Annotated in this window: 194 protein-coding genes and 1 riboswitch (2 of these 195 only partly in view); of the genes, 46 read left to right on the top strand and 148 right to left on the bottom strand. The window is 50.2% G+C overall.

All coding sequences use genetic code 11. The annotated features are described in order from the left end of the window. The 26 genes from AC0YN4_RS11505 to AC0YN4_RS11380 form a co-directional block, all read right to left on the bottom strand. On the bottom strand, positions 1-535 hold the beginning of the coding sequence (locus AC0YN4_RS11505; RefSeq protein WP_475781608.1) for a sugar phosphate nucleotidyltransferase. The gene continues 836 nt to the left of window position 1, outside the view; the window shows 535 of its 1,371 coding nt (coding positions 1-535); it begins with the start codon at positions 533-535; the stop codon falls past the left edge of the window. A 93-nt stretch (positions 536-628) separates the two neighbouring features. Then, complete coding sequence (locus AC0YN4_RS11500; RefSeq protein WP_475781607.1) at positions 629-1,597, bottom strand: polysaccharide pyruvyl transferase family protein; 969 nt, start codon at positions 1,595-1,597, stop codon at positions 629-631. A gap of 86 nt (positions 1,598-1,683) precedes the next feature. Beyond that, complete coding sequence (locus tag AC0YN4_RS11495) at positions 1,684-2,235, bottom strand: acyltransferase (protein WP_475781606.1); 552 nt, start codon at positions 2,233-2,235, stop codon at positions 1,684-1,686. An 18-nt stretch (positions 2,236-2,253) separates the two neighbouring features. Continuing rightward, positions 2,254-3,594, bottom strand: coding sequence for a lipopolysaccharide biosynthesis protein (locus tag AC0YN4_RS11490; RefSeq protein WP_475781605.1), 1,341 nt, complete (start codon positions 3,592-3,594; stop codon positions 2,254-2,256). Positions 3,595-3,615: 21 nt separating this feature from the next. Next, entirely contained in the window at positions 3,616-4,515 is a 900-nt protein-coding gene (locus AC0YN4_RS11485) for a glycosyltransferase (RefSeq protein ID WP_475781604.1), read from the bottom strand. Next, on the bottom strand, positions 4,512-5,561 hold the full coding sequence (locus tag AC0YN4_RS11480) for a glycosyltransferase (RefSeq protein WP_475781603.1): 1,050 nt from the start codon (positions 5,559-5,561) through the stop codon (positions 4,512-4,514). The genes AC0YN4_RS11485 and AC0YN4_RS11480 overlap by 4 nt, the downstream gene beginning before the upstream one ends. A gap of 5 nt (positions 5,562-5,566) precedes the next feature. Further along, a complete protein-coding gene (locus tag AC0YN4_RS11475; RefSeq protein ID WP_475781602.1) occupies positions 5,567-6,784 on the bottom strand; it encodes a glycosyltransferase family 4 protein in 1,218 nt (405 codons plus the stop codon). Next, positions 6,781-8,094 (bottom strand): O-antigen ligase family protein, encoded by a 1,314-nt coding sequence (locus AC0YN4_RS11470; RefSeq protein ID WP_475781601.1) that lies wholly within the window; start codon positions 8,092-8,094, stop codon positions 6,781-6,783. Before AC0YN4_RS11470 ends, AC0YN4_RS11475 begins: the two co-directional genes overlap by 4 nt. 29 nt (positions 8,095-8,123) lie before the next feature. Then, positions 8,124-9,380 (bottom strand): glycosyltransferase family 4 protein, encoded by a 1,257-nt coding sequence (locus tag AC0YN4_RS11465; RefSeq protein WP_475781600.1) that lies wholly within the window; start codon positions 9,378-9,380, stop codon positions 8,124-8,126. Positions 9,381-9,399: 19 nt separating this feature from the next. Further along, the gene (locus AC0YN4_RS11460) at positions 9,400-10,050 is read right to left on the bottom strand and encodes a sugar transferase (RefSeq protein WP_475781881.1); all 651 of its coding nucleotides are present in this window, start codon (positions 10,048-10,050) and stop codon (positions 9,400-9,402) included. 13 nt (positions 10,051-10,063) lie between these two features. After that, positions 10,064-10,963: a UTP--glucose-1-phosphate uridylyltransferase GalU gene (galU, locus tag AC0YN4_RS11455; RefSeq protein ID WP_475781599.1), complete on the bottom strand. Its 900-nt coding sequence runs from the start codon at positions 10,961-10,963 to the stop codon at positions 10,064-10,066. A 284-nt stretch (positions 10,964-11,247) separates the two neighbouring features. Then, positions 11,248-11,898: a CpsD/CapB family tyrosine-protein kinase gene (locus AC0YN4_RS11450; RefSeq protein ID WP_475781598.1), complete on the bottom strand. Its 651-nt coding sequence runs from the start codon at positions 11,896-11,898 to the stop codon at positions 11,248-11,250. Continuing rightward, complete coding sequence (locus tag AC0YN4_RS11445) at positions 11,879-12,634, bottom strand: YveK family protein (RefSeq protein ID WP_475781597.1); 756 nt, start codon at positions 12,632-12,634, stop codon at positions 11,879-11,881. The genes AC0YN4_RS11450 and AC0YN4_RS11445 overlap by 20 nt, the downstream gene beginning before the upstream one ends. A gap of 302 nt (positions 12,635-12,936) precedes the next feature. Further along, positions 12,937-13,581, bottom strand: a complete 645-nt coding sequence (locus tag AC0YN4_RS11440) for a response regulator (RefSeq protein ID WP_475781596.1) — start codon at positions 13,579-13,581, stop codon at positions 12,937-12,939. A gap of 5 nt (positions 13,582-13,586) precedes the next feature. Then, entirely contained in the window at positions 13,587-14,291 is a 705-nt protein-coding gene (locus tag AC0YN4_RS11435; protein ID WP_475781595.1) for a sensor histidine kinase, read from the bottom strand. A gap of 915 nt (positions 14,292-15,206) precedes the next feature. After that, positions 15,207-16,301 (bottom strand): fatty acid desaturase family protein, encoded by a 1,095-nt coding sequence (locus AC0YN4_RS11430; RefSeq protein ID WP_475781594.1) that lies wholly within the window; start codon positions 16,299-16,301, stop codon positions 15,207-15,209. A gap of 179 nt (positions 16,302-16,480) precedes the next feature. After that, positions 16,481-17,599: a Ger(x)C family spore germination protein gene (locus tag AC0YN4_RS11425; RefSeq protein ID WP_475781593.1), complete on the bottom strand. Its 1,119-nt coding sequence runs from the start codon at positions 17,597-17,599 to the stop codon at positions 16,481-16,483. 13 nt (positions 17,600-17,612) lie between these two features. Beyond that, positions 17,613-18,950 (bottom strand): spore germination protein, encoded by a 1,338-nt coding sequence (locus tag AC0YN4_RS11420; RefSeq protein ID WP_475835838.1) that lies wholly within the window; start codon positions 18,948-18,950, stop codon positions 17,613-17,615. Beyond that, positions 18,947-19,999: a GerAB/ArcD/ProY family transporter gene (locus AC0YN4_RS11415; protein ID WP_475781591.1), complete on the bottom strand. Its 1,053-nt coding sequence runs from the start codon at positions 19,997-19,999 to the stop codon at positions 18,947-18,949. The genes AC0YN4_RS11420 and AC0YN4_RS11415 overlap by 4 nt, the downstream gene beginning before the upstream one ends. 130 nt (positions 20,000-20,129) lie before the next feature. After that, complete coding sequence (gene ahpF, locus AC0YN4_RS11410) at positions 20,130-21,659, bottom strand: alkyl hydroperoxide reductase subunit F (RefSeq protein ID WP_475835837.1); 1,530 nt, start codon at positions 21,657-21,659, stop codon at positions 20,130-20,132. Positions 21,660-21,874: 215 nt separating this feature from the next. After that, on the bottom strand, positions 21,875-23,404 hold the full coding sequence (ahpF, locus tag AC0YN4_RS11405) for an alkyl hydroperoxide reductase subunit F (protein ID WP_475835836.1): 1,530 nt from the start codon (positions 23,402-23,404) through the stop codon (positions 21,875-21,877). A 128-nt stretch (positions 23,405-23,532) separates the two neighbouring features. Further along, positions 23,533-24,096: an alkyl hydroperoxide reductase subunit C gene (gene ahpC, locus AC0YN4_RS11400; RefSeq protein ID WP_475781588.1), complete on the bottom strand. Its 564-nt coding sequence runs from the start codon at positions 24,094-24,096 to the stop codon at positions 23,533-23,535. Between the two features lie 207 nt (positions 24,097-24,303). Continuing rightward, positions 24,304-25,347 (bottom strand): NAD(P)-dependent alcohol dehydrogenase, encoded by a 1,044-nt coding sequence (locus AC0YN4_RS11395; RefSeq protein ID WP_475835835.1) that lies wholly within the window; start codon positions 25,345-25,347, stop codon positions 24,304-24,306. Positions 25,348-25,450: 103 nt separating this feature from the next. Next, complete coding sequence (locus tag AC0YN4_RS11390) at positions 25,451-26,383, bottom strand: ABC transporter permease (RefSeq protein ID WP_475781586.1); 933 nt, start codon at positions 26,381-26,383, stop codon at positions 25,451-25,453. Then, positions 26,380-27,267 (bottom strand): ABC transporter permease subunit, encoded by an 888-nt coding sequence (locus AC0YN4_RS11385; RefSeq protein ID WP_475835834.1) that lies wholly within the window; start codon positions 27,265-27,267, stop codon positions 26,380-26,382. The genes AC0YN4_RS11390 and AC0YN4_RS11385 overlap by 4 nt, the downstream gene beginning before the upstream one ends. Before the next feature lie 19 nt (positions 27,268-27,286). Then, positions 27,287-27,919 carry a succinate dehydrogenase cytochrome b558 subunit gene (locus AC0YN4_RS11380; RefSeq protein ID WP_475781584.1) on the bottom strand — a complete coding sequence of 211 codons (633 nt, stop codon included), beginning with the start codon at positions 27,917-27,919 and terminating at the stop codon, positions 27,287-27,289. A 165-nt stretch (positions 27,920-28,084) separates the two neighbouring features. Between AC0YN4_RS11380 and AC0YN4_RS11375 the strand changes: the two genes are divergently transcribed. From AC0YN4_RS11375 to AC0YN4_RS11365, 3 genes are read left to right on the top strand one after another with little or no spacing between them, the layout of a single operon-like run. Further along, a complete protein-coding gene (locus AC0YN4_RS11375) occupies positions 28,085-29,557 on the top strand; it encodes a spore germination protein (protein ID WP_475781583.1) in 1,473 nt (490 codons plus the stop codon). A 27-nt stretch (positions 29,558-29,584) separates the two neighbouring features. Next, positions 29,585-30,640, top strand: coding sequence for a Ger(x)C family spore germination protein (locus AC0YN4_RS11370; protein WP_475835833.1), 1,056 nt, complete (start codon positions 29,585-29,587; stop codon positions 30,638-30,640). Then, positions 30,640-31,752, top strand: a complete 1,113-nt coding sequence (locus tag AC0YN4_RS11365) for a GerAB/ArcD/ProY family transporter (protein ID WP_475781581.1) — start codon at positions 30,640-30,642, stop codon at positions 31,750-31,752. The genes AC0YN4_RS11370 and AC0YN4_RS11365 overlap by 1 nt, the downstream gene beginning before the upstream one ends. 53 nt (positions 31,753-31,805) lie before the next feature. On the opposite strand, the gene AC0YN4_RS11360 is transcribed toward AC0YN4_RS11365, so the two are convergent. The 3 genes from AC0YN4_RS11360 to AC0YN4_RS11350 are packed head-to-tail and all read right to left on the bottom strand — an operon-like array spanning position 31,806 to position 35,465. Further along, positions 31,806-33,494, bottom strand: a complete 1,689-nt coding sequence (locus AC0YN4_RS11360) for a right-handed parallel beta-helix repeat-containing protein (RefSeq protein WP_475781580.1) — start codon at positions 33,492-33,494, stop codon at positions 31,806-31,808. 6 nt (positions 33,495-33,500) lie between these two features. Further along, complete coding sequence (locus AC0YN4_RS11355) at positions 33,501-34,856, bottom strand: glycoside hydrolase family 30 protein (RefSeq protein ID WP_475835832.1); 1,356 nt, start codon at positions 34,854-34,856, stop codon at positions 33,501-33,503. A 42-nt stretch (positions 34,857-34,898) separates the two neighbouring features. After that, positions 34,899-35,465, bottom strand: a complete 567-nt coding sequence (locus AC0YN4_RS11350; protein ID WP_475781578.1) for a TetR/AcrR family transcriptional regulator — start codon at positions 35,463-35,465, stop codon at positions 34,899-34,901. A 221-nt stretch (positions 35,466-35,686) separates the two neighbouring features. On the opposite strand from AC0YN4_RS11350, the gene AC0YN4_RS11345 reads away from it, so the two are divergent. The 5 genes from AC0YN4_RS11345 (at position 35,687) to cyoD (ending at position 40,062) form a co-directional block, all read left to right on the top strand. Next, the gene (locus AC0YN4_RS11345) at positions 35,687-35,935 is read left to right on the top strand and encodes a hypothetical protein (protein WP_475781577.1); all 249 of its coding nucleotides are present in this window, start codon (positions 35,687-35,689) and stop codon (positions 35,933-35,935) included. A 156-nt stretch (positions 35,936-36,091) separates the two neighbouring features. Beyond that, positions 36,092-37,135, top strand: coding sequence for a ubiquinol oxidase subunit II (cyoA, locus tag AC0YN4_RS11340; RefSeq protein WP_475781576.1), 1,044 nt, complete (start codon positions 36,092-36,094; stop codon positions 37,133-37,135). A 17-nt stretch (positions 37,136-37,152) separates the two neighbouring features. Next, positions 37,153-39,120: a cbb3-type cytochrome c oxidase subunit I gene (locus tag AC0YN4_RS11335; RefSeq protein WP_475835831.1), complete on the top strand. Its 1,968-nt coding sequence runs from the start codon at positions 37,153-37,155 to the stop codon at positions 39,118-39,120. Further along, positions 39,120-39,722 carry a cytochrome o ubiquinol oxidase subunit III gene (gene cyoC / locus AC0YN4_RS11330; RefSeq protein ID WP_475781574.1) on the top strand — a complete coding sequence of 201 codons (603 nt, stop codon included), beginning with the start codon at positions 39,120-39,122 and terminating at the stop codon, positions 39,720-39,722. Before AC0YN4_RS11335 ends, cyoC begins: the two co-directional genes overlap by 1 nt. A gap of 1 nt (position 39,723) precedes the next feature. Beyond that, complete coding sequence (gene cyoD, locus AC0YN4_RS11325) at positions 39,724-40,062, top strand: cytochrome o ubiquinol oxidase subunit IV (RefSeq protein ID WP_475781573.1); 339 nt, start codon at positions 39,724-39,726, stop codon at positions 40,060-40,062. A gap of 75 nt (positions 40,063-40,137) precedes the next feature. Here the strand turns inward: cyoD and AC0YN4_RS11320 are convergent, their stop codons facing one another. Beyond that, a complete protein-coding gene (locus tag AC0YN4_RS11320) occupies positions 40,138-40,746 on the bottom strand; it encodes a TetR/AcrR family transcriptional regulator (RefSeq protein WP_475781572.1) in 609 nt (202 codons plus the stop codon). A 173-nt stretch (positions 40,747-40,919) separates the two neighbouring features. Here AC0YN4_RS11320 and AC0YN4_RS11315 point away from each other — a divergent pair, with 173 nt between their 5' ends. Next, entirely contained in the window at positions 40,920-41,780 is an 861-nt protein-coding gene (locus tag AC0YN4_RS11315; RefSeq protein ID WP_475781571.1) for an NADPH-dependent F420 reductase, read from the top strand. 453 nt (positions 41,781-42,233) lie between these two features. Here the strand turns inward: AC0YN4_RS11315 and AC0YN4_RS11310 are convergent, their stop codons facing one another. Both AC0YN4_RS11310 and AC0YN4_RS11305 read right to left on the bottom strand, forming a co-directional pair. Continuing rightward, on the bottom strand, positions 42,234-42,857 hold the full coding sequence (locus AC0YN4_RS11310; protein WP_475781880.1) for an NAD(P)H-dependent oxidoreductase: 624 nt from the start codon (positions 42,855-42,857) through the stop codon (positions 42,234-42,236). Positions 42,858-42,945: 88 nt separating this feature from the next. Beyond that, positions 42,946-43,584, bottom strand: a complete 639-nt coding sequence (locus AC0YN4_RS11305) for an FMN-dependent NADH-azoreductase (protein WP_475781570.1) — start codon at positions 43,582-43,584, stop codon at positions 42,946-42,948. A 360-nt stretch (positions 43,585-43,944) separates the two neighbouring features. On the opposite strand from AC0YN4_RS11305, the gene AC0YN4_RS11300 reads away from it, so the two are divergent. Continuing rightward, on the top strand, positions 43,945-44,799 hold the full coding sequence (locus tag AC0YN4_RS11300) for a manganese catalase family protein (protein ID WP_475781569.1): 855 nt from the start codon (positions 43,945-43,947) through the stop codon (positions 44,797-44,799). A gap of 122 nt (positions 44,800-44,921) precedes the next feature. Here AC0YN4_RS11300 and AC0YN4_RS11295 read toward each other — a convergent pair whose 3' ends face one another. From AC0YN4_RS11295 to AC0YN4_RS11280, 4 genes are all read right to left on the bottom strand, one after another. Further along, positions 44,922-45,893, bottom strand: a complete 972-nt coding sequence (locus AC0YN4_RS11295) for an oxidoreductase (RefSeq protein ID WP_475781568.1) — start codon at positions 45,891-45,893, stop codon at positions 44,922-44,924. A gap of 2 nt (positions 45,894-45,895) precedes the next feature. Next, entirely contained in the window at positions 45,896-46,276 is a 381-nt protein-coding gene (locus AC0YN4_RS11290; protein WP_475781567.1) for a MerR family transcriptional regulator, read from the bottom strand. A 337-nt stretch (positions 46,277-46,613) separates the two neighbouring features. Continuing rightward, a complete protein-coding gene (locus AC0YN4_RS11285; RefSeq protein WP_475781566.1) occupies positions 46,614-46,805 on the bottom strand; it encodes a YezD family protein in 192 nt (63 codons plus the stop codon). Positions 46,806-46,836: 31 nt separating this feature from the next. Further along, a complete protein-coding gene (locus tag AC0YN4_RS11280) occupies positions 46,837-47,862 on the bottom strand; it encodes an aldo/keto reductase (protein ID WP_475781565.1) in 1,026 nt (341 codons plus the stop codon). A gap of 487 nt (positions 47,863-48,349) precedes the next feature. Between AC0YN4_RS11280 and cysK the strand changes: the two genes are divergently transcribed. Next, the gene (gene cysK, locus AC0YN4_RS11275; protein WP_475781564.1) at positions 48,350-49,291 is read left to right on the top strand and encodes a cysteine synthase A; all 942 of its coding nucleotides are present in this window, start codon (positions 48,350-48,352) and stop codon (positions 49,289-49,291) included. Between the two features lie 137 nt (positions 49,292-49,428). Here cysK and AC0YN4_RS11270 read toward each other — a convergent pair whose 3' ends face one another. The 11 genes from AC0YN4_RS11270 to AC0YN4_RS11220 all read right to left on the bottom strand — a co-directional run bounded on the left by AC0YN4_RS11270 (position 49,429) and on the right by AC0YN4_RS11220 (position 66,869). Continuing rightward, positions 49,429-51,249 carry an ABC transporter ATP-binding protein gene (locus tag AC0YN4_RS11270; protein WP_475781563.1) on the bottom strand — a complete coding sequence of 607 codons (1,821 nt, stop codon included), beginning with the start codon at positions 51,247-51,249 and terminating at the stop codon, positions 49,429-49,431. Further along, positions 51,230-52,987, bottom strand: coding sequence for an ABC transporter ATP-binding protein (locus AC0YN4_RS11265; protein ID WP_475781562.1), 1,758 nt, complete (start codon positions 52,985-52,987; stop codon positions 51,230-51,232). The genes AC0YN4_RS11270 and AC0YN4_RS11265 overlap by 20 nt, the downstream gene beginning before the upstream one ends. A gap of 79 nt (positions 52,988-53,066) precedes the next feature. Next, positions 53,067-54,479, bottom strand: a complete 1,413-nt coding sequence (locus tag AC0YN4_RS11260; RefSeq protein WP_475781561.1) for an ABC transporter substrate-binding protein — start codon at positions 54,477-54,479, stop codon at positions 53,067-53,069. Between the two features lie 150 nt (positions 54,480-54,629). Then, positions 54,630-55,595 (bottom strand): carbohydrate ABC transporter permease, encoded by a 966-nt coding sequence (locus AC0YN4_RS11255; protein ID WP_475781560.1) that lies wholly within the window; start codon positions 55,593-55,595, stop codon positions 54,630-54,632. 18 nt (positions 55,596-55,613) lie between these two features. Continuing rightward, a complete protein-coding gene (locus AC0YN4_RS11250) occupies positions 55,614-56,489 on the bottom strand; it encodes a carbohydrate ABC transporter permease (protein WP_475781559.1) in 876 nt (291 codons plus the stop codon). Then, positions 56,486-58,765, bottom strand: coding sequence for a DUF5696 domain-containing protein (locus AC0YN4_RS11245; protein ID WP_475835830.1), 2,280 nt, complete (start codon positions 58,763-58,765; stop codon positions 56,486-56,488). Before AC0YN4_RS11245 ends, AC0YN4_RS11250 begins: the two co-directional genes overlap by 4 nt. Continuing rightward, positions 58,762-60,936, bottom strand: coding sequence for a YIP1 family protein (locus tag AC0YN4_RS11240; RefSeq protein ID WP_475835829.1), 2,175 nt, complete (start codon positions 60,934-60,936; stop codon positions 58,762-58,764). Before AC0YN4_RS11240 ends, AC0YN4_RS11245 begins: the two co-directional genes overlap by 4 nt. 17 nt (positions 60,937-60,953) lie before the next feature. Next, positions 60,954-61,802, bottom strand: coding sequence for a carbohydrate ABC transporter permease (locus AC0YN4_RS11235; RefSeq protein ID WP_475781556.1), 849 nt, complete (start codon positions 61,800-61,802; stop codon positions 60,954-60,956). Between the two features lie 2 nt (positions 61,803-61,804). Next, on the bottom strand, positions 61,805-62,647 hold the full coding sequence (locus AC0YN4_RS11230; protein WP_475781879.1) for a carbohydrate ABC transporter permease: 843 nt from the start codon (positions 62,645-62,647) through the stop codon (positions 61,805-61,807). Positions 62,648-62,762: 115 nt separating this feature from the next. Then, a complete protein-coding gene (locus tag AC0YN4_RS11225) occupies positions 62,763-65,735 on the bottom strand; it encodes an extracellular solute-binding protein (RefSeq protein ID WP_475835828.1) in 2,973 nt (990 codons plus the stop codon). Positions 65,736-65,759: 24 nt separating this feature from the next. Beyond that, positions 65,760-66,869, bottom strand: coding sequence for an ABC transporter ATP-binding protein (locus tag AC0YN4_RS11220; RefSeq protein WP_475835827.1), 1,110 nt, complete (start codon positions 66,867-66,869; stop codon positions 65,760-65,762). 391 nt (positions 66,870-67,260) lie between these two features. Here AC0YN4_RS11220 and AC0YN4_RS11215 point away from each other — a divergent pair, with 391 nt between their 5' ends. Continuing rightward, complete coding sequence (locus tag AC0YN4_RS11215; protein WP_475781553.1) at positions 67,261-68,613, top strand: LLM class flavin-dependent oxidoreductase; 1,353 nt, start codon at positions 67,261-67,263, stop codon at positions 68,611-68,613. A gap of 37 nt (positions 68,614-68,650) precedes the next feature. After that, positions 68,651-69,865, top strand: coding sequence for an LLM class flavin-dependent oxidoreductase (locus AC0YN4_RS11210; protein ID WP_475835826.1), 1,215 nt, complete (start codon positions 68,651-68,653; stop codon positions 69,863-69,865). Positions 69,866-69,924: 59 nt separating this feature from the next. On the opposite strand, the gene nfsA is transcribed toward AC0YN4_RS11210, so the two are convergent. Next, the gene (nfsA, locus tag AC0YN4_RS11205) at positions 69,925-70,674 is read right to left on the bottom strand and encodes an oxygen-insensitive NADPH nitroreductase (RefSeq protein WP_475835825.1); all 750 of its coding nucleotides are present in this window, start codon (positions 70,672-70,674) and stop codon (positions 69,925-69,927) included. A gap of 185 nt (positions 70,675-70,859) precedes the next feature. Here nfsA and AC0YN4_RS11200 point away from each other — a divergent pair, with 185 nt between their 5' ends. Further along, on the top strand, positions 70,860-71,999 hold the full coding sequence (locus AC0YN4_RS11200) for an NAD(P)-binding domain-containing protein (RefSeq protein WP_475835824.1): 1,140 nt from the start codon (positions 70,860-70,862) through the stop codon (positions 71,997-71,999). A gap of 179 nt (positions 72,000-72,178) precedes the next feature. On the opposite strand, the gene AC0YN4_RS11195 is transcribed toward AC0YN4_RS11200, so the two are convergent. Both AC0YN4_RS11195 and AC0YN4_RS11190 read right to left on the bottom strand, forming a co-directional pair. Next, positions 72,179-73,138, bottom strand: coding sequence for an alpha/beta fold hydrolase (locus tag AC0YN4_RS11195; protein ID WP_475835823.1), 960 nt, complete (start codon positions 73,136-73,138; stop codon positions 72,179-72,181). 11 nt (positions 73,139-73,149) lie between these two features. Then, positions 73,150-73,899 (bottom strand): Crp/Fnr family transcriptional regulator, encoded by a 750-nt coding sequence (locus AC0YN4_RS11190; RefSeq protein WP_475781548.1) that lies wholly within the window; start codon positions 73,897-73,899, stop codon positions 73,150-73,152. 58 nt (positions 73,900-73,957) lie between these two features. On the opposite strand from AC0YN4_RS11190, the gene AC0YN4_RS11185 reads away from it, so the two are divergent. Next, on the top strand, positions 73,958-74,263 hold the full coding sequence (locus AC0YN4_RS11185; RefSeq protein WP_475835822.1) for a hypothetical protein: 306 nt from the start codon (positions 73,958-73,960) through the stop codon (positions 74,261-74,263). Between the two features lie 369 nt (positions 74,264-74,632). Here AC0YN4_RS11185 and AC0YN4_RS11180 read toward each other — a convergent pair whose 3' ends face one another. The 3 genes from AC0YN4_RS11180 to AC0YN4_RS11170 form a co-directional block, all read right to left on the bottom strand. Further along, entirely contained in the window at positions 74,633-74,962 is a 330-nt protein-coding gene (locus AC0YN4_RS11180) for a putative quinol monooxygenase (RefSeq protein ID WP_475781547.1), read from the bottom strand. An 81-nt stretch (positions 74,963-75,043) separates the two neighbouring features. Further along, complete coding sequence (locus AC0YN4_RS11175; RefSeq protein ID WP_475835821.1) at positions 75,044-75,745, bottom strand: Crp/Fnr family transcriptional regulator; 702 nt, start codon at positions 75,743-75,745, stop codon at positions 75,044-75,046. An 82-nt stretch (positions 75,746-75,827) separates the two neighbouring features. Continuing rightward, a complete protein-coding gene (locus AC0YN4_RS11170; RefSeq protein WP_475835820.1) occupies positions 75,828-76,301 on the bottom strand; it encodes a GNAT family N-acetyltransferase in 474 nt (157 codons plus the stop codon). 522 nt (positions 76,302-76,823) lie between these two features. Here AC0YN4_RS11170 and AC0YN4_RS11165 point away from each other — a divergent pair. Continuing rightward, positions 76,824-77,282 (top strand): cupin domain-containing protein, encoded by a 459-nt coding sequence (locus AC0YN4_RS11165; protein ID WP_475781544.1) that lies wholly within the window; start codon positions 76,824-76,826, stop codon positions 77,280-77,282. A gap of 240 nt (positions 77,283-77,522) precedes the next feature. Here AC0YN4_RS11165 and AC0YN4_RS11160 read toward each other — a convergent pair whose 3' ends face one another. The 6 genes from AC0YN4_RS11160 to AC0YN4_RS11135 all read right to left on the bottom strand — a co-directional run bounded on the left by AC0YN4_RS11160 (position 77,523) and on the right by AC0YN4_RS11135 (position 84,964). Next, entirely contained in the window at positions 77,523-78,293 is a 771-nt protein-coding gene (locus tag AC0YN4_RS11160; protein WP_475781543.1) for a Crp/Fnr family transcriptional regulator, read from the bottom strand. Between the two features lie 21 nt (positions 78,294-78,314). Then, entirely contained in the window at positions 78,315-79,376 is a 1,062-nt protein-coding gene (locus tag AC0YN4_RS11155; RefSeq protein ID WP_475835819.1) for a GerAB/ArcD/ProY family transporter, read from the bottom strand. 271 nt (positions 79,377-79,647) lie between these two features. Beyond that, the gene (locus AC0YN4_RS11150; RefSeq protein WP_475835818.1) at positions 79,648-80,826 is read right to left on the bottom strand and encodes a Ger(x)C family spore germination protein; all 1,179 of its coding nucleotides are present in this window, start codon (positions 80,824-80,826) and stop codon (positions 79,648-79,650) included. Positions 80,827-80,839: 13 nt separating this feature from the next. Beyond that, positions 80,840-82,381 carry a spore germination protein gene (locus AC0YN4_RS11145; RefSeq protein ID WP_475781540.1) on the bottom strand — a complete coding sequence of 514 codons (1,542 nt, stop codon included), beginning with the start codon at positions 82,379-82,381 and terminating at the stop codon, positions 80,840-80,842. A gap of 298 nt (positions 82,382-82,679) precedes the next feature. Continuing rightward, entirely contained in the window at positions 82,680-83,975 is a 1,296-nt protein-coding gene (locus AC0YN4_RS11140) for a UDP-glucose dehydrogenase family protein (RefSeq protein ID WP_475835817.1), read from the bottom strand. Continuing rightward, entirely contained in the window at positions 83,972-84,964 is a 993-nt protein-coding gene (locus AC0YN4_RS11135; RefSeq protein ID WP_475781538.1) for a sugar phosphate nucleotidyltransferase, read from the bottom strand. Before AC0YN4_RS11135 ends, AC0YN4_RS11140 begins: the two co-directional genes overlap by 4 nt. 189 nt (positions 84,965-85,153) lie before the next feature. Between AC0YN4_RS11135 and AC0YN4_RS11130 the strand changes: the two genes are divergently transcribed. From AC0YN4_RS11130 to AC0YN4_RS11120, 3 genes are read left to right on the top strand one after another with little or no spacing between them, the layout of a single operon-like run. Continuing rightward, on the top strand, positions 85,154-86,179 hold the full coding sequence (locus AC0YN4_RS11130) for a glycosyltransferase family 4 protein (protein WP_475781537.1): 1,026 nt from the start codon (positions 85,154-85,156) through the stop codon (positions 86,177-86,179). Continuing rightward, entirely contained in the window at positions 86,169-86,870 is a 702-nt protein-coding gene (locus AC0YN4_RS11125; RefSeq protein WP_475835816.1) for a glycosyltransferase family 2 protein, read from the top strand. The genes AC0YN4_RS11130 and AC0YN4_RS11125 overlap by 11 nt, the downstream gene beginning before the upstream one ends. 23 nt (positions 86,871-86,893) lie before the next feature. Then, positions 86,894-87,652 (top strand): glycosyltransferase family 2 protein, encoded by a 759-nt coding sequence (locus tag AC0YN4_RS11120; protein ID WP_475835815.1) that lies wholly within the window; start codon positions 86,894-86,896, stop codon positions 87,650-87,652. 61 nt (positions 87,653-87,713) lie between these two features. Here AC0YN4_RS11120 and AC0YN4_RS11115 read toward each other — a convergent pair whose 3' ends face one another. Next, the gene (locus AC0YN4_RS11115; protein WP_475781534.1) at positions 87,714-88,805 is read right to left on the bottom strand and encodes a glycosyltransferase family 4 protein; all 1,092 of its coding nucleotides are present in this window, start codon (positions 88,803-88,805) and stop codon (positions 87,714-87,716) included. 296 nt (positions 88,806-89,101) lie between these two features. On the opposite strand from AC0YN4_RS11115, the gene AC0YN4_RS11110 reads away from it, so the two are divergent. Continuing rightward, the gene (locus tag AC0YN4_RS11110; RefSeq protein ID WP_475781533.1) at positions 89,102-89,575 is read left to right on the top strand and encodes a GlcG/HbpS family heme-binding protein; all 474 of its coding nucleotides are present in this window, start codon (positions 89,102-89,104) and stop codon (positions 89,573-89,575) included. A gap of 182 nt (positions 89,576-89,757) precedes the next feature. Here the strand turns inward: AC0YN4_RS11110 and AC0YN4_RS11105 are convergent, their stop codons facing one another. Then, on the bottom strand, positions 89,758-89,946 hold the full coding sequence (locus AC0YN4_RS11105; protein WP_475835814.1) for a hypothetical protein: 189 nt from the start codon (positions 89,944-89,946) through the stop codon (positions 89,758-89,760). Between the two features lie 328 nt (positions 89,947-90,274). After that, a complete protein-coding gene (locus AC0YN4_RS11100; protein ID WP_475781531.1) occupies positions 90,275-91,378 on the bottom strand; it encodes an oxidoreductase in 1,104 nt (367 codons plus the stop codon). 900 nt (positions 91,379-92,278) lie between these two features. Between AC0YN4_RS11100 and AC0YN4_RS11095 the strand changes: the two genes are divergently transcribed. Continuing rightward, on the top strand, positions 92,279-93,433 hold the full coding sequence (locus tag AC0YN4_RS11095) for an MFS transporter (RefSeq protein ID WP_475835813.1): 1,155 nt from the start codon (positions 92,279-92,281) through the stop codon (positions 93,431-93,433). Between the two features lie 187 nt (positions 93,434-93,620). Here the strand turns inward: AC0YN4_RS11095 and AC0YN4_RS11090 are convergent, their stop codons facing one another. Then, positions 93,621-94,181 carry an NADPH-dependent FMN reductase gene (locus tag AC0YN4_RS11090; protein ID WP_475835812.1) on the bottom strand — a complete coding sequence of 187 codons (561 nt, stop codon included), beginning with the start codon at positions 94,179-94,181 and terminating at the stop codon, positions 93,621-93,623. Between the two features lie 189 nt (positions 94,182-94,370). Here AC0YN4_RS11090 and AC0YN4_RS11085 point away from each other — a divergent pair, with 189 nt between their 5' ends. The 5 genes from AC0YN4_RS11085 (at position 94,371) to AC0YN4_RS11065 (ending at position 97,306) form a co-directional block, all read left to right on the top strand. After that, complete coding sequence (locus AC0YN4_RS11085) at positions 94,371-94,517, top strand: hypothetical protein (RefSeq protein WP_475835811.1); 147 nt, start codon at positions 94,371-94,373, stop codon at positions 94,515-94,517. A 45-nt stretch (positions 94,518-94,562) separates the two neighbouring features. Continuing rightward, positions 94,563-95,918 (top strand): cytochrome ubiquinol oxidase subunit I, encoded by a 1,356-nt coding sequence (locus AC0YN4_RS11080; protein WP_475781527.1) that lies wholly within the window; start codon positions 94,563-94,565, stop codon positions 95,916-95,918. Next, complete coding sequence (locus tag AC0YN4_RS11075; protein WP_475781526.1) at positions 95,915-96,940, top strand: cytochrome d ubiquinol oxidase subunit II; 1,026 nt, start codon at positions 95,915-95,917, stop codon at positions 96,938-96,940. The genes AC0YN4_RS11080 and AC0YN4_RS11075 overlap by 4 nt, the downstream gene beginning before the upstream one ends. 25 nt (positions 96,941-96,965) lie before the next feature. Further along, on the top strand, positions 96,966-97,067 hold the full coding sequence (gene cydS, locus AC0YN4_RS11070) for a cytochrome bd oxidase small subunit CydS family protein (protein WP_475781525.1): 102 nt from the start codon (positions 96,966-96,968) through the stop codon (positions 97,065-97,067). Between the two features lie 86 nt (positions 97,068-97,153). After that, positions 97,154-97,306: a DUF6254 family protein gene (locus tag AC0YN4_RS11065; RefSeq protein WP_177186578.1), complete on the top strand. Its 153-nt coding sequence runs from the start codon at positions 97,154-97,156 to the stop codon at positions 97,304-97,306. Positions 97,307-97,401: 95 nt separating this feature from the next. Here AC0YN4_RS11065 and AC0YN4_RS11060 read toward each other — a convergent pair whose 3' ends face one another. The 3 genes from AC0YN4_RS11060 to AC0YN4_RS11050 form a co-directional block, all read right to left on the bottom strand. Beyond that, positions 97,402-100,200, bottom strand: coding sequence for a bifunctional diguanylate cyclase/phosphodiesterase (locus AC0YN4_RS11060; RefSeq protein WP_475835810.1), 2,799 nt, complete (start codon positions 100,198-100,200; stop codon positions 97,402-97,404). Next, a complete protein-coding gene (locus tag AC0YN4_RS11055; protein ID WP_475781523.1) occupies positions 100,190-101,971 on the bottom strand; it encodes an ATP-binding protein in 1,782 nt (593 codons plus the stop codon). The genes AC0YN4_RS11060 and AC0YN4_RS11055 overlap by 11 nt, the downstream gene beginning before the upstream one ends. Positions 101,972-102,057: 86 nt before the next feature. Beyond that, positions 102,058-102,151: riboswitch (cyclic di-GMP riboswitch) on the bottom strand. Between the two features lie 193 nt (positions 102,152-102,344). After that, positions 102,345-103,424 (bottom strand): Gfo/Idh/MocA family protein, encoded by a 1,080-nt coding sequence (locus AC0YN4_RS11050; protein WP_475781522.1) that lies wholly within the window; start codon positions 103,422-103,424, stop codon positions 102,345-102,347. Positions 103,425-103,590: 166 nt separating this feature from the next. Here AC0YN4_RS11050 and AC0YN4_RS11045 point away from each other — a divergent pair, with 166 nt between their 5' ends. Continuing rightward, the gene (locus AC0YN4_RS11045; RefSeq protein ID WP_475781521.1) at positions 103,591-104,460 is read left to right on the top strand and encodes an AraC family transcriptional regulator; all 870 of its coding nucleotides are present in this window, start codon (positions 103,591-103,593) and stop codon (positions 104,458-104,460) included. A gap of 17 nt (positions 104,461-104,477) precedes the next feature. On the opposite strand, the gene AC0YN4_RS11040 is transcribed toward AC0YN4_RS11045, so the two are convergent. The 5 genes from AC0YN4_RS11040 to AC0YN4_RS11020 all read right to left on the bottom strand — a co-directional run bounded on the left by AC0YN4_RS11040 (position 104,478) and on the right by AC0YN4_RS11020 (position 110,544). Then, positions 104,478-105,251: a sugar phosphate isomerase/epimerase family protein gene (locus AC0YN4_RS11040; protein ID WP_475835809.1), complete on the bottom strand. Its 774-nt coding sequence runs from the start codon at positions 105,249-105,251 to the stop codon at positions 104,478-104,480. Positions 105,252-105,327: 76 nt separating this feature from the next. After that, entirely contained in the window at positions 105,328-106,047 is a 720-nt protein-coding gene (locus tag AC0YN4_RS11035; protein WP_090979299.1) for a response regulator transcription factor, read from the bottom strand. A gap of 119 nt (positions 106,048-106,166) precedes the next feature. Further along, a complete protein-coding gene (pnpS, locus tag AC0YN4_RS11030) occupies positions 106,167-107,948 on the bottom strand; it encodes a two-component system histidine kinase PnpS (protein WP_475835808.1) in 1,782 nt (593 codons plus the stop codon). 54 nt (positions 107,949-108,002) lie between these two features. Continuing rightward, positions 108,003-108,854 (bottom strand): bile acid:sodium symporter family protein, encoded by an 852-nt coding sequence (locus AC0YN4_RS11025; RefSeq protein ID WP_475835807.1) that lies wholly within the window; start codon positions 108,852-108,854, stop codon positions 108,003-108,005. A gap of 145 nt (positions 108,855-108,999) precedes the next feature. Next, positions 109,000-110,544: a fumarate hydratase gene (locus AC0YN4_RS11020; protein ID WP_475835806.1), complete on the bottom strand. Its 1,545-nt coding sequence runs from the start codon at positions 110,542-110,544 to the stop codon at positions 109,000-109,002. Between the two features lie 149 nt (positions 110,545-110,693). On the opposite strand from AC0YN4_RS11020, the gene yfbR reads away from it, so the two are divergent. After that, entirely contained in the window at positions 110,694-111,296 is a 603-nt protein-coding gene (gene yfbR, locus AC0YN4_RS11015) for a 5'-deoxynucleotidase (RefSeq protein ID WP_475781516.1), read from the top strand. Between the two features lie 96 nt (positions 111,297-111,392). Continuing rightward, entirely contained in the window at positions 111,393-111,785 is a 393-nt protein-coding gene (locus AC0YN4_RS11010; protein ID WP_475781515.1) for a cupin domain-containing protein, read from the top strand. Positions 111,786-112,140: 355 nt separating this feature from the next. Here the strand turns inward: AC0YN4_RS11010 and AC0YN4_RS11005 are convergent, their stop codons facing one another. Together AC0YN4_RS11005 and AC0YN4_RS11000 are read right to left on the bottom strand one after the other, a co-directional pair. Beyond that, positions 112,141-112,470 (bottom strand): HIT domain-containing protein, encoded by a 330-nt coding sequence (locus AC0YN4_RS11005; RefSeq protein ID WP_475781514.1) that lies wholly within the window; start codon positions 112,468-112,470, stop codon positions 112,141-112,143. Positions 112,471-112,817: 347 nt separating this feature from the next. Continuing rightward, entirely contained in the window at positions 112,818-114,626 is a 1,809-nt protein-coding gene (locus AC0YN4_RS11000; RefSeq protein WP_475835805.1) for an ABC transporter substrate-binding protein, read from the bottom strand. A 116-nt stretch (positions 114,627-114,742) separates the two neighbouring features. Here AC0YN4_RS11000 and AC0YN4_RS10995 point away from each other — a divergent pair, with 116 nt between their 5' ends. Then, a complete protein-coding gene (locus tag AC0YN4_RS10995; RefSeq protein WP_475781512.1) occupies positions 114,743-114,946 on the top strand; it encodes a hypothetical protein in 204 nt (67 codons plus the stop codon). 14 nt (positions 114,947-114,960) lie between these two features. Here the strand turns inward: AC0YN4_RS10995 and AC0YN4_RS10990 are convergent, their stop codons facing one another. The 3 genes from AC0YN4_RS10990 to AC0YN4_RS10980 all read right to left on the bottom strand — a co-directional run bounded on the left by AC0YN4_RS10990 (position 114,961) and on the right by AC0YN4_RS10980 (position 118,567). After that, positions 114,961-115,500, bottom strand: a complete 540-nt coding sequence (locus tag AC0YN4_RS10990; RefSeq protein WP_475781511.1) for a cysteine hydrolase family protein — start codon at positions 115,498-115,500, stop codon at positions 114,961-114,963. Positions 115,501-115,532: 32 nt separating this feature from the next. Then, complete coding sequence (locus tag AC0YN4_RS10985) at positions 115,533-117,275, bottom strand: Rieske (2Fe-2S) protein (protein WP_475781510.1); 1,743 nt, start codon at positions 117,273-117,275, stop codon at positions 115,533-115,535. A gap of 62 nt (positions 117,276-117,337) precedes the next feature. Continuing rightward, the gene (locus tag AC0YN4_RS10980; protein ID WP_475781509.1) at positions 117,338-118,567 is read right to left on the bottom strand and encodes an MFS transporter; all 1,230 of its coding nucleotides are present in this window, start codon (positions 118,565-118,567) and stop codon (positions 117,338-117,340) included. Between the two features lie 325 nt (positions 118,568-118,892). Between AC0YN4_RS10980 and AC0YN4_RS10975 the strand changes: the two genes are divergently transcribed. Further along, the gene (locus tag AC0YN4_RS10975; protein WP_475781508.1) at positions 118,893-121,769 is read left to right on the top strand and encodes a family 78 glycoside hydrolase catalytic domain; all 2,877 of its coding nucleotides are present in this window, start codon (positions 118,893-118,895) and stop codon (positions 121,767-121,769) included. A 119-nt stretch (positions 121,770-121,888) separates the two neighbouring features. Here AC0YN4_RS10975 and AC0YN4_RS10970 read toward each other — a convergent pair whose 3' ends face one another. After that, positions 121,889-122,317, bottom strand: a complete 429-nt coding sequence (locus AC0YN4_RS10970; protein ID WP_475781507.1) for an Lrp/AsnC family transcriptional regulator — start codon at positions 122,315-122,317, stop codon at positions 121,889-121,891. A gap of 156 nt (positions 122,318-122,473) precedes the next feature. On the opposite strand from AC0YN4_RS10970, the gene AC0YN4_RS10965 reads away from it, so the two are divergent. Continuing rightward, positions 122,474-123,526, top strand: coding sequence for an oxidoreductase (locus AC0YN4_RS10965; protein ID WP_475781506.1), 1,053 nt, complete (start codon positions 122,474-122,476; stop codon positions 123,524-123,526). 69 nt (positions 123,527-123,595) lie between these two features. Here AC0YN4_RS10965 and AC0YN4_RS10960 read toward each other — a convergent pair whose 3' ends face one another. The 6 genes from AC0YN4_RS10960 to AC0YN4_RS10935 all read right to left on the bottom strand — a co-directional run bounded on the left by AC0YN4_RS10960 (position 123,596) and on the right by AC0YN4_RS10935 (position 129,759). Then, complete coding sequence (locus AC0YN4_RS10960; protein ID WP_475781505.1) at positions 123,596-124,648, bottom strand: DUF4037 domain-containing protein; 1,053 nt, start codon at positions 124,646-124,648, stop codon at positions 123,596-123,598. Positions 124,649-124,666: 18 nt separating this feature from the next. After that, positions 124,667-125,017 carry a VOC family protein gene (locus tag AC0YN4_RS10955; protein WP_475781504.1) on the bottom strand — a complete coding sequence of 117 codons (351 nt, stop codon included), beginning with the start codon at positions 125,015-125,017 and terminating at the stop codon, positions 124,667-124,669. A 166-nt stretch (positions 125,018-125,183) separates the two neighbouring features. Then, on the bottom strand, positions 125,184-127,124 hold the full coding sequence (locus tag AC0YN4_RS10950; RefSeq protein ID WP_475781503.1) for a glycoside hydrolase 5 family protein: 1,941 nt from the start codon (positions 127,122-127,124) through the stop codon (positions 125,184-125,186). A 460-nt stretch (positions 127,125-127,584) separates the two neighbouring features. Beyond that, positions 127,585-128,118, bottom strand: a complete 534-nt coding sequence (locus AC0YN4_RS10945) for a GNAT family N-acetyltransferase (protein WP_475781502.1) — start codon at positions 128,116-128,118, stop codon at positions 127,585-127,587. Positions 128,119-128,152: 34 nt separating this feature from the next. Further along, entirely contained in the window at positions 128,153-128,368 is a 216-nt protein-coding gene (locus tag AC0YN4_RS10940; RefSeq protein ID WP_475781501.1) for a hypothetical protein, read from the bottom strand. After that, positions 128,365-129,759: a DUF4832 domain-containing protein gene (locus tag AC0YN4_RS10935; RefSeq protein WP_475781500.1), complete on the bottom strand. Its 1,395-nt coding sequence runs from the start codon at positions 129,757-129,759 to the stop codon at positions 128,365-128,367. The genes AC0YN4_RS10940 and AC0YN4_RS10935 overlap by 4 nt, the downstream gene beginning before the upstream one ends. A gap of 481 nt (positions 129,760-130,240) precedes the next feature. On the opposite strand from AC0YN4_RS10935, the gene AC0YN4_RS10930 reads away from it, so the two are divergent. Together AC0YN4_RS10930 and AC0YN4_RS10925 are read left to right on the top strand one after the other, a co-directional pair. After that, positions 130,241-131,992 (top strand): ABC transporter ATP-binding protein, encoded by a 1,752-nt coding sequence (locus tag AC0YN4_RS10930; protein ID WP_475835804.1) that lies wholly within the window; start codon positions 130,241-130,243, stop codon positions 131,990-131,992. Positions 131,993-132,051: 59 nt separating this feature from the next. After that, positions 132,052-134,073: an ABC transporter ATP-binding protein gene (locus tag AC0YN4_RS10925; protein WP_475781498.1), complete on the top strand. Its 2,022-nt coding sequence runs from the start codon at positions 132,052-132,054 to the stop codon at positions 134,071-134,073. 70 nt (positions 134,074-134,143) lie between these two features. On the opposite strand, the gene AC0YN4_RS10920 is transcribed toward AC0YN4_RS10925, so the two are convergent. The 23 genes from AC0YN4_RS10920 to AC0YN4_RS10810 all read right to left on the bottom strand — a co-directional run bounded on the left by AC0YN4_RS10920 (position 134,144) and on the right by AC0YN4_RS10810 (position 159,923). After that, entirely contained in the window at positions 134,144-135,031 is an 888-nt protein-coding gene (locus AC0YN4_RS10920) for a metallophosphoesterase family protein (protein WP_475835803.1), read from the bottom strand. Between the two features lie 19 nt (positions 135,032-135,050). Continuing rightward, complete coding sequence (locus tag AC0YN4_RS10915; RefSeq protein ID WP_475835802.1) at positions 135,051-136,508, bottom strand: leucyl aminopeptidase family protein; 1,458 nt, start codon at positions 136,506-136,508, stop codon at positions 135,051-135,053. 32 nt (positions 136,509-136,540) lie between these two features. Then, complete coding sequence (locus AC0YN4_RS10910; protein WP_475781495.1) at positions 136,541-137,494, bottom strand: carbohydrate kinase family protein; 954 nt, start codon at positions 137,492-137,494, stop codon at positions 136,541-136,543. Between the two features lie 47 nt (positions 137,495-137,541). Then, positions 137,542-138,552 carry a LacI family DNA-binding transcriptional regulator gene (locus AC0YN4_RS10905; RefSeq protein ID WP_475781494.1) on the bottom strand — a complete coding sequence of 337 codons (1,011 nt, stop codon included), beginning with the start codon at positions 138,550-138,552 and terminating at the stop codon, positions 137,542-137,544. 79 nt (positions 138,553-138,631) lie between these two features. Continuing rightward, on the bottom strand, positions 138,632-139,525 hold the full coding sequence (locus tag AC0YN4_RS10900) for a CehA/McbA family metallohydrolase domain-containing protein (protein WP_475835801.1): 894 nt from the start codon (positions 139,523-139,525) through the stop codon (positions 138,632-138,634). A 31-nt stretch (positions 139,526-139,556) separates the two neighbouring features. Beyond that, positions 139,557-140,465, bottom strand: coding sequence for a carbohydrate ABC transporter permease (locus tag AC0YN4_RS10895; RefSeq protein ID WP_475781492.1), 909 nt, complete (start codon positions 140,463-140,465; stop codon positions 139,557-139,559). Between the two features lie 120 nt (positions 140,466-140,585). After that, entirely contained in the window at positions 140,586-142,331 is a 1,746-nt protein-coding gene (locus tag AC0YN4_RS10890; protein WP_475781491.1) for an extracellular solute-binding protein, read from the bottom strand. Between the two features lie 86 nt (positions 142,332-142,417). After that, the gene (locus AC0YN4_RS10885; protein ID WP_475781490.1) at positions 142,418-143,371 is read right to left on the bottom strand and encodes an ABC transporter permease; all 954 of its coding nucleotides are present in this window, start codon (positions 143,369-143,371) and stop codon (positions 142,418-142,420) included. Between the two features lie 192 nt (positions 143,372-143,563). After that, a complete protein-coding gene (locus tag AC0YN4_RS10880; protein WP_475835800.1) occupies positions 143,564-144,274 on the bottom strand; it encodes a glycerophosphodiester phosphodiesterase in 711 nt (236 codons plus the stop codon). 48 nt (positions 144,275-144,322) lie between these two features. Beyond that, positions 144,323-145,099, bottom strand: coding sequence for a sugar phosphate isomerase/epimerase family protein (locus AC0YN4_RS10875; RefSeq protein WP_475835799.1), 777 nt, complete (start codon positions 145,097-145,099; stop codon positions 144,323-144,325). Beyond that, positions 145,096-146,025 (bottom strand): aldo/keto reductase, encoded by a 930-nt coding sequence (locus AC0YN4_RS10870; RefSeq protein WP_475835798.1) that lies wholly within the window; start codon positions 146,023-146,025, stop codon positions 145,096-145,098. Before AC0YN4_RS10870 ends, AC0YN4_RS10875 begins: the two co-directional genes overlap by 4 nt. Before the next feature lie 126 nt (positions 146,026-146,151). Next, positions 146,152-147,168: a LacI family DNA-binding transcriptional regulator gene (locus AC0YN4_RS10865; RefSeq protein WP_475835797.1), complete on the bottom strand. Its 1,017-nt coding sequence runs from the start codon at positions 147,166-147,168 to the stop codon at positions 146,152-146,154. A gap of 39 nt (positions 147,169-147,207) precedes the next feature. Continuing rightward, the gene (gene iolB, locus AC0YN4_RS10860; RefSeq protein WP_475781485.1) at positions 147,208-148,029 is read right to left on the bottom strand and encodes a 5-deoxy-glucuronate isomerase; all 822 of its coding nucleotides are present in this window, start codon (positions 148,027-148,029) and stop codon (positions 147,208-147,210) included. A gap of 18 nt (positions 148,030-148,047) precedes the next feature. Continuing rightward, positions 148,048-149,091, bottom strand: a complete 1,044-nt coding sequence (iolG, locus tag AC0YN4_RS10855) for an inositol 2-dehydrogenase (protein WP_475781878.1) — start codon at positions 149,089-149,091, stop codon at positions 148,048-148,050. Positions 149,092-149,113: 22 nt separating this feature from the next. After that, positions 149,114-150,559 (bottom strand): CoA-acylating methylmalonate-semialdehyde dehydrogenase, encoded by a 1,446-nt coding sequence (locus AC0YN4_RS10850; protein ID WP_475781484.1) that lies wholly within the window; start codon positions 150,557-150,559, stop codon positions 149,114-149,116. 42 nt (positions 150,560-150,601) lie between these two features. Continuing rightward, entirely contained in the window at positions 150,602-151,612 is a 1,011-nt protein-coding gene (iolC, locus tag AC0YN4_RS10845) for a 5-dehydro-2-deoxygluconokinase (RefSeq protein WP_475781483.1), read from the bottom strand. Between the two features lie 8 nt (positions 151,613-151,620). Further along, positions 151,621-152,529, bottom strand: a complete 909-nt coding sequence (iolE, locus tag AC0YN4_RS10840; RefSeq protein ID WP_475781482.1) for a myo-inosose-2 dehydratase — start codon at positions 152,527-152,529, stop codon at positions 151,621-151,623. Positions 152,530-152,547: 18 nt separating this feature from the next. Continuing rightward, a complete protein-coding gene (gene iolD / locus AC0YN4_RS10835; protein ID WP_475835796.1) occupies positions 152,548-154,413 on the bottom strand; it encodes a 3D-(3,5/4)-trihydroxycyclohexane-1,2-dione acylhydrolase (decyclizing) in 1,866 nt (621 codons plus the stop codon). A 167-nt stretch (positions 154,414-154,580) separates the two neighbouring features. After that, complete coding sequence (locus tag AC0YN4_RS10830; protein ID WP_475835795.1) at positions 154,581-156,167, bottom strand: hypothetical protein; 1,587 nt, start codon at positions 156,165-156,167, stop codon at positions 154,581-154,583. A 218-nt stretch (positions 156,168-156,385) separates the two neighbouring features. Next, positions 156,386-156,778 (bottom strand): hypothetical protein, encoded by a 393-nt coding sequence (locus AC0YN4_RS10825; RefSeq protein ID WP_475781479.1) that lies wholly within the window; start codon positions 156,776-156,778, stop codon positions 156,386-156,388. 38 nt (positions 156,779-156,816) lie between these two features. Then, a complete protein-coding gene (locus AC0YN4_RS10820; protein WP_475835794.1) occupies positions 156,817-157,596 on the bottom strand; it encodes a phosphotransferase family protein in 780 nt (259 codons plus the stop codon). Between the two features lie 144 nt (positions 157,597-157,740). Continuing rightward, positions 157,741-158,286 (bottom strand): histidine phosphatase family protein, encoded by a 546-nt coding sequence (locus AC0YN4_RS10815; RefSeq protein ID WP_475835793.1) that lies wholly within the window; start codon positions 158,284-158,286, stop codon positions 157,741-157,743. A gap of 32 nt (positions 158,287-158,318) precedes the next feature. Continuing rightward, positions 158,319-159,923, bottom strand: a complete 1,605-nt coding sequence (locus AC0YN4_RS10810; RefSeq protein ID WP_475835792.1) for a stalk domain-containing protein — start codon at positions 159,921-159,923, stop codon at positions 158,319-158,321. Positions 159,924-160,140: 217 nt separating this feature from the next. Between AC0YN4_RS10810 and AC0YN4_RS10805 the strand changes: the two genes are divergently transcribed. From AC0YN4_RS10805 to AC0YN4_RS10795, 3 genes are all read left to right on the top strand, one after another. Then, on the top strand, positions 160,141-161,133 hold the full coding sequence (locus AC0YN4_RS10805; RefSeq protein WP_475781877.1) for an ABC transporter substrate-binding protein: 993 nt from the start codon (positions 160,141-160,143) through the stop codon (positions 161,131-161,133). A gap of 61 nt (positions 161,134-161,194) precedes the next feature. After that, positions 161,195-161,971: an ABC transporter ATP-binding protein gene (locus AC0YN4_RS10800; RefSeq protein WP_475836098.1), complete on the top strand. Its 777-nt coding sequence runs from the start codon at positions 161,195-161,197 to the stop codon at positions 161,969-161,971. Between the two features lie 8 nt (positions 161,972-161,979). Then, a complete protein-coding gene (locus tag AC0YN4_RS10795; protein ID WP_475781474.1) occupies positions 161,980-162,873 on the top strand; it encodes an ABC transporter permease in 894 nt (297 codons plus the stop codon). Positions 162,874-162,901: 28 nt separating this feature from the next. Here AC0YN4_RS10795 and AC0YN4_RS10790 read toward each other — a convergent pair whose 3' ends face one another. From AC0YN4_RS10790 to AC0YN4_RS10720, 15 genes are all read right to left on the bottom strand, one after another. Beyond that, the gene (locus AC0YN4_RS10790; protein WP_475781473.1) at positions 162,902-163,885 is read right to left on the bottom strand and encodes an RNA polymerase sigma-70 factor; all 984 of its coding nucleotides are present in this window, start codon (positions 163,883-163,885) and stop codon (positions 162,902-162,904) included. Between the two features lie 20 nt (positions 163,886-163,905). Beyond that, positions 163,906-165,195: a phytoene desaturase family protein gene (locus AC0YN4_RS10785; protein WP_475835791.1), complete on the bottom strand. Its 1,290-nt coding sequence runs from the start codon at positions 165,193-165,195 to the stop codon at positions 163,906-163,908. A gap of 24 nt (positions 165,196-165,219) precedes the next feature. Then, positions 165,220-165,543: a hypothetical protein gene (locus AC0YN4_RS10780; protein WP_475835790.1), complete on the bottom strand. Its 324-nt coding sequence runs from the start codon at positions 165,541-165,543 to the stop codon at positions 165,220-165,222. Positions 165,544-165,885: 342 nt separating this feature from the next. After that, positions 165,886-167,493, bottom strand: coding sequence for a glycoside hydrolase family 3 protein (locus tag AC0YN4_RS10775; RefSeq protein WP_475835789.1), 1,608 nt, complete (start codon positions 167,491-167,493; stop codon positions 165,886-165,888). Between the two features lie 21 nt (positions 167,494-167,514). Next, the gene (locus AC0YN4_RS10770; protein WP_475835788.1) at positions 167,515-169,185 is read right to left on the bottom strand and encodes a response regulator transcription factor; all 1,671 of its coding nucleotides are present in this window, start codon (positions 169,183-169,185) and stop codon (positions 167,515-167,517) included. Next, positions 169,182-170,996 (bottom strand): sensor histidine kinase, encoded by a 1,815-nt coding sequence (locus AC0YN4_RS10765; protein WP_475835787.1) that lies wholly within the window; start codon positions 170,994-170,996, stop codon positions 169,182-169,184. Before AC0YN4_RS10765 ends, AC0YN4_RS10770 begins: the two co-directional genes overlap by 4 nt. A 65-nt stretch (positions 170,997-171,061) precedes the next feature. Continuing rightward, on the bottom strand, positions 171,062-171,961 hold the full coding sequence (locus AC0YN4_RS10760; RefSeq protein WP_475781468.1) for a carbohydrate ABC transporter permease: 900 nt from the start codon (positions 171,959-171,961) through the stop codon (positions 171,062-171,064). Further along, entirely contained in the window at positions 171,961-172,842 is an 882-nt protein-coding gene (locus AC0YN4_RS10755) for a carbohydrate ABC transporter permease (protein ID WP_475835786.1), read from the bottom strand. The genes AC0YN4_RS10760 and AC0YN4_RS10755 overlap by 1 nt, the downstream gene beginning before the upstream one ends. Before the next feature lie 88 nt (positions 172,843-172,930). Then, positions 172,931-174,286, bottom strand: a complete 1,356-nt coding sequence (locus tag AC0YN4_RS10750) for an ABC transporter substrate-binding protein (RefSeq protein ID WP_475781466.1) — start codon at positions 174,284-174,286, stop codon at positions 172,931-172,933. A gap of 254 nt (positions 174,287-174,540) precedes the next feature. Further along, positions 174,541-175,518 (bottom strand): aldo/keto reductase, encoded by a 978-nt coding sequence (locus AC0YN4_RS10745; RefSeq protein ID WP_475781465.1) that lies wholly within the window; start codon positions 175,516-175,518, stop codon positions 174,541-174,543. 674 nt (positions 175,519-176,192) lie between these two features. After that, on the bottom strand, positions 176,193-176,606 hold the full coding sequence (locus tag AC0YN4_RS10740; protein WP_475781464.1) for a hypothetical protein: 414 nt from the start codon (positions 176,604-176,606) through the stop codon (positions 176,193-176,195). A gap of 175 nt (positions 176,607-176,781) precedes the next feature. Next, positions 176,782-179,715: a DEAD/DEAH box helicase gene (locus AC0YN4_RS10735; protein ID WP_475781463.1), complete on the bottom strand. Its 2,934-nt coding sequence runs from the start codon at positions 179,713-179,715 to the stop codon at positions 176,782-176,784. Next, a complete protein-coding gene (locus AC0YN4_RS10730; protein ID WP_475781462.1) occupies positions 179,712-181,313 on the bottom strand; it encodes an SWIM zinc finger family protein in 1,602 nt (533 codons plus the stop codon). The genes AC0YN4_RS10735 and AC0YN4_RS10730 overlap by 4 nt, the downstream gene beginning before the upstream one ends. A gap of 165 nt (positions 181,314-181,478) precedes the next feature. Continuing rightward, entirely contained in the window at positions 181,479-183,227 is a 1,749-nt protein-coding gene (locus AC0YN4_RS10725; protein WP_475781461.1) for a sensor histidine kinase, read from the bottom strand. A gap of 168 nt (positions 183,228-183,395) precedes the next feature. Then, positions 183,396-184,070 carry a tetratricopeptide repeat protein gene (locus AC0YN4_RS10720; RefSeq protein ID WP_475781460.1) on the bottom strand — a complete coding sequence of 225 codons (675 nt, stop codon included), beginning with the start codon at positions 184,068-184,070 and terminating at the stop codon, positions 183,396-183,398. A gap of 160 nt (positions 184,071-184,230) precedes the next feature. Here AC0YN4_RS10720 and glsA point away from each other — a divergent pair, with 160 nt between their 5' ends. Continuing rightward, a complete protein-coding gene (gene glsA, locus AC0YN4_RS10715) occupies positions 184,231-185,166 on the top strand; it encodes a glutaminase A (RefSeq protein WP_475781459.1) in 936 nt (311 codons plus the stop codon). A gap of 70 nt (positions 185,167-185,236) precedes the next feature. On the opposite strand, the gene AC0YN4_RS10710 is transcribed toward glsA, so the two are convergent. After that, a complete protein-coding gene (locus tag AC0YN4_RS10710) occupies positions 185,237-186,709 on the bottom strand; it encodes a DHA2 family efflux MFS transporter permease subunit (RefSeq protein WP_475781458.1) in 1,473 nt (490 codons plus the stop codon). A gap of 228 nt (positions 186,710-186,937) precedes the next feature. On the opposite strand from AC0YN4_RS10710, the gene AC0YN4_RS10705 reads away from it, so the two are divergent. Further along, positions 186,938-187,543, top strand: a complete 606-nt coding sequence (locus tag AC0YN4_RS10705; RefSeq protein ID WP_475781457.1) for a TetR/AcrR family transcriptional regulator — start codon at positions 186,938-186,940, stop codon at positions 187,541-187,543. 98 nt (positions 187,544-187,641) lie between these two features. On the opposite strand, the gene glpX is transcribed toward AC0YN4_RS10705, so the two are convergent. From glpX to AC0YN4_RS10680, 5 genes are all read right to left on the bottom strand, one after another. Beyond that, complete coding sequence (gene glpX / locus AC0YN4_RS10700) at positions 187,642-188,610, bottom strand: class II fructose-bisphosphatase (protein WP_475835785.1); 969 nt, start codon at positions 188,608-188,610, stop codon at positions 187,642-187,644. A gap of 18 nt (positions 188,611-188,628) precedes the next feature. After that, positions 188,629-189,447, bottom strand: coding sequence for a pyruvate, water dikinase regulatory protein (locus AC0YN4_RS10695; RefSeq protein WP_475835784.1), 819 nt, complete (start codon positions 189,445-189,447; stop codon positions 188,629-188,631). Between the two features lie 11 nt (positions 189,448-189,458). After that, entirely contained in the window at positions 189,459-190,127 is a 669-nt protein-coding gene (locus AC0YN4_RS10690) for a CBS domain-containing protein (RefSeq protein ID WP_475781454.1), read from the bottom strand. A gap of 485 nt (positions 190,128-190,612) precedes the next feature. Further along, positions 190,613-190,834 (bottom strand): helix-turn-helix domain-containing protein, encoded by a 222-nt coding sequence (locus AC0YN4_RS10685; RefSeq protein ID WP_090641524.1) that lies wholly within the window; start codon positions 190,832-190,834, stop codon positions 190,613-190,615. Positions 190,835-191,484: 650 nt separating this feature from the next. After that, positions 191,485-192,399, bottom strand: a complete 915-nt coding sequence (locus AC0YN4_RS10680) for a phytanoyl-CoA dioxygenase family protein (RefSeq protein ID WP_475835783.1) — start codon at positions 192,397-192,399, stop codon at positions 191,485-191,487. 172 nt (positions 192,400-192,571) lie between these two features. Between AC0YN4_RS10680 and AC0YN4_RS10675 the strand changes: the two genes are divergently transcribed. Further along, positions 192,572-193,429, top strand: a complete 858-nt coding sequence (locus tag AC0YN4_RS10675; RefSeq protein ID WP_475781452.1) for a helix-turn-helix transcriptional regulator — start codon at positions 192,572-192,574, stop codon at positions 193,427-193,429. Between the two features lie 88 nt (positions 193,430-193,517). On the opposite strand, the gene AC0YN4_RS10670 is transcribed toward AC0YN4_RS10675, so the two are convergent. Together AC0YN4_RS10670 and AC0YN4_RS10665 are read right to left on the bottom strand one after the other, a co-directional pair. Then, positions 193,518-194,306, bottom strand: coding sequence for a YhcN/YlaJ family sporulation lipoprotein (locus tag AC0YN4_RS10670; RefSeq protein ID WP_475781451.1), 789 nt, complete (start codon positions 194,304-194,306; stop codon positions 193,518-193,520). Between the two features lie 94 nt (positions 194,307-194,400). After that, on the bottom strand, positions 194,401-196,329 hold the full coding sequence (locus AC0YN4_RS10665; RefSeq protein WP_475835782.1) for a DUF5939 domain-containing protein: 1,929 nt from the start codon (positions 196,327-196,329) through the stop codon (positions 194,401-194,403). A gap of 141 nt (positions 196,330-196,470) precedes the next feature. Between AC0YN4_RS10665 and AC0YN4_RS10660 the strand changes: the two genes are divergently transcribed. From AC0YN4_RS10660 to AC0YN4_RS10650, 3 genes are read left to right on the top strand one after another with little or no spacing between them, the layout of a single operon-like run. Then, entirely contained in the window at positions 196,471-197,790 is a 1,320-nt protein-coding gene (locus AC0YN4_RS10660; RefSeq protein WP_475781449.1) for a spore germination protein, read from the top strand. Continuing rightward, complete coding sequence (locus tag AC0YN4_RS10655) at positions 197,787-198,845, top strand: GerAB/ArcD/ProY family transporter (RefSeq protein WP_475835781.1); 1,059 nt, start codon at positions 197,787-197,789, stop codon at positions 198,843-198,845. The genes AC0YN4_RS10660 and AC0YN4_RS10655 overlap by 4 nt, the downstream gene beginning before the upstream one ends. A gap of 9 nt (positions 198,846-198,854) precedes the next feature. Next, positions 198,855-199,934, top strand: a complete 1,080-nt coding sequence (locus AC0YN4_RS10650) for a Ger(x)C family spore germination protein (RefSeq protein WP_475781447.1) — start codon at positions 198,855-198,857, stop codon at positions 199,932-199,934. Between the two features lie 76 nt (positions 199,935-200,010). Here AC0YN4_RS10650 and AC0YN4_RS10645 read toward each other — a convergent pair whose 3' ends face one another. The 18 genes from AC0YN4_RS10645 to AC0YN4_RS10560 form a co-directional block, all read right to left on the bottom strand. Continuing rightward, positions 200,011-201,156: a glycoside hydrolase family 88 protein gene (locus AC0YN4_RS10645; protein ID WP_475835780.1), complete on the bottom strand. Its 1,146-nt coding sequence runs from the start codon at positions 201,154-201,156 to the stop codon at positions 200,011-200,013. 15 nt (positions 201,157-201,171) lie between these two features. Further along, positions 201,172-203,010 (bottom strand): hypothetical protein, encoded by a 1,839-nt coding sequence (locus tag AC0YN4_RS10640; protein WP_475835779.1) that lies wholly within the window; start codon positions 203,008-203,010, stop codon positions 201,172-201,174. Positions 203,011-203,034: 24 nt separating this feature from the next. Beyond that, complete coding sequence (kduD, locus tag AC0YN4_RS10635; RefSeq protein ID WP_475835778.1) at positions 203,035-203,784, bottom strand: 2-dehydro-3-deoxy-D-gluconate 5-dehydrogenase KduD; 750 nt, start codon at positions 203,782-203,784, stop codon at positions 203,035-203,037. A 2-nt stretch (positions 203,785-203,786) separates the two neighbouring features. Then, on the bottom strand, positions 203,787-204,554 hold the full coding sequence (locus AC0YN4_RS10630) for a DeoR/GlpR family DNA-binding transcription regulator (protein ID WP_475835777.1): 768 nt from the start codon (positions 204,552-204,554) through the stop codon (positions 203,787-203,789). A 33-nt stretch (positions 204,555-204,587) separates the two neighbouring features. Beyond that, positions 204,588-205,421 (bottom strand): 5-dehydro-4-deoxy-D-glucuronate isomerase, encoded by an 834-nt coding sequence (gene kduI / locus AC0YN4_RS10625; protein ID WP_475835776.1) that lies wholly within the window; start codon positions 205,419-205,421, stop codon positions 204,588-204,590. 575 nt (positions 205,422-205,996) lie between these two features. After that, a complete protein-coding gene (locus AC0YN4_RS10620) occupies positions 205,997-207,544 on the bottom strand; it encodes an alpha-L-rhamnosidase-related protein (protein WP_475835775.1) in 1,548 nt (515 codons plus the stop codon). Between the two features lie 270 nt (positions 207,545-207,814). Next, on the bottom strand, positions 207,815-208,642 hold the full coding sequence (locus AC0YN4_RS10615) for a carbohydrate ABC transporter permease (protein ID WP_475835774.1): 828 nt from the start codon (positions 208,640-208,642) through the stop codon (positions 207,815-207,817). A 4-nt stretch (positions 208,643-208,646) separates the two neighbouring features. Continuing rightward, positions 208,647-209,507, bottom strand: coding sequence for a carbohydrate ABC transporter permease (locus AC0YN4_RS10610; RefSeq protein WP_475781439.1), 861 nt, complete (start codon positions 209,505-209,507; stop codon positions 208,647-208,649). Positions 209,508-209,578: 71 nt separating this feature from the next. Then, entirely contained in the window at positions 209,579-210,943 is a 1,365-nt protein-coding gene (locus AC0YN4_RS10605) for an ABC transporter substrate-binding protein (RefSeq protein ID WP_475835773.1), read from the bottom strand. Between the two features lie 98 nt (positions 210,944-211,041). Continuing rightward, positions 211,042-212,622 carry a response regulator transcription factor gene (locus tag AC0YN4_RS10600; RefSeq protein ID WP_475835772.1) on the bottom strand — a complete coding sequence of 527 codons (1,581 nt, stop codon included), beginning with the start codon at positions 212,620-212,622 and terminating at the stop codon, positions 211,042-211,044. Beyond that, the gene (locus tag AC0YN4_RS10595) at positions 212,603-214,324 is read right to left on the bottom strand and encodes a sensor histidine kinase (protein WP_475781436.1); all 1,722 of its coding nucleotides are present in this window, start codon (positions 214,322-214,324) and stop codon (positions 212,603-212,605) included. Before AC0YN4_RS10595 ends, AC0YN4_RS10600 begins: the two co-directional genes overlap by 20 nt. A gap of 135 nt (positions 214,325-214,459) precedes the next feature. Then, positions 214,460-217,492, bottom strand: coding sequence for a discoidin domain-containing protein (locus AC0YN4_RS10590; RefSeq protein ID WP_475835771.1), 3,033 nt, complete (start codon positions 217,490-217,492; stop codon positions 214,460-214,462). Between the two features lie 544 nt (positions 217,493-218,036). Next, complete coding sequence (locus tag AC0YN4_RS10585; protein WP_475781434.1) at positions 218,037-219,008, bottom strand: glycoside hydrolase family 43 protein; 972 nt, start codon at positions 219,006-219,008, stop codon at positions 218,037-218,039. 117 nt (positions 219,009-219,125) lie between these two features. Then, on the bottom strand, positions 219,126-219,572 hold the full coding sequence (locus AC0YN4_RS10580) for a divergent PAP2 family protein (protein WP_475781433.1): 447 nt from the start codon (positions 219,570-219,572) through the stop codon (positions 219,126-219,128). Between the two features lie 142 nt (positions 219,573-219,714). Continuing rightward, a complete protein-coding gene (locus AC0YN4_RS10575; RefSeq protein WP_475835770.1) occupies positions 219,715-221,370 on the bottom strand; it encodes an S-layer homology domain-containing protein in 1,656 nt (551 codons plus the stop codon). Positions 221,371-221,396: 26 nt separating this feature from the next. Beyond that, on the bottom strand, positions 221,397-221,969 hold the full coding sequence (locus tag AC0YN4_RS10570; protein ID WP_475835769.1) for a hypothetical protein: 573 nt from the start codon (positions 221,967-221,969) through the stop codon (positions 221,397-221,399). A gap of 35 nt (positions 221,970-222,004) precedes the next feature. Beyond that, a complete protein-coding gene (locus AC0YN4_RS10565) occupies positions 222,005-222,457 on the bottom strand; it encodes an anthrone oxygenase family protein (protein ID WP_475835768.1) in 453 nt (150 codons plus the stop codon). Between the two features lie 115 nt (positions 222,458-222,572). After that, positions 222,573-225,917, bottom strand: a complete 3,345-nt coding sequence (locus AC0YN4_RS10560) for a tetratricopeptide repeat protein (protein ID WP_475835767.1) — start codon at positions 225,915-225,917, stop codon at positions 222,573-222,575. Between the two features lie 334 nt (positions 225,918-226,251). Here AC0YN4_RS10560 and AC0YN4_RS10555 point away from each other — a divergent pair, with 334 nt between their 5' ends. Next, positions 226,252-227,244, top strand: coding sequence for a beta-ketoacyl-ACP synthase 3 (locus AC0YN4_RS10555; protein WP_475781428.1), 993 nt, complete (start codon positions 226,252-226,254; stop codon positions 227,242-227,244). Between the two features lie 134 nt (positions 227,245-227,378). Further along, positions 227,379-228,305, top strand: coding sequence for a J domain-containing protein (locus tag AC0YN4_RS10550; protein ID WP_475835766.1), 927 nt, complete (start codon positions 227,379-227,381; stop codon positions 228,303-228,305). A 98-nt stretch (positions 228,306-228,403) separates the two neighbouring features. On the opposite strand, the gene AC0YN4_RS10545 is transcribed toward AC0YN4_RS10550, so the two are convergent. Continuing rightward, a complete protein-coding gene (locus AC0YN4_RS10545; protein WP_475835765.1) occupies positions 228,404-229,540 on the bottom strand; it encodes a sn-glycerol-1-phosphate dehydrogenase in 1,137 nt (378 codons plus the stop codon). A gap of 204 nt (positions 229,541-229,744) precedes the next feature. Between AC0YN4_RS10545 and AC0YN4_RS10540 the strand changes: the two genes are divergently transcribed. Beyond that, positions 229,745-230,686, top strand: partial view of a glycosyltransferase family 4 protein gene (locus tag AC0YN4_RS10540; protein WP_475835764.1) — the 5' portion only. Its footprint extends 147 nt past the window's final position; only the first 942 of its 1,089 coding nucleotides appear in the window; its start codon is at positions 229,745-229,747; its stop codon lies off the right edge, out of view.

Here is a 230,686-nt window from a genome sequence, read left to right as displayed (position 1 = left end):
CGCGGAAGCTTTGCACATCCATGAACGAGCGAGCGGCGTCGCCGCTTTGCTTCGGAATGATATACCCGTATTTCTCTGATGGATAAGTCGGTTTCACTCCCATCAGCGCTAAGTCGGCTTCGGAGCTGGCAAGCGCATGCTCCAGCTCCTTCAGCTTCTGGAAGAAGCCGATTTCTACGAAGGGGTCAACGGGCATGACTACAATCGCTTCATCCAGACTCACACCTTCGACCGAGTAGAGATAGGTGGCTGCAAGCGCGATGGCTGGGAACGTGTCCCTTCGCTCTGGCTCGACGATCAGGTTAATTTCATTTCCCAGCTGGCTGTGAATCATCTCAACCTGAGGTTTGCTCGTCGTAACATAAGTGTGGTCTCTCAAATCGGCTTCACCGATTTGTCCCCAGACGCGTTGTATCATGGACTCCAAACGGTCATCGTCTTTTTTCAAGATTTTCAAAAACTGTTTCGACCGAGCGTCATTCGACAACGGCCACAGCCGTTTCCCCGATCCTCCCGAAAGCAATACGACTTTCATGATAGTCCCTCCTATGATAGGGAGTTTGACGTGAGTCAAACTCTCTCTGCTATTGGTAATAGGGAGTTTGACGGAGTCAAACTCTCTCTGCTATTAAACTCGATCCGCGGTACCGCTCTGTTGCGACAATAGTTTCGCCGACTTGATCCCATTCGTCCACGTGCGATAGTAGCTGGAATTCTTTCCGTAGGAATTATCCAGCAGAACATTCGGCTTATCCATGAGACAAGACAGAATATGTCCATGCAGCCTTGAGGTCTGCACGTTCTTGTATTTGCTGAACCGGTTAACGGCTTTGTTCACCAGATAGTCGGTGTATTTGCCCCAGATCATGCTTACTGGCAGCTTCCCGTTGCTGGCTGCCGACATTTTGAAAATCGCGCGAATCGATTTATGCTCAAATCCGCTGAACAGCGTCGCCCAATCCAGATAGTCGCCTTGGCCTGAAGCTTCAAGCCGCTCCTGCTCTGCCGTCTTCTCGATGTCAATGCGAAGGAAACAAAGCAGGTCCTTATCCGGGCTCGTATGGCTCCGAATCGGCCATAATTGATGCGCCATATCCGGTGACAGATAGACATGGCAGGTCGTGAATTTGACGGTAGCCATCTCCTGCGAGTAGGTGTCGCGAACGTAGAGATGCACATCCTTATGCTTGTTAAAGATCCTTGCCGTCTTATCAAACTCAGCTTCGTTCTTGTAGAAAATCGTCTGCGGCAGCATGACCACTCGATGGTCGGGATAGTCGGACACGATTTGCTCGCGCAGCTTCTGATGAGCCGGATACAGGTCACCGAAGTTCCCGCCGCCGTGCAGCACGATAATATGATCCTGCGGAATTTTCACGCCGCTCGGGAAATCAAGCACGCTGTACCTTGCCTGGACCCGAATATGATTATCTTTGAAGAACGCTTCGGTTCCTTTCATGATCAATAAATCTCCGCCATTGCCATGAACCGGATAGTCGATGTAATAGATCTTGGAATGTGGCGGAATCACCTGCAAAATCTGCCGAAGCTTGTCCTTGAGCGCATCCATCGGATGAGCAAACTGTACGCTTTCCATCAATCCGTCTCCTTTGTCTTCTCTCTCTATCTCTCTGCGAGCTTGTTCAAAAAGTGAATGGTTTGAACAAGCTCTATATCGCTCCGTCACTTGTTCCACTTGACGTTTCGCTTTATTGGCTTGGCCGGGACGCCTGCGACAAGCGTGTGGGCCGGCACGTCTCTCGACACGACTGCCCCCGCAGCCACAACGGCGCCTTGCCCGATCGTGACCCCTTTCAAAATAACCGCCTTATTGCCGATCCAGACATGATCGCCGATGATTGTCGGCTTGGTCGCTACACTACCCTCGATACAGTGGTAATCCGTATCCATAATGGTGACATCCCATGAGATGGCGCAGTGACTGCCGATTTTCACCTGCTTCTTGCATCTGATTTCGGATCTTCGATTAATGAAGGTATGGTCGCCGATCTCGATAACAGCCTCGTTGGAATCCAAGTAAAACCCGGTATGCTTGTGCAGGATGACGTAATTGCCAATGAAGAGTTTGGCTCGTTTGGCCTTCGACACCGTCATGCTTCCGCCAACCCGCAGCAGCTTCCCGCATTGATCGACATGTCTGCGAAACAGGACGCCGAGCAATACGCGATAACCGAATTTGAAGTAATCCTTGATGCTTCTGTTGCGTATGTTCATTGCGGTGTTGCCGCCTTCCTAGGTTTGCATTCTTCGCGTGATGTGCTCGAATAGAAAGCGTAGATCGTTTCTGTCATACAGGATGCCGAGGATGCGCACCTTGAACACGATTCTCATAGCTGCAATCGTAATCAGAATGCGGATGACCGCGCCGAGCAGCAAGGCAATCGCGATACCGTTCAAGCCATATAGCGGTGTAAGGATGAAGAACAGCCCTACTGTAATGGCCAGCGCGATCGCTTGTCGCATCGCTACCAAACCGGGACGCCCCATTGCATTGAAGGAAGAAGCGAGAATCCACGAGCCTCCACCGATGATGCATTCGAGGGACAGCAGGTAGAAGGCGGTTCCGGCTTCCAGAAATTGCTCTCCATACAGAAGACCCAGCAAATAATGACCGATGAGCATCCCCGGAATAACCGCGATGGTCATGAGCAGAAAGGACAACCGGAACGCTCTGCTGACGGCTGCTATGATCTTGTCCTGGCTAAGCCCAGTCACCTTCGGAAAGATGACATTCGAAATGGCTGTCTGCACGACGTTAAACACGCGGGATAAGGTATAAACAACCGTATAAAGTCCGAAATCTCTCGGCGTTAACAGCGATAGAATGATCAGCTTGTCGCACTGCGAATACAGCGTGCCAAGCAGCTCTACGCCGAACACGCGACCGCCGTAGCCAAACAGCGTCCCGAGCACGTTACGGTCCGAGAATCGTCGCAGCCAGTTGAACGACAATTCATGCCGCAGCCGGTGCAGCGCCCAGAAGATGACCATCAGGCTCGTCCCGAAGAAAACGAATGCCGCACTGTGCAGCGATAGCTTGCCGACCGCCCACAGTACCAGCAGACCGAGCAAATTGCTGAGCGGAACATATAACCGCAATCCGTTATACAGCACGAATTTATCCATGCTTTGCGTAAGCGCCGAGAGCAGATTAACTGCAAGCAGAATCGGCAGCGTCAAGACGGTGTACCACTGCGCCGTCCGAATGACATCATCCGGATAGTTTCCAAGCCAGACGGGCAAATAGATCCAGCTAACCGTACCGACGATCAGACTGACAGGCAGTTGAAACATGAATCCCGCTCGGATGTACTCGGCTGCTTTCCCTGCATGCATCTTCATGTTGTAGATCAGGGAAGTCGGAAGCCCGAACGAGACAAGCCCTGCCAGCAAGGTCGGCCAGAACAGAATGGCCGAGAACATCCCCTTCCCCTCGACGCCGAACATTCGTGCAGTCACGATGGAGGTCACCGTGCTTAGCACCATAATGAGCAGATTGGCGACGCTGGTATGCAGGATGGTTCGGAATACGCTGCGGCCTGCTCCCGCTCTTGTAACAGCCATTTGATTCATGATTCAAAACATCCTCAAAGGTTATATTCGCTTCGGTTGATAGCTTCGCAGCACGCCGCTGATCAGTCCGTTGTTATAAATAATCTTGCTGATATTGCGGAATATTCGCCGTTTATCGAACAGGAACAAGATCGTCAGCACGAGAAAGATCGGCAGCTTCACGAGCGACTTCATGAATATCCCCGTCTTCTGCTTCGAGGACACCGCGCTGCTGACGCCTTGCCAATAAATGCGTCGCAGCAGCCATTTGCGGCTGATCCGGCTTCGCGGAATCTTGTGCAGCACGGAGGCATGAGGCGTGTAGTAGACCGCATACCGAGTACGGATACGCGCAATCAGCTCAGCCTCCTCACTGGAGAGCAAATTGCTTCCTACTCTGCCGAGATCCTCGCGAAACGCATTCATCGATTCGAACACCGACATGCGGAAAGCAACATTGGCTCCGAACGGGATCGCCGGCTCCTTCATTTCCACAATGTCATTCGAATAATCCAAGATGCTGTACAGGGAATGGTTATCTCGGGACAGCCACCTTGGCGGAGTTCCTTCCCAAGCGGGATCGATTCTCCCGCCTACGCAGCCGATTCGCGGATTCCCGTCGAATAAATCGACGATGCCGGCGATCCAGTCCTTCGACGCCTTGGCATCGTCATCCAGGAAGAGGATGATCTCGCCTTTCGCCTCGCGAATCGCACGATTCCGAGCGACGGATAAACCAAGTCGTTCCTCGTACACGTAGCGAACCTGGATATCGACCATGTTCCGGAAGTCCAGTACCGTTTGTTTGGTATGATCGGTGGATCGATTGTCAATTACGATAACCTCGAAAGGTTGTTTGTAGCTTTGCTGCAGCAGGCTGAGCAGCGCTTCCTTCACATCTGCTGCCCGATTATGTGTACAAATCGCTATCGTTGCTTTCATGCTTTCACCTCATGCAGCTTTGTACCGCTATAAATAGGGATCATTTTGCCGGCTATTCGGCTCCAATCGAGCTCTCGCAGCTTGGCCTCTATTTGTTTCTCCGTTTGCTTCATATCCATGTCCATGGACCTGCGAAGCGCATGACTGAGGCCGCTTGGATCATCCGGGTCGTACAGGATGCCGCATTCGCCTGTTACATACTCACCGAGAGCACCCAGATTCGGCGCTATAACCGGCTTATGATGGGATAAAGCAAGAATCGCGCTCCCGGATGTCGTGATTTGGTTATACGGCAGAACGACTCGATCGGCCGCTTGCAAGTAGTCTGCGAGTTCATCATCACCTACAAAATGCGGATAAACACTGATGTCTCCATTGCTGTTATAGGCGTCGATGAAATCCAGGCTGTACCCTTTATCGACCCTTCCTGCGATTAGCAAACTGCATTGCGCATGCTGGAGTGACGCGAACGCCTCCACGAGTCGATCCACCCCTTTGTACGGATTGATCCGTCCCACGAACAAGAAGAGAAACCGATCCGGCGCGATACCGAATTTCTGGCGGATATCTGTTCCTGTACCCGGGTAGGCACCTACATAATGGCCGTGTGGCGTAACTACCAGTTTCTTGGGCGATATCCCAAACACGCCGGAAACCTCCTGCTTAACCGATTCGCTCAGGACAAAACCCCGATGGCACACGGTCAGGATGTACTTGCGCATGATATAGTCCCAGCGAGTTCTGCCTGAATGCGGCCAAATATTGTGAACCGTCCAAAATAAGCGAACGCCTCTTAATCTGTAATAGAGCAGCAGTAGAGCGAAGAACAGCGACTTTACGACGGTCATGGCCAATCCCGATGCATGCTGATAGGAATTACTCGGCCAATGCATGTGGACGATATCCCCGCCGCGCGGCTTCAGAACCGCTTGTTGGTCATAATGCTCGACATGCAGTCCTGCCTGCTCAATCGATTTGGTTAGCAGCTCGCTGTATTTATTATCCGGGCTCGCTTTGGGCCACATGTAAACGGTGGACTTGCTCATGGCGCTCATCTCCCGTTTACCCCGGCCAGAGCGTATTCATGCTGGCCATATTGAATTTGCTCATAGAGATTGAGGTGCTTGTCCAATAGGGATTGGGTCGTAAAGTTTCGGCAATGCTTCAGACATTGCTCCCCGATCCTTCTTCTCTCGTCGCTCCCGAAGGAATGGAACGCGATAATTTTGGCTTGGATGGCGTCCGAACTCCCCGGAGCAAAGAGGAATTCACTCGGATTCCAGACCGCGTCCGGAATCCCGCCGACTGCCGAGGCGTAGACCGGTGTCCCGACTTGGTACGACTCGATGATCACCCGTCCGAAAGGCTCCTCCCAGATGGAAGGCACAAACGTAACATCGACGCGTCCCATATGACTGCGGGCCTCTTCCGGTGCAACTTTACCGGTGAACACGAAGCGATCATCGGAGCTGCATAACTCCTGAAGCTGCTGCTTAAGGCCGCCATCACCGCAAATCATCACTTGCTCCACCATCTTACGGGGTAGGAATCGGACGGCGTCGATAAGCTCGCGCACGCCTTTCTCGGCTTCGATTCTGCCGAAGTAACCGATTCGCAGCGGCTCGCGGTGAAAGTCTTTCGGCCTGCCTTCGATTGCACCGTCCACAGCGTTCGGAATGACCAGCTTCGCCGCATTAGGAAACAATCCCGCATCCGTATGACGATTCAGAATGTGCGATGAGATTCCGACAACCGCTGATACCTGCTTGCTGTAGCCAAGCGAGGTCGAATGATAGACACGCGCTAACGCCTGATTCTTGATCGGCGAGCTGACCGGAGAGAGGAGCGAATAATCTCGAAGCGTATGCGCTACCGGCACCCCTTCCTCTGCGCAAGCCGACCATACCGCCGAGCCAAACCCGGATAAATTCTGGGTATGCACAAGATCCGGTTTGATCGATTTCAGCAGGCTGCGGAACGTCTTGATTTGCACCGGATTGTACAGATCAATCATTCTGCGTGCTGCTTTCATCAGCGTTCCGCGTCCCTGCGGCTCACCAATCCAGTACAGATTGTTGTAGGGCAGACGATGCACGGTGACGCCGTTAATTACTTCTCGCTGAACACCGCTACTTCGCTTCTGCCCGCCAACCGTTAAGACATGAACCTCTGCGGCGGAGACCAATGATTCCGCTAAGATTTGAGTCGATATTTCCGCGCCGCCAATGATGTACGGCGTGTACAGACTATTTACAATTAAAATTCTCATGCAATTCGTTTCATTCCCTTCATGCGCTGCATCACTCTTCCTACTGCCAAAGCAGTCGGCTGTTCATTAAAAAAACCGCCTCGGATGAACCCGATCAACAGCCAAAAGTTCACAAAGGAATAGGAATCGAAGTTCATGACGAGCGAAACGCACAATGCGAAAGCGAATTTAGCGTATGGGCTCGAACCTGCGCTCCTTAAAGCGGAGATCATAAAGCCGAAGAACAGCGCGGCACCGATCAACCCTTCCTCTGCGAACACTTTGGACAGCAGATTCCGTGACGTTGCCATCTCAGGAGTGTCGAAGACGAGATCATGAACCTCGTCGAAAACCAATCCATCATTGAAATGCTTCAGCAGCAGTTCCGCGAAATCCCTGTAATAGAAGCCTCCCCCAACACCGAAGAGCGGATGGTGCGCGAACTCCAAGAAACCGATAGCCGGAAAAACGACCCTGATAAAGAAGGAATTGTCGGTCTTAATCAGCGAGCTGAAGTCAAACTGGAATCGGTCTGTAAAGTAACCGCTGACGTGGAAAGCTTCTAACAAGAACGGAACCCCTAACCCAACGACAAGCACGCATGCCGCAAGCACAAGCAGCATTTTCCCGCGGTTCCTGTTCGTAATCAGCACATAGATGAGCAGCGCGGTAAGCAATACGCTATAGGCATATGCCGAGAAGGATAATACCAGCAGTACCGCCGTGCCGATCAGCAGCATCAAATGCTTGCGAAAGCCTTGTTTGAACAGGTAAAACATGAGAATGCCGCCGCTCAGCATATGAATGGCTCCCCACGAAGGCTCACCGGACAACATTTGAATCCGTCCGCGATATACCTTCTCCGAGAACAACCCGGTTAGAGGCAAGGAGAACCCGCTGTGAAGAACAAGCGCATCCACGAGCTGAATGAACCCAATAGCTACCGGCGGGATAAACCCGATTAACAGGCTCTTGGCGATCCTTCCCTTCAAGGCAGGATCTGTTTTCGTTTCTTCGGCGATATAGACAGACACCCGGTACATCGATAGGCCAAACAGCAATGTAATGACATGCTTGAAACTGCTGCCTGCATCCTCATAGCCGATGGAGGCCACCAATGAATGCCCGATGCTGTAGATAACGAATGCAAGAAAGAAGAGGTCTCCGGCCCTGAACCGGAAATTGCAAAACAACAGTAGAAACGATGCTGCGAACATCGGAAACATGGCAACCGGACGATAGACCGAGAAATGAAAGTAAGGCAAGCTATCATAAGTTAGAACTGCCAAGGAAAAGAGAAACAGCATGATAATAAGATTTCGAAGAACCATGTATGCACCTGCTCTTGACGCAAGCGGAGCTATGATAAGATCAGCTCCATAGGTTTGCGCGTGGCGGAGCTGCTGAAATGACCTGCGACATAGCGTACCGAATTGCGCGATACTTTATCGTTAATCTCTGGGTTGTTGAGTAGAAGCAGTACGTTCTGAACCATTTCGTCGTCCGAATCGCAGATAAACAAGTCCTCGCTGTGATTCGCGCTGATCCCTTCAACGCCGATCTGATTGGTCACGACCGGGACGCCCCAGGACATGGCTTCGACGATTTTCGTTTTGATGCCTGTCCCGAACAGCAGCGGAGCGATCATGAGCGCACACTTGCTTACGATCTGCTTCACGTCGTCGACTTCTCCGGTTACGATGACGCCCGGATAGGTTTCCTGCAGCTGCAGCACTTCGGCGGTTGGACTCTTCCCGACAATCGTGAAGGTAGCCTCCGGTGCCTTCCGCTTGATCTGGGGCCATATTCGTTCGCAGAAATAGACAACGGCAGAGCTGTTATGCGGGATATCCATCTTCCCGACGAACACCAGCTTGTTCCGGTCATATCGGCGCGGTCCGCTGCCCCGCTGCCCAATCGCTTCGAATTTCATCGGAATGCCGTAGCAGGATTCGTGGCGAGTAACCTTCTGGAAGCTTTCCGCTTCGGTTGGCGAGGTGAAGATGAGATGGTGAAAATGTGCCGCAACCCGCTTCTCGTACTTGGCGAGCAGCCGGCTCTCCAGATCAATCAGCCATTTCTGAATAAACTTCACATCCGCCATGCGCTTCAGCTTGCCTGGCAATTTGTCCGCAAACCCTCCAAGTGCAGAGGGAATGTAGTGAAACCATTCCAGCTGCCGCCGATAGCGCAGCGATAACAGATCATCGTAGCTCAGAACCTGTCTGCCTTGTTCCTCGGATACATATTCCGCAACTCGTACCATGTCGTACAGGATGAGCTCCGGTTTCTCCGATTGCACGATTTCTTTGATCTTCCGATGTGTCTTCCGGCTGTAATAGACGGATACCTGAAGCGGCCATCTTCTTAGCAGCAAGGAATATACCGCGACATTGTAAAGCTTCTCAAACAAACCAGGTAGCTCGAGCGTGACCAAGCGGTCAATTTCATCCGGCCGATGCTTGAGATACCGGTCATCATCCACGAAGGACAAATTTACAATCTCACTGTCCGGATGAATCTCCTTCATTTGCCGTATATATTGCAAAAGCATATTTTTCCGTCCATCCGTATTCGGGAAGGGAAACCGGTTCGTAATAAACATGATGGTTTTCATGTGCAGTCCCTACCCCCTATCAAAAAGCATCCTTGGCACCAAGCAGAAGCTTGAAGGTTCTGAAAATGATCTTCAAATCGCCCGTTACGCTTCTCTTCTGGATATACTCCAAGTCCAGCTTCACCATTTCTTCGAAGCTCAGCTCATTACGTCCGCTGACCTGCCATAATCCCGTACAGCCCGATGTGACCGTCAGCCTGAGCTTGTCGTACTCCGAATATTCTGCAACTTCCCTCGGCAACGGCGGCCTGGGGCCGACGAGCGACATATTCCCTTTAAGCACATTAACCAGCTGAGGAAGCTCATCGATGCTTGTTTTGCGAATGAATTTACCGACCCTCGTAATGCGCGGATCATCCTTCATCTTGAACATCGCGCCTTGAATCTCATTCTGATCCAGCAGTTCCTTCAGCTTCTCTTCCGCATTTGAAACCATGGAACGGAACTTGTACATCTTAAAGGGCTTCTCATCCTTGCCAATTCTCGTTTGATAGAAGAAGGCTGAACCTCTTGGATCCTCCAGCTTTATCAGGAGGATAATGAGTAAGAACAGCGGCAGCAGAATAATTAACCCGATCAGCGCACAGGTGATATCGATCATGCGTTTGACTAACGTATAGAAAATCAAATTATTGTAATTTAGCAGAGCCCGATGTTCCGACACCTTCATGACAGCTTCCTGATCAAATTGTCGATTCATGAGATACACTCGCTCTTTCCCGCTCGAGAATTTCCTCGAGCTCTTCTATTAATTGGTAGCGCAGCTCGCTGTTTCCGAGTGCGAAATCGATCGTTGTCATAATGAATCCGAGCTTCTCGCCAACATCGTAGCGAACTCCCTCGAAATCATAGGCGTATACGCCTGAATCCTCATTCAGCTTCTGAATCGCATCAGTCAACTGAATTTCCCCGCCTGCTCCCGTCTCATGTCGGCCCAGATAATCGAAAATATCAGGCGTTAGAATATAACGGCCCATAATCGCGAGGTTCGATGGTGCTTGTCCAAATGCCGGCTTCTCTACGAAACGATTAACCGTGCAAAGTCGTCCGTCTCTTAGAACCGGATCTACGATTCCATAACGATGGGTTTGGTGAGCGCCTACGGCTTGAACACCAATAACTGATTTTCCAGTCCGCTCATATTGCTCGATGAGCTGTCTGGTGCAAGGAACATCCGCTTTGACGATATCATCGCCAAGCAGTACGGCGAACGGCTCGTCGCCAATGAAATTACGCGCGCACCATACGGCATGACCGAGACCTTTTGCCTCTTTCTGCCGGATATAGTGAAGCTCTACGTTAGAAGACTGCTGTACCTTGCGAAGGATATCGTGTTTCCCTTTCTCCTGGAGCGTATGCTCAAGTTCAAAGGCGATATCGAAGTGATCCTCAATTGCACGTTTTCCTTTGCCCGTGACGACGATGATGTCTTCAATACCGGATGCGATCGCTTCCTCCACGATGTACTGGATTGTCGGCTTGTCGACAATGGGAAGCATTTCTTTGGGCATTGCTTTGGTTGCGGGTAGAAACCTAGTACCGAGTCCAGCCGCAGGGATAATTGCTTTTCTCACTTTTTTCATTGATCTCACCCTATCCAATTTATTTCTGTATCTATGTCGTGTTCTAAAAACACGAGCTATGTTTTCTCGCCAATGAGTAAAACATAGCTCGTATTTCTAGATAAGAAGTAACGAATCTAGAAATAGAGTAGGGCATTGAACCCTTCCTCACGTCATACCCCTGACGATAAACGTCTAAGGCCGCTTGACCCACAGCATAACCGAGTGCCTCCGGTGATAGAGGAGCAGGAGACATTTCCTTAAATCGGCCGAGATGTTAGATATTAGATGTTAGATATGAGTTGCTACCGGCCTGCCCGGTTGAGAACAGCTCCGATGACCGTTGCCTGACCATACTCCAGCGCAGCCATAGCTTTGGCCGCTATATCGTTCTTCACTTTTCCCGGTTTCACAACAAGGACGACACCATCCGTCTTGTTGGCTACGATCAGTGCATCCGTAACCGTCATCACCGGTGGCGTATCGATAATAACGATATCGAAGCGCTCCTTTGCCTGCTCTAGCAGTGCTGTCATCTCCGGCGATTCCAGCAGCTCGGACGGACCATTCGGTTCCGGTCCTGCACTAACCACATAGAGATTCTCTACCCTTGTTTGCTGAATTACGGCATCAAGCTCACTGCGATCGGCTAATGCCGTGCTTAACCCATAACGGTCATTGTTAAGCTCGAATATGTGATGCTGAACGGGCGTCCGCAGATCTGCGTCAATGAGCAGCACTCTCTTATTCGCTTGAGCGTAGGCTACCGCAACGTTGGCTGCTGTCGTGCTCTTGCCTTCGCCGGGCAGCGCCGATGTAATCATGACGGTTTTCAAAGCGGTGTCCCGGTTCGAGAAGGTGATTTTCGTCCTCAAGCTGCGATAAATTTCGGAGACGGCCGACTTCGGGTTACTCTCGGTAACGAGACTACGACTTCTATGCATCAAGCGAGACATTGTTCTTCCTCCCTGACAACTGCTTCATCTGAGCATTATGGCCGCCTGCGGCCTTATTGCTTCCTTTGAATCTCGGAATTTCCGCAAGCACGGGAATTCCGTATTGTTCCTGAACATCTTCCTCCGTCTTAACCGTGTTATCCAGCTGATCCAGAATAAAGGCGGCTACCACGCCGGCCATCAAGACCAGTATGAATGTGACCATGATGTTCATCGTAGGATTAGGCGAAACTTGCCCCCGGTGCTCCGATGGATCAGCCAAGTTCAGTACCGCGATATTGTCCAGATGCATAAGCGTCCGAATTTCTTGCCGGAAGACCTCCGACATGGCATTGGCAATATTGGCCGCTCGCTCAGAGGAAGTATCTCGAACGGTAATGGTCATCACCTGTGTATCGTTGATGGAGCTGACACTCACTTTCGCAGCAAGCTCACCTGCGGTTGCGCCGAGCTCCGGATGCTCCTTTACGACCTTTTCCATGACGCGCGGCGTCCTGATGATTTCCTTATAGGTCTTAATCAGCAAAATATTGGAGTTGATGGAAGCGACATCAACGGTTGACTTGTTCGGATCCGCATCTTTGCTCTGACCGACGATCAGCTTCGTCGAAGCTTCGTACTGCGGTTTCACGAAGTGGTTCGTGTAGTAGCCGACAAGCGTACAGCTGACAATGACCATTAAAGCGATCAGCCACAGCTTCTTTCTGACAATGTTCCAATATCGTTGTAATTCCAAGCTAGTTCCTCCGATACCGCGTTCATTAGTTAGCGATTGAACACTATTTTAGTCTGAATATTCTGATATATTTATGTGCTGCTATCTGACTTCCGGGGATCAGTCTTCCCATTCGCGGTTAGGCCATTTCGCTGTGCACCTTAATTGTATAGCGATTTTACACTTGAAGACTATTGAACGGCAGGATGATTTTGTTTCATCGCAAGTCGTACACCGGGCCGCCTCCAATGGACACGCTCGCATTATACTTTCGTACCATATGCCCCCTAAGACGAACAAAAAGAGCGGCGGTCGCCACTCTTTTAAGAAGTTCCGGATAGCTCATCCGACATTGCGTATGCAGCCACCCCCCGCGACTGCGCATAAAGAGCAGCTTGAGTGCGGTCATTTACTTGTAGTTTCTGGAAAATATTGCTGATATGTTTCTTGACCGTGGACTCGCTGATCATCAGCTTCTGCGCCAAAGCGCTGTTGGACAATCCCTCGCCAAGTGAAGACAGCACATTGCGTTCCTTCGGAGTCAGCTTCTCCAGCGGATCGTCCGGGTCCTTACGGATAAGAACGTCCATCAGTCCCTGGTCATAGTATTTTCTTCCCCGATCAATCATCTTGATTGCGAGCAGCAGCTCCTCGGGCATAGAGTCCTTAAGTACATATCCGTCAGCTCCGCACTCCTCTGCCCTGCGAATATCCGCTTCCGCCGCAGATGAAGTAAGCATCATGAAACGGCAGGTATGTTCTCGAAGCTGTTCGACCACGTCAAAGCCGCATTGGTCGCCAAGTCGAATATCGACGATAGCCAGATCAGGCTCAGTCGTCTCTATGAGCTGCACAGCCTCTTCGACCGTTTCAGCCTCTCCTATAATTTCGATTCCCTCTTCCTGCGCCAGTACGGCGATCAAGCCTTTGCGGACCACATGATGGTCATCCACAATCGCGATTCTCAAGTCGATCACCCGCTTTTCGTAGTTTGGCCAATTGCTTTATGAACGCCGGTTAATGGTAACGGCAGCAAGACCCGAATCACGGTCCCGCTCCCTTGCTTACTGCTAATCTCATATTTGCCGCCTAATGATGCGGCCAGTTTGCGCATGTTGAATATGCCGTAGCCTGAATCCGGTTTGCTTGGCTTCAGCAGCCAAGGATTAAAGCCGCGCCCGTTATCTTCGATGGAGAGTCTAACGATACGTTTCTCCACGGATAAATGAATCGTTACACTGCTGCTCCCACCATGACGGATCGCATTGCCTACCCCTTCCAGGATCATCCGATACAGCGCTTTTTGATGGTTTATGGAAAGACGATGATCGGATTCAGGTGCGTCAATGTGGATTTGGATACCGTTCAGCTTAGCCTGATTGGCCAGATGTGATTTGACGATACTGATCCAGGAAGCATCGGCGTTCGCATCGCTCTCCCGAGAGCTCAGGTTGTAAATCGATGCACGCAGTTCACGCGAAGCAGTCAGCGCCGCTTCTTGAATTTCCTGCATCTGCTCTTGAGTCTGGTCGTTATTCATTCCGTTACAGTCACTTTTCATGGACTGAATGGCGTAAATGATACCGAATAAATGCTGGGAAACACGATCATGCAGTTCCTCAGCGATTCGGTTACGCTCCTCGATTAAGAATCGTTCTGATTCGATCTGAATTGCCATCGTTATCATCACCTTTCTTATCACTCAATTAAACGCTACTTCCGGTTGTGGAGCACACATTCTATGATTAATATGAGAGAATCCTACCTTTTCGTCATAGATATCCAAATTCGGACAATTGGACTTCTTCTCTCAACATACATTGAGAAGATGGACATGGACATAATTCAGGAGTACTGATTTTGTTAACCTTTCGTTTACAGGGAAAGAGTGACCTTGGTCTCAATCGCTGAGCATGTGTTTGTCGAAATCGAAGGTTAAAGCTAACGAGAGAGGTTAGATATTGTAATTTTTTTGTAAGAGAGAAATCATGATAACAGAGCACTCCGCAAGGAACGAGAACGATTCTCAAACCTGACATTTCGATTTATTCATGATGCTTCCGCCACTTGGGCCTCATTACCCAAGAGGGGATTACAGAGAACCGTTTAGAAGTGGGACCTTTAGCAATTACAAATTCATCACTTTAACAAAATTTTAATGATTATTTACATATTTTAGCGCAAACAACTCCCCTTAGTAGTATTCACCATGGTGCTTTTGCACACTGCATACGTACAAATTCGATTAAATAATGAGAAGAAAGTGAGAATAATGAGAAGAATAATCTGCCTAGTGCATTTCTTCTTCGGCAAACCACTACTTACCCCCGTGTGGTCGATATGAATCTAGCAGCACACAAAAGGCTGCCGATTGGCAGCCTTTGAATGTCGAGAACCCCGCGTTTTTGCAACGCGCGAGGCTCCCATCGCGCTGTATGACGCGTTAGGTTTCTTTTTCTTTATTTGCGGATCGTTTGTAGGTAGCAGATCTAACATGAACAGAAGTGTAACGGTTGTCAGAATGGCTATTTCATGAAACTAAGCCTTTTTGAAGCGCTAACGGTTGTGACAGACGTTATGTGCAGCAAAAGGCTTAGTGATTAGACGCCAAATCTGCATCTGCTTTGCCTGCTTGCGCACCGTAGTAATAAGGATTAGCGGTAGCCGGAAGAGGTCGATCCACAACATAATCGGGATTCTTCTTCTGTTTAATCAGCGCGGCTATGACCTCTCTAAGCGCAGCCCATAGACTTGGACTCGGTGCCGGATAGTCAAACTTCAATTCCTCATGCAGGGCAGGCAGCGCATGATACGGAACCATCGGAAACATATGATGCTCGATATGATAGTTCATATTCCAATACAGGAAGCGAAAGAACGGATTGATATAAATCGTACGCGTGTTCAAGCGATGATCCAATACATCTTCCCTGAGACCCAGATGCTGGCCCAAGCCCACTAACAGCAGCAGAATCGGACCATAGAAAGTCGGAAGTCCAACAAACATGAGCGGCAGAATACTGCCGATCAGAATCGACCAAGCGATAAAGCCTGCAAGAATAAGTACCCAGATCCGCGAAATCCAAACGGCTTTCCTAATTTCAGACGCAGGAACATAATCGCTCTCTGCTGCAGTCAGCTTCCCGAAGCAATGCGTAATAATCGCTTTAAGATCTCTTGATCCGCCATAGATATGAACGATTTCCCCGAATATAATACGCCACACCGGCGGTCTGGACATCGCGATTTCCGGGTCGCGCCCTACGATATAGGTATCGGTATGGTGTCTCACATGACTCCAGCGCCATGGGGTCGGTGCTCTCAAATCCATGAAAGAAGCTATTTGATACAGGACATCGTTCATCCACGCTGTCTTAAATGCCGTGCCATGACCGCATTCATGCCACCGTGAATCGGCAGTTGAAGCATAGCTCACTCCGTATAAGGCAAACGCCGGTATCGCCCACCAGGTTCCCCAAGAATAATAGGCAAGAATCCCCGTACCGATGAGCCAAGCAAACATCAGAATCGTATCGCGAATAGCCGGTCCATCCTTACGCTTCATTAATTCCTTCAAACGCTGGCGCGGAATCGGGCTCTTATACCAATCCTCCGCTGATGCTAATCCTCTTTCTTGCGCGCGTTTATTCTCCGGTCCTGTCAGGCTATAATCTCTTCTCGCAGACATGGTGAAGACCTCCCCATACAGATTTGTGATAGCGCTTTCTTAAATCATAACGCCTAGCGAACAAACTGTCGTTAACGTAACAAGACATTCATTTGCACTATTAGGACAATCCTTCATAAATCTGCAAAATCCTGATCCCATGTAACTGAATGATCAGGATTTTCGTCGGCATTTTCTGATTAGATCGTACTTTTTCCTGCATGATCGATATAGACCTTTACGTTTACAGCCCTTAAGGAGGACTCGTCAATCTTGATTGTTTTCCAGTTCTTTACCCTGCCTTGAAACAGGTGATGCCTGAAATTGTACAGATCAATGCCTTTTCTTATATTGGTTTCGTAGGTTTCCCTTATCTCGCGTGCAATGTTGGCGGAAACTTCGCCCACAACGGCCGACTCGTCACCCTCATCGCTTAACCATTCGACGATATTACCGTGGGCGCTTATATCAATCGTAAAGAATACCTCATCACCACGCTTGGTGAATTTTATTTTTGATTTCGCCTTCTCCATGGATACGACGCCGTTTGCGACCAATACAGGGGTCCGAATCATATCAGGCTGAAACCAACGCAGGCCCATCATCTTCTTTTCCGGGATGTATCCCTGTGCTTTGGTTTCGTCCATTACGAAGATTCCTTCAATTTTGAGGTGAGGGTCCCGTTTATTTTGGTCATTTGACCATTTCTCTGTATCCAGCGCCAGCGCGGGAATCGTAGTTGTATAGCCGGGATCGAGCATACCCAGCATTAGTTCTTGAAAGGTCAGCATCGGATAGATCGAACGCTGGCTATGGCTGTCTCGCGGTGATTGCATGGTTGTGGTTAAGGGACTTAGTGTAAAAAAGGATTGTGCCTTTAACACTTTATCCACCGGTTCCTTGGTAGCATACACCCAGGATGAGTATCGAAACTCTCGATACCTCTGATAGGAATCAAGTCCATTTGGTCCCATATGGCTTAGCATCCGATCTGAAATCAGAACAGATCGGATGTGGCTCCACTCGATCTTACGCTGCGCCGTACTATACAAGTCACCAGCGGCCTCGCTGGGTGTTCTGCCAACCCCTCTGCCTATCCAGATTTGCGGTTGGCCGCCTGTCGAGCCTTGTTCTGCATTGGTGGCAGAGGAAAGGCTTACAATCTGTACATACACAATCGTCTTCCCTTTGTAATAATCGTATCCGATCGCGGTGGCATAAAGGACTTCCTCGATGTTTTTGTAATCCCAGCATCCAGTCAGCAGTAAAGTTACGGAGAGGAGCGCTGCTCCTAATTTAGCTCCCATTTTGATGCTCAAGGATAGCTCTCCTTTACTTGGTTTTATCTTTAGGTTGGAGCGCTTTGAAGCGTTCCCTCTTCATATGAAACGGAAGATCGAGAATGGAGAGAATAAACGGTTTCATTTTCATCTGACTAATGGGTTCCAAGTAAGGAACGCCGAACGACTTTAATGTAGCCATATATGCAATAACGGAAAGCAAGGCTATAAAGAATCCGAACAAGCCTAATATACATGAGACTATGAGCACGTATATGCGGATGAGCGTGACCGTCCCGCTTAAGGATTGGTTCACGAGTGTAAACGTAGCGACAACTGCAGACGCAGTGACCATTAACATGGATGGCGACGCCAATCCTGAGCGAATGGCGGCATCTCCGATAATCAGTCCGCCTACAACCGCAACCGTTTGACCTACCGCCGTCGGCAGCCTGATTCCCGCTTCCCGGAACATTTCAAACAAGCCAAGAATAATGAAGGTTTCGATCGGCGCGGGATAAGGGATCCCCGTTCGAGCGGTAACGATCGTCGACAAGAGCGGGAATGGGAGTTGGTCGATATTATAGGAGAATAAACTAACCCAGAAGCCCGGCAAAAACATGGCAACCATTAGCCCAACGAATCTCAGCATGCGCTGAAAAATCGTATAGTAGAATGGGAAATGGATATCTTCCGGCGACTTGATGAGCTCCAGAAAGTTAATGGGTCCAATAATAGCCATCGGGGATCCGTCTATGAGAATAACGAAGCGACCCGTCATGAGTGCTTGGATCGCAAAATCCGGCCGTCCGATATAGTCGACAAGCGGAAATATGGAATTAGGCGAATCGCTCAAATACTCCTCCAATTGAGCTACCCCAAGGAGGACATCGATGTCGATTTTCGCAAGCCGTGCTCTGAGCTCCTTCACGATCTCCGCATTTATTATATCTTTGCAATACAGCAGCGCTACCGTCGTATTTCCACGCCTCCCTATCTTCACTTGCTCATAGTTCAGAGAGGTTGTTTTCATCCGTTTGCGAATAAGCGCCACGTTAGTCATGACTTCCTCTGTAAACCCGTCCCTTGGTCCTTTAATGGAGACTTCGCTTGTTGATTCCTCTATGCTTCGGCTTCGCGGCTCATGAAGATCATATTTAAGCTGATCCGGGAGCATCACCACTGCCCCGGCGAATATTTCCTCCGATAGGGTCTGTTCGATCGGTTTCCATTCGTTATTCTGGATCATTTGCTTCCAGTTCGGAATGACGATCGTTTTGAGCCTGTCCATATTGACTAAACTTTCGCAATATAATAAGGAGATCTCGCCTATCTGCTCCAGTTTGACATCATACGCGTCTTGAATTAAGGCTTCTGCTTCTTGGTTCATGATAACACCTTCTTCTTCGCACGAATGGCCCACGCGTACAAGATAATAGCCGTCACAAGCCAAGCTGAATAAGGAATATAGTACTCGCTTAATACGGCCAAATAACTCAATTCCCCCCATGGTATGGCTAAGGCAGCAATGAGGAGCACACCCATAAAGAGCACCGGTAGTTTAGATCGCGGTTTGATGATGTCACCAATCAGAAATAACATGACAGACGCATTAACTACGGTTAATGTCATCCAAATGAACACGGAAATGAAGTCCATCTTCTCGATATACTCTGTAATTTGGATTAATCGAGCTTCGCTATAGATGGGGTAGGATAATCTTGCTGCTTCCACAGGTCCAAATGTAGCCAGCAGCACTACCGCTATAACGCTAGCTATAACTCCCAGCGTTACACAATTCCATACAAACTTCCCCCTTTTGACAGCGCCGTCCGTATGATGGGACAAAAACAACAGAAAGGCAATATTCCCCTCTCCACGCCATGCATCCCACATCGATTCCAGCAATGGGGGGATTGGAGTTGTACCAACAGGCTTAAGAAAATTGAAGTGTACGTATTTCATAGCTAATAGATTTTGAAAAAGAACAGCGAAGAATACCGGAAAAAAAACGACGGTTGCCACGATACCGATGGGCTCAATTCCTTTAACGCCGAGATACATAGCAAGACCGACTAAAGCCAATATGACGATGATTTTGGGCGTAAATGGAAGCAGCACAATTTTCGTCCACGATATAATGTCGCGGCAATCAATGAACGCATTGGTCGCTAAGTAGAGTAAAGATAGCGCTTTGAATATCGCCGTAACAAAGCCACCGACTTGGCGTTTCGATTCAACCATTAAGGATGTATTCGCGTCATAAGCGGCGTATACGATAAACGAAAAGGCGATAAAAGGTACGAGCGAAAGTGCAACAGCTATCCAGGCGTCACGCCCGCCGGCACCTAATATGGGATTTACAGAAGCGGTTTGTAAAAAGGAAACGACAGCAAACGTAATTAATATATAGGTTTGTGCAGCATTGATCTTCGTCACTTTTTCCACCTCCATAAGGTAGAATGCGCCAATTGTGGGTCGATTATGAAAACAGCATGTGACGAAGGAAAATAAAAGCCGCCCGTATCCATCAGGATACAAGCGGCTGGAAGTACGCATAAAACATTTGTCAATGACGGATGAGATAATCAAAGGCACTAAGAGCAGCGGTTGCGCCAGAACCCAACGAAATCACGATTTGATTGTACGGACTGTCCGTGCAATCGCCGCCGGCAAATACGCCTGGCAAGCTCGTTGCTCCCCGCTTGTCCACGACAATCTCACCGGAGCTCATCCGCTCAAGGCTATCGCCTAGCCATTCCGTATTCGGAACAAGTCCGATCTGAACGAACACACCTTCGAGCTCGACATGCTTAACGGCTCCCGAATCGCGCTCGATGTAGGAAATGCCGCGCACTTTGTCCGTCCCGGTAATTTCTTTGGTTTCCACATTCTTAAGTACCGTTACGTTCGGAAGACTGTAGAGACGATCTTGAAGAACAGCGTCCGCCTTCAATTCCGATGAGGATGCCAGAACAGTGACATGGCTGGTGATACCTGCGAGATCAATCGCAGCCTCGACGCCGGAGTTGCCTCCGCCGACTACGGCTACACGTTTACCGGCATACAACGGACCATCACAATGCGGGCAATAAGCCACGCCTTTATTCTTGAACTCCTCTTCGCCCGGTACGCCTATATTACGCCAGCGAGCACCTGTTGATAGAATAACGGTCTTGCTCTTCAGCACAGCACCGTTCTCGAGTTGAACCTCGAACAGTTTACCCTTCTCGAGCCGAACAGCGCGCTGCAGCTTCATAATGTCGACGTTGTACTCTTTCACATGCTCTTCCAGGCTAGCCGCCAGCTTCGGACCTTCGGTGTATTTCATGCCGATCAGGTTCTCAATAGCAAGCGTATCGACCACTTGGCCGCCGAAGCGATCAGCCACGATGCCGGTGCGGATCCCTTTGCGCGCCGCATAGATCGCCGCGCTTGCACCCGCAGGTCCGCCGCCGACAACAAGCACGTCATAAGGCTCTTTATTGAACAGCTCCGAATCATCACGCGTCATGCCGATTTTGGTCAAAATCTCGTCGATCGTCATCCGGCCGCCGCCGAAAAACTCGCCGTTTAGGAATACGGATGGGACGGCCATGATGTTGTTGCTCTCCACTTCCGCTTGGAAGGCAGCACCGTCAATCATCGTATGCGATATGCCGGCATTTAGGACGCTCATCAGGTTCAGTGCCTGCACGACATCCGGGCAGTTATGGCAGGTTAAGCTGATGTAGGTCTCGAATCGGTATTCGCCTTGGATGCTCTTTATTCGATCAATAACGTCCTGCTCGACTTTAGGCGCTCGTCCGCTTACTTGCAGCAATGCAAGCACCAAGGATGTGAACTCGTGGCCCAGCGGAATGCCCGCGAACACGATACCCGTGTTCTCGCCTGGGCGGTTTACGCTGAAGCTTGGCGTTCTCGGCAGATCTGCCTTCTCGACCTTGATTCGGGAAGACATGCCGGCAATGGCGTCCACCAGACCAAGCATATCTTGCGATACTTGATCGTCGCCGGCGCAGACTTTGATCAGCACGTCGCCTTCCATCAAACCAAGGTATTGATTTAGTTGTGCCTTTATCTCCGGGTCTAATACCATTGTCCATTCACTCCTTAGATCTTGCCTACGAGATCGAGGCTCGGTTTAAGCGCTCCCGATGCGATCTTATTTATAATTATTATAAAATAATATTAACTATTAAACAGTTCAGTGTCAATACTATTCTGCTTCCAATTGAAAACAATTATCAATTATAACCGTTAAAAAGCCGCCCGTATCCTACAGGATACAAGGCGGCCTGAAGTGAAATGAATTTAATGGCGAATGAGATAGTCAAATGCACCTAAAGCTGCGGTTGCGCCTGATCCCATTGAAATAATAATTTGCTTATACGGACTGTTCGTACAATCTCCTGCGGCGAATACGCCCGGCAGGCTGGTTGCTCCATGGTTGTTCACGACAATCTCGCCGAAACGCGTCCGTTCGATATGATCCGGGAGCCAGTCGGTATTCGGGACAAGTCCGATCTGTACGAATACACCTTCAAGCTCGACATGTTTCTCGGCACCTGAATCGCGTTCGGTATAGGAAATGCCGTTCACTTTGTCTGTACCTGTAATTTCTTTCGTCTGGACGTTCTTGTGCACCGTTACGTTCGGCAGACTGTATAGGCGATCTTGAAGAACAGCGTCTGCCTTTAATTCCGGAGCGAATTCCAGCACGGTGACATGGCTCGTGATACCTGCGAGATCAATCGCAGCTTCAATACCGGAGTTTCCTCCGCCGATGACAGCTACGCGTTTGCCTGCAAACAACGGACCATCGCAATGCGGGCAGTAGGCCACGCCTTTGTTCTTGAACTCCGCTTCACCGGGAACGCCGACATTGCGCCAGCGAGCGCCTGTGGAGAGAATAACGGTTTTGCTCTTAAGTACGGCACCGTTCTCGAGCTCAACTTCAATATAGTCGCTCTTATCCAAACGTACGGCGCGCTGCAGCTTCATGACGTCGACGTTGTACTCTTTCACATGCTCTTCCAGACTTGCTGCGAGCTTCGGACCCTCCGTGTACTTTGTGCTAATGAAATTCTCGATGCCGACCGTATCCATGACTTGACCGCCGAAGCGCTCAGCCAAGATGCCTGTGCGAATCCCTTTACGCGCTGCATAGATTGCCGCGCTCGCACCTGCAGGACCGCCGCCGACAACAAGCACGTCATAAGGCTTCTTCTCGAACAACTCGGAGTCGTCGCGCGACGTGCCGACTTTCGCCAGAATTTCGTCGATGGTCATGCGGCCGCCGCCGAAAAACTCCCCATTCAAATATACGGATGGAACCGCCATTACTTCCTTACTCTCGGCTTCTTCTTTAAACACCGCGCCGTCGATCATCGTATGCGAAATGCCGGGATTGAGGACACTCATCAGATTCAGCGCCTGCACGACGTCCGGGCAGTTATGGCAGCTTAAGCTGATGTACGACTCGAAGCGGTATTCGCCTTGGATGCTCTTGATCTGATCAATCACTTCCTGCTCGACTTTGGGAGCTCTGCCGCTGACTTGCAGCAAGGCAAGCACCAAAGACGTGAATTCGTGACCGAGCGGAATGCCCGCGAACGCAATGCCCGTATTCTCGCCTGGGCGGTTCACGCTAAAGCTTGGCGTTCTTGGCAGATCAGCCTTCTCTACTTTAATGCGGGAAGACATGCCGACAAGTTCATCCATCAGCTCAAGCATTTCCTTCGATACTTGATCGTCGCCTGCGCAGACTTGGATATGCACGTCGCCTTCCATTAGTCCAAGGTATTGGTTCAGTTGCGCTTTAATCTCCGGGTCTAAAACCATTTCACATGCCTCCCAAGTGATGTAATAGGATTGCCGTTCGATAATTGAGAATGATTTTCAGTTGTTGCAAGAAAAAACCGCCTGCACCCATCAGGATGCAAAGCGGCAGTTGTCGTTTCCTTCGTTCCTTAGATCTTGCCAACAAGATCAAGGCTCGGTTTAAGTGTTGCGCCGCCTTCTTGCCATTTCGCAGGGCAAACTTCGCCTGGATTGTTGCGCACGTATTGAGCAGCTTTGATTTTGTTCACAAGCGTGCTTGCATCACGGCCGATGCCGCCAGCGCTGATTTCAACCGATTGAACAACGCCGTCTGGATCGACGATGAATGTACCGCGGTCAGCCAGACCAGCTTCTTCGATCAACACGTCGAAGTTACGGGAAATCGCGTGCGTAGGGTCGCCGATCATGATGTATTCGATTTTGCCGATTGTTTCCGAGCTATCGTGCCAAGCTTTGTGCGTGAAGTGTGTATCTGTCGATACGGAGAAAACTTCTACGCCAAGCGATTTCAATGTCGCGTATTGGTCTTGCAGGTCGCCAAGCTCAGTCGGGCAGACGAACGTGAAGTCAGCTGGATAGAAGCAAACTACACTCCATTGACCTTTCAAGCTAGCGTCGGATACTTCGATGAATTTACCGCCTTGGAATGCTTGCGCTTTGAAAGGTAGAATTTCTTTTCCGATTAAAGACATATGTTTGTTTCCTCCTATAGAGCATTTAATTGAAATGATTCTAAACTGATATTAATTCTCGGACGAGCATTTGTCAAGACTTTTTAGCATCCAATTGATAATTGTTTTCAACTGGACCTCTCGACATCCCAAACCATTGCCACGTGCTAGTATTGTCTACATGAGGATCATTATACAGAAGAACCTCGAATTACGCAGTTTCTTCTACTATCCCATCGTGCTGATATCGATAACAAATCGATAACGAACATCGGATGCGAGTACGCGTTCCCAAGCTTCATCGATTTGGTTGGCTGAAATCACTTCAATCTCAGGAGTTATGTCTTGTTCCGCGCAGAAATCCAGCATCTCCTGCGTCTCGCGAATGCCCCCTATCATGGATCCGGCAAATGACCGGCGATGACCGATTAGCGAGAACACGTCCACGGACATCGGTTCCGGCGGCGCACCGACATTGACGAGCGTGCCGTCGAGCGCGAGCAGCGAAAGGTATGCGCTTATATCGATCTTAGCGCTCACCGTATTAATGATGAGGTCGAAGGAACCGGCCAATTGCTGAAACGTCTCTGGATCGCCTGTGGCATAATAATGATCCGCGCCAAGCCGCAAACCGTCTTCTTTCTTCTTCTCGGTTTGAGATAACACCGTAACCTCCGCGCCCATGGCATGTGCGAGCTTCACCGCCATATGTCCGAGCCCGCCGAATCCAACCACGGCTACCTTTTTGCCCGGAGCTGCACCCCAATGACGAAGCGGCGAAAACGTCGTGATGCCGGCACACAGGAGCGGTGCTGCGGCATCAAGCTCCATGTTGTCCGGAATTCGAACGACGAAGTCTTCCGTAACCACGATATGGGTGGAATAACCGCCCTGCGTATATTGTCCGTACCGATCGATAGCTCCATAGGTGCCCGTATTACCGCTCAGGCAATACTGCTCCTCGCCTTTATGGCAGCTGTCGCACTCTCTGCAGGAGTCAACCATGCACCCTACTCCTACGCGGTCGCCAGCAGCATGCTTCACGACCTCCGAACCAACTTGAGCGACAATTCCGGCGATCTCGTGACCCGGAACGAGCGGATAGCTTACCGGCCCCCACTCGCCGCGGGCACAGTGGATGTCGGAATGGCAAATACCCGCGAATTTAATCTCGATGAGGACGTCAAGCGGACCAAGTTCCCTGCGCTCAATCGTGGTCGGCTTGAAAGGACCTTCCGGACTGAATACAGCGTGTGCATTTACGTTAATCATGGATAACCTCCTGCGCGTATGGATAAGTAGTTCTTCTACTATTCTTCACGATGGCGATCCACGGTGTCAAACAAAAGGCTGCCAAATGGCAGCCTTTAATCTGTTAAATATTCGAAAACTTAGCAAATCGCTGCTTGTACATCTTCTCGAGACCAAGCGAGATCAAATGGAAGCCGAATATAAACACCGTATAGACCAGAAGCGGAATGAACAGCAGCCAACGATTAATATCCAGATTACTGCGTGCTTGTCCGATCAATCCGCTCCATTCGTTCGTGCGGCTAATGTATTCGGGCAGTTCGGGCCACGGATTGTTGTACACTAACGTACCCCCGACGTAGATATGGAAGATTGCCAACTGTCCGAACAACCCCAGGATCAATACGATCTCTTGGACGAACAGGATGATGAAGCTTTCCATTAAGTGGGGCAGAAGATGCGTCCGGATGATGGTCCGGTGGCTTGCTCCGATCGACTTGGCGGAGAGGATAAACTGCTTCTCGCGAATGACCATCGTTTTCTCTTTCACCGTAGATGCGACTGTCGGGATGCCGACAACCGCCAAAACGATGGAAAGAATGAGTGTCAGCTTTAAAGGAGAAGATGCCGGATTCAAGGATATGCCGATCATGATCATCCAAACAATAATTAAGATCGGAATGCCGTTTAACATATTCCACATCGGAAGACGGTCAGCTCTGGAGGTCTTGCCTTTTCCCAGAAAACCAAGCAGCATCCCCAGCACACCACCAATGCATATGCGGGTTAGCGCTATCGATACCGTTGCGATAATCGTATATTTTGCCCCGTCCAGCAGCTTCGCCATCAAATCGATTCCGTATTTATCCGTTCCAAACGGATAGCCGGCTGACGGTGGACTAGGCGGCGCAATAATCGTGCCTTTGCCATTCTCGTCGACCTGATAATCGAATGCAAGATGTTCGTTTAGATCATGAGGAGCGATATAGTGGCCGAAGAAGGAAGCCAAGATAATTAGAACTGTAATCGTCAGACCGGCCAACAAGGTTTTGTTCATCGTGCAAACACCTTCTCCCAGCCGTAAAGCAAAGCCCTCAAGATGGCAAACAAAATAACATAAAGCAGCAGCATCGTGAAGATTCCGTTCACGACCAAATTGTACTGGTACCCTTCATAGGCATAAGCATTGGAGAATACCAGCAGCGTCACGCCGTTCAGGTTATACAAATATTCGAAGATGAACAAATTCCCGAACAGGATTCCCATAAACTTATGCAAATCCGCTTTCACAAAAGGCAGTACGTTAGGCAGCGCGTGAAAGAAAATAATATAGCGTTTGCCAAGCCCCCGTGCTTTCGCGAAACTGATATAGTCTTCTGTCAGCGTCTGACTCATGTGAAGCGTGACGTTGCGAATCATATAGATCGCAGGAATGATGATCGCCGAGATTAGCGGCAGCGCGACCGCCGGATCATCCGTCGAGAAGCTTGCAACCTGGAAGAAGACAAGGCCGGTCTCGTCCGCTATGAATACAATCAGAAACTGCAACAGCAAGACGATGACGAAATCCGGCATCACACTCAACAGTTCCAACAGGCTCTTAAGCCATCGCGCGCGCGTAACTGCAAAATAGACGCCGAGCAAAATGCCGACCGTCATGCCGATGGAGGCACCGACAATCATATACGAGAATGTAAGCGTAAAGCTGCTTCCGATTTGTTCCAAGAACGAGTGCTCGGTCTTGCCGGCCAAGTACATGAAGCTTTGTCCGTTTGCAAGGCCTTCGATATAGCTGATCAAACGCGTCAGTCCCTCTGACCAGTGGAATTGCAGCGAACCGTCCATATAGCCTTGCTGCAGAACAACCGGAACCATGGCAAATACAAGGACGAACAACAGAATGCCCAGTATAATCGAGCTGTACTGCGTTAGTTTTGTCATGCTGCAACCGAAGTCCCTTCTACAAGAATTCATCGCCGGTAAACGCAACGAGCGAAAGAATGAACAGCAAGGAAATAAGCACAAACACACCTAAGCAAATCGTAGAAGAAATTTTCTGTGAACGTGGTGAAACCGTAACGCCCCAGCTAATCAGGAATGCCCAGAGACCATTGCTGAAATGGAACACGGCCGACAATACGCCAATGACGTATAGAATGAAATACGCCGGATTCACGGCAATGTGATGCATGGTCGAACCGAGTTCCTCATGCGTTATATGACCCAAGTAAATTTGAAGACGCGTATTGAAGAAATGCCAGAAAACGAAGATAAACGTAAGGACCCCCGTAATGCGCTGCAAAGTGAACGCCCAGTTACGCTCGTATTTGTATTGTCCGGAGTTCAGATTGGACTGAAAGGCCATGTACAGTCCATAAATAGCGTGAAACAAGATCGGCAGGTAGATCCCAACAATCTCGAGCAATGGCTTAAGCGGCAAACTGTTAATAAAATGCACGTAGGTAGCGAAGCCTTCCGGTCCGCGCTCAAACGCTTGAAAGTTGATTGATACATGCACAAGAATAAACCCTCCGAGAGGAATTACGCCAAGCAGTGAATGCAATTTACGCCAGTAATAGGAATTTCTTTTCATTATTTCGCCTCCCTATAAATGAAACGATTCAGGGTTCTCATCTGTGACAAAAGAGCAATCGGCAGCTACATGGCCTGATTGTTCTTTGTTCTAAATTGGGGATAACCTAAGCATCGAATCACCATAATAAGATGACTTATTTTTCTTAGACAGGCGGTGAATGGGATGTCCTCCAATCTACATAAGGCATTAAAGGAGATCACAAATTCGGCAGACTTTATGCAAACAACCCAGCTGATTCAAAATACTCCTATCCATTTTTCTTACTATGCAACGCTCATCAGCCATGAACAACTCCACCACGATGTCCTCTCTTTTTTGCAATTACCCGATGATCCGATAACAAATTTGCAAGAATTAAAAACCTCGATTCCCATCGAAGGAATCAAGGTCTCATCAAGCCTCGATGATATTATTAAAAGCTTGTCTCACGGTTCAATCTTTATTCAGTTGGATCTCGATATAAATGAAGGGCTTATCTTAGATACCGCAGACTTGAAACTGGGCCATCGTGGTCATAATGATACCGAAAATGAATACAGCGTTATCGGCCCGAAGGTCGGTTTTGTCGAATGCATAGATATCAACTTGTCTCTGCTTCGAAGAGGACTTTCATCCGAGAAGCTTCAATTTGAAGAACTCATCATTGGCTCACTTTCCAAAACAAGAGTCGTTATCGCTCATTTGGAGGGCATTACGAATCCTGAGTACGTTAACACGGCAAGGCAGAGACTCATGGATCTGGATTTTGACGTATTGTTTGAAACCTCTCTTCTGGAACAGTTGATTACGGACAACTCGAATTCACCTTTTCCGTTATTTTTGTCAACTGAACGGCTGGACAGAACCATGTATTCGTTGATAAATGGGGAATTAGTCATTTTATGTGACGGTTCTCCTATCATAATCGCGGCCCCGGTCAGCTTATTCAGCTTCTTCATTTCACCCGAGGATTACTATTTGCCTTGGATTATGGGCTCGTTTTTTCGTCTCATTCGTTATTTCGGGGTTGCGTTTTCCATTCTGGCGACTTCCTTCTATGTTGCGATTCTTACGTTTCATTACACGGTCATTCCAAGGGATCTAATAGGTCCGATTATCGAATCCAGAAAAAACGTTCCCTTCCCCCCTTTGCTGGAAGTTCTGTTCTTGGAGGTCACCATCGAGCTGCTGCGCGAGGCCGGATCCAGGCTTCCTACAAAAGTCAGCCAAACGTTAGGTATTGTAGGCGGAATCATACTTGGGCAGGCAGCGGTGCAAGCCGGCTTAACGAGTAATATTCTACTCATTATCGTTTCTCTCTCGGCATTGGCTTCCTTTACGACGCCTATCTTCAAAATCTCAAACACGATACGCTTTTTGCGTTTTCCATTGATCGTGCTGGCATCTTTGTGGGGCGGTTTAGGCATCATGATTGGGATCATGATATTATTGTGCCATTTATTACGTTTGAAATCATTGGGTTCGCCGTATATTGCGCCCCTCTTCCCTTTTCGCCCCAATAGTTTCAGCGACAGTATTATCCGTTCTTCCTTTACGCATCTTTCCCATCGATTTCCCACGACGCGTCCGGGTTCGCCCAAACGATTTTCGGTACCCAAAAATAAAGATCTTGGCGACGACTACAATCACGAATAAATGTTTTGCGGATAGGAGGATGAAAGTATGAAGGGGCTTATCCCAGCTCTTATCTGCTGCTGCTTATTATGCGGTTGCGCGCAAGAGCGGATCGTCGACCGCATTAATATTATCCAAAGCATTGGGATAGACAAGGAAGGGGAGACCATTAAAGTAAGTGCTTCTTTTCCTTCCTATATAAAAGGCGCTCGGGAACAAGCCTCCCCGATAACCGCGGAGTCTAACGTCACGTACGGGTTATTCACAGCCCTAACGGCAAAGTCTTCGCAGCCTATCGAAATCGGTCAAATGCGTACATTGGTCCTCAGCGAACCATTCGCACGAGAAGCCATTGATGAGTTTGCCGAGATCATTAATCGAGAATCAATCAAAAGCAGCAATGCTACGATTGTCATAACCAAACAAAATGCAAGCTCGATCATCTCCGCTACTTCTAAAAAGCCGCCTTATTACTTGTCGGAGTTAATCGAAAATAACATGAAACATGGGAACACGCCGAAGGCCAATTATCATTCCTTCTTAAATCAATATTATGGAGAAGGGCAGGATCTTTATTTACCCGTTATCAATAGAGATAAGGGCTTATTATATATGGATGGTATCTGCGTCTTTAAAGGAGACGAGCTCAAGCTATGGTTAACAGCCGAAGAAGGATTATATGTAAAGCTGCTTACAGACAAAGCCTTGACAGGCGAATATGATTTCAAGCAAGGTCCAAAAGAGATGTACTCCTTGATCATCCTGCGCGGAAAGAGAAAAATTGCCGTTGCGCAGGACGGAAAAACGAAGATATCCCTTCGATTATCCATCGCGCTTAGAGAGATTCCGAAGGAAATTAACGTTCAGAAAGAAGCCGATATGCAGAAAGTAAAAGAACAAATCGAGACGAAACTATCTTCGGGAATCACAGCGCTGCTAACTCGTTTACAGAAGAACAAGGTCGATCCTGTCGGCTTCGGAGAATCCTATAGATGGCAGCATAGAACGTTTAACGAGCCTCATTTTTATGAAGAAATCTACCCGAATCAAGTTTTCGAAGTGAAAGCGAAGATTATTATTACATACTCAGGGGTTGGGCAATAGTGCAGAAGCTCGTAAAGGAAAACTACACGATTTCCGGATATTTTGTATTTTTCTTAATCAGCACTTCCCAAGCTGCCGCTAACATCTTTAATTTTCAATGTCTGATTGCCGTTCATGCCGGACAGGATGCTTGGATTTCGATTATGCTGATGGGTTTGAGCTTGCATCTGATCGTCTGGATGGTGTTTAAGATGCTCGGTAATCCGGCGAAAGACGTTATTGACTTGCATAGAAGGATCTTCGGCAGGATCATAGGCAATGCCTTTTCTCTGCTGTTAGTCGGATACTACTTCATTATGTCTCTTTATTTTCTGCGGGCTTACATCGAAATCATTCAAGTGTGGGTGTTTCCGAATATCCGAACATGGGCTCTGGCAGCGCTCTTCAGTTGCATCATTTACTATATCGTATCCGGCGGGTTCAGGGTTGTTGCCGGCTTTAACTTCTTTTACTTGGCACTGCTCCCGCTGCTCTTTTGGCTGTACTTCCCGATTCGACAAGGCAATTTCCATCATTTATTGCCCCTGCTCAATCACTCTTTTCTTGATTTGCTTCGAGGTTCCAGAGCTACGGGTTTCATTTTCTTCGGACTTGAAGCTTTGCTTATTTACTTTCCTTTCTTAAAATCACCTGAAAAAAACGTGAAATGGGCGCATTTTGCCGTGTTATTCTCAACGCTCAAATATATGGCAATCATGATGGTAACCATCATGTATTTTAGTCTGGGGCTGCTGGAACATTCGCTGTGGCCTACTTTAGCCATGACGAAAATTACGGAGCTGTCCTTCTTTGCAAGGTTTGAGTTTGTTCTGATTTTTATTTGGCTAATGATCATCATTTCAACGGTTTGCATCCCCATTTGGTGCTGTACGAGAATTATGAAGAGGGTTGCCTCGTTTAAACCCGGACTGTCATTACCGATTCTATTGGCGGCCCTTTTCATCGCCTCGCTTATGTTTAACGAACGAACGAAGATCATTGCATTTGGAACGTTTATAAACGATATAGGCTTTTATTTCAATTTCGCCTATATCCCGATCCTTTTCATTATCTCTTGCGTGGTAATAAAGTCGAATTCGGCTGGCGGCGGGCCGACACTAGGGGAAAAGTAAAAAACCATGGATCAACTCCATGGTTTAAAGTGGCCTCTTTCGTTACGATGCCATTAGTCGATATGTATCCGGTTACCTCTAAACACCACATTACTGCAGGCCAGCAGCCGAACAGCCTCTTCCGTTCGGTTTAGCACCTTACCGGATGCGGGTACGACAAGCTCATTATTCAGAACATGCAAGCCCGAAGTGCTCTTAGCATGCAAAATATCACCGGCGATCATTTCGAAACGGTTGTCTTCAATCCGGACTTGTTGATGTACCGGCTGTTCGACTCTAACCTCTCGATTCTCAGGAGCGACTAGTATGACAGGGTGATCCTCATTGCCGCACGCTAAGAACCGGTTCATCCTAATCGTTACATCTCGAACCATGCCGGACTCGAACCAGCTTTCGGCGTCATCGGCGATTAGAATGGCGCTCATGCCTGTCCGTTCAAATCGATTGTTCTCGATTACAACCTTTCGCCTTGTCGTGACCAATATGCCGCGCGTCGGAATACAAGCAAACCGATTGTTGCGGATGGTAACCTGCGGTGTCCATGTGACATTCTCCACTACATCGCGTTCCTCGATCGCATCCGGCACCTGCTTGTCGAAGGTGAGCAGCCAATCTCTGGCATGAATTCTACTAACTGCTTCTACAATAAGGCTGGAATAAGGTATTAACGTTCGCGCTTGAATAAACTCTACCTCATCACCTGCGAAGAAAGGCTCGAAGCCGTAGGTTTGCCCATGCATATATCGAACGACAACTTGGTTCCGGGACGGACGATCCACGATTCTCAGATGGGTGCCATGCACGTTAATGGCGTCATCATGCGCCCCTTCAAAATCACTGTTCTCGACGCGGATGAGTCCACAGCATCCCGAGACATGAATCAAATCAGCAAATCCTGCGCATGTCCGGCCGGATTCGGCGCGAGGCTTCATGCTCATCTCTTCGAATGAAACATTCTCGCTGAACTGACACACAATGCCAAGCCCATGCATGTAATGCATGCCGACCTTTGACCATGTTACGTTCCGGCTGCGTACCACGAAAGAACCCACTTGATCGCGGATGCCATCGCGCAGCTGAAATACGTTACCGACTTTCGTATCCGGCATGTCCTCGTCATAATGCAACCGTAAGCGTTTCGGCTCTAATTCTTCTAACTTCACCGCGTCCATGATGGGATGCTGCGGGATACGCCTGATCGTATTGTTGGCAGGATCATATTGGGCTGCCGGTCCTCCTTGGTATCGCCAGCCTTCTCCGATCCAGAACAGCTCTCCTTGATGATCAAGCTCATACCAAGAGTCGGGCTTGACGCGAACATCCAGATGACGACGGCCTACAGACTCGACTACCATCTCCGACATGGTCGCACGCTCGAAATCGATCGATAGATTTCGAATCTGAATGTTCTCGCAGCCATCGATGACCAGAGGCGTCATTTTCCCATGGAATACAAAGAGCGAACCGTTGCCATCGAGCGTAATGCCCTTCATTCCTTTCAACAACAGCCCGATGGTCTTGCTCACATCCGGATTCTCGGATTCGCTCGCTGTGTTGGTAATATAATAGGGTACCTTCGCTGCAAGCTCGGGATAGAAATCGTATCTGCCCTTCGCGATCGACAGGGTTACCGGACTATCGTACTCCTTCAACTTCTCTATTGCCTGTCGGAAGTACGGCACGGCATCTACTCCGAGATCAGGCTTTATTCCAACATTCATCGTGTGCACGATGTTCTCCATTAATTATCACCTCTTCTCCTTGCCCTTCACCACGAGCGTAGTCACGCTTTCACCCTTAAACGTCCACGTACGCGGAGTTGCACCTGTGAATACGCGCTCCAAATCAGAATCTGCCGATGTTTCGTAAATTTCGGTAATCGTTCCCTCTCCATCCGTACCGATATCAATGCCGGAGGTAACATTCTCTTTGCTGTTGTTGACGACCACAAGCGTTACGCTCTCTCCACCGTTGTCGGTAAACGCTGCGACCTTCAGCTCCGAATGATCGCAGTGCGCCTCGTTTCTTACATCGCCGGGTCGAATGAATTTACTGTAATTTCCGAATGCCCATAGCCGTTTCGTTTCCTTAATCCGCCCCTCTGCCTCATCGACATAAACCAGTCCGTCGCGGAAGTCGTATTTGGACACGGCGATCCAATACTGCCACGAAGTCACGCCGCCAATGGTGATATCCTCATGGACGAGATTCGCTAGATTCAGTGCGGTTTCCATGCCATAGTCCGCTCCGCCCTCCATTTCGGTCCACTCCGACATCCAAATGCTGAGATTCGGCTGCTCCCGGCGAATAAGCTCGGTGAACTCTTCTTTGTACACGGGATTAGAAACATGAGGTACATAAGAATGTACGGCGATATTGCCGATACGACTCATGAGTTCCTTATCCTCAGCCAACTTGTAATAGTACATCCTTGCGCTTGTCCATTCTCCCGCTTCGATCGCGGATATGCGGACAGGCAGCCCTTGTTCTTGCATTATACGGTCTAAAGCTCGATAGACGAGCAAACATTCCTCAGGCGTGTAATGACAGCCTTCTTGTCCGTTCTCTGCATTCCATAACCACATCGGCTCATTAATCGGGGAAATCCATTCCACAGGCAAACCTTCGACTTCAATCAGATGCTTGACGACATCAACGAGGTACTGAGCGAACTGCTCTTCCATGCCTTCACGAATATTCGACTTTCCTTCTTGATGTCCGGAGGTCATCCCGCTTATCGTCATTCTAGGCGTTGGACTGTTAGCAAACGCCACGATTTGCTTAGCACCCTTCTCTATAGCCATCTTCATTACCGCCAGAGCTTGCGCATCCCTGCTCCAGTCATATTGTCCTTCGGCCACTTCAACACTTTCCGCGCGCCGCCACACATCCTCAATTTCCTCGCCATCACCGGCTCCGATATTGTGACGATAGATCGTCATACCGATACCTTTGTTGGAATCATAAAACAATTCCAGTAATCGAGCTAATTCCGACTCCTGCCAGCTGCCCGTGTGCTGTGCCCACCATGCGCCCGAAGCACCGAAACCCTCCATGCGTTGTTTCTTGTCTGCCTGTTTGATTTCAATCCGATATTCTCCCATACGCTCACCTTATCTCTCATTAGTATGTGCTGTGCGTTCTCATCACGGTGCCTCATGCAGAATACCGGTTAACAGAATCTCGATCATTTCTTTCAACGCTGCGTCGTAGGTCAAATTCAAATCCAGCAAGAACCGATCCTTCAACATGCGATCCATTGTCCCCACGATCATTTCCTTCAGAATCAAGGGATGAATCGGCTTAATCCGCTTCTGCCGTATCCCTTCCTCAATTAAAGCAATTGTCTGATCCCAATCCGCCTGCAGATGGCCTTCGATCTCCGCGAACAGCTCCGGGTATGTCTTCTCGATTTCGTAGGCACGCCTATAATCGAGTACATCTGAGAATGCAGGCATAATAGGAATAACACGCTTCAGCTTCTCGATTACATCCAAGGAGGCATCCGATAATATCCGCTGCTCCTGCTCCTTAATACTTGCAAAAGCTTCTTGAATAAACAGGCGAATAACATCTTCCTTATTGCCTATTTGCTCATATAATGTTCGTTTGGAGATACCCAGCTTGGCAGAAAGGTCATCCATGGTAAACCGAATTCCTTTCTCGTCGAATGCCTCTATAGCTGCTTTCATGACCCGAGATTTTAATTCCATCCTGTTACACTTCCTTACTGCTTCACTTGTGAAAGCGTTTGTAAAACCAATAAAACTGTATTGGTTTTCTGAGTTTTATATACAAAATATCATACCTTTAAAGACTATACAAGACATCTTTCACCGACGCTTAAATCATATATAGAACTAAAAACCGAATAGGTGTCCATACTATAGAGGAAACGTATAAACTAGATCCTTTCTGAGGAAGTGAACGTACATTGACGACGAAATCTGTACCGAAAGAACAAACGGAACGTGAAGGAAATGCTTTGTTTCTAACCATGAAAATTACCGCATGGGTAGCGTTTATTATTGGTGTGGTGTTGTGTCTCAGCAACTATGAGGATTTCAGCGACAATAACAGCTCATTAATGACCGGGATCGGCTGTTTGGTCGGCAGCGTGTTCATCTATACGATTGGTACGGCGATAAGCCTTGTGCAGAAACGCAAGGCGGAATCCGAATAAGTATCTTCATATTGATTTACTTCTGGGCTGTTTCCTTATATGAGGAACAGCCCTTCTTCTGTAGATTGGCCTTGCAACAACCGCGGCTGTAATATTGATCGGCATTCCGGGGAAAATTAAGTTAATCCAAGGTGATGTTTAGGAGATGAGGAACTGTTGAATATGTCAAAGCTCATTCGGCTGTTGACCACAAGCGGCGTCTTGGCAAGCACCGCCTTGTTTGCATCGGGCTGCAAGTCCATGATTGTCTTCGATCCGAAAGGACCTATCGGCATGCATCAGCGCGATCTAATCTATTTCACGATGCTGCTTTGCCTCATCCTATTGGTTCCGGTGTTAATCATTACAGCCTGGATCGTATGGCGCTTCCGCGACAAGAAAGGTAACAACGCGCCCTATCAGCCTGTATGGTCACACAGCACCAAACTCGAGATTACCTGGTGGAGCATTCCCATCCTTGTCATTCTGATCTTAGCCATTGTGACTGTACGATACACATACATGCTGGATCCGGCTAAACCGATCACGTCCGACAAGAAGGCAATTACGATCCAGGCAACGTCGCTGGACTGGAAATGGCTGTTCCAGTATCCGGATCAAGGTATCGCCACCGTCAACCATCTGGTCATTCCCGAAGAGACTCCCATTAAGTTCGAGCTTACCTCAGACGGCCCGATGAACGGGTTCTGGGTGCCGCAGCTCGGGGGGATGATTTACACCATGTCTGGCATGGCGACGACGATGTATCTTCAAGCTGATGAGCCCGGTAATTATATGGGTACCGGATCTAATTTTACAGGCCGCGAATTCGCCAAAATGGGCTTTACGACCAAAGCCGTTCCGCAGGCGGATTTCGATCAATGGGTGGCAGACACCAAAGCCGGCGGGAACGCCCTGTCCGAAGAGGGCTATCAAGCTCTTGCCAAACCGGGGACTTCAGACAAGGTGACGTTCGCTTCCATCCCGCCCGGCTTGTTCGAGCGAATCGTCCATGTCTACTCCATGAGCCGCGGCGCACCTCCGGGTTATACGCAGAAGGCGCAAACACTCAGCGGAGAAAAGGCAATTGAACATTCGGAAGGCGGTCAGTTGCCGCCCGGAAATAATGCGCAAAAGGATACACCGGACGACTTAGAAAGCCTCGGCTCCGGACACTCCTATCATAAATTGGACAACATGCACATGTATCATGGCAAATGAGAGGAGAGGCTTCCGTGATGGACCAAATTAAAGATTTCGTCTCGTGGTTCTTTGTCACAGGCGACCCGTTGATTTATGGGGCGGATGTGGCGATATCGCTGACGACGGTAGCTATTATCTTCGTGCTTAGCTATTTTGGCAAATGGGGTTGGCTGTGGCGGGAATGGCTGACGACTGTCGATCATAAGCGCGTCGGGATTATGTACATCATTGCTGCGCTGCTGATGCTGTTCCGCGGCGGCGTCGATGCGCTGATGATGCGGACGCAGCTCGCTTTTCCCGAAATGAAATTTTTATCGCCGGAGCACTATAACGAGGTGTTCACCACTCATGGCGTCATTATGATTCTGTTCATGGCGATGCCGCTCATGTTCGGCTTATTCAACATTGCCGTACCGCTGCAGCTTGGCGCGCGTGACGTCGCATTCCCGTTCCTGAACTCGCTTAGCTTCTGGTTATTCTTCTTCGGCGCGATGCTGTTCAATATGTCATTCGTTATCGGCGGTTCCCCGAATGCCGGCTGGCTGTCGTATCCGCCGCTTTCGGAAATGACGGGCAGCCCCGGAGTAGGCGAAGACTTCTACATCTGGGGTATTCAAATATCCGGGATCGGATCTCTGATGACAGGAATTAATTTCATTGTCACCATTGTCAAAATGCGTGCGCCTGGGATGACATGGTCGAGGGTGCCGATCTTTACTTGGTCGGTACTCTCAAGCTGCATTGCGATTATTGTTGCGTTCCCTGTGCTAACGGTAACGTTAGCGCTGCTGTTCCTGGACCGCTTCTTGGGCGCACACTTCTTCACGATGGATGGCGGCGGTAACGCCATGATGTACGTCAACCTGATTTGGATGTGGGGCCATCCGGAGGTCTATATTGTCGTTCTGCCCGCCTTCGGTATTTTCTCAGAAGTGGTGGCGGCCTTCTCGAAGAAGCGTTTGTTTGGCTACGGGTCCATGGTGTTTGCGATGATGAGCATTAGTCTGATGGCCTATTTCACTTGGCTCCATCACTTCTTTACAATGGGCTCGGGTGCTAACGTCAACATTTTCTTCGCCATATCCACGATGATTATTGCGATTCCTACAGGTGTTAAAATATTTAATTGGCTGTTCACCATGTACCGGGGTCGGATCTCGTTCGCAACGCCAATGCTTTGGACGATCGGGTTCATTCCCTGTTTCGTCGTTGGCGGCATGACCGGCGTGATGCTCTCGGTAGCCCCTGCGGATTTCCAGTTTCACAACAGCTATTTCCTCATCGCTCACTTCCATCAAGTCCTCATCGGCGGAGTAGCTTTCGGTTACTTTGCGGGTTTGTATTACTGGTGGCCGAAGATGTTCGGCTTCAAGCTGAATGAACCTATCGGCAAGTGGGCGTTCTGGATATGGAACATCGGTTTCTATGTCTGTTTTATGCCTCAATATATAGTGGGACTAGACGGCATGACACGCCGTATCAATTCGTACGACTGGGATACGGGCTGGTGGGCACTCAATTTCACATCGACCATAGGCGGTTTCCTGATGGGCCTCGGCTTCCTATTCCAGGTATGGCAGATCGCACACAGCATCAAGTTTATGGAGAAGGATACGACCGGCGATCCGTGGGGAGCCCGTACGCTGGAATGGTCCATTCCCTCGCCCGCGCCGCTCTATAACTTTGCGACGACGCCTCTCGTAACGGACCGAGATGATTGGTGGGAAGAGAAAGAACGCATCGCCGCAGGGAAAATGCCTAAGAACAAACTGGCGCTCGAGCCTATTCATATGCCGAAAAACTCGCCGATCCCTTTTATCCAATCTATCTGCTGGTTTACAGTCGGCTTTGGTCTTGTTTTTCACTGGCTCTGGATTGCGATTCCCGGTTTCATCGGCATTGCGCTGACGATGCTCGCTCATTCGTTCAACTACGATACCGATTACTATATCCCGGTCGATGAAATCAAACGCACGGAAGCAAATGCAAGGGGGAGTATCTGATGGCGCACGCTCATGCGCATGAGGGCGGCCATGATGGCCATCACGATCTGGAGGAGCTCCGTAAATTCGGCTTCTGGATCTTCTTGATTACCGACTGTATCTTGTTCGCGACTCTGTTTGCCACCTATCTCGTGCTTCATGAGAGTACTGCAGGCGGGCCGGGGGCCAAAGAAATCTTCGAAATGCCCGGCGTCATCGTCGAAACGTTCATCCTTCTGACCAGCAGCTTCACGAGCGGTCTGGCTGTGCTCGCATTGAATGCGGGAAGCCGGAAAGGACTGATAGGCTGGCTTGTTGTGACGATCCTGCTCGGTGCCTGCTTTATTGGCATGGAAGTGTCTGAGTTTCTGAAGCTCATACACGAGGGCCATACGATTCATTCCAGCGCTTTTCTGTCAGGCTTCTTCACGCTTGTAGGTACGCACGGGCTGCACGTCTCGCTCGGCATCTGCTGGATCACCGCGTTGATCATCCAGCTGACCCGGCACGGCATTACACCGGTGACGCAGCGAAAAGTACATATCACCAGCTTGTATTGGCACTTTCTGGATGCCGTATGGATCTTCGTATTCACATTCGTTTATTTGATGGGAGTGATGTGAGATGGCACATAACCATGCTGCCGGGCACGGCGATCACGGACACCATGCCACGCACCACGGCTCGCTCAAGGAGTACGTTGTCGGCTTCGGGCTCTCCATCATCCTGACGATTATCCCGATCCTCGCTGTCATGAACGGCTGGTTCGGGAAAACGACAACGATCGTAGTCTTGCTGGCCACGGCGGTTCTGCAATTTGCGGTGCAGCTTCTATTCTTCATGCACTTGCGAGAAGAAGATGGCCCGCGTTATAACCTCATTACGCTCATTCTCGGCTTAATCATCGTCGTGGTCGTCGTCTACGGCTCCATTTGGATTATGGATCATAACAAAATGTATTAGACGCGGAAGAGCCGATGCCTCCCCCATTGTTGGGGCCGTCATCGGCTCTTCTGGCTTCAATCCATTATCGCGCCATTATTGGAGACCTACTATTAACGAATCCACGAATTTCTCGCTCGCTCGCCCAAGGTCATACGAGGAATCCGAAAGGCACCAAGTGACGAGAGCTCCCGTCAGGAAAGAGAACAAATAATTCACGATCTCTTCTACTGATAACTCCTTTCGGAATATGGACTGTGATATTCCCTCTTCAATTGCTTTATATAATAGTTCCTGCTTAATGCAGTCTGAGAAAAACGAAGGTTCTGTTGATTTTTGCGAAAGGAGAACTACAAACGTAAGTTTAGTAAGTTCTTCTCCGACGATTAATGGAAAGCCCAGTGCAACCATCATAAACGTTTTAAGCTTATCTACCGGAGAAGCATGTTCATTGTCCTGGATATACTTCCCGAAATTCTCTTCCATGTACTCGGACATATCATCTCGGAATAACTTTCTGACGATGTCCTCTTTGGACTTGTAGTGAATGTAAAATGCCCCTTTAGAAAGGCTGCATTTCTCGCAAATTTCATCAACCGTAACGTTGTTATATCCCTTGCTCAGAATGAGTTCCTTCGCTACGGTGAAAATCTTTTTCTTCGTGGCTTTCCCCTTCAGGTAGCGACTCGTTTCTTTTTCCTTCATCCCGTAACCCCTCCACAATTACAACTATAACGTATAGGTTTTTGGTTAGTCAAAGCTTGCTCGGGGGGGAATTGACAAAACAAAAGTGACTGCAGTATACTGACTACAGTCATATTGACTACGGTCACTTTTATATCGACCGAAACAAATCATAAGAAAGAAGGTCGTTCATAATGAAAATTTCTATTGTAGGTACAGGTAATATCGGAGGCAGCCTTGCCCGGATTTTCACAGGGAAAGGTCATACCGTTTCGATCGCCAATTCGAGTAACTCCAAAGCTTTGCACGACTTAGCTAACGAGACGGGAGCAACTCCGGCAACGGTTCAGGAAGTCGCGAAAGGTGCCGACGTTATTATTCTCTCCATTCCTACAAAGGGAATTCTCAATTTACCATCGGAATTCCTCGATAGTATCGCACCAGAAGCGATTGTCATTGATACCAGCAATTATTATCCTTTACACCGCGACGGAGCTATTGAAGGCATTGAGAATGGTTTGCCCGAAAGTCGTTGGGTCGAGCAACAAATCAAACACCCGGTTATCAAAACGTTCAGTGCAACAAATTGGTATAACTTCACAGAAGAAATTCAGTCGGGACTTCCCGGCCGCCTGGCTTTGCCCGTATCCGGCGACGACCCTGCAGCTAAGGCCATCGTATCCCAATTGGTGACCGAGGCTGGATTTGATCCGGTCGATGCAGGCGGACTGGATGAATCCTGGCGTCAACAGCCCGGATCCCCTGCCTATTGCACCGATCTTGGCGTAGAAGACTTGCGTAAAGCCTTGTCTCAAGCAACCCATGTCCGGAAACCGGAATCGTCGGGTGTCCGCTCGAGCGAAGAAGAACTGGTTACGGCGCGGGAGATGCAAACCACGTTCTTTCAAACCTTCGGCAAAGCCATTCAGGTTCTGATGGAATCGAACCAGTGGACGGAAGCTGCGGCAACGAAGCGTCTTGTGGCACAATTTATGACGGGCCAATCACCCGAGGCTGTCTTTGGATTCGTATTCGAGCACAAACGGCTATCCTAAAGTAATGACATAGGGTACGACTTCTGCAGAACAAAGTCGCAACCAGTAACAGGTACCCATGCACTGGCACTTTAACAAAGTGTCACGTGCATGGGTACTTTTATTAGCGTGCTCGCATCTTCACCTTACGGCCTGCAACTTCCACAGAGTTCGCACCTTCTCCTTCGGCCCCCCAATTTCTAACGAACCGTACAGGTCTTATTTGATCAAAAAAAATCGATTTGAAAATCTAACGAACCCTACAGGTCTTATTCGCTCAATAACTCGTGCGTTTCTGCCTATTTCAGGGAAATAAGGCCTCTGTGATTCGTTAGAATATTTAAAGCGCGTATTTCGCCAAAATAAGACCTCCACGGTTCGTTAGCGTGGTGTTCCACTGCAAAAAAAGAGCTGACTCCGGTATCATACATAATACCGAAGCCAGCTTTTTAAGCTTAATCTATTCAATTCCAGTTAGAACGTCTTTGCTACTTCACGTGCTTTTCGGATCGACTTGTCTATAATCATCTTCGTTTGGTCGGAGGCTGAGGCCGTGCCCTCGACAAAGATTCCTTCCAAGGTCGCAACGCCTAGAAATTTCATAATCACGTTCAAGTGGCGATGCCCCATCTCGAATGCGGCAAAATCCGATCCAGGCGACAATACGCTTCCGCTTGCTTGGATATGAACGGCTTTTTTGCTGCTTAATAAGCCAACCGGACCTTTACCTTCCACATACTGAAATGTTTTCCCGGCTACGCAGATGGAATCGATATAAGCCTTCAACACTGGCGGAAATGAAAAATTCCATATCGGATTCACAAAAATATATTTATCTGCTTCCACAAATTGATCGACGAGCTCGTTCAAACGATCGATTTTGGATTGTTCTGCAGTGGATAACGGCTTGCCTTCCCCCGCTTTCTTCCAACCGTTCATGACATCGGCATCGATCTCCGGTATGTTCGATTGATAAAGATCAAGGTGAATAACATCATCGTTAGGATTTTCCTTCTGGTAAGTCTCTATAAAAGCAGCGCCGACCGACATACTATAGGAAGACTCTTGATTTTTGGGATGAGCCGTGATAAACAACACTTTCTCTTTACGGCCATTGCCGTTTCCGTTATTGGAGCTGAATATTTTTTTGAGAAGCTGGATCACGTTATAAGGACTCCTTCAATACTTAGAATGTTTTTGCAATTTTCCAAGCTTGTTGAATGGCATTTTCTTTAATTTGGCGTGCTTGGTCTGACGCTGCCGCCATACCTTCTACGAAGATAGCCTCAAAGCTCGGAACACCGATGAATTTCATAATCACGTCCAAATGACGATGGCCGATTTCAAAATCAGCATAATCGGAGCCTGGGGACAATACGCTTCCACTTGCTTGAATGTGGAGGGCTTTTTTGTTGTCCAGAAGTCCGACAGGACCTTTATCCGTATATTTAAATGTTTTTCCTGCAACGCAAATCGAGTCAATGTATGCTTTCAGGACCGGAGGGTAGGAGAAGTTCCACGTCGGGTTAACAATGACATATTTATCTGCTTCTACGAATTGATCCACCAGCTGGCCGAGTCGAGCGACTTTCGCTTGTTCCTCACTTGTTAATTGATCAAATGCCGTTCCGGACCCTAATTTCTCCCAGGCGCTAAATACATCAGCATCGATGCGCGGGATATCCATCTTGAACAGATCGAGATGCACGATTTCGTCGTTCGGATTTGCAGCTTTATAAGCCTCGAGAAATTGTTTACCAACCGCCATGCTATAAGAAGCTTCGGTTTCATTCGGATGAGCGGTGATATACAGAACAGTGGACATAATATTAATCCTTCTTTCGTTTTTTTATTCGGAATTATCCGTTTAGGTTAATTAACAAAGTGCATAAGGCTCTTTATTAAGTTTCTTACTTTTTGTATGTTACTATATATAATTGATAAACGTCAATGATATTTTATTCCATAACGCACACCGCATATCCTCGCAATTACGATATGATCTCATTCATTTGCAACGCAAAAAACGGATTAGCTGCACGCCATCCGTTTCACTTGTTCAACTGTAAGGTAGTCAGACAAGCATTTACCTTGTCATATGGAAATTCTCCTGCATAATAATTCCTTCACTAGGGATTCTAATGCTGTCTACGAAATCAAGACAACTCAAAGGAGTGAAATAGCTGTGTACTATTACAAAGAAGAGCTGATTAACATCATTCAACCCGATAAGCCGGATCCCGCAGCTGCGAAGGTACTTCAAGAGGCACTGGGAGGACAATTCGGTGAAATGCGAACCATGATGCAATATTCTTTCCAAAGCTCTAATTTCAGAGGCAAGGATAAACAATTTCGCGATCTTATTCGCGGTGTGTTCCTGGAAGAGATTGCTCATGTGGAACTTGTACAAAATACGATTAATCAACTCCTAAACGATTCAGGCTTAACCTCCCCGGGCAATTCGGGACTAGACGCTGCTCCAATTGACGAAGCAGTCAAACATGCGAACCCCCATCATTACATCATGGGAGCGAAAAGCTCCTTGCCCGTCGATGCGGGAGGCAATCCATGGAATGGTTCTTGGGTTTACAGTCATGGGAATTTGATCGCTGATTTATTGAATAATGTTGTCCTAGAGTCTACCGGCGTCCTGCAAAAATCAAGGATTTACGAAATGAGCTCGAACAAAACGTTTCGCGAAACGCTAGCATTTCTCATCGTTCGGGACAACGCACATCAGAATGCTTTTGCCAAAGCGCTTGAAACGCTAGGGGTCGACTGGGGAAAAACATTTCCCGTTCCGAATTATGATATTAACAAATACCCCGAGTGCAGAAAGTATGTCGACTTGGGTTATCACAACGTTCAATTTAATTTCAGGTTGGACGAGACAAGAATCGCTGAAATCTTCCAAGGCGTCAGCCCAAGCCGGAATAGCGGTGCTCTATCGGTCACTCCACCTCCACAAGGCTTCCCTGTTCCTCAGCTTCCGGATATGCCGAATGAACACAGTCCCGGTATAGCTGACATGTTGAGATAACTTCTATCCTTTATTTCGCCAAGATAATGGAAACCTTTAGCAATAAGTACAAATTGGGCACTACGTACTTCAAACAAACAAAGCTCATTCAATTACGAATGAGCTTCTACGGTTAAAACATCTCAATCTGTGAATTTTATGCGGGTCAATTTCTCACTGATTTGCCAAAGTCGCTCCGCATATTCAGGATCAATCGCCCAAGGAAATACGCCTGTTAGCTTTTGACTCAGTCCTTGTGGAGCTTCTGCCGTAATGACTTCGGCAATATCAACATCTAAGCAGTAAACGCCTCCTTTGCCCTCAAGTTGTGGACTGGTCGCGCACCACACGCTAGTGGCAGCACCTTGCTCAGTTGTCTTTAGTTCTCCAGTTGCCGCTGCCTTTTCCTCTTCCGACATAAAACGCACTAAATCGGTCATAATTCTTCCTGGATGTACTGAAAACGCTCGGATCCCGTGCGATTGACCACGCTTGTCCAGTGCAACGGCAAAAAGCGCGTTAGCAGATTTGGACTGGCCATAAGCCTTCCATTTATCGTATTCCTTCTGTTCAAAATTCGGATCCTCAAAATCAACACCACCAAAGCGGATACCTGTTGAAGAAACAGAAACTACCCGCGCGTCTATTGCCTTTTTCAAGGCGGGCCATAACAGTAACGTTAACTGAAAGTGACCCAAATGATTGGTTGCAAATTGAGACTCGTAACCGCGTGCGTCCCGTACTAGGGGAGGAGCCATGATACCCGCATTATTGATCAGGATGTCCAGCGGTCGTCCAGAGTCCAGAAACTTCTGCGCAAATGCCTCGATTGAAGCAGGATCGATCAAATCTAATTCTTCTAACTCTACTCTTTGGATACCTGCAACCGAAGTGAGAGCTTTCTCTGGTGTACGTGCAGGTACAATGACTGTTGCTCCAGCCTCGGCTAAGGCGCGGGTTGTTTCAAGTCCGACGCCTGAGTACCCGCCGGTTACGATGGCGATTTTTCCATTCAAATCACAGCCTTTAACTACTTCCCGTGCGGTTGTTTGCGAACCAAAGCCCGAATGGATTGGTTTTTGAGGTGTTACTTGATAGTTGTTATCTTCTTTCATGTTCATTCTCCTCCTAGTCTTGCTTTCTTCATTAGGTCCTTAAAATGATCCAACTTATAATTCACTAATTCCAACGTTGCCTTTATTTCCATCATTTTCGATTCAATTTCGTGTTTATGCTTATAAAGTAAGTCATAACAGTTCTCATAATTTTTAGCGGTTGCCAAGGACATGTAATGTTTAATTTCTCTTAGCGGCATGCCGGTTCGTTTGAGATGCGAAATAAAGACCAGACGTTCGAGATGGACCGTGCCATATTCCCTCTGCCCGTTTTCCTTACGCTTCGTCGGCGGCAGGAGGCCAATCTTTACATAATACCGTATCGTATCGTAACTGAGTCCTGATTTATCCGAAATCTCTGCGATTGAAAATGTAGGCTCCATCTATTGCCTCCTCTCTAACCCCGTTAAGCTGTCTCGTTTTCAACCGCATCCGTATCTTAAAATATGGAGTTTACTCCATGTCAACAAATTTACCTCTTTAACTGAGGACAAGCTTATTATTACTGGATAGTTTAACCGACTGAAGTCGAGCTATTCTGCTCTTTACTCAAATAAAAGATAAGCGGAACTTCCGCGAAAATTTATGTCATTTGATTAATGCAATCAAAAAAGCAGCCTCACAATGTCCAGTTTAAGTAAAAAAACCAAGAGATGATTCATCATCTCTTGGTCAGCTTGTATGCGGCCTACTTTATTTTCTTATAGAATCGAACGCTGTTTATAATGCCCGGTTAGTTGAAGCTTGCTTCTTACTGCCGGAGGAACTGTTCTCGAACCGTTGACGGTCAGTCCGTTCAATCTGGACAATCGATCCGTTATGCACAGTGATTTGAACCGAACCGTATTCCAATCCGTTTACCTGCTCCAGAATCCGGTTTAGCCAGATCTCGTCCGCTACCAGTTTAGTCATCGCAATCCCTCCTTATCAATCAATACTGCTGTTAAGCTTTGGCTGAAGCCGTTTCACGGAGCGCATGATAAACGTTGAAATCTCCCTGTGTAATTGCGTCAATTTCCGCAAGCTCATCGGCAGACAGCTTCTCCGCTACTTTTGCAATCGACTCGGTAATATTTTGCGGATTGGATGCGCCGAGAATAGCGGACGTGACATGCGGCTGGCTGACGACCCAAGTCAGCGCAAGCTGTGCCAGCGTCCAGCCTTTCCTAGCCGCAATCGGCTTCAAAGCTTCAACGATATGGAAGTTTCGTTCGTTTTCGAGCAGCGGCTTAATTCTCGCTTCACCCGCAGCCCCGCGCGATCCTGCCGGCGGCGCTTGATTGAACTCGTATTTGCCGGTCAACAACCCGCGGCCCAGCGGACTATATACGACTACCCCTACCTGTTCGGAGGCTGCGAACGGCAGCAATTCCTGCTCGATCCCCCGCGCAATAAGGCTGTACTCCGGCTGAATGCTCTCATAGCGGTGCAAGCCCAGCTGTGCCGATATGCCATGTGCTTTCGCCAACTGCCAAGCTGCATAGTTGGAGGCCCCGATGTAACGAACCTTACCTTGACGGACAAGGTCATCAAGCGCCCGCAGCGACTCCTCAAGCGGCGTTTCCTGGTCGAAGCGGTGTACTTGATAGAGATCGATATAATCGGTTTTCAGACGGCGGAGGCTGTTTTCAACCGCACGAATGATATGATACCTGCTTTGCCCTTGGTCGTTCGGCTCGCTGCCGACGCGGCCATGTACCTTGGTCGCCAGAATAATGCGGTTTCGGCGGGAGCCTAGCAAATTGCCGAGAATCGCTTCCGATTGACCACTCTCTTGCGGGTTGCTCAGATCGGTGCCCTTACCGTAGACATCGGCCGTATCGATAAAGTTGATTCCGGCATCCAGCGCCGTGTCCAGTACTTCCGCCGACTTCGACTCGTCGATCCAACGCCCGAAAGCCATCGTACCGAGCGCAACCTCCGATACTTTCAAACCCGTTCTTCCGAACTTCTTCAATGAAATGCTCATACCTGCACGCTCCTTAAAATTAGGTTTTGGAAAAACAATAATGGCAGCTGCATCGACCGTAACGTCCATTTAAGACAAAAAACCGGAGAGTCGCATAGTCTGACGTCTCTCCGGTTGGCCGGTCGATTAATTACAAGTAATCCTATGAATATACTGTGCTTAAAAATATAGCACCGACTTCCACGCATGTCAACTTGTGGAAGAACATTTTTTTCGCAGCGTTGACGCCCTTCAATGTTGGTGATACGATATAGCTGATTATTCCGCTAGGAATAATATAAATAGTTGACCAGCCCTCTGGAGACACAAGATTCGCTTTGTGTCTCCTTTTGTTTTTCTGAAACCAAGATCATACATTCATAAGGAGGATAACGATGGGCAAATCCAACAAACAAGTGCATCTGAACGTTTTTCTTCGGCAGGCAGGTCATCATGCCGCCGCCTGGCGCCTTTCCTTCCTAATCCGATATCAAAGGAGTGTCTGCATGTGACTAAGATCGCCACCAATCTTACCCAGTTGATCGGTAACACGCCCCTGTTGGAGCTAAGAAATTTCAATGCCAGCCGAAGCCTCGGCGCAGTTCTGATCGCCAAGCTGGAATATTTCAATCCCGCCGGAAGCGTCAAGGACCGAATCGGGTACGCGATGATCAAGGACGCGGAAGAACGCGGCGTCATCAATAAAGACTCGATCATCATTGAACCGACAAGCGGCAACACCGGCATTGCGCTTGCGTTTGCCGCGGCAGCGCTCGGATACAAATTGATCATTACGCTTCCCGAGACGTTCAGCATCGAGCGAAGAAAAATGCTGCTCGCCCTGGGGGCAGAGCTTGTATTAACGCCGGGCGCCGCGGGCATGGCCGGTGCGATCAAGAGAGCCGAGGAGCTCGCGGCAGCCATACCCAACTCGTTTATTCCGCAGCAGTTCCGCAATCCGGCCAATCCGGCCATTCACCGCAAAACGACGGCAGAAGAAATTTGGCGGGATACGGACGGGGCGGTCGATATATTCGTTGGCGGCGTGGGAACCGGCGGCACGATATCCGGCGTCGGCGACGTTCTTAAACAACGCAAACCGTCGGTCCAAATCATTGCGGTCGAACCGGCCGGCTCTCCCGTTCTCTCCGGCGGGGAGAAAGGCACCCATAAAATCCAAGGGATCGGGCCGGGTTTCGTACCGGACAACTTCCACAGGCACATCGCGGACGAAATTGTGACCGTCACGAATGAAGATGCGCTCGATACCGCGCGTTCGCTGGCCAGGAAGGAAGGGCTGGTCGTCGGCATCTCGTCCGGCGCTGCCGTCTTTGCGGCTGCTAAGATTGCGAATCGACCAGAGAATGCCGGCAAAACCATCGTCGTGCTGCTTCCCGATACCGGCGAACGTTACTTGTCCACCGAGCTGTTCCCGGTCGAAATCCTCTAGCGCTCCTGCTCTCCGATAAAAGCGATGACAGCTTCCGCGGAACCCCTTGTGGAAGCTGTTCCGTTAAGATCGGCCGTACGAACGCCTGCCTTGCCCGTTTCCATCCCCATGCATCACGCCTATCCGATAAACGCTCCTCATACCAATATACCTCGCGCGTTCAGATACAGCCTGGAATAATAGCCATTTTGTTCTAACAACCTCTCATGATCGCCTTCCTCCACGATTTGGCCCTGATCCAGAACGATGATCCGGTCGGATCGGCGGATCGTAGACAGCCGGTGCGCAATGACCAGCGTAGTCCTGCCCTCCGACACGACCCGAAGCGCGGATTGAAGCAACTGCTCCGTGTGCGAGTCCAGATTGGCGGTTGCCTCGTCAAGAATCAAGATGTTCGGCTGAAAGACAATGATGCGGGCAAACGAAATTAACTGCTTCTCCCCGGACGAGAGCCCGGTACCGTTCTCGGACAGCCGGGTTGCGTAGCCATCCTTCATCCGCAGAACCAGCTGGTCGACGCCGACTCGCTCGCACGCGCGGATCACTCTCTCCTCCGGGATCGATTCGTCGAACAACCGGATGTTGTCGAGCACGCTTCCCGAGTAGAGAAACGGCTCTTGCTGCACAAGCCCGACAATCCGCTGCAGCTTCTTCTGCTTCAGCTTGCGGATATCGAAGCCGTCGATCCGGATGCTGCCTTCCTTCACGTCGTAGAAACGGCACAATAAGCTGATCAAAGAACTTTTGCCAGCTCCGGTTGCCCCTACGATGCCCAGCATTTCGCCCGGTTGGATGTTCAAATCCACTTTATGCAGCACCTGCCTGCCTTCCTTGTAGCCGAATGTAACACCTTCGAATTCCACTTTGCCGGCTATTGTCGCCCTCTTGACCTGCGTGGCTTCCTCCGGATCGCGGACATCGGGCGCCGCATTGAACACGCTCCAAATCCGATTCACCGACACGATGGTGGATTGGACCGTATTCCACTGCTGCGTAATGGAATTGATCGGCTGGAAAAACTGGCGAATGTAGGTAATGAATGCGAAGAGCACGCCGAATTCGATCTGGCCGCCTAACACCGCGCGTCCCCCCAGCCACACGACGAACGCCACCGACAAGTTGCCGAGGATGTCGAAAATGCGGTTAAACACCACCATCGTTCGAATTTCGCGCAAATTGGTGCGGTAGAAGGCGTCGTTGCGTTCCGTAAACTGGCGCTGCTGCTCCTTCTCCTGGTGAAAGACTTGGATGAGATTCATACCGGACAAGTTCTCCGCGGCAAAAGCGATCATGCGCGACAAAGCGGTTCGAACGAGCTGGTACGTCGCTCGCATATAGGCGCGAAAGCTGTACGCAATAAGCGTGATCACGGGAATGATTAGCAAGCTAAACAGCGTCAACCGAACATCCAGCCTGAACATCAGCACGACGATAAAAATCAAGGTCAAGCCGTCCCGCAGCAGGCTGGCCAACACTTGGTTAAAGAACCGGTTCAACCCTTCCGTATCGCTCGACACGTGCGCAATGAGACTGCCGGTCGATACGCGGTCGAAATAGGAAACGGACAGCTTTACCAAGTGCTTGAACATCCCGCTGCGAATGCCGGCCACGATGCTCTGTCCGATCCGCTGAAGCAAATTGTTCTGAAGATAGGTAAACACGAAGCCGGCAACCGCCAGGAGGAAGTAGATGCCGCATAGAAGCAGCAGCGACCGGTAATCCGCATGGTCGGCGGTCAGCACGTCATCAATGGCAATCTTAATTAGATACGGCTGCAGCAAATCGGCCGAGATCGACAACAGAATAAAGAACAAGAGCACGACAAATGACCACCTGTGCGGCTTGGCGTACGTATACAGCGCTTTGACGGCCGAGCCGTAATCAAGCGCGGCATCGGTATCTTGCTGAATGCCCGTACGCTGATCCTGCTGCCAATTGTTAACGATGGCTTTCGACATCCGCATCCCCCTCCTCCTGAATGGCGTAAAGACGTGCATAGAGGCCATCCGCCGCGACGAGCTGCTCGTGCGTGCCCCGCTGGACGATACGTCCTTCGTCCATGACGATAATCAGGTCCGCATGCTTGAGCGCGCTGATCCGATGGGAAACGATGATTGTCGTCTTGCCCTTGCGCTCGGCGCGCAGCGAGTCGATGATCGCTTTCTCGGTCAGCGAATCGATCGCGCTTACGCTGTCGTCCAGGATCATGATCGGCGCCTGCTTGAACAAACCGCGAGCAAGGCTCGCCCGCTGCCGTTGTCCGCCGGATAACGATAATCCCCGTTCTCCGAGCCTCGTCTCGAACCCATCGGGAAGCTCATGAACCTCTTGATGGATATGAGCCTGCAATGCCGCCTTCTCGATCTCATCCAGCGCCGCACCGCGATTACTGAAGCCGATATTTTCGCGGATCGATGTGCTGAACAGGAAGCCGTCCTGCGGGACGTAGCCAATGCTGCTTCTGAGGCTTTCCAAGGTCACGCTGCGAATATCCAGACCATCCGCGAAAATCGTGCCGGCCGGCGGATCGTAGATACGGAGAAGCAGCTTCATTAACGTTGTCTTGCCGCTTCCCGTCTTGCCGATAATGCCTACCGTTGCGCCTGGCAGTACCGTAAGATCGATCTCCGACAAGACCGGCGCGGATCCGTCCGGATAGGCGAACGACAGCTTGCGGATGTCGATGGCTGCATGCTGCGGGTCTCCCAGCTTAAAGATCCCGGTATCGGGAACGTCCGGTTCGACGCCGAGAAGATCGTTCAAACGTTCAAGGGAAGCCCGTGCACGCTGCATCGCATTGATGACGTCGCCGACCCGCTGAAGCGGATTGATCAACATGCCGATGTACAGCACCAACGTAACGAAATCGCCGAGCGAGATCGTCCTGTTGGCTGTCAAATACCCGGCGAGGGCGATCGAGGCGATCATCGACAAGGCGCCGAGAAACGGAATGACTGCCTGCAAGAGCGATGAAACGCGCACCAGTTGAAGCTGGTTGTCGCGGATTTGGGCGACCGTAGCGTCGAAGCGGTCCGTCATGATGGCTTCCGCCGCGAATTTCTTCGTGACCCGAATCCCGCTGAATTGCTCCGCTGCGGTTTCCGTCATTTTACCGAGCGATTCCTGTACTTGGACGGAGCGCTTGCGAATAATCGGGCCCAGCCATGCGACGAACCACGGGATAAAGAGCAGCGGGATCAAGCTGACCAGAATCGCATAAGCCGGAATCGAGCTGAGCATCATCGACACGATAACGGAAATGAGCAGAATCGAGGAGTTCGTAATATGATTGATCCCCATCGAAATCGATTCCCTGACAGCAGTTACGTCGTTGATCATATAGTTCAGCAGCTTACCAACCCCGTACTTCGAGTAATTGTTCAAGCTGAGCCGCGTGAACTGAATGAACAGCTTCCCCCTGGTCAAGCGCTCGAACAACCGCCCCAGATACATGATCAGAAACTGTCCGCTGCCGCCAAGAACACCGTATCCGAGCGCGATCGACACAACAAGCAAGCTGTATGGCGCAATATCGGCCTGGGACAGCGTGCCCTTGTGGAGCTCATCCGTGAAACTGCCGATCGTGCGCGGCAATCGCGCCAAAATCACGTTTGCCGTACCGATGGCGCAGACGGCGATGACATAGAGAACCCATTTGGACTTCATATAATCGCTTAATAGCTTCGGCTTTTTCAACTAGCATTCACTTCCCGTATCATTCTTTGGCATCATTACAAAAGCCGGGGCTTTATCGGCCCCGGACTCCCGTCTTCTCTTATGGCGTGCCGACCGTCGTCTTGAGCGTCTCGACATCCTTATTAATGGCTTCCTCGGTTTTGCGGATCGTGGAGTTGACATCCAGGCCGCCGATCGCCAAATCTTCGGCCGCCTCGGTCAGGCGCTTGCCGATATCCAGCTCGTACGGGTGAACATAGTGCTCTTGCAGCGGTTCGCCGATAAACACGTTCTGTACCGACTTGCCCTGCAGCACCGGAATATCGAGTCCGTACTCTTTGTTCAGGTCATCATTGATAATGGCCGGCACCCGGCCGTTGCGCGCGAGGATCCGCTGGCCTTCATCCGACAAAATCTCCTGGATGACTTGGAACGCTTCGTCCTTATGCTCGCTCTTGCTGTTTACAGATAACGAGTGAATTTGGGCTTCCCTCGTCTTGCCGAGCTGATCCGAGAAGTTCGGCGCAGGCGCGATGTCCCAGTTGAATTCGACTCCCTGCTGCCGCAGCTCTTCAAGCGGTCCTACCATGTTGGCCAACCAGGTGACGCGGATCGCTACGTTCTGGTCCTTCATAAACTGGTCGCGCCCGTAATTCCACGTTTTATCGGCCCCAACATAGCCGGGGATCTCGAATATTTTCTTCTGCAGTTCGAATACCCGGCGCCATTCCGGCGTATCGAGCGCCGCCTGGCCCGTTTCCTTGTTCAAATACGGCAGGCCCAGGCTCTTCGCCAAGCCGGTCAGGTTATCGACGGACAGGCCGACATAACGCTTGCCGCCTTCCGTACGGGTCAGCTTCTTGCCCAGCTCCAGCACTTCATCCCACGTCAGCTGCTTTTCGGTCGGGTAGGGAACGCCGAATTTATCGAAGATGTCTTTGTTGTAGTACAAGACATGCTGGTTGGCGTTAAACGGAATCGCGTAGATCTGGTCTCCCTTGCCCGCCGTAATCTCCGTGATATAGTTCCACAGGATCGGCTTAATGCGCGAGGTATCGAAGCTGTGCCGCTTGATGAGCTCCCGAAGATCTTCATAGGCGCCTGTGCGAATGATTTGTTGATGGGAGGACGAAGACGAATAGATGATGTCCGGGGTATACGTAGACAGTACTTCCTCGTTGGTCGTTTCCGCCGCGGGCGTGATTCGTTCGATTGTCACGTTCGGGTATTTCTTCTTGATCGGTTCGGCGATCAGCGTATTGAATTCGACGTCGGGGAACGTGCCGCTGGTGTTGTAGAACGTGAGCTTCAGCGGCTCGTCGCCCAGCTTCTTATAATCCGCGGATTCGTTTTTCTGGTTTCCGTCCTCTGTGCTGTTCTCGGTCGAGGCTGCGTTACCGGCTGGTTCATTCGCTCCGGCAGAAGCACCATCGTTCTTGCCTCCACCGCTGCTGCATGCGGCCAACAGGGTAGCCGCCAGCAGTAAATTGACCATTGTAAGTTTCTTCTTCATCTCATGACACCGCCTATAGGTTTAGTAGTTGCAAGACTAGCCTTTCATCGCGCTGACACTGCCAACCTAACGGCTCTTCGATAACAGCGTTGTTGACGACACATGCCGATCACCTCCTTACAAACTAGCTCCATCTCCATCCGAAACCATCTATTCGACCAGACCCGTTCGTTCCACGCCTTCGATAAACCAGCGCTGCGCGAAGAAGTAGACGATGAGCAGCGGAAACACAATGAGGAACGAAGCCGCCATTTTGATCGACTCCTCGTACACCGACATCTCCCCTGCTCCCGCAGCCCTCGCCATCTCCGCGGCCATTCTCGCCAGCGTAATGGACAGCGGCACGTTCTCGGCCGTGAACATGAAGATCGACGGCAAGTAGAAATCATTCCAATTCCAGACAAAGGAGAATAAGACGACAACGACGATCGCGGATTTGGACAGCGGGAACATGACGCGGAAGAACAGCCTGAACGCGCCGGCCCCGTCCATCCTCGCTGCTTCGTCCAGCTCCTTGGGCAGCGTGGAATAGAAGGAACGGTAGATGATGACGAACAACGCTCCCTTCAAGCCATGCCCGAAAATAGCGGGGATGACCATGGGCAGCACGGTATCCAGCCAGCCGAAGCTCTTGAACATCATGATCGTCGGCAGAATGATGACTTGCGGCGGCATGATGAACGTGAACAGCAGCATCGCCATCCAGAAGCGCTTGAACGGAAAGTCCAACCGGGCAAAGGCATAACCGGCCACCGCGCAGGAGAAAACTTGCAGCACCGAAACCGCGCCGGCGAGGGATACGCTGATCGCCAAGCTTTTCGTATAATCGAGCAGCCGCATCGCTTCCCGAATATGGCCAAGGAAGATGCTCTTCGGCACCCAGATAACCGTCGGATCGAGAATGTTCCGGGCATCCTTCACCATGGTCGTGACCATGTACAGAATCGGCTTAATATAGATGAAGGCAACGTTGATCAAGATGACGTACATGACGGTTTTGAATAGAAGGCCTTTATCGATCTCGCCTCCGATCAGCCGGAACCGCACGAATGCCGCGATCCGGTCAATCACCGCAAAAGGCGCGCGCCTTGCTCGTTCGATTAGAATTTTGGCCACTCGCGAATCGCCTCCTTTTTATTGACTCGTGCTGCCCGAGAGCGCCTTATCCACCCTGCTGTAGAGCAGCAGCGTCAAACCGACGAACAGCAATATAATAGTGAAATAAATCCAAGCCAGCGCGCTGGAGCTGCCATAGTTGGCCGTATTCACCTTGCTGATGATCGGGTTGGACGGGAAAGTGAACAAATCGACGACCGTGTACATCAGATTCAGGAAAATGTAGGGAACGAGTCCCGGCAGCGTGATTTTCCAGAAGGTGTTCCATGGCCCGGAGCCGTCAATGCGGGAAGCCTCGTACATCGACGGCGGCAGCGTCTGGCGCCCCGCAAGGAAGATCAGAATCTGGACGCCCGAATACCAGAGCACCAGCACGAATGAGCTCATGACGGTCTGAATCGGATCTGCCCATGACGCGGGAACGTATTCTCTCAGGTATTCTTCGATATGCAGCGACTGCAGGACGCTCAGCGAGCCTTCCCCTTGATTGATAAATTCCTGGACGATTTGGCCGGACGAGAAAATGACGGGAAGAAAGAAAATAACGCGAAACAGCGTACGGCCAGGAAATTTCAAGTTGAGCAGAATCGCCACCAGCAGCGAGAAGACGAGAATGATCGGAATCATCATGATCGACTCGCGCAGGAACGGGATGAGATCCTCGTAAAGAAGGCTCCCGTTCGAAACCAGAATTTCTTTGTAATTGCGGAAGCCGAGAAAGGTATAGACGACCGAATCGACGGTAATCCGAACCTGATGGAAGCTCATGTACAAGGAATAACCGAGCGGAAACGCAACGAAAGCGAGAAAGCCGAATATCCAGGGGGCGATGAAAATCGAGCCTTCGATACTGCGGATCGTCGATGCGTGCAGCCTGGCCTTTCGAATTATCATTGGTCCGCCCCTCCCTTGATTACGGCAAAGTCCTGCGCAGGCACGCGAAGCTCGCCTTGCGCGTAAGCGCTCGCTCCGTAATTGACGATTACGCGCTGCCCGCCTTCGTAAGTCGTTTCCTTCACGTCCTCCGAGATGGAGCGATGACCGATGATTCGCTTATCCTGCACATCGCGCAGCGCCTCGTTCGCCCTCGCGTATTCCTCCGACAGACTGTCCAGCCAATCCCGGTAATTCAGGCTGTAATACCAGATCGAATAAGCATGCCGCAGTTTATCGGACGGAGCCGCGGCGAAGACATAAGTCGGATACGCCCCGTATTCGATGCCGCGCAGAAACTCGGTCCGCGATTCCTGTCTCACGTTCCCCCACTCGGACGTGTACGTGACAGCACCGTGGAGTACGATCTGCGTAAAAGGAACCACCTCATCGACAAACACGTCGAAGGAGTAACTATCCGCGAGGCGGGGGATGTGCTTCAGCCCCTCCCATACGTAGGCGTTGGCATTAACGGCCGTGACGGAACCGAGCGTTTCCTTCGCCTGCTTGAAAATATCGCGTTGAATGCCAATCTCATCGGCGCGGCTAGCCGCATAGCGGCCGTTGAAATCGGTGTTCAGCTGAAACCCGATCCCGCCGCCGTCGAACACGATGCCATCCGCGCCAAGCTTCTTATACTCGCTTAGGTCCGAGGCGATAACCTTACTGTAAAACCGCGGACTAACGAGCCAGGTATCCTCTCTCGCGGACAGCGTGTTGCCCGAGAGATCGCGCTGTCCGTCCCTTCTATACCAGAAGCCGTCGTCCCCGTTATTGTTGATCGTATAATTGGCCGTTAAATAAACGGGGATGTCCAGCGTATGGGCATAATCGATAAAAGCTTTCATGCCTTTGTTCCCGCCGAGCTTCGACTCCACGGGAAAGTATCCGCCATGCGTGCTGTACCCATCCTGTTGCCAGCCGCCATATTGCACGACTAAGTCATGAACGCCCCGGTCATAAATGCTTGCAACCAGCTCTTTCGCTTCCTTCGTCGTCGTAGCGGTCAAATAGGAATCGAAGAGCAGGCCCTGTTCGATGTCGCCGCCGACGATGTCCACGTAGAGCGGAATGTCCTTCTTCGGCTCCAGCGGATGAAGCGCGCCGCTTGTCGTCAAATAATTGCGATATTTGGCCGCCATTCCCACGTAATCGCTTTGATCCGGCGGCAGCAAGTAATAGCGGACGGTCCGGCGAGGCGCGTCGAATCGCTGCTCGCTGTACGTGAAGAAACCCGCGTCCGTGCTCTTGCTAACGCTTTGGAAGAAGCGCTTGCGGTACTGCCATTCGGCCGTCACCCAGTTCGACTGACCAATCGAGCCGGAAGGAGCCGCGAACACGTTTGCGTATTCGGCCCCTTCGGTTATGACGGCCGCGAATGCCTGGTCGCCGGACTTCAGGCCGAATACCGGGATCGACAGCCGCTGGCGGTTCGGCTGATCGAAATAGAAGGAACCGTCGTATCCGTAAACCGGTTGATTGAACGTGAGCTGCGGGAGGACGCGGTCGGTCTTGAACCGGATCAGCGCGCCGGAGCCGTCCGGCACGAAAATATAGCCGTCCTGCCCTTGGGAAAATTCTCCTCCGAACAACGGGTAAAGCTTGGCACTCAGGAGGCTAAACTTACCGCCTTCCACGATTTGCTCATCGCGGATGGTTATCTCGATGCTATCCTCCTTCAGCGTCACTTCGACCGGAATTTTAATCGTGCCTTTAGGCAGTACGAACGTGACGGCAAAGCCGCTCTCCGTCGTCTTGAAATCTTCAACGTAACCGCCTTCGTCGACTAAACCGACCGTTCTGGACGCCGATTTGTAGTTGGATAAATCCATGTATTCCACGATAACGGGCGAAAGCAAATTGTTCTTCCATGCTCCGCCGATCGTCTCGTTCGGCCACTGGGCAGGATCGGGATAAGAGTACCAAACCTTGCCGGTTTGTTTGCTCACGACCCGGAAATGCCCCGTTTCCTTGTCGGCCAACAGCGTCAGGCTGACGTTCTCGGCAATCTGCTGAAACCTGTCATCAGCCGGGAGCTCCGACTTAAACGGTGTGGTGCCTGCCTTGGGCTTGAAGGAGACTGTTGCTGCACTATTGACGCTCGCGGCGGCTGCTGCTGCTTTTCCTTCCGATGCGGCGTCTTCCCGCGTATGGAATTGAAGAGCAAGCCCGGCCAGGATGGCAACGATCACGATGCCCGTTATAAGGAAGGAAAGCCTCAGTCTGCTGCCGGTCATCGGATGATCACCTCCTGATAGATGGAATAAATAAAGTTAATCAATTCTCCGCTTAAACTGAAGAAGATAAAGATCAGCGTCGCGATGATGGCCAGCGCCAGCAAGGTAAACACGATGTTCAGGATGGCTTCCCCGACGCTGTAGTTGTGAATCCCTTGCACCATCCAGAAAAATTGCAAGAACGTCCACGCATACATCGCCAGCTTGAGAAACCCGAAGATCGACGCCTCGCTTAACGTGAATCCATGAGAGATTATTGTTAGGGGTATACCGATCGAAATAATCGGAAATAAAGCATAGGAACTCCCATAAAACACATCCCGCAGCCGTCCTTCCCCGCGCATCAGGGAGCTGACCAAATAATTCGCTACCACCCACCCGAGCCAAATCGCGGCAAACTGCACCAAGATCGGCCCCAGCTTAACGCCCAGATAAATATCCGGATTAAAGATGAAGCTCGTTTGCGAGCTGATGACGCCTGCAGATACGATCGAAAGCGCAAGCATAAGCAAGCTGCTCACGAGCCCTGCGCCATACTGGTATCGGATCGCATGGTACCCTTCGATCGGATGCCTGACAAGTGTCCGCACATGCCGAAGCTGTGCATACAACCTGCTCTGCGGGCGAAGCATCCCAGAGCTCGCTGCGGCCCAACCATATTTTCGCGACAGCCTTACGGCAGCGAAACCGAGAATTCCCGCCGCTGCAACGACATTCATCAGAAACCCGAAATGCTCCTGGAACCAGAAGAGCCGGTTCTGCCAGAAGGAGTCCGAATAGCCTTTGTTCACGCCTGCTTTCAGGAACAGGTCTTCTGCAAGCTCGAATTGCTCCTTCTTATATGCCGCCTTCGCAAGCCCGATCAACGCGGGGGTATAGTAAGCATTCTGACGGTAAACCTCGGCCCACAGCGGCTCGCTTTCCTCGTAGCGCCCATCTTGGGTAAGCCTGTTTGCCTGATGGACGAGAGAACCGTACTCGGTCAGCCGCAGCCGCTGAATGAGGCTGTTGACGCTGTCCAGCACCAATAAATCCCCCGTCGAAGTCGTCGCAATTGATGCCGGCGTCTTGACGAGCCCAAGCTTCGTCGTTCCTTCGATTTCGTCGCTGCCCCAGAAGAAGAGCAGGTTTCCGTCAGCGTCATACTGGCTGACGGCGTTATAGAGCGAATCGATGACCGTAAAGTTCCCGTCCGCATCGACGCTGATATCCTGCAGCTGCGGCTCGGCTTTCCGGTGCGCCCACCAGGCAGTCTCGCCGAACGACTTGTTGGCTGAAGCCGGCGTAAATTCGCCGCCCCCTTCCAGCTGATCCAATCCGGCGATATTGAATTTCTTCACTTGCTCGTTGTCGATTTCCTTGGTTACCGTATAGATGAAACCGTTTGGATCGATCGCCGCGTTCACGATAGCTCCAGGCAGCTTGCTTAGCTCCCTCCCGTACATTTCCCGCGTGTAGAAAGCCCGTTTAAACGAATCGAACACCGAGAACTTCACTTTGTTGGAGCCGAAGAAGCTCTGGTAACGGCCTTCCGGGTCGAGCTGGAGCAAACCCTGGAACGCGCCTAGCGTCGTGATATAGAGAAAACCGCGTTTGTCGACGACCAGCTTCGTCGGCTCGTACTTGAACGACTCCGGCAAGTAAGGCGAATCCGGCCGTTTGTACTCGCGCAGCAGCTTTCCTGTCTCATCGAGCCTGACGACCCGCTGATTACCGGTATCCGCCACGTAAATATCGCCCTTCTGATCCACGAACAGACCGTTCGGGCTGCTGAGAGGACTTTCTTTGACCTCGATGAAACGGACCAATCGCCCCTGTTCATCCAGATGCACGATCCGGTTATTTCCCGTATCGGCGATATAGATATGATCCCTGCCGTCAACGAACAGATCCTGCGGCTGATTGAGTGTGCCGATCGGCGTTTCGCCGGCCGCCGCCGATTGGACGGACACTTTCCGAGAAGTCGCCTTGTCTCCGCCGATATCCGGTCCGAGCATCCCCTCCGGCTGATAGGCGTTCTGAATTTGCACAAGCTGCCCATACCCGTCCTTATAGAACGTTTGGTACGGGGAATATGCGCTTGTCACGGACGGGAACAGCGGCACCGCCAGAAATGCGACAAGCATGATCATCGTTGTCGTTGTTGCACGAAACCGCCATCGCCTGCTCAATGATGCGCCCTCCCTCCTCATTTGATTCCCGAATGCGCCATCGTATCGATGACCTTCCGCTGCAGGATGATGAAGAACAATAAGTTCGGCACCAGAATGATTAATGCCGCAACCGCCGCCGCTCCCTGCCGGGCGACATTGTTCGCCAGATTGTTCGTCAGCGTGGACAGGAAGAACGGGAACGTCTTCATATCGTCGTCCTGCATATAGAACGTCGAGGTCTCCAGGTTGCTCCATGAATTCTGAAACGACAGGATGGCGACCGTAGCGACGGCCGGCATGCAGACCGGGATGACAATTTTCAGGAACAAGCCGAACTCCGTCGACCCGTCGATGCGTGCGGCTTCCAGAAGCGCCGACGGAATCTGGTCCATAAACTGTTTGAGCAGAAAGACGGCAACCGGCAGCGCCACCATCGGCAGCACGTGCCCTAGATACGAATTCATCAGTCCCAGCTGGCTGACCACCAAGTAGCGCGGAATCTGGACGACCTCGGGCGCGAACATGAGCATGAGCACGATGGACGAGAACACCAGTCTTTTGCCCGGAAATTCATGCTTGGCAAGCGCGTAGGCGCATAAGGAGCTGACGACCGTCACCGCCACGATGGTCACAGCCGTGATCAGGAAGCTGTTGAACAAGTAACGGGAAAGCGGAATAATCGAATTCGACGTGACCCACATCAGCTCGATGAAGTTCTGTACCGTCGGCTCCTTGACGAAGAAGTTCGGCGGATAGACGAACAGCTCGTGATACGGCTTGAACGCATGGTTGAAGATATAAATGATTGGAATCAGCATGAACGCCGCGAAGGCGGCCATGGCCAGATGAAGAGCGATTCTCGATACGGAGAATGATTTCAGCATGATTACTCCTCCTTGCTTCCGAACAATCCCCAAGCGAGCTTATTCGATGCGTACATCAGCAGCAGGAGAAAGACCGAAATCGCCGCCGCATAGCCCATCTCGAAACGGATAAAGCCGAAATCGTGAATATGGTTGACGATCAGATGCCCGGCGTACTCCGGCGTCGGGTTTTTGCCCGACAGCTCCACGCCGATCGCTCCCGTCTTGAAGGTCGTGACGATCGCCATGACGGCGCCGAACAGCATCTGGGGTTTCATGGATGGAATCGTGATATACCAGATTTCCTGCAGCCTGCTTCGGATGCCGTCGATACGCCCCGCCTCGTACAGAATGGGGTCAATGTTTAATATGCCGGCCAGCATCGCCAGAAAACCGACGCCCATGCTCGACCATAACGACACGGCGATCATCGAATTCATCAGCAGCGCGGGGTCGGTCACCCAAAGCTTCGGCACGTCGATCAAGCCTTGCCCGAGCAGAAAGCTGTTTAGGTAACCGATTCGATCCCCGGACAGCAGCGGCAGCCATATGACCGTCATCGCGATGCCGATCGTGAGCGAGGGCGTGTAGACTGCCAAGGCGATCCACTTGCGGACGTTTTTGCCCAAGAGCGAGATGAGCCAAGCCACGATAAAGCCCGCGATATAACCGCCCGGTCCCACGATGATCGCGAATTTGAACGTATTGGGAAGCGCGTATTTCAAAAACAGCAAATCCTGCGAGATTAAATATTGAAAATTGCTCCATCCGATAAAACGAGGCGGCTCGACCGCGTTGTAATAGGTAAAGCTCAATCCAATCGCAATGACGACCGGTACGACGATGAAGGCGCCGAAGATCAGCATGAACGGGGCGATGAATAAATACGATATCCGGCTGGACCATAGCTTGCTCAGGATGACGTTTGTCTCCCTCTCACGGGTTGCCGTTACCCGGTACGCCGCCCGATAGGACAGTAATCTACTTAACATAGCGATCGATCCCTTCCCATGGTTTGTTGACATTCGGCAGCTTGAACGGCTTAAGCCGCTTGCCATCGGCATCGATGAAGCCGAATTCTTCCTGCTTCCTGCGGAGCTCCCGGTTAATGTCGCGTACGGCTTGCTCGAGCGAAGCCCGATAGTTCATCTTGCCGATAACCGACCGGTTCCAGGCGTTGTTCGCTTCCCGCTCCAGGTAGTAGCCCCCGGGTACGTTCGGGATATCCTTGTACCATCGCCATTGCTCGAGGATCACTTCGGCGTCCTCCCGTTTCCAAGGCAGGCGGCTGAACGCCTGCACGTTCGACGTATTCCAGCGGAACGCGACGCCGTTAATGGCTTCAAGGTCGGCTCCATATTGCTGCTGAACGTCGGCGGACAACCACCACTGCAGAAACTTCCACGCCTGCTCCTTCTTCGTTGACCGTTTGAAGATGACGTCGGTGCGCTGCCCGCCTCCCGCCCAGCGGGAGATCGCGCCGTCCGCTTGTTTAACGCCGGGTATTTCGGCTATTTTCCAGCGGTCATTCAGCTCGGGCGCGGCCGCAGCCAGCTGCACGTACATGTTGTAATCCGATATGCCGATCGGCATCGTGCCGTCGCGGAAATGCTGATAGAAGCTCGGCACTTCCTTCTCGATCGCATACGTGTTGAACAGATCCGTCCATTGCTTGAACGCCTTGAACGCCTCCGGATTGTCCAGTGCGGTCTTTAAGCCGTCCGGTTCGTAGAAATCGATGCCGTTCTGGTAGAAATATTGCGAGAATTGCGTTGGATTGATATAAAAGTTCATGTAATTCTGCTGCAGCGTCGGCAGGATATCGTAGACATCCTCCCATGTCTGCGGAACCGGGATGCCGAGCTTGTTCAGAATATCCTCCCGGTAGAACAATACCTGGAACGATTGCGTTTCCGGCGTGCCGTAATGCCCGCCGTTGTAGTTAAGAGGAAGCCAGGAACCGGGACTGAACTGCTCGTAAAGCTTGTCGAACCCATTGAATTCGGACAAATTTGCAAGACTTCCCCGAATGGCGAGATCTACCGGCAAATCCTGGGTTAATCCGAGCGCGAGATCGGGCTGAACGTTGGCGGCATTAGACATAAGCAGCAGTTCAGGATTCGCGAGCAAATTAACCTTTACCTCGATGCCGGTCTCCGGCGTGAACGATTCGTCGGCAAGCTGCTGCAGCTGGTCTACGTAATCGCGACCGCGCTGGACCCAGATATTCAGCTTCTTCTCGTCGAGCTTCGTAATGCTGTCCCTGCTGTCGAATGAATAGCTGAAATTTTGGATACCGCCCCATAGCCTGCTCCACAGAGACGCCTTCATGCCCGGAAAGTCAGCCCCGTTCGGGGCTACGTAGATTTCGTCGAGTTGGAGCGTCTGCTTCAGCAGCGTCTCGATGAAGAGGTTCAGCTTTTCCCGGATCGACGCGATTTCCTCGACGTTATACGGAATTTCCTCCGGCTTCTTAAGCAGCGAACGGATATCCTTGGCTGCCGTGGCCATTCCCTGGCTTATGGAATCTTTGTTTCCGTTGATCCGCACGCTCGAATGAGACAGCAGCTCCAACCGCTCCGCGATGCGCTGCAGCTTATCCGGCATTTCCGGATAATCCCGTTCCATGATCCAGGTCCGATTGCGGTCCACGACCGCTCCCGTCAATGCCCGCAATTCCCAATCGACCGCATCGAGCTCTTGCGACACCGATTTGACTTCGGCAATCATCGGTTCGACGGGGGCATGAGTGACGGCCAGCGAAATCGTATGCTTCCCTTCATCAAGGAAAACTTCATAGGGGCTGCCTGTCGTGTTTTCGAGCACCTGTCCTTGCCAGCTGGGCGAATAGGGAAAGGCGAAGGCTTGGAACTCCCTGAAAGGAACATGGCCGTCGACGCGAATGGTCCGAAACGACGTTTTCTGGGAAATGACGTTCTGCAGCGTGCGGAATGCGAATTTGTACCGTCCGCTCGCCGGCACCTCGAAGTCCCACGTGATTTCCTGGTTCTGGTCGACCCACCTTGCCCCGCCGACCGTATTGTAGGTGATGCGGCCTTTGGCCCTCGGGAGGGTGCGCGGATTGCGGTCCGAGAATAATTTAATGGCTGTATCGTTCTTATAGTCAAAATCTTCGGCTTGGATCGTAATCGGTCCCGCGCCCTTAGCGTCGCCCGCCGGATAGCCGGCGGAAACTTCCGCATAACTGCCCGGCGTTTCGCTTGGCGCCAGCTCGATGCGCTCCAGCGCCACCGGCTCGTAGCCCGAGAACCGGATCGTATGGGTTCCCTTCGGAAAATACCATTGCAGCGGTCCGGCGAAAGCGCCTGCCGAATCGACCAGCGGCTTGGTGCTCCAATCGGAAATATCCTTCGATCTCGGACGAATTTGATCGCCGTCTCCGTTCTTCAAGATCGGCCGGACATCCTGCCAGGTGCGGTATAGCGCAACGGATGACGCTTCCGCGAACGGCCGCTTGCCGTCGATATTCACTTCCCACAGGATTGGAGCCGTTCTGCCGTCACCGGTAGCGGGCTTGTAGGAAAGGCGGATTTCGTACAGCCCCGCCTCAGGGACGACCGCCTTGAATTCTGCCCATTCTTTGTCCGGAGAATCCCAGCGCAGTACCCCGGCCTTGCCGCCGGATTCGCCGATCGAGAGTTTTCCTGCATTCGAAACCGCCTGCGGACTTCCCGCGTCAACCGTGACGACGGTCTTTGCGCTTTGGATTCCTTGGCTATTCCACGAACTCAAAGCCTGGGCATACGTCAATTCTCCCTCTCCGGGGTCGGCAGGCGGCGGCGTATGCAAAACATCGTCCACATTAGCTGCCGCCGCAACCGTATCCCGGCCGTTCGGACTGCTGTAATGCTGCAGTGCAGCCTGCACGGAGAATACCAGCAAGCCGGCCGCCAGCACGGCTCCACTCGCCTTCCTCCAAAAACGTGTTTTCAAAACGCTCTCTCCTTCCGGCATGGTTTAGAATGAAAACCGTTCGCCGGTTTCCTGGTGAAAGAACAGCATTTTCAACGTGTCCAGCCCTAATCGAACCGTCTCGTTTGATTCGAAATGTACGGCCGGACTGACGCGCGCAATGAGTAAATTGTCCTGGCCGATATCGAGATAGAGATAGCGGTCAGCGCCCATAAGCTCGGCGAATCGATAAGTGCCTGTGATGACGGCCTCCGAGAACAGCGCTTCGAGACTGATGTTCTCGGGCCTTATGCCGAGAATGACTTGTTTGTCGATTTGCTTGTGCTTCCGGAGCGCGGCCGCGTTGTCGCCATGAATCGTTAGCTTGAACCGCGAGGTATGAAATTCGAGCAAGCCAAGCGCATTCTCTTCGATTTTGCCCCGAATGAAATTGATCTGAGGCGATCCGATGAAACCGGCGACGAACGTGTTGGCCGGATTCGAATAAATGTGCTCGGGCGTGTCGATCTGGTGAATGATGCCGTCGCGCATGACGACGACCCTGTCGGCCATCGTCATGGCCTCCACCTGGTCATGGGTTACGTAGATGAACGTACTGCCCAGCTCCTTATGGAGTTTAATGATTTCCATCCTCATCGATACCCTCAGCTTGGCATCCAGATTGGATAGAGGTTCATCCATGAGAAACAATTTGGGGTTGCGGACAATCGCTCGGCCAAGAGCGACGCGCTGACGCTGTCCCCCCGACAGCTGCCTCGGTTTGCGGTTCAGATACGGCTCGATCTCCAGAATTCGGGAAGCCTTCTTCACGGCGAGATCGATTTCGTGCTTAGGCAGCTTTCGCATCCGAAGGCCGAACGCGATATTCTCAAATACGCTTAAGTTTGGATACAGCGCGTAATTCTGGAACACCATCGAGATGTCGCGATCCTTCGGCGGCAGGTGGTTGACCACCTGACCGTCGATGATGATCTCGCCCTCCGAAATGTCTTCCAGGCCGGCAATCATGCGCAGCGTCGTTGACTTGCCGCAGCCGGACGGGCCGACGAATACGATAAATTCCTTATCCCGGATCGTCATGTGGAAGTCCTTTACGACCGGATGTTTATCTTTACCGTAGCGTTTGTAAAGATGATTGATCTGCAAGCCCGCCATTGATATCCCCCTATCCTCTTGCCCGTATCCAAATGAAAAAAGGAGATATCCGGTCGGTTTCATAAAGAAACCTGATCAGACATCTCCGAGTGTACGGTCGATTATTTGGTCCAAAATCGCTATAACCAATAAATCCGATGAATTTTGTATGCTTTGGTTCAACTTGGGTCTTACTATAACAACGGCTCCTAGATATTGTCAACCTCAACTGCCGAACTTTTTTTGAAAAATAGTCATTGACGATTGACAAATGATCCTATAGTATTTCGAGTAAAACGATGGGATTACCCAGCGTTAGAGACCGGTCAACCGGATCCATGGCTATTCAGCGTGGGTCCGGTTTTTTTTGTCCGTTTCTATGCGATGGGCCCTACTAACAGAGGTGAGAGGTATGGGAGCAAACAAGGAACAGTCAAAGAAACAAGCGCATTTTAACGTATTTATTCGTGGAGCCGGCCATCATGCCGGAGCTTGGAAGCATCCCTCCAGCGATCCTATTGCGGATCTGGGTTTGGATTATTATGCCGGTCTGGCGAAAATTGCCGAGCGCGGACTATTCGATTCCTTATTCACGGCGGACAACTACTCCGGCCTCGGCAGAAGACTGGAGCCGTTCACGCTGTTGTCGGCGCTTGCGGCTCTGACCAAGCATGTCGGATTTATCGCCACTGTCAGCACGACCTATAACGATCCTTATCATGTCGCTCGCAAATTCGCTTCGCTAGACCATATCAGCAAAGGCCGCGCCGCATGGAATATCGTGACAGGACACTCGCAGTCGGATGCGGATAATTTCGGCAAGCCCGGTCATCCCGAGCCGGAGACACGCTACGATATCGGTACAGAATTTGTCGAAGTGACGAAGCAGCTATGGGACAGCTGGGAAGAGGATGCGCTCGTCTATGACAGGGCGAGCGATGTGACGCTTCACCAAGATAAGGTGCATGATATTAATTTCAAAGGCAAATATTTCAACGTCAAAGGCCCTCTGAACATTCCCCGTCCGCCGCAGGGCTATCCTGTTCTTGTCCAGGCCGGCTCGTCCGAAAGCGGCAAGGAGCTGGCCGCCCGTACGGGGGAAGTGATATTCACCGCCCAACAGACGCTTGGAGCCGCGCAGGAGTTCTACACGGACGTCAAATCCCGGCTGGCCAAGTATGGGAGAACGCCGGATCAGCTGCTCATTATGCCGGGGCTCAGCCCAATCGTAGCCGATACGGAAGCCGAGGCCCGCGACCTTGAAGATGAGCTGTTCAACCTGGTCGACTCCGCCAAATCGCTGAAGCGGTTGTCTAATTATTTTACAGTCGACCTGTCCGAATATCCGCTTGACGCGCCGGTTCCGGTCGATAAATCGAAGCCATATGGCTTCTCGAACAACGGTATTACGAGCCGCCACGAAGTTGTCATTGACGCCGCGCGCCGCGACAATATGACCATTAGGCAGTTCCTGAGCCGCAGCTATGCCGGGCATGGCCATGTTTCGTTCACCGGCTCGGTCATTCAGGTCGCCGATTTTATCGAGAAATGGCTAGCCGAAGGCGGGGCCGACGGCTTCAACATCCTGCCTCCCCTCTTCCCTTCCGGCTTCGAAACGTTCGTTGACAAGGTAGTGCCGGAGCTGCAGAACCGCGGGTTGTTCCGCACTGCATACGAAGGCGCCACGCTTCGCGAGAATCTCGGCCTTGCCCGTCCGGATAACGCGCATAAGCAGATTTGGGCGCTGAGCAAAGCGGCGGAGTAACCTATTCATACTAAACTAAGAACGGAGGTTTCAGCAGATGGCAATCAATTATGCACCTGAAGTTGAATTCGGCTGGTATATGCCGACAAGGGGCGACGGCCCTTACATTGGCGTCAAATCGGAACGCGTCGTCGACACGCCTTACATGATTCGTGTCGCTCAGGCGGTAGAAAATGCCGGCTATACGTTCGCCCTCATCCCGACCGGCGGCACCTGCAGCGACGCCTGGATTATGGGCGCGACTCTCGCGGCCCATACGCGCGTCTTCAAACCGCTTGTTGCGATGCGCCCCGGATTAATCGCTCCGGCGCTTGCTGCGCGAATCGGAGCAACGCTCGATGAGGTGAGCGGCGGCCGTGCGCTCATCAACATTGTAACCGGCAGTTCGCCGGAGGACATGAAGGCAATGGGAGACCCTCTGGCATACGACAAGGAAGCGCGATACGAACGGACGCTGGAATATATCAAGATCGTTCGCGAGCTGTGGGTTCGATCGCATGGCGCGGAGGGACGCCAGTTCCTTGCCGGCGGCAACCTTGCGGCAGGTAATCCGGAAGGCGCCGCGTCAACGTTCGATTTCAATGGCAAACACTTCTCCATTGAGGGAGGCAAGAGCTATCCACCGCCTGTGCAGCGTCCGCATCCGCCTTTCTACTTCGGCGGAAGCTCGCCGGCAGCGAAGAAGACAGCTGCCGAAATCGCAGACGTCTATCTCATGTGGGCAGAGCCTCTCGACTGGATTAAAGAACAGATCGCGGAGGTAGAACACCATCGCGAGCAGCTGCTTGAGCGCGATGGCATCAACCGCACGATTCGGTACGGCCTTCGGGCGCAGGTCGTCATCCGTGATACCGAGGAGGAGGCATGGGCGGCGGCGAAGCTGATCATCAGTAAAGTCGACAACGCAACTCTCGACGCGAACGAAATTCAGTTTGGCGGCTCGCAATCGGAAGGCCAGCAGCGTCAGAACCAAGTCCGCGCACTCGCCAAAGCAAACGATTATGTCATTGGGCCGAACTTCTGGGCCGGCTTGTCCGCCATTCGCGGAGGCGGCGCTATGGCATTCGTCGGCACGCCTGAACAAGTCACCGACAGGCTGCTCGAATACGTGGAGATCGGCATCACATCCTTCATCTTCTCGGGCTATCCGAACCTTGAAGAAGCGACGATTTCCGGGACGAAGCTGCTTCCTGTATTCCATCGTAAACTCGCCGAGCGGCTTCAGGCGGATCTGAGCGAAACCGCAAGCTGACGACAAACAGCGCCCATAGCGTATGGGCGCTGTCCTTGTCTTAGCAGCAAAGGCTTCGATTAATGGAAGCGGTAGCCTTGACCTTCAATAAAACCCTGCAAGTGGTGGCGCAGCCGGTCTTTGCGAAAGCGTGACGCCATTTCTTTGGACCAATACGTATCCTTGCTGCCGCCGGCACGGGAGGCATAATAAGACTTCGTTGTCTCGTCATAGTCTTTAATGCTGGTTGCGAACACTTCGTCATCGTAAATTTCTTCGTGGTAAATCGCAGCCACCGGAAGCCTAGGACGAATGTCAGGTTCCTGGTCAGGCACGCCAAGGCACATGCCGAATACGGGATAAACGAGATGAGGAAGCTTGAGCAGCTCCGCCGCCCGTTTCGGGTCGTTGCGAATGCCGCCGATGTAAACCATGCCAAGTCCGACCGATTCCGCCGCAATCGTCGCGTTTTGAGCAGCAAGCGTGGCATCGATCGTCGCCAGCAGAAACGTTTCCACGTTCTGCGTCAGCTCTTTGTCTTCATCGTCTTCGTGCAGTCGGACCGCTGTTTGCAGCCGGTTCAAATCCGCGCACCATACAAGGAAAAGCGGCGCCTCCTCGATATGCTTCTGGCCGCCTGCAAGCTCGGCGAATTGCCGTTTCGTCTCCTTATTGCGCACCCCGACAACGCTGTACGCTTGAATATTGGATGACGTGGATGCCGCTTGCGCGGAAGCCAGTATCGAGGCCAACTGCTCCTCCGTCACCGGATCCGGCTTAAATTTACGAATCGAGCGATGTGCCTGCAAATGCTTAATAATGTCGTTCAACTTATTCCCTCCTCATGAGATAAAAAAAACCAGAGATGCACAAAGCGCATTCTCCGGTTTTCCGGTGGATATACAATTCCTACTATTCCTACTGGCAATAATGAATTTAGCATCAAACGTCTATGCTGTCAACATGCAGCTCAGCTCGCACAACGTATTTTATTAACATCAAGGAGGGGTTTTCCATGGTCGATCTCGCCATTATCGGAGCAGGCCCTTACGGCATATCACTGGCTGCGCATGCCAAGGCCGCCGGTCTCTCCTATGTACTGCTTGGACAGCCGATGCATTTCTGGAAGGAGCAGATACCGCAGACGATGTTCATCCGCACCAATCCGCTTCACATCAGCCTCTCGGACAGCGATGACAGATGGACGATTGAGCGATTCTGCGAAGAAACCGGAACTTCTCTCGTTTCTCCGTTTCCGCGCCCCGCATTCGTCGATTACGCCTTCTGGTTCGCCCTTCAGGCCGGCATTTCATTTACGTCTGACCTAGCAGCTGAAATCACGCGTACTCCGCGTGCTTTTGACATCGTCACCCGAACGGGCTCCCGCCTGTCAGCCGCTCATATCGCCGTCGCCACCGGGCTGCAGCATTTCAGCTACGTCCCGAAAGTACTGCATTCGCTGCCTCCATCGCTGCTGACGCATACATTCGGCCAAACCTCGTTCGATCACTTTCGCGGCCGCTCGGTTGCCGTCGTCGGAGGCGGCCAGAGCGCCTGGGAAGCGGCGGCGCTGCTTCATTTGGCCGGCTGTGACGCGGAGCTGCTGTTTCGCGGAGAAGAAGTTCGCTTCTCCGGGGAAGACAATGCCGTTTCCGGACTTCGTCTGATCGAATCGGCCGAGCAGTTCTACCGCCAGCCTCCCGAAGAGAAGCAGGAGCGCTGGAATACGCCGAGACGCGGCAGCGTTGCCTTATTCCTGAAGCCTTACGTGGAAGGCAAAGTGAAAGCGACGGGCGGCGCGGAAATCGTCCGGGCGGATGTACGGGACGACGGCAAAGCGCTGCTCGCGCTCTCTAACGGCGAGACACGCGCAGTAGACCATGTGGTCAGCGCCACCGGTTACCGCATCGATTTGGATAACGTGCCCTTCTTGGCGCCCGAGCTTTCCAGAGACGTCCTCCGGGAACCAGCTCCCTTCCATGGCTTCCCTCTTTTAAGCGAGCACTTTGAGAGCAGCATACCCGGACTTTATTTTACCGGGCCGCTGGCCAGCCATACCCATGGCCCTGCCTTCGGCTTCATTGCCGGCCTTCGCCAGACATGCCGAACCATAATCCCGCATATCGTCGGCTTGAAAAACGACAGCCCCGACTGACTAGGATACGAAAAGCTCGAAATTGCGCGACTATGTAATGTACTAGTTAGTAGCCGTGTCTATACTTGGATTTTACAAAGTGCATCTTGCCGTATTCGTTAGTCGAGTGATTTCGTTAGTCGTAGTTATCCGCGCTATCCGTTTTTCCGTTACATTTGTTCATTTCATAAACTACATCACTAAAATCCGTAAACCCGGCAAAAAAATGATTTGATTAATCTAGAAACCGTGAAGCTCTCTTCTTCAAGGACAAAGTGCCCGCCACATAACAGCACGAGTTCGACACAGGTTAGTTCCCGTTCGAGCGCGTACGCCCCTGCCAATGTGAATATAAAATCGTTTTTGCCCCAAGCAATTAAGGTTGGAGGCTGGTAAGTACGCAAATACTGCTGCCATTTCGGATATTGTTCTACATTATTTCTGTAATCATAGCCTAGTGCCAACTGAATGGCGGCATTGCCCGGCCGATCCAGGAAGAATTGGTCCATTGCATAACCGTCCGAACTGATTAGAAAAGGATTGCACGCGCCAAAGGTATATTGCTTCTTGGTGAACTCAATATCGACAAGCGTGGCGAACGCTTTCTTATTCTCGGGACTCGGATCTGCCCAAAGGGCCTTGAACAAATCAAATGGCTGCCCAAGCCCTATAGCATGTGCAACTGCGTTCTGAATAACGAAACCTAATACGCGCTCCGGATGGCGGATCGCGAGCCTGAAACCGACAGGTCCGCCGTAATCATGACAATACAAAATATATCGAGGAATGCAAAGTCTATTAATTAATTGTTCAATAACCAAAGATAGATGTTCGAACGTATACGAGAACTCCTCCACTGAAGGCATACTACTGTTTCCGTATCCAGGATAGTCCGGTGCAATGACATAATAGCGATCGGCCAATAAAGGTATCAAATCCCGAAACATGTGGGAGGAGCTAGGAAATCCATGAAGAAGAATAATGGCCGGATTGCGCGGATTCCCTGCTTCGCGAAAAAAGACTTCTATCCCTTCGATGTTCATCTTCTTATACTGCACAGCCAAGGACATCTGTAGCTCTCCCTCCTTGCAAGGTTCAACCGTCTTACTAAAAATATGAATAGGTAGCTCAACTAAGACCTTGAAAGATAGCTGCTGCAATCGGATGTCGTTTATTTTTTGATTCTAACTTCATTCAATTTCTCTTTGTGAATAAGGATTGAGTTCCGCCCTGTACTTATGATGCCTTCAGTGGAAAGCTCTTGTAAGACAACGGATACGGCTTCTCTAGTAGCACCAATCATATTAGCAAGCTCCTGATGAGTTAATGGCAGATCGTTTTTTTGATTTCCATCATTGTCGATTCCAAATTTGGATGATAATTTCGACAGGAAAAATAGAACTTTACCTCGGAGGTCCTTCGAGGTTATTGTCTCCAACATTTCGTCCCGCTCCTTCAATCGCGTGCTTAACTCCTTCAAAATTCGTACGATCAGTTCCGGATATTTTACTAATAAGTTTTCGAAAGACTGTTTCGGAATTGAGCAAAAACATACGTCTTCAATGACTTCAATATAATTCCCATGAGTCCCAAGCGAGAATGAGTCACTCTCACCAAACATGCTTCCTGGACTCAGTATGCCGACCGTATATTGCTTTCCGGACGAATTTGTTTTATAGAGGCGCAGCTTTCCTTCAATGACGAAGGACAAGCCAACCCTTTCGTTCCCTGGTGTTTGAATAACAGTCTTTTTATTCAGAAAATGAAAGTCCGTTATAGAAACTAATTGATCCAGCTCATTTAATATTTCGCTTGGGAGCGATGCGAAAAGCTTGGACGACGATAATCGCAAAGGTGACTGCATATGTAAATTACCCCACGTTCGTTTAAATTCATTTATAACATTAGCTTGATGTCTCATTTTTCTTGGGAATCTCCTCAGCAATAGGAAAGTGCCTTCATTATATATCCTCCTCTTGTTGAAGCTTATATATCCTCAACTGCTACCTGGCATGACCCAGATAAATAGCTACACAATTCAAAAGGTTGTTTGTAAATTTGTAAATGCAATTGTTCATAATAATATTGATAATCCTGATGAAATTGTATTTTATGAAATCTGGAACTGCTCTAAAGAAACGTGGCTGGCAGAAGAAGAATCCAAAGCTTACCGTCAAGGTCCCTATACTAGAGCAGCAGAATATTTGTTGGGAAGAGAACTGAGTTTCTACACACCGACGGGCGAATGGGGAACTACGATTACAGCAGGTAAGCATTTTTCTTGATCTGATCCGAAAAACCCGGCAGCAGCCCTTAATAGGGCTACAGCCGGGTTTTTGCTTTCTAGGCTATCCGTTAGTCTAGTTTACTCCATCCATTTTTCCTGCTGTTCTTCTCGGTAAGAAGCGCTCGTTTCTGAATATACTTCGGACAATGCGATCCTGTTCTCTAGTGGCGATCCCGTTAATATTGATTTTATCCAGGATGGCTTTTTTTCTGCCGGGATGTGAAAATCAGGCAGGGAGCTGTGTACAGACTCCTCTGCCTGATTTGAAAACGATGGTTATCCGAAAAGGGGGCGGCTCAGCGGAACGGTAATCTTGGCGGACTCAGGACTTGACCGAGCGCTTCACCAAATATATCAGCGGCAGCCTTTACGCGTTCGTTATTCGACTTCCCCATTCGCCCTTCGGTTCCAGCCAACTGACGCTTCTATCAATGATTAAATCGCCCAGTGTTTCTTCGTAATTCTTGCGATATGGTTTTGTGAATTCTTCCGCAAGCCAGCTGTCTCTCGTGCCTTGCCATGTTTCATAAATAACCAAATCATCCGGCTGATCCAGGTCATCGGAGACAATGGCGCTGATGAATGCTTTCTCGGATGACATTTCTTCGATAAGGGAAGATAACTCCTTGCGGAATTCTTCTCTTTTCCCCGGTTTGGCTTTGAATCGAATATTCAGCTGGACTTGTTGATTGGACATGTTGATTCCTCCTCTGACGTATTGTTTTTGTTCGAATCCTATCCAGCCTGCAACCGAAGAAGCAATATTCCAATTGAAAGATCAAGACAGTTCTTCCATGGCTTTTTCGATATCAATCATGACCGTTCTTCGGCTGGTAGCGAGAATCCCCTCGTTGGAGAGCTCCTGTAATACAAGCGATACCGCTTCTCTTGTAGCGCCGACCATATTAGCCAATTCCTGATGAGTCAGCGGGATGTCTATTTTGCGATATCCGTTTTCTTCCACGCTGAATTTTTTTGAAAGCCGGTTCAGAAAGTAAAGCACTTTTCCTCGAAGATCTCTAAAGACAAGTTTTTCTACTAACTCATCCTGATCTCGCAATCTCGTACTCATTTCCGATAAGAATCGCAAAGTGAGTTCCGAATATTTGCTTAAAAGCGGCTCGAATTGTTCGGATGGTATCGAATAGATCATCGTTTCTTCCATCGTTTCCACGTAAGTTCCGCTTGTGCCTAGAGAAAACGATTTGACTTCGCCAAACATCCCGCCTTCGCTAAGAATGCAAACCGTATATTGTTTGCCTGCCGAATTGGTTTTATATAAACGAAGTTTGCCCGTGATGACGAAAAACAATCCATTCCTTTGGTTACCCGGCGTCTGGATAATGCAGTTCTTAGGCAGCGTATTTACGTTCGTCCCCATAGTCAACTGATCGATTTCATGAATAATATCCGCTGGGAGCGACTCGAATATTTTGAATTGCGACAATAGTAACAACCTGGGATTTTCAAATCTATTCATTGTTCATCCCTCCTTGTTATATGCTCATCTTAGCTCAGCATGCGACTAATATCTGTAATCTAACTTACAAAAAGGTTCGATATCATAAATCCAACCGGTAAAGTAATGAGTCCCGATCCGGATAGTCATAAGAAACCGGCAAGTCATGTTTGGATATTTCCTTGAATCCGTTCTTTTCGTAGAAGCGATGCGATCGCGTCGCGATGGATGGCGTATCTAAGATAATCGTCTTTATCCCTTGCTGCTTCGCATACATGACTAATTCATTGAATAGTCCAAGCGAAAATGCTTTGCCCCGGTATTCGTTATAAATAAAAAACTTCTTCAAGATGTAAAGGTCTTCCGTGAGCTGCTGCAATCCAATCGATCCGATTACATTTCCGCCTTCATTTAGAGCGACCCAGAAGTTTCCTCCGTTAGCCAAGTAATGCGTTGGAATATCAAGTATGTCGGACTGCTCCTCAATACCGATATTTAGTTGAAATTCCGAATTTTGAACGAACAGAATCAGATCGACGATCTCATTTTTATATTTCGCATCATACGTTTTAAACACTCCCAGTTTCTCCACCGTTCTCCCGCCCGTTCGGGCTTGTTTAATGTCTTGACGATTCAACGCGAATCAATTGAAATAAATCGTTCAACGATCAGCCAAAGCTGCGAGCCAACGTTTTCCAAGCCTTTTCTGAAACCGATAATGATGGTTACATTCATCTTAAACTACCAAATCTTCGGCTTCTGTAATCCAGATTACAATGCAAATAAATCGGAATCGTATGCGGGAACTTATAATGTAGAAACTGCAGAAACAAACTTGTTCAACATGAATAACAACGAATACAGCTACAGATACTTACGTTGCTAAGTAACGACGTATCTTTTTTTGTGAAATAGATTACTGATAACTAGATAGCAAGACACTATGATAGGAATCAAGCAAGAAAGGAGCGGTGACGTTGCTGTGTTACACAAATAAAACTGCTATAACACGCTAGTATATCGGCTATCAATAAATAAGAGTTCATTCTTTGTTAGAGTTTATCATCATAAAAAAATAAATTTATGGAGGAATACAATTATGTCAACTTTTTTGGATGTTATGGGACCACGTATCAAACTGTTAACGGATTTAGCGAATAATCGGGATTACAGCCTTATGGAAGCAGAAGTTCCACCAGGTGTGGTCGTTCCTGTTCACAGTCACGAGGATCGCGAAACCTTTGTTGTCCTCTCTGGAGAACTTGAAGCGTTCACGAATGACAGCTGGCAAACCGTTCGCGCCGGCCAAACGGTTGATATTCCGGGAGACGTAAAGCATGCTTGGAGAAATGCTACGAATGAAACCGTAACATTGGTAGTCGCCTCGACGGCGAACATGGGAGACTTCTTCGTTGAAATCGGCCGTCCATCTGATTCGGTTCCACCGGGTCCTCCTTCTCCGGAAGCATTGAACCATTTTGTTAAAGCAGCCATCGCCTATGGATATTGGCTCGGAACACCTGATGACAATGCATCGATCGGCATCAAATTAGGCTAAGCAAACGAGGTGCAGTTCACGCACGGATGCAACTGCTATTATAAAAAATAAACGGCTGATCAGGAGTATATCCTGTTCAGCCGCTTTTTCTATTTCAAACTATGTATGTGGGGCCACATGCGTCAAATGCAAGCGGTATAGCAATCTGTCTAAATCTGCGTTTGTATCATTGCAAACTTGCTATGCAAGTGAGCAGTCTCGAACAAGTATCTCCAGAAGCCGCAGAGTTATTTCAAACCTTCACGAATAAGTCAACTCCAGTATTTCAGCTACTTTTACGGGCGAAATGGATATCGATTTCCTCCCGGTTTGAATAACATTATCCCTCATTAGCGTCTTCAGAATCACAGAGACTGCCTCGCGCGTGGCCCCAACCATATTGGCAACTTCCTGATGCGTTAACGGCAAGTCAATCCTTACATACTCTCCATCCTCTACTCCAAATCGTTCAGAAAGCTTGAGTAATAAATGGAGAATGCGATCTCGGACATCGCCAAGTGCTATCTTCTCGAGCATGCCGTCCCGCTCTTTAAGAATCTTGCTCAATTCCGTTAGCATTTTCATGGCGAGTAACGGACGCTCTGCCAAGAAATGTTCAAAATCTTGTTTGGGCACCGAGCAAATTAAGGTTTCCTCAATCGTTTCGATATAAAGTCCTTTCGTCCCAAAAGAGAACGTGTCGATCTCTCCGAAAACATTGCCTTTGCCCAAAATGGCTAGAGTAAATTGCTTACCTTCCATATTCGTTCTATACAACCGAAGTTTACCTTCTTTAAGAAAAAACAGTCCGTCTTTAGCTGTTTCAGGCGTTTGTATTAAGCTTCCTTTAGGAATTGGACTAAAATGGGTCATCGGCGAAATATGATCAAGCTCCGCCAAGTCATCAGGGGTCAATACTTCAAAGATGCTCATCTTTGATAAATATAAGCGTTTATCTAACATCGGTGACTCCTTATGTGTTGAACGTAATTTAATCGGCTGCTCGATGAAAATATACATAGTTTGGTTCACTTTGATTCCCCTGGTGCGACACTATTTCAAGTTCCAGCTTTTTCGCTTTATCATAGAGACGAGAAGCATGCAAAGCGGAACGATAATCAGAAAAGGAACCGAATACAGCGGCCAAATATCTTTTACGAATTCGACGAGATCCAACTGATTGGGATGAATAATAATGGTTCCGATAAGAACCAGCAGTCCAAGGGGGATAATATAAAATCGGTAATTTCGGCTGCCGATCGTCTGCGAGAAAGCTAATGTCGTTGCAAATAAACAGACGCATAGTTTGGTAAATTCATTGAAAATCCACGCCGTAAACCCGAACGGCTCGATGCGTTCAATGAAGTCTCCGACCCCGACATACGTCAAAGCGGTATAACTGGGAAACAGCTGGTTGTTCATGATTTCCCCTAATACCATGATAACGGCGAAAACCTGAACGACAATGAACACCCCTACTACGGCCACCATGGAAAGGACGGTTTTCTGCACGGAGGCAGCCTGATTGACATATGGAATGAGCATGGAAAACAAAACCGTCTCTCCGAAAGTAACGGTGGCGATTTGTCCAGCACCCTTGAAGATGGACGTCCAGCCGCTTTCAAAGACCGGCAGTACTGCCTTTGGATCCATATCCGGTATCAATAATAGTTGTATCAGGAGGGAAGAAACCACGGTAAGCACCATTAATATAATCGCGCATCTGCATATGACCTCCACCCCTTTGAATACCGTCCAGCCAACCACGCAGATCATGATGCTTCCTACGATTAAGGAAGGCGTTTTCGGCAGCAGAACGGCTCCCGCCAAATCCGTGAAATTGCGCAACACATAGGCCCCGAGGAAAACGCCATACCAGGTATACAATAAACCGACCGATTTGCCGAGCCATGGCCCGAATAAGATGTGCGCGATTTCGACTAATGATTTTTGCGGATATTTCTGACATAAGAATGCGTAAATCCAATTGATTCCGAGCCCCGCTATCGTGCCAAGGATGGCTGATATCCATGAATCATGGCCTGCAACGTAACCGATCTGCAAATTAAGCGAGCTGCCCATCGTAAACACGAACATGAGTATCCAAAGTTCCAAATTCGAAATCCGATCATTCGGTCCATAAGTCTCCATTGAAACCTACCTTTCCAGCAGGTTCATTCAACAAGAAACAGCAACCATTTCCTGATGAGAACCGACGGACTGAGAATTGATACATGCCAAATTATTAGAAATCCCAACAATGCGGAGCCAAGTAATAGGATCGAAACGAACATCACGTCTATTTTGGAAGCCGAATGGCGCATATAGCGAAATTGAATCCCTGCCATGGATGCAAATCCCAACAAAAACAGCAGCGAGAGCATGATCATTTCTTCTCCGCTCCTTGATGCTCAAAGGAATTCCCAATGATTCCGGCTCGGTGAAGGCGGATTTCAGCCGTTACGTCGACGTCGGCTTCGGAAAAAATCGTATCCCATTGCGTACGAACCTTCTTCCACGTCTGATAATGAAATTGATGCAGATGCAATCCAAACCCGAAAATGTCGGCTTTCCATTCCGTCTGGGCTTTCTTCACGGTCTGCAACGTTTGCCGCGAAATTAATTCACCGAATTGTTTTTCGATGAGCGTCATATTCGACAATTGGCTCAGCTTTAAATTGACGTTCGATTCATTGATCGTGCCCGTGCCCCGAAGCTGGATGCGTACTCGCGCATGGTTGCCGTTCATGGTGACTTTGACTTTGCATTTAAGGTCATTCAATACAATGCCGATGTTTCCGCTAAGTTCGGGAAGCGTATCTCCGAAATGCTCTTCTTTGGATTCGTTTTTGATCCACCGCAGGCTTCGCGTTTCAATGTCGTTTAAGTAACCGATTAATTTATAGTCTTTAAACACGGCCGTCGAGGAAAGTCGGAACATTTTGAATTTGGATGCCGCGCTGCTACTCGGATCCACCAAAGGCGGCACCAGCTCGATAGCTCCCGTCACGGGCACGATTCCACCCCTGGCTTGCGTCATCAAGAAGTCGCGAAACGTCACGGATGTGCCGACCCCGGAACGTTCCAGCTCTCGAACTTCATCTGCCGGAATACGTTCGGTGGGATGATCGTTTTGAAGGAGCTGGGATGCTTCGATGCCTTTCGCCACGACAATATAAGTCCGCAACCGGCTTCTCGGATCCCTCGCATAGTTGTCCAAAATATCTTGGATGCCTTTCCTCGCAAGCGCTTCGCCAATAAACACGACTCTGCGCTGGCCTTTGAAGAAATGGCGGGAATTCTTTTGCTGGATTTGTCTCTCAGCATCGAAAATGTTCGTGCCGATGGCCGAAACGGCATAGTACGTTTTTCCGAAAGTGCCAGTCGATGCCTTGCCGCTCTCGCCGCCGCCAACTCCTGCGGGAATCGGTACTTGAATCGTCGTTTTCAATCTTCCGTCTTCCGATAAATCCAAGCCCGAAGCCATAAAAAAAGAGATGTCGTTCATTTCGACCCGATCCCAGCAGCCGCTTAGCAGCGGTACGAACAGAAGTAAGAGAAGCATGCGCGCAGGCAAATCAGCCTCTCCCCTTTCTACTTGATTTCTTGCCGACCGTCTGCGGATGGAGATACAGCGTCCACAAGGGAGCGCGGAACAGCGCATCTTTGAGGCCTTGCAAGGTAACGGGTGCCACCGGAAACAGATAGGGAACCCCAAATGATTTCAACCCGCTGAGATGGACTAGAATCACCAACAAGCCAATTGAAATGCCATAAAGACCGAACATGCCTGCAAGGATAATCAAGGGGAACCGTAACATCCGGAAAGCAATGGAGAAATTATACCGCGGGATGGTAAACGAAGCGATGCCCGTTAAGGACACGACAATTACCATCGGAGCGGACACGATGCCCGCCTGTACCGCAGCTTGACCGACGACCAAACCTCCAACGATACTGACCGCCTGTCCCACTTGCTTCGGCAAGCGGACGCCGGCTTCCCTTAAGCCCTCGAACGTCACTTCCATTATTATGGCTTCAACCAACGCTGGAAAAGGAACCCCTTCGCGAGCCGCGGCTATACTAAGCAGAAGATTCGTCGGAATCATTTGCTGATGGAAGGTCGTAAGCGCAACATAAAGAGAAGGCAGCAGTAATGCAATCATGGCAAAGATAAACCGGATCACTCGAATGGCATTGATATACAGCACGCGTTCATAATAATCCTCGCCGGCCTGCATAAACCCCCAGAACGTCATCGGAGCGCTGATCGCAAACGGGGAGCCATCGGTAAATATCGCGACTTGCCCTTGCAGTAAGGCCGCAGCGAGATAGTCGGGGCGTTCCGTCACGAGAAATTGAGGAAAAGGGGAGTACGTTTTCTCTTCGATTAATTGTTCGATGTATCCGGACTCCAGCACGACGTCAATTTCAATGTCTTGAATTCGCGATTTTATTTCTTGCAAGGTGGATTCGTTCGTAATCCCTTTCAGATAGGCGATGGCAACGTCGGTTCGCGTGATTTCTCCGACCGTGAGCATTTCGATTTTCAACCGGGAGGATCGAACTCTTCTGCGGATCAAGCTCGTATTCGTGCTAAGAACTTCGGTGAATGAGTCACGGGAACCGCGTACAGTACTTTCGGAAGCAGGCTCATCAACGGCTCTGGTGTTACCTCCCGGCAAGCCGACTGCAATTGCTTCTGCCTGGTTGTCCACGCATATCACTACTGAACCATGTAGTATCTCGCGTTCAATCTGAACCAATTCCGCCGTCTGTTTCACTTGGGAAATCATGATGAGGCGATTTTGAAGGAATGGAAGAAGTTCTGGAGCATCATGGGGTATTTCGGAAGGCATACTGGACATGAGTGGCTTTAACAGTGATTCATCCAATTGCGTGCTATCGATTAATCCATCAATAAATAGTAGGAAGGCGTATCGTTGCCCGCCAATATAAAATGGGCGAAAGACAACATCAGCGCAGCTTTCGAAGATTGCAAGAAGTTTGGTTTTGTTTTCTTCTAGAGAAGAGGAGAGGCGTTCGCTCTGATGTAAGGTTGATTTATCCAGGAAGACCTTCGATACCCTTGTTCTCCTCCCAAAACCCTTCCCAATCACACGATTCCCCCCAGTTTATGTAAACTTTACCGCAGGAATAACATACCCTTCTTACCTGATTTCTATGTATCCGTAGAATGCCGTTGACCACCATTGCACAACACAGATCATCCCTCTAAGAGAATCAATTAATATAGACTAACTATTTGCGATACAAAAAAAAGAAGCCTTCCTTAGGTGGACGGCTCGTATTAAACTGTTTGTTTGCCGCATGCGGCTTGACGGAACATTCGATAGGCTTCAGCACCTTTTAAGCTGATTTTGCATCTCTAATGGTCGTTATGTCGAATGACTTCGGCTAATAATCATTGCCAATGCCTTGATAATAATAACCGATTTCCCGCATCCGCCAAGCATCCAACATATTGCGACCATCGAAGAAATTGGCCTGCCCAAGATGCGCTTTTAGGTGTTCCCAATTCAGCTGTCCAAACTCCGTCCATTCGGTGCACAGGATGATCGCTTCTGCATCTTGTAAGGCTTCTTCCACCGATCCACAAACCGTAACCGAATCATAACAATCATGGACTGGCAATTTGGCAACGGGATCAAACAATCTTACTTTTGCCTGTTCGAGCAGCAACTCTTGAATCACCCGTAGTGCTGGCGCTTCACGGATATCATCCGTATTTGGCTTAAACGCAAGCCCCAGTACCGCAATGTTCTTGTTCGTAAAGTCTCCCAGCCGCGACCTCGCCTTGTCAATCAAATAAGTAAACTGAAGGCGGTTAACTTCCATCACTTGGTCCAGAATACGAAGATTCACTTCGTGCTTTTTTGATGTCATGACAAGCTCCGAGACGTCTTTCGGAAAACAGGAGCCTCCATACCCCAGACCGGCTTGAAGGAAGCTTGGTCCGATCCGAGGATCCAGCCCCATTCCATCGGCAACCTCTTTAACGTTGATTTCCAGCTCATCACAAAGTCTCGCAAGCTCGTTCATATACGATATTTTCGTGGCGAGAAAGGCATTGGACGCATACTTGATTAGCTCTGCGGTCCGAGGCTTCGTTACGATCCAAGGGCAATTAAACGTCCTGTAAAGCTTTTGAAGCTGCTCCGTTGCACTCGCGCTGTCCGTGCCAATTACGATACGATCCGGCCGCAAGGCATCTTCCACGGCTTTGCCTTCTCGCAGAAATTCGGGATTTGAAGCAACATCGAAGGAGTAGGTTTCCCGTTGAGACGCTTCGATCCACATTTTTATTTGCTCTTGCGTGCCTACGGGGACGGTGCTTTTGGTGACAATTAGCTTGTAGTCGTTCATCCAGTACCCGATGTCCTCAGCTGCCTGTTGAATGTAGCGCAGGTCCGCGTTTCCGTCCAGCTGCGAAGGCGTTCCGACGCAAATAAAAATGACGTCGTGCTCAGCGATAGCCGTCTCTTTATTCGTAGTAAAGAGTAATCGGCCGCTGTTCACGTGCTTTGATATAAGATCTTCAAGGCCAGGCTCGTGAAAATGCAAACGTCCCTGCCTCAGCCGCTCAATTTTGAAAGCATCGACATCAAGACCCGTGACTTGCCAGCCCGACTCTGCAAATACCATCGCGGTCGTAGCCCCTACGTAGCCCGTCCCAATTATTAAAATTTTCAAGGTTCATTCACTCCCTCGTCGTTGTTCACACCGGCGACGATTGAATGCTCGCCAAGAATAACATTTTTCAATACAAATGGAGGATTTTGCGCATGAACCCCATTCAAAATCACGCTGTTTTCGATATGACAGTTTTCCAGCTTGGAGCCAGCGCCCACGGACACGTACGGCCCGACCCGGCAATCCTTCAGCACGCAGTCCTTATCGATGGATACAGGCTCCACGATCGTGCACCGCTCCAACCTGACGGACTCGTGAATCCGATTTTTCGAAGCATCTGCGCTAAGCAATTTCTGATTAGCCTCCAGCCACCGGTCCATCGTACCGACATCTATGTTCAACTGATCGGTAACATGATACGCGACAACTAGACGCTTATCGATTAACCGTTGAATCGCATCCGTAATCTCGTACTCCCCCCGCTTGGAAGGTCGAATTTCGTCGATCGCCGTGAAAATATCTTTAGTAAAGGCATACGAACCAAGCACCGCTAAATTGGACTTAGGAATCGTCGGCTTCTCATCAAGACTAATGATTCGCCCATCCCGAATATCCGCGATGCCGTAATCCTTCGGAGCCGTAACATTCGCGAGCAGCAAAGATGCTTGTACCCCGCCAAGCTCGATGTCATCCTTCAGCGCATATAACGGAGCGGAAATCAGATTATCCCCCAGGAGCAGTAAAAAAGCTTCCTCCGAGATAAATGCTTGAGCTTGCTTGACTGCATGCGCAATTCCTTTGGCCTCGTACTGATAGATGTACGAGATTGAAATGCCAAGCGCTTCTCCCTCACCGAATTGCTCACGAATGGCAGCTTCCTGCGATGGATGAATTACTATGCCGACCTGATCTATGCCGAGCTCTATTAATTTCACAAGCGATAATTGCAATAGGGGAGTATTTGCGACAGGTATGAGCGTCTTCGGACGACTATGGGTAAACGGATATAATCGACTTCCTTTCCCCGCACAGAGAATCAATCCCTTCAAAAGCCTCTCTCCCTTCTAATCAACTTCTATTATTCTATGAAAACGGCTTTCACTTGGTATAGGCCGCACACTACGCAAGAAAAAAATGCCGCTGATCTTGATGAAAGCGCCGTGCCCTGCACAAGAGTCTATTCATATCCTACAAAGAAACGCCTATGGAAGACACTGACCTAAGGAGCTGTGGATATTTTGAGAATAGCTCAAATCTCAACCAATACGATTCCTGTCCCTCCGAAGGATTACGGGGGCACGCAGCGCGATGTTCATTATTTGACGGAAGAATTGGTCAGACGGGGGCATGAGGTGTTTCTGTTTGCCAAGAAAGGATCGACCTCGAATGCTACCCAAACGTTTGAATATGAATCGGACGATCCGAAAGAGCAACTCGATTTCATTATAAAAAACCTCCCATCCGATGTGGACATCATTCACGATCACTACGGCATCGTCGCGAAAGCGAATCCGCCCATTCCGACCATCTGTCAGTCCCATTCCAAGGGGATCAAGTCAAACGTGCAGATTCGCGTATACGTAAGCAGATTCATCCTGCGCAAATACGGGAAACGAAAAGGCTACGCGGTCCACAACGGAATCCGTATGGGGGATTACACCTTTAAATCCACCAAACAGAAATACCTGCTCTTCTTGGGAAGATTGATCAAAGAAAAGGGCGTCCATCTAGCCATCAAGGTGGCCAAGAAAACGGGCAGACGGCTCATCATCGCCGGTACGCTGAATGACAAAAAATATTACAACGCTAAAATCAAACCGTATCTGGGCAAACAAATCCGCTACGTTGGCCCCGTGGGAGGAGACCGCAAACACGAGCTTCTTGCCAATGCCAGCTGTGTCCTGTTCACGTCGACTTGGGATGAACCATTCGGTCTTGTCCTCATCGAAGCGCTAGCCAGCGGTACGCCTGTGCTCGGCTTTCGGAAGGGCGGAGTGGCCGAGGTGCTTCGGGGATTACCGCAGCTCTTGTGCAAAACCACATCTGGCATGGCGATGAAGGTCAGATACCGCAAAAGGCTGCCCACAGCCCGCAAATGCAGACGCTATGCGAGAACCCGCTATTCAGATATCATTATGACGGATTCATTCCTTAAGCTGTATCAGAAGATTATCAGCAAAAAATTGTACAAAATCAAAAAAAATACATTATGGAATCGGCGCAAAGCTAAGCTTCAACCTACATCGAATGGAGATGACAACTAAGATGATCACTGTGATCGCCTGTACGATGAGATCCTCCTGCATTGACAACGTATTCGAGAATTACGATCGTCAGCTTTGGAAGAATAAACAAATGATCATTGTCTTGAACAACGACAACATGGATATCGAGCTCTATCGACAGCGGGCAAGCCAATACCCTGAAAACGAAGTCCGCGTATTCCAGCTTTCCCAGAAATTCAAGCTCGGAAAATGCTTGAATTACGCCATCAATCTCGCTGAGAACGGCATCATCGCCAAGTTCGACGACGATGATTATTACGGCCCTAAGTTTCTTAGGGAAACCGCCCGAGCGATTAAACGCGGCAAGGCGTCCATCGTCGGCAAACATACCGCCTTCCTCTACTTCAAAGCGAAGCGGGCGCTGATGGTGTTCCGCCGTGGCGGCGAATGGAAGTATAGCCGCAGCGTCAAGGGCGGCACGCTGGTCTTCCGGAAATCAGTCTGGAAGCGTGTCCCGTTCCCCGAGTTTAAGAAGTCTGGCACCGATTCCGGTTGGGTCGGGCGCTGCGTTCGCAGAGGCTTCCGCGTATATTCCGTGTCCAAAAGGCATTATGTCTGCATCCGAAGAAAAAACAACAACAGCCATACGCAGAAGAAAACCACGTACCGCTATATGTCGCAATGCCGGCTTGTTCGCAAGACGAAGTATTATAGAAGATTTGTCAACTAGATGATCTATAAAAGGAGACAAAGATGATATCCGCGGATACAGATACAGGCGTAACTATCATTACCTCAACGATTCGAAAAGACCTCATGCACAATATGTTCGATAATTACGACCGTCAGGAATGGAGCGTCAAAGAGCTCATTGTAATCATTAATGACAACGACATCGCCATGGGTCCTTATAAAGAACTTGCAAAACAATATGAAAACGTCCGTGTTTATCGGGTAGACGAGTGCAGAAATCTTGGGGCATGCCTCAATTACGCGGTAACCCGTGCCCGATATAGCTATATTGCCAAATTCGATGACGATGACTACTATTCGCCCCAATATCTCGATGAATCTATGTTATTGTTTCTTAAGAAGAAAGCGGACGTCGTCGGCAAACGTTCCAGTTATTTCTTCTTCCCCCATCGTTCCTTACTGCTGCTTCGCAAAACGACAGTCAAGCCATATGGCCGGTGCAGACGAATAGCTGGCCCCACGATCATGTTTCACAAACGGGTATTCAAGAAGGTTGCCTTCTCGACTAAGGTGGTTGCCGGGTCCGATGCGCGATTCGTTCAAGCATGCCTGAAACAAGGATTCAAAGTGTTCACTGCCTCTTCCTACAACTTCGCCGCATACCGCCGCGCAAACCGAAGATCACATACTTGGCAGGTTTCGGATAAGCAGTTGCTCGCTTCCAAAGGCGCCGCGATCATTCGAACGAATGATTTCAAACCTTACGTCGATCGGACGCTCGATCTTCTGCCCTTACCGGACGGAATAGAAATAAACTAGGTGCAACTCCATGCATGCGAATAAACACCTCCCTATATACTCCGTCCTTGTCGTCCCCTTTCTAATTCAGTTTACTTTTGTAAAGCTCCATTAAATTCGAGGCGGTCAGCTTCCAGTTGAACCGGTTCTGCGCATCCTTCCTGGCCTGCTTAGCGAGTCGGCCGCGCATTTCCGGATCGCGCGCGAGTTTAACGATTTGGGCGGCGAACGCCGATGGTTTGTGGTAGTCTTGCACGAGCAGCCCGTTCCGGTCATGTTGCACGATTTCCGGTATGCCGCCGTTATGGGAGGCGATTACCGGCAGGCCGCTGGCCATGGCTTCGACGTTGACGAGTCCGAATGCCTCGTGCCTCTGCGAAGGACAAACGAAGCAGTCGCCAGTCCGGTAGAACGCCGGCATTTGCTTGCGGGAGAGATTTCCCTTGAACTGGACGGGAACGTTCAGGCTGCGCGCGGTTCTCATCAAGAATGCCTTGTAGGAGGCTTTCCCTGATCCGCCAGCAACCGTTAATCGAAGCGAAGGAATGGATTTAAGCGCTATACCGAAAGCCTTCATCAACGTGGGGACCCCTTTCCGCGGAATGAGCCTACCCGCGAAGAGAAGGTGGAACGGCTTGGAGGAAGACGAGCCGATTGGATGGAATTTTTCCGTATCGACGCCAAGATGTACGAAGCTGATTTTTGCTTTATGCGCGGGAAAGCGACTAATCAAAGACTGCTGCAGCGATTTGCTATTGCCGACGATCAGATTCGCGTGATTGAATTCCGCATTCGCTTTCTGCGTCGTCGTCATGGGGCTGGATACGAATGTCATGGAATGCATGAAGATGGCAATTGGCGTTTTCGGAAACGATTGCCGAAACGCTTTTGCGAAGCTCGGCCTATTGTCGATCTGAATTAGATCGTAGCGATTCCCTTTCACTTTTCTAATCGCGTTTGATAAATACGCTTGCTTCGAACCACCGGATACTCTCAAGATCGTCATGTTGTCGACAATAGATTTACGTGCTAGATTCTTGCGATATAGACTGACGATCGTGACTTGGTGCTCGTTCGAAATTTGCTTCGTGATCTGATAGATGCAGTTCTCCACCGACCCTCCGACCGGCGGAGGTACTGGAATTTGTTCGGGTGCGATGATTAGCAGTTTCATAACATTCTCCTCTCGTCTCTTTGAAGTTGTATTACAAACTATTCGAAGATTCACATATGTTGATAGGCAATGGTCATTTATTGACGAATTTAATAAATCTAACAGCAGCTATCCGCTATATTATCCAATTCGTTCATAATGCTTTTCTATCAATATGTTTTGATTTAATTATGACTCTTTCGCAAATTATTGTAGCTTTTATCACAGAAATCCTCTCCATGATGGCACATGAATTCACTCTACTGGGAGAAAGACCATACAATGCAGGAACATCCAAATCCTGAGGAGTGAAAGAGATGTTCAAAATAAGCTTAGAAACGGCAAAATACTTGCTTGCAATTGCAGAACAAAAAGCCCGGCAAATGGGTTTGTCAAGCGATATCGCAATAGTAGATGAAGGCGCGAACCTAGTTGCATTTCATCGTATGGATAGTGCCAAAATTGCTGGAATCGAAATCTCACAGAATAAGGCTTGGACTAGCGTAGCCATGCAGATGCCGACAGCAAATCTGGCGCAATCGGCTCAGCCTGGCGCTCCTTCGTTTGGTATTAATACTACTAACCAAGGTAAACTTGTCATTTTGGGGGGAGGTATCCCCTTCTTAATAGATAATAAAGTCATTGGTGGTATCGGAGTAAGTGGAGGCACGAGTGCTCAGGATATCGAAGTAGCCAATGCCGCCGTTTTAGCCTTCACGCATATACTTGCAGGTGGAGAAGCATCAATTTCTAGTGCTCGTAACGGGTATTTTCCATTTTTAAAAAGGTAATCGAAGAGTACGATGGAACCACGATTACAGTCTCGAACAACAGCTGCGGGTCACAAGCTTTTCGAGGGGGATTATTCGCTGCCATATCCGTTTGTCGAATCTATGAGCCATCAGTGGCGCTTCTTGCATGTTAAAAAACGGCGCTGATGCACCATGGAGGTGCATCAGCGCCGCAAGAGCAGCTATTCAAATTTCAAAACGACGTTGCCTTTTTTCCCAGGCGCAGCAACAGCTTCCACGGCATGCTTGATTTCGGATAGATCGAATTCCTTATAGCTTGAGAACATGGGCTTCGAATTGCTCCCCACCTCGATGGCGGCTTTCAAGTCTTGCATCCGCTCATCTGCCGTCGTATCTTCTTGCCAAGTCATGATCGTAGCCCCGTGCCATATCTCATCCTCCTTGACTACAGGGATAGGAAAACAATGAATCTTCTTGCTGAAGATGAATCCATTGCATCGGAACCGTGTTGAAAGCTTTGATTACACGAGCGCCAGGAGCATATTGAGTCGTAACTGAAACCGTTACAGTTACAATATAGTTAATAAAAGGCAGCACACGACCTATTGGCATGGGTAACCCGGCGGTCATCACTTGGACAGTGATGACCGCCGGGTTACTTTATCCTTTATTTAGTTTTCACGAAATCTATTTTGTACAAATCCTCATATTAGTCTCGTTATAGTTCTTCAATAAACTTTACTTCGCATGCACATACAATTCTTCATCTTTTAGATTAGGTGTAGGACCCAAAATATTTTCTAAAGATGTTTCCAACGGAAGACCTTTCTCTGCTTTGACCACCCAGTCATGATTAGCTAATGCGGCTTTTCCTAGTGAAATTAAATCCGAACCTGCCTCAAGCGCCCTTTCGGCATCCTCTGGCTGATCCAGTTGCCCATTAGCGATAACGGTCGTTTTTCCATATTTTTTCGCTAATTCAGCTAGCGTTGAACCGCTATCCCCGAATGCCGGTGCATGGGCATTATATTCAGTGATGTGGATATAATCGGGCTTTTCTGCGCCAATGGCTTCGAAAATGATTCGGGCGTCTTCTTCACCGTTTGCCCACTTGTGCACAAAGTAATTGGCTTTAGCCTGCGAAATTCGAACGCCGACAACAAAACGTTGACCGACTTTTTCCTTAACGGCTCTAATAATTTCGGTTACGAAACGTACACGGTTCTCAGTTGATCCGCCATATTCATCTTGACGCAGATTCGTGAAATCCGTCAAAAATTCGTCCAATAAATACCCGGCTGCCGCGTGAATCTCTACCCCGTCGAACCCTGCTTGCTCGGCTCTTAAAGCTGCTTCCGCAAATTCCGCTATGATGGCTTTGATTTCTTCACGTGTAAGTTCCTTCGGCGTTAAATAATCGCCTTCCCCTCCAAATGCTGGTGATTGCTCACCTAATGGCTTCACGGCCGAAGGAGCCACTGTCCCATTTTTATAAATATTACTCATAGCGAGAGCACCAGCATGGGCAATTTGCATGATAATTTTACTACCCTTAGAATGAACAGCTTCAGTTACTTGTTTCCATGCTCCGACATGCTCAACATTTGCGATTCCTGGTTGATGACTATATCCTTGACTGTATTCTTCATCTGGGTATGTTCCTTCGGTAATCACAAGACCAAATCCACCGGCAGCAAAGCTTTCATAATATCGCGCCATTCTATCTGTTGCATTACCATTCTTTTCGGCAGAAACGCGAGTCATCGGGGCAAGTACTACTCGATTTTTCAAGGTAAGATTTCCCAGATTATATGTGGAAAGAAGTTTTTTAGGTGTTGTCATGAAAAGTATCTCCTTTTATGTCAAAAAGTTATTTTTACCAAAAAATCACTAAGTCTCTAAGGTCTACGGCGCGACAATGTTTTCTCCAGTGGAATATAAATAATCTGTTCCTTAGTTCAAGGATTTATACCGCAAGCCAGCTATCTCGCGTGCCTTGCCATGTTTCATAATGACCAAGTGATCCGGCTGATCCAGGTCATCTTTTTCCCCGGTTTGGCTTTGAATCGAATATTCAATTGGACTTGTTGACTCCTCCTCTAGGGTTGTTCGAATCATATCTTTAACCGCGCTATAAATTTACTTTGCGGTTCACGTTGATACTTTTTCGGCTGCAGCTGCAGCTCCTTTGGAACCTCCAAAAGGATGAAATAATCATAACCCTGAATGAATGATTCCTCAGTAATGTAGATTACTTTAGAAGTCTGTAACCGAAGGAGAATTGTTCCTATAGAAAACGACTCGAATATCTTGATTTGCGACAATAGTGATAAGAATGAAACCTCATTTGCAGCCATGGAAGGGCAGGGTGGGTTGACTACGACGAGCAATCCTATCAATCATCTGCACATTTATGATTTAAACAGCGCGGATGCACCTCGTGTAGATTGGGCTAAAACGATCCACGACTCCATTGTGCAACACAAGCATCCATCTAATAGAATCAAATAGTATTTCTGACTGTTGCGAATTGAAGAGACAACAATAAACAGGAGCCCTCCATATGTGGACGGCTCCTTTTCTATTGAATCGACATGCAAAATTACTGTTCGAATCTGGTAAATTTCATTGTAATCTATCTTACTGCTGCCTATGCGGAAATCGTATTAAACTATGGTTGTTGCCGGACGCGGCTTGGATGTAAGTTCGATAATATTTATTTAGAAAAGGGGATAACCTATAATGTTCCGATTGTTAATGATCACCTTTGGCATATTTGGAATTATCAATACCGAGCTTGGCATCGTAGGAATTTTACCTCAAGTGTCTGAAGTTTACGGAATCAGCGCTTCTCAAGCTGGTTTGCTGGTCAGTCTATTTGCCTTGGTCATCGCGTTATTTGGTCCGTTTATGACGTTGTTGTTTTCGGGCATCAATCATAAGAAAATGATGGTTGCAGCACTATCCATTTTCGTTCTAAGCAGTGTAGTTGGTGCTTTTGCTCCTAACTATCCGATTTTAATCATTGCTAGAATTATTCCGGCTTTTCTGCATCCCGTTTATTTCTCTGTCGCCTTTATTGCCGCAGCCAATTCGGTAACTAAAGAGCAAAGTATGAAGGCCGTTGGTAAAGTATTTATGGGGGTTACCGCTGGACTCGTGTTTGGTATTCCGGTTACCGCTTTTATTGCAGACGTATTTTCACTTCAATCCGCATTGTTGTTCTCGGGAGCCATTAACGCACTTGCAATGATCGGCATTGCGGCCTTTATTCCTTCTATGCCTGTACATGGGAAAATGTCCTATTCAACACAACTTGGCATATTGAGAAGACCTCAAGTTTGGCTTAGTTTGATCGCCTCTTCTTTAATTATGTCCGGCGTATTTTCCGTATACAGCTACTTTGCTGAATATCTGGGTCAAATCACTCATATGTCAGGAAAACAAATCAGTTTGATGTTGATCGTATATGGTGTTGGCGGTATGTTTGGCAATATAGTAGCCGGATATTTGTTTAGTAAAAACATGATCAGAACCGCATTAATTTTCCCCTTTGTTTTCGGAATTATTTACTTGATGGTTGACTTCTTTGGCCGATATTCGATTCCTATGGCCTTGCTTGTCTTGCTTTGGGGCATTATCACCACCATCAGCCTAAACTTTACTCAGTTATGGATTACATCCATCGCTACCGATGCACCTGAGTTTTCCAATGGTTTAGTTGTATCCTTCACTAATTTAGGCATCACGCTCGGCACTTTTGTAGGAGGTTTATTCATTTCTTATCTGGGTCTTGAACAGATTGCCTGGAGCGGTATCATCCTACTGGCCCTGGGAGTGATTATGATCGTATGGAGAGTCCGACGTTATGATATGAAGTTGAGTTTGCCTCAATAAAATAGGGTAGGGTCCCGCTGCTTCAATTGAATCAGCGGGACCTTTTTCTTTTCAAATAGTGAATATTATCTTTCACGGTACCTGAACCGTTTCTTAGCACATGCTGAAAAGCCTGGAACTCTCATGACCCTTGGGAATTTATTGGTCGCAGCAAACTATCGTCTCCCGGCCGCAATGCTAGTTTTACTTATTTTCTTAGTGGTTGTAAGGCTCCCGACCAAGCAACCACCTGATCCAACATGCTGTCCACCGTCGCTACGTGATGCGGTGACGGTTTAAACACACTGTAATTCTCAAAATCATCACGAAGTGAAATAGCAACTTGCGCACGAACATCTGCTATTTGCAGCTCTCCCATAATAAGCCGTAAATTTTCCACTGCTCGAGATCCCCCAAGACTGCCGTACCCGACGAAACCAGCAGCTTTATTGTTCCATTCTTGAAATAGAAAATCGATTGCATTTTTAAGAGCTCCCGATGTCGCATGGTTGTATTCAGGAGTTACAAATACGTAGCCGTCAAAAGAAGCTATTTTTTCAGACCAGGCTTTTGTATGTTGTTTGGAATAGGGTTGCCCCATAGCCGGCGGAATCGGCTCATCGTAAATAGGTAAATTGAACTCGGCGATATCCACCAATTCATACTCAGCGTCATTTCTTTTTTTAGCAATATCGTAAGTCCAGCGAGCTACTGCCTCTCCGTTTCGACCGGGACGCGTGCTTCCAATAATAATTCCAATTTTAATCATTAAATAGCTCCTCCATTATCTAGTCATTTCTAAAATAAGTTTCGCGATGTTCATCCCAATTATTCTCAGAGCTTAGAGCACACAAAGAAAACATCCCATTCAACAGAATTCAAACCCTCGTCACAATTCATGTGAAAATAATCACATAGATCGGCTATAATAATCGTGTAACCACCACATCACATCTACATGAGAGAAGGGATCCTATTGGCCGGTCATCAGCAAAACCCGAAAGACAGCAACCGAGTAGCCAAACAAGAGAAACGCCTTATCCTGCTTTGCATCATCGTTGCGGTCATTATGCTTCTCTCTCTATCTCGATATGTGTTTAAATAATTAATATCCATTCATTACTACATCAAGCAATTGGAGGGATTACATATGCTGCTTAGCAGTTACGATCCGGTCATGTACAGCCGAATGCTCACAGGACTCACGCTTGCTTTCCATATTATTTTCGCAACGATTGGTGTCGGGGTGCCGCTTATGATTGCGCTCGCCGAGTGGATCGGGATCAAACGCAATGATGAGCATTACTTGCTTATGGCTCGCAGATGGGCACGGGGCTTCGTCATTACGGTTGCGGTTGGCGTTGTCACCGGGACTGCGATTGGTCTGCAGCTCAGTCTGTTGTGGCCAAGCTTCATGAAGGTAGCCGGTCAGTCCATCGCGCTTCCGCTCTTTATGGAGACGTTCGCCTTCTTCTTCGAAGCCATCTTTCTCGGTATCTACCTCTACACTTGGGACCGATTCAAGAGCAGAATGACACACTTCTGGCTGCTCGTTCCCGTCGTTATCGGCTCGTCCGCTTCGGCCTTCTTCATTACAGTCGTCAACGCATTCATGAATGCGCCTGCCGGGATCACGGTGAAAGACGGCAAAATCACAGAAATATCACCTTTCGGCGCGATGCTGAGCCCGGCGATGCCGACCAAAGTCTCGCATGTGCTCGTCACAGCTTATCTAACCTGCGCATTCGTCCTTGCTGCGATATCGGCTTGGTCCCTGCTTAAAGGCCGCAATCATGTGTACTATAAGAAAGCGCTCAAGTTAACGATGGTTTCCGCCTTCATCTTCTTAATTTCCAGTGCCATCATCGGCGACTTATCTGGCAAATATCTAGCTAAATATCAGCCCGAGAAGCTCGCGGCTATGGAGTGGCATTTCGAAACGACATCCGAAGCACCGCTTGTGCTTGGTGGGATTCTAACCGAAGACAATGAGGTCAAATATGGTCTCAAAATCCCGTTCGCGCTTAGTATTCTCGCCCATGGCGTGCCTAATGCGGAAGTTACCGGATTGAATGACATCCCGGAAGATGAGCATCCGCCGCTTTATATTCATTACCTGTTCGATCTGAAAATGGGCTTCGTTGCGATGATGGTCTTAATCGCATCGGCATTCATGCTCCTCCTGTGGCGCAAGCGCGAGCTCGCATTCAGCAACAAATGGATACTCCGCGGCATCATATTAGCGGCTCCGCTAGCGATGTTGACCATTGAACATGGTTGGATTTTCTCGGAGGTTGGCCGTCAACCTTGGATTCTTCGCGGCATCATGCGCACTTCGGAAGGCGCAACGGTATCCGATCATGTGGATACGATGCTGTGGGTGTTCGCACTGCTTTACATTGTACTCGCCATCTCATCGGTCACCGTCTTAACCCGCATGTTCCGCAGCAACTCGGCTGAGCAAGAAATCGAGGCTAAAGGCATTAAAGGGGGCGACGAACAATGAGCTACGAAGTACTTGGCATAACCGTCCTCTGGATCTTCCTGTTCGGTTACTTGATTGTCGCTTCGATTGATTTTGGCGCAGGCTTCTTCAGCTATTACAGCACCATTACGGGCAAACGCCACGTAATCAACAATATTATTGAACGTTATCTCTCGCCGGTCTGGGAAGTGACGAACGTCTTTCTCGTCTTCTTCTTCGTTGGCATGGTGGGATTCTTCCCGGACACGGCTTACTATTACGGTACCGCTCTGCTCGTTCCGGGTAGTATCGCTGTAATCCTGCTGGCCATTCGAGGCTCGTATTACGCTTTCAACACGTACGGCACGAACAAAAACAACCGCTTCTACATGCTGCTCTACGGTGCAAGCGGACTGCTTATTCCCGCTTCCTTGTCTACCGTGATGACGATTTCGGAAGGCGGCTACATTGAAGTAAGCGATTCCGGTCAAGTCAGCTTCCTGTTCAGCAAGCTGTTCCAAAGCACGTATTCGTGGACGGTAGTGCTGCTGGCGCTAGTGAGTGTACTCTATATCTCGGCTATGTTTCTCAGCTATTACGCTAATCGCGCGAATGATCGCGGTGCCTTTGAGGTGGTGCGCAAATACGCGCTCGCATGGAGTGCGCCTACGATTCTAAGCAGCCTGCTCGTATTCTTCGCTATTCGCGGTCATAACGCGGAGCATTACCAACGGATGACGGAACACGCGTGGATGTTCGTGGTATCCTTCGCCTGCTTCTTGATCGCGGTCTATCATGTATGGACGCGCAAACGACTTGGACTCTCCTTCATCTTCGTCATGCTCCAGTTCGGCTTCGCGTTCTTCGGTTATGGCGCTGCTCACTTGCCGTACATTCTATATCCTTATTTAACGATTCACGATAATTTCACCAGCGAGCCGATGGCTATTGCACTGATTTCCGTCTTCATCCTCGGACTGCTGCTGCTCGTTCCGTCGCTGTATCTGCTCATGCGGTTGTTCTTGTTCGATACCAAATATGTGCAAGGCAAGCGCGGCAAATAACCCTACCGGAGGAGGCTGAACCGAAATGGAGCAATTTCTGATCTTCGTCGCACCGTTTCTAGTTGTTATATTATCTGTAGGATTTCTGTTCTTGTGGGGTGCCCGGAAGCCGAAACCGAAACGTTAATTTGTCATAAGAATCGGCCTAATCGCACACGATAGATGAGTACAATCCAGCGATCACACTCATTGATGAAGGAGCATTCACCGACTATGACATCTTCGAAGAACCGCAGAGAGAACGCTTGGAAGAGCCGTAAGCAGAACCAGAAGCCGCATGGCGAGGTCAAATCGTTGGCCGAGATTTCTGATGAAGGCACCTCCGGCGTAGCCGGCTATGAGAACGCCCGCAATAACGGCGACTAGTCCGCAATTAAGAAGCCTCCATCACGGATCGTGATGGAGGCTTCTCTTTGCAGCAGTCGCTCGCGATGATTTTTCAGCGCCAAGCCGTACATCAATTATCTCGCAGCCGCCGCTTCTGCCCTTGCCAGATATGCCGCGCTCATAAACGTTTGCTCGAACTGCTGGATCGACAACGGTCTGCTATGCCAGTAGCCTTGCATATCCGTACAACCCAGCTCGCAGAGGCGCTCGGATTGCTGCTCCGTTTCTACCCCTTCGGCCAATACCTGCAGCTTCAAGCTGCGCGCCATGGCAATGATCGCTTCCACAATCGCGGTATCCTCCCCTGCACCGGAAATATCCTGTACGAAGGACTTGTCAATCTTGAGCGTATCGATTGGAAACCGTTTCAGATAACATAAGGACGAATAGCCCGTTCCAAAGTCATCAATCGAAATCGAAACCCCTAGCTGCTTCAATGCATGGAGTTTGCTGACGATCGTCACATTATGCTGCATGGCCATACTTTCGGTAATTTCCACAACCAAATAGCTGGCATCAAGGCCGGTTTGCTCCAGCACACGAACAATCATATCCACGACTTGATCTTGATTAAACTGAATGACGGAGAAATTAACAGCCACCGGAATCCGAGGGAGGCCTGCATCATGCCAGTCTTTCATTTGCCTGCAGGCCATGTGCAGAATCCATTCGCCAAGCACGATAATGTGACCGGTGCTCTCGGCAACCGGAATGAACTCGCACGGCGAAACCGTTCCCAGCACCGGATGCTCTAAGCGGGCCAACGTTTCTACACCGATTAAATGACCTTGCTGCGCATTGAATATCGGTTGATAAACGAGATGGAAGGCCTGCTCTTCAATCGCGGCCGGCAGCGCCTTCTCGATGTTCATCCGCCTTGCCTGACAATGGTTCATCGACCATTCGAAGAACTGGAATTGATTCTTTCCTTTCTCCTTCGCCGCATACATCGCCGTATCCGCATTCTGCAGCAGCATTTCCAGCGTCTCGCCATCCTCCGGATAAATCGCAATGCCAATACTGGATGTAATGAAAATATCCTGACCATCCACCTGGATCGGCTCGGCCACTCGTCTTATTAAGGTTTCCGCCATGAGCTCCAGCTCCGAGCGGTTACAATCCTGAATGATCGCCACAAACTCATCCCCGCTTAAGCGCGCAACCTTGCGATTGTCACCAATCGTCTCACTGAGCACAGCTGCAAAATGCTGCAGCAGCCGGTCTCCCATCAAATGCCCCATCGTGTCGTTAATCAGCTTGAACCGATCCAGATCCAGAAACATAAGCGCCGCCTGCTGCCCTCTGGCGCTCACGCTTATCAGCAACTCGGGATAAGAGAGGTTGAACCAATTTCGGTTCGGCAGCCCGGTCAGCATATCGTAATAAGCCAGCTGCCTGATCGTATTCTCGTAACTTTTCTTAACCGTAATATCCCATGCGATCGTTTGAATCAAGGCTTGTCCGGCAAAATGAACCAGAATCGACTTCGCTTCAATATCGATCATCGTCCCATTCAGCTTATGCATCTTCAGCTCAATGGAATCTCCATTGGCCGATCCGTTCTGCACACGCTCCAGCCACTGCGCAGCCGATGCCAGGCTTTCAGGATGAACCAGCTCCAGGAAACCTCTCCCGATCAAGCCATCCTCCTCGGCACCGAATATACGCAGCGCCGCTTCGTTCACGAAGGAGATGGCGCCTTGATCATGAACGAGAATGGGCTCCGGCGAGAAATCGATCAGCTTCCGATAGCGCTCCTCACTCTCACGCAGCGCTTCTTCTACAATTCGGCGCTCCGTTAAGTCTCGCAAATACATCGTGAAAACGGGGAATTTCTCTCTGCGGATACGGGTGACGATAATTTCTGCCGGAAATTCGCTTTGATACCCTCGCGGGAGCATCGTCTCTATCCGTTTGCCAAGCACCGTTATATCACCGCTGCACAGCATTCCGTTCTTCGACGTCATATCTCGAGGCAGCCCAGGCATCAGCACCTCTTCAATCGATTTGCCGATGACCTCGCTTCGCGAATAACCGAAGAGGTTCTCCGCTGCCGGATTAAATTCAAATATGGCTCCTTTATGATCAAACATGATTAGGCAGTCGATCACCGACTCCAGTATCGAGCCTTTAAGCGACAATTGCTCGGACAGCTTCTTATCGACATTCATCGAGCTGATCAAGCTGACAGCCATAATCACGATTGTGCCAAAGGCTACATAGATCGCCATTTCGATAAAATCCATTGCCTGCGCATCGGCCGTACGACTTAGCATATTGACCGGCATCGACATTCGAGCCGCTGACATGCCCGTATAATGCATACCTGTGACAGCGATACCCATGATGAAGCCGCTCAGCCAATAATGATTATTTCTGCGGAAGGAGAAAAGTAAGGCAACAATCGATGCCAGCACGGCAATAAGTATCGAAAGTGTGAAGATATAGGGGCTATAAGTAACCGTAATTCCCGTCAAGGCATACATGCCAATGTAATGCATGCCGGTGATTGCAAGCCCCATAATGGTACCACCCACAATCAGTCTCAGCGTACCGCGACCGGAATGGCTGGCAATACCGAAACCGATAAAAGCGCCGACAATAGAAACACCAATCGATACGAGAACGGTTACAAAATCATAGGTCACTCCGCTTGGCAAATGAAAAGCGAGCATCGCGATGAAATGCATCGACCAAATCCCAACACCCATAACGACTGCTCCGCCCAGCAGCCATCCTCTCTTCTTCCAGCCCTCAGACAACAGCACGCGTCTGGCTATATTCAATGCCGTATAGGAAGCGAACAGCGCAATAATAAACGACAGACATACCAAGAACCAGTTGTAGCTTCCTTCGATATGATTATGCACCATTTCGATACCCCCCAGGGAGTGTTACTTGAAACGTCGTGCCCTCTCCCATCTTGCTGGCAATAGAAATTGTCCCGCCATGACTGGAAATGATTTTGTTGCTGATCATAAGTCCAAGTCCAGTTCCCTGCTCCTTCGTCGTATAAAAGGGTCTTCCCACCTGCTCAAGCACTTCCCCCGGAATACCGCAGCCAGTGTCTGCAATCGAGGTTATCAACTGGTTGCCGACCCGTTCTACGGCAACCCGAATTTCGCCGCCGCCCTCCGTTGCTTCGATTGCGTTCTTGATGAGATTGATAAATACTTGTTTGATCTGGCTTTCATCGCAATAGACATGCAGCTCCGGCTCCGAGAAATGCAGCTTGATATCCACATTGTTTAGATTAGCCTGTGATTCCAGCAGCGTATAGACAGCGGCTAGCAGCTCACATAGATTAGTCGCTTGAAACCGGCTGATTTGCGGCTTCGCAAGCAGGAGCAGCTCGTTGATGATGCCTTCCATGCGAACAATCTCAGACGTAATAATGGTGACATACTCCATTTTGGTCATCCCGTTCTGAAACAGCTTCATAAATCCTTTAATCGCCGTAAGCGGGTTTCGAATCTCATGTGCGATACCTGCAGCCAGCTGGCCTGCCATCGACAGCTTCTCCGACTCCACAATGAACGACTCTTGCTCTTTGCGCTGCGTCAGATCCGTGAAGTTTATAACAACACCGGCTTGTTCACCTTCACCTTTACCTTGCATAGGCGTAATATGATATTCCACCGGGAACGTCGAACCATTCTTCCGGCGAAACAAGTCATCCGCCACATATTCAGCGTTGCCGGTGCGATGAACCTTCTCGATAGGGTCCCATTCCTCACCCGCAGGCTTAATAGCCCGAAGCCCAACCTTACGCCCGAGTACTTCGTTCGCCTCAAACCCGGTTAAGTTCACAGCGGCTTGATTCCAGAAGATAACCTTGCCACGCTCGTCCAAACGGTAGATCCCCTCAGCCACAGAATCTAAAATATGCGAATAGGCTTCATTCATCCGTTTAAGTCGTTCTTCACTTTGCTTTAAGCGGCTGTCAATCATCATAATGACGATCGAATACATGCAGATGACGGAAACGATCAAACTTATGCTAATGGCGAGAAAGAACTGATTTTGCGATAAAGCCACAGATTCACCTGCATGCAGCGTTGTAATGCCATGCATCATGGGCATATTGCTGTAATGCAGAAATTCAATAGCGACGGATAGCGATAGAGCGTGGATGAACTGCCGCAACCGGCTTTGCCGATGGAGTTGGAATCGCTGTCTTGTGAAGATGAAACCAAGCACGAGAGCCAGAACGACGATTGAAATAAAACCTGTGGATGACTGATAATGAAGCGTCGCATGGGCTTTGATGGCTCTCATCCCGATGTAGTGCATCCCTACGATGCCACACGTCTGTACCAGGCTGCCTAGAACGAGCAAGCTTGTCCGATTTCGCCCTGAAGCACGTTCGAACAAGAGAAGCGCTAACGCCGACAAGACGATTAAAACACCCATCGAGAGAAACACATAACCGAAATGATACATCACCTTAACCGGGAACGGATACGCCAGCAAGGCCACAAAGTGCATGGACCAAACCCCGATACTAAAAACAAAAGCAGCACTCATAAGCCAAAAGAAAGTCGTGTACCTGGCTGCATTCATGCGCCCGTAAAGATGAAAGAGAATTAAGGAAGAGCTGAATACGAGTACGAATGAAATGGCGACGAGTGCGATGGGTGCCATGCTAACCTTCCTCCGGATCATTGACTTAGCATGCAGGATGCAAAATGGCAATAAAAAAACCACCCGAATAGGATGGATTCCATCTACTCGGCAGCCTTGTCTACCTTAGCATCACAGAAAGTGATCCCTTAGGCCACGGCTTTGCGTCCCATAGTTTCCTATGGTTTGCCCTTATCTTAGGTATTTAGTTGTAAAATTTTTCTAGATTATTCGTTTTTAATTCTCATTATAGGTGTTTTCACAGAACTGTACAGAGCGAATAACGTAGAACTTTGACTGATTTTGTCGAACTCCCAAAAAATATGTAACATCATTAACGATGCAAAAAAAGCCGAAGATGACAAGGCCATCTCCGGCTTCATTGGTTGTTCTACTACTCGAAGTATACAGCCTTGCCCGTACGGGAAGACTCGTAGATCGCTTCAAGAATTTCGGAAACCACAAGCGCTTGCTCTGGTTTAACGAAAGTTTCTTTGTCGTTCTTAACTGCATCGATCCACATGCTAGCTTCAAGAACTTCTGCAGTTTCGCTCGCGCCTTCATAGAAAGCAACGCCGCCGCTGTTCAGTTCAACTTTGTTTACATATAGGCGGCTGTTGTGCTCGCCATTGAAACGAAGACCGTCTTTCATGTCAGCGCCTGCTTTAGTACCGCTGAGGGAAACTTTAGCCTCATCGACTTCAAGCGAGTTAAGCGCCCAGCTGGATTCAAGGATTACAGTTGCACCGTTCTCCATTGTGATCATAGCGAAAGCGGAATCTTCAACTGTGAATTGTTTTGGATCCCATGGGCCCCAAGCATTCGCAGAATTCTCGTTTTGGGACAGCTTGTGGTAAGCGCGGCCAAGAACGACTTTCGGCTTGTAGTTGTCCATCATCCACAATACAAGGTCAAGTGCGTGAGTACCGATATCGATAAGCGGTCCGCCGCCTTGTTTCTCTTCATCCAAGAATACGCCCCATGTCGGAACAGCACGACGACGGATTGCATGTGCTTTAGCGAAGTAAATTTCGCCAAGCTCGCCTGCATCGCAAGCTTCTTTCAGGTAACGGCTGTCTGCGCGGTAACGGTTGTTGTAACCGATGCTGAGTTTTTTGCCGGTACGTTGTGCTACTTCAAGCATTTTACGAGCGTCAGCAGCTGTTTTAGCCATTGGCTTCTCGCAAAGCACGTGTTTGCCAGCTTCCAATGCGTCGATGGAGATAACCGCATGGGAATCGTTAGGCGTACAAACGTGGATCACGTCGATCGATCCGTCTTGAAGCAATTCTTTATAGTCAGAATATACTTTTGCTTCTTCTGTACCGTATTTCGCTTTTGCTTGTTCAGCCTTCTCAACAATGATATCGCAGAAAGCTACGATTTCAGCGTCTTTGACTTGGGCCAAACTTGGGAGATGTTTACCGTTGGCGATACCGCCGCAGCCAATAATGCCTACACGTACTTTTGACATTTTAAATTTCTACCTCCATGAGCCTCGAAATGATATAATTTGTAGTATGTGTGTCAGCTAGATAGAGAGACATACAATGACTACAGTATATCCGAACTTGTCCACTAAAATATAGGCGCTATATAGGTATGGTTTTATGTGATTTTGTTATTGAAGGGATGGTACCGTGGAATTTTATAATGAGAAGGTCGTTTACGAGAACCCGCTGCTCTCCATCAAAGTGTTCCAATCCCTGCGGAATAACGATCTATTTATCAATTGGCATTATCATCGAGAAATCGAATTGCTGCTTGTGATCACCGGCGAACTTGACGTAAATATTGAAGATGAGTGCATAAAACTACAAACGGGCGACATCGCATTGATCGGTGCAAGGCAGCTTCATCGCGATCGCAGCATGAGCAGCCCGCTGAATTATATCGTCTTGCAGTTCGATTTGGAGCAATTTATTGACCAAAGCTCAATGCCTTATATGCGATTTTTCTCCGAAACGAAGAATCCGCTCAGCCGAGCCAACTACATTTTTCAAGAAGATGAATCCGCACGAGCAGAGGCGTCGGAATGTATCCGCGGCATTCTGCAAGAAGTCACGACCAAGCAAAGCGGGTATGAGCTTGCCGTCAGCATGTACATAAAGAAGCTGCTCCTTCTGCTCATCCGGGGAGATTCCAGGAAAGTGCTTGCTGATCATGATGACTTTGATCGTGCTCGTCTGCGAGGTGTGATTGACTATGTGGAAGAACATCTGACCGACCGCATCCAAGTAGAAGAAGTTTCGAAGCTCGCCAATATGAGCTACTATTATTTTGTGAAATTCTTCAAGAAGGCGATCGGGATGTCCTTCACAGAGTATGTGAATTATCGCAAGATCAAATGGGCCGAACGTATTCTGCTCACGAAGGACCTCAGCGTCTCCGAGGTAGGGGACCGGATCGGCATGCCGAACATGGCCCATTTCTACAAAATGTTCAAGAAATACAATGATTGCTCCCCAAAGCAATTTCAGAAGAAAATGCTGGAGTGGAACCGCGCTTAACCGTAATGTCCAGGAAATCAGCCCAGCCGATGGAATTGTTGTTTCATGAAAGTCAGACTAGCCGATAATTCCTCGTCTGGTTGCTGAAGGCTGCATTCCGCGGAGATTCCGCCCTTGTAGCCTGCTGCTGTCAGCTGTGCGGCAAAGTCCGCGTATGGATATTGCCCGGTTCCCGGTGATAGTCTGCCCGTATCTGCGATGTGAATATGCGCAAGCCAGTCCTTATTAGCAGTCAATGTGTCCAGCGCTTCGCTATCCTCATCCATGTGATAGAAATCAGCCAGCACCCGAATGGTAGGATGATTAATTTGTTTCGCCAAATAAACAGCTTCGGCCACAGAGCCGATCAGATTCGTCTCTTTCTTGTTCAGCGGTTCAATAGCCAGCGTTACGCCGCTTCCCGTAAACTCCTCCGAAATCCAGCTAAGTAAGTGAAGCATCTGGTCCTCCGCCCGATTACGCTCCCATCCATCCGGAATGTTGCGCGCTCCCCCACTTCCAAGCACGGAAATTTTCGCACCGATCTCATTCATCGCTTGCGCAGCACGATATACATAGCGCCGGATACGCTCTGGTTCTACATTGGGACCAACCACTTTAATATCCCCTGGGAAAAATAAGTTAAACGCATAAACAGGCAGTGGACTTTCCTTGTAAGCACGCAGCAATTCTTGATGCAAGGCTTCGTTCTCCAGCTGCAGAGCGGACAGAGGACACTCGATGTAGTCAAACCCGTATTTGTGAAGCAGCTCCGCGTCCTCGATCCCTCTGCACCAACCATAAGCAACCATTCTCTAAGCACCTCCATTAGTTTCTAAAGTGATTTTACCATTATTTGCTTCGATAATAGACAAAAAAAAGTTCACCTTATTTAGGTGAACCTAGCTTCTTCGGCATAACCAGCTTATAGCCTACGCCGCGTATGGATTCAATTTCGACCGATTGCTGGCCCAGTTCCAATTTCTTGCGCAAGGAGCTGACATGGACGTCTACCGTTCGCTGTCCGCCGAAATAGTCGAAGCCCCATACGACATTCATAAGATCATCGCGGGTAACGACAACGCCGGGACGTTGAACAAGATAGAGCAGCACTTCGAATTCCTTCGGCCGCAGCGGTACGGTTTCGCCATTAAGGACGACCTCATAGCGTTCCGGATAAATCGATAAATCACCGGCCGTTATGACTTTGTCCGTGGACTCCGTCAGCTTGCCTTCATCTTGACCGGTTCTGCGGAGCACCGCAGATACACGCGCAAGAAGCTCGGCCACGCCGAATGGCTTAGTCATATAATCATCGGCGCCTCGCTTAAGGCCTTGCACAACTTCTTCTTCCGCATTGCGGGCTGTCAGTACGATAACCGGCGTACGGTTGCCACTCTGCCGCAAGCGGGATAAGATCTCGAAACCGTTCATGCCTGGCAGCATGATATCTAGAATGATAAGATCAAATGCGCGCTGCAAAGCAACCTGCAAGCCTTCTGCACCATGATCAATGACAGTCGTGTCATAACCTTCCTGTGAAAGGTTATACGAGAGTAATCTGGCTAACGTCGGCTCATCCTCAATGACCAACACTTTCTGTGACATGTTGACCCCCTGGCTTCCACGCATGCCGCTGCTAATACTCGGCATGGTAACTCGTTCTACGTTCATAACCATGATAGCATTGTTCAGAGGAAGGGGAAACCCCAATTACTGGCTCATTGCTATTGTAGGACCGGCAGCTCAATCGTAAACGTCGAGCCGCTGCCCACTCGGCTCTCTACAGATATCGTTCCTTTGTGCAGCTCAACAAGATGTTTCACGATCGACAACCCCAGCCCGGTGCCGCCTGAACTGCGGGATCTTGCCTTGTCCACTCGGTAGAAACGCTCGAATATTCGCGGCAAATCTTTCTTCGGTATACCGATACCTGTGTCGGATATGTGAATACGCACGGATTCGTAATTGTCCCCGCCAACCGGTTCAACGACGATGGAAACACTACCACCTTCAGGCGTGTAGTTAATTCCGTTCGAGAGCAGGTTCATGATGATTTGTCGCAGGCGATCTTCATCTGCCTCCACATAAACATCCCGATCTGCTTTATAAGATAATCGAATTTGCTTCTGCAACCCTTCTGCACGCATCAGTTCCACCGTCTTCTCCACGAATGACGCCAGCTCGATCGGCGAGAATTGCAGCGGTACTCGGCGGGACTCAATCTTGGACAATTCCAAGATGTCGCCGATAAGCCGGTTCAAGCGGTCGCTCTCGTCATAAATGATTTGCAAGAAGGAGCGTGCGGTCTCCGGATCATCCACGGCGCCGCCAAGTAGCGTCTCCGCGAAACCTTTTACCGCAGTAATCGGTGTCTTCAGCTCATGTGACACGTTCGCAACGAACTCGCTGCGCATCCGTTCCAGTCTGCGAATGGCCGTCACATCTTGTAGGACAAGCAGGACGCCGCCGAAGGAATCATCATCTTCGAAGATAGGCACCAGATTGAGATCAAGCAGCCTCTCCTCCGGATAATAGAAGGTGACCTCTTCGCGCAGATGCTCCTTGCGCTCGATCGCCTCTTGAATAATTTGCGACAGCTCATACTGCTGTTTGGCCACTGTGAAATGATGGCCAACCAGCTCGCGTGTTGAGAACCCTAGTACTTCCTCTGCCCGCCGATTGAGCAGCACAATATGCCCGCTCGCATCGATCATGACAACGCCGCTGATCATATTGTCCAAGACGCTGGCCAATTGGCTTTCGTTCTGATGAATTCGCGTCATCTGCACTTGCAGCGAATCTGCCATCGCATTGATGGCAAGCCCCAGCTCGCCAATCTCGTCGTTACGCTTCACATGAACGCGCGCCCGATAATCGAGGCTCTTAATTCGCTTCGCGACGCGAGTAATCTGTTCAAGCGGACGCGTTAATCCGAGTGCGACACGGTAGCTGATAAGTGCAGCTGCTATAAATAGAATGAGCAGCCCCAATACAAGAGTTATCCAAATGCGCTGTACGCTCTCGTCCACCTTCTGCAAGCTGAGTGCCATTCGGATAATGTCCGAATTCGGATCATCGGGGTGAACAAGCATCGCCACGTAAAGCAAATTCTCATTAATGGTGTCGCTGTACCGTGTCGTACGCCCTACACCGTCTTTCTTGGCCTCCATCACTTCTTCTCGCTTCAGATGGTTGTCCATCGTTGTCGGATCATGATCGGAATCGCCAAGAACTACCCCATCGCCGCGAATGAAGGTAATCCGCGTATCCGTAATCTTCTTAAGCCGCTTGGCGTGGCTCGTGTAGTAGCTGTAGACCGACGCCGGTTCCCCGCTTCGCCAGTCCATTTGATCGAGAATAATCTTCATTTCGCGCACCATATTTTCTTGCAGCGCATCCAGATGATTTTCCTTATACGTCTTGCCCATAAATAAACCGGCTGCCAGAACGGCAAGTCCGATCATACCGATCAGAATCATCGTTAGCCGCACGCGAAAGCTATTCATCTTCTCCTACCTCCATGCCGGGTTGCTCCATGTACCATCCATCGTACCTTGTTCTCAGCCGCCTGCGCCAGCACTGCGTTTGTTAAGTTTTTGTAAAATGTAATGATGCAGCGTGGCAAGCGGCTGTTGAATCAGAATCGACAGCACAACCGGAACAGCGGCCAGCGGGCTAAAATAGCCCATTGCAAGCACTACGCCAAGCGAAATGTTCCGCATACCGGTCGCATAGGAAACCGTGACTTGTACCTCACGACTCCGGTAATGCGTTGTACCGAAATAGCCAATTGCATAACATAAGCCCACCATGACCAAGGCCGCAGGCACTACCTTCAACAGATCACCGCGAAGCGCTTCTGTGGAAGGAGCAATGGCTGCCGCATTCAGCATGACGACTGCTGTGAAACACAGCTTGGACAAGGGCGGAGCGTAGGGCTGAACGGCTTGTTGAATGCGTCCTTTGGACCACTCATGCAAAGCAACACCAATTATCGTTGGCGCCACGATAAGGAGCATTAAGTCGCCCATCATCGCCATTGTGTTGGTCTCTACGTCGGTACGAAACAGCAGATGAATGCCGGTTGGCACTACAATCGGACTAAGCGCCGAATCGATGACGACCATAGCCAGCATAAGCGGGACACTTCCGGCCGACATTCCAACCCACAGCACGGTTGAAATACCAAGGGGGATTATCGTGAATAGGACAAGTCCCACAACGTAAGGAGAATCCGGTCCGAATAGCATATACCCTAGTGCGTATGCTACAAGCGGAGACAGCACATGTGCCAGCAGGAAGGTCCAAATCATCACGCCAGGTCGATTCAATACAGCTCGCAGCTGCTGCAGGCCGCATCCGATCGCCATCGTCAGCGTGACGAAGGCAAAGCAATAAGGCACTGCATTCACGTATTTGTGCAAATACGGAGAAAAAAAGAATCCCAGGATAAGTGATCCAGGGATAATAAGAAACATCCATTGTTCATACCTTCGATTGAAGGCGAGTCCGAAGCTGCGCGTACCGCATCCCTCATTCTATTGTCTACTTTGGTAATTATTTAAATACAGGCTCTTTAAATTGGGCAAGCTTAGCAAAAGAATCTTTGTCTACATCCGCGTGCAAGCTGTTGCCATGGGAATCCATCGTTACTACTGCAGCGAAGCCTTCTGTCTTCAGATGCCACATCGCCTCTGGAATACCGAATTCCATAAAGTCGACGCCGTTCACATTCTTGAAGCATTCTGCGTAGTACTGTGCCGCACCGCCGATTGCATTCAGATAAACCGCACCATGCTCTTGAAGCGCAGCAAGCGTCTTCGGTCCCATTCCGCCTTTGCCGATAACCGCGCGGATACCGAATTTCTTAATGATATCGCCTTGGTAAGGCTCCTCGCGAATGCTTGTCGTCGGTCCAGCTGCTTTCACATGCCAGCCGCTATCATCCTTCATCATTACAGGTCCGCAGTGATAAATAACGGAGCCATTCAAATCAATCGGCGCGTCATGATCCATCAGGTGATGGTGAATTGCGTCACGGCCTGTGTGCATCTCTCCATTAATGATGACGATGTCGCCTACTTGCAAGCTGCGCACATCTTCTTCGGAGAGCGGTGTGTTCAGAACCACTTCACGGCGTGCCGCGTTCTCCGTTACCGCCTCAGCTGCTTCATCAGCGGCTTGCGATTTCATCGGCGTATCGGAGCCGCTCGGATAAATCCAAGATTTGATCTCTCCGCTGTCTGCAGAGAGCAAAACGCCTTGACGGCGGTAAGCCCAGCAGTTATAAGCAACCGAGACGAAGTAGCTCGCCGGCAGACGGTTCATGACGCCGACTTTACAGCCGAGCAAGGTCACTTGGCCGCCGAAGCCCATTGTCCCGATACCAAGCTTGTTGGCATTCTCCATTACATATTCTTCAAGTTGAGCAAGCTCGGGAATCGTATTCGTATCATCGGTATGACGGAATAATTGCTGTTTCGCTAATTCATAGCCTGTCGTCCGGTCGCCGCCGATGCCAACGCCGATGAAACCCGCGCTGCAGCCTTGACCTTGTGCTTGATAGATCGAGTGCATGATACATTTGCGGATACCGTCGAGATCGCGGCCGGCTTTGCCTAGACCCGGAATCTCCATCGGAAGGCTGTATTGGATGTTCTTGTTCTCACAGCCGCCGCCTTTGAGGATCAGACGCACATCTATATCGTCCTTCTCCCATTGCTCGAAGTGGATTACCGGCGTACCCGGTCCGAGGTTGTCACCGGTGTTGGAGCCGGTGAGCGAATCAACGGAGTTCGTGCGCAGCTTGCCGTCTTTCGTCGCGCGTGCGATGGCACTACGAATCTGTTGCTTCATATTAATTTGGTTGGCACCAACCGGGGTATGAACAACAAAGGTCGGCATGCCTGTATCCTGACAGATCGGGGAGACATTGCACTCCGCCATCTCAATGTTCGTTGCAATTGTGGAGAGCGACATTCCTGCGCGAGTTGCGCGGTCCTCCGCCTCTTGTGCGGCTTGAATGACTTTCCGGACGTCTCCCGGAAGATTCGTAGAAGTTTCAACAATAAGGTTATAAACACTCTGTTCAAAATGCTGCATAAGGCCTAAATGGCTCCTCTCTCTATTCCTTAATCGTCTTTCCTTATATAATCAATCTATATCATACCATATCCTAAACGAGCGGGCATACCGCTTTCGCAGCCTCATATGTTCTCCTATTTCTAGAGTAGAAGGAGCTTCCTGCCATTATGGATAGTCCGTTTATCGCTTATATGTACCGGCTTCGCTATATTGAGAGATGGAGCCTCATGCGCAATACCACCCGTGAAAATGTTGCCGAGCATTCCTATCATGTCGCGCTTCTCTCGCATATGCTTTGCGAGATTGGCAATCAGCTGTTCGGCCGTTCGCTGAATGCCGACCGAGCGGTTACGATGGCGCTGTTCCACGACGCCACAGAAGTGTTCACCGGCGATATTCCAACGCCGGTTAAGCATCACAACCCGAAGATGCTCGCGAATTTCCGCGAGATCGAGGCGCTTGCCGCCGAGCGGCTGCTCGGCATGGTGCCGGAGCCGCTGCAGGCTGCCTATGAGCCTCTTGTCATCGGAGCGGCTCATAGCGACGAGGAGAAGGAGCTGCTTAAGATGGTGAAAGCAGCGGATCTGCTCGATGCCTACATGAAGTGCCTCTCCGAGCTGTCCTCCGGCAATCGCGAATTCGCTGTCGCCAAAGGGCAGACGGAGCAGAAACTCGCGGATCTGAACATGCAAGAGGTCAACTGGTTTCTGACTTACATGGCACCAAGCTTCAACAAAACGCTGGATGAGCTGTCTGAGCATGAGGCTTAGGAGCTCATCTTGAGGATGAACAGCTAGGGACAGCTTCGCATTTACTCTATATTGGGCGGAAGAGAGTGATGGGCAGTGGGAGACAACCGGACTTGCATGCGGATTCGCACGAAGGGAAATTATCAGGGGAAGCAAGGCTTCGACTATCAAGAAGCGATTTCTGCCGAGAGTGTCGGCTCAACCGGACTCTGCATGCATCTGCTGACCATCCCGCCGGGCGGCCGTGCCAAAGCGCATCTGCATGAGAACCACGAGTCATCGGTTTATGTGCTTTCCGGGCGTGCCGGGATGTGGTACGGTGAAGGGCTTGAGCAGCATATGGAAGTCGAGGCCGGGGACTTTATGTACATACCGGCTGGCGTGCCGCATCTGCCCTATAACCGTTCGGATACGGAGGTCTGCACGGCGGTCATCGCCCGCACCGATCCGAACGAACAGGAGAGCGTAACGCTGCTGCCGGAACTGGATGACCTTCGCGGCTCCCGCTGAACTAATAAATAGGCTGCCTATTGTAGGCAGCCGCTGGCTGCCCGAGACTTTCTCGGACGGCCACTTTTTTTGTCTAACCATCATGAATAATAGTGTAACGGTTGTCAGCGTTGCTATTTCAAGCAAATAAGCCTGTTTGAAAATTTAACGGTTGTGAGAGAGGCTATTTGCAGCATATTGGTCGATTCCTAGTGGAAAACGTTCAAATAAGCTCGCCGGCAACCGTTAGAAAATTAAAACGGTCATTTGGTGTCAAATAACCACTGTCACAACCGTTAGCGTTGGCATGCGACAACGCATGCACTCATCGCGGAGGTACAGCATATTAAGTAGATTGCGAGCCGGAAATTAAATCTCAGCGCAATGGCTCACCTTGGATGACATGCCAATGGAGATGCTTCGAATCCTGGTATTTGCCTAGGTTTGTGATGACTCGGCATGCCCCGTGTTCTGTCGTCACTCTGGCCGCCACCTGTTTCACGACCTCTAGTAATTCTAAGAGCAGGTCATTATCGCTCGGCTCTAACGTGAGTAATGATGAAATATGCTTCTTCGGTATCGCAACAATGTGCACCGGATAGAACGGACGCGTGTGATAATAAGCTAGCACATTATCCGTCTCTATTACTTTCTGAACGTGCGTCCGCCCGCTTAAAACCTCTTCGCAATAGAAATCCTCCGACATCGGGTTTCTCTCCTTTGATAGAGTGGTGCTTTCTTGTTACTGGCGCCATTTCTCCAATGTAGACTACCTGGTTCGCTACTTTCTCCCATTCACCCTATTTCCGGCCAATGACTCCCTGGTTCGCTACTTTCTCCCATTTACCCTATCTCCGGCCAATGTAGACTACCTGGTTCGCTACTTTCTCCCATTTACCCTATTTCCGGCCAATGTAGACTCCCTGGTATGCTACTTTCTCCCATTTACCCTATCTCCGGCCAATGTAGACTGCCTGGTGTGCTACTTTCTCCCATTCACCCTATTTCCGGCCAATGTAGACTGCACTGCTTGATTCTCCAGCCAGCTTGTCGCTAACCCGGCGCACTCTGTACCCACACATCCTTAAAGTCGATCCACCCGAGCGATGACATCGTGATCCCCTTTATCCCCGGATGGTAGGAGGTGTTCGTCTTCTTGTGCAGCAGGAACACCACATGGCCCTCCTCGCGAAGCCGATCCTCGATTTCGCCCATAATAAGTCGGCGTTCTTCGGTGGCCTTCGACGCTAATGCCAGATCGATTTTGTCCCTCGCCCATGCCCGGAAATCCGAATGCAGATGCTCCTTAAGGAAGCTGCCATGCTGCTCATAGGACTCAATCTCGCATACCTCATCCTGCGCAAACAAGATGCCATACAGAATGGTATCTGCCTCGTTGATTACATCCCTTCTCTTAAATTCATTGTTGTCATGCTGCTCAATATGTACGATAACACCGTGCTCCCCACAGCGATCCGCAATCCACTTGGCATCCCGCATATTGAAGCTTGTTGTATAGAGTGTAATGGGAGTCCCGTCATAGCCGGACTCACGTAGAAGGGCTCGCGCCATTGCTGAATCGTGACGGATGCTTCGGAGCGGCGTATTATCGTCGGGACGGAAACCGCGAGCCGCATACATGCGGTCCTCTCCCAGCTCCCGAATCATCGTATGACGGTCAATCAGCAGATCGATCGCCTTGCGAAATAAGGCCGATTGTTGTGGCCCTTCTTTCCCCATGTTCCAAGTCAGCATCGTGCACCCTTTGCACAATGTCTCCACCGTAACCCAATCCTCTTCCGGCTTCTGATCCTGCAGATCATGATCCCAGATGAGCTTCTCCCAGCATTTACGCGAGGAATCTCCATGCTCCGGCGGCATGAACGCAATGACGACACCATCCAGATGCGCTCTGCCGTTGTAATAATTCTTGTTCACCGCAAGCACGAACCGATCCTCGTTCCACTCCCCGGCCATGAAAGGCCCCGTACCGGACGGCTTACGCCAGAACTGTTCCTCATCGCTCTCGACCAATTCACGAGGCAGAATCGACGCTGCAGGCGAGCTCATGAATCGGTGAAAAATGCGGTTGGGCTTCTCCAATTCGATCCGAATCGTTCGCAGCCCGACGGTCTCGATCTTAACCACCGATCTAAGCAGCCAGCTGTGCGCTTTGCCTAAGCGCAGCCGCTCCAAGGAGAAGATGACATCATCCGCCGTCATTTCATGACCATGATGAAAGTAAACGCCCTTGCGTAGATGAAATTGCCATACAGTCGCTTCCTTATTAGATTCCCACGCATGCGCAAGCGCCGGAACAACCCGTCCGGCCACCACATCGTAATAAAGAAGCTGATTAAACAGCTGCTTGATCATATGCGCATCGAATGCGTACAGGACATCGCCCGGATCGAGCGTCACAATCGGGGTATGCACGGGAAGCCGCAGCGTATCCACACTGCGTTTGCCATCCAACACTTCCGTGCGATAGCCAAAATGCAGCTCCAGCCATTCCGAGAAACGATCCTTCACCGGCGAGCCTTTCCCATGAGTATGGATCAGCTCAAATGCAGGCTTATACTCGCCTCGCTGCGCCATCCGCTGCGCGAGCTCAAGCAGCATCGTATCGCGCTCCAGCAGAAAAACCAGCTGCGAGCGATTGCCTCTGCCCCGACCGGGCAGCCAGCGAATCCAGCTTTCCTCTTCCATTTTACGCAGCACGAGCTTCACGTTACGGGTTGTGCAATACAACACCTGCGCAAGCTCATCAAGCGAAACTTCAACAGGTGTTCCTGTCGTCGCAATCCCATCGGCGAATCGGCTATATAGATCCAAATAGCGTTCAGCAGCAGCCATTTGCATGCCGGCATCCCTCCTGTACCCGAGTGAAAAGGGGAAGTGTTTTATGAAGATTCTACTCTTTTTATCCCCTTTTAGCGAGCGCATAATTGAACTATAAACGAGAGGAGGAAAACTACATGTTACAACACACAAACACGTACACGATAGAGAAGCTTGGACAATATCAACAGGCGGAATTGGAACAGAAACTTCGCAGAGGATTACTGTTTAATTCGGCGGAGGAAGCTGAGGTGAAGCCTCAAGCGGAGCAAGAGAATATGGAGCGCGGATGGTTGCGCAGATGGTGGAATAAAAGGCGGTTCGGCACTTCGGTGAAGTGACGACCGCCCTTTTTTTATTTGAACTCGATGTCTGCTGACGGACTGATTTGGGCAAAAGAGGAAAAACGCGCGTTATGCTCTGCTATGATTTCCTCCGCGGTAAGACCTCCCGATTCCCATGTACTATGGGCATCCCCAGCCACGATGATCTCATAACCAAGCTCCGCAGCTCTGGTCGTCGTCGCATTCACGCACATGTCGGTCTGAAGACCAGCGATCACAAGCTTGCCAACGCCTCGCTCCGCCAATACTTGCTGAAGCTCCGTTTCATGGAATGAATCCGGCTTATACTTCTGAATTCGCGGCTCATCGCCAACCGGAGCAATCGCAGCGTGAATTTCCCAGTTCGGAGAACCCGTTTCCAGCTCTTCGCCTTCCCCTTCATTATGCTGAACATAGATCACCGGAACGTCCGCAGCCCGCGCTTTCGCCAACAATCCGTTGATCCGTTCCAGCAGAACCTCACCGTTATATACGGGGTATGAATCCGCGAACATCGCCGATTGTACGTCAATTACGAGTAATGCCGTTTTCGAATTCGAATTTGCACCCATCCTTCAATTATCCCCTCTCAATAAGCTCAAATTTACTCTTCAAACAATCGTTCGCCTTTATGCAGTCGCCATGCAATTTGTGCCGTATGCGGCAGCTCGCGCGCTGTCGGCGCATGTGCAGCCAAGTACCTCGTGCAAGCCAGCAGCATCGTCTCTTGTGCCTTCACCGCAAATCCGTCTGATCGTAAACACCAACGCTCATACTCGGCAAAAGCAGCCTCTACCATCTGGAACGTATGGAACTCCGCATCCTCACGCAGCAGCGCATGACCAAGCGTATTCAGCAGCGCATCCATCTCGCCACCGCTCTTCACGTAGTCGAACACCCATTTCGCCGCTTGTTCTACCTGCTGTCGCTGATCGAGCAGTTGCAGCAGCTCCGAAGAATTCGTCGTAGCAGTCACATCGCTCGGAGCCGCTTTGGGCCGTTTCGCCGATGGCACGTTCAAGAATCGATCCAAGTACACACTCATCGCACCATGGAAAATAGCTCGCACCAGCAGCGGTTCCTCAGAGCGCAGCAAGCGCTCATGCAGAGCATGCGCATAAGTGAACGTATGGAGCACCGCAACCCAATCGCGGTGATCATTCTGCGTATGGAATCGAACTACACGCTCGGCAGAGGCAAGTGCGACCAATTGCGTAAGCTGCACCGGTGCTGCGCCTGCCAAGAGCAGGTCTCTTAGCAGTGCAATCGTTTCAAGCGGCTCTTCGCTTAGCAGCTGCTGCAGAACGGCCTCTTCGTCAATGGCAATCACTTCTGCGCCTACAGCTCGCACCCCCGCCAACTCTTTCACAGCCTCGTGAATCGGCTCAACAAGATTAATCGGCGCCTGCCAGTGATGCTGCTCTTCGCTACGAGATGGATTTCCCATCATATGCAGCAGCGAGGTGAGCACCTGCTTCGACTGATCAGCGCCCACAAGCTCAAGCGCCTCGAACGCTTTATTATGAAAATCTAACACATGCCCGCCGTCCAGATAGAAATGATCCGTTGCGGCAATCAGCATCATATCGGCCAATTGCTCCGGACTCATTCCTTTCTCAATCGCTGTAATGACCAGTTTCTCGGCGCCCTGCGTATCTCGAACCTCGATGCAGTTGCGGTACCAGCCCGCAAGCCGCTCGAAGGAAACGTCTGCACTTGGCAATGCGCCAAGCAAATAATGAATGCCGCGGCCCGAGCTGCCCCTTGCCACATGCACCAAGCCCTGATAGAGCGCCAGAATGCGCCCTGTCTTGTCCAGCTTCGGAATTACGCGGACCATCGCGGTCAGAATCGTCAATCCGGAATTCCAGCCGCTTCCGCTGCGAGTTCCGAAGGCGATGCCTACACCGGCAATCTCGGCATCCGGCACATTCGCTTCCACCAGACCGACAACCGCTTTGGCGATGACGATACTAATATTTTGCTCTAAGCCTTCCATGAGACGATCTTTATACTTCTGAATATGATTCGCAATCTTCGGCTGCGGGTTCACCCACACGGTCTCTTCTTCAACTCTGACTTCGTAGGAAGGCACATCATCCGCCCAAGGATCGAGCGTCCCGCCGCTGCATACGTCGAAACGTGCGTGATGCCAATGACAAGTTAAGATGCCATCGCACAAGCTTCCCATATGAAGCGGAAATCCGAGATGCGGGCAACGGTTATCGACGGCGAAGATGCCTTCCTCATGCACGAACACGGCAATACCGCCTTTAATGACAGCGGAACCTTTCTCCTTCAATTCCTGAACGGGTCCGGCTTTGATCCACTCTGAGGTTCGATTCATATTCAGCCTCCTTCAAATTGATGGTGCTTCCTACTCTCCTACTTCTTCTATAGCTGCGGAGTCTAGTCCTTCATTAACCAGAACATTATGTATTGCATCGCAGCCGTCCCTGCAACGACAACCGGAAGCCATATGGATTCCAGGTCTTTCGAGACAAAGAGCAGCAGCGTAATCGATATAATCCGGCCCGCATTCAGAAACACTTCCCGCATGACAACCGATTCCACCTTGAGTTGTCCTTTAAGCGGCAGTTTGCCAATCAGCCTGTAATAATAGGAGGTTAACGTGTTCACGGCGAGCGGATTACAAATCGAGAAGGCGACCATATAGAAGACGACCGTCCAAGCAGACACATCATAGAGAAGGAAAGCCGCGCCGAGCAAAATCCCACTCGTGGAATACAGCACATGCTTGCGCACCTGTTCCTTCTTCGCTTTGCGTGAAATCACATACCCGGTTGCGACCGTTAGTGCGGAGAAGAATACGCCTAAGTAGCCCACGAAGTCTTCCCTTCCGACGGTTTGATAGAGCAGAATGTTCGGCAGAAACAGCATGATGCCTTGGAATAATCCCAGAACAAAAAACGCCAGCAGGCCCTTCACCCATTGCGCGTTCTTCCGCATGACAATGCCCATCAGGTTCAAATGATAGACACGGTGATGTGACGCCATCATCGGAATTCGGAAGCTGATAATCGAAGCGACCAGGAACATGATGAAGGCAAGCATAAACGTGATGATATAGCCGCGCAATCCTTCGTTAAATTGAATGATAAAGCCGGCAAGCGCCGGTCCAAGCAGACCTGCCAAGTTAAACACAACCATATTAATCGCCAGAAATCGAACGCGGTTGTTCTCCGTTGACACATCATACATAAGAACAAGGTATCCGGTCCAGTACAGGCCGGCAGCCATTCCGTGAAAAATAGCAAAGAGCACGTACCATGCCGCAACGTTCTCTTGTGCAATGACAACGAGCAGATAGAAGATGGCAATCAACAGAATGCCAATCCGATAGGTAACCATCCGATCCTTGCGTTTCGTGATCCAACCACCCAGCGCGAACGCAATCGGTGTGAATAGGAACACGATCATATTATAGAAACCATTAACGGCCAAATCATGGGTGAGCCGCCACAAATACAAGTTCAGAAACAGCCCCGACATCGAAGCGCCGAATTGAAAGCAGCCATGGATGATCAGCGCAACAAGCGCTTCTCTGCCAAGCTCTCGCTCCTTTGGAACCGGGCTTCCTTTCATGGCATTCCATCTCATTCCTAAACTTGCCTTCATCTGTACGGGGCCACCTCCGACTAAGCTGCATCCAATTGCTGTCATTGTAACATAGCAGCCAAGTCAGGTAAGCGCTTTAACCGACCGCCCTGGGCCAAATAACCTCTTCTGCTAGATTCTTGCTTGAATTCCGCCGTATAATCGGTCTTTTTGCCCAGATAGAGGGGAATCTGGCTGTCATGCTGTGCTTGACGGCTGCTGCTGCCAATAATTGATTCCGGACATGTCCGAATCGCCCTATATAAATGTCCGAACAGTACCCTCTCAGTCGCCAAGTAATCGTTTACAATGAGGGGGATGATGACGATAGAGGAGGCAATCAATTATGTGGCAAGCATCATGGATTTGGGGCAGCGGCGAGGAAAGTCCGCGCAATGAATGGCGCTGTTTCCGTAAAACCTTTCAGTTCGAGCAAACGGGCACCAGTGAAACGAAACTGAAGCTGACAGCGGATTCCCGCTACGTTCTCTATGTGAATGGCACGCAGGTAGGCCGCGGACCGGTCCGCTCTTGGCCGTTTGAGCTTGCATATGATGAATATGAAATCGGCCATCTGCTGCACGGTGGCGCTTTGAATACTATCGCGGTATTGGTGCTGCATTCCGGCATCTCTACCTTTCAATATTTGAGAGGCAGAGGCGGCTTGCTGCTGCAAGCCGAGGACGCAGATGGAACTTCCATCGTTTGTACCGACGAATCTTGGTCGACTGCTGTTCACGCCGCATATGATGCGACCTCATCTCGCATTTCCTGCCAGCTTCCATTCACCGATCGTTATGATGCACGGAACTGGGATGATGCATGGATGGATGCGCAGGTTGACGATGCTGCATGGGAGCAGGCAACGGTCATCGGCAGCGTTGGCATGGCACCATGGACAAGCCTTGTGCCGAGGGCGATTCCTTATCTAACTGAAGAGCCCATCTATCCGGCGCGCGTGGAAGAGCTGTCGTTCGTCAAGCCGGTTGCTTGGAGCGCCGTATTCGACGTTCGGACGATGCTCGTTCCGGAAAGTGTGAATCACGCGAATCCGATTTCTTTTATCGGACTTATGGCTACTGTGCTCACGCTTTCTGAAGCGGCTGCTTGTACAATTGGCACTGTGGACGGAGGCAGAGTTCCCTTCCGCGTTCGCATTGGCGGCAAGTGGTATCGGGATGATGACTTCTCCGGCGAGCGGCCAAACATGTTCCTTGAGCTTCATATGCCGGCTGGCGAGCATTTCCTTCTGTTCGATCTGAGCGGCGGCTCGCACGGACATGGTTACCACCTTGGCCTTCATTGCGATGGACCGTTTGAGCTTCGTTCCCCAATTGCTGAGCATGGTCAAGTGAGCGCAGTGCCTTTTGCTCAGATCGGCGCTTTCGATTCCGCAGAGCATATCGACCATCAGCCCGGCGTTTCGATGAAGCGGGAGCAGCCGCTCTATGAAGCTGTGAAGCAAATCGACTCCGCCTCTCAATTGAGTGAATTTGCCGAGTGGATCCGTCCGATTCCGTCGCAGCTGGTTCATTTCACCGATGTCTACACCCAAACCGCATGGCGTGTCGTGGACCTGCCGCAGCCTGTCCCGGTTCAGCTGCAGCAAGCCGTTCTGGCTGGGTCGGATGCGGGCATTGTTCCGCTGCATGCGGAGCTCGATACCGAGATTTTGATTGATTTTGGTCGTGAATTGACCGGATATGTGGCCTTTACGATCGATGCCGCCGAAGGAACGATCGTGGACGGCTACGGTTTCGAATATATCCGCGATGGCTGGCGTCAATACACGTATGAGCTCGACAATACGTTCCGTTATACATGCCGTGAAGGCAGACAATCCTATGTCTCCGTCGTTCGCCGCGGTCTGCGGTATCTTGCCATTACGGTACGAGGCGCAACACGGCCCGCGAAGCTGGTCGAAGTGAAGATGATTCAAAGCAACTTCCCGGTCGCCAATGTCGGTACGTTCCATTCCAGCAATGCGAAGCTGAATGAAATCTGGCGGATTAGCCGCGATACGACACGGCTTTGCATGGAGGATACGTTCGTGGATTGCCCGGCTTACGAGCAAACCTATTGGGTTGGCGATGCCCGTAATGCTTCACTCGTCAACTATTATGCATTTGGTTCTGCTGAGATTGTGGAACGCTGTTTGCGGCTTGTACCAGGCTCCTCCTTCCAATCACCGCTCTATGGCGATCAAGTGCCGAGCGGCTGGAGCAGCGTCATTCCGAACTGGACGCTATTCTGGGTGTCAGCTTGCCTCGAGCATTACCAGTATACAGGCAATGAAACCTTCGCGCGCGATATGTGGCCTCATGTTCGTTTCACGCTGGAGCATTACTTGCAGAAGATCGACGAACGCGGTTTGTTGAACATTAGCGGTTGGAATCTGCTCGATTGGGCAGCCTTTGAGCAGCCGGGCGAAGGTATCGTAGCACCGCAAAACATGTTCCTCGTCAAGGCGCTTCGCGATGCTGCTCAGCTGGCTGAAACCGCGGGTGATGAGTTAACAGGCGCAGGGTTCCGCAAACGCGCTTCGCTAATCCGCGATGCCATCAATGAGGAGCTGTGGGATGACACTCGTCAAGCATACCTGGATTGCATTCATCCGGACGGTAGTCCATCGAGTACGACCAGTATGCAAACGCAGGTGGTTGCTTGCTTGTGCGACATCACAACAGAAGAACGCTTGGAAGTGCTGAAGCGTTACATCGTGGAGCCGCCTGCTTCTTTTGTTCAAATTGGCAGCCCATTCATGTCCTTCTTCTACCATGAAGCACTGGCTAAGCTGGGACTACAAGATACGATGGCAAACGACATACTTGAGCAGTATGGAGTCATGGTAGACCAAGGTGCCACTTCCGTATGGGAAGTGTACCCGACCAGCAATATTACGATTAGCTCCAAAATGCTCACGCGCAGCCATTGTCACGCTTGGTCCGCAGGTCCGGTCTATTTCCTCGGCACCGAAGTGCTTGGTGTACGCGGGCTGACACCGGGTTGGACGAAGGTTGAAGTTGCTCCGAAGCCGGTTGGTCTGACTTGGGCACGCGGCTCCGTCCCGGTTCCGGGCAGCGGCAGCATCAATGTTTCCTGGAAAGTCGATGAACAGACAAAAGTGTTGCAGCTTCGCGTTGTGGCTCCGTCCCATATCGAGCTTCAGCTCGTGAAGCCGGATGGCTATGAGCTTGAAGTGGAACAAGTCGTACTTGGATAGAATAGGTAGAGCCTGGCGAATAATCGCCAGGCTCTTCTTATTCATTGCTGCCGCTCCCGCCCATTTTCTTTGCAAATGGACATACCAATTTCAGGATAAGTCATGTGCGCTTAAAGGGATTAAGGGATCAACGGTTCATGTGAGAGCGGTGAAGATAAAACAATAAGTGTCGTTGAATCGCCGAACGCTCCCAGTTTGTTGAGTGCGACTTCCAACGTTTGAAGCGATTCGGTGACCAGTTTCACGAGAAAGTTATACTGGTGTCCGCTGATGCGATGCAGCTCGACTACATCGCTCATTTCCCCGCAGTATTCTACAAACCGGTCACATCCTTTGGTATAGAAAAGCACAAACGCGGATATTGGTTTATTGATTTTCTCTGGGATGACCACGGCACGGTAGTGGTCGATGATGCCCTTCTCTTCCATGCGACGCACCCGCTCTGTGACGGCTGGCTGCGACAAGGAGACGGCTCTGCCCAAATCGGTCATCGAAATGCGCCCTTGCTCCTGCAGAATAAGCAATATTTGTTTGTCTAATTCGTCCATCGAAGCGACTCCTTTAATTTTAAGGTGAAGATTATAGAATAAAAGGATTTTATAAGAGAAACCCGTTAAAGGTCTTGAAACAACTATGGGATCAATCCGGATTATTATATAAAATTCAAACATAGAAAACAATTCAGCTAAGGGAGCTCAACATACATGGAGAATCAAACATTATTGCAGAATGTGGACATCGGTCCTTGGAAGCTTCGGTCGCGGATCACAATGGCGCCGATGACACGCGGTTTCGCTAACGATGCCACGGGGACCGTTGGAGATGAGGTCGTCGCTTATTATCGGCGCCGAGCCCAAGACGGGGTCGGCTTAATAATAACGGAAGGCATTACGCCTTCGCCGCGAGGAAAAGGTACTTTCGGCGTGCCCGGATTATATACGAAGGAGCAAGCGGACTCTTGGCGTAAAGTAACGGAAGCCGTACACGAGGAAGGCGGTACGATTATAGCGCAGCTCTGGCATGTCGGCAGACTGACACATCCCGATCTGATCGGTGGTCAAGCACCTCAAGCGCCGTCAGCCCTGCAGGCGGAAGGACTCGTGCATAAGCTCCGGAAACCTTTCGCAATGCCAGAGGCCATGACGATCGACGAAATCCGTGCGCTTGTCCGCCAGTACCAGCAGGCTGCGAAGCACGCGATGGAAGCAGGATTCGATGGCGTTGAAATCCATGGCGCTCATGGCTATATCATCGACCAGTTCGCTTCGCCGGTTACGAATAACCGAAGCGACAGTTACGGCAAGGATAGAGAGGATCGCCTTCGGTTGATGAAGGAAGTGCTCTCGACCGTAGGTGAGGTAGTTGGCATGGATCGCCTAATCATTCGTTTCTCCGAGCTGAAGGACGACCAACCCGGTTATCGGTGGCAAGAACCCGAAGCGGAGTTAGATGCCTATCTCCATATTTTTCGTGAGGTAGGTTTGGGAATCATCCATCCGTCGACAAATTCATTCTTAACCGCTGTGGCGGGCGGTCTATCGCTGCACGAGCTCGTTCGTAAGCGTTGGAATGGCGCCGTGATCGGTGTAGGCGGTCTGACTCCGAGCTCTGCCTCAGACGCGGTAAATGCTGGTATCATCGACCTTGCCGCGTTTGGCAAACCTCTGCTGGCAAATCCGGATTTCGTGCAGCGCCTTCGTACCGGCCAACCGCAAATTCCTTACGAACCTTCCCTTCATTTGAAAAATTTGCGTTAAAGATAATAAAACACTAGATTGCTAAAAGTGGCAGTCATGGACCCATTCTCGTCCATGACTGCCACTTTATCATTCATCCCCGAAACGATAAAACTGCTTCAGAATCGACCTAGCGCTGTTCCCCGATCCGTCCTTCCACGTGTTCAGCATGCGGAAATCGGTATTATCAGTAATTTGATCTATATTCCCGATTAATCGGTTACGGATCAACCATTGCAGCTTCTCATCTTGAATCCGATTCGCTAAGAGTCCGCCGATTTCACCGCCGTTCATGACTAGAAAGGGACGAGTAAAGAAGCTCGTCGCCTCATCCGACACCGGTTCGGTAATGCCAAGCTCGTTATGCATATGGGCCAGATGTTTATATATGCTGTTCAGCCCTTGCTCCCGCTCTTTCCACACTGTCGCCGTTTGAACCTTCCATAAGAGCGGCGTCAGCTGTTCCGCGCACTTCAGCTTCCCGAACGCCGTACCGAACCATTTCGGATACGGTGCATACCAGCGTTCCATGAGGAAACCTAGGTTCATGACATCTCGAATAAGCCGAGATGCAATAACGGCTGAACCAAGTTCATCTCCGGCATAACCGGCGCGAAGCATCAGATGCTCCTCTTGACCGATGCGCTGCCACGCGGAAGCCAGTAGATAGAACCACACATCATTCGGGTAGAACTGCAATTGTTCGCGCAGCTCAACCAAGCGACCATCATCATCATGGAACACTTCGCCCTTCGTCATCTCAAGCAATGTTTGCGAAGAGAACGTCAACCAATCCACCGATTCCAGCGGCTTGTTAAAGTCGTGAGCAAGACAATTCCAAGTGTATCGCTGCAGCGTCGTAATGACAGTATTCTCCGCTTCAACCGGGAATCCGTAGAACGTTTCCGGCAATTTCTCTATGATAGAGGCGCGAAGCCTTTCAGCCAAATCCTCGTCCGCATCGTGAAGAAAAATCAGCGTTCGCGGACCCCAATCATGGTCCTGCGACATCTCGGTATCGAAACCGAGAACTTCACTGCCAGGCCCGATGAGAGCTGCCGAATAAGCTATCGATGTGAATACAGCGAACTGCGGTTGGACGATTTCTTCATAGAAACGTCGGCATAATTCAATCCCTTGCATCTGTAACCCACCATTTCACTACTTTTTCTGGATAAGTCCGATTCCCAGACCGACAGGGTCAACCAAATAGGCGAGATAGAAATCGTCGAATTCCATTTTATCACGAACGATGACCGCTCCGTTATCCCTTGCTTTCGCAATAGCTTCGTCAATCGCATCTACTTCAATCTGAATGCGCGTACCGTGCGGATGATCAGCCGGACCTCTGCCGATGCCGCCATCAATTCCAGGCTTCTCAGAGGCACCGGTCGTAACGTTCCAATAATCCCACTGAGGTTCAGCCACCTTCCACCCAAACACATTCGCATAGAATGCTGCTGCTTTCTCCGGCTCTTGGCTGCTTAGCTCGAATCCAATGACTCTACCCATCTAAGTTCCCTCGCTTCACTTGGAATTTATATCCACTTTCTTATAATAGCAAACATATGTTCGCTTGTGAAGGGTGAATTTATTAATCAAAGAGACCCTTTTCTCAGAAGGGCCTCAGCTTCAATCATGAACCATAATCAGCAAGCTATTCGCAGAATCGTGTCTGTTAGGATAAGCATGGTCTCAGCAGAATCACCGCTCCATCATTGGCAGCGAGCTTTACCATCATGTGATTGCCGACGTTCTCTGCTTGACCGCGCCAGCAATCTTCGAGCTGCCACCCCTCCGCTAGTTGCACACCTATTGACTTCACCTCAGGCGTGTGGTTAATGAGGATCGCGATGCGTTTGCCATCCGCCGCGGAATGCTCCGTCAATCCGACTAGCGGGTCCTCCTTTTGCAGAACCCGGCCCCCCACTACTTCTCGTGAAATCGCACGGTAAACTTTCCAATAAGGATTCTCATCCGGCTTGCTGCATGTTGCTTCCCCTTGCGTCATGGCCAGCTCAATAGGAAGAGACATGAAGTAAACCGTTCCTTTGCCGTATGCTGCTCGCGTTAGTACCGGATTGCCGTCCTCTTCCGTCGCCAAAACTTCCGCCCGATCACTGCGGAAGGTCCAGCGAAACGAGGCAGGAACCGAAAGCTGATCTTCATTCGAACCCAGATTTACTTGTGCCGCCTGTTGCCGCCGCTGCCGGTTCAATACAGAAAGTCCGGTCAATTCTGAAAACTGCAGCATATAGCCGTCATCGACTGACACATACAGGGTCGCCCCCTCCTGAACACGCTGCAGCAGCTGTTCCCATCTGCGCTTCGGCATTCCCCGAACGCCTGTTACGGAAGGAAGCAAATATAGTTCTGCATCAGGCAAAGGCTGATCTTCGAATCGGAATGTCAAATCAAACCCCGCTTGCTTAGACAGCGCGAAACTTCCAAAAGCCACTGCCCAATGGTCTTGATCCGAATTCAGGATGCATACGGCTTCAATTCGCCTTAGAGGCAGCTCTTGTATCGGATATGCCGCGATATCCTGCTTTAATTTAGCCATTTCCGTCAGGACAGGTTTAACACGGCCATCCTCAGTCAACAGTCCCAATTCGCCTTCGCAGGCCACTTCATCGTAAGGTGCATGCTTCAATCTCGTCTGATCGTTTGCGCACCACCATTGCAAGCCATGCAAACCATGAGCCCATTGAGTTAGCATGCTCGTACGAGCGAACGCGACTGCAACTTCATCCGAGCAAACCATTGGTCCCATAGTGCCCATCTCTTCCGCAAAACAAGGTTTCCCCCCGATACCCGCATAAAATAAGCTTTCGGCCGTTGCATGCAGAGTCGCTCGCATCGTATCCATCGGTTCATAGTCCATGTAAGGCGTCCAGTACGGATACGGATGAGTTGTCAAAATATCTGTCAGCTCCCCTTGATCCTGCATCGTCCAGTTCCCATTCGGAAATAGACAATGCATGCCGGAGATGAGCGGACGGCTGCTATCGGCGCGTTTGATTGCACCTGACAATGAAGCTGTCCACACAAAAGCCTGCTCCCGGTTCTCCACTTGCCCCATGCTATTGCACTCATTACCAAGGTCCCAAGCAATAATGGCAGCATCCGTCTTCATACGCGAGACAAAATAGGATACGAATTTGACCTGCCAACGAATGGAATCCGCATCGGTTAAGATGGACTTGCCACGAAGTGCCGGCGGAACGAACAGCCTCCCGCTCATCCAACCCGTAATTAATCCTACAATTAGCTTAATGCCGTATTTCTCCGAGAGTGATGCGAATGCTTCAAATCGCTGCATCATCACTTCTGATACGCCTGCTAGGCCTGCTTCTGTATCGGGGAAATGTTCTTCACCGAACCGATAAGACGAATGATTCCCAAACTCACGATATGTGCTCTCAATAGGTTGAAAATCCGGCCAGAGCGGAAATACCCGCAGCACTTCTATGCCTTCGCTTGAAAGCTTCTTCAAATCCGATTCCACGACATCCGGTCTCCAGTCCGACCACATAGCCGTCCCAGCATGTGAAGCCCAATAATTACATCCGATAAAGAAAGGACTCTCTAACTGATTTAGTAAACGATTCGCGCTCATTATGTAGCTCCATTTCGGGTTTTCCACTACCATAACGATTTCTATGGCATAAATTAATGGACGCAACAACGAAAAATGGACCATTCGAGCCCGCATAAACAAAAATCCTGGGAACCACTGCAGAAGCAGTCGTCCCTTCTGTAGAGCGATACATCGTTTACAAAACTTTAACGGTTGTCAGCGTGGCTATATGATGAGAATAAGCCTTTTTCAAAGGCTAACGGTTGTGTCCGGCGTTATTTGCAGCAAATGGGCCAATTCCTGGTGGAATACGTTCAAATAAGCTCGCTGGCAACCGTTAGCATTTAAAAGGGAGCTATTTATGCCAAATAAGCACTGTGACAACCGTTAGAGCGGGAACACGATAAAGCATACGCTCATCACTGAAAAGTAGGATCCAAGACACAAAAACCACTTCGATGCGAAGTGGTTTTGAGTAGCGTTCTGAATTTACGCAGTTCTATTCCGTTTGTTTCACGCTAACCTCTTTAGATTCTTTAATGAGCTTATAGTATATAAGCCGATCTCGCAGTTCCTCTTCTCTCACGAACTGACAAGCTTCGAGCAATCGCTGGCATCTTACATTCGCTTCTTCAACCGTGGCCTCAATATAAGCAAGCTTCATCACATCGAATCCCAATTGGAGCATCGGTCGGAGCACTTCCTTCATGTACCCTTGCCCCCAGTAAGCTCGAGATAAATCAAAGCCAATCTCCGCTCGGGATCGAGCCCCTTCATCGTTCGCCCAGCAATGGTATCCACAGGTGCCGATCATCGTTCCGGTCTCTTTGCTAAACAATCCGTATCTACAACCGCTGTCCTCGATATGAAACCGGATAATCTCCTCAGCTTCTCGGATAGACTGACACGGCTCGATATCCATAAATGCAGTTACTTCAGGGTCTGAGAAATGCTTAAGCACTTCCTCGGCATCATCCAGCGTCAACTCTCTCAAAACCAATCTATCTGTCGTTATAGGCGGAAAAAGAATCAAAATTCACAACACCTTAATGGGTCTAGTTTGCCTATCATTTATATCTCCTTATGACACACTCATCCCAGATTTGCGCCTCAATATATCGCTCCGGGCCAAACGCACCATCTGCATTCCATTGCTGCGGAAATCCATATTGGTCACCTTCACGTACAAACTGCCTTTGAAGCTCCTCCGCTTGCGCCATCGGCAGACTCGACAAGTTGCGAAAAGGACCCAGCCTCTTATCGTAATAATGAAATAAACTCACTGCCACGGAGACACCACGATCTCGCCGAGAGGCGAAGGAGGCGAATCAAGCTCGGTCTGGACGTGGACGGTGCCAGCTGCGTACCAGCCGTCCGGCTGTCTTCCTTCTGATGCCAGGCGGATAGCCGGCTCGCCGATATGTCTGTCGACAAGCGCGACTTCCAGTCGGTAATGACCAAGCGGCATATCCTGCGGAATGTTGAGCGACCGCTCATAGGTGATGTCGCCGGGCAGCCACTCCCGAATGTCGGCATCTGTCAGATACACCTTGCTCCAGCGCTCGTTAACCAGTCGCACCGCCAAATTAAACCTTCGATAGATCGGCGCAACGCCAAGGTTCTCCCACCAAGAAGTGAAATCGAGCTTGCCGCCGGGCTTCACAACCTCAGGGTAAGTCCACTTGCGCAGTGCGAAGCGATACCCCATCGATCGCAGCCAGCGATTCACCTGACTCTCCCATTCTCGTGGAATTGGGGATGATTTGGGATTGAAGGAGGACATATGCCATTTCAGCGATTGATCGATCACGTAGTCGATGTCGACACCGCGGTGGAACCATGAATACATGACCCCGCACGATTCAAAAGAGACATGGCCTTTCATCCAAGCATGCTGCATCCCGCATTGGATGATCTGCTGCGGATAACAGTCCAGCATATGAGCCGCGCCTTCCGTCATATCGCCAAGACAATCCATCCGATAGCCCACATTCGCCTTCTTCAGACCATATTGATTCGTATAGGGATCTGTTAACAGCATGACTAAAGGTGTATCTATGAACGTGTCGGTGTAGGAGTCTACCAGAGCCGCACGCGTATGCTCGCTCAAGAGGTGAGAAGATTCGCCTTCGCCCCATGCACTGACAATGGACATATCCACCGTCTCTAAATCCGGATGCCCGTTATACCTCTCGCCCATAAGCCGTATGAACCCGCCAAAATGCTTCACATACAGCGGATTCTCAGGGTCAACCTGCCATTTGGCATCCGGCAGCTCCCTGCTGCTACTGCCTATTAAGGCGCGAAACCATGCCGGTACATCCTCCGATTCTCCTACTCCATAAGGCGCGATTCGCAGCTGAAGCGTCTGTCTGCGCTCGCGCGCCACAGACAGCGCAGTGTCGATCATATCCCAGCGATAAACACCTTCTTCGGGCTCGAGATACTTCCAGTACACGCGATAATAAGCGAGAGATGTCATCGGATAATCCACATTTTCCAAGCTTCCGCCATAGCTCTGATATTCGATCGGATGTCCTTCTGTCCAATGCCTGGTTCCAGGATTAAGCTGATCTCCGTTAAAACGCTGAAACGTCATAAATCCGGTTCCCGGATTGCCGAGCACGTCATGAATCACCTTCGGATACATTGCAATGCGGCTTCCCATAGCCATGCGAACACCACCTTTAGATTACTAGACTCATTGTTACTAGAATAACATAATATGTAAATTCGATGTGGTCCCGGTTCTTAACGAGAAATTAATAAGCGTACGCATTCAAAATACCCCGTTGACAGCTCCGAGGGGGCGATGATAAAGTACTCACATATACTTTGAAGAACGGAAAGGAGGGTTACGGATATGTTTAACCGACATATGGATGGATCATTTCTGCCTGCAGGCGGAACATACAATCGAAATGTACGTAACCCTCGCGCAACAAGGCGTTAAGAGGCGGAGAATGGCAGATTCTCGCTTCATATCGTTAGAAGGTGCATGGTTGCGGTGACGTAATCGTGCGCCTTTTTTATTGCACTCGGGTCAGGTGGCGACAGTTCTCAAGCTGTCAATCCCCATACGAGTTCAGGCGTATCGCTTACGGGCGGTATGCCTTTTTTGGTTCCTCAGAAGTTTAGAAAGGTTGTTGATCGACGTGTTTGCAGTACTTAAGAAGCTAAGCTGGTTTTTCAAAATGCATTGGAAACGCTACACGGTTGCAGGCGTTCTGCTGACAATCGTTGGCATTATGGAGGTTACGCCTCCGAAATTAATCGGATATGCCGTCGACAGCATCGGGCAAGGCACGATGACGACCGGGAAGCTAACCGAACTTCTGCTGTTCTGGGCCGGTCTTACGATCGCGATTTATCTCATTACTTGTGTGTGGTGGTCCCTGCTCTTTGGGTCTGCCTTCATGCTTGAACGTACGCTCCGTTCCAAGCTGATGCGGCATCTGCTCAAGATGACGCCTACATTCTACGAGCGTAACCGTACCGGGGACCTCATGGCCCGGGCTACGAACGACCTCGGCGCCGTATCGACTACGGCAGGCTTTGGTATTCTGACGCTGATCGATTCCACCGTGTTCATGATGACGATTCTCTTCGTGATGGCCGTGATGATCAGCTGGAAGCTGACACTTGCGGCGATGCTTCCGCTGCCGCTTCTGGCACTGGTCATGCAGCATTTTGGCAAAAAAATTCATGAGCGGTTTACGGTGCAGCAGGATGCCTTCGGTAACTTGAATGATCAGGTGCTGGAGTCCGTATCCGGCGTGCGGGTCATTCGCGCCTTCGTCCAAGAAGAAGCAGACCGGAAACGGTTTAGCGACATGACAGATGAAGTGTTCAGCAAGAACATTGCCGTTGCCAAGATCGACGCATTGTTCGAGCCGGCACTCAAAATTCTGGTCGGGATCAGTTACTTAATCGGTCTCTGCTACGGCGGCGTGCTCGTGTTCCGCGGCGAAATTTCGCTTGGGGAAATGGTATCGTTCAACATGTTCCTCGGTATGCTCATCTGGCCGATGTTTGCCATTGGGGAACTGATTAATATTATGCAGCGCGGTAATGCCTCGCTCGATCGTATCAATGAGACGCTTGGCATTAAGCCAAACGTGAAGGATGCGCAGTCGCCGGTAGCCATGGCTGTGCCGGAGTCAATCGAATACGAGCAATTGACCTTCCGTTACCCTTCTTCAACCATTGATAATCTGGTCGATATTTCCTTCAAGCTGCGCAGAGGCGAAACGCTTGGAATCGTCGGCAGAACAGGAAGCGGCAAGACGACGCTGCTCAAGCAGCTGCTGCGCGAATATCCGATGGGCCAAGGGAGCTTGAAAGCAGGTGACGTCTCCATCACGGAGATCGAGCTTGATCAAATCCGCAGCTGGATCGGGTATGTGCCGCAGCAACCGATCTTGTTCAGCAAGACCATTCGCCAGAACATCGCCTATGGCACCACTGGAGTGACCATGGACGACGAGCTGCTAAACAAAGCGCTGGAGCTGGCTGCGTTCCGCAAGGACGTCACGTTCCTCCCGGATGGCCTCGAAACGCTGGTCGGCGAGAAAGGCGTTGCGCTATCAGGCGGACAGAAGCAGCGGGTCAGCATTGCGAGAGCCGTCATTGCCAATCCGGAAATTCTGATGCTGGATGATGCTCTCTCCGCTGTTGATGCTAAGACAGAGACTGAGATTCTTGAAGGCATACGAAGAGAACGCGCCGGCAAAACAACGCTCATTACGACGCACCGCCTGTCGGCCGTACAGCATGCGGATTGGATTCTCGTGCTGGATGAGGGCCGTATTACGGAAGAAGGCACACATGAACAGCTGATTCAGAACAATGGCTGGTACAAAGAGCAGTACGATCGGCAGCAGCTCGCTTCCCTGGTGGAAGAATAATCGACTGCCGGCTCAAATGTGCGCATACTAGGATAAATGAAATGAAGGTGACAATTACAATGGGTAACAACGGAAAACGATTGTTTCAATATGCCTGGCATTATAAAAGGCCCATCCTGCTAGCGCTTCTGCTGCTGGCTTTGGCTATCTCGGTCGAGCTTGTAGGACCATTCCTTGCCAAACGTATGATCGATACGAACATTATGGGGATACAGAAACCGTGGTACGAAAGCAAGCATGACGGGCCATACTCCGTCCCTTATAAGGACAGCTGGTACAAGCGAGCTGACCACTGGGAGGACGGCGAAGTGAAAGGCCGGGAAGTGCATGTCATGCAGTCCGGACTTACGTATTATTTTGTAGATGCGCCCGGTGTTCCAAGCACTGGATCGCTCTCGTTTAAGGACGGTCAGCTGACTGTCACGGCGAAGGATGACAGCGCGCAGCAATTCCCTGCAGTGCTGTTGAACCGCAATGAAACCTACGGCTTCTACAAACCGGAAATTAGTAGTATGATCAAGCTTGCTTCCGGGTATGTCGTTCTGCTGCTTGTCGGAGCGCTTCTGGCATACGGTCAGAAGTATTTGCTTCAAGTGTCCGCTAACCGGATTGTACGCAAGATGCGTAACGATGTGTTCCGGCATATTCAGGAGCTGCCGGTTCAATATTTCGATAATCTCCCGGCAGGTAAGGTCGTTTCACGCGTAACCAATGATACCGAAGCGATTCGCGAGCTGTACGTCTCGGTACTGGCGAACTTCTTCTCCGGTATTATCTATATGACCGCGATTATGGGTGCATTGTTCGTGCTCGATACGAAGCTCGCATTAATCGCACTGCCTTTACTGCCGATCCTCTATGTGTGGATCGTCGTGTATCGCAAATATGCATCCAGCTACAATCATGTCATTCGCTCGCGTCTGAGCGATATTAACGGCATGATCAACGAATCCATTCAAGGGATGCCGATCATTCAAGTATTCCGCCGAGAGAAACAAACGATGACGGAGTTCCATGAGATGAACGACGAGTATTTTAAATACCAGAACAAGATGCTTTATTTGAACTCGTTTACGAGCCACAACTTGCTTACGATCTTCCGTAATATCATTTTCATTGCGGTGGTATGGATGTTTGCGGGGGGCTGGCTCGGAGCAGCCGTTTCGGTCGGCGTCCTCTATGCGTTCATCGATTATATGAACCGAATGATGTCGCCGATCGTCGGTATGGTCAATCAGCTGTCCAACCTAGAGGTTGCGCGTGTATCCGCCGAGCGGGTATTCGCCCTGCTGGATGAGCCCGGCATTCCCGTGTCGGAGCAGCGTTTGGACCGTTATAAGGGTCATGTTGCATTTAATGATGTTTCGTTCGGGTACAAAGAAGGCGAAGACGTGCTCAAGAACATCGATTTCACGGCCAAACAAGGAGAAACCGTCGCGCTTGTCGGTCATACGGGCTCGGGTAAGAGCTCCATTCTGAATCTGCTCTTCCGCTTCTACGATATCGATCGCGGCTCGATTACGGTGGATGGTAACGATGTACGCGAGATGGCAAAGCAGCAGCTGCGTCAGCATATGGGCATCGTACTGCAAGAACCGTTCCTCTTCACAGGTACGATCGCTTCGAACGTCAGTTTGGACGATCCGTCGATTACGCGTGAGAAAGTGGAACAGTCGCTTCGCGATGTTGGCGCGTATGACATGTTCATGCAGCTGCCGGGCGGACTCGATGAGCCGGTGATTGAGAAAGGCAGCACGCTCTCAGCGGGCCAGCGCCAGCTGATCTCCTTCGCGCGAGCGCTGGCGTTCGATCCGGCGATTCTGATTCTCGATGAAGCAACGGCGAGCATCGACACCGAGACGGAAGCGATTATCCAGCAAGCGCTCGACGTGCTCAAGCGAGGTCGCACAACCTTCGTCATCGCCCACCGCCTGTCGACGATTCGTGCTGCAGACCAGATCCTCGTGCTCGATCGCGGACGCATCGTGGAACGCGGCAATCACGAAGAGCTGATGGAGCATGGCGGCAAGTACTATGCCATGTACCAGCTGCAGCAAGGTGCAGCCGTCAGCGTAGCCTAACAAGGTAACAAATAAGGGAGAACCCGCACGGCATATGCCGCCTCGGGTTCTCCCTTATTATGTTGCGCTGCTATTGATTGTTCAACCGGATAGAGGTTTCGAACTCTCGCGAACCTTCTATTAATGTAATCACGCGCGCACCGCGTTCAAGCTTGCCATAGGTGTTATATCCGGTAACGCGTCCGTAACATAATTGTATGCCATGGAAGTGACCGACATAATCGTTATCGTGATCATGCCCGGCGAAGGTTCCGACGATATCGCCCATCTCCAGCATGGCCGTGAATAAGCCGCTATTCAATTTCGGACAGCAGACTTCCTCGCCCTTGATTCCTTCTATCGTGCCAAGCTGACAAACTTGGTCATATTCCGGAATCGGAATATGGAAGAATGCAAGCGCAGGCAGCGTAGAGTTGCCGTTCTTCTCTCTCAGCGCCAGCGATTCATGCCGATACCACTCCACTTGATTAGGCTGAATCCATGCGTACCCGCCAACGCTCTCCGGTGCGTAGTCACCAGAGTCAAAGAAATATAAGGCGGCCGCATCCTCATTGCTCGCAGAAGCTCCGACAGTCAGCACATAATTGCCAATGCCGTGAATGTCCTCAGGTCCATCGACGGACAGGTTATTGTCATGCTCCTGTAGAATCTGGTTCAACCGCTGACGTGTAATCCCTTTCTCCGAATCATGATTGCCGTAAACGACGGCAAACGGAATTCCGGAGTTCACGATACCGGCAATGGCGCGGCGGAATGCTCCTTCTTGATCTGCGATGTCGTAGCTCGCAATCACATCACCTGTAAGCACGATCAAATCCGGCTTCTGATCCGCGATCAACTGATCGATAAGCGCAAGGGTCTGGATATCCTTCTTGGCCCCATCTTGGATATGCATATCGGTAAATTGCAGAATCGAAAATGTACCGTTTGCTCGAAAGCGAAGCTTATTGGGATCCATGGGAGATCTCCTCTCTAGTCTATTTAGTCATTACGTATGCTGCCAATAAACGAGTCCCCCAGCCTGTCGCACCAACAGCAAGCTGGCCTTTGGCTGAAGAGCAATCCTTCGGTCCGTTCATATCAATATGGGCCCATGCGAGCGTGGGATGCACGAATTTGCGCAAAAATAACGCAGCCATAATAGCCCCTCCGCCATTTCCGCTGCTAATATTGGACGTATCCGCATAATCACTGGATAAATAGCCTTCATACTCGTCAATAATCGGCAGCTGCCAGATCTTCTCGTCATAGGGCTCGCCTGCTGCCTTCAACGCTTGAACAAGCTCGTTCTGTCCAAAAGCTCCTGCGACCGCCGTACCAAGCGCTCCAACGACCGAATACGTCAGCGTCGCCATGTCGATGACCTGCTCTGCGCCGAGCTGATGGGCATAAACCAAGGCATCCGCCAGAATAAGTCTGCCTTCCGAATCCGTATTGCCGACTTGGACGGTGACCCCATTCGCATACCGGATGACTTCGCCGGGCAGCATCGAGCGATCGGATGGACTGTTCTCAGCCGATGGTACAAGCACGATAAGATTAGCCGGGTACTCCGCGCGCACGACCAGATCGAGCGCCCCCAGCACACCGGCGGCCCCTGCCATATCCATACGCATATCGCTGATATCATTGTCTCGCTTCAAGCTAATGCCGCCGGTATCGAACGTAATGCCTTTGCCGATTAAAGCCACCAGGGGTTTCGTTTCGTCGGTGCAATACCGCAGCTCGATAAATACAGGCGGATGAATGCTTCCTTTGCCAACTGCCGCTAATCCGGCAAACCCGCGGCGTGTAATCTCCTCGCCTTCATACACCGAAACCTTCGCATTGGTACCGGCAAACCGCTCCACTGTTCGCTCGGCCAGATCGCGGGGACGAAGATAGTTTGGAGGCTCGTTCGTCAGATCCCGCGCCCACATGGTACTCTCCGCTCGAAGCTGACCCAGACGAATCGCTTCTGTAAGCTCCGCCGAAGGATCTCCTATCAGATGTATGGGAATATCTGCATGATGCTCGGCTCGCGCCGCCGATTTATACTTATCGAACGCATAAGTGCCCAGCAGCGAGCCTTCTACCCAAGCTTCCATATAAGCAGACAAACCGACCGCGAAGACTCCATTACCCTCGAGCGCTTCAAAGGAAACTGCCGCGCAATCCCGCTTCTCTTTATGTAAAGCACGTCCCGCATTCCCTGCCGCATCGCGCAGAACAGCCAGGTTAAACTTGTCCATGTCGCCCAGACCAACTACCATGAGGTCAGCCAGACCGCTCTGAGCGCCATAAAACCATGTTATTGCATGTCTGGCACCCATATACGGCAATAAGGAAGCCTTTCGCAGCTCTTCCCGGTTTTGAGACAAATCCGTCAAGCTTTCCGTAAATACAGGAACAATCACAGTCTGAATCCCAGTTCCATGGTTGATTTCGAAATGCATAGCTGCTCGTGACCTCCTCTCGCTTCGGTGCTTTACGCGCTCTCCCAAATATCCGTCGTACAGTTGGCCTTCTCGAATAGAAATTGTTCCATCTCCGTTTGATCCGGCGTTCCCGTACTTCCACCTGATTGTGTCACAGACAAGGCTCCGCATGCGTTGCCGTACAATAAACACTGCTCCGGCTTCAGTCCGCTCAGAAAACCGTAGATGTAACCGGCGTTAAAGGAATCTCCGGCACCTGTCGTATCGACGACGGGCACATGGAAACCGGAACGAAACCGAGCATGTCCGTTTACAGTCGAAACCGCGCCGGCCGAACCAAGCTTGACTACGAAATGGTTGCTATGAGCAGACAATTTCGCAATAATATCCTTAATGCTGGAACATCCGGTATAATGCTCCGCCTCGACTTCATTCATGAAGAACACATTGACTTCGCTCATCAGTTCATAGATGCCAGCGAACCACTCGCCGGTATCGTCCCAACCTACATCAATGGAGGTCGTCACGCCTAACCCCTTAATCCTTTGAACGACTTTCATATATTCCGCGTGATTCTCTCTTCCTCGATAACCGGTCAGATGCACATGTCTTGCCAAAGCAACGCTTTCAATATCGAGAAGTCCCATGCTCAGCTCCGCGTTTGATCCCATATAAGTAATGAAGGAACGATCCTTCTCCGGATTGATCGCGATGGAAATGCCCGTGCTGCTGCTGCTGCTGCGGATATAGCTAGTATCGATTCCATGCTCGGTCAAATGATCGCGTACAAATTGTCCGAAACCATCCTCGCCGAGTATGCCGTTAAAGGCAATCTTTAAGCCAAGCTTCGCCAATGCCATGCTGAACAATGCGGCTCCGCCGCCCACATGAATCGTCATGTTTTGAACAAGCACCTCTTGTCCGGGCTTCGGCAGCTCGTTGCAGCCGGCAACGACCAAATCGATGTTCGCGTCCCCAATTACAATTGCGTCGTATTTCTTCAAGGTTGCTTCATCTCCGCCCTACTCCTGATATGCTTGCCTCTGCTCATCTATTTCTTCCTGGGTATACAACTCTCGCGCGCCACCAGGCGATGGTCGAGCACGAGGTCCCCGCTTGGCTCTTCGCCGGTCTCCACCTGGTGGAGCAGGAGGCGCATCGTTTCTTTGCCCATTTCATGAATCGGTTGTTCCATAGAAGTCAACGTTGGTCTCGTAAGCTCGGTTAATTGGCTGCCATCGAAGCCGATGACCGAAATATCCTCAGGTACGCGAAGATTGTGGTCGCGGATGCAATTCATCGCTCCGACAGCCATATCATCGCTGACCGCAAATACCGCCGTAGGCCGCTGGCTCACGCGCAGCAGCTCTTTCATCTGCGCATAGCCGCTTTTCACCTTGTAGTCCCCGAAGCGGATATGCTCGTGAATGATCCGAATCCCTTTGCTCGTGAGTGCATTCCGATACCCGCTGTACCGGTTTTGGCCTGACGTAATGTCTCGCATGTCGCCGCCGATAAACCCGATTTCTTCATGCCCTAGTTCGATCAAATAGGACGTCGCATCATAGGCTGCCTTATAATCGTCGACGATAACGGATACGAATTGTTGATCCATCGGTTTAACGCTGGAGAAAATAACCGGAATCTTCATCTTATGGATGAGATTGCGAATCTCCTCGTTGATCTTCTCATGCATAATAATGATGCCTTCAACCCGCATCTCTTGAAAGACGTTCAAATATTTATATTCCTTATCAATATCCTCGCTGATGTTGCACACCAGCAAATTGTAGTCGTTTGCGCTTGCGGCTTCTTCGATGCTGCTAAGAATAGTCGCATAGAAGCTGGAGGTAATGTCAGGTACGATTACACCGATCAGGTTCGTTTTGTTACGCACCAAACTACGGGCAATATGGCTGGGGGCATATCCCAATTCTTCGATAGCTTGATTCACTTTGTACTTGAGATCGTCCTTGACATACTTCTCGCCGTTCAACACACGGGAAACGGTCGTTACCGAAACGCCCGCCAGGCGCGCCACGTCTTTAATTTTTGGCTGCACATTACTCACCCTCTTTATAAAGATTCAATTAAGAAGCAGTTCGCCGTTCACGAAACAAACTCCTTTACGTTAATGAGCATTATTTACTAGTTTCGACAAATAAAGGCTGGGAAAATGCGCCGTAGCCGCCTTCCAAATAGGCCGCAATGCGTACATATCCTTCATCGCCTTTGCATTCATAAGTGGCCTGGCTGATTCTACCCGTCGTTTCCTGCAGCACGCGGCCATCTTTACCGAAGAACGTCACATACTTATACATTTTATCCAGCAGCTCGTTCGAACGGAGATCGATCACAATCGTATGGCCTTCCGTGCGAATAGCATCGAATCCATAGCCCGTAGATACGTAGAAATTGCCGTCCTTGATCGCTTGCGTAATCGCTTCATTCGTATTCGCTTCCGCCTGCACCATATTCCAAGCTCGTTTCTCTTGGCCGTAAACATGCGAATCATCATTGCCGAAGCCCCATACCTTCCGTCCGCTCGACAATAAGGCATCCCATTTATCAAAGGCGATATCGTACTCCGGATTGCCGTCGCCGTTATACACTTCAATCCCAATATAACGTTCCAATTTCATCATATCTTCCAAGGTCCAATAATTGGAGAAGAAGCGATTCGGATGGACCAATACGGCAAACCCGCCGTTGTCGACCGCCATATCGGTCAACCGTTGATAGTTTTCAATCGTAAACTCGTTGCTGTATTGATCAAGCATCGTAAGCGGCGGATTAACGAGCAGCATATGCGTCTGGCGGCTGCTCACTTCAATGGCATCAAACACAGTGGGAATGCTGCGCTCGCCTTCGTGCTTCGTAATTTTATCATGATCGGAAATACCCAGAAAATCGTAGCCGCCATACATCTTATAGACCGTTTCCAGCGGGAACCAGCCATCGCTGTTCGTCGTATGATTGTGAAAGCTGCCTCTCCACCATTTGCCCGTTTGCGTGTAGCTATTCAAGATCTTCATCTACGATTTCTCCCTCTTTCCGCTCTTCTTTCTATTCTTTCATCGAACCGATCATAATGCCTTTGGCAAAATAACGCTGCACGAAAGGATAGATGATGATAATCGGAGCCACTACTACGATAATCGTCGCCATCTTTAGCGAGTTGCCCGTAATTTGGATTTTGTCGAGCAGCTCGTATTTGGTCGTACCCGCGGCTTGATTCAACGTATCTCGCATTGCTTCGGCGCTTGTCAGCATTTCCTGAAGCAGTGTCGATAAGGGACGCAGGCTGGCTTTACGTACGAAGAATGCACCGGTAAACCAATCATTCCAGTGCCCTACGGCGTTGAACAACCCAATAACGGCAATAACAGGACGGCTGAGCGGCATAATAATGCGCATAAAGATGGCAAAATCATTGTAGCCGTCAATGCGTGCCGATTCTTCTAAGCTTGGGTGAATTTGCTGGAAGAAGGTTCGAATAATGATCAAATTCCATGCACTGTATAAGCTTGGAATGACATAAACCCAGATGTTGTTCGTTAAATGAATCGACTTGAGCAGCATGTAGTAGGGAATGATGCCTCCGCCAAACAACATCGTGAAGAAAATGAGCATCATGAAAAATTTCCCGCCGGGCAATGTTTTGCTCTTTAACGCATAGGCAGCCATCGCTGTCATAAACACGCTGGAGACAGTGCCGACCACCGTACGGAACATCGAAATACCGAAAGCCGATGCGATATTGGAGGCTTCAAATACCTTCAAGAAGTTCTCGAACGACCAGATGCGAGGCCAGAAGAAGATGCCGCCTCTTTCCGCATCTTTGCCCGGATTAAACGCTAACGCGAATATATTCAGGAAAGGAAGAATAATAGACAAGCACAAGAGGACAATTAGGACATAATTGATGACGCGGAATACTTTCTCACCTAGGCTGATCTTATAAAATTCGTTCACTGACTTCCCTCCTTCTACACCTCGAAGAAACCACTCCGAAACGATAATAGAAAAGCGGCTTCATCCGGACTGCGAATAAAACCGCCTAACCATCAGGTACTCATTTGCTGCCTGCAGATGCTATAGCTTTACCTTTGTTTTTGGATCTGCATTCTTCTCCGCAAGAAGCTTCAAGTAGTCGTCCAAGCCGGAAGCTTCCATCTGCTTCAGGGCATTGTCAATGATCTTCTTCGCTTCATCATGACTTTTGCTGTAATACGCTTGGATCAAGCTGTCATTGTAGTTATCAAGAGCGGTTTTCAACTCTGTGCCGTTGCTAAACTCGCCAATGAACGAATTCGGCTGGTAAGCATCGGATACAACGCCGTTCTTCACCTTCTCATCGAAGTTCCAGTACGTTGCGATTTTCTCTACTGCCGGGAACAAGCCTGATGCTGCGTTATCGCCATAATTGGCTTCGCCGAAATCCACTAGATTATCATTGTCCGTGCTGCCGAGGATGTCGCCCCAGTTGTTGCCTACGCCGCCAAAACCAAGCTTCTTCGCTTCGTTAGGATCTTTCGCCTTCAAATCCACGACTTCTTGTTTCACAAGCGGGTTGCCTTTGTCGTCAAGCGTGTAGTCACGGCCTTCAATTCCGTATTTCCACAGCAGCTTGCCTTCGCGGCTTGCAAGGAAATCAGCGAATTTAACAATGTCTTCCGGTTTCTCAGTCGTAGTCGGAATCGCCCATGCGGAGTAACCGGACTTATAGGAAATCTGCATTTGATAAGGACCGTCTACTTGGTTAATTGGACCTAGCGGAACATAATGCATATCTTGGTTATATTCTTGGTAGCTGTGCGTATCGGCGATAATCGCCCATGAACCGTTTAATGCCCCTTCCGTTGCACGGCTCTCGTCAATCGTGAAGAACTCCGGATGGATTAGTTTTTCTTTGATTAGCTTCTGGACATAATCTACTTTCTTCAGTGCAAATTCAGTTTGAGCTTCGTGCAGAATTTTACCGTCTTTCGTCTGCTTAATCCGCTGGTCGTCTGCGCCCCACTCCAGATCGTTGAACAGGGCTCCGACTTCTTTACCGCCCCAGTAGGATGGACCGATCGGCGTAACCGGACCGCCGTTCTTATCTTTAAAGTCGCCTGCTTTGATCTTCTTAGCCAAATCATAGAGCTGATCTGTCGATGTAATCGTGCGTGGATCAATACCCAGTGCGTCTACGATATCTTTACGGATGTAAGGACCTCCGACGCCTTTCCAAGACACTTGACCGCCTTCGCGTTGGATGTTCATATGCGTGAAGTAGGTAGAGCCGTTGAATTCCGGACGGAACATGACGCCGAACTGCGTATCCATTGGCAGGTAATCAGCCTGCAAATACTTGCTGTATACCTTCGAATCCTTGAAGAAAGGAGTCAGGTCGGTGAACATGCCTTCGCGAGCTGCTTTGAGCACGACCGGCATTTCCGGACGACCGCTGTTGTTGAGGTAGAAAGCAACGAAATCCGGCAGGTCGTTCGCCGCAAGCCCCGCAATCAAACCATCAATGGAATGCTCCGCCTTCATAATTTCGATTTCGAAATCAATGCCCGTTTTCTCTTTAATTTGCGCTTTGATTTCAGGGTTCATATCCTCGGTATAATCGTCGGTTCCCATGAATACGAGACCTTTAATCGTACGGTCTGCAATCCATGTTGCCGGCTTTCCTTCAGGTGCATTTGTAGCAGTGGCATTGCTGTCTGAAGCGGTATTGCTGTTTGCAGCAGGTTCATTGCTCGTGTTGTTGCCGCTGTTGTTGGAACAACCTGCGAGAAGCATGGAAACCATAACAGGAATCGCTAGAAACTTCGTCCATTTTCTGCTCATGCGTTTTACCCCTTTAATTCAATTTTTTGTATGAATACGTCGGTTGACGTTTCCACCATTAGAACGTTCTTCATTACATGGTAGCGTTACCATAGTGAAGTGTCTGACACTTTGCGAGACAGCCGATTAGCCAAAACTACTAAGATTAGTCCGATAACGCCTTGCAGCATACCAACTGCGGTTGCATAACCATATTGACCGCCTTGTAAGCCGACACGAATGATATAAGTATCTAAGATATCGGAAAGCTGCATGTTTCCCGGCGTTCGCAGCAGGTAAAGCTGATCGAATCCGGCGGATAAAATGTTCCCAAGCGATAAAATAAACAGGATGACGACCGTCGGCATGATAGACGGCAGTGTAATGTTCCAGATCTCCCGAAGCTTACCGGCACCATCGATCTTGGCCGCTTCATACATATCGGGGTTTACACCTGATATCGCTGCCATATAAATGATCGAATCCCAGCCAATCGACTTCCACAGATGGCTGCCGAACATGATTTGATAGAAGTATTTAGGGTCCATCATGTAGAAGATACTGCCATCACCGCCAACATTGGCAATGAATTGATTGAGCAAGCCCGTGTCCGGAGCGAGAATCCGCTGAATCAAGCCGACAACCACGACCCAGGACAGGAAATGCGGCAGATAGAGCACGCTCTGAGACACGTTCTTGAACCATTTGTTGCGAACTTCATTAAACATGAGGGCTAGTATGATTGGGAAAGGCAAGTACAGGAACAGCTTCATACTGCTGATAATCAGTGTGTTTTGGATTAAACTCTTGCTTTGGTAAGAGTTGAAGAAGGTTACGAAATAGTCAAAACCGATCCATGGGCTTCCGAGAATGCCTTTGTTGAACTTATATTCCTTAAAGGCTAACAACAAGCCGCCCATCGGAATATATGAAAATACGATGAAGAACACGAGACAAGGCAGTAGCATGAAATACAAGTACCGATGCAGCATAATGTTTTTCCACAGAGAAGCTCTGGGTTTTCTCAGCTTCACTTGCGAAGTCGTCGAGACATTTGCCATGAGTCGGGAATCACCTTCTTTTCGGAGAAATGGCTAATTCTTGTTGTGCTCTGTTGCTTCTGTCGGTTCGGGTTTATTTTCTGGTATCGATACCAGAAACGGCTAAAAAATTTACTTTCCAATAAAACGGAAAGTAAGCGTTGCCATTGGTTTCATTATAGCAACTAATTTCGAATATGGCTATACGTTTTTCTACTCTTCATGAATACTTAACAGTCGGCTTGGCTGTCTCGTGGTGATGGCATCTACCCCTAATCCAATCAGCCGTCTCATCTCTTGCGGATCGTTCACCGTGTACACCCAAACGAGCAGTCCTGCGGCATGCGCACGATCGACTACTTCTTGGCGATATGTCGAGCTCTCCATGTTCAAACCGGCATAGCCGCCTATTTGCGCTTTCCGGCAAACGGCATCCGCAAACTCGACATAGCGCTCGCCCTTCCCTTCGGTCCAAACATCAGGTGTGTTGTACATCACTCTAATATCCGGGTACCTCGCGGTCATCGAATCGGAAGCCCCCGTAATAAAGACGCGTTTCTGCGCAGCGAACTGATAAATCAGCTTAGCTGTCGCTTCAATAGCGTCGGTTGATTTCAAATCCAAATTGAGCAGCATAGCGCGGGACTCCGATAGCCGGAGGATCTGTTCTAGTGTCGCTACCTCATGCTCGATATACGCAGGCGAGAGTGACTCTCTCACTTCTGGAGCGTTCAGTTCCTCATAGGTATATTTCTGCAGAGCCGGCGAATGATCATGCAGCAGCACTGCCGTACCTCCAAGCGTGACAAGCACGTCTACTTCTGCGATTTGGGCACCGCTCTCCATCGCCTCGAAGAACGAAGCTAACGTGTTATCCGGATGAATGCCGCAGCCCGTATGGGCTGCGGTTAATGGTTTACGCATCTTGAATCGGCTCCTTCTCATGGATGGTCTCTCTAAGATAGAATACGATTAATTATTCACAGCCCGTTTGATTTCATTCTCCATCCGAAGCAAGTTCTCCAAGCTTAATGCCAGACTGTCCATCGGGCTGCCCGGGCAGTAATCCTGCTCAACAGCGTACCATTCTACGCCGCTGGCTTCTCCCCACCGAATGATCGGCACAAAGTCTATAATTCCGCTGCCAACCTCGGCAAAATACCTTCGTTCGTCAGCAGTCATATCTTTCAAGTGGAGAATTGGCATGCGGCCGGCGTATTGTTGAATGTACGTGAGCGGATCCACATTCGCTTTCTTGACCCAATACGTATCGATCTCCGCGTAGACCGGACTCTCGGGATCCAGCTCTAACACATAATCCAGCGCGTATTGCCCATTCATGGACGTATGAAATTCAAAGTCATGGTTATGGTAGCCGGCCCTAAAGCCCAGCCCGCTTACTTGGCTTGCAACTTGGCGCAGCGCTTCCCGTACACTTCGATAACCATCCGGGTTCATAAGTTCGTCCGGAAGCGAGTGACAGATGAAATCTCTCGTCTTGAATAATCGCGCTTCTTCCAACACGGCCGGCAAATCATGCTTCATGCGCTCTAAACCGACATGCATCCCGGCAGTCTGCAGACCGAGCTCATCCATTACCGATGCGATCTCGCGTGGATCATTGCCATGCAAACCGTCGATTTGTACGGCATGCCATCCCATCTTCTTCAGCTCGCGAAGTGTGCCGGGGAAATCCTTCTTCAATTCATTCCGGAGCGTGTACAATTGCGCTGCCAGTTTCTCTCTCATACCGCAAGCTCCTCTCGTTTCAGATCCAGCCATTCCTGCTCTGCTTCTGTAAGATTAATTTCCATCGCTTTCACGGAATCCATCAACTCCGCATCCGTGCGGGGACCAATGATCGCTCCGGTTGGAAACGGACGATTGAGCACAAATGATAGGGCGATATGCAGAGCCGTGACACCTTTGCTTTCTGCCAGCTTCTTCGCTCTCTCATAACGCTTCCAGTTGTCCTCGTTATAATAGACGCGAACCATGTCCGAATTGGATCGATCCTCCGGCGAGAATAGCCCTGTAAAGAAACCACCCGCTTGCGCAGACCATGCAAGCAGCGGCAATTGATGACGCTCATGCCACTGGCTGGCCTGTTCATCCGCTGACACGCAGCCCTCCCATCTCGGCTCATTCGCTGCCGCCAGAGCGAGATTCGTGCTGCTGAACATGAAACCGGACAGATTATGCGCCTGAGCATAGTCATTAGCTTCCTGTATGCGATGATGCGTCCAGTTAGAAGCGCCGATGGCCCGTACCCGGCCTTCGCTCAGATGTAAGTTCAACTCTTCCATAATCGGCCCGACCGGCGTTCCCGGCTCGTCTCGATGAAGAGCATACAAATCGATATAATTCGTTTCCAAGCGATCAAGGCTTTCGAACAAATCCTTGCGTATCGCTTCCGCATTCACGCGAGGCCCGGGGCTGCCGTCATTGTGGTGAGCACCTTTGGTCATGATGACCATCTGATTCCGGTTTCCCTTCTCCGTCATCCATTGCCCGATGATTGTCTCGGCACGCCGATATTGATGAGCGGTATCAATCGTTGTTCCGCCTGCGGCAACGTAGGTGTCCAACATGTCCGTTCCATTCAACTTGCTTAAGTCGCCGGTTCCCATAATGAGCCGGGACAGACGAACGCCATTGATTTCCATGAACTTCATTGATTAAGCCCTCCTAGTGCCTTTGTCGAACTTTCTGGTACCGATACCATAAAACGAAGTCGTATGCCCCATGAATGGGGCTGCGACTGAACTTCTTACTGTAACCCAACCGGACAGCTTCGTCGTCTAGATAGAGAGTGGTTTCCCGCTCGATTGCCGGATAACAAGCTCGGGCTTCAGCACCATACGCTTCGATTCTCCAGGTTTCCCTGCATGATTCTTACTCAGAACCAAGTCTACAACAAGCTGACCCATCTGCTCCGTTGGCTGCGAAACCGTCGTCAGCGGGGGATCGGTAACCGTCGCCAATATCGTATTGTCAAAGCCGACAATCGACAGCTCCTCCGGAACGCGAACGCCCATCTCCTTCGCTGCTTGCAGCGCGCCGATGGCAAGCAGGTCGTTGCAGCAGAACACGGCTGTTGGGCGATCCGCATAACGAAGCAGCTCTGAAGCGCTGCGCCTGCCATCGCTAACCAAGTCATGCCCGCTCATTTTAACCATGTACTCCGGGATCTGTAAGCCCTCTTCAGCGACTTCGTCTTGGAAGCCTCGAATCCGTTCTTGCGAGCTAATTACTTTCGGATGCTCAGCAAGCACAGCCATCCGGGTATGCCCTAACTCCAGCAGATGACGAGCCGCCATTCGACCGCCTTCATAATCGTCAACGACGACGGTTGCAAGATCATGGCCAGGCATTTCCCTCGCGATCAGCGCGAATGGGATGGACTTCTTGAGAAGCTTATCCAGCAGCTCCCCGCTATCGATCCCCGTGCCGATAATGATACCGTCAACGCTCTTCTGTTGAAGCAAATTCAAATACCGTTCGACCCGCTCGTCCTTGTTATCCGTGCTGCAGATGACCAAGCTGTAGCCATGCACATCTCCTTGGTCTTCCACGGCCCGGGCGATTTCGGCGAAGAAGGGGTTGGAGATATCCGGAATGAGCATCCCAAGCGTATACGTTTTCTTGCCGGTCAATGCGGAGGCGATGAGGCTCGGCTTATAATTCAGCTGTTCCATGACGCTGATAATAGAGGCGCGGCGCTCTTCGCTGATTTTCCCTTTCCCGTTAATGACTTGGGAGACGGCCGCAATGGAAACCCCGGCTTCTCGTGCTACGTCGTAAATCGTTGCTTTCACTCTTGTAACTCCTCCTGCTTCTATGCCGCTTACAATTTGCTAGCGATTCGGATTCGGATTGACCATGATCCACTCATGATCCGGATCGTTGTGGAACTTCCACGTACGTACCGGACCGGCCATTACATTCAGATAATAACAATCATATCCCGGCGGAGCGGAGACCGGATGATAGCCTTTGGGCACCATGACTGCTTGCCCATCCTTGACAACCAGCGTCTCATCTAAGGAGCGATCGTCTGTGTAAACACGCTGGATCGCAAACCCTTTCTCCTGCTGAATCCGGAAATAATAGGTTTCCTCGAGCAGCGATTCTGCCGGAAGCGCATCTTGATCATGCTTATGCGGCGGATAGCTGGACCAATGTCCGTTAGGCGTGAACACCTCCACGACAAGCAGGCTGTCAGCCGACTGCTGCTCAGGCAAAATGTTATGAATTTGTCGCTCTAAGCTGCCATATCCGCGTGTTTCCACACCGACTTGCTCCGGTTTAATCAGCCGCGCTTCATGATGGCCATGGCCGGGAGCGGAACAAATGGCCATTTCCAAATCCGTTACAGCGCGAATCTCGTAGTTATCGTCATTCGGTACATAAACCGAATAAGGCGTTGTTCGTTCGAATATGTTCATTCTGCTTCCAATCGCAAGCCATTCTTGCGACCTCGTTGTCACATCCGCTTTACCGCTGAGAAGGACAAGGCACACTTCTCGATCTCCGGTATCGCGGCGAAAGGCTTGACCTGCTTCCAGCTTGATGACTTGAAATCCAACATACTTCCAACCTGCCGACTCCGGCGTAATGTTCATTATACTACCATCGTGATCCGGATGATCAGCCGGCGCAATGATTAAATTCGACATCGTTGCCTATCTCCCCTCCTAGATAAGAATCGCATGCTGCTCCGCGAGCTGCATCGCTTCCGCGATCTTCACGGGACGCGCAAGCATCAACGATAACTTAGCAGCCAGCGCCGTCAACTCTGCCTGCAGACCGTCGGAACCGCTGACCGGAACCGGCTGATCCTCTCGGATGCAATCGATAAAGATCCGCGTCTCTGCTCTGTAGGCCTCTTGATACCGCTCCAGGAAGAAGTGCAGCGGCTTATCGCGGTACACGCCTTCAGCCGTACTGATTTCCGCCGAATTCGGATAATCATTCGTCACGGCTGCCGCGCCTTTGGAGCCAAAAACCTCCACCCGTTGATCGTATCCATATACGGCTTGACGGCTGTTATCAATGACTCCCATCGCCCCGTTAGCAAACTTCAGCGTTACGATCGCCGTATCGACATCGCCATATTGCGCGAATACAGGGTCGATCAACACGCCGCCGTGTGCGTATACCTCTTCAATTTCACTGCCGGTCACGTAACGTGCCATATCGAAATCATGGATCATCATATCCATGAACATACCGCCGGATACACGAATGTAATCTTGATGCGGCGGATTCGGATCACGCGAGGTGATTTTGACAATGTGCGGGGTTCCAATCGTACCGCTCTGCACATGCTCGCTGATCCTCTGGAAGTTATGGTCGAATCGACGGTTGAACCCGATCTGCAGCTTAACGCCAGCCTGCTTCGCGGTCTCTACAGCTTCCTGAGTTTGTCTGATGTCCATACTGACAGGTTTCTCGCAGAAGATATGTTTGCCCGCCAGTGCAGCTTGTTTAATGAGCGGGACATGCGTGTCAGTAGAAGAACAGATGAACACGGCATCAATATCCGGATGGGCAATAATGGCCCCGCTGTCCTTCGTCACTAGCGGAATGTCTCGCAGCGCCGCCCATTCCTCAAGCTCGGCACCTGCGAATAAATCGCTCACTGCGATGACTTCCACTTGAGGCATCCGCAGCAGATTATCGGCATGTATTTTGCCGATTCGACCTGCTCCGATGATGCCGATCTTGATTTTCCCCAACGCCATATCGATATGCCTCCTCTTACCAGCGGGTAGTGATCATTTTCTTGCGCGTGTAGAACTCTACACCGTCGCTGCCGTTAGCATGCAAGTCGCCGTAGAACGACTTCTTCCAACCGGAGAACGGGAAGAACGCCATTGGAGCCGGAACACCAAGATTCACGCCCAGCATGCCGGCATCGATGGTTTCACGGAACTGACGAACGTTAGCGCCGCTCTTCGTAAACAAACATGCGCCGTTGGCAAAATCCGACCGATTGGCCACTTCGATGGCTTCTTCCAACGTTTCCACACGCACAATGGAGAGAACCGGCGCGAAAATCTCGTCTTCCCAAATTTTCATGCCGCATTGCACTTCATCGAACAAGGTCGGTCCAACGAAGTAACCTTCGCCCGCTGAAGCCGCATCCTTGCGTCCGTCCCTAATCAAGAGCGCGCCTTCCGACTCGCCAAGCTCAATGTACTTCAATGTACGTTCTTTGTGGGGTCCGCGAATAACGGGGCCGAGGAAAATCCCCTCTTCCATGCCATTGCCGATCGTAATGCGATCTGCTGCTTCGACCAGCTTGTTCACGAGTGTATCGGCAACTTCGCCTACAGCTACTACGACGGAGCAAGCCATGCAGCGCTCGCCTGCGGAGCCGAATGCCGCATTGACAATTTCTTTAACGGTCAATTCCAGATCGGCGTCCGGCATCACGATGGAATGGTTCTTCGCTCCGGCAAGCGCTTGAACCCGCTTCCCGTTCGCGGACGCTGTTTTGTACACATACTCAGCTACCGGCTGGGAGCCGACGAACGACACGGCCGTAACATCCGGATGCTCCAGGATGCCATTCACGACATCATGCGCGCCATGAACGATATTAAGGACGCCATCCGGCAATCCCGCTTCCGTGAACAGCTCCGCGAGACGGTTCGCCAGAAGTGGCGTACGCTCCGATGGTTTCATGACAAACGTATTGCCGCAAGCTATAGCGAGCGGGAACATCCAGCATGGCACCATCATCGGAAAGTTAAAAGGCGTTATCCCGGCAACGACTCCAACCGGATAACGATACATGCCGGATTCGAGGTTGGACGCAATGTCAGGCAGTTGTTTACCCATCATCAGCGTCGGTGCTCCTGCAGCGAATTCAACGCATTCGATCCCGCGCTGCACCTCGCCGTAAGCTTCACTGTAGCTTTTGCCGTTCTCGAGTGTGACTAGGCGGGCGAGCGCTTCCCAGTTGTCGACCAAGAGCTGCTGATATTTGAATAAAATGCGAGCCCGGCGCGGTACAGGCGTCCGGCTCCATCCCGAGAAAGCTTCCTTAGCCGTTCTCACCGCAAGGTCAACGTCTTCTTTGGTCGAGAGCGGAACCAGCGCCAACACTTCTTCCGTTGCCGGGTTATAGACGTTCTCGTGCGCGGCAGAGGCGGATGGTACCCAGCTGCCTCCGATCCAGTTGTTCAACACTTGTGTCATACTCGAATTCCCCTTTCGTAATCAACAGTCTGTCAGCGGCGACTATGAGGCCGTTATTTTGCCGTTATTGCAATCCTCGATATAGCGGAGCACTTGACTCTCGGTTGGCATGGCGTCGGAGCAGCTATGGCTCGAAATGACGATACAGGCAGCCGCGCTGCCGAATTCCATGCACTGCTCAAGCGACCAGCCCTGCATGATCCCATGCAGGAAACCGGCGGCATAGGAGTCGCCTGCGCCGAAGGTTTTGATAACCTTCGCCGGGAAGCTCTTCGCTCTATGACTCTTGTTGTCGGCCGTATAGGCGATCGAGCCCTCTTTGCCATGCTTGATAATGACGATCTTCGCGTTGTAGTCGAACCATTTGGAGGCGGTTACGCTGTCGCTGTGCTCCGGATTTTGCTCGAACACCTCCATCATGTCGAACTCCTCGCGCGTCCCCAAGATGATATCGCAATACGCTGCGGCCATATTATAGTAAACGGCTGTTTCCTGTTTGGAAGTCCACGTATAAGGGCGGTAATCCAGATCGAAGGCGATAACGGTTCCGTGTTTCTTCGCAAACTGCAGCGCTTGGAACACCGCCTCCCGCGAAGGACTCTGAGCAAGCGCCGTGCCTGAGATCAAGAGCATCTTCGACTGCGCGATTATAGCCTCACTGACCTCGCCGGCCTCTAGCAGCAGATCGGCCACGTTGTCGCGATACATGAGAATGCTGCAATCGGTAGGACTCTTAATCTCGGTAAAAGCCAGACCGGTCACCGCACCGGACCGATCGGTCACGACATTCTCCGTCTCAATCCCGGTTCTCTGCAAATAATCGAGGATGAAGCGCCCCATCTGATCATTTGCGATCTTCCCGATAAACGCCGTTTGGCGTCCAAGTCTTGCCATGCCGATTGTAATGTTCGCAGGAGAGCCGCCGACATATTTGGTAAATGTCATCGTCTCTTCCATCGGGCGATTGATCTCGTTCGCATTCAAATCGATGCAGAGACGTCCAATCGCCGTGAAGTCATAAGCTCTGTCTGCCTTGAAGGACACATAGGTCATGGCGTGGATTACCTTCTTTCTTCCGAGATCAGAGAATCGATGTACTGAAGCGCATTCCTCGCATATTCATAGGCGGGATGCAGCGCGGGATCTTGTTCACCCTCCAGCAAAGCCCATCCCTTATAATTACGTTTGACCAGTTCAGATAGAATCGGCCCAAAATCAATGCAGCCATCGCCCGGAACGGTGAACACGCCTTTGCGGATGCAAGTGATAAAGTCCGCCTGTTCGGCTCTTGCCTCCTCCAATATCTGAGGCCGGATATCCTTCAAGTGAACATAAGCAATTCGTTCGTAATGCTTCTGCAGAACAGTCAGCGGGTCTGCTCCTCCGTAATAGGCATGCCCCGTGTCGAAGAGCAGGTAGACGAGCTCCGGATCGGTCAGCTCCATGAGGCGATCGATCTCTTCCGGCCGCTCCACAACCGTTCCCCCGTGATGATGATAGGTCAATTTCAGCCCATACTCCTTGGCAATTGCGCCGGCAGCATTCAAGCCTTCAGCCAGCGACGCCCACTGTTCATCGCTTAAACGCTGCACTTCCTTCTCATTCGGAGAACGCCGCGGATCGAAGTGCAGCGATCCTCCCGCTTCGCATGTGCTAATCACCGTGCTTCCCATTTCCTTAAGAAACTGTGCATGTGACCGATAGGCGTTCAGTTCATCTTCACGATACGCCGGATCGGAGAAGAGCACCGACTTCCACTGCGACGTCAAGCTGATCCCGCGTCGTGACAGCTCATTCTTCAGCACTTGCGGATCGCTCGGAAACTTCCGTCCCATCTCCGTACCCGTTAAACCAAGCGCAACGATGTCATCGACGATCCGATCGAACGAAGTATCGTCACCGTGTTCCTTTACATCCTCTCCAACCCAATTAATGGGATGAATCCCTAATCGGAATGGCAACTGTTTCATAGGCTGGCAGCCCCTCTTTTATAGGATTTGAATGGATCTGATTTTGGCGTTCATTTCTTTACCGGCTTTGATCACGTTATCGCTCTCTGACACCTCGGGAACAGCAACGTTCCACCAGGACTCATATCCGCCTGTATTCGTGCCCGGCACAACAGGAATCTCGATGAGTGTAGTGACCGTTTCTTGCTTCGCCAGCTGCAGCGCTTCCTTCAATTCTTGCTCGTTGTTTGCCTTGTAGGCTTTAGCACCAAGACTGCGCGCATGTGCCGCGAAGTCGATTGGCATATACGTTCCGGTCAGCTTACCTGTCTCCGCCGAGCGGAAACGGAACTCATTCCCGAAGCCGTCGCTGCCCTGGCTCCTCTGCAAATTATGGATACACTGGAACCCGTGGTTGTCGAACAGCAATACGGTGATTTTGCGACCTTCCTGCAAGCTGGTCACCAGCTCGGAGTGAAGCATGAGATACCCGCCATCTCCCACGATCGCATAGACTTCGCGGCGCGGTTCAGCCAGCGCGACGCCGAATGCGCCGGCGATCTCATACCCCATGCAGGAGAAGCCATATTCCATATGATAGGTTTTGGGTTCGGTTGGCCGCCACACCCGGTGAAGATCACCGGGCAGACTTCCCGCCGCGCATACGATAACCGAGTTAGATGCAATTGTCTCCTGGATGATGCCCAGTGCCCGGGTCTGAGCCAAACCAAGCTCATGCTCTATGGCAAAAAGTCGATCGACCTCATCATCCCACTCCCGCTTAATGGCATGGATCTCCTGCAGATCATGTTCACTCGAATAGTGAACATCTTGGAGTGCAGCTTGCAGCGCGATTAGGCCTTCTTGGGCATCCGCCGTAATCGCTACCCCGTTCAGCTTCGAGGAATCGAATCCGCTGACATTCACATTAATGAATTGCACATCCGGATGACCGAAGGCGGACTTGGAAGCCGTCGTGAAATCGGAATACCGCGTGCCCACGCCGATGATGAGATCGGCTTCTTGCGCGATCTTGTTTGCGGCCAGAGCACCGGTAACTCCGATCGCGCCTACGTTTAGCGGATGGTTCCAAGGCAATGAGCTCTTGCCTGCTTGTGTCTCGGCAACCGGGATATGGAAAGCCTCGGCGAATGCAGCAAGCTCACTCGATGCAGAAGAATACAACACACCGCCGCCCGCGATAAGGAGCGGCTTCTTCTTGCCAGCCATGAGCTTCACCGCGCGCTTAATCGCGTCCGGCACCGGCGGACGACGATCCAAATAATGCACCTTGCGGTCAAAGAAATGGATCGGATAGTCATAAGCTTCCGCCTGTACATCCTGCGGCAGAGCCAGCGTCACTGCGCCGGTCTCTGCGGGATCGGTCAATACGCGCATCGCTTGCACCGCAGCCGTCATCAATTGCTCCGGTCTCACGATACGGTCCCAATACTTGCTGACTGATTTGAAAGGTTCGTTAGCGGAAATGGTGTAATCGCTTACAACTTCTAACTGCTGCAGCACCGGATCCGGCTGTCTGCTGGCAAAATTATCACCCGGCAGCAGCAGCACCGGGATGCGGTTTACGGTTGCCGTCGCAGCCGCCGTAATCATATTCAAAGCACCTGGTCCGATAGAGGACGTGCAGGCATAAATCTGCTTGCGATTGCTTTGCTTCGCGAATGCAGCTGCGGCATGAACCATGCCCTGCTCGTTCTTGCCTTGTATGTAAACCAGTTCACCTGCGCTATGCTCCAAGGCTTCCCCGATCCCGGTTACGTTGCCATGACCGAAGATACCCATAACGCCCTTAACGAACTTCGTTTCCTCGCCGTCTACCGAGATATATTGCTGATCCAGAAATCGCAGCAGCGCTTGCGACATCGTAAGCCGAACTGTATTCATTATGCTTGACTCCTCCTTAGATTGAGTAGGTTAAGCGCTATACCCTTTGACATAAAAATAACGCTCTTCTTACTATTCCACAGTAGATTAAGCGCTTAACTTATTTTACGAAAAAAGATTGCAAATCTCAATAGCTGTTTTTGGCGAATCCTGTCATTAGGACCGTATTACAACCCTTCGACCACTTGCACAGTAAGGCTTCGCTTCATGAAGTCAAAGATAAATTCAATAACCGTGTTATCCTGCTCGATGTTCATTGTCGCTTTCGTCGATGAGCCGCTCCGCGGATATTCATCAATTGAATACGTTTGCGATAACGTTCCGTATGGTGCAACGGCATAGGTGTAAGAACCCGTGAACGGCATAACAAAGGTGCGCCGGTAGATGCCATTACCGATGTAGTACATCCGCGTTGTTTCGCTATTGGAGTCATTATTGAACGCGCCAACATGATGCTGGAAGCTTCCGTATAGGATGACGCGAGCCGGAAGTTTGATTCCTGTCTCGGGATCATAGCTGTCATCCGCCCCATAGGAGGTGTTCGGCAGCGGATTGCCTGCACGCTGCCTTAGATCCTGTTCGGATTGCCACAGCGATCTGATCTTCTCTTCCTGTCCGAATCCGAGCGGACAGCCTTCGCCTGCTTGATTCGCCTGATAGCAATTCGACAGTTCTTCTCCAGCGCTGCCGGTCGGCATCGGAACATGATAACTGCCGAGCGTTCTTCGAATCGGCATCTGCATATATGCGTTCGTATTGTTTACGGCCGTCCATTTGAAGGCGTATTCAAGAAAACGGTTACGACTCTCTTCATCCTGCGATGCGAACCAGCCAATCTGATCGTAGCCCCACCATTCCATCCATGCTCTGCGTTCATCTGGAATGTTGTCCTGATCATCGAAGAATTTACCGCCCCAATTATCGAGCTCCATCAGCATCGGTAACGAATCGCAGCTCCATCCGCTAGGCGTCACGCCGCCTTCACTGAAGCCTTCTTGCACAAGTGCAAGCTTGTCGCTTGGTACGTCTTGAATCGGCATCCGGGAGTATGGCATGGAATGAAAATCAAACAGAAGCTTGCCATCCATGTTCACGCCATGCGTATGTGCATCAAGCAGCACAATGCCTCGTCTCGCATGCTCGCTCGCATAATCCCTTATCATTTGGAATAAGGCAATCGTCTTCTTGAGCCCGAAGTCTTCAGCCGTGTACAGGTGAATCTGCCCCATATGAATGGCTTCATAGCCGGCATCGATATAGTTAACCGCCCGGTAATAGAACCAGAACTGTGTCTCAAGCTTGTTCATATTGGGAATGCCGCCGCCGTCGTCCCAGACGAAGCCTTGCGGGTTCTCGTCAAACAGCATATCGGTGATACGGAAATTGCGATCCTCTGCCGGCAATTGAAAGGCTTTGAACACCCATTCCGGAATCTTGATCTTCTCGACATCCGGGAAAACAGCTTCGAAAATGCAGGTTTGCAGCATAATGTCCGGGTCCACTTCATGTGCACGCTCAGCAAGCGTCTTAGACTTCCGGAAATGCTCGCCGTCATCCGCTTCCAGCAGCCACACGCCCGAAGCACGTCCCAGAAACTTTGCCCCGATGTTCTTGATCATCCTTAAGTCATCATTTAACGTATCACTGTTGACCAAATCTGCGGCCGTAACCGCCCTGGACAGAAAGCCCTCCAGAACATCCCGGCTGATACATCCGTTATACATCGAATGGTTCATGTCTACCTCCGTGATCATTGTTATTCATCGTATAAAGTTGTTCATGATCGCCTTCATTCCTGATCTCTGAAACAGCATCTAGACTATTTCTGGTATCGATACCAGAAATACATATTACTAATTTACCATCATTTCTGAATAATGGAATAACTTTTTGGAAATTTACACTTTTTTATTGTTTGCGCCCAACAATAGAGCGATACCAGCGGCCTTTTTTTTCTAGTATCACTCTCAATCTATTCGATTTCGTCTAACGGTGCAGTTTGATCAAACATCGCCCTGTTCTCTTCCGGCACATGAATGATATCTTGCACCTGGTACATGTCTGAATCAGGGTCTTTCACGATATCCAGCAGCAGAATCTCATCTTCCATCCTTAGAAAGCTATAAGTTCGAAGCTCGGCTCCGGTTGCGGAGATGCCCTTCAATTGACTCATATCTTCCTCTGAAAGGGTTCCCTTCATTGCGTCCGACAAGTAGGCATTCAACTGCTGCAAATCCTGATGATCGATTGCCTGCTTCACGAGTATAGCTACATTTTCCGGGGAATCAGGCTGGACGAACTTGGGAGATGAACATCCCATAATAAACATTAATCCTGCTAGCACAGTAAGCTTCTTTGCCGTCATGCTGTTTCTCCTAACCAATCATATAAACGATCATAAATTTATTCCACCCATGTATCTTGCAGCAGTTCAATAATTTCTTCTTGTTCCTTGCCAACCATTTCGTGGATGCGAACGGCTAATGTAGGAAGCTTCCACGCCTCCAGCTCAGCTGTCTCGACGCCACTTAAAGCTATGTATACATCGCAATATACCTCGTGAAATAGCCTCCGCCCATCACGCAGCCAGCTAGGCGCTTCCGGTGGTAAAGAGTTCGATGCCAGCATCATCAAGGTTCGGCTCACATCCGCGGCCTTGTCGCCAATTAGGACATTCATCCAGTCAATGATGACAGGTCCATCCGCTGCCATGAGTATGTTACCCGGGTGAAAATCATAGTGGCATAATGCCTGCCCGTCCGGTAATTGCCGAAGCATGGCTATAATGTGATCCCTCTGGCGATCCGAAATTTCGGTGGCTGCCATCGTATGTTTTAGCAGCTCTTGCTTCAGATTCGGGGTAAAATCAACCTTCAGTTCATGAAGCTGATAGTGGAGCTCCGCCATCAATTTCGCATAGTGGGTAACGCTCTCTCTGTTTGGTTCAATCCTGCTCATCATGGAAGGAGCGTTGATTCGCTCATAGACGATGCCGGAGCGGCCTTCATACTCAATAAGTCCGCCGAACCTCGGCGTCCGTACAGCTAACCGGGATATAATTGCTGCATTCTTCGCTTCCTTCGGTGCTTCATGGGCATGATGAAAGAGTTTAATAACCTCATGCTCGCCCCACTCATAGACATCCGCTGTATTGCCTCTCCCAACCAGTTCGCCAGCTTTCATTATGCGGCACCTCACTAAGACATCGTAATTGGTATTGTATCCCATATCATGGAGCAGTGGCGATAAAATTCTTCCAAAGAAAAAGCCCCATTGGCATAAGAGTCTCTCTCTTAGCGCAATGCGGCACAAATTGATGATATACAGCTAAACTTCGCTTACTTTCACTTCGTATGCTCTAAGCTCACAATTGCCGGTGTGAAAGTTATAGTACTCTTCATTCAATTGTTCATGGAAATAAGCATGAATGACTCTGCAGATTCCGCCATGAGAGACCAGCAATACATGCAGACCTTTATACCTCTCTATGATTTCATCGATTAAATTATAGACTCGTTGCGCCACCTGCAATACGGATTCTCCACCTGAGAGCTTGCTCGGAAAATGTTTCTTTGCCTCAAGGAAACCAGCGTCATCACGCATAACGCCCTCGTATTTTCCATAATTTTGCTCCCTGAGTCTATCTTCTACGGTATAAGCTGCTCCTAGCGCATCAGAAAGGATCTCAGCGGTTTGTTTGGCTCTCATGAGCGGAGATGAAAGGATAAGATCGATCTTCACATCTCCCATGCTCGCGGCCAACGTTCTTGCTTGTTCAATGCCTCGACTCGTCAAGGCAATATCTGAGATTCCACAGATGCGGCGCGCTACATTCCATTCGGTTTGACCGTGCCTCACAGCGAATATGTTCATAGGCATCCTCGTTTCCGGTTGAATAGTACTAATTAGCCCTGCGGATACACGTACTTGGTAGCCGACACAGTCATATTGGCTGCGACGGAGCCTTCTGCAGGAACGGTTATTGTTCCTTTGGCCGAATAGGTGTCACCGCTAAATTCAAAATATTGGCCGAAGCTGTACGTTCCCGGCGGCAGGAAGAGCTCGAATTTCCCATTATTCAGAACCACATCGCAAATGTAGCTGTTACTGTCATTATAGATGTTCACCTGGCCGGAACGATTGACGGAGACATTCTCGAAACTAGCGGTTCCGGTCACATTGGGCTTCTGCAGCTGCAGCGTTGCGCTCTCAAACTGGCCATTCTGCACACGAATCGGCTTGTTCAGCACACTGGTCGTGCGGTAAGTCCTAACACTCACAATTTTATAGTTACCATCAGGCAATTCCGCATAAGCTGTGAGTCCTTCCCAGTTCACCCAGCGATCCAGGTCGTATCTGCCTTCTGCGGACTGAATAAAGATTGTACCGCTCTCAACCGGCACTCCCTGTGCATCCACGATGCGCAGCTCCGGTATAACCGGCTGTTTATCCTGAACGGCTAACCATTTGGTCGTGCCGCGAGAAACAGCCATTCTGTAGGGGGTATCATGAAACCGATTTTCTTTGTAGGGATCAGCGCCAGCCTTGAGCAGCAGCTGCGCAATTGGGTAGCTGGACCACTGAACAGCTGTATACAAGGAACTATCGAGTCCCGGATCAGCGCCATGTGCGAGCAGCGTCTGAACGATCTCTGCCTTCGGATATTGATTCACGTATACACTCCCATTGCTGGCACGACCAATTACGCCTGAAGCGGATTCCAAATAGGAATACCCATCGCGGTTTGTTTTATTCGCGTCATAGCCTTGCGACAATAGCAGGTCTAGCAGATCGGCATTTTGGTTCAATATCGCCTCCGAAACCAAGTCCCGTGATGACAGCTTGACATCTGCACCATGCTCCAGCAGCGCTCGCGTCCCCGCCGTACTGCTTTTCAACACCGTATACTCAATCGGAACATTATCCCCAAACATGTTGACCAGCTTCAAATTCGGATCAACGCCTCGATCCAGCATCCGCTCGATCGTCAACGCATCTCCGCTCATGGCAGCTTCAAACAGCGTGCGCTGAAAGACTTTCAAATCGGCCTCACTATACCCGATAATAACCTTCTTCTGCTTGGTATCGTAGCTCACGTTCTTCCCGCTCACGATCGAAACCAGCCTTGCCGAGACGTAAATACGTCCATTCAAATTAACCGGCGCCTGGCTTAAACGAATGTTCTGATTGGATGTTTGGAGCATCGTCGTGTTCAAACGGATACTCCATTTCGTCGATCCACGCGTCATATCGATTCTTCCCAGCTGTACCACCGCTTTGACATCAAGCGCATCCAATATCGACTTCATCGGCAGCATTAAGCTGCCTTTATACATAAGCGGAGCTGCTGATAATTGAAGCGGCTTACCGTCAATGACCACCATAATAGTCGGTGCTGACGGAGCTGATGCTGCGCTGACCGGTGCTTGTATTACCGCTGCTAGAAGGAATATCGTTGCCCACAGCAGGGCAAGCACCGATAACCTTCCGGTTTGAATCTGTCTTCTCATTTTCCATTCATCCCCTCAAACATGTTTGTCACCCTATTTCCCATAATTCGACAGTAACCCTCCAATCCCTTCCATAAACCATCCAATCAATCCCATTTATACGCACCGTTTCTAGGCTCCTGCATACCATGTGAACATACTTATTTTTTTCTGCACGACGGGCTGCTTCCGGCATGAATTGCAGAAAGTCTATGGAGGGGTTTACTTGAAAAAAAGTATGATGAGACTTTCCTTCATCGTCATCAGCTTAGCGCTTCTGCTGGCGGGCTGCGGCGGGAAAAAGTCGGAACCGACCAAGGTTCGAATCGGTGAAGTCACGCGTTCTATTTTCTATGCACCGCAATATGTCGCCATTACGAATGGATTCTTCAAAGATGAAGGTCTGGACGTAGAGCTGACCACAACGCCGGGCGGAGATAAAACGATGACGGCACTGCTCAGTAACAACATTGACGTGGCACTGGTAGGATCCGAAACATCCATTTATGTCTCGCTTCAAGGCTCCGAAGATCCGGTCATTAATTTCGCCCAATTAACGCAAACCGACGGGACCTTCCTGATCTCCCGCTCCAAGGTCGACAATTTCGATTGGAACATGCTGAAAGGGTCCAAATTCCTGGGGCAGCGCAAAGGCGGCATGCCGCAAATGGCCGGTGAATTTACGCTCAAGAAACACGGCATCGATCCTCAGAATGATTTGGAACTCATTCAAAATGTGGAATTTGCCAACATCGTTCCTGCCTTCACATCAGGTACAGGCGACTACGTTCAGCTCTTCGAGCCATCGGCTACGATGATCGAGCAGCAAGGCAAAGGATATGTCGTTGCGTCATTCGGTACGGAGAGCGGCCATCTGCCTTATACCGTGTTCATGACCAAACAAAGCTATATCGATGACAATCCGGGTACGGTACAGAAGTTCACGAATGCCGTCCATAAAGGACAAAAGTGGGTGCAGGAGCATAGTGTAAATGAAATCGCTGATGCTGTTGCGCCATTCTTCCCGGACACAGACATTGAGCTGATCCGCGGCGTTGTGAAACGGTACAAAGATCAAGGCTCCTATGCAACAGATCCAATCATCGACGAAACCGAGTGGGCGAATTTGCAGGATGTGATGAAATCGGCCGGCGAGCTGGATGCTCCTGCGGAATTCGGCAAGCTGGTGAACAATACGTTTGCAGAGAAAGCGATTAAGAATGTGAAGTAAGGACTTGACAGATAGGCCGCCTGCGTGCGGCCTCTTCAAGCGTATGGAAGGAGTGACCGCTGTGATTCCTGTCGTGGAAGTAAAGGATGTTACACATGTGTACGTCAATGAGAAGGGGGCAACGCTGGCTCTGGATCAGATTGCATTAACGGTCAGGAGCGGTGAATTCGTCTCCCTCGTCGGCCCGAGCGGCTGCGGCAAAACAACGCTGCTCTCCATCATCGCGGGCTTAATCCTGCCAACCGAAGGAGAGGTCTCCATACTCGGGCAGCCCGTTACCGGTCCGACGTCGAAGATCGGTTATATGCTGCAGCAGGACTTTCTGTTTCCGTGGCGGACGATTCGCGAGAATGTGACGATTGGTCTGGAAATCATGGGCAAGCTGACACGCGAGAAGAAGGAGTTCGCGCTTCATCTGTTGGAGGAGCTGGGGCTTGGCCAGTCAGCGGGCAAATATCCCGGTGAACTGTCTGGCGGTATGCGGCAGCGGGCAGCGCTTGCGCGTACACTGGCTACCGAACCGGATATTTTATTTCTGGATGAACCGTTCTCGTCGCTGGATTTTCAAACGAAGCTGCAGCTCGAGAACCTGATCTCCCACACTCTTAAAGCGCGCCGCAAAACCTCGCTGCTGGTTACCCACGATATAGCCGAGGCCATCGCGATGAGCGATAGAGTGATTGTGCTAGCGCCTAATCCGGGACGGATAAAGAGCGAAATCGCCATCCCTGCGTATCTGGCAGAGATGACGCCTATTGCCGCGCGTGAGCAAGACGGGTTTCAGGAGTGGTTTCGCATTGTCCGGAAGGCGTTCGAATCGACGGAGAGAAGGAGATGAAGACACCTATGGGGAACGACAAGTTGGGGAAAGAACCTTCTGAGACGGAACAGTCTGGAACAGTACAATCTGGAACAGAACAACAGAAAGAACCGCGGAGCAATGTCGATCCGCAGCTCATCTATAAGGCCTTTAAACAAGCAAGAAATAAAGAAAAGCTTATTGTTCACATAACGCAAGTATTGCTGCTTGCCCTCTTCCTCGGCTCCTGGGAGTATGCGGGGAGAACGCGTTTGATTGACGTCTTCCTGTTCAGTTATCCCAGCAAGATCTTCAAGCTGCTGTACACAAAAGCAATGGACGGCTCGCTGCTGCCTCATATCGGGGTTACGGTAGCGGAAACCGCGGCAGGTTTTGCACTAGGCACGTTATGCGGCTTGTTGATTGCAACGATCATTTGGTGGAGCCCTTTTCTGGCACGCGTACTCGATCCGTATCTTGTCGTGCTGAACTCCTTACCCAAGGTAGCGCTCGGTCCTCTGTTCATCGTGGCGCTCGGCTCCGGCATCCTCTCCATCATCGCAACGATACTCTCGATTACCGTCATCATCACCACGCTCGTCATCTATAACGCCTTCCAGGAGGTTGACGCCAACTACGTGAAAGTAGTGAACGTATTCGGCGCGACCAAAACGCAATCGTACAGCAAAGTTATCCTGCCCGCTTCCTTCCCCGCTATCATATCGACGCTTAAAGTGAATGTCGGCTTAGCTTGGGTTGGGGTTATTGTAGGCGAATTCCTGGTAGCCAAGGAAGGGCTGGGCTATTTAATTATTTATGGTTTTCAAGTGTTTAACTTTACACTTGTCCTCGCGAGCTTATTCATCATTGCGGCTTTCGCAACGTTCATGTACCAAATTGTAGCAGCGATTGAGTCTAGGATTAGGAAGAGAAGGCGATAAGGGAACAGGGCAAAACCGCGCGAAAGGGCTACCGTTCCGACGCAGCCGCGATATGTCTGAGCTTATCGGGATTGACGACGATATAGAACGATGAGATTTGACCATCAGTAATCTCAAAGGAATGCACGTTATTCGGCTGTCCATTGCCATCGTATCCGACAATGCCGATTTCTCCGTTCACCTCGGACAAGGTGTAGGTATAATCTTGAGGCAGCTTAGCAAGCAGTCCGAAGAAGAATGCCGCGATGCGCTCGGAGCCCTGAATCGGACGGGTCGCTGCTTTCACCTTCCCGCCGCCATCCGAGTAGAGAACCGCATCTGCACGAACAACGCTGAGCAATTGTCCCATATTTCCGGACATAAGGGCTTGCACGAACTGCTCCACGATTGTTGATGTTTTCTCGACGGCAGGTGGCTTTAATTGTTGTTGCTGCTCGATTGGAGTCGTTTGCAGCGATGACTTCAACGCATCATCCGGCTCCGGTATTTGACTTATTGCCAGTTTGGCTCGGCGGAAAATTTGGCGGCAATTCGTGCTGCTCTTGCCCACGATCTCCGCAATCTCGTCATACTCGTACTGCAGCACTTCGCGCAATAGAAATACGGCACGCTCCACCCAAGACAGCTGCTGCAGCAGGAGCAAATATGCAGTAGATATCGACTCCTTCTGCAGATAACGGTCATCCGGCTCTGCGAACGATCGTGCCGCATCCGGGACAAGCGGCTCCGGCAGCCATGTTCCAACGTAGACTTCCCGCTGCTTGCGAGAGGAACGCAGCAGATCGATGCAGCGGTTCGTGACGATTTTGCACAAATACGCCTTCATACTGGTGATGTGCTCCGGCCTCTTCACATTTACATAAATAAAAGCCTCCTGTACCACATCTTCCGCATCCATCACGCTGCCCAGCATCCGATAAGCTAATGAAAACAAGAGCGGCCGATAGGAAATATATTCCTCTACAGACGACGATGCTCCCTTATTTGGTTCCGATTCCGTGTTCCTGTTCATATGGGCACACCTCCGTGTCGTTACCTTGCCGCAGCCAAGCTTGGTGAATGCGCGATTGCTTCCGCCGCCCTGACTGCGCTCGCGGCTGATGCGTCAGCAAGCAATTCGCCATGACCGGCCCAGTCTCCTGCGACATATAAGCCTTGAATTTCGGGAACGGACGGCCCAATGTTCTTCAACTTCTGACCGGTACGCGGATAACCGTGCGTTACCGTTATATTAGGCAGAAACTGCTTCGCGAGAACTTCGTCCTGCCAGCCCGGCTGCAGCCAGTTCATCGTTTGCAGCAGCTGCTGCTCATCCGCCTTCGGGTCGTTCTCGCCGGGACCGTTATATTTGATCAAATGGACCACAACCGCACCGTTATCGCTCATCGTGGCATGGGCCGAATGATTGGAGAAGAAGATAGGCTGATCGAGGCCGAGCGCAAATTCATGCTCTTTGACCGGCAGCTTCTTCAGTCCAATATCAAGACAGGCCGCCATAGAAGGGATCGCTTCTGTTTTCCATTGCTTTAATACCGTCGCTTCGGCTCCGGGCACAAGTTTATACGTTTCCGAAGGGGAAGCCGTACTAATCGCATTTGCTATGGTTATCGATGTGCCATCTCCAAGTTCGAGCGCTGTAACCTTGCCTTCCTTGTGCGTGATTTCTTTTACCGATTTGGCGGCTACGATGTGCACGCCTATCTGCTGAGCCTTGACTCGCAGCTGATCCACGATCGTCTGCCAGCCTTTATGCAAATAGATGACTCCTTTGAGCGAACGTTGAATTTGCCCCAGAGCTGGTGCTGCGAGCTGATGATCCGGATCAAAAGCATACGTCGCCGTCCTGCACAGCGCATAGAAAACATGCCGTACCATCGGATCTTGCACCTCGCGCTCCGCCCATTCCCGAATGCTCGATGCAGGAATGTTGGAGGCATTAAGGCGCGTTAACTTGACCATCAGACGCATCAGCTGCATCTTGCTGGACCAAGTGAGCAGCTTCGTCTTCAGCATGCCAATCGGGTCCGCCCCCATAGGGACGAGCTGATTGTTCCAGATGGCGTTCATTTTGGTGGACGGCTTTGCGCCTTCCACTCGAATGCCAAGTTCTTGTAGAATACTATTCGCACGACCCGCTTTATACAGCGCATGCCCGCCTAAGTTGAGATAAACACCCTTGTTATGGTTCGTCATCGCACGTCCGCCGAGTCGATTCGACTTCTCCAACAGCAGGACTGAGCGGCCGCTCTGCGCCACCTTTATCGCTGCAATCAAACCCGCCAACCCGCCGCCGATCACGGCTGTATCATAGTTAGTATTCATTATTGTCACCCTCCCCGAATGCTTTCATAAGTTAAGGCGGGGGAGGAGGGGGTTTTGTGACAGGATGGGTGAAAAAATAGATTTTCTGCTCATGTAGACCTCTGGGTGGGCTTCTTTTGCGTTTTCCGTTGATTTTACGCTCATGTAGACCTCTAGGTAGGCTTCTTTTGCGTTTTCCGATGATTTTACGCTAATGTAGACTTCTGGGTTGGCTTCTTTTGTGTTTTCCGATGATTTTACGCCAATGTAGACTTCTGGGTTGGCTTCTTTTGCGTTTTCCGTTGATTTTACGCTAATGTAGACTTCTGGGTTGGCTTCTTTTGCGCTTTCCGTTGGCTTTAGACTCATGTAGACTTCTGGGTTAGCTTCTTTTGCGTTTTCCGTTGATTTTACGCCAATGTAGACTTCTGGGTTGGCTTCTTTTGTGTTTTCCGATGATGTGTTGCCTCTAGTGCTACTCTTTCTAATACTCTTTCTCTGATTTGACTACTATTCCAGAAATGTGTAGCTCCCAGAACCACTCTTTCTCTCATTTGACTACTTTTCCAGCGATGTGTAGCTCTCCGAACCACTCTTCCTCTCATTTAGCTACATTGCTAGCGATGTGTTGCCTCCTCACCAGCAACACACAAACAAAAAAAGAGTTGCACAAGCCCCATGGCCCGTGCAACTCTATAACATCTCAAATCCCTACTCGCCCCAGCGCCAGCCGAACGGGTACTGCGCGGACAGGGTCAGCGGCAGTCGGCCTGTTGGCGTGAACTCGCCGAGCAGTGCACCCGCGGCGGATTCCAGCGCGAGTGGACGGCATTCGTATACGGCGAGGAACGCCGATACGTCCGGGTACACGAGCAGATCGAGCGGGTTGCGGACGGATACCGCAACCGTGCGATCTCCCGCTTCCGCGAGCAGCCGCGCAGCGAGCTCGCGCTCGTTCGCGTGCTTCGCCGCGTCGTAGCTCACGAACACGATCTGTTCGAACGCCGCAAGATCCTGCAGCGCATCGGCAGCTCCGACGCGCCGTTCCGTCACATGCGGCATCCGCGCCGCGAGTCGGCCCCCAAGTGTACCGTCGTCGGTCAGCAGCTCGTCCGCTTCCGACACGGTCACGATTTCGGGCCAGAGCACGAGCGTCTTCGCCTCGCGCCGCAGCGGAAGCAAGCCGCGCTCGTTCTTCACGAGCGTCGCCGAAGCCTCGCTCCAGTGGCGGACGGCAGCTCGCTGGTCCGGCGTATCCAGCGCCGGCTCGACCTCCGCCCATGGCGCGAGCGCCTCGCCTACCGCGCGCTTCTCCTTCAAGCGCATGATGCGCGCCAATGAAGCATCAATGCGCGCTTCGCTCAGCTCGCCGCTCTCTACCGCGGCAACGACTGCTTCAATCGCAGCCCGCTGCTTCGCTGCCGTGTGGCAGATCAGCACCATATCCGCGCCTGCCTGCAGCGCCATAACAGCACCGCGCTCCGGACCATAGAACTTGTCGATGGCGTTCATCTCCAAGCAGTCCGTTACGATGACGCCTTCATAGCCAAGCTCCTCACGCAGCAAGCCCGTCAATACAGGCTGCGACAAGGTCGAAGGTACGCCTGACGGGTCCAGCGCAGGCAAACACACATGGGCCGTCATGATCATATCCGTCTCGCCGGCTGCCATCTTAAACGGAACCAGCTCAATCGCATCAAGCCGTTCCCGATCATGCGTAAGTACAGGCAGATCCCGGTGCGAATCAACGCTTGTATCGCCATGTCCCGGAAAATGCTTCACGGTCGCCGAGACACGCGAGCGCTGATAACCGCGAACTGCCGCCAAACCAAGCTCACCGACAACCTCCGGCCGGTCGCTGTAGGAGCGAACGTTAATAACCGGATTGTCCGGGTTATTGTTCACGTCAATACACGGCGCATAGTTCAAATTAATGCCGAGTGCGCGAAGCTGTTCGCCGCACATGACCGCCGATTCGAATACGCCTCCGGCAGAACCAGCTGCGCCAAGTGCCATATTGCCCGGCATCAGCGTGACACCTTTCACAAGTCGCGACACCATGCCGCCTTCCTGATCCACCGCAATAAACATCGGCGATCTCCCCGATCGCTCAGCCGATGCCATTAAACCTGCCGATAGGGCATGCACCTGTTTCGCATCCACGATGTTACGCGTGAAATAGATAATGCCGCCAACGCCGTAATCCCCAATCAGCGCTTCAATCTCAGCTGACGGTTCATGACCGTGGAACCCAAACACAAACAGCTGCCCGATTTTCTCCCGCAAACTAAACGTTCCCCATTCAACTTGCTCTCCCATGACTCGAACGCACCTCTCCCGTTAATGCTCATCCTCTGAATCTTCGGAGACCGCTAACAGCGATCCGCCCCCTTGAACTGCCACTCGGTAGTCCGTCGGTTTCTGCCCCGCATACTTCATAAACACTTTTGTAAAATACCGCCGCTCCGCATACCCGACTTCCTTGGCAATCAGCGCGACGCTCTTCGGCGTATCGAGCAGCAGCGATTTCGCTTTCTCCATTCGCTGACGCGTAATATATTCGATGAAGGTTTCGCCATACGTTTGCTTAAACAACAAGCTGAAATGCGAGGTCGACAATCCGACGTATGTAGCGGCTTCTTCCACGCTGAGATCACGGAACAGATGACGGTCCATGAACTGCTTCGCATCGGTCATCTGCCGCTCGGAATGCTTCCGTTTGTCCGTCGAACGCGCCACGCCTTCACTGGAAGCTTGCCGGATCGCCGCGAACAAATCCTTCACGCCAAAATGCAAGTCCATCTTGCGCCACATGGCTTCTTCCTGCTCACGCTGCAGCAAATCCGCTTCCTTCAGCTCCCGCATCAGATGCAGCGCCAGAAAATGCAGCATCGGCTTCAGCCGACCTTCCGCACTGCCGCCAGCCTTATGCAGCTGCTCCGCCAGTCGCTTCTGCTCACCTTCCACGCCATCCGCATCGCCGCGCTTCATCGCACCGATCAACCGCTCCGCAATATCCCACAGCGTGCGCCCCGCATCAAAGCCTCCTGCAAGCTCGCTGCCGTAGACCGCGATTGGCACCGATTCGGTAGACAGCTGCATGCCGCGCTGCACGGTTTTATAAGCGGAGGACAGCTTATTCATCGCTGTCATTTTATCATAAATACCCGCATGGAGCTGCAGTTTAGCATTCTTGCGAACGGAGGCCAGCAGCATTTCTGCCCATTGCTTCACCTGCTGGTCACGCGCCTCAGGCGAACCATCTCCGCTTGCCACGGCCTTCTCGCCGCGAATCAAGACGCACCACTCGCCATCTCTCATTTGGATGACGGCATGATGTAACCCATCCAGCTGCAGCGTCTCGCGCAGCACGTTACACACGGCGAAGTTCCAGATCTTCCGCTCTTTGTCCGGCCATTCACGCCAATCCCGAGCATCGGCTGAACCGGCATCGATATCAAGCACGAGCAGCGTATATTGGGGCTCCCCGAGCAGCTGCTCCTGTCCCGCCATCAGCCAATTGTCTGGGGTAATATCCGTATAGTCCATCAGCACATCATACAGAATCTTCTCGTTCACCAAATCAATCATGCGATCAAGCTTGCGCTGCTCTTCCTTAATCTGCTGCCGTTTATTGCGCTGCTCGGACATGACACGAGCGATAACTCCTGTCAGCTCATCATACGGAATCGGTTTAAGGATATAATCCTTCACCCCATACTGAATCGCAGACCTCGTATACGAGAAATCCTGGTAGCCCGAGAGCATAATAACATCGCAAGCCATTCCCCGCTCCCGAATCTGACGGACGAGCTCAAGTCCATCCATGACCGGCATCCGGATGTCGCAGAGGATTAAATCCGCCGGTTTCTCCCGCAAAAGCTCCAATGCCTCAACACCGTTCTTCGCGGTACCTGTAACTTCAAGTCCAAGCATACTCCAAGGGATCACCTTCTCTAGGTTGCGAGTAATATGTTGTTCGTCATCGACAAGCAGCACTTTTCCGTTCATACCCGTTCACCTCTGCTCCGTGGGATCTTAATTCGGATAGTCGTACCGTAACCCTCCTGGCTGCACAGGAGCAAACCATAAGGCGATCCATAATGAATGCGCAGCCGATCTGCGACACTCCGTAGTCCAAGTCCGCGCCGCTCTCCTTGTTCAGCCACGTTCAAATCGAGATCCCGCTCCTGCTCGCTGCTCAGTCCGTTAATGCGTTTCAAAGCCTCCTCGTTCATGCCGATTCCATTATCGGTAACGGTCAAGATGACCAAGCCTTCTTCCAGATGAACCGAAACGGAAATCATGCCAACATGCTCAAGACCTTCAAATCCATGTTGAATACTGTTCTCGACAAGCGGTTGAAGGGTCAGCTTCAGAATCGTATAATCGAGCGTCTCATCCGAGATTAACAACTCATAGCTGAATACATCCTCGAAGCGGTATTTCTGAATCTCCAGGTAGCTGCGTACATGCTCAATCTCTTGCTGCACCGTAATAATCTCCGAGTGATGCATGCTCGTTCGCAGGAGTATGCTCAATCTGCGCACCATCTGCATGATTTTGCCGCCTTCGTTCTGGGCTGCCAGCGCATTGATCGACTCCAGCGTATTAAACAGAAAATGCGGCTTAATCTGCGCCTGCATGAGCATCATCTCCGCGCGCTGCTTCCGTTCCTGCTCCGTGCGCACCTCGCTTAGCAGACGGCCTATGGTCTCCACCATGCTGTTAAAGCTGCGCGCCAGGAGCACGGTTTCGTCCTTGCCTTTCGCCGGAACGCGGGTATCCATCATCCCCTGCTCCACGAGGCGCATTTTGCGAACGACCCGAATGATCGATTTGGCGACCCGACTAACGAAGAAAATATTAAATAAAATCGCAAAAATCAAACAAAGCAGCGTAATCCCGCCGATCCACTGCACGAAACGAATGTTCTCGCTCGTTAACGACTCCCATGATTTCACGGAAATAAGGATCCACCCGCTGCGGTCGAGGTTATACGCCGAAACAAGAGAATCCTCATGATTGAACATGGTGCGGGAGCTTACATAGCGCTGCGTGTGCTGCAATTGAAGCTGCGTTTCATTTTGAGCGTATTTTCCCTCTAATTGGTGCTTACTATCCAGCATGACCAGACCGCCGTTGTTGATGATGAGATAACGCGTCTGCGTTTCTTGTTCCCCTGAGAGCGTAAAATCCTGCAGCATGCTGTCCACGTCGTCGGTTTTCACCTGGGTCACCATAATACCGGATTCATTGAACGATTCCATATCCCGTACAATGCGCAGCTGCGTGAATAAAGCCGCACCGGTACCGGTTAATCCCGGCTGCTCGTATGGACCGATCCACATCGGCCGACCGCTGTACTGCTTGATCTGCGGATAGATCGAGTGATTCTTCAGCATATCGTACGTAATATTCTTAAACGTAGTCGGATCATTACGATAAGAACGGAACATCGTCCCGTCCTCCCCGTAAAGCATCACCATGCTGAGCGCCGGATTTTGCCACAACAGCTTCCCGAGCGACTTCTCGTATTGGCTGATTGCGATTAGCCTGCTTGCATCATTAACCGAGTTGCGGGAGCTGCGCAGCGCATCTTGAACGGTTGCGTTCGTGACGCTGGTATCGCTAAGCTGATCGAGCTCTCGGAAGAAATAGCGGATATTGCCGCCCACCGCTTTGAGCGTAATTTCGGTTTGCTCGCTATACTTCTTCTCCAGCAGCTGCTCCGAATTCAGAAAGGATACGATGCCTAGAAAAATAAGCGGAGCTACGATCAAACCTATAAATGCCAGCAGCAGCTTCGGACGCAAATTCATGGGACGGCTCCTTTATGGTTACAGTTCTTGTCACCGGCAAGCGCGTCCGCGCCAAGCTACGAGATCTAGCCCTTCACGCTGCCCGCTGTCATACCGTCGATAATTTGACGCTGCAGGAACATGTACACGAGCAGCACCGGAATGATGCTGATAATGACTGCCGCAGATAGCGATGCAAAATTCGTCCGGTAGCCGTCATTGAAAGTAGCCATGCCGGTCGGCAGCGTACGCAGCGATTCTGTCGTGACGAGCAGCTGTGAGAGTATATATTCGTTCCAGTTGCCGATGAACGCAAGGATGAAGACGGTAACGAGCGCCGGCATCGACACCGGTATTATCACTCTGACGAACAATCCCGCAGCACTAAGCCCGTCCATAATGCCGGCCTCTTCAAGCTCGGTTGGAACGGATTGCATGAAGGCATGCAGAATGAAGATGGTAATTGGCAAAGCATAAGTGCAGTATACCAAAATGAGCGCCTGATGCGTATCGTAGAGATGAAGATCATTCACCAATCGGTACAGGGGAATGAACAGCGCGCCCGGAGGCACGAGCAATCCCATCAGAATAAGGCCATAAATTCGCTTGCTCAGCACTTTGTATTTCATCCGGGACAACGCGAAAGCCGTTGCTGCCGAAAGCAGAATCGTGAGTAAACATGCGGCTACCGTTACATATAGACTGTTAAAAGCATACTCGCCGATATGCGCGCTCTGCCAAGCAGCCTTGTAGTTGTCGAAGTTAAACTTGGATGGCAATGCCCAGGTATTGACGGTAATCTCCCGATTCGTCTTGAATGAAGATAGGAGCAGCCACAGCAGTGGGAAAAGAATCACGATAACGTACACCCAAAGCGACAAATGAAGCGGCCACTGGCTGTTGCGTACTTTGTTCGAACGGTGCAGTTTAGGATTGGCCGTATCTTTCGATGGTGTAAGGTTGCCTTTAGTAAGGACACGTTCCATTAGTACTGCACCTCCTCGGATTTGGATACACGCTGCAGGATAGCCGTCATCGCCAGAATCAGAATGAACATCGCTACACCGATGGAACTGCCATAACCAAGCTCCAAGGAGCGGAAGCCGACTTTCAGCGCATAAGTGGACATCACCTCAGTAGACTGGAAGGGTCCGCCATTGGTCATAATTTGCACAATATCAAGCACTTTTAACGTACCGGACACCGTTAGGAGCAGCATGACGAACAGAATCGGACGTACGAGCGGCAGCGTGATTTTCCACGTCTCGCTCCATGCGTTGACACCGTCGATCTTCGCCGCTTCGCCGATTTCCTTCGGAATATTCAGAATCGCAGCCAGACAGAGAACAATGAAGAAACCGATGTTCTGCCAAGCGTTTGCAATCAGGATGGAGAGCATCGCCAGGTGAGGATCGGAGAGCCATTCTTTCGCCCAGCTTTCGCCGCCAATCGCGCGCAAAACTTGGTTGATCATACCTGATTCATAGTTGTACAATACGCCGAACAGAATAGCGACGGTTGCCGTGGAGATGACAACGGGTACGAAAACAGCTGATTTATAGAAACCGCGCATGCGTCTTGCTTTACTGACCATAATGGCAATCAGAAACACGAGCGGAATATTGACGATAAGGGAAAAAGCCATGAAATAGAAGTTGTTGCCGAGCGATTTCAAGAATACTTCGTCGTGAATCAATCTTGTAAAGTTGTCGATACCGATAAATACTTTCTCGGAAATGCCATCCCATTGATAGAAGCCATAAATGAAAGACACAACGACCGGATATAAAAAGAACAGACCGTAGAGCAGAAGTGTAGGGACAACAAAAGCCAGATACGTCCATGGGTTTCTCAGCGCTTGATACATCGGGATCCTCCTAGCAGGTTAGGCGTATAAAAAGAGGGTGCCTGTTACGGCAGGACACCCTCCATTCATCAACAAGTTGTGATTGCTCTTATTTTTGCGCTGCGTTCGCTTTCTCTTGGGATGCTTGGATTTTCGCTGCTACCTCATCCGGCTTCTTCACTTTGCCGATCAGCTCTTGCAGACCCACACCTACATCTGCGCCAACGCTTGGTTGAACGATCGCGTCAAAAGCTTTCCAAGAAGTCGATGCGCCGCCCATTACGTTCAGAACATCGGAGATCAGTGGATCTACGCCGGACAGATCGGACAGCTTCATGGAAGGAAGAACTTTGTCTTCAAGCAGCGTACGCTTCTGGATTTCTTCGTTGAAGAAGTTACCGATGAATTTCTTCACTGCTTCTTTTTGATCGTCATTCAGGTTCGACGAGAAGCCGAAACCGTTGGAGTAGCTCGCATTAATTGAAGTTTGGTCGCCTTTACCGCCGTCGATGGACGGGAAGGAGAAGTAACCGATGTTGCCTTTGAGCTCGCCTGCTTCGTCGCCCGTGAAGCGGTTTGCATCCCAGCTTCCTGTGAAGACCATAGCTGCGTCGCCTTTCAAGAATTGCGCGCCTTGCTCTGCGTACGGCAAGCCAAGTGCACCTTTAGTAAAGTAATCGTTGTTTACCAGTGTTGCGTAGTCGCTGAAGCCGGCTACGAAATCCGGATCGGTCCATTTTGCTGCGCCGGTCACCAATTTGCTGAAAGCATCGATGCCCACGTGACGTTCCATGACTGTGTTCCATAGCATACCGTTAACCCAACCGTCTTTGGCTGCAAGCGCGAATGGCGTTTTGCCTTTTGCTTTAATGGCGTCCGATACTGTGATCAGGTCTGCGAACGTTTTCGGAACTTCCAGGCCGTAATCCGTGAACATCTTCTTGTTATAGAACACGCCTTCGCTGTAACCGCCGAATGGAAGGCCGTACACTTTACCGTCGATTGTAAACTCGTCCAAGCTTGCGAACTTGTCTTTGATGCCAAGCTCTTCAATGATCGGCGTCAGGTCGAGCATGCGGCCTGCTTTTACGTAGAGGTTCAAGTCCGCGCCGCCGAAAACTTCGAAGATGTCAGGCGGATTGCCTGCTGCCATTTCCGCTTTCAGCTTCTGATCGCGGTTAACGACTTCATCGATGCCTTCAAGGTTGAATTTGAGGCCAGCGTTGTCTTGTTCTGTTTTCGCAACAACATCTTGCAGGATTTTCAGACGCACTTTGCTTGTTTCTTTAATTTGTGTATGACGCAGGGAAAGCGTAACGTCTTTCGCCACCGGCGTTTCGTTGGTTGAAGTATTGGTTGTTCCATTATTAGCTGCTGTGTTGTTGTCGTCTTTGGAACCGCATGCGGAAAGTACAAGGGATGCCGACATTAGCGTTACGGCTGCGACTGTAAATCCTTTTTTCATTTCAAGACCTCCAAATGTGTAATCGTATATTTGTTTACTGCTCTTCCTTACACTTTGAATTATAGAGGGAGCAGCGAGAACGCAGGAGGTCGAAAATACAACGAGATGGGGATACTTTTGGGCTTGAAAATGAGGAAGGGGTAATAATAAACGACCCACAGGAGGTAATAATCCTGTGGGCAGCGTTTTTAATCAGAGAATAGTATCCTAGCTGTTAGGTTCCATGACATTGGAGACGGTTATCGGGTTATCGACTACCAAGCATACGCGCGTGGTGCTTCTCCGCCTGGTCCTGGGAAGATCTCGTCGATGCGTTTAAGTGTCGACTCGTCCAATTCAAGCTCTACTGCACGCAGGGAGCTTTCGAATTGCTCGGCCGTACGTACGCCGATGATTGGTGCTGTTACAGCTGGGTTCGAAAGCAGCCAAGCCAGCGAAACCACATCCTCGCGTTCGCCAAGTTCGTCGCAAAGCGCTCCGTAAGCTTCAAGCTGTGCCGCGTGCTGCTCGATGCGCTTGAGGTCACCGCTGCGTTTGCCAGCGCCGCCGCGGCGAACGTTACCAGCCAGCAGGCCGCCGTCAAGCGGGCTCCATGGAATGACGCCGATGCCGAGTCCTTGAGCAGCTGGCAGTACTTCCAGCTCCGGCAAGCGGCAAAGCAGGTTATATTTATGTTGCTCCGACACAAGTCCGAGTATTCCGCGAGCTTTCGCTTCGCCTTGTGCAACGGCAAGGTCCCAGCCGGCAAAGTTGCTCGCGCCGACGTAGCCGATTTGCCCTTGTGTTTGTGCCGCTTGGAATGCAGGCCATAGCTCGTCCCAGCTCACGTTGCGATCAACGTGATGCATTTGGTACAGCTCGATGTGGTCAGTCTGTAAGCGCTTAAGCGAAGCTTCCAAGTGACGGCGGAGCTTATAAGCAGACAAGCCGCCATCGCGGTTTGGTCCATCGTTCTTGTTACTCATATCACCGTAGAATTTCGTTGCCAGCACGGTACGCTCACGGCGTCCGCCGCCTTGCGCGAACCAGCGGCCGATGATTTCCTCCGTGCGGCCGGCGTTCTCGCCCCAACCGTAAATATTCGCCGTATCAAAGAAGTTAATGCCCGCATCCAGCGCCGCATCCATAATCCGAAACGCTTCCTGCTCGTCCGTATCGACTCCGAAATTCATCGTTCCCAAGCACAAGCGGCTAACCTTCAAACCAGAACGTCCCAAATAGGTATACTTCATCTTGATTTCACAGCTCCTCTTCCAAGTATGAATGAGATAAGGAAATAAGTCCCTTTCCTATTATAAAGAATTTGGCGGGGAAAGAGAAATGAAGTTGCTGTTTAGAACTCCCCATTTCCCACATTCCCGCCAATGTAGACGTCTAGACAAGCTTCTTTCTCCCCATTTCCCACATTCCAACCAATGTAGACGCCTAGACAAGCTACTTTCTCTCATCCTCGCACATTCCGACTATGTAGCTCCCTTGGTGAACTAGTTGGCTATCGAGTAACTGTGGCGGTTGTTTGCTGCTCCGAGCTTCGATTAATGTTGATTCCCAGGCGAGCTACCCTTGCGATTTGAAGTGGAAGTGGATTTCTGTCGCATCTGTGGCTCACAAACCGCTACACATCCGCGTGAATCCGACGATTGTGGTGGATGTGTTGCCCCCAGAGCTACACCTTAGTGTGAACCGGTGCCACAGTGAAATTCAGAGAGGTAGCTAGTACCTCTCTTGGTGTATAAATCGAAAAAAGGAGCTCAAGAGTGGAACATGGTACCCTTCTTGAGCCCAATAAGCGGAATTATGCAAATGTAAGGTAGCCAATACCCTTCTTTTGAATTGGAATGATGAATAAAAAAGACGGCGATAACCATCATCGCCGTCTTCCCAATATCTATAGCAAGTGGTGAGACTACTCGCCACCACGCATCCCCTGTACTGCGGCGCGAACGGCGCCGTAAAATTCACGCCAATGGGGCGCAGCCTCAGCTGGGCCGATCACGCTCCCAGGAGTGTCATGCTCCGCCGTCGGCGCAAGCTTCCCGCTTAAATGAAGGCGGCTCTCTCGCTGCGACACATCAACCGCTGGCGAACCAGCCTTCATTTCCGCGCCAGCTTCTGCTCCAATCGCGTGGAACGCATCTTTAGCTGCGTTCACTTCAGCTGTACTCACGTGCAATGAATCATTAGCCGTCTTCACCTCTGCTGCACGCACCGCACCATCAGCTGCCCTCACCTCGGATACATCTCTCACCTCTTCGGTGTCTACCTCAGCCGTTAGCACAACTTCATCCTCACGCACTTGTTTACCCGCCCATTCTTCCATCGGTTGCCTTGCACCTCACTCACTGTTGCTTAGCTCCATCAGTTCCTTGCACCGCACCACTTTCGCTTAGCTCCACGGTTGCCTTGCACCACACTCACTATGGCTTCCATCGCTCGCCTCTACTTCACTCGCGATCGCTTAGCTCCATCGATTGCCTTTACCGCACCACAATCGCTTAACCCTTGAGCCGATGCTTGCGGAGCGAGAACAGCTCGCGCAGCTCGTCAGTCGACATCTCGGTAATCCAGTTCTCCGATTGGCTTACAACTTGATCGTTAAGCATCTGCTTGCGCGTGATCATGTCGTCGATTCGCTCTTCCAGAGTGCCCAGCGTCACGTATTTGTGCACCTGCACATTGCGCTTCTGACCGATTCGGAACGCGCGGTCTGTCGCTTGATTCTCGACTGCCGGATTCCACCATCTGTCGAAATGAATCACATGATTCGCCGCCGTCAAATTGAGTCCGGTGCCGCCGGCTTTCAACGACAGGACGAAGGCGCAGCCCGGCTCAGCTTCATTCTGGAACCGCTCGATCATGTTGTCCCGCTCCGCCTTCGGCACTGCGCCGTACAGATAAGGCGTCGGAATGCCCAGCCGCTCTTCAATAAGCCGCTTGAGCGTAGAGCCCATCTCCACATACTGCGTGAAAATCAAACAGCGCTCGCCTTCCGCCGCAATCTCTTCCACCATCTCAAGCACGCGAAGCACTTTGTTGGAGCGCTCGATATCCCATGCTGAAGGGAATAACGTCCGGTCTTCCTTCAATAATAAGCTCGGATGATCGCATACCTGCTTCAAGCGAGTAAGAGCGGAGAGAATGATCCCCCGACGCTGCAGCGCACCGACCGCCTCCAGCTGATTCATCAGTTCAGACACAATATTCTCGTACAGCGCACCTTGCTCCACGGTCAGCGACAAATACGTACGCATCTCGTTTTTCTCCGGCAGCGCAAGCGCGATGGCAGGATCCTTCTTAAGCCGGCGCAGCATGAATGGTTTCACCCACCGCTGCAGCTCTGCAATCAACGCCTCATCGCGCTCCTTCTCAATCGGAAGCACGACCGCTTTACGGAATTCAGTCAACGTCCCCAGATAGCCCGGATTCGTAAAATCATACAGCGACCACAGCTCCGTCAACCGATTCTCCATCGGCGTACCTGTCAAAGCAACCCGGTGATGCGCGGAGAAACCTCGAATCGCAGAAGATTGCTTCGTGTAATAGTTCTTGATATTCTGGGCTTCATCCAAACAAAGAACATCCCATGAAACGGCACCGAGTTCTTCCTCATCGATTGGAGCTAGCGTATACGAGGTGATAACAAGGTCAGCCTCGGCTGCTTCAGCCGCGAAGTCCTCTCCGCGCATACGTTTCGGTCCATAATGCACCATCACGCGCAGCTCCGGAGCGAATCGTTCCAGCTCCTTCTCCCAGTTGCCGATAACCGACGTCGGACAGATAAGCAGCGATGGTCCGAAGCTCCCTTGCTCCATCACATGCTGCAAATAAGCAGTAAACTGAATCGTTTTGCCAAGACCCATATCATCGGCTAAGCAGCCGCCAAGCCCGAACTTTCGCAGAAACGCGAGCCACGATACCCCTTGCAGCTGATAATGACGAAGCTCGCCTTGGAAAGCATCCGGCGTTTCAACAAGCGGCAAATCTGAAGATTCATTCAATTGCCCGATCCAAGTAGCCAAGTGCTCATTCAGCTCGATTTCGGCTGTCAATGCTTCCTGCATCTCATCTTCCGGCTCAAGCTCTGCCCCGCCGCGCAGATGCATCTCCATCACATCGCGCATCGTTAAGCCGCGCTTGCCGCCGTTCTTCTTCAGCCACTTGCGCAGCCGTTCCATGTCGCCCGGGTCCAAATGCACCCATTCGCCGCCAACTTGCATCAGCCTGCGATTCTCGGATGCCAGCTTCATAAATTCAGCTTCCGACATATCGACATTGCCAACGGCAAGCTTCCAGTCAAAATCCACGATTTGCTGAAGGCCGAACATCGACTGCTCGGCTGAGCCGACAGACGATTTCACTTTGGCTTTCAGCTTCATCCGGCGGTTTCGCGCCGCTTCCCACCAAGATGGCAGCAGCACGGAGCAGCCTGCGGCAAGCAGCTTCACGCTCTCTTGCTCCAGAAATGCATAGGCCTGCGCATCATTCAGCTCAATACGAATATGGCCGGCATCCGCATCGCCGCCAAGCATGCCATCCTCAGATCGCGTCCATTCCGGGAGCGCCGCAGCCCATTTCATCTCTTCCTTACGCATACGCTCGGCAAAATGCTCCCGCCACGCTTCCGGAGCATCCGCCGGCAGCATAAACCGCTCTTCCCCACGCGACTCGGCCGCTTCATTAAGCGCAAGCGTCATCCAGCGTCCGCCATCTTCGCGGTCACGAACTGCCGGGCGCAGCCGCCAGCCATGCCCATCGCTTGGCTCCAGCAGCTGCAAAGCGGTACGGAACGCCGCATTATCCTGCTTCATGCCAATGGAGACGAGCCAATCGTCCTCATCGGCCGCTTTCATCATTAGCGCTCCTTCACCGGCCTGTGATGCAGCGTTTCGCCAAGCCACGCCTACCGAATCATCGGAAGCGATCAGCTCTTCCACGATACCGGTTAGCCAGCCTTGCAGCGCTCCGATATCTCCCTGCTCCTCAAGCTGTTCCGCAAGCTGCTTCCACTCCGTGCGCTTGTTCTCCTCATCGCGCGGCACATCGAGGCGCCAAGCTCTCGCCTCAGCCCGCCAGCGCGTCCAATCCGGCGAGAACCAGCCGTGGAGCAGCACCTCGCGCATCATCTCAGCAAGCTTGGCCAGGATCTGCAGCCTATCCGTCCATTCCACCTGCAGCAGCCTTACCGGCTTCGGGGAAGATAAATAATCCATCGCTATCGCCGGTGACAACGGCAGCTCCGTACGTTTGAGCCGCTCGTCCGTACGTTCCTCGATCTCTGCACCAAACCATGAGGCCTCGTGCCAAGCGAAGAGAAGGCGGCGCAGACGAAGCGTTATTCCGGCGACATGCCCGGCTGCCAGCACCAAGCCTTCGCCATCTTTCCAAAATCCGTCAACGACAACCGTTTCAGTACCTGTGTACCCTCTCATGTGATGATTTTACCCCTCCAAAGCTCTTCCTGCAGCGCGCGCAGGCGCCCATGCTTTTGTACGATACCATCCACATAACGGCTCCATTTATCGCTGTGCTCTTCCGCTTTGTACAGCTTCTCGAGCTTCTTCATCAGCTTGACGGCTTGCCGATAACCTTGCCGATTACGCGAGCGAATCGCGCCGTCAATCGCTTGATGGTACAGCGGGTACAGCACGCGGGGAGCAGCCTTGCTGATCTCCCGCACCAATTGGATATCCATCTCGTCAGGCTCGATGCCGAACAGAAGCTGCAAATCTGCCCACTTATCATAATGCTTGCGATCCAGCCAATGCTCCGTCAAAGCCGAGTACGAATACGGCAGGAACGAAACCAAATAATGCTGCCAGCTCGGATTATCGGGCTGCTGGAGATCGGCTAAACGGCACATCGACAAGAACGGTCCAAATGCCTTGGATTTCCGCTCAATCGATAAACCTCCGTACAAATACCGAATCCAATTGTCCAGCTTCGCCCAATTCCGCTCCTCCAGCCGCTGCAGGGCACAGTCGCAAGCAAGCAGGGCCGTCCGATTAAATGGAGTTCTCGCCAGCAGCTCCATCGCATAATCGTCGTTATTCTCCGCATAAGCGAGATAAGCCAGTGCCATCGGAACGAAGAAGCTCGCATGTCCCGTGCCTTTCTCCTCTGCCAGCTTATTCTCCAGCCATTGCTTCTCCTTGCCGGTCCAGCCGGGATCGTGTACAAGCTGCCCCCAGATCGAGAAATACAGCGCCTCCCATCTGTGAAGCTGCTGCTCCCGATCCATCTCCCGTACATGGAACAGCTCGAGCAATTGCTCGACACCGACCCGTTCAAGTTCTGTCATCGTATCCGGTGTAAGCTCTCCTGCGAGCTCGTGATACTGATTGATCCAAGGCTCCGTCATCCGCGCGAAAGCCATCTCATAATAGTAGCGACTGTAACTGTCCGTAATTGAATAGGCTCTTTCCGACTGCTCTACGACAAAAATAATACCGTGCATCCAGTGCAGCCGTCTTAGTCCTTCATCCCAATTCTTCGAGACCGCCTTTATCGCCGACAAAACCGGCTGCAGCGGATGCAGGGAATGTCTGCATTGCCGCCATATTTCGCCGTGCTTCGCTTCCATATCTTGCTGCCATAGATGCGGGTCACCTTCGAGACCGGTCTTAGCCGCAGCAACAACTGCCGCTGCCGAGGTCGTACCGCGATCTCCCCGATCTTCCGTAAACATCGGATCTTGACCGTATAACAAGCGGTTATGCACCTCATCCGCACTTCTTCCCGCATATTCGTAATAAGCATAGAAAACGGCAGCCATATGCTTGCAATACCCTTTAACCGGACACGTACATGTGCTGAAACCAAACTCATCGCAATCGAGCGTAACGGCAAAAATCGCAGCATCCTTGACGGTTCCATATACAGAGGTTCCTTCCATCACTTGAACGGAAAGCACCTTCTCCCGGCGGTAATAATCAAAGCCAAGCTGCATCACCTCAAGGGGGATGCTGCTTGCGACAGCTGTTTCCAAAGCTTGCAGCCGCTGTTCATCCAGTTGAAAAAACGTGCTCACGATGCGTCCCCCGTTCCTCAATAACCATTCCAATCATTATATCACATTCACAAACGGTTTCGCTTTGAACTGGGACAGACAGGAAGAGATAATAATAAAAGCCTCTTGTCCGGACCGGTAAGTCCGAGCAATAGGCTTCGTAGAATTGGTTATAAGCATTCCAGCTTAATAAGGCACTTTCACGATAAAAGTAACCGTATTCGGTTCATTAATGGCTAGTTTAATACCACCTTTGTACTTCTCCACGATGGACTTCACAATGTGCAAGCCAAGTCCGGAATGACTGCCCTTCTTCGACGTGTAACCCGCCTGAAATATCGGTTTATTCGCAAGCTCCGCTGCGCGCAAGCAAGTATTACTTACGGCAAATTCATAATACCCGGTCTTCTGGCAGGCCTCGATGTTCACCGAACGTTGACCTTCTGCATAATTAAGCACTTCATCAAACGCATTATCGATCAGGTTGCCAAGCAGCCTTGTCATATCCAGCGACTTCATCCCGAGCTCAAGCTTATTAATGTCATTGAAATCCGCCTTGAATTCCACTTTGAGCACCTCAGCCTGCAAGCCTTTCGCACGAATAAGCGCAGCAATGGCCGGATTGCCGATGTCGATAATATCGTTCAATTCTCGAATCTCGCCGGTTAACTCTGCCGTGTAAGACTTTAATTCCTCTGTCTTGCCAAGCTCAGCCAACGCATGAATGGTTTGTACATGGTTAGCAAAATCATGACGCTGGGAGCGAATCGACTGAAACAGTCCGTTAATTTCATCCAAGTATGTTTCTTGCGCTTTCCGAATCAATTTGTCCTGCGACTTGCGATAAGCGGTGACGAACAGGTAAACCAAGATCAAGCTAATCACCGTTACGATGCCGATAATAATCGCAATATTAACAAATTGTTTGTCTAGTGTCTGTTGAATGATCGCGTAATCCGATACGACCGAGATTACATAGCGATTAAGCGGTTCGCCATTCTCATCGAGCATGCTGGCTACCTTATTCGTAATATCGACCGGTATAAACAGCTTAATAACATGTTTACCGTTGATGACATCATTCTGATACACCTTAATGTTCTTCTCATTCGCCAGTTTCACGTTAGCCAGATCATCAGGGTCTTCATACTTATAGGTTCCATTAATGATCGGATTTTGCGTCATATGCGTTAGAACATCGCCATTATCCGTAATGGTTGTTTTCTCGCCGTTTCCAAAGGTGGCCGGATTAATGATCGTAATTTCGCTTAGCGACTTATTCTCCTTCAGCGTTTGGGAGATCAGCTTGTCGACGCCGGTTGCCTCATCGTAATCATGCTGCCTGCTGTCGTAGCTAATGTAGGGATCAATCATATAATTGGTCGTGCCGTCATAATAGTATCCCCATTTTTGAATGGAGCTGGTGTCTGTCGTTGCAAACTCAAAAGGGCCTGTCCAGAAATTCGTCAATTGCTGGCCCCAGTCAATCGAAACCTTGTGCTCATCGAACAATTGGTTGAACGCCTGGTACCAAGGTTTCCATGTATTGGTCTTGTATCCGAGCTGTTTCGGACTGGACGATTTATATAAGATGATATTGTCTGTGGTTCGTTTAAGCAGCGTAATGCCAACCATATCAAGCTTCTTGGAGAGCTCCGCCAGTTGCGAGTTGGATACTTTCTCGACATCCGGGCTTAAGGCAAACTGAGTTGCAATCGAGACTGCACGAAGCTCACGGCCGATTTGCTCTTGATATTTCTCTGCGCCGCCACGGGACAGCTCGATGGAGATTTCAATCTGTTTTGCAACCGATTCCATTTCATGCTCAAGGCTGTCTTCCAGTGAATCTTTGGTTGTAAAATAATAGATTGTATTATTGACGCCAAGTAATAGTGCGATCAACAAGATGGCAAGAAGCCACGCATTACGCCGCATTTCGACAGACTCTCCGATCAAATTCGATATTTCTCTCAATTATGTCCGATTTCATAGAGAGTGACAATGAAAGAATTGAACAGTAATGGGTGTAACGCACTAATTTTGGGGTTTTTTGACGAAAAAAGCGGCTCAGCACCTAATGACACATGCCGAAACCGCTTTTCTCTAGGATGAAAGTCTCTTAAAAAAGGCCAGAAGTGCCCATTTGCGCTCTTGTCGTTTCTTGTATCGCGGCAAAGCGCGGTACAGTGTCCCGCATTCCATCAGTGTTTGCTTCGCATCCTCCGCTCTTCCAAGCTGTGAATAGAGAAGCGCGAGCTTGTAGTACGCTTCAATGGAAGAAGAATGAATAGCGCGGAAGGATTGCAAATGCCCGATCGCCTTTTCTGGATTCGTCCTGGCGTAGATCGCAGCTAACCGCAGATAGGGGGTTCCGTATTTGACTCTCGGATTGATCGAAAGCGCGTTGCCGATTGCCGCTTCTGCAGCATCCGTTTCCCCGAGTTGACTGAGACAAGCGCCAAGATCATCCCAGAATTCCGCGGAATGCTCCAGCGCATCCTGCAGCGGCATGAGCCATTCCTTCGCTTCTTTATATCGTTTGCGTTCAATCAGCAGTCGAGCGAGCTCGTGTTTGGCCGGAATATCGTTTGGATTCATGAGGATTTGCTGGCGCAGTCGTCTGATTGTACCGAATCTGCGCAGCGGCTTCACGAAACTCGGCGTGAGTCCGATAAATCTGCGGTCCAGCACATAGAGCAGGGCCAGAAGGACAAGAACAGCAAGAAACGGACTGCCCGTCAGCCACCATAATAAGCCGAAAAGTAGGATTTTAACCATATTGCCTCCTGCTACAAATGATAAGGTTTATTGCTGTCATCATTGTACACGATTGGCCTGGCTCTCAGATAGTGGAAATTCTTTTTCCTCTTGCCGAGCAACTCCGGTGGGCCGTACACTATGAAGTAGAATAGGACAGCGAAGAGATGAGGCGACAATAATGATGGAACAATTGCGGGAAACCTTACCGATATGGTTAAATGCAAGCCGGCTGCATGCAAGCGAAGGGCAAGTAGCCTCCTATATTCCGGAGCTCGCCAAAGCGCCTGCGGATGCGCTCGGTGTTACGATTATGGGCGCCGGTGGGGAGACGATTAGCGCCGGAGAGACTGATTTCCCTTTTACCATGCAGAGTATTTCGAAGGTGTTCACCCTGCTTCTGGCTCTTATGGATAACGGAGAGGACGGCGTGTTTGCCAAAGTTGGCATGGAGCCGACCGGTGACGACTTCAATTCGATGCTCAAGCTGGAGCTTGTTGAGCCGGGCAAGCCGTTTAATCCACTGATCAACGCTGGGGCAATCGCAATCAGTTCATTGATTCACGGCGATACGCCTGCAGCGAAGACGCAGCGCATTCTAGCCTTCTTTGCTGAAGCGGCAGGCGGTTCTGCACTGTCCGTCAACGAAGATGTCTTCCGTTCTGAATCTGCAACGGCTCATCGAAATCGTTCGCTCGCTTATTTCCTCAAAGATAACGAAGTGCTAGGTGAAGAAATTGACGTCGAAGATGTGCTGCATGTCTATTTCCGGCATTGCTCCATTGAAGTCAGCTGCAATCAGCTTGCAAGAATGGCGCTGCTGCTGGCATTCGACGGCTTCGACCCGCTGGTCGGTCGGCAGCTCGTACCGAAACGTTATGTCCAAATCGCCAAAACGTTCATGATCATGTGCGGCATGTACAACGCATCCGGCGAATTCGCGATTAAAGTCGGCATTCCGGCGAAGAGCGGCGTATCGGGAGGCATCCTCGCCCTTGTTCCCGGCCGGTTCGGCATCGGTGTCATAGGGCCGGCACTCGGCACGAAAGGAAACAGCACGGCAGGTGTCCATTTGCTGGAGACGATGTCGACTGCGCTGGATTGGCGGATCTTCTGATATAGCAATGTGAAAAGAGGCTGAACCGGTGGTAATCCACCTGTTCAGCCTCTTTCTTATGGTGATGTAATTACCCTACATGCATCATCATTTCCGGTTGTTTGTTGCCATCTTCACCGGCAATCGGTGCCGGTTTGCGGAGCAATAAACCAAGTACTGCGCCGAAGATCGCGATGAACGTCAAGATCAGGAACGTATCCCCGAAGGAGAGCGAATAAGCTTCAAGCTCACTCTTCGCTGTCGGTCCGTAGAACACCATGCGTTTAGCAAGAATGGTTGCCAAACCTGCTACTGCAAATGAAGTCATGATTTGCTGCGCAGCATTCGTAAGGGACGTGACGCGGCTGACGAGATCACGCGGTGCGGATTGCATCAGATGCGTATTCAATGGCATCATCGACATCCCCATACCTGCTCCGAGCAAGGCCAACGGACCCATAATCATCATTTTGCCGGATTCTGCGTCAACATGAGAGAAGATATATGCTGCTACGGTAACGAGCAGCATCCCTGCGAATACTAGCGGTCTTGCGCCGATCTTATCGTAAAGCATCCCGCCGATTGGCATAAACAAACCTGCGGCAATTGCTTGCGGAAGCATGATAAGTCCAGTATCAAATGCGCTGTAATGCTGTGCTTGCTGCAGGAACAACGGAACTAGGAACATCGTGCCGAACAATGCGATTTGTGAAATCCATTGCACCACGATCCCTTTCGTGAAGTCCATCGAACGGAAGACACGAAGCTCAAGCAGTGGATCTTTACGTCTGAGTTCAACGATAACGAACAAAATAAGGGCTACTGCTCCAACTATGATACCGATAATCGTCTTCGATGCCGTCCAGCTTACTGCGCCTTCACTAACCCCGTAGGAAAGTCCGGCGAAAGCGATCGGAGCCAAGAGGAAACCAAGCTTATCGAGTGCGGCCACAGCTTGACGCTCGATGCGCGGCAGTGAGCGAATACCAAGGAATACGCCGAATGCACCGATTGGAATGTTGATCAGGAACAGCCATTTCCAGCTGACATAGTCAACTAGGTAACCTGCAAGTACAGGTCCAAGCGCCGGAGCAAGAAGGATCGGAATCCCCATCATCCCCATTACTGCGCCGACCTTCTCCGGTGGGCTAAGACGATAGATGAACGCCATCGCAACCGGAAGCACCATACCACCGCCGATACCTTGCACGATACGGAAAATAATCAAGGTTTCAACGGATGTTGCCAATGCGCAGAGCAGCGATCCTACCGTAAACAGAAATACGGATGTTAGAAATACTTGCTTTGCACCGTAACGGTCAGACAACCATCCGGCAAGCGGGATGACCGCTGCTTGTGCCAATGCATACCCTGTAACGGTCCAGGATACAACTTGATACGTGGTGTTAAACTCTTTGAGCAAACCCGGAAGCGCCACGTTAACGGCTGTTCCGTCCAGCACGACCATGAAAATCCCGATAATAATGGCTGCAAGCGGGCCTAATATTTTCCGAATGGAAAACGGCTCTTCGCTCCTTGCAGCAGATGTTGCTTGTGCAGACATCGTACTCTCCAGCTCCCTTTACCCGCCCTATGCTCCGCCAGATCCCCGTACTTGCATTGACCCTTCCTACGCAGAGGAGTACAATGAAGGCATCGGAACCTAGTTCGGAACATCTCGGTTTTTTATAAATGGACAATTGTCCGCTTTAGATACAGCTTACCTAACGCTACGCGCATTGTCAACGAAAGACAATGTGAACTTTTTTCAATTTCAGGAGGTTCATGGCATATGCAGCAACGGAGCGAACGAAAGGACGCCGCCAGACACCGCGAGCTCATACTCGATACAGCCTCCCAGCTGTTTCATGAACATGGTGTGGATAGCGTCAGCATGCATCAGATCGCCAAGTGCGCAGGAGTCGGCCAAGGCACACTCTACAGACGATATTCTTCCAAGGCTGAGCTCTGCATGGAACTTCTCACGGATAGCTTCGAGCGATTTGCATCCAATATCTCCGCTTATCTTGCGCTTGAAGCGCAATTGCCGGTACGCGAGCGAATGGAAACGTTCCTGTCGCGCTGGATTGATTTTATCGCAACCGAAATGCAGTGGTTTAATGCGATTCAGCCGGATACTTGGTGTTCGGATGATCGGGAAAATATGCTCAGCTCACCGCCTTTTCAATTTGTGACAGGCGTTCTGAAGAATTTGCTGGATGAAGCTGTCGCTTCCGGCTTGGCACCGAATGTGGATACCGAATTCGCAGCCTTCCATATTACGATTTCCATGAGTCCGATTGCGTTTCTCTACTTCACCGACGATCGTGGACAGACAACGGAACAGATGAAGGCGAAGTACATTTCTTATTACAGTAGCCTATTTCTCGGACGATAATGCAGATGCAAAAAGGACGCTGACTAGCAATTCCCTTGTAGGTAAAGGGCTTGCTCATCAGCGTCCTTTATTTGGTTAAAGTTTGATTGTTGATTCAGTTATAGCTGTCCTAGGATCGGCTTGTTCGGCAAATAATGCTGGGATTTGATGTAGCGAATGGTACGTGTCTTCACGCGCATGACGATGGAATGCGTTTCAGCGCGTTGATCCGGCAGCATGGAGACACCGCCGAGAAACTCACCGGGCGTGACGCCTGTAGCCGCGAAGATAACATCGTCATTGCCGATCATATCTTCCATCCTCAGCAGCTTGCGTGGATCCGAGAGCCCCATCGCTCTGCAGCGCTGTTCCTGCTCCTCATTGAGGGGCATCAGCCGGCCTTGAATCTCGCCGCCGAGGCATTTGAGCGCGGCAGCAGCAAGCACGCCTTCCGGTGCGCCTCCCGAGCCAACATAGAGGTCGATGCCGGCTTCCGGAAAAGCCGGGGCGATCGCCCCCGCAACGTCGCCGTCAGACAGAAACTTGATGCGTACACCGACTTCTCGAAGCGAATGGATCAGCTCAGCATGGCGCTCACGGTCAAGGATCATTACGGTCAGATCCGAGACTTGCTTGTGAAGAGCAAGCGCCGCTTTCTCTACAGTTGTGCGGATTGGATCCTCCAGCCTCAGCTTCCCGGCAAGCGCCGGACCGACAGCTAGCTTCTCCATATACATATCCGGTGCATGCAGCAACCGACCTTTCGGTGCCACTGCAATGACGGCCATTGCGTTGTTGAGCCCTCGCGCTACAAGCTCCGTCCCTTCCAGCGGATCGACCGCCACATCCACCTCCGGACCTTGAAGGCTGCCGACTACTTCACCAATATATAGCATTGGCGCCTCATCCATCTCGCCTTCCCCAATCACAACCGTTCCTCGTATCGAGACCGAGTCCAGCATGCCCCGCATGGCATTCGTCGCTGCTTCATCGGCGCGGTGCTTGTCTCCTCTGCCCATCCAAGGAGCAGCAGCAAGGGCTGCCAGCTCCGTTACCCTTACAATCTCAAGTGCCAATTCCCTTTCCATCGTACACCGATCCCCTCCTCAGTTTGCTTGCTGCAGCCAACCAATAATGATACCCGCCGTTTCTTCAATCGCTTTCTCCGTGACATCGATGACAGGACAGTTTAACGATTTCATAATGGCATTTGCGTAGGTCAGCTCAGCGTCTATGCGCTCTGAGGATGCGTATTTCGCTGAGAATGGGAGCCCCATCGCTTTAAGCCGTTCCGTGCGTATTCCCGAGAGCTTCTCCGGCTGCATCGTTAACCCTACGATGAGGCGTTTGCCTTGATAGAGCTCCTGCGGTACTTTCACTTCAGGTACGAGCGGCAAGTTCGCGACTCGAATGCCTTTATGGGCGAGATAGATGCTAAGCGGTGTTTTCGAGGTGCGGGATACGCCGATGATGACAACTTCTGCGAGCAGCAGTCCTTTCGTATCCTTGCCGTCGTCATATTTCACAGCGAACTCAATCGCTTCAATGCGGCGGTAATAATCATCATCGAGCGTATGGAGCAGACCGGGTTGTCGTTTCGGTGAATCATTAAACGTATCAATGAAAGCTTGCATCATCGGTCCCAATACATCAATGGCGCGCACGCCTTTAAGCAGCGCTTCCTCTCTCATCGTTTCGCGGAGCTCCGGCTGCACCAGCGTATAGGCGATGAATCCGCCGGCGCCGGCTGCATCTCCGACAATATGGACGATCTCGTCCTCCGACCTGATGTGGCCGCACCGAATCAATTTCACATCTTCAAAAGCGAACTGCCGCATCGCCGCCTTTACGACCGCTTCCGCCGTTTCCCCAACCGCATCCGAGCAAATATAGATCGGCTGCACACGTTTTCCCGAGCTCCCCACGTCCTGCCTCCTTATCCCTGCCTATCCGATTCCAGCTCCATCATCCAGCGGAGGATATTCGTTTTGCTGATCCACCCTACGACCTCGTGTCGATTCGCGGGTTGTTCTTCGCTTGCAACGCTTGCAATAACCGGTAGACCGTCAAGCTCCTGCACGAGCATCTTCTTCACCGCGTCCATCAGCGGTTGATCGGCTTGCACGGCAGCGATAGCCGGCAGACGCGACATGGCCATACTTACCGGAATCGCGGCGGCATTGCTGCTGCCAAGAGTGATTTTGAGCAAATCCTTCGGTGTCACGACGCCTACAAAATGCCGGTTCTCATCCACAACGGTGAGCACCTCGGCATTGCCCATGAATAATGTAATGACAGCGTCATGCACGGATGCGGTCTCCGCCACACTGATCGGCAGCCCCTGCACATCCTTCACGCACGCGTCTTCCCACCGCTTAAGCACCTGCTCTCTTCCCTGAGCTGCCGTACCCGGAAAATAGCCCACTCTCGGCTTCGCCTCCAAGAGTCGCAGCATCACGAGCAGCGATAAATCCGCGCGCAGCGTCGGCTTCCCCGTCCCCAGCATCTCCGCCAGCTGATCCCCCGTAATCGGCGCATGCAGCTTAACGAGCTTCAAAATTTCGACTTGCCTTGCCGTTAACGTGATGCCAACCACCTCATTCATGCGTCCTTATTTGATAATTAATGTATCACATTGGTTTATTAGTACACAATATATATTCGGCTATTTTTGCTTGTTTTGATGATACACGCCTACCTCTATGTAATCGCGAATAGACGCCATCACTTAACGAATATCCCCTGGTGCGGTTCATGAGCTCATTTCGCCGAATTCGCTTCCATGTAGATGCCCTGGTTCGCTTCATGAGCTCATTTCGCCGAATTCGCTCCCATGTAGATACCCTGGTTCGCTTCATGAGCTCATTTCGCCGAATTCGCTCCCATGTAGATGCCCTGGTTCGCTTCAAGAGCTCATTTCATCGAATTCGCTTCCATGTAGATGCCCTGGTTCGCTTCATGAAGCCACTTCTCCTTGGAGATGTGGTTGCGAACCATCCACTCCCAACGTCAAAAAACCTTCTCGCAAACGTTTCCGAATAAATTCGGAAGCATTGCCAGAAGGCTGAGCAAGGTATGCGGTGATTTTCGTCAAATCTTTAATTCCCCAAGCTTTATAAGCTCGACAACCGCTTGTGAACGACCTTTAACGTTCAACTTCTGCATGACGTTGGAGATGTGGTTTCGAACAGTTTTCTCGCTGATGAACAGTTGCTGTGCGATATCCCTTGTGGTTTTATCCTGCACAAGCAGCTCGAAAACCTCGCGTTCACGATGAGTTAATAAGAACTTGCTCTTCTGGTCGCTACCCATTGATGTTTGTCACCCCTCCTTGCTCGGGTTTTTATGGTTTAACAAGGTTAAGGGATACAGTCAAATTATATTATGATCAGGCGCCTGTAGTGGTGCGGTATCTTGAAAAAATGGGCGGGTATTTGTCGCTCCATGACGGATGCCTGTGCTGTCCCTGGTATAGATACTCGAATTAAACCCGTTTTGATAAAATCATAGTAAGAACCGGAATTTACAGGAGGGATTTTCAATGAAATGGCAGCAAGTCAGAGAATTGTTTCCCGACCAATTTGTATTGCTTTCTGTATTGGATTATCGTGAATTACCGATGTTATGATTGGAGATCTGGGGTTAGTTGGGACGCTGAGAGTTTTCCCACTCTCAGCTTCTTTTATTAGCAGTTTTGGCGGTGAGAGTTGGATTTCCCTACTCTCAGTTACCGCGTAGGGGATAACTGGGTTAGTTCGAGGGCTGAGAGTCGGGTTTTCCGACTCTCAGCTTCTTTTATTAGCGGTTTTGGCGGTGAGAGACGGGTTTTCCGACTCTCAGATACTTCCGCGATGGAGGCAATCTCAGTTACCGCCGGCGGCGAGGTTGGGGTGGATATTTACCACCCATAACAAAAGGCCCGGCCGCAACAACGCGACCGGGCCGCAGGCCCACATAAGCGCCTATCGGCGCCAGTACACTTCGTGCGCGTAACGATACTGCGCCGGCTGCTTCGGCGCGCGAATCGCGAATGCGCCGCCCGGCTGATACGCGAATGGCGCTTCGCCTTGCGCGTACGACGCGACTTTGCGGCGCTCGATGCAGTCCAGCAGCACATGCTGCTTGAGCGACAAGTACTCTAGCGTGTGAGGGCCGAATTCGGATTCGATTTCGCCGGGGCGGAATTCGTAGTAAACCGTGCGGCGCAGCGGGTTGCCGTCACCTGCAGGCGAGCCGTGCAGCACCTCGATATTGTGGAAGATTACATCTCCCGGCTGCATCGGAACCGGAATCGCATCCTCCGTCGTGAAGCCGGGCTGCTTGCAGCGCTGATCGGCTTCTTCTTTACTCCACTTATTACTCCCCGGAATAACCCATAAACAGGTTTGCAGATCCGCTTCATCCAAATAGAAATCCACATTGAATATCGGGCGCGTATCCTCACAGCCGTCCGGTACAGCCGCGTCGCGATGCCACGGCACGATAATGCCTTCATTCGGCGCCTTCAGCACCATGGAATCCCAGGTGGCGATGAAGTTCCGGCCCTGCAGCTTCTCCACGGAGCGCAATATAAACGGATGACCGAGCAGCACCTTCATCGGATCGCTTTTATCAATGACATATTCGACGCGTTTTAAGATCGATTGGCCTGATTTCACACCAACCCCATACATATAATCAGGGTCGTCATCTGCACCTGCAGCACCTTTCTCGTAAAGCGCTTGCATTTCGTTCTGCACCAATTTCAATTCTTCGCCCACGATCACATTCCGAATGACAAGAAAACCATTATCCAAGAAAAACTGCGTCTGTTCTTCCGTAATACTCTCCTGCGCCCTTGCATCGACGAAAGGAATTTCCACATTGATCGTGCCCATTTATGTTCCACTCCCTCATAGGTAATGAGTGCTTCTCAGCTAAGTATAAGGGATATGGACGGAAGGTGTATGTAGTTGAAAGTAACAAAGAGGTTGCAGAAATCACACGAAATTGCGATAGTAAACTTGAACAATCTGCATCTACCCTAATACCGCCGAGGTGACACGACCAATGAATACGCCGCCCAAAATCCCATACTACCATCACGCGTTGCCCGAGCATGTTGCAGGTTTGTATTTTCATCCCCCATACATCACACTCGCCCATTTGTTTCACGCGCCGCAGCACTGGGATATCGCAAGACGCATGTTAAACAATTATCAATTTCAATACGTCGTTGAAGGTGCCGCCGAATATCGGATTGAGGATCAAACCTACATGACACGCCGAGGCGATCTGATCTATCACTCCCCATCACAGGCTCACGAAGTTCACACGATTCCAGGGGAAAAATATATTTGTATCTCCATCCTGTTCGACTTCGGAGAGACGAACTATCCGGTTGAGCGGATGCTTGGCGAGGAACGTTTCTTGGGCAATTTCGCAGGGCATGACATCGAGAAGAAGCTTACGCAGCTGATCACTCATTATCATCAGCCTGGACTTACCCACCATACACAGTGTCAGGGACTTCTGATGCAAATTTTGGCCGATCTGTCGGGCATCAAGCAGGAACAAGAAACGAAGACGGAGGGGCAGCAGAAGATAAAGACGAAAATGGTGCTCATCCGAAATTACATCGCCAATCGGTTCAGCGAAAACATTCAGCATAGTGAGCTGGAAGCCATGTCAGGGCTCAGCCGCAATTATATTATTATCAAATTCCGCCATGCTTTCGGCATGACACCATTCGAGTATTTAACGCGAGTACGGATCGAACGAGCCAAGGAGCTAGCCATTCAAACGAATATGTCGATCGGGGAAATTGCCAATGCCGTGGGTTATGCGGATGTGCACACGTTCGGCCGAATGTTCAAGAACAAGATGGGCACAAGCTTCAGTCAGTTCTGTTCCTCCATGGTGACTTAATGCAAAGAAGAGAACAGCAGCCAATTCACGTCAGAGCACGTGAATTGGCTGCCGCTTAAATGCTCATAGTAAGTAATGACTCCTTGAATTAAGATCCGGATCTATGCGGGAAAACACGGTCCACCATTGCATTAAATTCAGCAATGAAGCCCTGAATCGGATGGCCAAGCTTCACATCACTCATGTAAGCGTCCATGCGGTCGAAGAAATCGGGATTCGCTGAGACGTATACATTCTTCACTGTAGGCGCCATCTGTTTGACTTCATTGGCAATTCGGTCTTTCAAGCCGCCGGTCACGTCTGCATCCCGCGTCATCCGACTCGGTGCACTAGGAACCGTAGGTGCCGGATTTGTATTATACACCCGCAGCATGTTCGGACCGGTAGCAATTGCACTGATTTTCGTATCCATCGTTCCTGTATTCAAATTTGGACGCTGATAGGCTCGCTGTGTACGGCTGAGCGGAGTCGGTGCAGAAGGAACATTCATTGCACGCGTGCCCATGCCTTTCATCTCCGACGTATCTTTCAGCGAAACGCCGACATAGGCGTTATCGTCTGTCAGCATCACATGAGCTTTATTCACTTCAGGCAAGCGTTCGAGCCGATCCGAGATCTCCTGGCTCATTTCCAGCCTGTAGTTTTTGTGAAGACCGATGATATTATTGCTGTTTAATCGGTGTCCGTCCACACGATTCATTTCGTTCATTTGATCGTTCGCAAATCTGGAATTGATGATTCGGTTGCCATTCATGTCATAAGCGATACTGTTATTTCGGATGTTGCGGTTGCCAAGGTCCCCTTGGTTATCCATACAGCCTGTCAGTATCGTCGTCAACATCGCGCCGGCTGCGAGCACTGCCCATTTTCGCTGCATTCCATCTCATCCTCCGTTTTGTTTCGTATGAACCGAATTAGTGCGGCCCGTTTATAGGGTTAGCCGAACGGGGATGAGCTATGCTGGCAAGTTTTTAGGTGGGCACCTTCTCCGCTTCCGCTTCCGTTTCCGGTTCTGCAGCTTCATGCTGTGCGAACAGAACGCGCACCAGATGAACCGGTTCAAGCATCCCTTTAAGGTCCACAATAAACGGATCCGTCACCGTAAACGTTGCGTTCCTTTCTTGTTCACCGAGCTGTGCAAGCAGTCCCGCCTCAAGCACGATTTCTCGAGGACCGCCGATGGCTTGAATCCGCGCCGCCATATTGACTGTCCGTCCAAAATAATCATTTCGACCGTTCATTCCAACCGTCACTGCCGGTCCATGATGAAGTCCGATTCGAAGGTCGAGCCCTTTCAACGAATGCCAGCCCTGCTGAATGTTCAGCGCCGCTCTAAAGCCTGCTTCCGGACTATCGAACACGGCCATTACCGCATCGCCGATCGTTTTGACAACTACGCCTCCTTGCTGCTGTACCTGCTCCGATAGAAACTCGAACATATGCCTGACATAGCCGTAGGCGCTCGCATCGCCGACACTTTCGTAATACGCGGTTGATCCGCAAAGATCGGTAAACAGTACCGTTAGACTCGAAACGCCTGCCTGTTGACCCGGAGCCAGAACATCGGATGCAAACAGAGAGCGGAATTCGGGGAACATCGTAACTTGGGAAGCGGTCGCGACGATATCATCCCAGCCTTCCCGCTCCAGAACGACCATCACGTCGATATCTCGCTCATTGGTTACCGTTAACCATCCACCGGTTGTTCCATGAATAGCCTCTTGCAGCCATCCATGATCGGCCAAAATAACGCTCCCCGCATTCCCTTCAACCTCAGCTTCAATTTTCGACTTCTCCGACCGCACAGATAACCTTACCTCAAGCCGCTCATTGCTGCGAAGAACGCGCAGTCTCCAATCAATGGCCTTCTCAGGCAGCTCCATCCGAATCGACTCACCGATGCGTATCAACCGCTGCGTATGAATATGAGGCGCCATCGCAGGCGCTCCTACGCAATAAACGGACCGTACCGCACGCCTGACCTCAGGATGAACCGAGAAGCACAATTCCACGTAGCGATCAAACATCACCTCATACTGAATACCGCAGTAATCGCAATGATAACGTTCCGTAATGGCAGCCAGCTTGTCCGAAGATGATTCCGACACTCGGCAATTCGGGCAGATCAATCGCCATTCCAAATTAAATAAACCTAGTCTAGTCCCATGCAGCATCAGCTTCAGCACTTCGCTTCGCGGCAATTGCCATTTCTTCGCAATGACGTATGGGCGAATATCCGCCACGTCTTGATCATCACTGTGCCTGATAAGCTCAGCCAGGCGTTCAACCGGAGCGCCGCTAAAGCCAAGCCCATCAAGCTGCTCCAGCACTTGATTAAGCTTGCTGTCATTAACTTTGTGAATGCGACTAGCGTTCACTTGAGCGTCCGCGTTTGCTCCAACGAAGACGGCTTTGTTCCCTGCAGCCACAGCTGCAGCAATAGATGATTCTATGTAACGAAATGTTTTGTGCATAGATTGCTGAGCAATAAGTTTAACGGGAAGATGCATCGCAACCGACGCAGGAATGATATTCGAATAAAGCGTAACAATCGTGTGCTCTTCCCCAGCTACTTCAACAGCTTTCAGCTGTATTCCCGAACGGAATTTGCTCATTGGTCCTTTGGCATAGTGACGAAACACCTCGTACCACTGCTCATGTGCCCATTCAAAAGGATACTCCTCCCACTCCATCGGGATGAGCTGAAGCGCCTTCGATTTCAACGTGCGGCTGACAGACTTCGGCTTATGCTTCTGCTTGTTCACCGGGTCTAGTCCGATCGCTCGATTAAGCCGATTCGTATCGGATAAAATTTGCCACACTCTAGATTTGGGCTGCGGAAATTGCTTCTCCATCGTTAAACGAATCGAAGCCGTACTCATTTCAGACGCTTGACTCAATAGGACTCAGCCCCTTTTGGCGGTTCATGCTCAACTCTCTCTTTATCATAAAGGAAAAGTGTGACAGTCAGTAGCATAAACAAGCCTGCCAGATTCATAATTTCGACGTCTTTTACCAATACTACCCACAGGTGGTGAGTAATGGTGAAACATGTCATCGAAACACTAGGGAAGAGTCCCGATTTTCAACATCAGCATATTCTGCTCGGCGGCAAACATGCTGAGCTATTCGCCCTATCGAGCCTCGTCGATGTCGCGGCAACCGTGTGGCGACTTAAAGAAATCGCTTCTGCAGAGTCCTATACGTGGGAACAGCTGAAGTGGACGCTTGGCGCTGATGAAGCGGCTAAGGCAGAAGAGCATGTTCAAGGCCTGTTGGAAGGACGCGCCCTTCTCTTTAGCTCAAACGGTTCGGAAGCTATTTGGATACAGCCCTTGTCTCAGAATTTGAACCGCTCCATTAATACGCCTACCAATCAAAATATCCTCATCTCCTCCCAAACCGGCTTTATTGAAGATATTATGACGAATGTTGGCTTAATTCGAAATGAGCTTCGTTCCGCACATTTGAAGCAGTCACTTGTGCTCGTAGGCTCTACACATAAGCAGCGCATGATCATATTATCGCTCGATCATTCAGTAGATGCGGCGCTGCTCGCGGAATGCGAAGCAGCGATTCGTGCCCATGCCAACGAGGATTTCACGTCTACAAGGCAAGTAGCCAAGTGGCTTCGGCAGCAGCCGTTATGGAGCCCGCTCCCTTGCTATAACCGAACAGAGTCACCTCATGAAGCCTGCCATTATCTGAAACAAGGTCGGATTGCATTGCTGATCGAAGGATACCCTGAAGCAATCATCATTCCCGTCCATCTTGCCGACTTGTTCATTCTGGACACGGATCTTGACCTGCCTGCTGTTCTTTCTGTCATGGTCATTTTCTTCCGGGTACTAGGCGCGCTTATCGCCATAATTGCACCTGCCGCTTACGTAGCTTTAGTTTCGATCAATCCGGATGTCATGAAGCTGGAATTGATTTATTCCATCGCCCAAAGCCGCGTAGGGGTGCCGTATCCTTCGCTTACGGAATCGCTAATCCTGCTCTTCATTATTGAAATGCTGCTAGAAGCGATCGTCCGATTGCCCAAGAGCATCGGTCCGGCCATGACGATGGTTGGGGGGATCATCCTTGGACAAGCGGTTGTCGAGGCCCAGCTGGTCAGCAATTTACTGATTATCGTACTTGCCGCTTCTACGATCGCTAATTTCACGATCATAGGCTATCAATTCGCGCTAACGGTTCGACTGTGGCGGTATATCATGCTTTTTTTTGCGGCATTGTTCGGTCCTTTAGGCATCGTGTGCGGCTTATATTTGCTTCTGTCGCTGCTAAGCAATACCACCGTGCTCCGTAAACCGTTTGTGCCAACCACAGCTCCGAGAGGGGGAAAAACGAATAAATGAAGCAAGGCATCTCAATCTCTGTTTTATTTATCGTGCTTCAATATGGTCTGCTCATGTTTATTTTTCCCCAAAGTGTTATCCAGTCGCAGCCATCCGGACATTGGATGACAGTCGTAATTGGATGGCTTCTCCAAGGCATCTTGCTTCGCTTGCTGGTTGGTGGATTGAAGGAGGAGAAAGCGGATCTGCTCCTTTGTTTCTTGCAGGCAAGAACAGCAGCCCGAATCTTCTGGCTCTGGGTAATAACCATCAGCAACGTTTTTGTCATCACCATCATCATTAGAGGCCATTCCCAATTACTCAAAATGTTGTTTCTACCGAATACGCCGATTTGGGTGTTAATGGCGCTCCTGCTGATTTCGTCGTTATGTATTTCGTATGCCGGACGAAATTCGTTATTGCGTCTCTCCATACTCGTCGGGTTATTTGGACTTCCTCTCGTCATGATCAGCCTTGCGAGCGTGTATGGAAATCTATCCTTAGATATGATTAGTCCGCTCAAGCCCACCTTGTCGTTCGTGGGAGAAGCGAAAATATTGCCCCTGTTCTTTATCTTCTCGCATACGATCGGCCTGATTGGATTTTTTGGTCCGCTCTCGCAAGTCTCCAAACGTTGGCTATGGGGAGCTTGGTGTATTTCGTTGTTCTTTTATCTGATTATCGTTTATATCCCGCTTGGCATGTTTGGACATGAAGGCGCAGCGCCGCTGCGATACCCGCTCATTATTGTTCTGGATTCCATTCGGGTCAATTGGTTTTTCTTTGATCGACTTTCCATGTTCTATGTGATGGCAGTCTTGTTGAGCACACTGATGAACGTTACGGGGCTGCTCTGGCTGACTCGATCACTTGGCAGTCGTTCGTCGATCTTCACCAAATGGATGACGAATCCAATCACGATTTCGGCGCTTGCCCTCTGTATAGCCTTGCTTATTGTTAACATGGGAGATCTGGAGAAATTATCAGAGTGGGGAGCCCCTGCTCGATTTGGACTCGTGCTTGCTATTGCGCTGGCAGGGACTTATTACCGACGACAAGCGCGGCTTAGGAGATGACCCGACTTAATGAACTTCCGGAATTGTAGACCGGCATGTTTTCTCGTTTGTCTTTCTTTTCCTCTGCTCCTGAGCGGATGTTGGGACAGCCATGACATTAATCTTCGAACGATGCCCGTCATCGTTGGCATTGCTAAAGGACAAACCCAAGCGTATGAAGTCACCCTCCAAATTCCGATTCCTGCAGAGAAAGCATTCTCGATCAAGACGGTCTCCCAAGAATCCAGTTCGATTGGTTCAGCCTTCGATAATATGAAAATCAACATTGAGAATTATATTGACTTGTTAGATATCGAGATGGTCGTTTTTCATGAATCCGTTGCAGTAGAAGGGCTGGAGGAAGAATTCAATAATGCCATCCGAACAAGGGGAATTCCGCCACGAGCATTAGTAGCCATTACGGATGCGAATATGAAGGAGCTGTTTACCAACACGAATAAAGCCATTCAATCCGATGTGACGACTTTTCTGAAATTCTCCAATAAAGCGGCCGGTTGGACACCTAAAACCGCCAAAACCAAAATGTGGGAAGCCTATGAATCCACGAAATCCTATACCGAAGACGTGATCATCCCCATCATTCGTCCAGGTAAGGAAACGGTACTTAACTTTCCCGGATCTGCTGTAATGCGAGAAGGAAAGATGGTGACACGCCTTGGGAAGGAAGAGACCATGTTCGCTAACGTGGTTACAAACCGGTATCACGGCGCTGCCATCGAGGTTCTAAAAAGTGCAAATCTAATGATATTGTCCGCCAAAACGAAATGGAAAGCTGAATTATCAGAAGAGGGGCCGACCTTAGACGGCACTCTCTTGGTAAAAGCAGCCCTTTCCGAAAGCCGAAAGGATTCTTCCGAAGACGAATTGACAGGAGAAATGGAAAAGTATATGACCGAGCAGCTAAATCGTTTAACTGCCAAGCTGCAGCGATTCAAGAGCGACCCTCTTGGACTTGGCAATCACTTTAGAAACAAGCTCCAGCTCGAAGAGCTGAAGCGTTGGCGTACCGACTATTATCCGAAGCTGAAAGTGAATTACAAGGTTAAAGTCGTAATCAATAATTTCGGGAATTTAGAGCAAGAGGAGTGAGGGCGGCTGGGGCTGGGGAACGCGGCGACAAAATGATGCGTGATATGCAGCATTTCCTTTAGATGCGGGACTGTTATTACTCCCAAGGAATCGTGATGTCCCCTTTGAGCCTCGCCAGGCCTTCAACAAAGTAATAGTCGCCGTAAATCAGCGGTACATCGACATTCTTACGCTCCGGATAATGACTCGTACCGTGCAAAATAAGTCCTTCTTCCTGATCATCGCCAAAGGCTCCGTAATTCCGATAGAGCGACTCCAATATGCGCTCACCCGCTTGCCTGTAGCTGTGCGATTCCGCATCTGGTACAAGTTCAGAGATTAACAGCAAGCCGCATGCTGCACATGCGCCGGCGGAAGAATCACGAAGTGCTTGCGTCTCAAGCGGCGCGCGGAAATCCCATGCCGGGACAGCATCTTCGGGCAGCTGTGAGAGGAAGAAGTGCGCCACTCGTTTGGCGGCTTCTATGTAATCTTGACGGCCCGTATGCTTGGCAGCCAGAGCAATCCCATAGATTGCCCATGCTGTCCCGCGTGACCATGCAGATTCCGGGGCATAACCTTGGCCTCCGATATATTCGGCAACCTCACCGGTCTGAGTATCGAAGCGCACGATATGCCGAACTGACCCGTCCGGACGAATGAAATGTGCGAGCACTGTGCTCATATGTGCTTCCGCGATATGGGCATAACGCGGATCACCGCTTTCCCGCGAAGCGAAGTAAAGCAGCGGCAGATTCATCGCGCAATCAATGATGGCGAGACCAGCATTGTTATCGCCTTCCCGCCAAGGATTCCAGGCGCGGATATAATTGCCCTTCAGATTAAAGCGGCCTGCCAAATGGCTCGCCGCTTTGAAGGCTCGCCTGCGCGAAGTTTCACTGCCGCTCAGCTTGTAATTGATGATGCTGGTTAGCGTCCACATGAAACCTGAATCATGATCAAGATGGTCAAAGCCATCAAGTACAGCGTCAAGCTTGAGCTCACATTGCTCGGCAAGCTCTTGCAATTCCGGATTGCCGTCACGCAGCAACCACAGCAGCCCCGGCCAGAATCCCGCCGTCCACCAATGAGGCTGCTCCAATACATAACGGCCGCCTTGGCTTGCATGTGGGAAATTGGCTCCGATTCGGACACTGGTACGTTTCACCTTCAGGATCGTCTGCTCCCACGCCTCATTCACCCATGATGTTGCTATTGTTTCCGAATTTGCAGTTTCCGCCATGCCATACCCACCTGCCTATTCTAGAAATTTGAATTGAAAAGCAAGCTGAATTGCAGCACCGCCCTCGACCCTGTCTTCTCTTCGATCCAAGTAAATGCGAGTAAAGCTCTCTTCTTGACCAAAGTGGTTCGAGTAAGTCCGCTCCTCGATCCGGACCTCGTAGCAGCCAGGTTCGTATTCAAGCCTAGCGGCATGGCGTTCGCCTTGCAGCCTAATTAGTCCATCAGCCATCAGTTCCGGCTTCGAGCGGGTGATGAACGTCTCCGTAATGGGTGCGGGATTCCCGCTAAAATAAAACGTATCCCGCAGCTCTAGAATGGGCCGTTCGGAACTCTTATGCCAGCCGAATCGCCGCCGATAAGAGGTCAACCCGCTGCTTAGATAACACGAGGCCAACTCCAATTCGAAGCGATCCTCTACCTCACCGGCATGCGCTTCAAGTACAACTGCTGCACTTTGTGCGCCAGCTGCTTGATGAAGCCCGCCGATGATTGGGAGCGAATGACCTTGCGCCCCATTGCAATCATAGCCGTAACGCCCTGCGCCGAAGTAGTCGGCTGTATATTCACCGCTGCCAAGATCGGCCGCGAATGCCGGGTCCTCATCCGCGAGCAGTATAAAATGGCCAACATCAATATGGTTATGCGGCTCGTGGTTTGTGCCGCCTTTGGCTGCAAACCCGAAGCTGCCCGCGGCTGTCGTACAACGTGAAACAAGCCACTTCGCATCCGGCAGAAACCAGCTTCCGGACAGCCAGCTCTCCGCTCTTGGAACATGCGGTTGATGCCAGATGAAATTGCGCAGCGCATGGGCGAAACGCCAGCAATGATCATCGCGGAAGCTTGCCCGAACGGTTAGCGGAGGATAATCTACTTCATCATAATAAGAGGCCAAATAATCCGAGAGTCCGAGATGAACATTCACCACAGGAACCGCGTCCGAGAAGTTAGCAGGCCGGTTGCCGACTAAGTAGCAGCGCTGCTGAAACTGCGCAATCGCTCGCACCTTGTTGTCCGCAAGCAGGTTCGCTTTGCCGCCGGTTCCCCGGTTCAGCAGATCAGCGAAAGCAACGAAATAACCGAATCCGTAATTCCAATATCCCGGACCTTCGAGGCAGGCGCCATCCTCGCCAAAGCCGGACAGATAATGCCCCATAGTGACAATAGCTCTCTCCAGGATAGCGGCAGCTCGATAGGAATCCGACTCCATGAGAAGTGCAGCGGACGCGACGGACCCGGCGCAAACCGCAGCCCAGTTATGATCCGCCGTTTCCCAGTGGTACGGCCCATAATTCAAATAAGGTACGAACAGACGTCGATCCACTTCAAGACGTATCGCATCCTGAAGCGGAATAGAAAGATGCCCCTCACCAGATATCGCTAGAATCTCTGAGAGCGCGAACCCGGTCTCAGCAGCGAACAGATCGATGTGGCGATCAATCGCCTGACCTTTCATATGGGCAGGCAAGCACCAAGTCGTCTCCTCTAGGATTGCCGCAATGATTTCCTCCAGCGCGACGATGTAGCGTTTCTCGCTTGGATACAAGAAGTGAAGCATCGCGAAGGTTGCCAGCCGCCTTCTCCGCTGGAAGTAGACGCCTTCGTACAACAACCGATTCCCAGTTTTCTCATAGAGTTCATATAGCTCAGGCGTAAGCTCCGGTATTGGCGCTTGCACCAGAAGCTGCTCTTCCTTCTCTACTTCCCGCACCATGTAGGCAAAATGAGGCGAACCTGCGATCTCCTGCCACTTGACAGCGCTCGCATCCGCTCCGTACATACACAGTTCGGCAGAACGTCCTTCCTCGAGCCAGCTCATCAGATTATCCTTCGTCCAACCGATCGCCTCTGTCACGCGCTCGCCTCCCGCTGATTTGAACTAGCGTGCCAACCATCCGCCATCCACGCAGAGGACATGGCCGTTCATATAATCGGATGCTGCCGAAGCAAGGAACACAGCAGGTCCCTGCAAATCCTTCGGCAATCCCCAACGGCCTGCCGGAATCCGCTCCAGAATCGCTTGTCTCCGCTTCTCATCGGCCATGAGCGGAGCTGTATTGCGCGTATCGATATATCCGGGCGCGATCGCGTTCACTTGAATACCTTTGCCGCCCCATTCATTGGCGAGCGCCTTCGTGATTCCGGTTACGGCATGTTTGCTTGCCGTATAACCCGGTACATTAATGCCGCCTTGGAAGCTGAGCATCGAGGCGATATTGATGATTTTGCCGCTGCCTCTGGCAATCATATGATTGCCTGCCAATTGGCTGAGGAAGAAGACGGCATTCATATTCAGGTCGATGACATCGAACCAATCGGAACGGGAATGCTCGACTGCCGGAGAACGTCGAATCGTTCCCGCATTGTTGACCAGTATATCGATGCCGCCGAAACACGCTACCGCTTTATGAAACAACGGCTCTAAATGATCGAGCTGACTCAAATCCGCGGAAATTTGGGAAACAAGTCCGCCGGTACTGCGAATCATGCGAACCGTCTCGTCGCTGTTCGAAGCGGAAACCGCCACGATGGATGCACCCGCTTCAGCCAGTCCGACCGCGATTGCTTGGCCGATCCCGCCTGAAGTGCCGGTGACCAGTGCTGTTTTGCCAGTTAAGTTAAAGCTCATCCTTATGTTCCCTTCTCTCCTATAAGAAGTGTCGCTCCTTCTTGCCGAAACTGCTCTGCTGTCTCCTGCGAAATGCCGGAATCCGTTATGATCGCGCTAACTTCGCTTAGCTTCGCAAATGTGAAGAGCGCGCCTTGACCGAATTTGTAATGATCCGCCACGACGTAGGAGGTCTTGGCTGTCTCCAGCCATGCCCGCTTAATGTCTGCCGATTCGCCGGAGTAGATCGTAAATCCGGACTGCGGATGGATGGCTGTTGCAGACAGGAACGCTTTGGCAATGTTCAGCCTGCGAATATAAGCCGCCGCCTCAGCGCCGATCAGCATATTGCGAATTTGATAGCCGCCGGGTACGACCAAACGAATCGACGTACGCCTTGCAAGCTCCGCAATAATAGATAGATCATTCGTGACGACCGTCAGCGGCTCATCCGGCAGCAGCTTGGCAATCGCAAGCGTTGTGCGCCCGCCATCGAGAGCGATAACCTCGTTGGCTGCAATCAGCGAAACCGCCAGCTCAGCAATCTCTTGATGCTCGGCTGCGTATGGCGCTTCTTCTTGCTTCATCGACAGGATGCCCAGCTGATTCTCCTGTGCCAGGACCGCTCCACCGTGAATGCGCTGCAGCAGCCCCTTCTGTTCCAGCTTCGCTAAGTCCTCGCGAATGGTCTTGCCTGTCACCTGCAGCTGCTCGCTGAGCTCAGTGACCATCACTTCTCGGGAGTTGAGCAGTATTTCCATAATTTTCTCATATCTACGCAAAGGGTTCATCGGAAACCATCACTTTCATGCTGAATTGTCTGTTTAGCGTAAGTCTTTCATTGCGACGGCGTCCATGTCCTCGAAGGTCTGATTCTCTCCCGCCATCCCCCAAATGAACGTATAACTGTTCGTCCCCACACCGCTGTGAATCGACCAGCTCGGGGAGATGACCGCTTGCTCATTGCGCACGACCAAGTGGCGGGTTTCAGCCGCTTCGCCCATGAGATGAAACACCGCGCCGTTATCCGGCATATCGAAGTAGAAATACACTTCCGACCTGCGGTTATGCGTATGGCACGGCATTGTATTCCACATGCTTCCAGGCTTCAGCAACGTCATGCCCATTACGAGCTGGCAGCTCTGAATGCCGCCTGTGTGAATGTAGCGGTAGATGGTTCGCTCATTGGAATTCTCCAAGCTGCCCAGATGATTGGGGGATGCTTCACTAATCGCTGCTTTCACAGTCGGATACGTCTGATGTGCCGGAGCGGAATTCAAATAATATTTGGCAGGCTGCGAGCCATCTTCACTTGCGAAGCTGACTTCTTTCGCGCCGCGGCCAATGTACAGGCAGTCCTTGCTATCCATGGCATAGACTTCTCCGTCCACCGTAACCGTACCCTTGCCGCCGACATTAATAATCCCAATCTCCCGGCGCTCCAGAAACGTAGCCGCACCGATTGTTGCCGGATCGACTGCGAGGTTCACGGAACCATTGACCGGAACTGCACCACCGATAATAAAACGATCCACATGCGAGTAGTTAAGCTTGAGTTCGTCAGCGGCGAATAACTGTTCGATCAGAAACTCTTCGCGAAGACGAGTAGTGTCAAATGCCTTTACTTCATTAGGATGCGAGGCATAGCGGATTTCCATGTGGGCATATCTCCTCTTATGTTCATATAAGTTCATTTGGTAATATATACGTTCATTTTAATAAAGGGATGTCTTTTATGCAACAACAAAAAAACGCATCTGTCTAAGCATGCGTTCCTTATGGGAGCCTCTGTAGTCGAGGGCAATGAGCAACGGCTGGACTACCTCCTGCGGCCGGATCGGTTAAGCTGCGAATTTGGCGGTGAGAGTTCCACTTTGGAACTCTCACATCCTCGCAAGGAGTCGGATTAGTTAGTGTGAATGCTGAGAGTTCCATTTTGGAACTCTCAGCATTCATTCAGCGCGAATTCGGCGGTGCGAATTCCACTTTGGAACTCTCACATCCACGCAAAGAGTCGGAATGGTTCGTTTTGCCGCCGATAACATTTCAGCTCGAAAGAGCCCTAACATACTCGACTGAGAGGCGGATTTTCCGACTCTCAGCATCTTTTTTCAGTGATTTTACGATTGAGAGTCGGGTTATCCGGCTCTCGAGGCGTGGCTATGGTAATGGTGGTGGTGGGCGAAAATCAATTCTCTGCCGCATTTCGATTGACTTAGCTGCGAAGCGGATCCTAATTCCCCGCGAAATACTTGCGAATAAAGTATGTCGGCGTACAGCTCCAGGCATGGCAGTAGCTGTTAATCAGATTGCTGCCGTATGGTGAATTGTTCTTGTCTGCCGGCTGGAATACTTCCCAGAACGTGTCCGCTCCATCACGGGCCATCTCGCCCCAGTAAGCACGCATTTGCTCCAGCGCCTTGTCCTTCCGGTCGGAAACGATCAGCGCTTCGATTAAATGATGATACATATAAGGAGTCATCGGACGAATGACAGGATCCTCTTCGAAGAGACGATCCAGCAAAGCACCGTTCGCTTCTTGATCCAGTACACCAGCGAGCACCATCCATACTTGTGACGCCCACGAAACTTGACCCGCTTCGCCACTTACGAACATGCCTGTACGCTCGTTCAGCAGATGGCTCAACGCTGCTTCCGAGGCACGCTCCACGTAACCTTGGATCGCGGCAGTCTGCTCATGCTGCCCCATCGTTTCCGCAAGCACCACAGCTTGCTTCAAACTATAAATCAATACCGCTTGTGCGGAAGCCTGCTTGTTCAAATCATCCTGCCAATCCGTGAAGCAATACCAGGACGGATCGTCCAGCACGATTCCCCGAGCATCTAAACGAAGAAGAGCCAGCTCGACCTGCTCCAGCGCGATCGGCCATAGCTGCGAGAGCGTATCTCGATCTTGCGAAGCGGCGTAATAATCATGCAGCGTCGAAATGAAAAACAACGAATAATCGTACAAGTAGATATCATCCGCTGCCGGTTCAGGCTTCTCGTACACGCATGCCGATACTTGGCCGCCTTCAAGGCGCAAGCCCGCGAACAGATACAAGCATCTCTTCACAAGGTCATAGTGATTGAAGGTCTCATAATTCGCCAGCGCCTGCAGCCGCAGATCACCAATCCACAAACGCCGATCCCGTTTGGGCCCGTCCTCGAATACGGTGTGCATGCAATCCTGCAGGGTTCGAATCGCGATTCGGTCGATTTCTCGCAAATCTGCAGGCACATGATCCGGCAAAGGTGCTACGAGAGAAAGATCCCCTGAGCTTACGGACGTCACATAAATATCCGGAAACGCCAGCTTGAATTTCCGGGCCGGAGTAAGCACCTCGATCTTCAAATAACGGAAGCTGTATCGCCGAGGAAGCGTATAAGTGCCTGGCACAACGTCAACATTCACAATCTCATCCTGCAGCCATGAGCGGTCCAGCCATCCCTCATAGGTATCGAAGCTCTCGCCAACCTCACAAGGCATTTCCCCGAAAATAAACTTCAATCGAACCGGGGCATCCGCCCTTGCCTCCACGGACTGCAGCGAAATCGTCAAGTATCCCACTTGATGGTCACCGAAATCCAGAACAAAGGAATCGCCTTTGCTGAACTTCTGTTCCTGCAGCTCTTCGAACGTACTTGCGTGCTGGGCTTTCCACCCATGCAGCGCTTCTGAATCGTGTACCACTTCAACAACGCGAGCAGGAGATACTTTGTTTCCGATCAATTCGGGCTTCAGCTCTTCTGCTACATCAACGAAATTTTGATTAATCATATTGGACTCCCAGCTCTGAGAATTAGCCTTTGACGGAACCTACCGTCAAAACGCGGACGAAACACTTTCGTTATACACACCATATTAAAGAAATAATCGATCCAAATCCATACACCTTGCGTAATAACTACCGATACCGTTACCGGCAGAATGAGCGGCTTGACGCCGATAAAGCAAAAATCCCTAACCCGCCAGATCATACGATCTACGGGCTAGGGAATCCAATTCTCCATAAACCTACATCTTTAGAAAAAATCCTGATTGTTCGGCTTACGATTTTACCGTAATTTGCATCCCTTTAATAAAGTTCTTCTGAAGAGCAAAGAACAGAATCAGGGTAGGAATAGACGTCACTAGGATACCTGCCATCAGCGTCGTAATTCCCGTTGAGATGTAGGTGCCTTGCATGGCGGCAAGCCCCGACATGATCGGACGAATATCATCGCTTCGTGTTAGGATCAATCCGAAGATCAGATCATTCCATATAAACGTGAATTGGAATAAGAACAAGACGGAGATCGGCGGCACCAAGAAGGGGAAGATGATCCGAAATAGAATTGCGATTGTCGAATAGCCGTCCAATTGCGCTGCTTCCACATATTCTCGCGAGATGGTCGTCATAAAGTTACGCAGCAAAAACACGCAGAACGGAATACAGATGGCGGTATAGAACAAGCACATGCCGAGGAACGTATCATAGATGCCCACCTTCTGAAAACCCGAAAACAAGGGAACAAGGTACATTTGGAAAGGAAAGATCGTGCCGCTATAGATCAGCAGGAACCAGTAGAAGGAGCCTTTCAAGCGAAGAACAACCAGGCCGTAAGCCGCAAAGGCAGAGATCAGAATGCTGGCCGTTGCCCCCACTACACCATAGGTAAAGCTGTTTTTCACATATTTGGTGAGCTTCCCTGCATTCATCGCTTCCTCTATGTTCTGGAAGAGGTGAAAGCCCTTCGGCCACGCCCACATGCTTCCATTCATGAAGTCGCCTATCGATTTCGTCGAATTCATCAGAACCAATACGACCGGTGCAATCCAAATAATAGCTAATGTGATGACAATGATATACTTGATCCCATTTGCAAGACGTTTCATGCCCTCACTCCTCGACTATCGTTTTCTTCAAATAAAACCAAGATGCAACAATGGATAATACCGTTAAGAGAATAGAAATCGCCGCACCTTGTCCGAAGTGGAACAGCATGAAGGATTCGCGATACATCGTAACGGCCAACGTTTCCGAAGAACGGTAAGGTCCGCCTTGCGTCATGACCCAGATAATATCGAACGTCTTAAAGCTATTAACCAGCGCCAGCCCCATCACAACGATCGTAACCGGGTTTAAGAGAGGCAGCGTTATTTTCCAGAACATTTGGAAGCGGTTCGCACCGTCAATCGCGGCAGCCTCGAACGGATCCTTCGGCAATGATCCTAAACCAACGAGGAACAACAGCATATTCGTGCCGGCTCCCTGCCATATGGAAGCAACAAGCATCGCGAACGTATTATAGTAAGGCGTACGCAGCCAATCTTTAGCCCAAGATTCAAGCCCGATGTGCGTGAGAAGATAATTGATTCCGCTTGAGGAGAACAGAAAGATCCAAATGACGCCGACTACGGTAAGCGACATCGCGTAAGGCATATAAAACAGATTTTTGAAAAACCGCTGTCCCTTCATTTGCTGCAGCAAAATGCTGAGCAGAAGCCCCAGTCCAACCGGAAGCACCAAGGACAATGCTACCCACATGAATGTATTCTTGAGCGATGTAATGTACGTCACATCACTAAATACTTCAATGTAATTACTCAAGCCGACCCAGTGAGATCTCGTTAAACCATCCCAATCCGTGAAGCTGATATAGAAGGTGTAGATAACGGAGGAAACAAAAAAAACAGTGATCATCAAGGCGGCAGGTAATACATAAAGCAATGCTTCTCCGTGTTTCTTGAAGTAGTTCATCTTGTCACACTCCCATGTGTCCCGATAATAAGCAGGGTTAAGAGGCAGTTATCTCCCCTTAACCCTATTAGCTATTTTTTCTGTTCTGCCCAGTATTTCTCTGCCTTCTTCTCAATGTTGTTCAGGACATCCATGTATTGGTCCGGATTGAGCATGAAGCGAATAAATTCACTTGAACCGTACTCGGAAAGCTCGGAAGGCGTTGCTTCCCAGTAACGAGTAATGGCTGTGTAGCTGCCTGAAGAAATGTTGTCTACCAGCGCCTTAATCGTTGGGCTGCTTGCTTCTACATCCTTACGAGTAGGCACGCCGCCGAATACCTTGAGCAGCTTCTCGTTTGTATCTTTGTTCGTTAACGAAATGGCAGCTTTAATGGCGTCGTCGCGGTTTTTAGCATTTTGCGATACTAGGAAAGGCGTGATCTCAGAGATGACGGTATTGCCGGCTTCCGGCTTAATGGCAGGCATGATGAACGAGCCATATCCTTCTTCAGGCTTCATTCCTACACCGTTCAGGAAGCTCTCGTACCAAGTGCCCACCAAGTACATGCCGATTTCGCCTTTCACGAATGCCTGTGGAATTTCGGCATCCATCGTCATCGGTTTCGAGAAGTAGCCTTTGTCGTACATCGATTTCCACAGCTCCATCACTTCTACCATTTCAGGATCTGTATATTTCGCTTGACCGATAACGAGTTTGTTGTAGAAATCAGGATAGGAGTGAATGAGCAGATCCTCGAACCAGATAAAGCCGTTCCAAGTATCTTTGATCGAAGTGCCGAATGGCGTAATGTTCTTCGCTTTCAGCGTATCGCTGATTTTCATCAATTCGTCCCATGTCTTCGGTGGTGTTAAGCCATTATCTGCGAATACCTTCTTGTTATAGAAGATCGTCCAATAATGAGCAGAAGCCGGAATTCCGTAAACCTTGCCATCGACTGTCAATGGACCTGCGAGCGAAGGCAGAATGCCATTGCCGTCCGCGCTAAGCTCCTTCCACTGCTCCGTCATATCAGCCAGGTTTCCGCTGTCCGCAAGCTCCTTTAATTTATAACCGTTCCACCATTTGAAGAGATCAGGCGCTTCTTGTGTAGTGAATCCAATACGCACCGCGGTTTGATAAGCTGTTGTGTCCGTGTAAGGAACACCTTCGAAGGTTACGTTGTCTGACGCTTGAACAATAGGGTTGATTTCCTTCAGGTAATCCGTAAGTGGCGCAAAGTCATAGTAGAATTGCGCGTTTATTGGCTTTTCTTCTTCAGTCGCAGGTGCATTATTCGTCGTATTCGTCGAATTGTTAGTAGTCGCAGCTGTATTGGTTTCTGTCGCTGCCGTATTGTTCGACCCGGAATTATTGTTGCTTGAGCAACCCGCTACGACAAGGGATAAGCTTGACAGCGCTACCAAACTGCTGAGCAACACGTTTTTCTTCTTCATTCTTTGGTTCCCCCCATTTGTTTTGACTGGACCATATGAATTGTCTACTGCTTCATTGTATAGGGGTATCGGTTTGGTTCCCATCTAGGAAATATAGATTATCTTAGAGTATTTATAGTTCTATATTCTTGAGGGGATGCACCGCAGTATTTCTTGAATAGTGTGGAGAAATAAGCCGCGTCGTTATAGCCTACCATTTCCGCGATCTGATAGGTTTTCAAATCGGTGTGGACTAACTGCTTCTTGGCTTCGCCCATTCGCACTTCAGTTAAGTATTCTATAATGCTTTTGCCTGTTTTCTTCTTGAACATCACACTTAAATAAGCCGAGTTCATGTAGATATATTCCGAGATTGAAGTTAAGGTAATATTCTCGCTGAAATGCTCCCGGATGTACTTCATCACTTGCTCCGATGTTCGATTCTCGATTTTCCCCTTCTTGCTGTCCGAGCTGATCTCCTTAAGCACCTTGATTAGAGGATTCATCCTCGCATAGAAGGAATCTGCCGACTCCATGATGCCAAATTCCGCACCCAGATCGTACTCCTGATCCCCCAGCTCCTTCACGAAATGTCGCAGCAAGGAATGGAATACAATGATGACTTCTTTCTCCATGGCTGCAATGGCTTCGAGCGTCAATTCTGCCTGTTTCAACCCTTCGTACCATTGTTTCAGCCGCTCGATGACCGTATCCGCTTGTTCAAGATCGAACAGCTCCGCTAATTGATCCATATAAGGCTTAATGGAACGGCTTGTAATTCGGCTTGCTTGCGAGTAGAAAACAATGACATGACTATCGGAGATCAGACGGACCTTCAGAACCCGCGTCGCTTCTTGGTAACCGATTGACAGCTGTCGCAGCTCGTGCGTATCGGATATACCAATCGAAACCGAGATTTTCAACAGTTCTCTGCTTTTCATCACAATCTGGCTGCATAATGCATGTACCTGCTCTTCATCCATAACGCCTTCATACAGCACGACCAGCACCTCCTGATCGTCATAATAGCATGGCGCATAACCTGTTAGTTCCTCTACGATATTGTGAAGAGCGTACTTCATTAACGTCCAATCGCTTTTGCCATACTTACCCTTCGTTTCCGACTTCTCTTCAATTTGAATGGCAAATAGCGAGTAGCTGGATGCCTTCAAATGAATACCAATAGTCTCAGCCTTGGTTAGGATGGTCTCTACCTGGTGCACCTTGTCGTGCTGTATGAAATTTCTCAGAAATTCATGCTGGATGAGATACTGATTCTGATTTAGAATCCCCTTCAGCTTCACTTCTTCGAGCATTTTCTTCTGCATAGCGGTAAACTCGACCTCGATCTTCCCGAGCAGCTCAAGGAGATCATGATACATGATAGGCTTTAAGATATAATCCTTACAGTTCAGTTTCAGCGCTCGCTTCGCATATTCAAAATCATCGTATCCACTCAGCACGATGGAACGTATGGCGGGGTTCGTTTGCATGACTTCCTCTAGGAGCTGAAGCCCGTCCTTCTTAGGCATGCGGATGTCCGTAATGATAAGATCCACGCCAATGTGAGAGAGCTGCTCCAATGCTTCCTCTCCATTACTGGCCACCGCAACGACCGAGCCGTTTAAGCCCATTCGACCGATCATCTTAACAAGCCCCTCGCGGAGCAGATCTTCATCTTCAACGATCATGATTCTCATTGCGCAGCCTCCTAGGGATTTCAATATAGAACGACGTTCCTATGCCTTCTTCGCTTTCCAACGTAAATTCGAAATCCCCTTCGTACGAAAGCGCGATGCGATTATATACATTTTGCAGTCCGATGCCGCCCGACTGATCCTCGTATTCCCTCAGCTTCATCATCGTGGCGTCGACCGTTTGTTGATCCATCCCCACGCCGGAGTCCTTGACCGAAATAAACAGCCTGCTGTCGCCGGTATCTGTCCACTTCTCTCCTACATGGATGTGGACCAAACCTTCTTTCCCCTTCGGAACAATGCCATGAATTATGGCATTCTCCACGATAGGCTGAATCAATAGACGAATGACCAGCCAATTATTAACGCTTTCGTCGATTTGCAAGTCGAACTGAATGAGCGGGAAGCGGAATTGCATAATCCGAATATAGGTCCGGATATAGTCGCATTCTTGCTTAACCTCGACCCATTCCTCCTGGCTGCCGATCGAGTAGCGCAGCAGTTTGCCGAGCAGGGAGGACATGTCCGAAATTTTATAATTCTCGTCCAGCTCCGCCTGCATCGTAATCGCGCTTAAGGTGTTGTATAGAAAATGAGGATTAATTTGCGATTGCAGCGCTTCGATTTCCGATTTCTTGCGTCTTCGTTCCGTGTCTGTGACGGTTTCGATGAGATTATGAATTCTGCGAACCATAAGGTTGAAGCTGTTGGATATCATGCCGATTTCATCCTTGCGCTTGAAGCTGATCGTGTCGATGATGAAGTTTGTCTTCGAAGCCTGCTGCATAATCTTACTCAAGTTCCAGAGCGGCCTTGTTAAGCGATAGCTGAGCAGATAGACGATGACCATGGTCAATAAGATAAAGACAATATTAGCGAGTAAAATCCATTTGCGGAGCTGATCTACCTTCTGGAATAAGAGATGCTCCGGAACCATGCCGACTAGCTTCCAGCCGGTTAACTCCGAATCGTAGCTGACATGGAATTGCTGCTCTTGGTTGTGCCAATCCATCCGATCGCCGGTCCTTTTCCCATTGAGATCAAAGATAACGCGATCGGTTTGATCCAGTATCAGTAAGTCGCCCTCCTGCAAGAAATTCTCATTGTCCTCCTGCGTAAGGAAATTCAATTGAAAGGCGAGCTGAATCGTAGCCGTAACGTGGAAGGTATTCGGGTTGATAATTGTTCGCGTTACCGAGAACACCGTTTCCCCATCCAAGGACTTGACCGGCGGCCAAACGAGACTGCCCCCATTGTATTCACGGGTGCGATCGATCCAATCTTTATTCGCTTCCACATAATCTTTGCCCAGATGAAAGCGGTTACCATTAATGTCGACAAAATTAACGGCATAGATGTTGTCATCCATCTCACGGAGCATCGACAGCCAGCCATTAATCTGTACGCGCTCATCATAGGGATAACCGTACAGGCCATGCTTGTTAAACCGATGTCTTTCGAAAATGCTCATTAGCGTACTATCATACTCCGGGTTCTTGGTGATTCCGGTGACGAGCTGAATATAACTATCCATCGTTCGCCCTGAGTTATTCGTAATGCCTGTGAGCCATGTAATGGCATCCTTCTGCATCTGTGTCTTTATGGTAGAGAAGGTAAGGAAATTGATGAGGACCGAAGGCAGCAGCACGGTCAGGAGGATAACGAGCATTAACCGATGCTGGAAGGAAAGTGGTTTCCGAATCATGATCGTCTCCTTAATTAGACAAAATTCGCGTTAATTCAAGTATGCTTAAAATTTAAAGAAAGTAAATATCTGTTTTGGACATGAACGCAAAAAACCGCTCCATTTCCGGCTTGGAAATGAAGCGGCAGTCCTGAATTAATTTACACCAAGAACGGTAAATCCGTAAGCGGGCAGTGTTACCGTATAGCTGGTTGACGTAATAGCAGCAGCTGCTCCGCCGTTTAAGAGATCAACCGGAGTCTGTGAGGTGCTGATATCCGTGTTCGCCAGATTCACGGTAATGGTCTGCGAGGAGTTCTGATAGTTTAAGATGACAAGCGCTTTGCTGGTGCCGGTCTTGTTCGTGCGTTTGAATGCGTAATACTTGTTATTATCGTTCGTGTTCAGTTTAACTCTGGAGCCATTCGGCGATAACGCCTTGTAGCTGTTCTGCGCTTTGATCAGCTTGCTTAACATGGTCTGATCCGCGGCCGGCCAGGTCGGAATAATCGTCGTTGTCGGGTCTATCGTATGCTGCCCATTATGCAGGTAGAAGAACGTGCCCATCGTCGTCAAAGTAGCAATCTCGAGCAGCCTTTTGGTCGAAGAAACACCGGCAATCTCCCAGCTTGGCGGAGTCTGCGTAATCCCGTTCACCGCATTGATCGCATCTCGGTTGTTCTTCAAGATCCCGTCTATGGCGTTCGGATTCTGGTTATTGATGGCCGGAATAATCGTACTGTAACCGGAGCCGCCCCAATTCGTAATGTCATAATCCTGCAGCAGGTTATAGTGCCAATCGGTAATCATTTCTTGTCCGCCTGCACCTTCGGCATTGCTGGAAATATCATAGTTTCGCAAAACATCCGTGATGCTCGCATTGTTAATCGAGACATTATTGCCGTCATAGACAACGGGAGCATCCAAGACAATGCCGTCAAAGCCCTTATCCATCCAGAATCGGAGATACTTCTTCGCCTCATCCCGCCATTCCTGATTGGCAAAGTTATACGAAGGAATGTTGGAATCCCACTGCGGTGTTGCCGGGTCATCGCCCCAATAAGCCCAGTAATAGGCGTTCGCTCTTGCGCTCCATGTCCAGCGCTCATATGGACTTGGCGTCGGGCTGAAGTGGAACCAATAACGCTCCTTGCTATACACATTATTGCGGTAATCGTCAGCTGCTTTCAGGAACATCGCGGCCGTGTCACGAGCATAACCCGGATTCAGCATGACCACGATACGAATCCCTTTGGCGTGAGCCTGACTAATCAGATTTTCCATTTCGGCCATCGTGCCCAGACTCGAGTCTACCCCGTAATTATCCGTTGCTCCAAGCCCTGCCCATACATCCGGTGCACCCGGATAGGGAGCAACAAGCTCGATTGCCCCATATCCCTTCGACTTCAACGCATCCAGTTGACTGGTCAGGTAATTGAAGGTCTGGTTATAATACTTGGCATAATAGCGCATGACGCCGGAGGTGCTTTCCCACCATTTCGTCGTGACCGGTGAGCCGTAGCCGAATACCTTCAATTCCCCGCTGCACGCCCAGTGCGCAGCCTGCGAGTAATTTACAGTCAATCTGATATAGCGGTAGGTCCCGGTTACATTCGTAACGGAGCTTGTTCCGTTAATCCCCGTCCCCGTCTTATCCACGAGCATCGTCCAATTGGTCTTGTCTGTCGACCCTTCTATCTTAAACTTCCAAATATCTGCGTCGAAGAAATTCTGTTCCAGCCTAGTGATGAGGCTGTTAACGCCTAAATCCACAATAATCCATTGTGGCATTGTTGCGTCAGAGGCAATCCAGTAGCTATTCGGATTCCCGTCGACAGCAATCCATGGCTCGTAGCCCGGCGCCAAGGAGGAAGATGTTACGGATGTGCCCACTGCCAGATTACGTTCAAGCGACGTGCCAAACACCTTCAGTTCCCCGCTGCAAGCCCAGTGGGCGTTCTGCGAGAACGTTACCGTCAACCGGACGTAACGATAGTTGCCGCTTACGTCTTGTCCCAGGAACGTTCCGTTGATCCCCGCTCCCGTCTTATCCGCAAGCATCGTCCAGTTTACGTTATCCGTGGAGGCTTCAATCTTGAATTTCCAAATATCCGCATCAAAGAAATTCTGCTCCACCCGCTTGAGTGAGCTGATACCGCCCAGATCAACAGTCAGCGACTGAGGCATCGCAGCATCCGTCGCGAGCCAGTAGGTGTTAGGATCACCGTCCACTGCTTTGAAGGTATCCCATCCCGGCTCCGTTGTGGAGGCCGAAGTTGATTTCCCCAAGGCGAGGTTGGCAAAACCGTATACATTGAACTCCGTGCTGCCTGCCCAGAAGCCTGATGCGGAGGAGTTGATAGTCAATCTAACATAGCGGTAGGTGCCGCTTACTGCCTGCTTGAAGGATTGACCAGCCGCCGGCGTCGTTCGATCGAGCAGCATCGTCCAGCTTGTATTATCTAGAGAGCCTTCAATCTTAAAACCGAATGTATCGTAGTCCTTGAAGTTCTGCTCGACAGCCGTCACGATACTAGGACTGCCTAAGTCTACCTTTAACCACTGCGGCGCACTTCCGCTGTTTGCCGCCCAGTAGGTTGACGTATTTCCGTCGCCCGCTTTGCTCGGCTCGTATTTCGCTAAGTTCGTGGAGGCGGTGTATGCTTTTCCTTGTGAAATGACGTAGCCTTCATCAGAACCCATAATCGTTAGCTCTTGGCTGGACGCTGTGTAACCGGAGATTGAGCTTAGGACCGTAAGCTTCACGTACCTGAAGGTTCCGTTCACGCTGTCGCTGAAGGTCCGGCCGGAAGCACTGGTAGACTTGTCCACCAATGTTGCCCAATTGGCATTATCTATTGAGCCTTCAATCTTGTACTTCCACACATCGTCATTCGCGAAGGTTTGATCGATCTTGCTTAAGGTATACAATCCTCCAAGATCAATCTGTAACCACTGAGGCATCGAGGTACTGCTTGCATTCCAATATGTAGTAAGGTTTCCGTCCACCGCTTTGCCTGCGGCATAGGTGGAGCTTTGCGCTGAAGAGGCTGTTGCCGTTCCCGTTAACGCCAAGTTGCCATTCGTTGCATGGGCGATATTCACTTCTACCGGTGCAAACAACGCAAACAGTGTCATCATCATCGCCATCACGGTCATCATAGACATCCATCTGGTATTGCGATTCATCAACGATTCCCCTCTCATTATGAAAACGCTTTCTTACTACGCCATTATACTTCAACAACCAGAAGCGCCAATAGAGAAAATATATTGGATTCTACTTGAATAATTATGGGGATTGTGCTCGGAAATCTAACTTCTCCTACTAGTCTGCTCTGTAAGCGGAATAGTCTCTTACTGCATACATAACCGACCAAATGAGGTTCCATTAGCGGATTAGTCTCTTACTGTGATAAAAGCTAAGTTAGTTTTCGGGCTGAGAGTCACTTTTTGCGACTTTCAGCCTCATTTAAGTTGAGTTTTGTTACTGAGAATATGTTTTTCCGACTCTCAGTGCTCTCCAGCTTTTATTGCACGATAATATTCACTGTTTTCGATACTAAGTAGACCTCTGGGTGAGCTTCTTGAGTGGTTCCCAGAGCTACTCTTCGCTCGAACCCACTGTATTGGGTGAATGGGAAGTTCCCAGCGGATAGTTTTTCTGTTCATCATCTGCCTCTATTCACATAAAAAAGGAACGCAGCCTCTAAGCTGAGTTCCTTTTCCAATGCTATTCCTTATTGGGATCGATCGTTTGGATCGAACCATCCTCGTTGTAATGCAGCTCGGTAAATTTCACGCTGCGCTTATGATCGACTCCTCCGGATAACGAGGCGTCATGGTAGAACAGATACCATTTGTCTTGAAACTCTACGATGGAGTGATGCGTCGTCCAGCCGAGAACCGGTGTCAGAATCGTGCCTTTGAACACAAACGGTCCTTCCGGATTGTCGCTCACCGCGTACACGAGCTTGTGCGTTGTTCCAGTGGAGTAGGAGAGATAATACACGCCTTTATATTTGTGCATCCATGGTCCTTCAAAATACCGGCGATCCTCGTCCCCTGCCGGAATCGGATTCCCATCCTCGTCTACGATCGATATTTCCTTCGGCGATTGTTTGAACGTGAGCATATCGTCGCTCAGCTCGGCCACTTGTGGGCCAAGTGCCGGCGCGTGTGCGTCAGGTCCAGCGGCTTCGGGCAAGTAGGTGCCGGTCTGCCATTTCTCCAATTGCCCTCCCCATAGTCCACCGAAATACATAAATGCTCTGCCATCATCATTCACATATACTGCAGGATCGATGCTGAAGCTTCCGGGAATATAGTTCTCCTCAGCCTTAAACGGTCCGCTGGGAGAAGTACCCGTAGCGACACCAATGCGGAAGATGCCATCGTGGTCTCTGGCCGGGAAGAATAAGTAGTACTTATTATTTCGATAAGCAGCATCCGGTGCCCACATTTGCTTCGACGCCCAAGGCACGTCTTTCACATGAAGCGCTTCTCCGTTGTCCTCACAAGGTGACTCCATATTGTCCATCGACAGTACGTGATAATCTTCCATCGCATACTGGTCGCCGTTATCATTCGTCGGTCCGTCGTGGTCGATGTCATGCGAAGGATAGATATAAAGCTTCCCTTCAAAAACATGGGCAGAGGGATCCGCCGTGTATATATGCGTGACAATTGGCTCATTCGGTTTCATTATTAAACGCTCCTTCTCTATCGCGTAATCGCTTTCATCCTATTATAGAAATGTTTTCACCTCTCTTCATCAGGTAAAGTATTGATCTTACTTATAAAACTTTAGTATTTGCCGGCTTTACGAATAAGCATACTGAAGCAAAATACTGATCCCAATGCCAAAAACCGCACCAACAAACACTTCGCTGGGGCGGTGGCCGAGCATCTCTTTTAACACCGGATCGACCTTCTCATGCCTGTGCATGGATAGTTTCTTGGCGATTCGATTCAAGATGGAGGCGTGCTCCCCCGCATGTCTGCGAATGCCGGCCGCATCATACATCGTAATGAATGCAACCATACAGGCGATCGCAAACATACTTGAAGTGAATCCCTCTTTGATGCCGACTGCAGTCGATAACGCTGTTACTGCTGCGGAATGCGAACTAGGCATGCCGCCCGTGCCAAAAGCAAGCTTGAGGTCCATTGTTCGATGTGTAACCAAATAAATAGGAACCTTAATCGCTTGCGCAATGATTATCGCAGCCAAACCAGCGACTAATGGGTAATTATGAATGACGTTCATGGATGCCGACTCCTTACTTCGATATGACCCGAGTAAAAGTATAGCATTTCCATAATATGTTCTTCACATGCATGCAACGCAACGGATTAAACGTTGCTTGAAAGAGCAAATCTTCATAATTATTGTGAATATCCTATCTTTTCTACTTCTTAACATTTAACATCCGAACGATTGCCGAAGCGGCTTCCCCGCGAGTGGACAGTACTTGCGGCGCGAATTTATTGCCTGTAATGCCACTCACGATAATGATGCCGTTCTTCTCGGCCGTGGATATGGAGGCTTTTGCCCACTTCGGGATCATCGCGTCATCAGCGTAGCCGGTTGTCTGTGCTTGATCAGTGGGTAGACCGGAGGCGCGAACGACCATCGAGATCATTTCGGCATGGGTAATATTCGCGTTCGGTCGGAATGTACCGTCCGCATATCCGCTGATGATTCCGAGTTTCACTGCCAGTTCCACCGATGGAACCGCCCAAGCTTTAATATCACCCTCATCCTTGAAGGAAAGTCGCGTACCTTCTCCCATTGGCTTTAGCCCATTCATGAGCATACTCGTGAACTCCGCACGTGTCACATTCGCATCCGGCCGGAAAGTACCGTCCGGATAACCGCTCACCGCTCCTAGCTTCACTGCGATCATGATATCCGAACTCGCCCAGTGCTTATCAATATCCGTAAATTGAATCGTAGGCGTAACCGTAGTCGGTTTCTGATTATCCGCTACAGTTGCGATACAAACAGCAGTAAATCCCCCACTATCAGCCTTCACTGTAATTTTGGCCGAACCGGGTGATATGCCCGTCACTTTACCAGCATTATCGACAGTAGCGACTTCCATATTATCGCTGCTCCACGTCATCTTCCTATTGGCAGCATTCGAAGGTAGGATAGCCGCGATCAGCGCTTCGCTCTCCCCCTGCTTCAGATGGATTGCTTTTTTATTTAACGAGATGCTGCTGACGGCCACTTTATCCATGTCCAAGATATACGTGCTCCATTTATCGTAAAACTCAAGCTCGATTCTCACTTTATTCGGGTCCGGTTCAGTGATTCTAGGAAAATTGGTTATAGCGTCGATTGTATCCAGAGACCTTTTTTGCGCAATCGTTTTTGCCAGCACGCTAACAACTCCCGGTCTGTTGCTGTCCAGTATATGGAATTGATCAATGACCGGCAGCACCGAGTAAGCGTAGATTGTACTTGTATACTTACTTGTATCTTTGTCGACAAATCGGAGAGGTCCCCTATGATCCATCGTATCTTTTACGTAAAATAGTTTTGAACCGTCAGGCCCATCCCTTGTAATCTGGTAATACGATTCCATATTCGTATTGTCGGTCCAAGCCAGTGAGATGGTACCATCCGTATTCGCCATTGAGGTTAAATCCGTGATCGAACCAGGCTGCAAAATTGTATAAGGGCCGATCTTCAGCTCAGAATAGCTGTCTGAGCCGATGATTGGTGAGAAGGATGCACCGACGCGGAGAATGGCCGAAGTCAACTGTGGATCGATTGGAAAAATAATTTCATATCCATCATAATCACTGTTTTTTAGGAAATGCCATGTAAAACCGTTATCGGTGGAATAGTCTGTCTGAACGTCCATGTCCGTCGAAATCGCTCTATCGGAAGTGAAGGAAACATGATACGGTTGGCCTGCGATCAAATAGGAGCCCGAGTTATTGATGGTGAGCTGATAAATATGCGCTGTTGCAAACGTATGCGGAATCGGCCCTATCGCGCACACAAACATCATATAGACTAAGGCCAGTGCCAGTGACTTTTTTACTGAACCCATTGTTTCTCCTCCTTCAACCGCCGATTTCACATAGCCGTAATATCAATGCTGATCTGCGCTTGCTTGCAGTTCGCTTCGTCGTTCGGATCCTTCATAATGGTGATTATGAACTGTCCGGACAATTGCGTTTGGGCTTTCAGAGCTTCGCTCGTATAGGTGTATTTATGGATCTTCGTAGTGGTATCTTCTTCCTCTTTCATGAATGTGGCATCCTTGGGCAGGAATTGCTTGATGAACGCGAGCGCGTCTTCTACGCTCACCTTTTCTTTGCGATCCACGTATGCATTGTATATCGTATAAGCGATTCCAAAATTTTCAAGAACCCGAAGCTTGCCATCCAAATAACCGATGGTCGATTCGTTCTCCTTTTTGACGCCGGTCCCGAACTTGGAATCGAAATAGCTCAATTTCGCGCCAAGTACCGCATCGTCTAAACGATCAGCTTCGCTTGAATGGGATGGTTCATTTTTTGCGGTGGTTTCTGGCGCTTGGCTCACCACAGCTTCCGATACAGATTGGTTATCATTGACTCCACAGCCGATAATCAGTGTTCCTAACGTCAATAGTATTAGTCCTAGAATAACTGTTTGCCGTATCACAATAGCACCTCTTTTTATAGGGATTATTTAATAAATCAATATATTAGCAGTCCAATAATAAGTAGGCTTAGCCCGATCAGTCCAGCAATCAACCGTACAATATGCCACTTCCACCAGTCATCTCGCAATCTCATCCAATCTGAGGGGGGATTTTCTATCAACCACGACATTATCTTTGCATTAATGGGTTGATTCAGGAAACATGTAATGATGCCCGCAATGATTAAACAAATGGCCGCAACAATCAGCAGCAGCATCCTGTTACGATCATCTCGGGAAAGAACAGCTGAAATGACGGTGAGTATGATACCCACTGCTGCCAATAACGGCAATTTAACATTTAAAGATCGGATTAACTTCTGTTGATGTTCCAGATAAACGGAATATGACATCTGATTAGGATTGACACCAAACCAAATCCCGAACATCGTCCCGACCACAAGTGCCACCAGCAATAAATTAACGGAATAGATAACTGTTTTTATCATTTTTCCTCCAGCATAATAAATAGTCTCTCGGCATTTGCCAAGGCAGATGGGATAGGGAATATCCTAAAAACATCATAAAAAAAGAAGCGCTTCAAAAGCGCTTCTTGGTTCGCGATTATGCCTTCACCTTCAAATAACCATCTATTTCCTTGAGAATGGTTTCGGTGATGCTTTTGTGTTGAGTGACTTCGGCAGCAAACTGCGGCATTGGACGCACCACGGCGGCGACATCGCATAAACCGTTCATTTCGCTGCAACGAACACGATATTCTTCTTTACCTGACTTCCGGTATAGCTCTTCGTTCAAAGAGAGCGCATGGATCCGATATGCTGAGGATTCGGAATTCAGCTTCCACATCGCATAATAAATGGCTGCCTGCTCCTGCTGATCGGAATACTGCATCAGCATCTTATGAAGCTGCTCCAAGGCCTTAATCGGGCTTATACGGCTTAACCCCGCATTCAAATGCAAGAGCTGCAAAAGAAGCTTGAGTTGCATATCTCGTCGATTAAGCCTCTTAGCGATCTTCAGCGCTTCTTCCGCTATTTCCACTGCATGATCGTATTGATTCTGGTGTAGACTCTTCACACTCATGAGATAGAGCGCGTTACATTCAAAAAGAGGAGCGCGAAGCTGTCGGCTCAGTCGAAGCGAGCGATCAACGAACGGATTGGCTTCCTCATCTCGAAACTGCAATAATAAGTTATTGGCTTCCCATCCGAGCAAGTTGGCGGTAAAACGCCAATCCTTGATGGCAATGGCTTCTTCAAGGCAATAGGCGATACACCCAGCCGCTATCGTATAGGATCCCATACATCCATAATATTTGCCGAGCATCCCCAATGCGATAGTCAGACCCATCCGGTCACCGATCAATTGGCTGATCTCAATCTTATCCACGATGCAGTCGAAAGCCTGGTCCATTTGGTCGGTGTCGAGATAGACAAGCGCCAATCCGCCCAAGGCTTTCGCGACCGCGTTCTTATCACGAAGCTCCGTTGCGAGCTTGAACTGCTTCTTGTATGCATGAATCGCTTGGTCGAATTCACATTGATGATAGAACAGCCCCCCAATAACGCCGTAGAACCGGCAATCCTCCTTCGCGCGATCTCCGGAAGGAGGCAATTCCATTCTTACTGTCAAATAGTGAAGTGCCTTGTCGTTATTTCCCATGTAGTAATGCAGCATACCAAGCGTTCCATAGGCAGAGCCAAGACCGGAATGGTCGTCGATCAGCTCAAAATGGCGTCGAGCCCGTTCCAAGTGAAAGCTTGCTTCCTCATATCTCCCCTGCAATCGCAGGCAATTGCCAAGCGCAACGTCGCAGATCGATCGTTCCTGCAGCTCAGTTGAATTCCCATCTTGTGCTAGCCATTGTCTGTAAATCTGCTCCGCTTCGTTCCAATCTCCCGTTATGATAAGAGCATCGCCGAGTTTCATTAGGGTCGGCAGCATCTGTTCGGGAGGCAACAAGGAGATGAGCTTCCGGTAACACTTTATCCGGGTTGCATTGGCATAAATTTTCTCTGCAACAGATGCGGCCATTTCGTAATAGAGAATAGCCTCTTTTTTCATAACCGCAAGTTCGCAATGAAAGGCAATTTCCGCAGCAACGGCTTCAAGCCGCTCTTGATGAAAAGCAATCAATGCGATTGCGATTTTCCGGTGGTATCGGCGGCGCAAGCTCTCGTTTTTCAGCGTATACGCAGCTTCCCTTAGGATATCATGAGTAAAGTCGTATTTCTCGTCCTCTGTCTCTTGCATGACTTTCCATAGCAACAAGTGCTCCATTTGTTCAAGCATCTCTTCCTCTCCCAAGCCTGCCAGCATCGCCATAAGCGCTAATGATACAGGTCTGCCGACAGCGGCAAAGATGGATACAAGATGTCGATTATCCGGCGAAAGCTTCATTAATCGATTTAAAATGATGGATTTCACATAAGGCGAAAATCGAAATTCAATGTTGTCGCTACCCATTTGCCATTCTTTCAACGTTTCCACTATATACAGTGGATTGCCGCCGATTTCCGCGTATAAATTGGACGAATGGCTGTCTGCCAACTCATCGCCGACATTAGCGGCCATCAGCCGTTTCGTTTCTTCCTCACCGAACGGTGCCAGCTCGATTTCCGTCAGCTTCCGTTCCATTCGAAGCCCCGAGACAAATTGTACGATGGCATCGCCCGGAGACTCCTCCGTTCTCATTGTCGCGACAACTAACAGCTTTGACTTGGTTTCATTACGGAGTAGATAAGAGAGGAATTGCAGCGTCTCTCCATCGCTCCATTGAATATCGTCAAGGAGGAGGAGCAGCGGTTGCTGAACCAGCAGCATCCGCTCTATCGCTTCATACCATTGGTTCAATTGCCAGTTGTCCTGAATGAGATCCGGCTTCGGCAAGTCCGGGTATCGTTCCCACAGTTCTGGCAGCAAACGGGTCAATTCCGACAGCCAGATCGGACTGAGCTGCGGCAAGGGAACACTCCTGAGCCATGCTGTGATCGGTGTGTAGGACAATGATCTAACTGACGGGTAGCATCCGGCAAAGGCCGTTTGGTACCCTTGTCTCTCTACCCATGCTTTAAATTCCAAAGCCAATCTGGTTTTGCCGATTCCCGCCTCACCCTTCAACAGCAGGAGGGAATTTCTTCCGATCGTTGCCTGCTTCCAGTCGCTAACCATGTTTCCCCATTCGCTGATTCTGCCGACCAGCGGAGTCTTGCTTTGTTCAGCAGTCGGTGGTTCGCTGCCCATTTGCGTGAGTCTTTCTACAAGCTGTAAAGTTTCCTCCGCAGGACCAATCCCTAGCTCGTCTTGCAGTATGCTGCGCAATTGCTGATAAATTAGCACTGCGCCTGCCATGTCATTATTCAAGGCATGGAGCCTCATCAGCTTACGGTAAGTTTCCTCCCTTAATGAATTCAGTACAAGCTGCTTATTCGCATATAATAGGGCCGACGAGTACTCCCGCTGATTTTCCAGAATAGAAATAAGCTTGTCGAGTACAGATGAATACGTTTGCGCCAATTGATCCCGCTTGGCACCAAGCCATTCCTCTTGAAAACCGGGCAGAAGCTCTCCTCTGTACAATTCTTCCGCTTTGCGAAGCTCGTAAAGGGTTCTTCCTTCTGCCCCCTGTTCAAACTCGCGCACATCCAAATAAACGGGTAATTCAAGATTCCACTGGATGTATGCTGGAGTAATTTTGAGATATCGATCGGTTTGTGGAAGACATTCCCGCAGGTCGTGAAGGAGTTTCCGCAAATTGGATAAGGCTTGTTTCTCTGTGGAGTCCGGCCAGAAATCAAAGGCAATTTGTTTCCTCGTTTGCGGCATGTCAAAAGCTAGTACCAAGTATGCCAGCAGCCGCGCCTTTGCACCGGAAGTAGACGTCGTAAAATCTTCTTCGTCAAAGGTAATTTTATAACCGCCTAATAGTTGAATGCTGCAGCCAGCCAAACCGTCCCCTCCCCCTTCGCAAATCTCCCCTAACCATTTATTCTATTTTTGCATCCAAATCCCTCGTGTGCTGACCTGTTAATTAAATCATCAAGGTTGCTGGATAATTTATCAGTACTGGAACACAATATTTGTAGTGTTTATGCCGTAATTTGATTAAAAATAGATCGATGTGCGTGAATAAATCAATTATCATAGTTACGAAAATTCTCTCATTAATTAAGCAAATATTCTCAACAGTTTTGACACCAGACATAGACATGTGTAATAAAAAGGTGTACGCTACTATTATTAATATCAGATCATAGTACCTAGTACTAAGGAGATGAAGAACATGCTGCAACATCCTTTACGATCACTGGCATCTATAACTGCTTTTGGCGCTTATGTCCCTGAACGTGTGTTAACGAATCAAGATTTAGAGCAGATGGTAGAAACGACGGACGAGTGGATTTTCCAGCGGACCGGCATCAAAGAAAGACGGATTGCCGCAGACGATCAGTTCTGCAGCGACCTTTGCTTCGGCGCGGTTCGAGACTTACAGCTCCGCTACGGAGTCGTGCTGGAGGATGTCGATTATATCCTAGTCGCAACAACTACGCCGGATACCTATTTCCCAAGTATGGCTGCACGGGTACAGGCGGAGTTTGGTATTACTTCATGCGGAGCGGCCGATGTGCAAGCGGCTTGCGCTGGTTTTGTCTCGGGACTGCAGCTCGCCAATGGGTTATTGCTCTCAGGTGCTTATCACAAAATTCTCGTTATCGGCGCGGAGACGCTCTCCAAAGCGACGGATTACACCGACCGCTCCACATGTATTCTGTTTGGTGACGGTGCCGGAGCGATGCTCATAGAACGCAGTGAGGACGGGGCTTTCCTCGCTTCCTACAACAATACGAAAGGCAATGACGGCCATCAGCTATACCGCTCATCGCTTTCTTCCGCCATTGATGGCGTGCCGATTCAGACAAACGGCATGATCGTTCAGAACGGGCGCGAGGTGTATCGCTGGGCGGTAACGACTGTGCCTAAAGGCATTCAAACCTTGATGGACCAGAACAACCTGACGCTTGCGGACATCAACTGGTTCGTTCCGCACAGCGCCAATATGCGGATCGTGGAATCGGTTTGCGAGCGGACCGGTATTCCCCTTGAGCACACACTGACTAGCATGCGGGAATACGGCAATACGTCTGCAGCTTCCATCCCGCTCGCTCTCGATCTTGCCATCAAGGATAATCGGATCAAAACCGGCGATATGGTCTTACTTTACGGCTTCGGCGGCGGCTTGACGGAGTCCGCTCTGCTGCTTCGCTGGACGCTATAAGAGAAGACTGACAGCCCTTTGCCAGAAAGTACATGGCGGGGCTGTTTTGTTTTATTTTGCCCGAATGGTGGCAAAGGAAGTATACTAGTAGACATACAAGTATAAGTTTAAGAGAAAGTGTAGGTAGCCCGCTTATGAATGATCTGAAACAGGCTTATGAGCTGCTTGGCCTGCCGGAAGGCGCAGCGAAGGAAGATGTGGAGAAGCGTTATTTTATTCTGATCCGCCGTGACCGTATGACTAAGCAACGTGAAGTAACCGAGCATACCGAAGAGCAAGGCGTCAGTCTGGAAGAGATTAACCGGGCGTACAAGCTGATCCTGGAGATGGAAGATCAGAAGACGACGGAGCAGTTTAATCAAGCGAATTACGGCAAATATAAGGCGATGGGGCCTTTCGTTCAGAAGACCGAGCACTTCTTTAACTACTATAAGTTTCATGTTCTTGGTGTAATCGCTGTCATTCTGATTATTATTTTCGGAACGCGTGCGTATATCGATCATCGCCACGAGATGGCAGAACTTGCGAAGCTTCCGCCTGTTGATGTGAGCGTTTCCTTCTTCGGCGAATACTTCAGCGAGGACGGCACTTATCCGATGTCCGACCTTAAGCCGCTCGAGAACCGATTCCTCTCGCAGTTCCCGGATTGGAAGCGCGTCACCGTGTTCTTCACGTATGTCCCTTCCCAAATGAACAGTCAGCAGGACTCTGCAATGATTCAGAAAAGCATGATCGATCTCATGATGAACAAGGCTGATGTCTACATCATGGATAAAGATAACTTCATTAAGCTCGCTCAGGATGGCTCGTTGCTTCCGCTTGATGGCGAGAATCTAAGCAAGCTGGGGCCGGGCTACACACCTGAGCAGGCTATGAAAACGGTGACGGAGGACGTTCCGGACCCGCATGTATACGGCGTCGATATTTCCGACAGCCCGCTGATGAAAGGCGTTCCGGTCTTCGGCAAAGAGTACATTGCCGGCATCCGGATCAACGGCGAGAAACAAGACAACGCGTTTAAGTTTATCGCGAATTATTTGCAGCCTGCTGCTGCGAAGTAAGGATAAGGGCAAGGGCCGTACCTGGAGTCAACTTTGTTGACTCGGGTACGGCCCTTTTGTTTGTTGGCGCGCTGATTGTTGCGCCGACATTCTTGCTCTCAAGAACTCGCCCGCAGCACCAGATGCTTCAAGCCCGTGTAGCGATCCCGCAGCTTATGCGCTTCTTGCATCGCTTCGGCGATAAGCGCGTCGGACAGGCCGATCTCGGCCGGATCGGACGGTCCGCCGGCTGCGCGGAGCCATTCCCGCAGCTGGTCGGCATGCGGAAGCGCGCCATAGATGGCGGGGTACTCCGCGACAAGCTGCTCGCGGTACAGCTCGGCGAGCAGCACCGAAGCGACGCCGACCTTGGCCCCGTGCAGCAGCTGCCTGCGGCCCTCGCGGATGTACGCCATCTCGAAATGATGCGACAAATGATGCTCGCCCCCAGACGCCGGGCGGGAATGTCCCACAAGCAGCATGGACCAGCCGGACAGCAGCAGCGCCTCCATCAGCACGCCAACCCCGCTAAGCGAACCTGTTGCGATCTCGTTCACGTTCTCGATGCACGTCATGAGCGCCTGCTCGGTGAGCTCATAAGCCAGCGGGCAGAACGGCTCGCCTGCCAGCTCATGCGAGAATCGCCAATCGGCAAGCGACGTAAACTTGCCGAGCATATCGGCGAAGCCCGCTGCCGTAAGTCGCTGCGGCGCAGCGGCAAGGACATGCAAATCCGCGAAAACGGCACATGGCGCGACGGCCGGAACCGTTATTTTCACGCCATCAACAATGATCGGCGCGCCAACGGAGGTGAATCCGTCTACCGATGCCGCTGTCGGAACGGACACGAAATCACGTCCCGTCTGATAACACACGAACCGCACGATATCATGGATCGTGCCCGACCCTACGGCCAGAATCGCCGTAACATGCGACGGCGTTTCCAGCATCAATTGCACGATCGTCCGCTCATCCGCAATGACATCCCCTTGGGCATTTGGCTTTAGCATGCAAATTCGGCAAGCCGCCCCCGCTTCCTCAAGATGCGCAGCAAGCGTTTGTCCCGCTGCCTCCCACGTATTCGCATCGACGACAAGTACGACCTCACCGTATCCTCTATCTTGTACAAAAGGAGCAACCTGACGCAACGCATCCGCATCCAGCACGCCGGCCATCCTGATAGGGGCAAACACAACCCCTTCCGACTTCACTCTGGCTGCAGCGTTTACTTCGTCTAATGCCAATTGGATATTCATTCCCACCGTTCCTCTCGCATTTATACATGCACTGAACCTTCGTCCTTTTCAGTATACATCGTTGCGCATTAAAATCACTCTTTAAGATGGGTTCCTATCCGTGATTGATACTTATCTCCTACTGATCAACAACTACCCACACGCGCGTCTACTCTTCCACATATTGTAATCATATGTGTTTGCTAGATAGGGAGGCTGCAACTGATGAAGCTGCTATTCACGTATTTTATTCCAAGCGGCGGGATCGAAACGCTGAATCGGCTGCGCTATCATGCGCTTCGAGCGGTTGGCATAGAGGCGCACGCGCTCTATTTGTGGGATGGCGCAGGTAGGCAGAATATGATTGGCATCCCTCATTACGTCACCAATAGTAATGAGGAGATTCAAGCCATTCTAGCTGCGCAGCAATATGATGCTATCATTGTAACCTGCGACCATCTTATGCTGGAACGGCTGTACGGACTTGGTTACCGGGGTGCCATGATTTACGAGGCTCAAGGACTCGGCACGAAGGAGCAAGCATTGGCTACTTTCGCATTTGCCTCAGGTTATATTCGCACGTATGCCAGAGCTGCCATTAGCCCGCCGACCTCACATCTCATGGGGCTTTTTCAAACCTACCTGGGTACCCTCCCGCGATTCTATGTGCAAAATATGATCGATACGGGCAGCTTTATCCACCATCATGTGCCGCTATTGAATCCTACCGGTGCGCCAATCCTAGGCTGGATCGGTCGCCTGGAGCGCAACAAAAACTGGCCGCTTTACTTGTCGATCTGCAGTGAACTGGTCAAGGAGCGCCCGAATATGCAGCTATGGATTTTTGAAGATGCCACGATATCAGAACCCGGCGAGCGGGAGAAATTCTACGCCAAGCTGTATGAGCTCAATCTGCAGAACAATATTACGATACGCTCCAATATGCCACATAGCCATATGCCCCATTACTTATCCGCAATCGGAGATTCCGGCGGCATGCTGCTTTCAACCTCAACCACCGAAGGCTTCGGTTATGCTGTCGCAGAAGCGATGAGCTGCCTTTGTCCGGTGCTCTCCACCGATTCCGATGGCGTTCGCTGCTTCATTACGCATAATCAGACCGGGAAATTTTTCGTGAGTCATACGGTAGAAGAGGCTGTTCGAGAA

The sequence above is a fragment of the Paenibacillus sp. J22R3 genome, from assembly GCF_056269305.1.
This window is presented reverse-complemented; position numbering and strand designations above follow the sequence as displayed.

Excerpts from the sequence above, each read along its gene's own strand:
- galU (WP_475781599.1), bottom strand. The coding sequence starts at position 10,963 with ATGAAAAAAGTGAGAAAAGCAATTATCCCTGCGGCTGGACTCGGTACT.
- cydS (WP_475781525.1), top strand. The coding sequence starts at position 96,966 with ATGGAGCAATTTCTGATCTTCGTCGCACCGTTTCTAGTTGTTATATTA.
- AC0YN4_RS11210 (WP_475835826.1), top strand. The coding sequence starts at position 68,651 with ATGGCAATCAATTATGCACCTGAAGTTGAATTCGGCTGGTATATGCCG.
- AC0YN4_RS11465 (WP_475781600.1), bottom strand. The coding sequence starts at position 9,380 with ATGAAAACCATCATGTTTATTACGAACCGGTTTCCCTTCCCGAATACG.
- iolE (WP_475781482.1), bottom strand. The coding sequence starts at position 152,529 with ATGAAACAGTTGCCATTCCGATTAGGGATTCATCCCATTAATTGGGTT.
- AC0YN4_RS10850 (WP_475781484.1), bottom strand. The coding sequence starts at position 150,559 with ATGACACAAGTGTTGAACAACTGGATCGGAGGCAGCTGGGTACCATCC.
- AC0YN4_RS11190 (WP_475781548.1), bottom strand. The coding sequence starts at position 73,899 with ATGAGACATCAAGCTAATGTTATAAATGAATTTAAACGAACGTGGGGT.
- AC0YN4_RS10545 (WP_475835765.1), bottom strand. The coding sequence starts at position 229,540 with ATGAATATCCAATTGGCATTAGACGAAGTAAACGCTGCAGCCAGAGTG.
- AC0YN4_RS11335 (WP_475835831.1), top strand. The coding sequence starts at position 37,153 with ATGGACCAAATTAAAGATTTCGTCTCGTGGTTCTTTGTCACAGGCGAC.
- AC0YN4_RS10995 (WP_475781512.1), top strand. The coding sequence starts at position 114,743 with ATGTTACAACACACAAACACGTACACGATAGAGAAGCTTGGACAATAT.
- AC0YN4_RS11460 (WP_475781881.1), bottom strand. The coding sequence starts at position 10,050 with ATGAAGGTGTCGGAACATCGGGCTCTGCTAAATTACAATAATTTGATT.
- cyoC (WP_475781574.1), top strand. The coding sequence starts at position 39,120 with ATGGCGCACGCTCATGCGCATGAGGGCGGCCATGATGGCCATCACGAT.
- AC0YN4_RS10975 (WP_475781508.1), top strand. The coding sequence starts at position 118,893 with ATGTGGCAAGCATCATGGATTTGGGGCAGCGGCGAGGAAAGTCCGCGC.
- AC0YN4_RS10750 (WP_475781466.1), bottom strand. The coding sequence starts at position 174,286 with ATGAAAAAAGGATTTACAGTCGCAGCCGTAACGCTAATGTCGGCATCC.
- AC0YN4_RS11100 (WP_475781531.1), bottom strand. The coding sequence starts at position 91,378 with ATGACAACACCTAAAAAACTTCTTTCCACATATAATCTGGGAAATCTT.
- glsA (WP_475781459.1), top strand. The coding sequence starts at position 184,231 with ATGATGGAACAATTGCGGGAAACCTTACCGATATGGTTAAATGCAAGC.
- AC0YN4_RS10650 (WP_475781447.1), top strand. The coding sequence starts at position 198,855 with ATGAACTTCCGGAATTGTAGACCGGCATGTTTTCTCGTTTGTCTTTCT.
- AC0YN4_RS10600 (WP_475835772.1), bottom strand. The coding sequence starts at position 212,622 with ATGAGAATCATGATCGTTGAAGATGAAGATCTGCTCCGCGAGGGGCTT.
- AC0YN4_RS10555 (WP_475781428.1), top strand. The coding sequence starts at position 226,252 with ATGCTGCAACATCCTTTACGATCACTGGCATCTATAACTGCTTTTGGC.
- AC0YN4_RS10705 (WP_475781457.1), top strand. The coding sequence starts at position 186,938 with ATGCAGCAACGGAGCGAACGAAAGGACGCCGCCAGACACCGCGAGCTC.
- AC0YN4_RS10675 (WP_475781452.1), top strand. The coding sequence starts at position 192,572 with ATGAATACGCCGCCCAAAATCCCATACTACCATCACGCGTTGCCCGAG.
- AC0YN4_RS10815 (WP_475835793.1), bottom strand. The coding sequence starts at position 158,286 with ATGAACATATTCGCTGTGAGGCACGGTCAAACCGAATGGAATGTAGCG.
- AC0YN4_RS11435 (WP_475781595.1), bottom strand. The coding sequence starts at position 14,291 with ATGGCAATTCAGATCGAATCAGAACGATTCTTAATCGAGGAGCGTAAC.
- AC0YN4_RS10685 (WP_090641524.1), bottom strand. The coding sequence starts at position 190,834 with ATGGGTAGCGACCAGAAGAGCAAGTTCTTATTAACTCATCGTGAACGC.
- AC0YN4_RS10670 (WP_475781451.1), bottom strand. The coding sequence starts at position 194,306 with ATGCAGCGAAAATGGGCAGTGCTCGCAGCCGGCGCGATGTTGACGACG.
- AC0YN4_RS11060 (WP_475835810.1), bottom strand. The coding sequence starts at position 100,200 with ATGGTGCATAATCATATCGAAGGAAGCTACAACTGGTTCTTGGTATGT.
- AC0YN4_RS10900 (WP_475835801.1), bottom strand. The coding sequence starts at position 139,525 with ATGAAGATCTTGAATAGCTACACGCAAACGGGCAAATGGTGGAGAGGC.
- AC0YN4_RS10710 (WP_475781458.1), bottom strand. The coding sequence starts at position 186,709 with ATGTCTGCACAAGCAACATCTGCTGCAAGGAGCGAAGAGCCGTTTTCC.
- AC0YN4_RS10890 (WP_475781491.1), bottom strand. The coding sequence starts at position 142,331 with ATGAGCAGAAAATGGACGAAGTTTCTAGCGATTCCTGTTATGGTTTCC.
- AC0YN4_RS10830 (WP_475835795.1), bottom strand. The coding sequence starts at position 156,167 with ATGATCACGGAGGTAGACATGAACCATTCGATGTATAACGGATGTATC.
- AC0YN4_RS11115 (WP_475781534.1), bottom strand. The coding sequence starts at position 88,805 with ATGAAACTGCTAATCATCGCACCCGAACAAATTCCAGTACCTCCGCCG.
- AC0YN4_RS11495 (WP_475781606.1), bottom strand. The coding sequence starts at position 2,235 with ATGAACATACGCAACAGAAGCATCAAGGATTACTTCAAATTCGGTTAT.
- AC0YN4_RS11075 (WP_475781526.1), top strand. The coding sequence starts at position 95,915 with ATGAGCTACGAAGTACTTGGCATAACCGTCCTCTGGATCTTCCTGTTC.
- AC0YN4_RS10660 (WP_475781449.1), top strand. The coding sequence starts at position 196,471 with ATGGTGAAACATGTCATCGAAACACTAGGGAAGAGTCCCGATTTTCAA.
- AC0YN4_RS10935 (WP_475781500.1), bottom strand. The coding sequence starts at position 129,759 with ATGGCTATGGGAAGCCGCATTGCAATGTATCCGAAGGTGATTCATGAC.
- AC0YN4_RS10610 (WP_475781439.1), bottom strand. The coding sequence starts at position 209,507 with ATGAACTACTTCAAGAAACACGGAGAAGCATTGCTTTATGTATTACCT.
- AC0YN4_RS11095 (WP_475835813.1), top strand. The coding sequence starts at position 92,279 with ATGTTCCGATTGTTAATGATCACCTTTGGCATATTTGGAATTATCAAT.
- AC0YN4_RS10785 (WP_475835791.1), bottom strand. The coding sequence starts at position 165,195 with ATGAATACTAACTATGATACAGCCGTGATCGGCGGCGGGTTGGCGGGT.
- AC0YN4_RS11035 (WP_090979299.1), bottom strand. The coding sequence starts at position 106,047 with ATGTCACAGAAAGTGTTGGTCATTGAGGATGAGCCGACGTTAGCCAGA.
- AC0YN4_RS11385 (WP_475835834.1), bottom strand. The coding sequence starts at position 27,267 with ATGACAAAACTAACGCAGTACAGCTCGATTATACTGGGCATTCTGTTG.
- AC0YN4_RS11020 (WP_475835806.1), bottom strand. The coding sequence starts at position 110,544 with ATGCAGCATTTTGAACAGAGTGTTTATAACCTTATTGTTGAAACTTCT.
- AC0YN4_RS10680 (WP_475835783.1), bottom strand. The coding sequence starts at position 192,399 with ATGGGCACGATCAATGTGGAAATTCCTTTCGTCGATGCAAGGGCGCAG.
- AC0YN4_RS11295 (WP_475781568.1), bottom strand. The coding sequence starts at position 45,893 with ATGAAAGAAGATAACAACTATCAAGTAACACCTCAAAAACCAATCCAT.
- AC0YN4_RS10590 (WP_475835771.1), bottom strand. The coding sequence starts at position 217,492 with ATGAATCGCAATACCAGATGGATGTCTATGATGACCGTGATGGCGATG.
- AC0YN4_RS10585 (WP_475781434.1), bottom strand. The coding sequence starts at position 219,008 with ATGAAACCGAATGAGCCAATTGTCACGCATATATACACGGCGGATCCC.
- AC0YN4_RS11305 (WP_475781570.1), bottom strand. The coding sequence starts at position 43,584 with ATGTCCACTGTTCTGTATATCACCGCTCATCCGAATGAAACCGAAGCT.
- AC0YN4_RS10990 (WP_475781511.1), bottom strand. The coding sequence starts at position 115,500 with ATGGGTGCAAATTCGAATTCGAAAACGGCATTACTCGTAATTGACGTA.
- ahpC (WP_475781588.1), bottom strand. The coding sequence starts at position 24,096 with ATGTCTTTAATCGGAAAAGAAATTCTACCTTTCAAAGCGCAAGCATTC.
- AC0YN4_RS10725 (WP_475781461.1), bottom strand. The coding sequence starts at position 183,227 with ATGCGGCGTAATGCGTGGCTTCTTGCCATCTTGTTGATCGCACTATTA.
- AC0YN4_RS11500 (WP_475781607.1), bottom strand. The coding sequence starts at position 1,597 with ATGGAAAGCGTACAGTTTGCTCATCCGATGGATGCGCTCAAGGACAAG.
- AC0YN4_RS10810 (WP_475835792.1), bottom strand. The coding sequence starts at position 159,923 with ATGAGAAGACAGATTCAAACCGGAAGGTTATCGGTGCTTGCCCTGCTG.
- AC0YN4_RS10825 (WP_475781479.1), bottom strand. The coding sequence starts at position 156,778 with ATGACGGCAAAGAAGCTTACTGTGCTAGCAGGATTAATGTTTATTATG.
- kduD (WP_475835778.1), bottom strand. The coding sequence starts at position 203,784 with ATGAGCTTTAACTTAACTGGCAAAACAGCACTGGTCACCGGCACTTCA.
- iolC (WP_475781483.1), bottom strand. The coding sequence starts at position 151,612 with ATGACCTATGTGTCCTTCAAGGCAGACAGAGCTTATGACTTCACGGCG.
- ahpF (WP_475835836.1), bottom strand. The coding sequence starts at position 23,404 with ATGGTTTTAGACCCGGAGATTAAAGCGCAACTGAACCAATACCTTGGA.
- AC0YN4_RS10720 (WP_475781460.1), bottom strand. The coding sequence starts at position 184,070 with ATGGTTAAAATCCTACTTTTCGGCTTATTATGGTGGCTGACGGGCAGT.
- AC0YN4_RS11085 (WP_475835811.1), top strand. The coding sequence starts at position 94,371 with ATGAGAGAAGGGATCCTATTGGCCGGTCATCAGCAAAACCCGAAAGAC.
- yfbR (WP_475781516.1), top strand. The coding sequence starts at position 110,694 with ATGGATAGTCCGTTTATCGCTTATATGTACCGGCTTCGCTATATTGAG.
- pnpS (WP_475835808.1), bottom strand. The coding sequence starts at position 107,948 with ATGAATAGCTTTCGCGTGCGGCTAACGATGATTCTGATCGGTATGATC.
- AC0YN4_RS11470 (WP_475781601.1), bottom strand. The coding sequence starts at position 8,094 with ATGGTTCTTCGAAATCTTATTATCATGCTGTTTCTCTTTTCCTTGGCA.
- AC0YN4_RS11290 (WP_475781567.1), bottom strand. The coding sequence starts at position 46,276 with ATGGAGCCTACATTTTCAATCGCAGAGATTTCGGATAAATCAGGACTC.
- AC0YN4_RS10645 (WP_475835780.1), bottom strand. The coding sequence starts at position 201,156 with ATGGCGGAAACTGCAAATTCGGAAACAATAGCAACATCATGGGTGAAT.
- AC0YN4_RS11280 (WP_475781565.1), bottom strand. The coding sequence starts at position 47,862 with ATGAGCATTTCATTGAAGAAGTTCGGAAGAACGGGTTTGAAAGTATCG.
- AC0YN4_RS10925 (WP_475781498.1), top strand. The coding sequence starts at position 132,052 with ATGGGTAACAACGGAAAACGATTGTTTCAATATGCCTGGCATTATAAA.
- AC0YN4_RS10735 (WP_475781463.1), bottom strand. The coding sequence starts at position 179,715 with ATGAGAGGGTACACAGGTACTGAAACGGTTGTCGTTGACGGATTTTGG.
- AC0YN4_RS10655 (WP_475835781.1), top strand. The coding sequence starts at position 197,787 with ATGAAGCAAGGCATCTCAATCTCTGTTTTATTTATCGTGCTTCAATAT.
- AC0YN4_RS10620 (WP_475835775.1), bottom strand. The coding sequence starts at position 207,544 with ATGATTAATCAAAATTTCGTTGATGTAGCAGAAGAGCTGAAGCCCGAA.
- AC0YN4_RS10615 (WP_475835774.1), bottom strand. The coding sequence starts at position 208,642 with ATGAAACGTCTTGCAAATGGGATCAAGTATATCATTGTCATCACATTA.
- AC0YN4_RS10965 (WP_475781506.1), top strand. The coding sequence starts at position 122,474 with ATGGAGAATCAAACATTATTGCAGAATGTGGACATCGGTCCTTGGAAG.
- AC0YN4_RS11420 (WP_475835838.1), bottom strand. The coding sequence starts at position 18,950 with ATGAACCAAGAAGCAGAAGCCTTAATTCAAGACGCGTATGATGTCAAA.
- AC0YN4_RS11315 (WP_475781571.1), top strand. The coding sequence starts at position 40,920 with ATGAAAATTTCTATTGTAGGTACAGGTAATATCGGAGGCAGCCTTGCC.
- AC0YN4_RS10985 (WP_475781510.1), bottom strand. The coding sequence starts at position 117,275 with ATGAATCGAACCTCAGAGTGGATCAAAGCCGGACCCGTTCAGGAATTG.
- AC0YN4_RS11175 (WP_475835821.1), bottom strand. The coding sequence starts at position 75,745 with ATGAATAGATTTGAAAATCCCAGGTTGTTACTATTGTCGCAATTCAAA.
- AC0YN4_RS10780 (WP_475835790.1), bottom strand. The coding sequence starts at position 165,543 with ATGAGTCTAAAGCCAACGGAAAGCGCAAAAGAAGCCAACCCAGAAGTC.
- AC0YN4_RS11480 (WP_475781603.1), bottom strand. The coding sequence starts at position 5,561 with ATGAGCAAGTCCACCGTTTACATGTGGCCCAAAGCGAGCCCGGATAAT.
- AC0YN4_RS10950 (WP_475781503.1), bottom strand. The coding sequence starts at position 127,124 with ATGAGCGCGAATCGTTTACTAAATCAGTTAGAGAGTCCTTTCTTTATC.
- AC0YN4_RS11430 (WP_475781594.1), bottom strand. The coding sequence starts at position 16,301 with ATGTCTGCGAGAAGAGATTATAGCCTGACAGGACCGGAGAATAAACGC.
- iolB (WP_475781485.1), bottom strand. The coding sequence starts at position 148,029 with ATGTCGAATTTAATCATTGCGCCGGCTGATCATCCGGATCACGATGGT.
- AC0YN4_RS11180 (WP_475781547.1), bottom strand. The coding sequence starts at position 74,962 with ATGTCCAATCAACAAGTCCAGCTGAATATTCGATTCAAAGCCAAACCG.
- AC0YN4_RS11270 (WP_475781563.1), bottom strand. The coding sequence starts at position 51,249 with ATGTCGAAAGCCATCGTTAACAATTGGCAGCAGGATCAGCGTACGGGC.
- AC0YN4_RS10740 (WP_475781464.1), bottom strand. The coding sequence starts at position 176,606 with ATGGAAGAATGGGCGGGTAAACAAGTGCGTGAGGATGAAGTTGTGCTA.
- AC0YN4_RS11200 (WP_475835824.1), top strand. The coding sequence starts at position 70,860 with ATGGTCGATCTCGCCATTATCGGAGCAGGCCCTTACGGCATATCACTG.
- AC0YN4_RS11080 (WP_475781527.1), top strand. The coding sequence starts at position 94,563 with ATGCTGCTTAGCAGTTACGATCCGGTCATGTACAGCCGAATGCTCACA.
- AC0YN4_RS11320 (WP_475781572.1), bottom strand. The coding sequence starts at position 40,746 with ATGAAGGAAAAAGAAACGAGTCGCTACCTGAAGGGGAAAGCCACGAAG.
- AC0YN4_RS10960 (WP_475781505.1), bottom strand. The coding sequence starts at position 124,648 with ATGCAAGGGATTGAATTATGCCGACGTTTCTATGAAGAAATCGTCCAA.
- cyoD (WP_475781573.1), top strand. The coding sequence starts at position 39,724 with ATGGCACATAACCATGCTGCCGGGCACGGCGATCACGGACACCATGCC.
- AC0YN4_RS10565 (WP_475835768.1), bottom strand. The coding sequence starts at position 222,457 with ATGATAAAAACAGTTATCTATTCCGTTAATTTATTGCTGGTGGCACTT.
- glpX (WP_475835785.1), bottom strand. The coding sequence starts at position 188,610 with ATGGAAAGGGAATTGGCACTTGAGATTGTAAGGGTAACGGAGCTGGCA.
- kduI (WP_475835776.1), bottom strand. The coding sequence starts at position 205,421 with ATGGAAATCCGCTATGCCTCGCATCCTAATGAAGTAAAGGCATTTGAC.
- AC0YN4_RS10920 (WP_475835803.1), bottom strand. The coding sequence starts at position 135,031 with ATGGATCCCAATAAGCTTCGCTTTCGAGCAAACGGTACATTTTCGATT.
- AC0YN4_RS10820 (WP_475835794.1), bottom strand. The coding sequence starts at position 157,596 with ATGAAAGCTGGCGAACTGGTTGGGAGAGGCAATACAGCGGATGTCTAT.
- AC0YN4_RS10690 (WP_475781454.1), bottom strand. The coding sequence starts at position 190,127 with ATGAATGAGGTGGTTGGCATCACGTTAACGGCAAGGCAAGTCGAAATT.
- AC0YN4_RS11110 (WP_475781533.1), top strand. The coding sequence starts at position 89,102 with ATGTTCAAAATAAGCTTAGAAACGGCAAAATACTTGCTTGCAATTGCA.
- ahpF (WP_475835837.1), bottom strand. The coding sequence starts at position 21,659 with ATGGTATTAGACCCGGAGATAAAGGCACAACTAAATCAATACCTTGGT.
- AC0YN4_RS11010 (WP_475781515.1), top strand. The coding sequence starts at position 111,393 with ATGCGGATTCGCACGAAGGGAAATTATCAGGGGAAGCAAGGCTTCGAC.
- AC0YN4_RS10790 (WP_475781473.1), bottom strand. The coding sequence starts at position 163,885 with ATGAACAGGAACACGGAATCGGAACCAAATAAGGGAGCATCGTCGTCT.
- AC0YN4_RS10755 (WP_475835786.1), bottom strand. The coding sequence starts at position 172,842 with ATGTATCAAGCGCTGAGAAACCCATGGACGTATCTGGCTTTTGTTGTC.
- AC0YN4_RS11120 (WP_475835815.1), top strand. The coding sequence starts at position 86,894 with ATGATATCCGCGGATACAGATACAGGCGTAACTATCATTACCTCAACG.
- AC0YN4_RS11150 (WP_475835818.1), bottom strand. The coding sequence starts at position 80,826 with ATGCTTCTCTTACTTCTGTTCGTACCGCTGCTAAGCGGCTGCTGGGAT.
- AC0YN4_RS11250 (WP_475781559.1), bottom strand. The coding sequence starts at position 56,489 with ATGATAATTCGAAAGGCCAGGCTGCACGCATCGACGATCCGCAGTATC.
- AC0YN4_RS10795 (WP_475781474.1), top strand. The coding sequence starts at position 161,980 with ATGGGGAACGACAAGTTGGGGAAAGAACCTTCTGAGACGGAACAGTCT.
- AC0YN4_RS11370 (WP_475835833.1), top strand. The coding sequence starts at position 29,585 with ATGAAGGGGCTTATCCCAGCTCTTATCTGCTGCTGCTTATTATGCGGT.
- AC0YN4_RS11215 (WP_475781553.1), top strand. The coding sequence starts at position 67,261 with ATGGGAGCAAACAAGGAACAGTCAAAGAAACAAGCGCATTTTAACGTA.
- AC0YN4_RS10770 (WP_475835788.1), bottom strand. The coding sequence starts at position 169,185 with ATGAACGGAAAAGTGCTGCTTGTCGATGACGAACAACATATTACTCGC.
- AC0YN4_RS11005 (WP_475781514.1), bottom strand. The coding sequence starts at position 112,470 with ATGTCGGAGGATTTCTATTGCGAAGAGGTTTTAAGCGGGCGGACGCAC.
- AC0YN4_RS10630 (WP_475835777.1), bottom strand. The coding sequence starts at position 204,554 with ATGAACCCTTTGCGTAGATATGAGAAAATTATGGAAATACTGCTCAAC.
- AC0YN4_RS11165 (WP_475781544.1), top strand. The coding sequence starts at position 76,824 with ATGTCAACTTTTTTGGATGTTATGGGACCACGTATCAAACTGTTAACG.
- AC0YN4_RS11285 (WP_475781566.1), bottom strand. The coding sequence starts at position 46,805 with ATGACTAAACTGGTAGCGGACGAGATCTGGCTAAACCGGATTCTGGAG.
- AC0YN4_RS11485 (WP_475781604.1), bottom strand. The coding sequence starts at position 4,515 with ATGAAAGCAACGATAGCGATTTGTACACATAATCGGGCAGCAGATGTG.
- AC0YN4_RS11245 (WP_475835830.1), bottom strand. The coding sequence starts at position 58,765 with ATGACCGGCAGCAGACTGAGGCTTTCCTTCCTTATAACGGGCATCGTG.
- AC0YN4_RS10980 (WP_475781509.1), bottom strand. The coding sequence starts at position 118,567 with ATGAAGGCAAGTTTAGGAATGAGATGGAATGCCATGAAAGGAAGCCCG.
- AC0YN4_RS11125 (WP_475835816.1), top strand. The coding sequence starts at position 86,169 with ATGACAACTAAGATGATCACTGTGATCGCCTGTACGATGAGATCCTCC.
- AC0YN4_RS11040 (WP_475835809.1), bottom strand. The coding sequence starts at position 105,251 with ATGGTTGCTTATGGTTGGTGCAGAGGGATCGAGGACGCGGAGCTGCTT.
- AC0YN4_RS10870 (WP_475835798.1), bottom strand. The coding sequence starts at position 146,025 with ATGAAGTTCATGGAAATCAATGGCGTTCGTCTGTCCCGGCTCATTATG.
- AC0YN4_RS11450 (WP_475781598.1), bottom strand. The coding sequence starts at position 11,898 with ATGTCTCGCTTGATGCATAGAAGTCGTAGTCTCGTTACCGAGAGTAAC.
- AC0YN4_RS10885 (WP_475781490.1), bottom strand. The coding sequence starts at position 143,371 with ATGGCAAATGTCTCGACGACTTCGCAAGTGAAGCTGAGAAAACCCAGA.
- AC0YN4_RS11220 (WP_475835827.1), bottom strand. The coding sequence starts at position 66,869 with ATGGCGGGCTTGCAGATCAATCATCTTTACAAACGCTACGGTAAAGAT.
- AC0YN4_RS10805 (WP_475781877.1), top strand. The coding sequence starts at position 160,141 with ATGATGAGACTTTCCTTCATCGTCATCAGCTTAGCGCTTCTGCTGGCG.
- AC0YN4_RS11355 (WP_475835832.1), bottom strand. The coding sequence starts at position 34,856 with ATGGGAGAATATCGGATTGAAATCAAACAGGCAGACAAGAAACAACGC.
- AC0YN4_RS10915 (WP_475835802.1), bottom strand. The coding sequence starts at position 136,508 with ATGCATTTCGAAATCAACCATGGAACTGGGATTCAGACTGTGATTGTT.
- AC0YN4_RS11235 (WP_475781556.1), bottom strand. The coding sequence starts at position 61,802 with ATGCTGAAATCATTCTCCGTATCGAGAATCGCTCTTCATCTGGCCATG.
- AC0YN4_RS10580 (WP_475781433.1), bottom strand. The coding sequence starts at position 219,572 with ATGAACGTCATTCATAATTACCCATTAGTCGCTGGTTTGGCTGCGATA.
- AC0YN4_RS10970 (WP_475781507.1), bottom strand. The coding sequence starts at position 122,317 with ATGGACGAATTAGACAAACAAATATTGCTTATTCTGCAGGAGCAAGGG.
- AC0YN4_RS10775 (WP_475835789.1), bottom strand. The coding sequence starts at position 167,493 with ATGGGAGAGCAAGTTGAATGGGGAACGTTTAGTTTGCGGGAGAAAATC.
- AC0YN4_RS10605 (WP_475835773.1), bottom strand. The coding sequence starts at position 210,943 with ATGAAGAAGAAAAACGTGTTGCTCAGCAGTTTGGTAGCGCTGTCAAGC.
- AC0YN4_RS11380 (WP_475781584.1), bottom strand. The coding sequence starts at position 27,919 with ATGAAAAGAAATTCCTATTACTGGCGTAAATTGCATTCACTGCTTGGC.
- AC0YN4_RS10550 (WP_475835766.1), top strand. The coding sequence starts at position 227,379 with ATGAATGATCTGAAACAGGCTTATGAGCTGCTTGGCCTGCCGGAAGGC.
- AC0YN4_RS11000 (WP_475835805.1), bottom strand. The coding sequence starts at position 114,626 with ATGCAAATGGCTGCTGCTGAACGCTATTTGGATCTATATAGCCGATTC.
- AC0YN4_RS10955 (WP_475781504.1), bottom strand. The coding sequence starts at position 125,017 with ATGGGTAGAGTCATTGGATTCGAGCTAAGCAGCCAAGAGCCGGAGAAA.
- AC0YN4_RS11090 (WP_475835812.1), bottom strand. The coding sequence starts at position 94,181 with ATGATTAAAATTGGAATTATTATTGGAAGCACGCGTCCCGGTCGAAAC.
- AC0YN4_RS10880 (WP_475835800.1), bottom strand. The coding sequence starts at position 144,274 with ATGCGTAAACCATTAACCGCAGCCCATACGGGCTGCGGCATTCATCCG.
- AC0YN4_RS11395 (WP_475835835.1), bottom strand. The coding sequence starts at position 25,347 with ATGATTAACGTAAATGCACACGCTGTATTCAGTCCGGAAGGTCCTTTC.
- AC0YN4_RS11350 (WP_475781578.1), bottom strand. The coding sequence starts at position 35,465 with ATGGAATTAAAATCTCGGGTCATGAAAGCAGCTATAGAGGCATTCGAC.
- AC0YN4_RS11055 (WP_475781523.1), bottom strand. The coding sequence starts at position 101,971 with ATGGCACCCATCGCACTCGTCGCCATTTCATTCGTACTCGTATTCAGC.
- AC0YN4_RS11360 (WP_475781580.1), bottom strand. The coding sequence starts at position 33,494 with ATGGAGAACATCGTGCACACGATGAATGTTGGAATAAAGCCTGATCTC.
- AC0YN4_RS11475 (WP_475781602.1), bottom strand. The coding sequence starts at position 6,784 with ATGAGAATTTTAATTGTAAATAGTCTGTACACGCCGTACATCATTGGC.
- AC0YN4_RS10745 (WP_475781465.1), bottom strand. The coding sequence starts at position 175,518 with ATGAAGTATACCTATTTGGGACGTTCTGGTTTGAAGGTTAGCCGCTTG.
- AC0YN4_RS11490 (WP_475781605.1), bottom strand. The coding sequence starts at position 3,594 with ATGAATCAAATGGCTGTTACAAGAGCGGGAGCAGGCCGCAGCGTATTC.
- AC0YN4_RS10760 (WP_475781468.1), bottom strand. The coding sequence starts at position 171,961 with ATGGAACGTGTCCTTACTAAAGGCAACCTTACACCATCGAAAGATACG.
- AC0YN4_RS11390 (WP_475781586.1), bottom strand. The coding sequence starts at position 26,383 with ATGAACAAAACCTTGTTGGCCGGTCTGACGATTACAGTTCTAATTATC.
- AC0YN4_RS10875 (WP_475835799.1), bottom strand. The coding sequence starts at position 145,099 with ATGAGAGAGAAACTGGCAGCGCAATTGTACACGCTCCGGAATGAATTG.
- AC0YN4_RS10575 (WP_475835770.1), bottom strand. The coding sequence starts at position 221,370 with ATGGGTTCAGTAAAAAAGTCACTGGCACTGGCCTTAGTCTATATGATG.
- AC0YN4_RS11230 (WP_475781879.1), bottom strand. The coding sequence starts at position 62,647 with ATGCTGATCTTCGGCGCCTTCATCGTCGTACCGGTCGTCATTGCGATT.
- iolD (WP_475835796.1), bottom strand. The coding sequence starts at position 154,413 with ATGAATACAGTTCGGCTTACGATGTCGCAAGCGCTGCTGCGATTTCTG.
- AC0YN4_RS10595 (WP_475781436.1), bottom strand. The coding sequence starts at position 214,324 with ATGATTCGGAAACCACTTTCCTTCCAGCATCGGTTAATGCTCGTTATC.
- AC0YN4_RS11105 (WP_475835814.1), bottom strand. The coding sequence starts at position 89,946 with ATGACTTGGCAAGAAGATACGACGGCAGATGAGCGGATGCAAGACTTG.
- AC0YN4_RS10765 (WP_475835787.1), bottom strand. The coding sequence starts at position 170,996 with ATGAATTTGCGTCCGAAGCTGCTGCTGGCATTTATAGGTTTGATCGTA.
- AC0YN4_RS11050 (WP_475781522.1), bottom strand. The coding sequence starts at position 103,424 with ATGTCAAAAGTACGTGTAGGCATTATTGGCTGCGGCGGTATCGCCAAC.
- AC0YN4_RS11065 (WP_177186578.1), top strand. The coding sequence starts at position 97,154 with ATGACATCTTCGAAGAACCGCAGAGAGAACGCTTGGAAGAGCCGTAAG.
- AC0YN4_RS11260 (WP_475781561.1), bottom strand. The coding sequence starts at position 54,479 with ATGAAGAAGAAACTTACAATGGTCAATTTACTGCTGGCGGCTACCCTG.
- AC0YN4_RS11375 (WP_475781583.1), top strand. The coding sequence starts at position 28,085 with ATGTCCTCCAATCTACATAAGGCATTAAAGGAGATCACAAATTCGGCA.